The 230686-nt window shown below is 41.9% G+C and carries 264 protein-coding genes, 4 pseudogenes and 1 other annotated feature (2 of these 269 only partly in view); of the genes and pseudogenes, 64 read left to right on the top strand and 204 right to left on the bottom strand.

Annotated features, from left to right (window positions below; translation table 11 throughout):
• Positions 1–687: the 5' portion of an HsdM family class I SAM-dependent methyltransferase gene (locus GN277_RS11840; RefSeq protein WP_159751226.1), read on the bottom strand. Its footprint begins 531 nt before the window's first position; 687 of the gene's 1218 nt are visible here — the first part of the coding sequence; its start codon is at positions 685–687; the stop codon falls past the left edge of the window.
• A 136-nt stretch (positions 688–823) separates the two neighbouring features.
• Here GN277_RS11840 and GN277_RS11845 point away from each other — a divergent pair, with 136 nt between their 5' ends.
• The 13 genes from GN277_RS11845 (at position 824) to GN277_RS11905 (ending at position 12252) form a co-directional block, all read left to right on the top strand.
• A complete protein-coding gene (locus GN277_RS11845; protein WP_159751227.1) occupies positions 824–1066 on the top strand; it encodes a helix-turn-helix domain-containing protein in 243 nt (80 codons plus the stop codon).
• Positions 1066–1887, top strand: a complete 822-nt coding sequence (locus GN277_RS11850) for a hypothetical protein (RefSeq protein ID WP_159751228.1) — start codon at positions 1066–1068, stop codon at positions 1885–1887. The genes GN277_RS11845 and GN277_RS11850 overlap by 1 nt, the downstream gene beginning before the upstream one ends.
• Before the next feature lie 70 nt (positions 1888–1957).
• Entirely contained in the window at positions 1958–3259 is a 1302-nt protein-coding gene (locus GN277_RS11855; RefSeq protein ID WP_159751229.1) for a methionine gamma-lyase family protein, read from the top strand.
• Positions 3256–3600, top strand: a complete 345-nt coding sequence (locus tag GN277_RS11860; RefSeq protein WP_244324689.1) for a nucleotidyltransferase domain-containing protein — start codon at positions 3256–3258, stop codon at positions 3598–3600. Before GN277_RS11855 ends, GN277_RS11860 begins: the two co-directional genes overlap by 4 nt.
• 4 nt (positions 3601–3604) lie before the next feature.
• On the top strand, positions 3605–4129 hold the full coding sequence (locus tag GN277_RS11865) for a HEPN domain-containing protein (protein WP_159751230.1): 525 nt from the start codon (positions 3605–3607) through the stop codon (positions 4127–4129).
• A gap of 9 nt (positions 4130–4138) precedes the next feature.
• On the top strand, positions 4139–5398 hold the full coding sequence (locus tag GN277_RS11870) for a BaiN/RdsA family NAD(P)/FAD-dependent oxidoreductase (RefSeq protein WP_159751231.1): 1260 nt from the start codon (positions 4139–4141) through the stop codon (positions 5396–5398).
• The gene (locus GN277_RS11875) at positions 5395–6234 is read left to right on the top strand and encodes an AraC family transcriptional regulator (RefSeq protein ID WP_159751232.1); all 840 of its coding nucleotides are present in this window, start codon (positions 5395–5397) and stop codon (positions 6232–6234) included. The genes GN277_RS11870 and GN277_RS11875 overlap by 4 nt, the downstream gene beginning before the upstream one ends.
• A gap of 77 nt (positions 6235–6311) precedes the next feature.
• On the top strand, positions 6312–6899 hold the full coding sequence (locus tag GN277_RS11880) for an MATE family efflux transporter (protein ID WP_159751233.1): 588 nt from the start codon (positions 6312–6314) through the stop codon (positions 6897–6899).
• 30 nt (positions 6900–6929) lie between these two features.
• Complete coding sequence (locus GN277_RS11885; RefSeq protein WP_159751234.1) at positions 6930–7418, top strand: GNAT family N-acetyltransferase; 489 nt, start codon at positions 6930–6932, stop codon at positions 7416–7418.
• Between the two features lie 163 nt (positions 7419–7581).
• Complete coding sequence (locus tag GN277_RS11890; RefSeq protein ID WP_159751235.1) at positions 7582–8019, top strand: DUF3795 domain-containing protein; 438 nt, start codon at positions 7582–7584, stop codon at positions 8017–8019.
• Between the two features lie 133 nt (positions 8020–8152).
• On the top strand, positions 8153–9748 hold the full coding sequence (locus tag GN277_RS11895) for an AAA family ATPase (protein ID WP_159751236.1): 1596 nt from the start codon (positions 8153–8155) through the stop codon (positions 9746–9748).
• A 19-nt stretch (positions 9749–9767) separates the two neighbouring features.
• Positions 9768–10424 (top strand): phosphatase PAP2 family protein, encoded by a 657-nt coding sequence (locus tag GN277_RS11900; protein WP_159751237.1) that lies wholly within the window; start codon positions 9768–9770, stop codon positions 10422–10424.
• Positions 10425–10512: 88 nt separating this feature from the next.
• The gene (locus GN277_RS11905) at positions 10513–12252 is read left to right on the top strand and encodes an NAD(P)/FAD-dependent oxidoreductase (protein ID WP_159751238.1); all 1740 of its coding nucleotides are present in this window, start codon (positions 10513–10515) and stop codon (positions 12250–12252) included.
• On the opposite strand, the gene GN277_RS11910 is transcribed toward GN277_RS11905, so the two are convergent.
• Positions 12249–12761, bottom strand: coding sequence for a hypothetical protein (locus GN277_RS11910; protein WP_159751239.1), 513 nt, complete (start codon positions 12759–12761; stop codon positions 12249–12251). The genes GN277_RS11905 and GN277_RS11910 overlap by 4 nt on opposite strands.
• A gap of 224 nt (positions 12762–12985) precedes the next feature.
• Between GN277_RS11910 and GN277_RS11915 the strand changes: the two genes are divergently transcribed.
• Genes GN277_RS11915 through GN277_RS11970 form a run of 12 tightly spaced genes read left to right on the top strand, consistent with a single transcriptional unit; the run spans position 12986 to position 23507 of the window.
• Positions 12986–13246 (top strand): DUF4321 domain-containing protein, encoded by a 261-nt coding sequence (locus GN277_RS11915; protein ID WP_159751240.1) that lies wholly within the window; start codon positions 12986–12988, stop codon positions 13244–13246.
• A gap of 36 nt (positions 13247–13282) precedes the next feature.
• Complete coding sequence (gene radC, locus GN277_RS11920) at positions 13283–13975, top strand: RadC family protein (RefSeq protein ID WP_159751241.1); 693 nt, start codon at positions 13283–13285, stop codon at positions 13973–13975.
• A 16-nt stretch (positions 13976–13991) separates the two neighbouring features.
• Positions 13992–15014: a rod shape-determining protein gene (locus GN277_RS11925; RefSeq protein WP_159751242.1), complete on the top strand. Its 1023-nt coding sequence runs from the start codon at positions 13992–13994 to the stop codon at positions 15012–15014.
• A 1-nt stretch (position 15015) separates the two neighbouring features.
• A complete protein-coding gene (gene mreC, locus GN277_RS11930) occupies positions 15016–15957 on the top strand; it encodes a rod shape-determining protein MreC (RefSeq protein ID WP_159751243.1) in 942 nt (313 codons plus the stop codon).
• A 3-nt stretch (positions 15958–15960) separates the two neighbouring features.
• Complete coding sequence (mreD, locus tag GN277_RS11935; protein WP_159751244.1) at positions 15961–16479, top strand: rod shape-determining protein MreD; 519 nt, start codon at positions 15961–15963, stop codon at positions 16477–16479.
• A complete protein-coding gene (locus GN277_RS11940) occupies positions 16472–19408 on the top strand; it encodes a penicillin-binding transpeptidase domain-containing protein (RefSeq protein WP_244324690.1) in 2937 nt (978 codons plus the stop codon). Before mreD ends, GN277_RS11940 begins: the two co-directional genes overlap by 8 nt.
• An 18-nt stretch (positions 19409–19426) precedes the next feature.
• Positions 19427–20017, top strand: a complete 591-nt coding sequence (locus GN277_RS11945; RefSeq protein ID WP_159751245.1) for a septum site-determining protein MinC — start codon at positions 19427–19429, stop codon at positions 20015–20017.
• Positions 19999–20790 (top strand): septum site-determining protein MinD, encoded by a 792-nt coding sequence (gene minD, locus GN277_RS11950; RefSeq protein ID WP_159751246.1) that lies wholly within the window; start codon positions 19999–20001, stop codon positions 20788–20790. Before GN277_RS11945 ends, minD begins: the two co-directional genes overlap by 19 nt.
• Positions 20791–20801: 11 nt before the next feature.
• On the top strand, positions 20802–21014 hold the full coding sequence (locus GN277_RS11955) for a cell division topological specificity factor MinE (RefSeq protein ID WP_159751247.1): 213 nt from the start codon (positions 20802–20804) through the stop codon (positions 21012–21014).
• Complete coding sequence (locus tag GN277_RS11960; RefSeq protein WP_159751248.1) at positions 21011–22135, top strand: FtsW/RodA/SpoVE family cell cycle protein; 1125 nt, start codon at positions 21011–21013, stop codon at positions 22133–22135. The genes GN277_RS11955 and GN277_RS11960 overlap by 4 nt, the downstream gene beginning before the upstream one ends.
• Positions 22136–22147: 12 nt before the next feature.
• Positions 22148–22543, top strand: coding sequence for a methylglyoxal synthase (gene mgsA, locus GN277_RS11965; protein ID WP_159751249.1), 396 nt, complete (start codon positions 22148–22150; stop codon positions 22541–22543).
• Positions 22527–23507: a D-alanyl-D-alanine carboxypeptidase family protein gene (locus GN277_RS11970; RefSeq protein WP_244324691.1), complete on the top strand. Its 981-nt coding sequence runs from the start codon at positions 22527–22529 to the stop codon at positions 23505–23507. Before mgsA ends, GN277_RS11970 begins: the two co-directional genes overlap by 17 nt.
• A 56-nt stretch (positions 23508–23563) precedes the next feature.
• Here the strand turns inward: GN277_RS11970 and GN277_RS11975 are convergent, their stop codons facing one another.
• Positions 23564–23767 carry a DUF378 domain-containing protein gene (locus tag GN277_RS11975; RefSeq protein WP_159751251.1) on the bottom strand — a complete coding sequence of 68 codons (204 nt, stop codon included), beginning with the start codon at positions 23765–23767 and terminating at the stop codon, positions 23564–23566.
• Between the two features lie 85 nt (positions 23768–23852).
• Between GN277_RS11975 and GN277_RS11980 the strand changes: the two genes are divergently transcribed.
• From GN277_RS11980 to GN277_RS12015, 8 genes are all read left to right on the top strand, one after another.
• The gene (locus GN277_RS11980) at positions 23853–24806 is read left to right on the top strand and encodes a TIGR01212 family radical SAM protein (RefSeq protein WP_159751252.1); all 954 of its coding nucleotides are present in this window, start codon (positions 23853–23855) and stop codon (positions 24804–24806) included.
• An 18-nt stretch (positions 24807–24824) separates the two neighbouring features.
• Positions 24825–26201, top strand: a complete 1377-nt coding sequence (locus GN277_RS11985; RefSeq protein WP_159751253.1) for an HlyD family efflux transporter periplasmic adaptor subunit — start codon at positions 24825–24827, stop codon at positions 26199–26201.
• Positions 26202–26231: 30 nt separating this feature from the next.
• Entirely contained in the window at positions 26232–26924 is a 693-nt protein-coding gene (locus GN277_RS11990; protein WP_159751254.1) for a YggS family pyridoxal phosphate-dependent enzyme, read from the top strand.
• A gap of 27 nt (positions 26925–26951) precedes the next feature.
• The gene (locus GN277_RS11995; RefSeq protein WP_159751255.1) at positions 26952–27521 is read left to right on the top strand and encodes a cell division protein SepF; all 570 of its coding nucleotides are present in this window, start codon (positions 26952–26954) and stop codon (positions 27519–27521) included.
• A 17-nt stretch (positions 27522–27538) separates the two neighbouring features.
• Positions 27539–28297, top strand: coding sequence for a YlmH family RNA-binding protein (locus GN277_RS12000; RefSeq protein ID WP_159751256.1), 759 nt, complete (start codon positions 27539–27541; stop codon positions 28295–28297).
• Positions 28298–28357: 60 nt separating this feature from the next.
• Positions 28358–28885, top strand: a complete 528-nt coding sequence (gene lspA / locus GN277_RS12005) for a signal peptidase II (RefSeq protein ID WP_159751257.1) — start codon at positions 28358–28360, stop codon at positions 28883–28885.
• The gene (locus GN277_RS12010) at positions 28863–29810 is read left to right on the top strand and encodes an RluA family pseudouridine synthase (RefSeq protein ID WP_159751258.1); all 948 of its coding nucleotides are present in this window, start codon (positions 28863–28865) and stop codon (positions 29808–29810) included. Before lspA ends, GN277_RS12010 begins: the two co-directional genes overlap by 23 nt.
• Before the next feature lie 67 nt (positions 29811–29877).
• A complete protein-coding gene (locus GN277_RS12015; RefSeq protein WP_159751259.1) occupies positions 29878–30522 on the top strand; it encodes a cytidylate kinase-like family protein in 645 nt (214 codons plus the stop codon).
• Between the two features lie 75 nt (positions 30523–30597).
• On the opposite strand, the gene GN277_RS12020 is transcribed toward GN277_RS12015, so the two are convergent.
• Both GN277_RS12020 and GN277_RS12025 read right to left on the bottom strand, forming a co-directional pair.
• Positions 30598–31332: a tRNA 2-thiocytidine biosynthesis TtcA family protein gene (locus GN277_RS12020; protein ID WP_159751260.1), complete on the bottom strand. Its 735-nt coding sequence runs from the start codon at positions 31330–31332 to the stop codon at positions 30598–30600.
• Positions 31333–31348: 16 nt separating this feature from the next.
• A complete protein-coding gene (locus GN277_RS12025) occupies positions 31349–32407 on the bottom strand; it encodes a tyrosine-type recombinase/integrase (protein WP_159751261.1) in 1059 nt (352 codons plus the stop codon).
• Between the two features lie 336 nt (positions 32408–32743).
• Between GN277_RS12025 and lexA the strand changes: the two genes are divergently transcribed.
• Positions 32744–33361 carry a transcriptional repressor LexA gene (lexA, locus tag GN277_RS12030; RefSeq protein ID WP_159751262.1) on the top strand — a complete coding sequence of 206 codons (618 nt, stop codon included), beginning with the start codon at positions 32744–32746 and terminating at the stop codon, positions 33359–33361.
• 41 nt (positions 33362–33402) lie between these two features.
• A complete protein-coding gene (locus GN277_RS12035; protein WP_159751263.1) occupies positions 33403–33846 on the top strand; it encodes an NUDIX hydrolase in 444 nt (147 codons plus the stop codon).
• 75 nt (positions 33847–33921) lie between these two features.
• Here GN277_RS12035 and rsfS read toward each other — a convergent pair whose 3' ends face one another.
• The 24 genes from rsfS to asnB all read right to left on the bottom strand — a co-directional run bounded on the left by rsfS (position 33922) and on the right by asnB (position 56008).
• Complete coding sequence (gene rsfS / locus GN277_RS12040) at positions 33922–34275, bottom strand: ribosome silencing factor (protein WP_159751264.1); 354 nt, start codon at positions 34273–34275, stop codon at positions 33922–33924.
• A 1-nt stretch (position 34276) separates the two neighbouring features.
• Positions 34277–34864: a bis(5'-nucleosyl)-tetraphosphatase (symmetrical) YqeK gene (gene yqeK / locus GN277_RS12045; protein WP_159751265.1), complete on the bottom strand. Its 588-nt coding sequence runs from the start codon at positions 34862–34864 to the stop codon at positions 34277–34279.
• A complete protein-coding gene (nadD, locus tag GN277_RS12050) occupies positions 34861–35481 on the bottom strand; it encodes a nicotinate-nucleotide adenylyltransferase (protein WP_159751266.1) in 621 nt (206 codons plus the stop codon). The genes yqeK and nadD overlap by 4 nt, the downstream gene beginning before the upstream one ends.
• Before the next feature lie 35 nt (positions 35482–35516).
• Positions 35517–35816 (bottom strand): ribosome assembly RNA-binding protein YhbY, encoded by a 300-nt coding sequence (yhbY, locus tag GN277_RS12055; RefSeq protein ID WP_159751267.1) that lies wholly within the window; start codon positions 35814–35816, stop codon positions 35517–35519.
• Positions 35817–35879: 63 nt separating this feature from the next.
• Entirely contained in the window at positions 35880–37163 is a 1284-nt protein-coding gene (obgE, locus tag GN277_RS12060; RefSeq protein ID WP_159751268.1) for a GTPase ObgE, read from the bottom strand.
• A 112-nt stretch (positions 37164–37275) separates the two neighbouring features.
• Complete coding sequence (rpmA, locus tag GN277_RS12065; RefSeq protein ID WP_159751269.1) at positions 37276–37557, bottom strand: 50S ribosomal protein L27; 282 nt, start codon at positions 37555–37557, stop codon at positions 37276–37278.
• Between the two features lie 5 nt (positions 37558–37562).
• Entirely contained in the window at positions 37563–37898 is a 336-nt protein-coding gene (locus GN277_RS12070) for a ribosomal-processing cysteine protease Prp (protein ID WP_159751270.1), read from the bottom strand.
• Between the two features lie 15 nt (positions 37899–37913).
• Positions 37914–38222, bottom strand: a complete 309-nt coding sequence (gene rplU, locus GN277_RS12075; RefSeq protein ID WP_159751271.1) for a 50S ribosomal protein L21 — start codon at positions 38220–38222, stop codon at positions 37914–37916.
• 132 nt (positions 38223–38354) lie between these two features.
• Positions 38355–39146, bottom strand: coding sequence for an amidohydrolase family protein (locus GN277_RS12080; protein WP_159751272.1), 792 nt, complete (start codon positions 39144–39146; stop codon positions 38355–38357).
• Positions 39136–39561: a CBS domain-containing protein gene (locus GN277_RS12085; protein ID WP_159751273.1), complete on the bottom strand. Its 426-nt coding sequence runs from the start codon at positions 39559–39561 to the stop codon at positions 39136–39138. Before GN277_RS12085 ends, GN277_RS12080 begins: the two co-directional genes overlap by 11 nt.
• 15 nt (positions 39562–39576) lie before the next feature.
• Positions 39577–40908, bottom strand: coding sequence for an aspartate kinase (locus GN277_RS12090; protein ID WP_159751274.1), 1332 nt, complete (start codon positions 40906–40908; stop codon positions 39577–39579).
• A 64-nt stretch (positions 40909–40972) separates the two neighbouring features.
• Complete coding sequence (locus GN277_RS12095) at positions 40973–41557, bottom strand: HAD family hydrolase (RefSeq protein ID WP_159751275.1); 585 nt, start codon at positions 41555–41557, stop codon at positions 40973–40975.
• Positions 41558–41569: 12 nt separating this feature from the next.
• Positions 41570–42052: a Cys-tRNA(Pro) deacylase gene (gene ybaK, locus GN277_RS12100; RefSeq protein WP_159751276.1), complete on the bottom strand. Its 483-nt coding sequence runs from the start codon at positions 42050–42052 to the stop codon at positions 41570–41572.
• An 18-nt stretch (positions 42053–42070) separates the two neighbouring features.
• Positions 42071–42784 (bottom strand): TIGR03936 family radical SAM-associated protein, encoded by a 714-nt coding sequence (locus GN277_RS12105; RefSeq protein WP_159751277.1) that lies wholly within the window; start codon positions 42782–42784, stop codon positions 42071–42073.
• Positions 42768–44633: a TIGR03960 family B12-binding radical SAM protein gene (locus GN277_RS12110; RefSeq protein ID WP_159751278.1), complete on the bottom strand. Its 1866-nt coding sequence runs from the start codon at positions 44631–44633 to the stop codon at positions 42768–42770. The genes GN277_RS12105 and GN277_RS12110 overlap by 17 nt, the downstream gene beginning before the upstream one ends.
• Before the next feature lie 26 nt (positions 44634–44659).
• Positions 44660–46351, bottom strand: coding sequence for an AAA family ATPase (locus GN277_RS12115; RefSeq protein WP_159756694.1), 1692 nt, complete (start codon positions 46349–46351; stop codon positions 44660–44662).
• 175 nt (positions 46352–46526) lie between these two features.
• The gene (locus GN277_RS12120) at positions 46527–47042 is read right to left on the bottom strand and encodes a hypothetical protein (RefSeq protein ID WP_159751279.1); all 516 of its coding nucleotides are present in this window, start codon (positions 47040–47042) and stop codon (positions 46527–46529) included.
• Between the two features lie 34 nt (positions 47043–47076).
• The gene (locus GN277_RS12125; RefSeq protein WP_159751280.1) at positions 47077–48144 is read right to left on the bottom strand and encodes an SGNH/GDSL hydrolase family protein; all 1068 of its coding nucleotides are present in this window, start codon (positions 48142–48144) and stop codon (positions 47077–47079) included.
• Between the two features lie 101 nt (positions 48145–48245).
• Positions 48246–49841, bottom strand: coding sequence for an MBOAT family O-acyltransferase (locus tag GN277_RS12130; protein WP_159751281.1), 1596 nt, complete (start codon positions 49839–49841; stop codon positions 48246–48248).
• A gap of 8 nt (positions 49842–49849) precedes the next feature.
• Positions 49850–50077 carry an acyl carrier protein gene (locus GN277_RS12135; protein ID WP_159751282.1) on the bottom strand — a complete coding sequence of 76 codons (228 nt, stop codon included), beginning with the start codon at positions 50075–50077 and terminating at the stop codon, positions 49850–49852.
• A gap of 39 nt (positions 50078–50116) precedes the next feature.
• Complete coding sequence (locus GN277_RS12140) at positions 50117–51631, bottom strand: amino acid adenylation domain-containing protein (RefSeq protein WP_159751283.1); 1515 nt, start codon at positions 51629–51631, stop codon at positions 50117–50119.
• 32 nt (positions 51632–51663) lie between these two features.
• Entirely contained in the window at positions 51664–52377 is a 714-nt protein-coding gene (cuyB, locus tag GN277_RS12145) for a cysteate racemase (RefSeq protein ID WP_159751284.1), read from the bottom strand.
• Between the two features lie 35 nt (positions 52378–52412).
• Positions 52413–54185, bottom strand: coding sequence for a transglutaminase domain-containing protein (locus GN277_RS12150; protein WP_159751285.1), 1773 nt, complete (start codon positions 54183–54185; stop codon positions 52413–52415).
• Between the two features lie 284 nt (positions 54186–54469).
• Positions 54470–56008: an asparagine synthase (glutamine-hydrolyzing) gene (asnB, locus tag GN277_RS12155; protein ID WP_159751286.1), complete on the bottom strand. Its 1539-nt coding sequence runs from the start codon at positions 56006–56008 to the stop codon at positions 54470–54472.
• 277 nt (positions 56009–56285) lie between these two features.
• Here asnB and upp point away from each other — a divergent pair, with 277 nt between their 5' ends.
• Positions 56286–56915 (top strand): uracil phosphoribosyltransferase, encoded by a 630-nt coding sequence (gene upp, locus GN277_RS12160; protein ID WP_159751287.1) that lies wholly within the window; start codon positions 56286–56288, stop codon positions 56913–56915.
• Positions 56916–56939: 24 nt separating this feature from the next.
• Here upp and GN277_RS12165 read toward each other — a convergent pair whose 3' ends face one another.
• From GN277_RS12165 to GN277_RS12250, 18 genes are all read right to left on the bottom strand, one after another.
• A complete protein-coding gene (locus tag GN277_RS12165) occupies positions 56940–57341 on the bottom strand; it encodes a hypothetical protein (protein ID WP_244324692.1) in 402 nt (133 codons plus the stop codon).
• Positions 57305–58588: a bifunctional phosphoribosyl-AMP cyclohydrolase/phosphoribosyl-ATP diphosphatase HisIE gene (hisIE, locus tag GN277_RS12170; protein WP_159751288.1), complete on the bottom strand. Its 1284-nt coding sequence runs from the start codon at positions 58586–58588 to the stop codon at positions 57305–57307. Before hisIE ends, GN277_RS12165 begins: the two co-directional genes overlap by 37 nt.
• Before the next feature lie 13 nt (positions 58589–58601).
• Positions 58602–59189 carry an imidazoleglycerol-phosphate dehydratase HisB gene (gene hisB, locus GN277_RS12175; protein ID WP_159751289.1) on the bottom strand — a complete coding sequence of 196 codons (588 nt, stop codon included), beginning with the start codon at positions 59187–59189 and terminating at the stop codon, positions 58602–58604.
• 13 nt (positions 59190–59202) lie between these two features.
• Positions 59203–60492, bottom strand: a complete 1290-nt coding sequence (gene hisD, locus GN277_RS12180) for a histidinol dehydrogenase (protein ID WP_159751290.1) — start codon at positions 60490–60492, stop codon at positions 59203–59205.
• Positions 60493–60506: 14 nt separating this feature from the next.
• Positions 60507–61145, bottom strand: coding sequence for an ATP phosphoribosyltransferase (gene hisG, locus GN277_RS12185; RefSeq protein ID WP_159751291.1), 639 nt, complete (start codon positions 61143–61145; stop codon positions 60507–60509).
• A gap of 11 nt (positions 61146–61156) precedes the next feature.
• Positions 61157–62470, bottom strand: coding sequence for an ATP phosphoribosyltransferase regulatory subunit (gene hisZ / locus GN277_RS12190; RefSeq protein WP_159751292.1), 1314 nt, complete (start codon positions 62468–62470; stop codon positions 61157–61159).
• Between the two features lie 99 nt (positions 62471–62569).
• Complete coding sequence (locus tag GN277_RS12195; protein ID WP_159751293.1) at positions 62570–63109, bottom strand: Holliday junction resolvase RecU; 540 nt, start codon at positions 63107–63109, stop codon at positions 62570–62572.
• Positions 63067–64062 (bottom strand): RluA family pseudouridine synthase, encoded by a 996-nt coding sequence (locus GN277_RS12200; protein ID WP_159751294.1) that lies wholly within the window; start codon positions 64060–64062, stop codon positions 63067–63069. The genes GN277_RS12195 and GN277_RS12200 overlap by 43 nt, the downstream gene beginning before the upstream one ends.
• Positions 64063–64121: 59 nt before the next feature.
• Positions 64122–64697 carry a hypothetical protein gene (locus GN277_RS12205; protein ID WP_159751295.1) on the bottom strand — a complete coding sequence of 192 codons (576 nt, stop codon included), beginning with the start codon at positions 64695–64697 and terminating at the stop codon, positions 64122–64124.
• Between the two features lie 23 nt (positions 64698–64720).
• Positions 64721–65503 (bottom strand): SDR family NAD(P)-dependent oxidoreductase, encoded by a 783-nt coding sequence (locus tag GN277_RS12210; protein WP_159751296.1) that lies wholly within the window; start codon positions 65501–65503, stop codon positions 64721–64723.
• Between the two features lie 33 nt (positions 65504–65536).
• On the bottom strand, positions 65537–67432 hold the full coding sequence (locus tag GN277_RS12215; RefSeq protein WP_159751297.1) for a YgiQ family radical SAM protein: 1896 nt from the start codon (positions 67430–67432) through the stop codon (positions 65537–65539).
• Positions 67433–68116 (bottom strand): HAD family hydrolase, encoded by a 684-nt coding sequence (locus tag GN277_RS12220; protein WP_159751298.1) that lies wholly within the window; start codon positions 68114–68116, stop codon positions 67433–67435.
• A complete protein-coding gene (locus GN277_RS12225) occupies positions 68094–68837 on the bottom strand; it encodes a pseudouridine synthase (RefSeq protein ID WP_204162740.1) in 744 nt (247 codons plus the stop codon). The genes GN277_RS12220 and GN277_RS12225 overlap by 23 nt, the downstream gene beginning before the upstream one ends.
• Positions 68837–70228: an RsmF rRNA methyltransferase first C-terminal domain-containing protein gene (locus tag GN277_RS12230; protein ID WP_159751299.1), complete on the bottom strand. Its 1392-nt coding sequence runs from the start codon at positions 70226–70228 to the stop codon at positions 68837–68839. Before GN277_RS12230 ends, GN277_RS12225 begins: the two co-directional genes overlap by 1 nt.
• A 103-nt stretch (positions 70229–70331) precedes the next feature.
• Entirely contained in the window at positions 70332–71048 is a 717-nt protein-coding gene (locus GN277_RS12235) for a M23 family metallopeptidase (RefSeq protein ID WP_159751300.1), read from the bottom strand.
• 284 nt (positions 71049–71332) lie between these two features.
• Positions 71333–71788 carry an IS200/IS605 family transposase gene (gene tnpA / locus GN277_RS12240; protein WP_159751301.1) on the bottom strand — a complete coding sequence of 152 codons (456 nt, stop codon included), beginning with the start codon at positions 71786–71788 and terminating at the stop codon, positions 71333–71335.
• A gap of 263 nt (positions 71789–72051) precedes the next feature.
• Complete coding sequence (locus tag GN277_RS12245) at positions 72052–73179, bottom strand: AAA family ATPase (RefSeq protein ID WP_159751302.1); 1128 nt, start codon at positions 73177–73179, stop codon at positions 72052–72054.
• Positions 73180–73397: 218 nt separating this feature from the next.
• Positions 73398–74846, bottom strand: coding sequence for an aminoacyl-histidine dipeptidase (locus GN277_RS12250; protein ID WP_159751303.1), 1449 nt, complete (start codon positions 74844–74846; stop codon positions 73398–73400).
• Positions 74847–74959: 113 nt separating this feature from the next.
• On the opposite strand from GN277_RS12250, the gene GN277_RS12255 reads away from it, so the two are divergent.
• On the top strand, positions 74960–75886 hold the full coding sequence (locus GN277_RS12255; RefSeq protein ID WP_159751304.1) for a nucleoside recognition domain-containing protein: 927 nt from the start codon (positions 74960–74962) through the stop codon (positions 75884–75886).
• A 10-nt stretch (positions 75887–75896) separates the two neighbouring features.
• On the opposite strand, the gene GN277_RS12260 is transcribed toward GN277_RS12255, so the two are convergent.
• From GN277_RS12260 to GN277_RS12285, 6 genes are read right to left on the bottom strand one after another with little or no spacing between them, the layout of a single operon-like run.
• Entirely contained in the window at positions 75897–76520 is a 624-nt protein-coding gene (locus GN277_RS12260) for a FliH/SctL family protein (protein WP_159751305.1), read from the bottom strand.
• Positions 76520–77014 carry a pantetheine-phosphate adenylyltransferase gene (gene coaD, locus GN277_RS12265; RefSeq protein ID WP_159751306.1) on the bottom strand — a complete coding sequence of 165 codons (495 nt, stop codon included), beginning with the start codon at positions 77012–77014 and terminating at the stop codon, positions 76520–76522. Before coaD ends, GN277_RS12260 begins: the two co-directional genes overlap by 1 nt.
• Complete coding sequence (rsmD, locus tag GN277_RS12270) at positions 77008–77577, bottom strand: 16S rRNA (guanine(966)-N(2))-methyltransferase RsmD (protein WP_159751307.1); 570 nt, start codon at positions 77575–77577, stop codon at positions 77008–77010. Before rsmD ends, coaD begins: the two co-directional genes overlap by 7 nt.
• 4 nt (positions 77578–77581) lie before the next feature.
• Positions 77582–79294, bottom strand: coding sequence for an ABC-ATPase domain-containing protein (locus tag GN277_RS12275; RefSeq protein ID WP_159751308.1), 1713 nt, complete (start codon positions 79292–79294; stop codon positions 77582–77584).
• A 41-nt stretch (positions 79295–79335) separates the two neighbouring features.
• Complete coding sequence (locus tag GN277_RS12280; protein WP_244324693.1) at positions 79336–80028, bottom strand: pentapeptide repeat-containing protein; 693 nt, start codon at positions 80026–80028, stop codon at positions 79336–79338.
• A gap of 28 nt (positions 80029–80056) precedes the next feature.
• Positions 80057–80593 carry a prolyl-tRNA synthetase associated domain-containing protein gene (locus GN277_RS12285; protein WP_159751310.1) on the bottom strand — a complete coding sequence of 179 codons (537 nt, stop codon included), beginning with the start codon at positions 80591–80593 and terminating at the stop codon, positions 80057–80059.
• 198 nt (positions 80594–80791) lie between these two features.
• On the opposite strand from GN277_RS12285, the gene GN277_RS12290 reads away from it, so the two are divergent.
• The 3 genes from GN277_RS12290 to GN277_RS12300 are packed head-to-tail and all read left to right on the top strand — an operon-like array spanning position 80792 to position 83668.
• A complete protein-coding gene (locus GN277_RS12290) occupies positions 80792–82324 on the top strand; it encodes a DUF1538 domain-containing protein (RefSeq protein ID WP_159751311.1) in 1533 nt (510 codons plus the stop codon).
• A 55-nt stretch (positions 82325–82379) separates the two neighbouring features.
• Positions 82380–83063 (top strand): P-II family nitrogen regulator, encoded by a 684-nt coding sequence (locus GN277_RS12295; RefSeq protein WP_159751312.1) that lies wholly within the window; start codon positions 82380–82382, stop codon positions 83061–83063.
• An 11-nt stretch (positions 83064–83074) separates the two neighbouring features.
• Complete coding sequence (locus tag GN277_RS12300; protein ID WP_204162826.1) at positions 83075–83668, top strand: Maf family protein; 594 nt, start codon at positions 83075–83077, stop codon at positions 83666–83668.
• Here the strand turns inward: GN277_RS12300 and GN277_RS12305 are convergent.
• The 32 genes and pseudogenes from GN277_RS12305 to GN277_RS12460 all read right to left on the bottom strand — a co-directional run bounded on the left by GN277_RS12305 (position 83623) and on the right by GN277_RS12460 (position 118399).
• Complete coding sequence (locus GN277_RS12305) at positions 83623–84462, bottom strand: DUF3114 domain-containing protein (RefSeq protein WP_159751314.1); 840 nt, start codon at positions 84460–84462, stop codon at positions 83623–83625. The genes GN277_RS12300 and GN277_RS12305 overlap by 46 nt on opposite strands.
• A gap of 90 nt (positions 84463–84552) precedes the next feature.
• The gene (locus GN277_RS12310) at positions 84553–85071 is read right to left on the bottom strand and encodes a GNAT family N-acetyltransferase (protein WP_159751315.1); all 519 of its coding nucleotides are present in this window, start codon (positions 85069–85071) and stop codon (positions 84553–84555) included.
• Entirely contained in the window at positions 85058–85948 is an 891-nt protein-coding gene (locus tag GN277_RS12315; RefSeq protein WP_159751316.1) for a damage-control phosphatase ARMT1 family protein, read from the bottom strand. Before GN277_RS12315 ends, GN277_RS12310 begins: the two co-directional genes overlap by 14 nt.
• Before the next feature lie 70 nt (positions 85949–86018).
• The gene (rpsU, locus tag GN277_RS12320; protein WP_004054229.1) at positions 86019–86195 is read right to left on the bottom strand and encodes a 30S ribosomal protein S21; all 177 of its coding nucleotides are present in this window, start codon (positions 86193–86195) and stop codon (positions 86019–86021) included.
• A 148-nt stretch (positions 86196–86343) separates the two neighbouring features.
• The gene (gene alaS / locus GN277_RS12325) at positions 86344–88983 is read right to left on the bottom strand and encodes an alanine--tRNA ligase (RefSeq protein ID WP_159751317.1); all 2640 of its coding nucleotides are present in this window, start codon (positions 88981–88983) and stop codon (positions 86344–86346) included.
• A 94-nt stretch (positions 88984–89077) separates the two neighbouring features.
• Positions 89078–89446: a response regulator gene (locus tag GN277_RS12330; protein ID WP_159751318.1), complete on the bottom strand. Its 369-nt coding sequence runs from the start codon at positions 89444–89446 to the stop codon at positions 89078–89080.
• 59 nt (positions 89447–89505) lie between these two features.
• Positions 89506–89967, bottom strand: a complete 462-nt coding sequence (locus GN277_RS12335) for a chemotaxis protein CheX (RefSeq protein WP_159751319.1) — start codon at positions 89965–89967, stop codon at positions 89506–89508.
• A gap of 29 nt (positions 89968–89996) precedes the next feature.
• Entirely contained in the window at positions 89997–91793 is a 1797-nt protein-coding gene (locus tag GN277_RS12340; protein ID WP_159751320.1) for a DUF342 domain-containing protein, read from the bottom strand.
• Between the two features lie 188 nt (positions 91794–91981).
• Positions 91982–93493, bottom strand: a complete 1512-nt coding sequence (locus tag GN277_RS12345; RefSeq protein ID WP_159751321.1) for a 4Fe-4S dicluster domain-containing protein — start codon at positions 93491–93493, stop codon at positions 91982–91984.
• Between the two features lie 117 nt (positions 93494–93610).
• Complete coding sequence (asnA, locus tag GN277_RS12350; RefSeq protein WP_159751322.1) at positions 93611–94618, bottom strand: aspartate--ammonia ligase; 1008 nt, start codon at positions 94616–94618, stop codon at positions 93611–93613.
• A gap of 21 nt (positions 94619–94639) precedes the next feature.
• A complete protein-coding gene (locus GN277_RS12355; RefSeq protein WP_159756702.1) occupies positions 94640–97030 on the bottom strand; it encodes a homocysteine S-methyltransferase family protein in 2391 nt (796 codons plus the stop codon).
• Between the two features lie 32 nt (positions 97031–97062).
• Positions 97063–97707: a vitamin B12 dependent-methionine synthase activation domain-containing protein gene (locus GN277_RS12360; protein WP_159751323.1), complete on the bottom strand. Its 645-nt coding sequence runs from the start codon at positions 97705–97707 to the stop codon at positions 97063–97065.
• A gap of 47 nt (positions 97708–97754) precedes the next feature.
• On the bottom strand, positions 97755–98621 hold the full coding sequence (gene metF, locus GN277_RS12365; RefSeq protein ID WP_159751324.1) for a methylenetetrahydrofolate reductase [NAD(P)H]: 867 nt from the start codon (positions 98619–98621) through the stop codon (positions 97755–97757).
• Positions 98622–98652: 31 nt separating this feature from the next.
• A pseudogene (glgA, locus tag GN277_RS12370) lies at positions 98653–100090 on the bottom strand (glycogen synthase GlgA).
• A gap of 67 nt (positions 100091–100157) precedes the next feature.
• Positions 100158–100952 carry a sporulation transcription factor Spo0A gene (gene spo0A, locus GN277_RS12375; RefSeq protein WP_159751325.1) on the bottom strand — a complete coding sequence of 265 codons (795 nt, stop codon included), beginning with the start codon at positions 100950–100952 and terminating at the stop codon, positions 100158–100160.
• 119 nt (positions 100953–101071) lie between these two features.
• Positions 101072–102136 (bottom strand): SpoIVB peptidase, encoded by a 1065-nt coding sequence (spoIVB, locus tag GN277_RS12380; protein ID WP_159756704.1) that lies wholly within the window; start codon positions 102134–102136, stop codon positions 101072–101074.
• 66 nt (positions 102137–102202) lie between these two features.
• A complete protein-coding gene (locus GN277_RS12385; protein WP_159751326.1) occupies positions 102203–103099 on the bottom strand; it encodes a DMT family transporter in 897 nt (298 codons plus the stop codon).
• On the bottom strand, positions 103092–104702 hold the full coding sequence (locus GN277_RS12390; RefSeq protein WP_159751327.1) for an amidohydrolase: 1611 nt from the start codon (positions 104700–104702) through the stop codon (positions 103092–103094). The genes GN277_RS12385 and GN277_RS12390 overlap by 8 nt, the downstream gene beginning before the upstream one ends.
• Before the next feature lie 16 nt (positions 104703–104718).
• A complete protein-coding gene (recN, locus tag GN277_RS12395) occupies positions 104719–106395 on the bottom strand; it encodes a DNA repair protein RecN (RefSeq protein ID WP_159751328.1) in 1677 nt (558 codons plus the stop codon).
• An 8-nt stretch (positions 106396–106403) separates the two neighbouring features.
• Complete coding sequence (gene argR, locus GN277_RS12400) at positions 106404–106850, bottom strand: arginine repressor (protein ID WP_159751329.1); 447 nt, start codon at positions 106848–106850, stop codon at positions 106404–106406.
• Positions 106851–106854: 4 nt separating this feature from the next.
• On the bottom strand, positions 106855–107688 hold the full coding sequence (locus tag GN277_RS12405) for an NAD(+)/NADH kinase (protein WP_159756706.1): 834 nt from the start codon (positions 107686–107688) through the stop codon (positions 106855–106857).
• Between the two features lie 32 nt (positions 107689–107720).
• Positions 107721–108533, bottom strand: coding sequence for a TlyA family RNA methyltransferase (locus tag GN277_RS12410; RefSeq protein WP_159751330.1), 813 nt, complete (start codon positions 108531–108533; stop codon positions 107721–107723).
• A gap of 19 nt (positions 108534–108552) precedes the next feature.
• Positions 108553–110436: a 1-deoxy-D-xylulose-5-phosphate synthase gene (dxs, locus tag GN277_RS12415; RefSeq protein ID WP_159751331.1), complete on the bottom strand. Its 1884-nt coding sequence runs from the start codon at positions 110434–110436 to the stop codon at positions 108553–108555.
• Between the two features lie 14 nt (positions 110437–110450).
• Positions 110451–111353 (bottom strand): polyprenyl synthetase family protein, encoded by a 903-nt coding sequence (locus tag GN277_RS12420; RefSeq protein ID WP_159751332.1) that lies wholly within the window; start codon positions 111351–111353, stop codon positions 110451–110453.
• The gene (xseB, locus tag GN277_RS12425; protein ID WP_159751333.1) at positions 111343–111567 is read right to left on the bottom strand and encodes an exodeoxyribonuclease VII small subunit; all 225 of its coding nucleotides are present in this window, start codon (positions 111565–111567) and stop codon (positions 111343–111345) included. Before xseB ends, GN277_RS12420 begins: the two co-directional genes overlap by 11 nt.
• Positions 111568–111575: 8 nt before the next feature.
• On the bottom strand, positions 111576–112784 hold the full coding sequence (gene xseA / locus GN277_RS12430; RefSeq protein WP_159751334.1) for an exodeoxyribonuclease VII large subunit: 1209 nt from the start codon (positions 112782–112784) through the stop codon (positions 111576–111578).
• 19 nt (positions 112785–112803) lie between these two features.
• On the bottom strand, positions 112804–113202 hold the full coding sequence (gene nusB, locus GN277_RS12435) for a transcription antitermination factor NusB (RefSeq protein WP_159751335.1): 399 nt from the start codon (positions 113200–113202) through the stop codon (positions 112804–112806).
• The gene (locus tag GN277_RS12440; protein WP_159751336.1) at positions 113203–113586 is read right to left on the bottom strand and encodes an Asp23/Gls24 family envelope stress response protein; all 384 of its coding nucleotides are present in this window, start codon (positions 113584–113586) and stop codon (positions 113203–113205) included.
• A gap of 144 nt (positions 113587–113730) precedes the next feature.
• A complete protein-coding gene (locus tag GN277_RS12445) occupies positions 113731–115332 on the bottom strand; it encodes a peptide chain release factor 3 (RefSeq protein ID WP_159751337.1) in 1602 nt (533 codons plus the stop codon).
• Positions 115333–115630: 298 nt separating this feature from the next.
• Entirely contained in the window at positions 115631–116944 is a 1314-nt protein-coding gene (locus GN277_RS12450) for an IS110 family RNA-guided transposase (RefSeq protein ID WP_159750368.1), read from the bottom strand.
• A gap of 388 nt (positions 116945–117332) precedes the next feature.
• Entirely contained in the window at positions 117333–117599 is a 267-nt protein-coding gene (locus GN277_RS12455) for a hypothetical protein (protein WP_159751338.1), read from the bottom strand.
• Positions 117600–117658: 59 nt separating this feature from the next.
• A complete protein-coding gene (locus tag GN277_RS12460; RefSeq protein ID WP_159751339.1) occupies positions 117659–118399 on the bottom strand; it encodes a HEPN domain-containing protein in 741 nt (246 codons plus the stop codon).
• 131 nt (positions 118400–118530) lie between these two features.
• Here GN277_RS12460 and GN277_RS30175 point away from each other — a divergent pair, with 131 nt between their 5' ends.
• The 3 genes from GN277_RS30175 to GN277_RS30185 all read left to right on the top strand — a co-directional run bounded on the left by GN277_RS30175 (position 118531) and on the right by GN277_RS30185 (position 119683).
• A complete protein-coding gene (locus GN277_RS30175) occupies positions 118531–118809 on the top strand; it encodes a transposase (protein WP_244324694.1) in 279 nt (92 codons plus the stop codon).
• 152 nt (positions 118810–118961) lie between these two features.
• Entirely contained in the window at positions 118962–119312 is a 351-nt protein-coding gene (locus tag GN277_RS30180; RefSeq protein ID WP_244324695.1) for an IS3 family transposase, read from the top strand.
• Positions 119309–119683, top strand: coding sequence for an integrase core domain-containing protein (locus GN277_RS30185; RefSeq protein ID WP_244324696.1), 375 nt, complete (start codon positions 119309–119311; stop codon positions 119681–119683). The genes GN277_RS30180 and GN277_RS30185 overlap by 4 nt, the downstream gene beginning before the upstream one ends.
• 747 nt (positions 119684–120430) lie before the next feature.
• Here the strand turns inward: GN277_RS30185 and GN277_RS12470 are convergent.
• The 9 genes from GN277_RS12470 to GN277_RS12510 all read right to left on the bottom strand — a co-directional run bounded on the left by GN277_RS12470 (position 120431) and on the right by GN277_RS12510 (position 127537).
• A complete protein-coding gene (locus GN277_RS12470; RefSeq protein ID WP_159751340.1) occupies positions 120431–121018 on the bottom strand; it encodes a DUF1349 domain-containing protein in 588 nt (195 codons plus the stop codon).
• Between the two features lie 11 nt (positions 121019–121029).
• Positions 121030–121632 carry a sugar O-acetyltransferase gene (locus GN277_RS12475; RefSeq protein ID WP_159751341.1) on the bottom strand — a complete coding sequence of 201 codons (603 nt, stop codon included), beginning with the start codon at positions 121630–121632 and terminating at the stop codon, positions 121030–121032.
• A gap of 14 nt (positions 121633–121646) precedes the next feature.
• Positions 121647–122237, bottom strand: a complete 591-nt coding sequence (locus tag GN277_RS12480; protein ID WP_159751342.1) for a sugar O-acetyltransferase — start codon at positions 122235–122237, stop codon at positions 121647–121649.
• Entirely contained in the window at positions 122238–123227 is a 990-nt protein-coding gene (locus GN277_RS12485) for an ROK family transcriptional regulator (protein ID WP_159751343.1), read from the bottom strand.
• A 57-nt stretch (positions 123228–123284) separates the two neighbouring features.
• Entirely contained in the window at positions 123285–123923 is a 639-nt protein-coding gene (locus GN277_RS12490) for a sugar O-acetyltransferase (protein ID WP_204162741.1), read from the bottom strand.
• A 73-nt stretch (positions 123924–123996) separates the two neighbouring features.
• Entirely contained in the window at positions 123997–124827 is an 831-nt protein-coding gene (locus tag GN277_RS12495) for a histidinol-phosphatase HisJ family protein (protein WP_159751344.1), read from the bottom strand.
• Between the two features lie 19 nt (positions 124828–124846).
• Positions 124847–125476, bottom strand: coding sequence for a sugar O-acetyltransferase (locus tag GN277_RS12500; protein ID WP_204162827.1), 630 nt, complete (start codon positions 125474–125476; stop codon positions 124847–124849).
• A 26-nt stretch (positions 125477–125502) separates the two neighbouring features.
• Positions 125503–126108 (bottom strand): sugar O-acetyltransferase, encoded by a 606-nt coding sequence (locus GN277_RS12505; RefSeq protein WP_159751346.1) that lies wholly within the window; start codon positions 126106–126108, stop codon positions 125503–125505.
• A 67-nt stretch (positions 126109–126175) separates the two neighbouring features.
• The gene (locus tag GN277_RS12510; protein ID WP_159751347.1) at positions 126176–127537 is read right to left on the bottom strand and encodes an MATE family efflux transporter; all 1362 of its coding nucleotides are present in this window, start codon (positions 127535–127537) and stop codon (positions 126176–126178) included.
• A 149-nt stretch (positions 127538–127686) separates the two neighbouring features.
• Between GN277_RS12510 and GN277_RS12515 the strand changes: the two genes are divergently transcribed.
• Positions 127687–128589, top strand: a complete 903-nt coding sequence (locus GN277_RS12515) for an AraC family transcriptional regulator (protein ID WP_159751348.1) — start codon at positions 127687–127689, stop codon at positions 128587–128589.
• 367 nt (positions 128590–128956) lie between these two features.
• On the opposite strand, the gene GN277_RS12520 is transcribed toward GN277_RS12515, so the two are convergent.
• Both GN277_RS12520 and GN277_RS12525 read right to left on the bottom strand, forming a co-directional pair.
• The gene (locus tag GN277_RS12520) at positions 128957–129172 is read right to left on the bottom strand and encodes a hypothetical protein (RefSeq protein ID WP_204162742.1); all 216 of its coding nucleotides are present in this window, start codon (positions 129170–129172) and stop codon (positions 128957–128959) included.
• Positions 129169–129846, bottom strand: a complete 678-nt coding sequence (locus tag GN277_RS12525; RefSeq protein ID WP_159751349.1) for a helix-turn-helix domain-containing protein — start codon at positions 129844–129846, stop codon at positions 129169–129171. The genes GN277_RS12520 and GN277_RS12525 overlap by 4 nt, the downstream gene beginning before the upstream one ends.
• A 433-nt stretch (positions 129847–130279) precedes the next feature.
• Between GN277_RS12525 and GN277_RS12530 the strand changes: the two genes are divergently transcribed.
• Positions 130280–131593 carry an IS110 family RNA-guided transposase gene (locus tag GN277_RS12530; RefSeq protein WP_159750368.1) on the top strand — a complete coding sequence of 438 codons (1314 nt, stop codon included), beginning with the start codon at positions 130280–130282 and terminating at the stop codon, positions 131591–131593.
• Positions 131594–131874: 281 nt separating this feature from the next.
• Here the strand turns inward: GN277_RS12530 and GN277_RS12535 are convergent, their stop codons facing one another.
• The 14 genes from GN277_RS12535 to ispF all read right to left on the bottom strand — a co-directional run bounded on the left by GN277_RS12535 (position 131875) and on the right by ispF (position 145130).
• Complete coding sequence (locus tag GN277_RS12535; RefSeq protein WP_159751350.1) at positions 131875–132306, bottom strand: reverse transcriptase family protein; 432 nt, start codon at positions 132304–132306, stop codon at positions 131875–131877.
• 331 nt (positions 132307–132637) lie between these two features.
• Positions 132638–133243 carry an RNA polymerase sporulation sigma factor SigH gene (gene sigH / locus GN277_RS12545; RefSeq protein ID WP_159751351.1) on the bottom strand — a complete coding sequence of 202 codons (606 nt, stop codon included), beginning with the start codon at positions 133241–133243 and terminating at the stop codon, positions 132638–132640.
• 56 nt (positions 133244–133299) lie between these two features.
• Positions 133300–134046 (bottom strand): 23S rRNA (guanosine(2251)-2'-O)-methyltransferase RlmB, encoded by a 747-nt coding sequence (gene rlmB / locus GN277_RS12550; protein ID WP_159751352.1) that lies wholly within the window; start codon positions 134044–134046, stop codon positions 133300–133302.
• 28 nt (positions 134047–134074) lie between these two features.
• Positions 134075–134512, bottom strand: a complete 438-nt coding sequence (locus tag GN277_RS12555) for a Mini-ribonuclease 3 (RefSeq protein ID WP_244324697.1) — start codon at positions 134510–134512, stop codon at positions 134075–134077.
• Positions 134497–135903, bottom strand: a complete 1407-nt coding sequence (cysS, locus tag GN277_RS12560; protein ID WP_159751353.1) for a cysteine--tRNA ligase — start codon at positions 135901–135903, stop codon at positions 134497–134499. The genes GN277_RS12555 and cysS overlap by 16 nt, the downstream gene beginning before the upstream one ends.
• Before the next feature lie 2 nt (positions 135904–135905).
• Complete coding sequence (epsC, locus tag GN277_RS12565) at positions 135906–136634, bottom strand: serine O-acetyltransferase EpsC (RefSeq protein ID WP_159756712.1); 729 nt, start codon at positions 136632–136634, stop codon at positions 135906–135908.
• Positions 136635–136706: 72 nt separating this feature from the next.
• Positions 136707–136948 (bottom strand) — a binding site (T-box leader).
• A gap of 44 nt (positions 136949–136992) precedes the next feature.
• Positions 136993–138513 carry an N-6 DNA methylase gene (locus GN277_RS12570; RefSeq protein ID WP_159751354.1) on the bottom strand — a complete coding sequence of 507 codons (1521 nt, stop codon included), beginning with the start codon at positions 138511–138513 and terminating at the stop codon, positions 136993–136995.
• Positions 138503–139159 carry a type II restriction-modification system restriction endonuclease gene (locus tag GN277_RS12575; protein ID WP_159751355.1) on the bottom strand — a complete coding sequence of 219 codons (657 nt, stop codon included), beginning with the start codon at positions 139157–139159 and terminating at the stop codon, positions 138503–138505. The genes GN277_RS12570 and GN277_RS12575 overlap by 11 nt, the downstream gene beginning before the upstream one ends.
• A 166-nt stretch (positions 139160–139325) precedes the next feature.
• The gene (locus GN277_RS12580) at positions 139326–141398 is read right to left on the bottom strand and encodes a sensor histidine kinase (RefSeq protein ID WP_159751356.1); all 2073 of its coding nucleotides are present in this window, start codon (positions 141396–141398) and stop codon (positions 139326–139328) included.
• Complete coding sequence (locus tag GN277_RS12585; RefSeq protein WP_159751357.1) at positions 141370–142086, bottom strand: response regulator transcription factor; 717 nt, start codon at positions 142084–142086, stop codon at positions 141370–141372. The genes GN277_RS12580 and GN277_RS12585 overlap by 29 nt, the downstream gene beginning before the upstream one ends.
• A 47-nt stretch (positions 142087–142133) precedes the next feature.
• Positions 142134–142772 (bottom strand): lysophospholipid acyltransferase family protein, encoded by a 639-nt coding sequence (locus GN277_RS12590; protein WP_159751358.1) that lies wholly within the window; start codon positions 142770–142772, stop codon positions 142134–142136.
• 53 nt (positions 142773–142825) lie between these two features.
• Positions 142826–143335, bottom strand: a complete 510-nt coding sequence (locus GN277_RS12595; RefSeq protein WP_159751359.1) for a DedA family protein — start codon at positions 143333–143335, stop codon at positions 142826–142828.
• 230 nt (positions 143336–143565) lie between these two features.
• Positions 143566–144564 (bottom strand): GNAT family N-acetyltransferase, encoded by a 999-nt coding sequence (locus GN277_RS12600; RefSeq protein WP_159751360.1) that lies wholly within the window; start codon positions 144562–144564, stop codon positions 143566–143568.
• Positions 144565–144581: 17 nt separating this feature from the next.
• On the bottom strand, positions 144582–145130 hold the full coding sequence (gene ispF / locus GN277_RS12605; RefSeq protein WP_159751361.1) for a 2-C-methyl-D-erythritol 2,4-cyclodiphosphate synthase: 549 nt from the start codon (positions 145128–145130) through the stop codon (positions 144582–144584).
• Between the two features lie 173 nt (positions 145131–145303).
• Between ispF and GN277_RS12610 the strand changes: the two genes are divergently transcribed.
• Complete coding sequence (locus GN277_RS12610) at positions 145304–145729, top strand: helix-turn-helix domain-containing protein (protein ID WP_159751362.1); 426 nt, start codon at positions 145304–145306, stop codon at positions 145727–145729.
• A gap of 30 nt (positions 145730–145759) precedes the next feature.
• A complete protein-coding gene (locus GN277_RS12615; RefSeq protein WP_159751363.1) occupies positions 145760–146380 on the top strand; it encodes a hypothetical protein in 621 nt (206 codons plus the stop codon).
• Between the two features lie 83 nt (positions 146381–146463).
• Here the strand turns inward: GN277_RS12615 and GN277_RS12620 are convergent, their stop codons facing one another.
• The 14 genes from GN277_RS12620 to GN277_RS12685 all read right to left on the bottom strand — a co-directional run bounded on the left by GN277_RS12620 (position 146464) and on the right by GN277_RS12685 (position 158992).
• Positions 146464–147399 (bottom strand): TDT family transporter, encoded by a 936-nt coding sequence (locus tag GN277_RS12620; RefSeq protein ID WP_159756714.1) that lies wholly within the window; start codon positions 147397–147399, stop codon positions 146464–146466.
• Between the two features lie 289 nt (positions 147400–147688).
• Positions 147689–148252, bottom strand: a complete 564-nt coding sequence (locus GN277_RS12625; protein ID WP_204162743.1) for an acyltransferase — start codon at positions 148250–148252, stop codon at positions 147689–147691.
• A gap of 1 nt (position 148253) precedes the next feature.
• Entirely contained in the window at positions 148254–149249 is a 996-nt protein-coding gene (locus tag GN277_RS12630; RefSeq protein ID WP_159751365.1) for a lipopolysaccharide biosynthesis protein, read from the bottom strand.
• Positions 149250–149415: 166 nt separating this feature from the next.
• Positions 149416–149763: a hypothetical protein gene (locus GN277_RS12635; protein WP_159751366.1), complete on the bottom strand. Its 348-nt coding sequence runs from the start codon at positions 149761–149763 to the stop codon at positions 149416–149418.
• Positions 149756–150922, bottom strand: coding sequence for an EpsG family protein (locus GN277_RS12640; RefSeq protein ID WP_159751367.1), 1167 nt, complete (start codon positions 150920–150922; stop codon positions 149756–149758). The genes GN277_RS12635 and GN277_RS12640 overlap by 8 nt, the downstream gene beginning before the upstream one ends.
• A gap of 13 nt (positions 150923–150935) precedes the next feature.
• A complete protein-coding gene (locus tag GN277_RS12645) occupies positions 150936–151793 on the bottom strand; it encodes a hypothetical protein (RefSeq protein ID WP_159751368.1) in 858 nt (285 codons plus the stop codon).
• Between the two features lie 62 nt (positions 151794–151855).
• Complete coding sequence (locus GN277_RS12650) at positions 151856–153016, bottom strand: glycosyltransferase family 4 protein (RefSeq protein WP_159751369.1); 1161 nt, start codon at positions 153014–153016, stop codon at positions 151856–151858.
• Between the two features lie 30 nt (positions 153017–153046).
• Entirely contained in the window at positions 153047–153496 is a 450-nt protein-coding gene (locus tag GN277_RS12655) for a serine acetyltransferase (RefSeq protein ID WP_159756716.1), read from the bottom strand.
• Between the two features lie 51 nt (positions 153497–153547).
• Positions 153548–154684: a glycosyltransferase family protein gene (locus tag GN277_RS12660; RefSeq protein ID WP_159751370.1), complete on the bottom strand. Its 1137-nt coding sequence runs from the start codon at positions 154682–154684 to the stop codon at positions 153548–153550.
• Between the two features lie 7 nt (positions 154685–154691).
• Entirely contained in the window at positions 154692–155282 is a 591-nt protein-coding gene (locus GN277_RS29435; protein ID WP_204162745.1) for an acyltransferase, read from the bottom strand.
• 29 nt (positions 155283–155311) lie between these two features.
• On the bottom strand, positions 155312–156415 hold the full coding sequence (locus GN277_RS12670; protein WP_159751371.1) for a glycosyltransferase family 4 protein: 1104 nt from the start codon (positions 156413–156415) through the stop codon (positions 155312–155314).
• Between the two features lie 13 nt (positions 156416–156428).
• A complete protein-coding gene (locus GN277_RS12675; protein ID WP_159751372.1) occupies positions 156429–157391 on the bottom strand; it encodes a hypothetical protein in 963 nt (320 codons plus the stop codon).
• 12 nt (positions 157392–157403) lie between these two features.
• Complete coding sequence (locus tag GN277_RS12680) at positions 157404–158540, bottom strand: ATP-binding protein (protein ID WP_159751373.1); 1137 nt, start codon at positions 158538–158540, stop codon at positions 157404–157406.
• Positions 158537–158992, bottom strand: coding sequence for a sugar transferase (locus tag GN277_RS12685; protein ID WP_159751374.1), 456 nt, complete (start codon positions 158990–158992; stop codon positions 158537–158539). The genes GN277_RS12680 and GN277_RS12685 overlap by 4 nt, the downstream gene beginning before the upstream one ends.
• Before the next feature lie 81 nt (positions 158993–159073).
• On the opposite strand from GN277_RS12685, the gene GN277_RS30190 reads away from it, so the two are divergent.
• Positions 159074–159316 (top strand): transposase, encoded by a 243-nt coding sequence (locus GN277_RS30190; RefSeq protein ID WP_244324639.1) that lies wholly within the window; start codon positions 159074–159076, stop codon positions 159314–159316.
• Positions 159317–159367: 51 nt separating this feature from the next.
• Positions 159368–160225, top strand: a complete 858-nt coding sequence (locus tag GN277_RS12690) for an IS3 family transposase (RefSeq protein WP_244324962.1) — start codon at positions 159368–159370, stop codon at positions 160223–160225.
• Here the strand turns inward: GN277_RS12690 and GN277_RS32405 are convergent.
• From GN277_RS32405 to GN277_RS12710, 4 genes are all read right to left on the bottom strand, one after another.
• A complete protein-coding gene (locus GN277_RS32405) occupies positions 160174–160494 on the bottom strand; it encodes a sugar transferase (RefSeq protein WP_408641664.1) in 321 nt (106 codons plus the stop codon). The two genes, GN277_RS12690 and GN277_RS32405, sit on opposite strands and share 52 nt — an antisense overlap.
• Complete coding sequence (locus GN277_RS12700; protein ID WP_244324698.1) at positions 160457–161164, bottom strand: PIG-L deacetylase family protein; 708 nt, start codon at positions 161162–161164, stop codon at positions 160457–160459. The genes GN277_RS32405 and GN277_RS12700 overlap by 38 nt, the downstream gene beginning before the upstream one ends.
• Before the next feature lie 23 nt (positions 161165–161187).
• Complete coding sequence (locus GN277_RS12705; RefSeq protein WP_159751376.1) at positions 161188–161709, bottom strand: transcription termination/antitermination NusG family protein; 522 nt, start codon at positions 161707–161709, stop codon at positions 161188–161190.
• Between the two features lie 267 nt (positions 161710–161976).
• The gene (locus GN277_RS12710) at positions 161977–162459 is read right to left on the bottom strand and encodes a transcription termination/antitermination NusG family protein (RefSeq protein WP_159751377.1); all 483 of its coding nucleotides are present in this window, start codon (positions 162457–162459) and stop codon (positions 161977–161979) included.
• Positions 162460–162945: 486 nt separating this feature from the next.
• Between GN277_RS12710 and GN277_RS12715 the strand changes: the two genes are divergently transcribed.
• Positions 162946–164307 (top strand): MATE family efflux transporter, encoded by a 1362-nt coding sequence (locus tag GN277_RS12715; protein ID WP_159751378.1) that lies wholly within the window; start codon positions 162946–162948, stop codon positions 164305–164307.
• A 119-nt stretch (positions 164308–164426) separates the two neighbouring features.
• Here GN277_RS12715 and GN277_RS12720 read toward each other — a convergent pair whose 3' ends face one another.
• From GN277_RS12720 to GN277_RS12800, 17 genes are all read right to left on the bottom strand, one after another.
• On the bottom strand, positions 164427–165833 hold the full coding sequence (locus GN277_RS12720; RefSeq protein WP_159751379.1) for a L,D-transpeptidase family protein: 1407 nt from the start codon (positions 165831–165833) through the stop codon (positions 164427–164429).
• A 143-nt stretch (positions 165834–165976) separates the two neighbouring features.
• Positions 165977–168196 carry an ABC transporter permease gene (locus GN277_RS12725; protein ID WP_159751380.1) on the bottom strand — a complete coding sequence of 740 codons (2220 nt, stop codon included), beginning with the start codon at positions 168194–168196 and terminating at the stop codon, positions 165977–165979.
• On the bottom strand, positions 168186–168953 hold the full coding sequence (locus GN277_RS12730) for an ABC transporter ATP-binding protein (protein WP_159751381.1): 768 nt from the start codon (positions 168951–168953) through the stop codon (positions 168186–168188). Before GN277_RS12730 ends, GN277_RS12725 begins: the two co-directional genes overlap by 11 nt.
• A 278-nt stretch (positions 168954–169231) precedes the next feature.
• On the bottom strand, positions 169232–170470 hold the full coding sequence (locus tag GN277_RS12735; RefSeq protein ID WP_159751382.1) for a tyrosine-type recombinase/integrase: 1239 nt from the start codon (positions 170468–170470) through the stop codon (positions 169232–169234).
• Between the two features lie 118 nt (positions 170471–170588).
• Entirely contained in the window at positions 170589–170864 is a 276-nt protein-coding gene (locus GN277_RS12740) for an excisionase (RefSeq protein ID WP_322101256.1), read from the bottom strand.
• 154 nt (positions 170865–171018) lie between these two features.
• Positions 171019–171276 carry a hypothetical protein gene (locus GN277_RS12745; RefSeq protein WP_159751383.1) on the bottom strand — a complete coding sequence of 86 codons (258 nt, stop codon included), beginning with the start codon at positions 171274–171276 and terminating at the stop codon, positions 171019–171021.
• A 162-nt stretch (positions 171277–171438) separates the two neighbouring features.
• Complete coding sequence (locus tag GN277_RS30195) at positions 171439–177426, bottom strand: coiled-coil domain-containing protein (protein WP_244324699.1); 5988 nt, start codon at positions 177424–177426, stop codon at positions 171439–171441.
• Positions 177396–178904: a phage tail tape measure protein gene (locus tag GN277_RS12755; protein WP_159751384.1), complete on the bottom strand. Its 1509-nt coding sequence runs from the start codon at positions 178902–178904 to the stop codon at positions 177396–177398. Before GN277_RS12755 ends, GN277_RS30195 begins: the two co-directional genes overlap by 31 nt.
• 103 nt (positions 178905–179007) lie before the next feature.
• Entirely contained in the window at positions 179008–179466 is a 459-nt protein-coding gene (locus tag GN277_RS12760; RefSeq protein WP_159751385.1) for a hypothetical protein, read from the bottom strand.
• A 106-nt stretch (positions 179467–179572) separates the two neighbouring features.
• Positions 179573–180196 (bottom strand): hypothetical protein, encoded by a 624-nt coding sequence (locus GN277_RS12765; protein ID WP_159751386.1) that lies wholly within the window; start codon positions 180194–180196, stop codon positions 179573–179575.
• A 45-nt stretch (positions 180197–180241) separates the two neighbouring features.
• Positions 180242–180418, bottom strand: coding sequence for a hypothetical protein (locus GN277_RS12770; RefSeq protein ID WP_159751387.1), 177 nt, complete (start codon positions 180416–180418; stop codon positions 180242–180244).
• Between the two features lie 25 nt (positions 180419–180443).
• A complete protein-coding gene (locus GN277_RS12775; protein WP_159751388.1) occupies positions 180444–180650 on the bottom strand; it encodes a hypothetical protein in 207 nt (68 codons plus the stop codon).
• 199 nt (positions 180651–180849) lie between these two features.
• Entirely contained in the window at positions 180850–181869 is a 1020-nt protein-coding gene (locus tag GN277_RS12780) for a hypothetical protein (RefSeq protein ID WP_159751389.1), read from the bottom strand.
• On the bottom strand, positions 181866–183950 hold the full coding sequence (locus GN277_RS12785) for an RNA dependent RNA polymerase (RefSeq protein ID WP_159751390.1): 2085 nt from the start codon (positions 183948–183950) through the stop codon (positions 181866–181868). Before GN277_RS12785 ends, GN277_RS12780 begins: the two co-directional genes overlap by 4 nt.
• 134 nt (positions 183951–184084) lie before the next feature.
• Entirely contained in the window at positions 184085–184513 is a 429-nt protein-coding gene (locus tag GN277_RS12790; RefSeq protein WP_159751391.1) for a helicase associated domain-containing protein, read from the bottom strand.
• Positions 184514–184536: 23 nt separating this feature from the next.
• Positions 184537–184932, bottom strand: a complete 396-nt coding sequence (locus GN277_RS12795; protein ID WP_159751392.1) for a hypothetical protein — start codon at positions 184930–184932, stop codon at positions 184537–184539.
• The gene (locus GN277_RS12800) at positions 184895–186610 is read right to left on the bottom strand and encodes a Helicase associated domain protein (protein WP_159751393.1); all 1716 of its coding nucleotides are present in this window, start codon (positions 186608–186610) and stop codon (positions 184895–184897) included. Before GN277_RS12800 ends, GN277_RS12795 begins: the two co-directional genes overlap by 38 nt.
• 305 nt (positions 186611–186915) lie before the next feature.
• Here GN277_RS12800 and GN277_RS12805 point away from each other — a divergent pair, with 305 nt between their 5' ends.
• Positions 186916–187551 (top strand): DUF4062 domain-containing protein, encoded by a 636-nt coding sequence (locus GN277_RS12805; protein ID WP_244324700.1) that lies wholly within the window; start codon positions 186916–186918, stop codon positions 187549–187551.
• Positions 187552–187638: 87 nt separating this feature from the next.
• On the opposite strand, the gene GN277_RS12810 is transcribed toward GN277_RS12805, so the two are convergent.
• The 20 genes from GN277_RS12810 to GN277_RS12905 all read right to left on the bottom strand — a co-directional run bounded on the left by GN277_RS12810 (position 187639) and on the right by GN277_RS12905 (position 198313).
• Positions 187639–187800 (bottom strand): hypothetical protein, encoded by a 162-nt coding sequence (locus GN277_RS12810; protein WP_159751394.1) that lies wholly within the window; start codon positions 187798–187800, stop codon positions 187639–187641.
• 111 nt (positions 187801–187911) lie between these two features.
• Positions 187912–188610 carry a hypothetical protein gene (locus tag GN277_RS12815; protein WP_159751395.1) on the bottom strand — a complete coding sequence of 233 codons (699 nt, stop codon included), beginning with the start codon at positions 188608–188610 and terminating at the stop codon, positions 187912–187914.
• A 32-nt stretch (positions 188611–188642) separates the two neighbouring features.
• A complete protein-coding gene (locus tag GN277_RS12820) occupies positions 188643–189050 on the bottom strand; it encodes a ParB N-terminal domain-containing protein (protein ID WP_159751396.1) in 408 nt (135 codons plus the stop codon).
• A gap of 36 nt (positions 189051–189086) precedes the next feature.
• Positions 189087–189392, bottom strand: coding sequence for a hypothetical protein (locus GN277_RS12825; RefSeq protein ID WP_159751397.1), 306 nt, complete (start codon positions 189390–189392; stop codon positions 189087–189089).
• Positions 189393–189410: 18 nt separating this feature from the next.
• Positions 189411–189842: a hypothetical protein gene (locus GN277_RS12830; RefSeq protein WP_159751398.1), complete on the bottom strand. Its 432-nt coding sequence runs from the start codon at positions 189840–189842 to the stop codon at positions 189411–189413.
• 31 nt (positions 189843–189873) lie between these two features.
• Positions 189874–190206 (bottom strand): hypothetical protein, encoded by a 333-nt coding sequence (locus GN277_RS12835; protein ID WP_159751399.1) that lies wholly within the window; start codon positions 190204–190206, stop codon positions 189874–189876.
• Between the two features lie 181 nt (positions 190207–190387).
• Positions 190388–190813, bottom strand: a complete 426-nt coding sequence (locus GN277_RS12840; protein WP_159751400.1) for a hypothetical protein — start codon at positions 190811–190813, stop codon at positions 190388–190390.
• Positions 190783–191139 carry a hypothetical protein gene (locus GN277_RS12845; protein WP_159751401.1) on the bottom strand — a complete coding sequence of 119 codons (357 nt, stop codon included), beginning with the start codon at positions 191137–191139 and terminating at the stop codon, positions 190783–190785. The genes GN277_RS12840 and GN277_RS12845 overlap by 31 nt, the downstream gene beginning before the upstream one ends.
• A gap of 204 nt (positions 191140–191343) precedes the next feature.
• Complete coding sequence (locus GN277_RS12850) at positions 191344–191682, bottom strand: hypothetical protein (RefSeq protein WP_159751402.1); 339 nt, start codon at positions 191680–191682, stop codon at positions 191344–191346.
• 26 nt (positions 191683–191708) lie between these two features.
• Positions 191709–192080: a hypothetical protein gene (locus tag GN277_RS12855; RefSeq protein WP_159751403.1), complete on the bottom strand. Its 372-nt coding sequence runs from the start codon at positions 192078–192080 to the stop codon at positions 191709–191711.
• A gap of 14 nt (positions 192081–192094) precedes the next feature.
• Positions 192095–192265: a hypothetical protein gene (locus GN277_RS12860; RefSeq protein WP_159751404.1), complete on the bottom strand. Its 171-nt coding sequence runs from the start codon at positions 192263–192265 to the stop codon at positions 192095–192097.
• Positions 192266–192293: 28 nt separating this feature from the next.
• The gene (locus GN277_RS12865) at positions 192294–192713 is read right to left on the bottom strand and encodes a hypothetical protein (RefSeq protein ID WP_159751405.1); all 420 of its coding nucleotides are present in this window, start codon (positions 192711–192713) and stop codon (positions 192294–192296) included.
• A gap of 101 nt (positions 192714–192814) precedes the next feature.
• Positions 192815–193213 (bottom strand): cold-shock protein, encoded by a 399-nt coding sequence (locus GN277_RS31200; RefSeq protein ID WP_322101257.1) that lies wholly within the window; start codon positions 193211–193213, stop codon positions 192815–192817.
• A 157-nt stretch (positions 193214–193370) separates the two neighbouring features.
• Positions 193371–193682, bottom strand: coding sequence for a hypothetical protein (locus tag GN277_RS12875; RefSeq protein ID WP_159751406.1), 312 nt, complete (start codon positions 193680–193682; stop codon positions 193371–193373).
• An 89-nt stretch (positions 193683–193771) separates the two neighbouring features.
• Complete coding sequence (locus GN277_RS12880; protein ID WP_159751407.1) at positions 193772–194380, bottom strand: hypothetical protein; 609 nt, start codon at positions 194378–194380, stop codon at positions 193772–193774.
• A gap of 158 nt (positions 194381–194538) precedes the next feature.
• Positions 194539–195615 carry a hypothetical protein gene (locus GN277_RS12885; protein WP_159751408.1) on the bottom strand — a complete coding sequence of 359 codons (1077 nt, stop codon included), beginning with the start codon at positions 195613–195615 and terminating at the stop codon, positions 194539–194541.
• Positions 195608–195865, bottom strand: a complete 258-nt coding sequence (locus GN277_RS12890) for a hypothetical protein (RefSeq protein WP_159751409.1) — start codon at positions 195863–195865, stop codon at positions 195608–195610. The genes GN277_RS12885 and GN277_RS12890 overlap by 8 nt, the downstream gene beginning before the upstream one ends.
• A 1155-nt stretch (positions 195866–197020) precedes the next feature.
• Entirely contained in the window at positions 197021–197581 is a 561-nt protein-coding gene (locus GN277_RS12895) for a Uma2 family endonuclease (RefSeq protein WP_159751410.1), read from the bottom strand.
• 147 nt (positions 197582–197728) lie between these two features.
• Positions 197729–197974: a helix-turn-helix domain-containing protein gene (locus GN277_RS12900; protein WP_159751411.1), complete on the bottom strand. Its 246-nt coding sequence runs from the start codon at positions 197972–197974 to the stop codon at positions 197729–197731.
• A 102-nt stretch (positions 197975–198076) separates the two neighbouring features.
• Positions 198077–198313 carry a helix-turn-helix domain-containing protein gene (locus tag GN277_RS12905; RefSeq protein ID WP_159751412.1) on the bottom strand — a complete coding sequence of 79 codons (237 nt, stop codon included), beginning with the start codon at positions 198311–198313 and terminating at the stop codon, positions 198077–198079.
• Positions 198314–198511: 198 nt separating this feature from the next.
• Here GN277_RS12905 and GN277_RS12910 point away from each other — a divergent pair, with 198 nt between their 5' ends.
• The gene (locus GN277_RS12910) at positions 198512–198937 is read left to right on the top strand and encodes a hypothetical protein (RefSeq protein ID WP_159751413.1); all 426 of its coding nucleotides are present in this window, start codon (positions 198512–198514) and stop codon (positions 198935–198937) included.
• A 160-nt stretch (positions 198938–199097) separates the two neighbouring features.
• Here the strand turns inward: GN277_RS12910 and GN277_RS12915 are convergent, their stop codons facing one another.
• From GN277_RS12915 to GN277_RS12925, 4 genes are all read right to left on the bottom strand, one after another.
• Entirely contained in the window at positions 199098–199517 is a 420-nt protein-coding gene (locus tag GN277_RS12915; protein ID WP_159751414.1) for a hypothetical protein, read from the bottom strand.
• Positions 199518–199950: 433 nt separating this feature from the next.
• Complete coding sequence (locus GN277_RS30905) at positions 199951–200082, bottom strand: hypothetical protein (RefSeq protein ID WP_280178605.1); 132 nt, start codon at positions 200080–200082, stop codon at positions 199951–199953.
• Between the two features lie 128 nt (positions 200083–200210).
• Positions 200211–200627 carry a LexA family protein gene (locus tag GN277_RS12920; protein WP_159751415.1) on the bottom strand — a complete coding sequence of 139 codons (417 nt, stop codon included), beginning with the start codon at positions 200625–200627 and terminating at the stop codon, positions 200211–200213.
• Between the two features lie 29 nt (positions 200628–200656).
• Entirely contained in the window at positions 200657–201250 is a 594-nt protein-coding gene (locus tag GN277_RS12925) for a recombinase family protein (RefSeq protein WP_159751416.1), read from the bottom strand.
• 239 nt (positions 201251–201489) lie between these two features.
• Between GN277_RS12925 and GN277_RS12930 the strand changes: the two genes are divergently transcribed.
• Positions 201490–201765, top strand: coding sequence for a hypothetical protein (locus GN277_RS12930; RefSeq protein ID WP_159751417.1), 276 nt, complete (start codon positions 201490–201492; stop codon positions 201763–201765).
• Between the two features lie 73 nt (positions 201766–201838).
• Here the strand turns inward: GN277_RS12930 and GN277_RS12935 are convergent, their stop codons facing one another.
• The 9 genes from GN277_RS12935 to GN277_RS12975 all read right to left on the bottom strand — a co-directional run bounded on the left by GN277_RS12935 (position 201839) and on the right by GN277_RS12975 (position 205960).
• A complete protein-coding gene (locus GN277_RS12935) occupies positions 201839–202267 on the bottom strand; it encodes a hypothetical protein (protein WP_159751418.1) in 429 nt (142 codons plus the stop codon).
• Positions 202268–202277: 10 nt separating this feature from the next.
• Positions 202278–202454 (bottom strand): hypothetical protein, encoded by a 177-nt coding sequence (locus GN277_RS12940; RefSeq protein ID WP_159751419.1) that lies wholly within the window; start codon positions 202452–202454, stop codon positions 202278–202280.
• Positions 202455–202527: 73 nt separating this feature from the next.
• Positions 202528–202680: a hypothetical protein gene (locus GN277_RS12945; RefSeq protein WP_159751420.1), complete on the bottom strand. Its 153-nt coding sequence runs from the start codon at positions 202678–202680 to the stop codon at positions 202528–202530.
• Positions 202681–202683: 3 nt separating this feature from the next.
• The gene (locus GN277_RS12950; RefSeq protein WP_159751421.1) at positions 202684–203091 is read right to left on the bottom strand and encodes a hypothetical protein; all 408 of its coding nucleotides are present in this window, start codon (positions 203089–203091) and stop codon (positions 202684–202686) included.
• Positions 203092–203145: 54 nt separating this feature from the next.
• Positions 203146–204240: a DUF262 domain-containing protein gene (locus GN277_RS12955; RefSeq protein ID WP_159751422.1), complete on the bottom strand. Its 1095-nt coding sequence runs from the start codon at positions 204238–204240 to the stop codon at positions 203146–203148.
• Between the two features lie 13 nt (positions 204241–204253).
• Positions 204254–204835 carry a sigma-70 family RNA polymerase sigma factor gene (locus GN277_RS12960; RefSeq protein ID WP_159751423.1) on the bottom strand — a complete coding sequence of 194 codons (582 nt, stop codon included), beginning with the start codon at positions 204833–204835 and terminating at the stop codon, positions 204254–204256.
• Between the two features lie 116 nt (positions 204836–204951).
• Positions 204952–205146, bottom strand: coding sequence for a hypothetical protein (locus tag GN277_RS12965; RefSeq protein ID WP_159751424.1), 195 nt, complete (start codon positions 205144–205146; stop codon positions 204952–204954).
• A gap of 101 nt (positions 205147–205247) precedes the next feature.
• Positions 205248–205529 carry a hypothetical protein gene (locus GN277_RS12970; protein ID WP_159751425.1) on the bottom strand — a complete coding sequence of 94 codons (282 nt, stop codon included), beginning with the start codon at positions 205527–205529 and terminating at the stop codon, positions 205248–205250.
• A 254-nt stretch (positions 205530–205783) separates the two neighbouring features.
• Positions 205784–205960, bottom strand: coding sequence for a hypothetical protein (locus GN277_RS12975; protein ID WP_159751426.1), 177 nt, complete (start codon positions 205958–205960; stop codon positions 205784–205786).
• A gap of 464 nt (positions 205961–206424) precedes the next feature.
• On the opposite strand from GN277_RS12975, the gene GN277_RS12980 reads away from it, so the two are divergent.
• From GN277_RS12980 to GN277_RS12995, 4 genes are all read left to right on the top strand, one after another.
• Positions 206425–206637: a helix-turn-helix domain-containing protein gene (locus GN277_RS12980; protein ID WP_159751427.1), complete on the top strand. Its 213-nt coding sequence runs from the start codon at positions 206425–206427 to the stop codon at positions 206635–206637.
• Positions 206638–206879: 242 nt separating this feature from the next.
• A complete protein-coding gene (locus GN277_RS12985) occupies positions 206880–207062 on the top strand; it encodes a hypothetical protein (protein ID WP_159751428.1) in 183 nt (60 codons plus the stop codon).
• Between the two features lie 89 nt (positions 207063–207151).
• Complete coding sequence (locus tag GN277_RS12990; protein WP_159751429.1) at positions 207152–207682, top strand: J domain-containing protein; 531 nt, start codon at positions 207152–207154, stop codon at positions 207680–207682.
• A 65-nt stretch (positions 207683–207747) separates the two neighbouring features.
• Positions 207748–208167 carry a hypothetical protein gene (locus GN277_RS12995; protein WP_159751430.1) on the top strand — a complete coding sequence of 140 codons (420 nt, stop codon included), beginning with the start codon at positions 207748–207750 and terminating at the stop codon, positions 208165–208167.
• Positions 208168–208509: 342 nt separating this feature from the next.
• On the opposite strand, the gene GN277_RS13000 is transcribed toward GN277_RS12995, so the two are convergent.
• On the bottom strand, positions 208510–208665 hold the full coding sequence (locus GN277_RS13000) for a hypothetical protein (protein ID WP_159751431.1): 156 nt from the start codon (positions 208663–208665) through the stop codon (positions 208510–208512).
• 152 nt (positions 208666–208817) lie between these two features.
• On the opposite strand from GN277_RS13000, the gene GN277_RS13005 reads away from it, so the two are divergent.
• Both GN277_RS13005 and GN277_RS32145 read left to right on the top strand, forming a co-directional pair.
• The gene (locus tag GN277_RS13005) at positions 208818–209042 is read left to right on the top strand and encodes a helix-turn-helix domain-containing protein (RefSeq protein WP_159751432.1); all 225 of its coding nucleotides are present in this window, start codon (positions 208818–208820) and stop codon (positions 209040–209042) included.
• A 4-nt stretch (positions 209043–209046) separates the two neighbouring features.
• Positions 209047–209265, top strand: coding sequence for a helix-turn-helix domain-containing protein (locus tag GN277_RS32145; protein ID WP_159751433.1), 219 nt, complete (start codon positions 209047–209049; stop codon positions 209263–209265).
• Positions 209266–209610: 345 nt separating this feature from the next.
• On the opposite strand, the gene GN277_RS13015 is transcribed toward GN277_RS32145, so the two are convergent.
• The 12 genes and pseudogenes from GN277_RS13015 to GN277_RS13070 all read right to left on the bottom strand — a co-directional run bounded on the left by GN277_RS13015 (position 209611) and on the right by GN277_RS13070 (position 218372).
• Positions 209611–210042 (bottom strand): hypothetical protein, encoded by a 432-nt coding sequence (locus tag GN277_RS13015; protein WP_159751434.1) that lies wholly within the window; start codon positions 210040–210042, stop codon positions 209611–209613.
• A gap of 306 nt (positions 210043–210348) precedes the next feature.
• Positions 210349–210915, bottom strand: coding sequence for a hypothetical protein (locus GN277_RS13020; protein WP_159751435.1), 567 nt, complete (start codon positions 210913–210915; stop codon positions 210349–210351).
• 20 nt (positions 210916–210935) lie between these two features.
• The gene (locus GN277_RS13025; protein WP_159751436.1) at positions 210936–211907 is read right to left on the bottom strand and encodes a hypothetical protein; all 972 of its coding nucleotides are present in this window, start codon (positions 211905–211907) and stop codon (positions 210936–210938) included.
• A gap of 278 nt (positions 211908–212185) precedes the next feature.
• A complete protein-coding gene (locus GN277_RS13030; protein ID WP_159751437.1) occupies positions 212186–212452 on the bottom strand; it encodes a cold-shock protein in 267 nt (88 codons plus the stop codon).
• On the bottom strand, positions 212445–212768 hold the full coding sequence (locus tag GN277_RS13035) for an HU family DNA-binding protein (RefSeq protein ID WP_159751438.1): 324 nt from the start codon (positions 212766–212768) through the stop codon (positions 212445–212447). The genes GN277_RS13030 and GN277_RS13035 overlap by 8 nt, the downstream gene beginning before the upstream one ends.
• Position 212769: 1 nt before the next feature.
• Positions 212770–213234: a hypothetical protein gene (locus GN277_RS13040; protein WP_159751439.1), complete on the bottom strand. Its 465-nt coding sequence runs from the start codon at positions 213232–213234 to the stop codon at positions 212770–212772.
• Between the two features lie 596 nt (positions 213235–213830).
• Positions 213831–214454, bottom strand: a pseudogene (locus tag GN277_RS13045) (transposase); the annotation flags it as partial.
• Positions 214455–214590: 136 nt separating this feature from the next.
• On the bottom strand, positions 214591–214755 hold the full coding sequence (locus GN277_RS13050) for a helix-turn-helix domain-containing protein (protein WP_330587252.1): 165 nt from the start codon (positions 214753–214755) through the stop codon (positions 214591–214593).
• 466 nt (positions 214756–215221) lie between these two features.
• Positions 215222–215662, bottom strand: coding sequence for a helix-turn-helix domain-containing protein (locus tag GN277_RS13055; protein WP_159751441.1), 441 nt, complete (start codon positions 215660–215662; stop codon positions 215222–215224).
• Positions 215663–215863: 201 nt separating this feature from the next.
• Entirely contained in the window at positions 215864–217348 is a 1485-nt protein-coding gene (locus tag GN277_RS13060) for a nitrilase-related carbon-nitrogen hydrolase (protein WP_159751442.1), read from the bottom strand.
• A 38-nt stretch (positions 217349–217386) separates the two neighbouring features.
• Positions 217387–218058 (bottom strand): hypothetical protein, encoded by a 672-nt coding sequence (locus GN277_RS13065; protein ID WP_159751443.1) that lies wholly within the window; start codon positions 218056–218058, stop codon positions 217387–217389.
• Positions 218058–218372, bottom strand: coding sequence for a transglutaminase-like domain-containing protein (locus GN277_RS13070; RefSeq protein ID WP_159751444.1), 315 nt, complete (start codon positions 218370–218372; stop codon positions 218058–218060). The genes GN277_RS13065 and GN277_RS13070 overlap by 1 nt, the downstream gene beginning before the upstream one ends.
• Before the next feature lie 408 nt (positions 218373–218780).
• Here GN277_RS13070 and GN277_RS13075 point away from each other — a divergent pair, with 408 nt between their 5' ends.
• Positions 218781–220094, top strand: a complete 1314-nt coding sequence (locus tag GN277_RS13075) for an IS110 family RNA-guided transposase (protein WP_159750368.1) — start codon at positions 218781–218783, stop codon at positions 220092–220094.
• A 147-nt stretch (positions 220095–220241) separates the two neighbouring features.
• Here GN277_RS13075 and GN277_RS13080 read toward each other — a convergent pair whose 3' ends face one another.
• From GN277_RS13080 to GN277_RS13095, 4 genes and pseudogenes are all read right to left on the bottom strand, one after another.
• Entirely contained in the window at positions 220242–221003 is a 762-nt protein-coding gene (locus GN277_RS13080; protein WP_159751445.1) for a helix-turn-helix transcriptional regulator, read from the bottom strand.
• Between the two features lie 5 nt (positions 221004–221008).
• Positions 221009–221137: pseudogene (locus GN277_RS13085) on the bottom strand (DUF2992 family protein); the annotation flags it as partial.
• On the bottom strand, positions 221121–221318 hold the full coding sequence (locus tag GN277_RS13090; protein WP_159751446.1) for a helix-turn-helix domain-containing protein: 198 nt from the start codon (positions 221316–221318) through the stop codon (positions 221121–221123). The gene GN277_RS13090 and the pseudogene GN277_RS13085, both read right to left, overlap by 17 nt.
• 139 nt (positions 221319–221457) lie before the next feature.
• Positions 221458–221832, bottom strand: a pseudogene (locus tag GN277_RS13095) (TnpV protein).
• Positions 221833–221860: 28 nt separating this feature from the next.
• On the opposite strand from GN277_RS13095, the gene GN277_RS13100 reads away from it, so the two are divergent.
• Together GN277_RS13100 and GN277_RS30205 are read left to right on the top strand one after the other, a co-directional pair.
• Positions 221861–222355 carry a recombinase family protein gene (locus GN277_RS13100; protein ID WP_280178606.1) on the top strand — a complete coding sequence of 165 codons (495 nt, stop codon included), beginning with the start codon at positions 221861–221863 and terminating at the stop codon, positions 222353–222355.
• Between the two features lie 348 nt (positions 222356–222703).
• Complete coding sequence (locus GN277_RS30205) at positions 222704–222826, top strand: helix-turn-helix domain-containing protein (RefSeq protein ID WP_244324702.1); 123 nt, start codon at positions 222704–222706, stop codon at positions 222824–222826.
• Positions 222827–222984: 158 nt separating this feature from the next.
• On the opposite strand, the gene GN277_RS13110 is transcribed toward GN277_RS30205, so the two are convergent.
• The 9 genes from GN277_RS13110 to GN277_RS13150 form a co-directional block, all read right to left on the bottom strand.
• Complete coding sequence (locus GN277_RS13110) at positions 222985–223677, bottom strand: pentapeptide repeat-containing protein (RefSeq protein ID WP_244324703.1); 693 nt, start codon at positions 223675–223677, stop codon at positions 222985–222987.
• Between the two features lie 119 nt (positions 223678–223796).
• Entirely contained in the window at positions 223797–224528 is a 732-nt protein-coding gene (locus GN277_RS13115) for an NACHT domain-containing protein (RefSeq protein ID WP_159751448.1), read from the bottom strand.
• A complete protein-coding gene (locus GN277_RS13120; RefSeq protein WP_159751449.1) occupies positions 224515–225462 on the bottom strand; it encodes a hypothetical protein in 948 nt (315 codons plus the stop codon). Before GN277_RS13120 ends, GN277_RS13115 begins: the two co-directional genes overlap by 14 nt.
• Positions 225463–225758: 296 nt before the next feature.
• Complete coding sequence (locus tag GN277_RS13125; RefSeq protein WP_244324704.1) at positions 225759–226031, bottom strand: DUF4160 domain-containing protein; 273 nt, start codon at positions 226029–226031, stop codon at positions 225759–225761.
• 262 nt (positions 226032–226293) lie between these two features.
• On the bottom strand, positions 226294–226803 hold the full coding sequence (locus GN277_RS13130) for a helix-turn-helix domain-containing protein (protein ID WP_159751450.1): 510 nt from the start codon (positions 226801–226803) through the stop codon (positions 226294–226296).
• A gap of 231 nt (positions 226804–227034) precedes the next feature.
• Entirely contained in the window at positions 227035–227439 is a 405-nt protein-coding gene (locus GN277_RS13135; protein WP_159756738.1) for an FMN-binding protein, read from the bottom strand.
• Between the two features lie 37 nt (positions 227440–227476).
• Positions 227477–228121: a TetR/AcrR family transcriptional regulator gene (locus GN277_RS13140; protein ID WP_159751451.1), complete on the bottom strand. Its 645-nt coding sequence runs from the start codon at positions 228119–228121 to the stop codon at positions 227477–227479.
• Between the two features lie 108 nt (positions 228122–228229).
• Positions 228230–228709, bottom strand: a complete 480-nt coding sequence (locus GN277_RS13145; protein ID WP_159751452.1) for a DUF3021 domain-containing protein — start codon at positions 228707–228709, stop codon at positions 228230–228232.
• Positions 228706–229155, bottom strand: coding sequence for a LytTR family DNA-binding domain-containing protein (locus GN277_RS13150; RefSeq protein ID WP_159751453.1), 450 nt, complete (start codon positions 229153–229155; stop codon positions 228706–228708). Before GN277_RS13150 ends, GN277_RS13145 begins: the two co-directional genes overlap by 4 nt.
• A gap of 192 nt (positions 229156–229347) precedes the next feature.
• Here GN277_RS13150 and GN277_RS13155 point away from each other — a divergent pair, with 192 nt between their 5' ends.
• Both GN277_RS13155 and GN277_RS13160 read left to right on the top strand, forming a co-directional pair.
• The gene (locus GN277_RS13155) at positions 229348–230121 is read left to right on the top strand and encodes an ABC transporter ATP-binding protein (protein ID WP_159751454.1); all 774 of its coding nucleotides are present in this window, start codon (positions 229348–229350) and stop codon (positions 230119–230121) included.
• Positions 230118–230686, top strand: partial view of an ABC transporter permease gene (locus GN277_RS13160; protein ID WP_159751455.1) — the 5' portion only. The gene runs 184 nt beyond the window's last position; the window shows 569 of its 753 coding nt (coding positions 1–569); its start codon is at positions 230118–230120; its stop codon lies beyond the right edge, outside the window. Before GN277_RS13155 ends, GN277_RS13160 begins: the two co-directional genes overlap by 4 nt.

The following is a 230686-nucleotide window of genomic DNA, read 5'->3' on the forward strand; positions in this document are numbered from 1 at the left end:
AATATCTTCTATGGTTGTAGAAGGTTCACAGCTACCTTTCTCAAAAAGTGATACCCGTACGTCATTTTTTAGAAGGCTGTTTAGTTTATGGATGTGGGCGCCTTTGACTGAACCAACATGCATCAACAGCCGAGCAATTCTTACAGCCGTATTATCAAAATCAAATCCCCATAAATCTGTGCCGTTAATCTTACCATGTAAATAAGCGTGGTAGAGAAATGAGCCTGAGCCCGCAGCAGGGTCTAAAATACTCTCATTAGGTTTGGGATTCAGTATATCAACACAAAAGTCAACCAGGTATCGGGGGGTAAAAAATTGTCCTTTGGTCCCTTTTTTTTCACGAGAAATAATATACTCGAAAATGCTGTCAATTCCTTCATATCCATCTTCTGTAAATGAGAAATTTTTAATAATGTCAATGCATACAGAAAATTGCTCATCTAAGATCTTAAGTTTTGTGTCAATAAGGACTCCAGGCCAGTTGGCGTCAATGATTGTCAACAAACCATTAGCTTTATCTAAAGTATGTATATTATTCGTATTATGCAGACCTTCCCACAATTTAATAAGAATGATTTTAAATATTTCTTCAAACTCATTCTCGCCAGAGTTTGCCAACATGACTTCTTCTAAACGTTTATATGCAGCAGCGAATGTCTCAATATGTGTTGTTTTTCTTTTCGCCATAGTGAACTCTCCTTCTTAGAAATTAAGAATAACATGTTATCTCAAAAAAGTAAAGACAATGGTCTTTAGTATATATTATATTCTAATTTGGAATATTCTGTTTTAGAATATATAATACATAAAAAGGAGGACTTGTATGAAAAGTATCTATACAGATGATTACATTAATATTATTTCTGTCTTACGAGCCATCCGCATAAACAAAAATATAACACAGGCAGAAATGGCGAATTTGCTAAATGTAACGCAGTCATTTATTTCAAAAGTTGAGAACCGAGAACGTCGGTTGGATGTTGTTGAATTACTTTCATGGATTGATGCGCTTGGTGTATCGGTGTCTGATATTTTACCAGAAAAATATTTAGGAGGGAACAGCTAATGGCTTTTATGACCAAAGTGGAATACGAGGCATATGTTAAAGACCATGCTTCGTCTGTGGTGAATGCTGAAGATATTGCACATATAAAAATTGCATTGCAGCCATTAATTGGAGTACAGTTTCATATACTGTCTATCCCAAAGGAGATTTTGCTGGCATTTGAACCATCTCAGATCGGAACAATAATCGGAACTCTGATGGATGCTTGTATTCCCCAACTTTCTAAAATTACAGAATCGAACACATTTGATACCGTAGGATTGTATAAAAACGAGGGGATTCTCGGAGAAAGAGAAGGATATCCTGATTATTTGCACACTTCTGGAAAAAGACTTGAGTTGAAGCTTTTATTTGTAGATAACCCCAATGTTAAGATGAAGAAGCCTCCTACGCCAAGAGAGCCTTCTGCCCGATTAACAGGGAAAGTAACCTTTAAGAATATACAGGCGGATAAGGATTTATTATTGGTGATCGCTTATGCACTGATGGAAAATAGAGCAAAACCAGACTTTTTTTCTCCTACAATTATTGATTTTGATGTATTTCCTATATATGAATGTATTTTGGCAAGAGATCGTCGCATGTATGCTTCTCATGGCGGCTGGTTTGGCCAATTTGAAACACCGACAATACTTAGCAAACAAGGAAAGAGAAAAATGAACCTATGTCAGCCTGTTGATTATTCATCATATGGGCGAAAAGAAAATGAAGGAAAAGATTTGAATGAAGATACAAATTTCGGTAAACTAAAGAGAATTCCATATGGTCCGCTTCAAGAGTACATTAAACCTGCTCATTTTACTGTTTTCTTTGAAAAATAATTATTATTAAAAAACTATATAATAACTGGTTAAAATAAATATTACATACATAGAGGAGGAAATTGACGATATGATAAATGAAACCCATGATACGAGTATTACTTCACTATATAAAGAATTAGGAATCCGAAAAGAGGTTCTTAAATTTGGCAGAGAGATAGAAGCAGGGCTTAAAGAGAGGTTTGCCGCCATTGATGAGGTGGCGGAGTATAACCAGCTTAAGGTGATTCACGCCATGCAGAAGAACCAGGTCAGCGAAGGATGTTTCCACTATGCCAGCGGCTACGGCTATAATGACGCGGGACGAGACACCCTGGAGGATGTGTATGCTTCCGTATTTCATACGCAGAGCGCGCTGGTGCGTCCACAGATTACTTGCGGAACCCATGCCCTTGCCCTTGCTTTAAGCGCCAATTTAAGACCTGGGGATGAATTGCTGTCGCCTGTTGGGAAGCCCTACGACACCTTAGAGGAGGTCATTGGCATCCGTCCCTCCAAGGGCTCTCTTGCAGAATATGGAATTTCCTATTCCCAGGTTGAGCTTCTTTCGGACGGTACATTCGACTATGAAAATATACGCAAAGCAATTCATGAGAACACAAAGCTGGTGACGATTCAGAGGTCAAAGGGCTATCAGACCAGACCCAGCTTTTCCGTAAAGCAGATTGGCGAGCTGATTTCATTTGTCAAGGAGATTCGTCCGGATATCATCTGTATGGTGGATAACTGTTACGGGGAGTTTGTGGAAACCATTGAGCCAAGCGATGTGGGCGCGGATCTGGTGGTGGGGTCCTTGATTAAGAATCCCGGCGGCGGCCTTGCGCCAATCGGCGGTTATATTGCAGGCAGGAAGGATTTGATTGAGGCTTGCGGATACCGTTTGACTTCTCCTGGACTTGGAAAGGAGGTAGGGGCTTCCCTTGGCGTGATGCAGTCTTTTTATCAGGGGCTGTTTCTTGCGCCCACTGTGACGGCCAGTGCCCTTAAGGCGGCGATTTTTGCGGCAAATATATATGAGAAGCTTGGGTTTTTCGTGGTGCCTAATGGAAGTGAGAGCAGACATGACATTATTCAGGCCGTGACCTTTGGAAAGCCGGAGGGAGTCATTGAGTTCTGTAAGGGAATCCAGGCGGCGGCGCCTGTGGATTCCTTCGTGACGCCTATTCCCTGGGCAATGCCTGGTTATGACAGTGATGTGATTATGGCGGCGGGGGCGTTTGTACAAGGGTCCTCCATAGAACTGAGTGCAGACGGGCCGATTAAGCCGCCTTATGCAGTCTATTTTCAGGGCGGGCTTACATGGCATCATGGCAGGCTTGGAATCTTAATGTCGCTTGAGTATCTGGTGCGGAAGGGCGTGGTGGTATTATGAAGCAGACCAAGGATATGTGGGATTTTCCGGTTATGGAAGGAATTGCTTTTCCAGATGCCAATCGAGTGCATCCATTGATGCAGGGCAGGGTAGAGAAACTGATTTATGAACTTGCAAAAGACCAAAATATCCGTAGAGTAGTACTGTTTGGGAGTTCTCTGGAATTTAGATGCAACAGTGCCAGTGATATGGATATTTATATTGAAAAATTTGATTCTGGAAAAAAGCTCGAATATGTTCCTGAATTAGACTGTGAAATAGATATTGTTACAAACCTATCTCATGATAATAGATTATATCATGAAATTGAACAGACAGGATTACTGTTATTTGAGAGGTGAGAAGATGTGTGATGTCAGACTGTTTCGGAGTGCGAAGCTGGATTATGAGACAGCGGCAATGATTTGGAAGCATCCCTATCATGATGAAATGATTCTAAATAATGCGGCATACCATTTACAGCAGGCAGTTGAGAAGATATTAAAGGGCGCGTTAGAGTGTGTAGGCGTGACGGTTCCCAATACACATAGAATCTCCAAACTGGTAAAAATGGTATATGACAATGGGGCGAATCTTACTCTTACAGACTGGATTGACGAGCATTCAGAAATGTTGAGCGAGTGGGAAGCCCAGACTCGATATGATATGGATTTTCTTGTGGAGAAACGGAAATTGGATGCTGCTATGGAAGAAATCCGAATTTTTTTTGAGGTGAATGGACTTCAGAATGAACTGAGAAAAGAACTTGAGGATGGGGCTGTGAAAGAAATGCTGCTTAACTGTTTACCGGAAAAGAAAAGAGAATGCAGTGATTTTGAGTTAAACTGTTATTATATCATGTTCAAAAAAAAGATTAAATCTTATAATTAGGCGGGTATCATGAGAAGGATTGGTATTATCGGAGGAGGCGCTTCTGGGATTGCCGCGGCAATTACGGCGGCAAGAAACGACAGAAAGGCCCAAGTATTTATCTTAGAGCAGAAGGAGAAAATCGGCAGAAAGCTTCTTGCTACGGGAAACGGTCGGTGTAATCTGACGAACCGTCAGGCTGTGCCTTCCTGTGCAAAAGTCTGTTACCGCGGAGGAAATATCCAGTTTGTGGAGGAAGTTTTAAGAGCGTTTAGTTATGAAGATACATTAAAATTCTTTGAATCTATCGGGCTTGTGGTAAAGCTGCGGGGAGATTATGTTTACCCCCGTTCTGACCAGGCTTCGGCTGTGCTTGAGCTTCTTGAGTTGGAATTAAAACGTCTTGGAGTGGAGGTTTATTGTAACGTCAAGGTGGCGTCTATTGCGTGGGAGGGTAAGAATTTTTGTATCAGGACAGAGGAGACTTGCTCAGTTAAGTCGTTTAAGGCAGACCGATTGATTCTTGCCAGCGGCGGGCAGGCGGCTTCTTCTCTTGGCTCGGACGGCAGCGGATATGGACTGGCTAAGGCTCTGAAGCATAGCGTCACTTGCATTGTACCTGCACTGGTACAGCTAAAAGTAAAGGCTCATCCTTTTGCCAAGGCGTCAGGCGTACGCACAGAGGCAAAGGTGACGGCCCTTATAGACGGTAAAGAGGCTGCGTCGGATACGGGTGAAGTGCAGATTACCGCATATGGGATCTCTGGTATTCCAGTATTCCAGATCAGTCGTTTTATTGCGTTAGGGCTTCATCAAAAGAAGCGTTCTGAGGTTTTGCTTGATTTACTTCCGGAATATTCAGAAGATGAGGTATACAGGTTACTTGTGAAAATGGGGGATAAGCGAGATGATTTGACTGCGAAAGAATGGCTTACGGGAATATTTAACCAGAAATTAGTCCCGCGGATATTGGAGATGGCAGGAGTAAAAATGCAGACGAGAGTATCAAAGTTGAGTGAAGGCCAGCTTCAGACGGTTGCAAAGAAGTGTAAGCGGATTATCCTTACGATTCAGGACACCAATGGATTTGAAAACGCCCAGGTCTGCGCCGGAGGAGTGCGGACGAAGGAGGTCTGTCCTCAGACAATGGAATCTCTGCGTACGAAAGGCGTATATCTTACGGGGGAATTGTTGGATGTGGACGGTATCTGCGGAGGGTTTAACCTGCAGTGGGCGTGGGCTACCGGATGTATCGCAGGAAAAGCGTCTGTTATGAGGAAGAAAAAATGATTACAAAAGAAGTAATCAACCAGGCCATCGACTATATTTTACAACATATCGAAGAAGATATAACCCTTGAGGATGTGGCAGAATATAGTCATTTTTCAAAGTATTATTTTAGCCGCCTTTTCAAAGAGCAGACAGGGGAGAGTGTCTACGGGTTTATCAAACGGGTGAAGCTTGAGCAGAGCGCGTTTCGGCTCAAGACAGAGCAGGAACGAAGGATTACGGAGATTGGTGCAGACTATGGCTACAGCTCGTCCAATTACAGTTGGGCGTTTCGCAAGCATTATAGCATGACGCCCGTTGATTGGAGAAGACAGAGCTGTTTTTCCTCCATGGCCCATCCCTTCTTTCATCACGAAAGCTGGCAGGCGGAGAGCTTTGAAGTCTGTGACAGCAAGATAACCATTGAAAATATTCCGGATTATTATGTGATTTATGAGAGGCGTTTTGGCAGTTATGAGGATCTCAGAAGAGATTGGGATGGTTTTATCGAAAAATATCAGGAGTATATCACAGCAAAGACTAAGCTTCTGGAGAGAACGTATGACGATCCGGCTGTGACAAGCGCCGGACACTGTCTGTATGATGTCTGTATGAGCGTCGGTGAGGATTGTGCCCTTAAAAATACGGCAAAGATTCAGGGCGGAAGATGTATTGTGTATCATTTTAAGGGACACGCAAAGCAGATTTATGCGGCATATCAGACCATATTTCTGGTATGGCTGCCAAAGACCTCTTATGAACTGGACGCGACGAAAAGTCTGTTTGACATTTACCATGCGGTAGATAGTGAGACGATGTATATGGAGTTGGATATCTGTATTCCTGTGAAAGAATAGGGCAAGAATTCAGAAGTATATTATTAGGTTCCTTCTTATAATGGATGTGTATTACATGATTAAAGGAGGAATTTTTTATGAACTTGGAGCAGTTAAAACAGGACACAACAAAGATGATATGGCAGTTTTCGATTCCGGCGATCATCTCCATGGTTCTTACTTCTCTGATTACGATTGCAGGATATGTGGCGTATGCGTTTAGTATGGTGATTGTGGGATTCGGGCAGGGCACAAGCCCGCTGATTAGTTTTGCCTATGGCGCTAAGGAGAAGATACTTGCCGCCCATATCCGGAGGCGGACGAATCGCTATGTCTGCTGCGCAGGAATAGTTGTTTTCCTTCTGATGGCGGCAGGAATGGAATGGTACAGCAGGTTATTCGTGCAAAATGAACGTGTAGAAGGAATGATTCAATCGGGGATGCTGATTTTTATGACTTCATTTTTCTTTTCAGGTGTAAATGCTATTACATCGTTTTATTATACTGCCACAGGCCGCGCTTTTGAGTCTGCTGTGATTTCTGCGTCCCGTGGGCTGGTGGTTCTGCTGGCATGTATCTTCACTCTGCCGTTTCTGTTTGGAATGACAGGGGTGTGGCTGGCCGCGCCTGTGACAGAAGGGATTACCCTTGGGATTACGTTGTACTTTTTGCGTTCCCGACAATGAAAATACAATAGAGGTTGTGAGGTGAATATTATGGGATTAGAATTTGTTCCTGCCTACGGGTATCCGAAGGAGGTGGGAGAGCTTTTTTCAGAGTATACGGATATGCTGATTGCCGGTGATCCTTCGTTTAAGGAATATCTTGACATTCAGAATTATGACGAAGAATTAGAGCATTTGGAGAGTAAATACGGGCTTCCTTATGGCAGGCTGTATCTGGTGTATTATGACCATGAGCTGGCGGGGTGCATTGGGCTTAGGAGGCTTGATGATAGAAATTGTGAGATGAAGCGGCTGTATGTAAGGCCAAAGTTTCGCGGAAAGCAGATCGGGAATCAGCTTGTCCAAAGGATCATAGATGATGCACGAAGGGAAAAGTATTCCCATATGCTGTTAGATACATTGCCTTTTCTTAAGAGTGCAATCCATCTTTATCAGGAGTATGGATTTTATGAGATTGAGAGCTATAATGACAGTCCAATGGATACGTCTATTTATATGAAAAAGGATTTGAGTTTATGATTGACATATCATCATCTGGTACGGAAGATATTTGCTCAAAATCTGTGATTTTCTGCGGATGTATTTAGGCTCTTGACAGTTGCTTTCTTCCATATTGCAGATAGATGCTGTATAATATACAATGATTTACAAATGAAATAGAAGATTACTAGGAGGGTAATTTATGTCATCAATATGCAAAATGGACTGCTGCCATCAATGTGACAGACAGAAGGATTGCGGCGGCTGTACAAAGACAGACGGCCATCCCTTTGGAGGCAGGTGTGTTGCGGCTGAATGTATAAAGCAAGAAGGGATAGAGGCATTTTTTCGTCTGAAGGATAGCCTGATTGCCGAGATTAACTCACTTGGTATCCCATATTTGCAGGTTAATGACTTGGAGTTGCTGAATGGTTTTTTTGTTAATCTGGAGTATACGCTTCCCAATGGACAGTTAGTAAAATTTCTTAAGGATAACAACGTATATTTGGGAAATCAGATAGAGATTCCAAAGAGTGACAGATGTTATGGCCTGGTTGCCGACGAGCAGTATCTTCTTGTGTGTGAATATGGGTGCGAAGGGGCAGACCCAGAGATTGTCCTATATAAGAAAATCGGGTGAACAATGTAGTACCAAGAAAATTACATGATAGGTCAAAATCCAGTTTTAAGTATATTTTACGCTTTATACGGCAGCCTTTTTGTTGTATAATAAACTCCATGATAATTAGGAATAATCAAAATGGAGGTCATCTATGGGAAGCTATCTGAATCCAGGAAGCAAGGGTTTTCGGGAAAGTTTGAATTCCGCAATCTATATAGATAAAACAGGTCTGATTGAAAAAATGAATAGGCTTCTGAATACACGGCAGAAGTTTATCTGTGTCAGCCGGCCAAGGCGTTTTGGAAAATCGGTGGCAGCAGACATGCTGGCTGCGTACTATGGCCAAAGCGAAGGTTCGGCAGAATTATTCGAGAATTTAGAAATCAGCCATTCAGAATCATATAGAAAGCATTTGAAGCAATATGATGTGATTCAGATTAATATGCAGGATTTTTTAAGCGTAACTAACAGTGTAGATGAAATGTTGTCTAAACTTTGTGAATATCTTATTTTTGATTTGAAAGATTATTTTGCAAATGTGCGCTTTCGGGATGAGGATAATCTGATTCAGGTTATGAAGGATATCTTTGCCAAAACAAAACATTCTTTTATTATATTAATTGACGAGTGGGACTGTCTGTTCCGTGAGTACCAGCAAGACAAAGATGCCCAGAAGAAATACCTTGATTTCCTCAGGGCATGGCTAAAGGATAAGGATTACGTAGCATTAGCCTACATGACCGGAATCCTTCCCATTAAGAAATACGGCTCTCACTCTGCCCTTAATATGTTTATCGAGTATTCCATGACGGCGCCTGGCGAGCTGGCTGAATATTTCGGCTTCACTGAAAATGAAGTGGAGGTCCTTTGCAGAGAGTATGAGATGAGTTTTGAAGAAACAAAGGCATGGTACGACGGTTACCGTCTTGTAACCCATACCAGAAAGGGTGACCTTCATTATTGTATGTACAGCCCCAAGTCCGTGGTGGAGGCAATGCTCAGGCATAGATTTGGGACATACTGGAACCAGACTGAAACCTATGAGGCCCTTAAGGTTTATATCCAGATGGATATGGACGGCCTAAAGAATGATGTGATACGTATGCTGGCAAGAGAAGAAGTACGTATTAACACAGGGACCTTTGAAAATGATATGACTACATTCGCAACTAAGGATGATGTCTTAACGCTGTTGGTGCATCTGGGATACCTGACTTATGACAGCGCAAAGGAAACGGTTTCCATTCCCAACAAGGAGGTTTCACAGGAGTATGTGAATGCCATCAGCACCATGGACTGGCACGAGGTCATCCATTCGGTGAACGCCTCCCGAAAGCTTCTGAGAGCGCTGTGGCAGATGGATAGCCAGGCTGTGGCAGATGGTATTGACCACGCCCATAAAGAGATTTCATTTCTCAAGTATAATGATGAGAATTCACTAAGCTGTACGATTAACCTGGCGTTCTATTTTGCCAGAGAGTATTATACGATTGTACGGGAGCTGCCAGGTGGGAAAGGCTTTGCGGATATCTGCCTTATACCGAGGAAATTGCATCTGGATAAGCCGGCTGTGGTGATTGAGCTTAAATGGGATAAAGACGTAACTGGTGCAATCGCTCAGATAAAAGACAGGAAATATGTAGACGCTTTGAAGGATTACCAGGGAAATCTGCTTCTTGCAGGAATCAGTTATGACAGAAGATCAAAGAAGCATACTTGTGTGATCGAGCGCACGAAACTAAACTGAAAGAAACGAGGAAGATATCATGCAAAAGAAAACCGGAAACTTAATTATTACTGGAATATGGGTGCTTCTGTTTATTCTTTTCACAGTTTTAGTACAAACCGTGGATGTCCATACCATTGGCCCCAAGAGTTCGAGCGTAGGCTTCGCCTCTGTGAACGCTCTTGTACATGAAAAACTGGGAGTCCACAGGCTTTGGTATTCGATTACATATTGGCTCGGTTTTGTTCCGCTGTCCACAGCGGGGATTTTTGCAGTAATCGGTTTGATGCAGCTTGTCCGTAGAAAAAGTCTCTTTAAGGTGGATAAGAGCATCATCGCCCTTGGCGTTTTTTATGCAGCCACTATAGGGGTGTATGTTCTCTTTGAATTCTACATCGTGAACTACAGACCGATTCTGATTAACGGGTATCTGGAGGCCTCGTATCCTTCCTCCCATACCATGCTGGCCTGCTGTTTTATGGCCGCCGCCATGCTGGAGTGCAATATTCTGATTAGAGACAGACAGATTAATATCATTATCCAAATTGTTTCGATTATCATCATGGCAGTAATGGTAATTGGCCGGCTGATTTCAGGCGCCCATTGGTTCACGGATATTATAGGGGGCTTATTAATCAGCGGCGCACTGATTATGGGACTGTATTCTGCTTTATCAATGTTTCCAAAAAAGCGGTAAAGGATACGAAGACGCAAGCTTTTGCGGCAGATAAAAGCAGGACAAAAAATATCTATCAAAATAGTGTTCAGCTAACAGGTGAGAGATTATGATTCGGATTAGTCAGTTAAAATTGGATATCCATCACACAGAGGCGGACTTAAGGGCAAAGCTTTTGAGGCTTCTTCGCATCAGGGAGGATGAGCTTATATCCTATACACGAAAGAAGCAATCCCTGGATGCCCGAAAAAAGCCTCAGCTTTTTTATGTCTATACCATAGATGTGAAAGTAAAAAATGAAAACGGAATAAAAAAGCATTTCCGAAAACAGAAGATTTCAAACATCCTGTTTCAGCCAGAGGAGAAGGAATATCTTTTGTGTGCCTGCGGAACAAGGCCATTGGCTCATCGTCCGGTGATAATCGGGACAGGACCGGCAGGATTATTCTGTGGTTATGAGCTTGCCCGCCTTGGATACCGTCCAATTCTGTTGGAGAGGGGGGCGCCTGTAGAAGAACGGATGAAGGATGTGGAGGAATTCTGGTCTTTGGGAGTTCTTAAGCGCAATTCAAACGTCCAGTTTGGAGAGGGCGGGGCAGGGACGTTCTCGGACGGGAAGCTGAATACACTGGTCAACGACCCTATGGGAAGAAATGAACGGGTTCTGGAGATTTTCGTGGAAAACGGAGCGCCGAAGGATATTTTATACCAGAATAAGCCCCATATCGGGACGGATATACTGGTAAAAGTGGTACAAAATATGCGGGAATTTATCATTTCCCATGGAGGAGAGGTCAGGTTTCATTCCCAGGTAACAGATGTTGTCGTAACACAGGAGGATGGCCTTGAGAAATTGTCTGCATTGAAAGTGTGCAGACATTTGAGCCTTAAAGAAAAGAGAGAAAGAAATAGGGCAAAGGAGGCAGAAAAGAAAGCAGTACAGGATTTGTATGTTCTGAATACAGAGCTTGCGGTGCTTGCCATTGGGCATAGCGCCCGTGATACCTTTAAAATGCTTAGAAATCGCAATATTTCCATGGAGGCAAAAGCATTTGCCGTAGGAATTCGTATAGAGCACCCTCAGGAAATGATTAATCTGGCGCAGTACGGAACGGCTTATGATGGTGAGCTATTTGCGGCGTCCTATAAATTGACAGCGAAGCTTTCAGATGGAAGGGGCGTTTACACCTTCTGTATGTGTCCCGGCGGCTATGTGGTCAACGCTTCCTCTGAGGAAGGCCGTCTGGCGGTGAACGGCATGAGTTACCGTGCAAGAGACGGAAGGAATGCCAACAGCGCCGTGGTGGTAACGGTTACGCCCAAAGATTATAGGAATTTTGTTTCATCTGAAACATCTTCCCTAATAGGAGAGACAGGAGAGAATTGGGAAATGGACGCCCCCCTTGTGGGCGTGGAATTCCAGCGTAGGCTTGAAGAAGCCGCATACCAGGCAGGCGGTGGAAAGATTCCGGTTCAGCTTTTTAAAGACTTCTGTGAGAACCGTCCATCCCATGGTCCCCAGGAGATCGAACCGCAGATGAAAGGCGGTTACACATGGGGAAATGTAAGGGCCATTTTTCCGGAAGAACTGGCGAAGGCCATAGAAGAAGGCATCCATTCTTTTGGAAAGCGTTTGAAGGGCTACGACCGGCCGGACGCCCTAATTTCCGGCGTCGAGAGTCGAACCTCGTCTCCGGTGCGTATCTTAAGGGACGATACTTTGCAGAGTAAGGCAGAGGGACTCTACCCTTGCGGTGAAGGCGCGGGCTACGCAGGAGGAATCACCTCAGCCGCGATCGACGGTCTTAAGGTTGCCCAGACAATCGTTGAAGAATACAGCCCCTTTTAAGGATGAAAAGTCTGTTTCCGGCATTTTGAGTACAGACAGACCGCGCTGATTACATCCGTCACAAAAAACAGATGCAGGATAATATAGAGAAGGGCGGATTGGTTTGAGATTCGTCCTTCTTTTCTTAATCTCATGGAAGCGCTGATTCCGTACATAGACGAGGTCAGTATCAGGCACACATCCACCACAGCCAGAGCCGACACAAGAATCGGCGTCACAATAATAAACGCAGGCACCACCATGGCAAGCATCAAAAGCAGCGCCATAGCAAACACTCCGGCATAAAAGGGAATATGAGACAGCTTGATTACCATATCCCAGAATGCCAGACTGCGTCCATCCTCCTTATGGGGATAAGACCATGCGTTCCATATGTTAAAACCATAGATAACGACAGAGAACAAAAGATAAAGGGGCAGGGTTTTGCGAACCGGCAAAACCATAACAAAGACCGATAAATACGGCGCTATAATCAAGATAATGGGAAGAATTCTTCTTAAGTTTTTCATAACATTTCCCTTTCATGTACAAACTAAAAATCTATATTTATTGTACTACTTTCCCCCTTCAATTACAATTCTATGAAGCGTTCATTTTACTCAGAAAATCCCACCCTTTTCGACATTCCTTAATGCAGTTTAAGAAATTTTTAATGTGATAGCCCTATACACCGTTTCCGAAATATGGTAAAATGTATTGAGTTTTTAGATAGACAAAACGAGGAGGAGTACATATGAAGGGAGCAGGAGGCAAGAATTCCTGGGCTTTATTCCTGTTTATCCTGACAGGAATCGTACTTGGAGGTTTTATTGGTATGCTGGCTGAGGGAGTGCCGGCATTAAGCTGGTTGGCATACGGTCAGTCCTTTGGGCTTCAGGAGCCTGTGGTCTTGAATTTCGGGATTTTGGTGCTGACATTCGGCCTGTCAATCAAGATTACCATTGCAAGTATTGTAGGTGTGATTCTTGCTGTCATTATTTATCGTTTCTTATAGAGTCTGTTATAAGTGTCGTACGAATCCAAAGATGAGATGAAGCAGTCAAATACCATAAAAGAGATACCGGAAACGGAACGTCCTTATGAGAAATGTGAACGAAACGGGGCGCACGCCTTAAGCGATGAAGAATTGTTGGCTGTGCTTCTGCGTACAGGCACTCAAGGGGAGAATGCCCTTTTGCTGGCGAGGAGAATCCTCTACCACGCCGGAGAGACTGGAATCTTAAGCCTCCATCAGTTCAGCAGGGAGAGGCTCATGCAGATAAAGGGCATCGGTAAGGTGAAGGCGATTCAGATTTCCTGTATCTCTGAGCTTGCGAAGCGGCTCTCCAAGGCGTCATACCAGGAAGCCTTGTGCTTTTCTGAGCCGGAGACCATTGCCAGATACTATATGGAGGATATGCGTCATGAGAAGCAGGAGTTGATGAAACTTCTGATGTTGAATACAAAAGCAAAACTGGTCGGGGAGACGAATGTATCGAAGGGGACGGTAAACGCCTCACTGATCACGCCCAGAGAACTTTTTATAGAAGCGTTACAGAAGAATGCTGTTTCCATCGTGATTTTACATAACCACCCAAGCGGTGACCCGACTCCAAGCCGAGAGGATATGTTGACAACTAAGAGAATCCTAGACGCAGGGGCATTGATTGGAATTGAATTGTTAGATCATATCATTATTGGGAATAATTGTTATGTAAGTTTTCGGAAAGAGGGCATACTTTAGAAAGGATCTATGTCAGATGGCGAGGAATGTATACGGCCTCGATCTCGGCTCCTATGAGATTAAGGTTTACGATAAGAAGAAAGATACCATATGGAAAGAAAAAGATGTGATTGCGCTCAGGAATGAGAAGGAGATTTTTGCCGTAGGCGACGAAGCTTTTTCCATGTACGAGAAAGCGCCTTCTAATATTGAAGTGGTATTTCCCATGAAGGAGGGCGTCATATCCAGATTCCATGATATGCAGTTCCTTCTGCAGAATCTGCTTAAGAAGGACCGGCAGTTTGCCCGTGGTTCGGAGTATGTGGTTGCCGTACCGACGGATGTTACAGAGGTGGAGAAGAAGGCGTTCTTCGACCTGGTAATCCACTCCACGGCAAAGGCCAAGGAGGTCAATATTGTGGAGCGTTCCATTGCAGATGCGATTGGGCTTAATCTGGATGTGCAGAACACTAGAGGCGTGTTTATTGTGAATTTCGGCGGCGAGACTACAGAGCTTTCTGTAATCGCAGGAGGAGGTATGGTTATGAACCGCCTTCTGAAAGTGGGAGGCGCGACCTTTGACCAGTCGGTTATTAATCTGGTGCGCCACAGCCATGACTTCCTGATTGGACGGCATACGGCGGAGGTGCTGCGCAAAAGCTTTGGAATCTTCACCAATGAAGTGGAGGCTATGCTTACTGTTGCCGGACGGGATCTGATTACAGGCGTTCCTATGCGAAAAGGAATCTCCATTAACCTGGTGAGACTGGCTATGAAGGACCCGCTGTTCCAATGTGTCAGCGCCATCCAGTCCCTTCTTGACCGGACGCCGCCTGAGGTGCGCAAAGCCATCAACGAGAACGGGATCTTCCTGACCGGCGGCGTTGCACATACGGCAGGTCTTGAGATGTATGTGGAGGAGATGGTGGGTATCACCACCAGAACCTCTGTAGAGCCGGATATCTGTGCGGTGTCCGGATTGAAGAAGATTATTGAATCGAAGGAATTGCGCAAGTTTGCATTTTCCATGATCGATGAAAACTATAGGTGGATGAGATAATATGAAGAACAAGAACCAATCGTCCTTTTCAAGTAAATATTGGCTGATCATCATATCTGTTCTCTGTGTGATTCTGCTGGGAATCGAACGGTTCACAGACGGCAAGGGGCCTTTACGCTTTATAGCCAGCTATACTGTCGTCCCCATGCAGGAGGGAATCAGCTATGTGGGAAGGTTCATGAGCGACCTGTCGGATAATTTCGAGACGTTGGAAGATATGAAGAAGGAGAATCAAAAGCTTCAGACCAAGGTGGATGAACTGACCATAGACAATACCAAGCTTCGCCAAGAGCAGTACGAGCTGGATAGGCTGCGGGAATTATATAAGCTGGATGAGAATTACTCGGATTACAAGAAGATTGGCGCCCATGTGGTTGCCAATAACGGAAGCAACTGGTTTACGGACTTTACTATTGACAAGGGAACCCGTGACGGAGTACAGGTGGATTCCAATGTGCTGGCAGGCAGCGGTCTTGTGGGAATCGTCATTGAGGCAGGCCCAACGTATTCCAGGGTACGCTCTATCGTAGATGACGCCAGCAACGTAAGCGCCATGATGCTTTCTACTTCGGATACCTGTATGGTCAGAGGGGATTTGAAGCTGATGGCAGACGGAAGGCTTCGTTTTGAGAAGCTTCCCAACAACGATAACAAGATTGAGCCAGGCGAGCAGGTGGTGACTTCTCATGTAAGTCCCCGTTTCCTCCAGGGACTGTTTATCGGATATGTCAGTGATATCGAAGTGGATGCGAACAACCTGACACGGTCCGGCTATATTACTCCGGCGGTGGATTTCAGTAAGCTTCAGGAGGTGTTAGTGATTACCACCACCAAGAAGAATATGCTGGAGGATAACAATTCCCAGGATTCACAGAATCCAGAAGAAGGCAATCAGGAGGAAGCTTCAGGGCCGCAGGAATCTAATGGCGAAGAAGGAGAATGATTCATGAAGAGAAAGTTCATAACATTTGCCGTGATTTTAGTCTGCTTTCTGCTTCAGAGTACTGTATTTCAATATCTGACCTTTGCCACCATCAAACCCAACATGCTGATTGTGGTGACCTCCTCCTTTGGCTTTATGCGGGGGAAGAAGGCAGGGCTGTTCGTAGGTTTTTCCTCAGGGCTTTTGGTTGATTTGTTTTGGGGAGGCGCCCTTGGCTTCAACATGCTGCTGTATTCCTTCATTGGATATGTTAACGGCTCATTTAAGCGGATGTTCTATGATGATGACGTTAAGCTTCCGATTGTGTTGATCGGTGTAAGTGATTTCCTGTATGGACTGCTTATATATGCTTTTTTATACATGCTGCAGGGAGATTTTGCTTTTTGGTCCCATTTAATGGAGATTATACTGCCGGAACTGGTATATACCATTCTGGTGACTTTGGTGCTTTATCAGATTATATTACACATCAATAAGAAACTCGAAGAAGAAGAACAAAGGAGTGCAAGTAAATTTGTATAGTTTATGGGAACGGTTTAAAGCCGGCATTACAGAAATCTTTCAATCACGGGTCGTTGTGATCATCCTTATGTTCTGTATTATGTCTGCCATTCTGGTCCAGAGGGTATTCTATCTACAGATTGTAAAGGGACAAGAGTATCTGGATGATTATAAGCTGCAGATTCAGAAGACCAAGGAGGTACAGGGAACCCGCGGGAATATTTATGACCGCAACGGGTATCTTCTGGCGTATAACGAACTGGCATATGCTGTCACTATAGAGGATATTGGTGAATATGATGACCGTGAGCATAAGAACGAAGAATTGAACAGAGTCGTATCCAGCGTGATTCAAATGGTGGAATCTAATGGAGACACAGTAATCAAAAATTTCGGAATTATCCTGGACAATGATAATAATTATACGTATGTTGCCCAGAACGAAACTCAGCGGCTCAGATTCGTTGCGGACGTATATGGAAAGAGGACGATTGATGAACTTTCCGCCAAGCAGAAGAATATCTCTGCCGAAGCGCTTATCAATTACCTGTGTACCGATGAGGTAAACGGATACGGGATTGACCAGTCCGCTATGGAACGGTCTCAGGTCCTTAAGCTGGTCAATGTCCGCTACGCTATTTCGCTGAACAGTTACCAGAAGTTCATCGCCACCACCATTGCCGAGGATGTCAGTGACGAGACGGTGGCTGTGGTTATGGAGAACCTGGACAGTCTGCAGGGCGTCAATATTGAAGAAGAATCTATGAGGCGGTATGCAGACAGCTATTGTTTCGCCAACATTATCGGCTATATTGGCCAGATTTCTCAGGAGGAGTACGACGCCCTTAGTAAGAAGGAGAAGGAGGAATATTCCAAGACGGATACCATTGGAAAATCCGGTCTTGAGAAGACCATGGATTCTGAGCTTCAGGGGAAGAAGGGTGAGATTAAGCTATACGTCAACAGTGTGGGCAAGGTAATTGAGACGATTAATCAGAAGAACCCCAAGGCAGGGAATGATGTGTACCTGTCCATTGACGCCAATCTGCAAAAGGCGGCATACCACATCATTGAGCAGGAGTTAGCAGGTATTCTGTTATCAAGGATTCAGAATGCGCTGGATTATGACCGCACCCAGGTAAAGGACGGCAGCGACGTAATCATTCCTATTGGGGATGTGTATAACACATTTATTAACAACGAGATTCTTGATATGAACCACTTTGGCGAAGAAGAAGCAGGCGTTACGGAGAAGGAGGTTTTTGCCGCATTTTCTGCCAGAAAAGAAAGCGTGATTCAGGATATTTCTGGGATTTTGACTGATCCCAACGCCAAAGCATACCGAGACTACCCAAAAGAAAAACAAGCGTACCTGACTTACATTGTCTCGGACCTATTGACAGGCGGCGGTGTCATTCGTTCAGACGCTATCGACACCAATGATGCCACATACAAGGCATGGAGGGATGATGAGAGTATCAATATCTACACCTATCTGACCTACGCGATTTCTCAGAACTGGGTGGATACCTCCCTGCTAAAAGAATATGCTGACGCCAAGGGAGAATATACCGATTCCAATGAACTTTATCAGGGAATGATTAATTATATTATCGAAGATATTCAGTCTGACAACAGCTTTAATAAGCTAATCTACCGGTATATGATTAAAGCCGGCGCGGTGACGGGACGGCAGATTTGTTTAATGCTCTATGAGCAGGGAATCCTTACATTTGATGAGGCACAGTATAACGGATTAAATTCCGGAGGCATTTCAGCCTATGACTTTGTTCGAGGCAAGATTGAGACGTTGGAGATTACGCCAGGACAGCTTGCCTTAGAGCCCTGTACAGGCTCTATCGTGATTACGGACACCAACAGCGGCAAGGTGCTGGCCTGTGTATCCTATCCGGGATATGACAACAACCGGCTTGCCAACGCCATGGATTCCAATTACTATCAGAAACTGGTGACAGACCAGGCAAGGCCTTTCTATAACAATGCGACTCAGGAGAAGACGGCCCCTGGCTCCACCTATAAGCCTTTGGTGTCGATTGCAGGACTGATGGAGGGCGTTGTGAATGTGAATACCTACCTGCCCTGCAGCGGTATCTACGAGAAGGTAGAGCCGAATCCCACCTGCTGGATTTATCCAAGCTCCCATGGAGGGCTAAATGTGGCGGGTGCGCTGCAGCACTCCTGTAACTGTTATTACTATGAGGTGGGATATCGTCTGAGCCTTCAGGACAACGGTATCTCCCAGATTGAGTCAGACAACAGGGAAGGTGAATCCACCGGAGTATATTACTCCAGTAATCTGGGGTTGGAGAATCTTAAGAAGTATGCGACTCAGTTTGGATTAGGCGAGACGTCTGGACTTGAGATTCCAGAGTCTGAACCTCAGATTTCAGATGATTCGTCCGTACCGTCATCCATCGGACAAGGTACCAATAACTATACGGTCAGCCAGTTGGCGCGTTATGTCACGGCCATTGCCAATAAAGGTACAGTATATGATCTAAGCCTGCTTGACAAAGTCACTTCTGTGGAGGGTGATGTGATAAAAGAGTATGAACCCAAGGTGTATAACACCATCTCCGACGTGCCGGATTCTTACTGGTCCGCCGTCCATACGGGAATGCGCAACATGGTTACCTCCCATGGTGATTTGTTTTCTACAATAAATGCAAGTAATGTAAAACTGTCTGGAAAGTCAGGTACAGCACAGCAGAGTAAGACCCATCCGGACCACGGGTTATTCGTAGGATTTGCCCCAAGCGACAGTCCGGAGGTGGCATTCGCAATCCGTATCGCCAACGGCTATAGTTCGAACTATGCCTGTGAGATTGGCAGCGATGTGATGGAATACTATTATGAGATAACTCCGGAGGATGAATTGATTACCGGAAAAGCAGCCCAGGTGAAGCTTAAAACGACAGGAGGAGATTAAGGGAAAGGATGAGTTTATGTGAAAGATCCGGTGCTCATTAAGAGCAACAGATACGGGATTACGATTTTTTTCGACCCGTACATGCCCTACGGGGAGTTGCTTACAGAGGTTCAGAAGAAATTCCAGTCTTCCGCACATTTTTTCGGTCATGCGGATATGGCGGTAGAATTCGAGGGCCGTACTTTCACAAAAGAAGAGGAGCAGCTGATGGCAGAGGTCATTCAGGATGCCGCCAAGATACAGATATTATGTATTATTGAGAAGGACACAGACACAGAAGAGATCCACAGAAGAATGTTGGATGAAAGCCTGGAAACGCTCCATGAAAGAGACGGCCGGTTCTATAGAGGTACGTTAAGAGGAAAAGAGATCTTGGAATCTGAGACGAGCATTGTGATTGTCGGGGATATTGAAGAAGGCGCCATTGTGGCGTCCAAACAGAATGTAGTGGTCACAGGAACCATTTACGGGACAGTGATTGCAGGCGCCTCAGGCAATTATGACGCAGTGATCGCAGCGCTTCATATGGCGCCAAAGAAGCTGCGCATCGGAGATATTGAAGTCAAACCAGTTATAGGAGGGAGTTATTCATGGGCGAAGCTATTGTAATTACATCGGGAAAAGGCGGCGTCGGCAAGACGACGACAACAGCGAATCTGGGAGCAGGGTTATCGAAGCATGACAAGAAAGTGGTAGTGATTGATACAGATCTGGGCCTTCGTAATCTGGATGTGGTCATGGGCCTTGAGAATCTGATCGTCTACAATCTGGTGGATGTGATTGAAGGCACCTGCCGGCTTAAGCAGGCGTTGATTCGTGACAAGCGGTATGAGAACCTCTACCTTCTGCCTTCTGCCCAAACCAAGGACAAGACAGCGATTACGTCTGGGCAGATGAAGAAGCTTACCAGTGAGCTTAAGGAGGAGTTTGACTACATACTTCTGGACTGTCCGGCGGGAATCGAGCAGGGCTTCATGAATGCCATTGCAGGCGCAGACCGAGCTATTATCGTCACCACTCCGGAGGTATCGGCAATCCGTGACGCAGATCGTATCATCGGTCTTTTGGAGAGCCAAAAACTAAAAAAAATGGAGCTGATCATCAACCGAATCCGTGTGGACATGGTGAAGCGCGGGGATATGATGACTGTGGATGACGTGACAGAGATTTTATCTATTCCCTTAATTGGCGCGCTGCCGGATGATGAGCAGGTGGTGATTGGCACAAACCAGGGAGAGCCTGTCATCGGCATGGACTCGAAAGCAGGAACAGCGTATATGAATATCTGTAAACGCATAATGGGTATGGAGGTTCCTTTTCTGGACCTTACAAGCAATACCGGATTTTTTTCTAAAATATCCGGCCTCTTCAGAAAAGAATAGGGGGAAGGGATATGTTAAGAAAATCGTCGGTTTCCATAGCCAGGAATCGGGTAAAGGCATTGGTTATTTCGGACAGAGTACACTGTACGCCGGATGCCTATGACAATATCTGCCGTGAGCTTTTTACCTCCCTCTCAAAGTATATGGAGGTTACAGAAGATGATTTTCAGGTAAATATTAACCGAACACAGGTCGTTATTACATTTGCAGGAGAAGAAGCGTGAGATTACCTAGATTTACAAAACCGTACCATTTAAGAGATTACAAATTCAGCCTGGTTTTCCTTGTTCTGGCATTGTCCATGATCGGGATTCTGGCTGTGGGAAGTGCAAAAGCAATCTATCAGCCAAGACAGATCTTCGGAGTAGCTTTTGGATTCTGTGTGATGATTGTCGTATCCCTCATTGATTATGTATGGGTCTGCGATTTTTACTGGCTGCTTTATCTTTTTGCGGTGGCAATCCTCGCCGCCGTCATTCCATTTGGTGAAAAGGTAAACGGTGCGAGAAGATGGATAGACTTAGGCTTCACTACGTTCCAGCCCTCCGAGCTTGCCAAGATTCTGTTAATCTTGTTTTTTGCCAAGTTCATCATGGAACATACGGAGGACATTAGTGATAAGTTTACTCTTGTCAAATATGCCGTACTCTGCGGGATTCCTCTGGTGCTGATCGTCGTAGAGCCGAATCTTTCTACCACCATCTGTACCGCTTTAGTTCTCTGCCTTCTAATCTTCGTCGGAGGACTCAGATATCGTATTATCGGAACGATTTTCGTTATATTGATTCCGACGGCGCTGATCTTCTTAAGCATTGTGGTACAGCCGGATCAGAAGCTTCTAAAGGATTACCAGCAGCAGCGTATCCTGGCTTTTATAGAGCCGGAGAAATACGCCAACGACACAGCGTACCAGCAGCGAAACGCAGTTATGGCAATCGGCTCCGGACAGTTGACGGGTAAAGGGCTTAACAATAATACCACCACCTCTGTAAAGAACGGTAATTTCATTGCAGAGCCTCAGACAGACTTCATCTTTGCAATCATAGGTGAAGAACTTGGTTTCATTGGAAGCTGTATAGTTATTGCTTTATTATTATTAATTGTGATACAATGTATTCTAATAGGGACGCGATCGCAGAACCTGACGGGTAAGATCGTAAGCTGCGGATTCGGCGGATTGATTGGCATTCAGAGTTTTATCAATATTGGAGTTGCCACTCAGATTCTGCCGAATACGGGGGTTCCCCTGCCTTTCGTCAGTTATGGACTTACATCGCTGGTGAGTCTGTACATGGGAGTCGGGTTTGTCTTAAACGTCGGGTTACAGCCGAAAAAATATCAATAAGGAGTGAAGAAGATGAATATAGGACTGATCGCTCATGATTCAAAAAAGACTTTGATGCAGAATTTTTGTATTGCTTATAGGGGGATCTTAAGCAAGCACAATCTGTATGCAACCGGCACCACCGGACGTCTGATTGAAGAAGTCACCAACCTGAATGTACACAAATACCTTGCAGGGCCCTTAGGGGGAAAACAGCAGCTTGGGGCGCAGATCGCGCAGAACGATATTGACGCGCTGATTTTCCTTAGGGAACCATCAAATCCGAAACCTCATGAGCCGGATGTGAATGATGTAATTCAGCTTTGTGACATGTATAATATTCCCATGGCAAGCAATCTTGCTACTGCGGAACTGATTATTTTAGCGATTGACAGAGGAGATCTTGATTGGCGTGAGATGTACAGATAAGATTTATCGTCTGCTCGTGGTTACCGCTGCCTGTGTGGTATTGGCGTCGGGGTGCAAGGGACCAGAAAAAGTGGTGGTAGCCTATGAGGAGGAGAACTACAATAAGGATATTTACAGAGGTTCGTTTTTTGCGGAGAATCTCTGTACAGCTACAACGGATATCATACCAGAGGGAGGCGGAGGCGTTGATACCTCCACATTAAATTCTGCGGCGCTCTTTGACGTGAACGGCCGAACCGTTGATTTTGCCTGCCGAATCCATGAGCGTTTGTATCCGGCCAGCACCACGAAGATCATGACCGCCCTGGTTGCCATCAAAAACGCTGACCTGTCCGCAACTGTGACGGTATCGCCCTATGCGGATGTATCGAATTTTGCATCGGATGAGAAGACCTGCGGTATAAAAGGGGGAGACAGGCTCACCCTTTTGGACCTCTTACACGGACTTCTGCTGGAATCCGGCAATGACGCGGCAGTAGCTATTGCCGTACATGTAGGGGGAAGTACGGATGCGTTTTCCCAGATGATGAATGATGAGGCTAAAAGGCTGATGGCGACGAATACAAATTTCGTCAATTCCAACGGGCTCCATGATGAGAATCATTATACGACTGCATATGATTTATATCTGATTTTTAATGAATGTATCAAACACGAGGAATTTGTTAATATTATTAATACGAAGCAATACACGGTCCAGATTACCGGTAATGATGGAAGTGTCCGTCAGGAGAATTGGGCACAGACCAATTTCTATGCAACAGGGAAGGCTGAGTCGCCCACAGCAGCAACGGTAATTGGCGGTAAGACCGGAACAACGGATCAAGCTGGAAATTGCCTCATCCTGCTCAATAAGACCCTTGACGAGAGCCCCTATATCTCAATAGTGATGGGGGCAAATACAAAGGAGCTTCTTTACCAGGATATGACAGCCTTGATTAATGGTATACCGGCAAATGAATAAGACATTTACAAGGGGCATCCAAAGGATACCCCTTGCCTTGCAAAATGGCAGTTTAGCTATTCGGCTGAGGAACGAATCCTGCCGTACATGCTGATCAGATACAGTCCGCATAAACCTACCAATGTGTAGATGATGCGGGAAAGCCATGATAGATTACCAAAGAGAAAGGCTACCAGGTCAAAACGGAAGATTCCGACTAAGAGCCAGTTGATCGCGCCTATAATAACGATTGTCAATGTTGTATTGTCAGACCATTTCATACTAAGTTCCTCCTTTTTGTCTTGCTGAACTTAGTATGGCTTCCGTAAAAATGATTTATACATATGAGAGAGAGGTTTTCGGCAAATGGTGCAGGAATTGCCCTATTATGCTTATTCAGAATATCTTAAGGACAAGTATGGAGAAAAGATATATAAGTTACCTGTAAACCTTCCGGTGAGCTGTCCTAACCGATTAACAGGCAGGGGATGTGCGTTTTGCTCAGAGAAGGGCGCTGGATTTGAGGCTATGGATTGTCGTGTTCCTGTTAAGGAACAACTTAAAAAGACCAGACAGCGGATTGAGACAAAATATCATGCCCGCAAGTTTATAGCCTATTTTCAGAATTATACCAATACGTTTCTTCCTCTGACACAATTTTGCTCTTACGTGGATGAGGCGGCAGGAGTGCAGGATGTTGTAGAGCTTGCCATATCCACCCGTCCGGACTGTATTTCCTTAGAATACTTGGAAGCCCTTTTGGATGTACGCAGACGGTATGGAAGCAATATTACCATAGAGCTTGGGCTTCAGACCAGCAACTATCACACGCTCATGAGAATGAACCGAGGGCATACGCTGGCAGAATTTATCGATGCCGTACTTGCCGTTCAAGCCTATGGCTTTGAAGTCTGCGCCCATGTAATTTTGAATCTTCCAAACGATGAGTTATCAGATACCATTGAGACGGCGAAGATCTTATCTGCGCTGCGGGTACAGACGGTAAAGGCTCATTCCCTGTACCTGGCAAAAGGAACAGCCCTTTGTGATGCTTACGAGAGAGGAGAGGTTACCATTTGTTCTAAGGAGGAATACCTAAAGCGATTGGCGTCGTTTTTAGACTATCTTTCTCCTAAAATTGGAGTGGAGAGGCTTTTTAGCCGTATTCCTTTCGATGATGCAATATTTTGTAACTGGGGAACGAGCTGGTGGAAGCTAAGAGATGAGCTATTGGAGTATATGAGGGAAAAGGGGAGTTTTCAGGGAAGGAAATTCCATTACCTGAATGGAAGTGCCCTTAAGCAGATGCAACGAACATAGGAACAGGAGGCTTTTTAGTTGGCAGGGAATAAATTAACGCACATACAGGCTTATCGCAATAAAAAGCATATGAATATCGGGCTTGCCATCTTCGGGATTATCTTTATTTATCTGGTGGTTACGATTCTGCTGTACCTGACAGGGACTCATGTGTCCGCCTATGAGGTTCGGGAGGGCTCTATCCTAAGAGACAATGCCTACACTGGATTTGTGCTGCGCAATGAGATGGTAGTTGAGGCAGAAGCCGACGGGTATGTGAATTATTTTGCTATGGAGGACAGTAAGGTAGGGGTAAAAACCAGAATATACACCTTATCTGACCGTGAGCTTGACTTTGCGGACACCACCTCAGAGGAATCGAGAAAACTGTCCTCGGAGGAGCAGGCAGCAATGCTGGTAAGAATTCAGGCTTTTTCTGAAGGGTTCAAGGACGAGCATTTTAATGATGTCTACAGCCTAAAGGATACGGTGGCAACCGTACTGGAGAGTCGTTCCAATCAGAACCGCCAGGCTCAGTTAGACGCCATGGCAGGGCAGGAGAATAACGGCATCCAAATCTATCAGGCTGCCTCTGACGGCATTGTGGCCTATTCCATAGACGGATATGAGACGGCGTCTCTGGGAGATATATCCGAGGTTACCTTCTCTAAGGAGAATTATGAGAAGACGGATTTAAAAAATAACATGGAAGTTAAGGCCAACGACCCTGTATATAAACTGATTAAAGACGATAACTGGACTGTGGTAATTCCTTTGCAGGACGAGATGGTTGAAGAAATGAGGGAGATTGAACTGGTACGGGTTCGTTTTTCCAAGGATCAGGAAACTGCTGTCGCAGAATTTTCTATCCACGAGACAGGTAAGCTCCATCTGGGTGTTTTGACCCTTGACAGCTCTATGATTCGTTATGCAAAAGAACGGTATCTGGACTTAGAGCTTATTCTGGAGGATGAATCCGGACTTAAGATTCCCAAGTCAGCGGTTACGGATAAGAAGTTCTACCTGATCTCAGAAGCCTATCTGACTCAGGGCGGAAACAGCAAGGAGACAGGTGTGTTGGTAAAGACGGAAGACGGCCAGTCCAAGTTTCAAAGCGTCAACGTCTACGACCGTGATGAGGAGACGGGCATGGCATATCTGGGAACAGATGGTTTTGCCGAGGATGCAGTCCTGGTAAAACCGGACTCCACAGATACCTGTGTTCTGAATCGGACGGAGAGTATCAAAGGGGTATACAATATCAACAAAGGCTATGCCGTATTCAAACAGGTTAATATTCTGTGTGAAAGTGACGATTATTATATTGTGGAGTCAGGAAGCGACTACGGGCTATCCAATTATGACCATATTGCTCTAAACGGAGCCGATGTTGATGAAAATGACGTGGTATTTTAGTGTGCAGCATTTGGAAAGGGGAGATTAAGAATGCTCAAAGAAAACCTTGAATTTGTGGAAAATGAGATTCAGGAAGCGTGCAGACGCGCCAAACGTGACAGCTCAGAGGTCACGCTGATTGCAGTCAGCAAGACAAAGCCGGTAGAAGCCCTAAGAGAAGCCTATGACCTGGGAGTCCGTGTATTCGGAGAGAATAAGGTTCAGGAGTTGGCGGATAAGTACGAGGAGCTGCCAAAAGATATCCACTGGCATATGATTGGTCATCTGCAGCGAAATAAGGTAAAATACATCATTGATAAGGTAGACTTAATCCATTCTGTGGATTCAATCCGTCTTGCCGAAGCCATTGAAAAGGAGGCTGCCAAGCGAAATATTGAGGTAAATATCTTGATTGAGGTAAATGTTGCGGGAGAGGAGAGTAAATTTGGCGTGTCGCCGGAAGAACTTCCAAAATTCGTTCAGGAGGTAGCAAAATTCCCGCATATCAGGGTGCAGGGACTTATGACAATCGCGCCTTTTGTCGAGAATTCAGAGGAAAATAGAGGGATTTTTGAGAGCTTAAGAAAATTATCTGTTGACATTAAGGAAAAAAAAGTTGATAATATTACTATGCGGGTTCTGTCTATGGGGATGACGAATGATTACTCCGTTGCCGTAGAAGAGGGCGCAACCATGGTACGGGTGGGAACCGGAATCTTTGGCGCACGCGATTATTCAAGATAGTAACGGAAGATAGGAGCATTTTATCATATGGGAGTATTAGATAAATTTTTAGATATTATGAGACTGACTGATGAGGACGACTATGAGGATGATGAGTTCTTTGACGACGATTATGAGGACGATTATGAGGAGAAGCCGAAAAAGGGGGGCTTTTTCCGTCGCAACAGAGAAGAATCCTATGATATGGAGGAGGACGATTACGACTATGAGCCGCCGGCACGCTCGTCTAGGTCTTCACGTCCGAGCAGCAGCAACAATAAAGTAACTCCGATGCGCCAGCCAGCGTCAAGGAGGAACAATGGCGTCAGTATGGAGGTCTGTGTAATTAAGCCTAATTCCGTGGAGGATGCAAGGGAGATTACAGAGACTCTGTTAAGCGGGCGTACGGTAATCCTGAATCTGGAGGGACTGGATTTGGAGATTGCTCAGCGTATCATTGACTTTACTTCAGGAGCCGCTTTTGCCATCAGCGGTAACCTGCAGAAGATATCGAACTACATATTCCTGGTAACGCCTACGAACGTCGATATATCAGGAGATCTCCAGGATCTTCTGAATACTTCTTTTGACGCTTCCTCCATGCGTTCCAGATTCTAGGATACAGGTTGGGAATAATGAACAAAGAAGATACATTACTGCAAAAGAGACTGATAGAGTTGTCACGGACTGCGTACATTCGTGGGATTGTTACGTTTAGTGACTTTCTCAATTTGAATGAATTGAATATTCTGCATACCACCCCTAAGCACCAATTTCAATCTCCGTATGAGACTTATGGAGGGTATGGTTTATCAGAGCGTCAGATGGTTGCCTTTCTACCTGATGCTCTTTATGCGTTTTCAAAGAAATATCCCATTCGTATTCTGGAGATTAGACCGCTTAACAGGCGGTTTTGTGATGAGCTGACCCACAGAGACTATCTGGGAGCCTTGATGAATCTTGGTATTGAACGGTGCAAACTGGGGGATATTATGGTGAATGGCCCTCAGGCGCTGTTGTTTGTAAGAGAGGAAATGGCGGACTATATCATGGAAAATCTCACCCGAATCCGGCATACCTCGGTTTCGGTCAGCATAAGTAACGATTTTCCTGAAGATTACGAGCCAAAGTATGAAGAATTTAAGGGAACGGTTGCCTCCGTCCGGTTGGATACTGTGCTTTCCCTGGCGTTTCCTATATCAAGGAGTAAGCTCACGGCCTACATTGAGGGCGGGAAGGTATTTGTAAATGGAAAGCTTGTCACCAGCAACGGATACCGTCTCAAGGAGGGAGACATTATCTCGGTTCGCAAACTGGGACGAATTGTATATGACGGGGTATTGTCAGAGACGAAAAAAGGGCGGTATCTCACTGTGGTACGTAAATATATTTGATTACACTTGGGGACAAGAGCAATAGCGCCTGGGCGCGCATCTGTAAAAAGGGAGAGGAATATGGCAGAAATAAATGTTACTAAGAAGGAATCAGGCAGGGGAATCTATTATCTTGCCGCCGTAACCGCGGTTTCTGTGCTGGTCTGTCTGGACCAGTTCACCAAGCATCTGGTTTTGGAAAAGCTTAAGGGGAATCCACCCTTTATCATCTGGGACGGGGTGTTCCAGCTTGAATATCTTGAGAATAGGGGAGCAGCGTTCGGCTTATTTCAGGGTCAGAGGCTTTTCTTTTTTGTAAGCGTGTTTCTAGTCAGTATTGCATTTATCTGGTTCTTTTTAAAGGTTCCTATGGAGGGGAGATTTGTGCCCCTTTGTATGTGTGCAGTCTTTATCATGGCAGGCGCGTGGGGAAACTGTGTGGACCGAATCGTTTTAAATTATGTGGTGGATTTTCTGTATTTTAAGCTGATAGACTTCCCCATTTTCAATGTGGCGGACATTTATGTGACGGTGGCTACATTTTCATTGGCAGTACTTATTTGTTTTTATTATAAGGAGGAGGACCTTGAAAGAATTGTTCATCGTTGAGAGTCAGGAGGGAGAGAGGCTTGACCGTTATCTGGCGGCTGCAATGCCAGAGCGTTCCAGGTCCTATGTCCAGAAGCTTATCAAAGAACAGAATGTACTGGTAAACGGAGGGCCTGTGAAAGCAAGTTACAGGCTCTTAATCGGTGACCGGCTTGATATTACGCTGCCAGAGGCCCAAGAGCCGGACATTGTGGCAGAAAATATTCCTCTTGACATTCTCTATGAGGATTCGGAGCTTATCATTGTCAATAAGCCTAAGCAAATGGTGGTGCATCCGGCGGCGGGACATTACAGCGGTACTCTGGTGAATGGGCTTATGTATCACTGTAGACATGAGTTATCTGGAATTAATGGTACAATGCGCCCTGGAATTGTACATCGGATTGATATGGATACAACAGGCTCTCTGGTGGTGTGCAAGAACGACAAGGCCCACCAGAGCCTGGCAGAGCAGTTAAAGGTACATTCGATTAGAAGAATCTATGTTGCAATCGTCCACGGGAATCTTAAGGAGGATAAGGGCACTGTGGATGCCCCCATTGGCAGGCATCCCACAGAGAGGAAGAAGATGAGCGTTCATACCAAGAACGGGAAGCAAGCTGTTACCCATTATCAGGTTCTGGATCGTTTCGGGGATTACACTTATATCCAGTGCGAGCTGGAAACTGGACGCACCCACCAGATTCGTGTACACATGGCCAGTATTGGCCATCCTCTGCTTGGGGATATCATCTATGGTCCCCGAAAATGTCCTTTTCCAAAGCTTATAGGGCAAACGCTGCATGCCAAGACCTTAGGCCTGATTCATCCAGAAACAGGAGAATATTTGGAGATAGAGGCGCCGTTGCCGGAATATTTCGTTGAATTGTTAGAACGACTGAGAGGTTCTAAAGGGGAATCGGACATAAATATTAAAAATTTTTAGAAAATAATATACAATTTTCTCAAATTGTTATATAATAGAAGCATCAATTTAGAGGAGTGTGATTCGTATGGCAAAAACAAATACAATTATCACAATAGGCAGACAGTACGGAAGCGCAGGCAGGGAGATTGGTTATAAAGTTGCAGATGAGCTTGGTATTAAACTGTATGACAAGGAGATGCTTGACCGCGCCGCCAAGGAGAGCGGAATCTGTCAGGAATTGTTCGAGACTCACGATGAGAAGCCCACCAATAGTTTTTTATATTCTCTGGTAATGGATACTTATTCTCTGGGATACACCTCTGGAAGTTATACGGATATGCCGATTAATCATAAGGTATTTCTGGCTCAGTTTGACGCAATCAAGAAGATTGCCGATGAGGGCCCCTGTATTCTGGTTGGACGTTGTGCCGATTATGCCCTTGAGGAGTGCGACAATGTAATCCGCCTGTTTATTCACGCAGACTTGGACGTCCGTATTCGTCGCATTGCCCGTATCTATGATTTGACGGATGCAAAGGCAAAGGAGCTGATTTTGAAGACGGATAAGAAGAGGGCCAGCTACTATAATTATTATAGTAATAAGAGATGGGGCGCTGCCGACAGTTATGATTTTTGTCTGAACAGTTCTAAGCTTGGGATTCAGGGAACGGCTGATGCGATTAAGATGCTGGTGGAGATTAAAGAGCGGGATTGTGAGAAGCAGTTGTAACAACGTTGTAAAAAGGGGTTGTGAGAAATAATATGTCTCTGCCATATTTTCTCACAACCCCTTATAGTGTAGAGTTTATCTCTTGTGTAGGTTTCGCTGCGGCCATCCTTTGATATTGCCATTCAGGATTGCTGTAAACATCCTCTGTTTTGCCCCTGGATGCTCGCGATTCAACTGTGCCACCAGCTCCTTGGCATACTGCCGCTTTGTATATCCGTCGATAGGGCATCTGCTGGTTACCACCGGAAGATTATATTTGTTCTTAAATCCAATAACATCAGCCTCTGTAACGAACATCATAGGCCGAATAACGGTCAAATCCATACGGTCCAGATAACTTCGCGGTGAGAAAGAGTAGAACCGCCCTTCAAAGAGCATGGACAGAAGCATCGTCTCAATCATATCATCCGTGTGATGTGCATAGGCTACTTTATTGCAGCCCATCTCTTTTACCGCCTTATTTAGAGAGCCTTTTCGCATCTTGGCACACAGGGAGCAGGGATTGGTTTCCTTGCGCTCATCAAACAAAATATGTGCGATATCTGTCTTGACAATCTGGTAGGGAACGCCAAGCTCCTGACATAGCTTTGCCACAGGCGAAAAATCACATTCTGAATACCCCATGTCTACCGTAACTGCGGACAACTCAAAGGGCTTCGGATAGAACCTTTTCAGACCATGCATGGCATAGAGAAGCGCCAGGCTGTCCTTTCCTCCGGAAATGCCAACCGCTATATGGTCCCCCTCTTGAATCATGGCGTACTCATCAACGGCTTTTCGCGTATAACTCAAAAGCTGCTGTAATTTCATATATTGTCTTTCCTTTCTAACATTCCCGCAGCTTCACAGCCGATGCAGCCCGTCTGCGCCGGTCCTCATCAATCGCCGCATAATGCTTCTTCGTAGTATTCACATCCTTATGGCCCAGTACGTCCGCCACAAGGTAGATGTCTCCAGTTTCCTTATATAGAGTCGTACCATAGGTACTGCGCAGCTTATGTGGGGTAATCTTCTTATTGGGCGTCACCTGGCGGGCATATTTTTTTACCATATTCTCAATGGCCTGGATACCCATACGGCGTTTCTGGGTGGATAAAAACAAGGCGTTCTCATGACCAGAAAGAGGAGCAACAGACTTACGGCTTCCTTCAATATAAGCAGAAAGAGCGTCTGCAACTTCATCGCCAAAATACACGGTCATCTGGTTGCCGCCCTTACGGGTGACGGTAATCCCATTATTCTTAAAATCTACGTCGCTTATGTCAAGTCCCACACATTCTGATACACGGATGCCGGTTCCAAGGAGCAGGGTTAGAATCGCCAAGTCTCGGTCCCTGGTCTTATTATAATAGGTAAGGGCTTGACCAGATAGCTGGCTTCCACAGTTCTCCACAAAATCTAAGAGCAGCGCCACTTCATCAGTATCCAGCCTTATAATGGCCTTATCGTGGAGCTTCGGCATATCCACCAGAAGAGTGGGATTCTTAGTGATAATCTGATGCTTATAGTAGTAATTATAGAAACTGCGAAGGGCCGACATCTTGCGGGAAAGTCCCTTTTCTCCATTGGTAATCAGTTCATTTTCCCGCTCATAAACCTTCAGATATTCCATGTATTCCTCAATGTCCACAGGCTCTAACTTCTCAAGGTCATCCACACGAAACTGCTCAATGGAATAATTCTTGTATACAGGATTGTTCTCCATTAGAAAATGAAAAAAAATACGGACGTCGTATGCATAGTTAATCCTTGTCTTTGCCGAGGATTTGGGCTCGATTGCCCGAAAATAATCTTTTGCAAACGGCGGCAGAGATTTTAGAACTTCCCGCAGGCGGATGGTCTGGTCAATACGCGTCTGCTCATGATAATTTCTTGTATCTGCCATAAAAAAACCTCCCTTATTAATTAAATACACTATATATTGAAAGAACTCCCAAACCCTCAATATATGTGATAATATGGATAATTATAACATAAATGTTGCTTTTTGTCTACATCTTTTGGAAAAATCGGTATTTGTCGTATAGATCTATCTGACGCTATTGCCCCTTCAATCCGCCCAAAAATTGTAATTTATTGCCTATGAAAATATTTCCGAACATATTTTCTAAACATCTGTTTGCTATTTTATATATCTTGTGGTAAAATATATTTATGAAATTTGTAAGGAACAGGATTTCTTTGTGAAAGTTTTATAAATATTACGAAAAGGAGGTTTCATATGGGACAAGGTAAGATAAGTCCAAAGCAGAAGGAAATATTAGAATATATCAAATCACAGATATTAGAACGGGGGTTTCCTCCAGCAGTCAGGGATATCTGCGAGGCGGTTCATCTAAAGTCTACATCCTCGGTTCATTCACATCTTGAGACCCTTGAGAAGAACGGTTATATCCGCCGTGACCCCACCAAGCCGAGAGCCATTGAGATATTGGATGATTCCTTTAATTTTATGCGCCGTGAGATGGTGAATGTTCCGATTATCGGACGTGTGGCCGCAGGGGAACCCATATTGGCTGACCAGAACATTGAGAACTACTTTCCCATTCCGATGGAGTATATGCCTAATACTCCCACCTTTATGCTCAAGGTAAAGGGGGAAAGCATGATTAACGCAGGCATTCTAAGTGGTGATTTGGTGCTTGTGGAGCAGATTTCGATTGCACAGAACGGCGACATGGTGGTTGCCCTGATTGATGAAGGTGCCACTGTGAAGACATTTTATAAGGAAGACGGACATATCCGCCTCCAGCCAGAGAATGATACGATGGAGCCAATCATTGTAGTGGATGTACAGATTCTTGGTAAAGTGATTGGCGTTTTTCGATTTTTTAACTAAAGATAAAATTACATAATCACATAATCATTGGAGGAAGTTTTATGAAAGTCAGATTTTATAAGCATATTGAGGATCACCTGCTTAAGTTTGCCGTGATTGTCGCTACATCAGGCGGTAAATGGGTGCTCTGTCGGCATAAAGAGCGGAATACTCTGGAGTGTCCTGGCGGTCACCGTAAAAGACGTGAGAAGATCTTGGATACCGCCAAGCGGGAGCTGGTGGAGGAAACCGGCGCTTTAGATTACCACATCGAGCCTGTATGCGTCTATTCTGTAACCGGACAAAATAGAGTGAACCCGTCTGGCGAAGAAGCCTTTGGAATGTTGTATCTTGCAGATATCAAGACTTTTCGTAAGAAGCTTAAAAGCGAGATGGCGGAGGTCCTTTTGATGGATAATCTTCCTGTACAGTCCGACCAGTGGACCTACCCTGAGATTCAGCCGAAGCTGATTCAGGAGGTACTGTACAGAGAATATTGCGGTTAAAATCTAACATGAAAAGACACCCTTCATAGACAAATACAGTCTCGTCTATGAAGAGTGTCTTTTTCTTACATTCCCCTACAGATCATCAATGCTCTCAATCCGTTTTCCGTCACTCCAGATTCTCTCCAGATGATAGAACTCTCGGTTCTCCGTATCGAACACATGGACAACCACGTCGCCGTAATCCAGAAGCACCCAGTTCCCAGTCTGAAGCCCTTCCCGCTGAATCTGCGAATGTCCTGCCTTGTGCATCTCATCCTCCACATGATCCACCAGAGCCTTTACCTGGCTGTCGTTGGAACCGCTGGTAATGATAAAATAATCTGCCAGTGGGGAGATACCAGAGATATCAATTATACAGATATCCTCTCCCTTCTTATCCTCCAGAGCACGGCAGACAATACGTGCCATGTCTTTTACCTTCTCCATACTACACCTCCTCTCCTTCTCTTTTGCTTTTATAATAAAGATATGTTTTCTTTGTCATGGGGTCAACAGGTTCATTCTTACTGTTCAGATACTCTAAGGAATCCTCAAGAATCCGATACAGACAAGCATCAATATCGGTAAATGCAAGCTTCCGTACCTCTGCCATATTAGGAAGCTCCTTTCGTCCAGGCTCCATATAATCTGCAATATAGATAATCTTATCCAAAAGGGACATATTGGGACAGCCGGTGGTATGGCTGGCAATGGCATTCATAATCTCCTTGTCCTTCACATGATACTTTTTAGCGGCAAGAAACGCGCCAAGCTTTGCATGGAGAAGGCTGGGATTACTCCTTTCAATCTCCGACACGCTTAAGTGATATTTCTTACACAGCTTAATCTTGGTATCTCCGGCCAGACATTTTGCACAGTCATGGAGAAGTCCGGCCAGCAAGGCCTTCTCAATATCCTCATCATAGCGCATGGCCAGGGCCGCCGCCGTGTACATGACTCCAAGGGTATGCTCATACCGCTCCTTATCAAGCTCTGTCATTAGTCTCCGTCGAATCTTAGTAATCTTATGGTTCATATGCCATTCTCTCCTACATATAGATTCTTCCTTAAAATATAAGCGTTGACAGCCTCTGGAACATATTTGGCAATACTTCTTCCCTCCCTGACATCCTTCCTCAGCTCGTGGGAGGATATTCGCACCAGAGGCGTCACCAGCAGCCGAATCCGAGCGCCATAAATCTCGTTCAGCTTGCGAATCTTTTCTTCCATCTCCTGCCTGGTGTTAATCTCATCCCTGTAAGCCGCCAGCACAGTACACGTGGGGAAAATCCTCTCTGGATGCACCCACTGGTCAATCATAAACAGTGAATCTGCTCCTATAATAAAATAAAAATCATCTTCAGGGTAGATTCCCTTGAAATACTCCATTGTACTATAAGAATAGGATACTTCCCTTCGTTTGGCCTCATAGGGCTCCAGACGGAACTCTTTGCAGGAGGATATGGCAAGCCTTACCATCTCCACTCTGTCCTGCACATCCGTTTCAATGGAGGAAATGTCTTTATGAGGCGGATTCCCATTGGGCATATACCACACTTTATCAAGGCCGAATGCTTCCAGGGCAGCCCTCCCAAGCATCAAATGCCCGTTGTGTATGGGATCAAAGGTTCCGCCCATAATTCCAATCTTCATAGTCTATCCAACTCCATTCCAAAATTCACCATTATTTAATTCTGTCTCGGAAGTTCTATCTTGCGGTTCTTATCTTTCCCTTCCCGATATAGGACAATCTTTTTACCGATGACCTGCACCACGTCCGAGTGTGTACGCTCTGCAATCATATTGGCCAATTCCCGCGGGTCGTCGGCACAATTCTTAAGCACACTGATCTTAATAAGCTCACGCGCTGTCAGAGCCTCCTCAATGGCTTTGGTAAGCTCTGGCGTCATACTGTTCTTTCCGATCTGAAAAATAGGCTCCATAGTCATTGCAAGACCCTTTAGATAGGCTCTCTGCTTTGTCGTCATTTCTTATCTCCTTTTTATTGTAATCCATTTGCCTGCAAATTGCAAAGAAAATAAACAGGGCGCTTACTTATAGTAATCGAACTGCAGTCCGTACATACGCACCGTGTCCCCCTCCTTTATACCGGCTTTTTCAAGCTCGTCAAGAATCCCAGTATTTTTTAAGAATTTCTGGAAGAAGGCGAACCCTTTTTCCGAATCCAGATTCGTATAACCCAGCATCTTCTCAATCTTGGGCCCCTCCACAACGTAGACGCCATCTTCTATTTCAACCGTATAAGGAAGGTTTTCATAGATTAACTCCTCCTCCGGAAAATACTCCTGCTCAAATACCACAGGTGTGGAATCCATTCCCTGAAGCTCCTTTGATACGGCATACAAAAGTTTGCTAAGCCCTTCTCCCGTCACGCCTGAAATGGGGTAAACCTTAACACCTTTTGGCTCAAATTCTGCCTTTAAGCGGGCAATGGGATCCTCTCCCTCCTGATAGACTGCGTCAATCTTATTAGCTGCTATAATCTGAGGTCTTTTGGCAATCTCAGGATTATATGCTTCTAGCTCGGCATTAATCTTGTAAATATCCTCCACAGGGTCTCTTCCCTCTGTACCTGCGGCATCCACCACATGGATCATCAGCTTCGTACGCTCAATATGGCGCAAAAACTCATGGCCCAGTCCCACACCCTCCGAGGCGCCTTCAATCAGCCCAGGAATATCCGCAATGACGAAGCCCTGGCTGTCCTCAAGGTCCACAACCCCCAGATTGGGATTCAGTGTAGTGAAATGGTAGTTGGCAATCTTCGGCTGTGCATTGGTAACACGAGAAAGCAGGGTAGACTTGCCCACATTGGGAAAACCTACCAGTCCCACGTCTGCGATTACCTTAAGCTCCAGAGTAACCCAAAGCTCACGGGAGGGCTGTCCTGGCTGTGCATATTTGGGAACCTGCATGGTGGAGGTAGCGTAATGCTGATTACCAAGGCCGCCTCTTCCGCCTTTTAAGATAATCTGACGACGGTTTTTGCCGGACATATCCGCAATCACTTTGCCAGACTCCGCCTCCTTTACAACAGTCCCTTCAGGTACCTTTAAGACGATATCCTCTGCATCCCCGCCGTGGCAGCGTCTCTTGCCTCCCGGCTGACCGTCCTTTGCGGCAAATTTCCTTCTGTGGCGGTAGTCCTGCAGAGTATTAAGACCTTCATCCACCTCAAATATCACGTCGCCGCCGCGCCCGCCGTCGCCGCCGTCCGGCCCGCCGTTGGGAACATATAATTCCCTCCTAAAGCTGACGTGACCGTCGCCGCCTTTTCCCGACCGTATTAAGATTTTCGCCCTGTCTGCAAACATAAATGTTCCCCTTTCCTAACATAAATGGCTGAATCATAGAGGTTGAAAAAAGAGTGTTGCCATCTAACTGATAACAGTTATTCCGCAACACTCTCCTAACAATCACAATTGCTTAAGCTACCGGATAGATAGAAACCTGCTTCTTATCTCTTCCTTTTCTTTCAAATCTTACAACGCCGTCAACAAGTGCAAATAATGTATCATCACCGCCGCGTCCAACATTAACGCCCGGATGAATCTTCGTTCCACGCTGTCTGTAAAGGATGTTCCCTGCTTTCACAAACTGTCCGTCTGCTCTCTTGGCGCCCAGTCTCTTAGACTCAGAATCTCTGCCGTTCTTTGTAGAACCTACACCTTTCTTGTGAGCGAAAAACTGAAGGTTTAATTGCATCATAATCGTCACACCTCCTCGAATGTTAAATCAATATATTCTGCATAGTTGTCATCATCCGCCATATTTACCAGACCAAGAATCATGGTATTCAACAACAGACCAGCATCCGCAGAAGGATATCCGTTTACAAGATAATATGCGATCAAGCCCACCTCATCGTTATTAATTACAGAACATGGATCCTTCGCATATCGTTCTATTGCATTTATCGTGTTAATCACCAGCATAGAAGCCGCCGCACACACAACATCAGAACCCTTCTCACTGTATCCTGCATGTCCTTCCGTTCGGAATCCGACACACTCGCTATTCTCATTCTGGTAAATGGTTACATGAATCATGGATGTTCTCCAATATTAAGCATGAATTTTTTCGATCTTTACTGCAGTATACTGCTGTCTGTGACCGTTCTTTTTGTGGTATCCTGTTTTTCTCTTATACTTGTAGACAATGACTTTTCTGGCTTTTCCATTCTCTACTACGGAAGCCTCTACGGTTGCCCCTGCTACAGTCGGATTTCCAATCTTTAATCCATTGTCACTGACTGCAAGCACCTGGTCAAATGTATAAGTCTCTCCGGCTTCCACACCAAGTTTTTCTACTTTAATGATATCGCCTTCGGCTACTTTGTACTGTTTACCACCTGTTGCTATGATCGCGTACATATGGCACCTCCTATTATCATTACTCGCCAACTGCGGTGTCTCTTACACAGAGAACTTTTAAACCTCGTTGTGCGGCATACTGGTAAAGTATAACATACATTTTTACATAATTCAAGCTATAATCCAATAAAATTATATTTCCAACAGACGACATGCGTTTTGGGAGAATATCATCTCCTTCTCCTCCGGCTTAAGAGGCATATCTGACAATAGCTTTATATATTGTTTCTGTCCCTTCCACGGTGAATCTGTGGCAAAGAGAATCTTATCCACTCCATGGCTTCGGACGATGCGAACGAACTGGTCCCTGTCAATAAGGTGAAGAACCACCCCTGTATCAAAAAACACGTCAAGGCCCACAAGCTCCTGCTCTACCTCATCCCAGAGCAGATTTCCGCCTAAATGGGCAAGAACCAGCTTTTGGGGCTGTACCTCCTGAATTACCTCGCGGGCCATCTTTGGCGTACAATGGACGTCTTCTGGACATTTGGGGTCTATGCCTGCGTGGACGCTGATAATGAGTCCCAGCTCTGACGCATAATCAATCAGCCTCTTATAGCGGATATCGTTGAAATACATATCCTGATAATCCGGATGCAGCTTAATCCCCTTCATTCCAAGAGATTTTACATGCCGCAGAATCTCCTTATAATTCTCACATGCCGGATGGATTCCTCCAAAAGAAAGAATGGGGCCCTCCTGGTACTGAGCCGCAAAACGGTTGATGGATTCTGCCTGGGAAACCTTTGTGGCGACGGGCAGAGCCACGCACAAATCAACACCCGACTCCTTAGCGGAGTTTAAAAGCCCTGAATATGTAGCGTCTGTATAAGGCTTTACCCCACAACAGACGCCCACAAGGAAATCAAGCGTGCTTTTCGCAATCTTATCTGGAAATATATGTGTATGAAAATCAATGATCATGGCTTTCTTCGCATCCTTTCATCCTGTTGTAGCAGTATTCGATAATATCCCGTCGGGTAATGATTCCAATAAAATGTCCCTGGTCGTCCACAACTGGAACAAAATTCTGCTCCATTGCCCGCCCGATTAAATCCTCCATCTTGGATTTGGCTGTCACGCACTGGTGGTAAAGCCTCCGGTCTACCTTCATCACGCTAATCTCCTCTGTATCCTTAATCGTCAGAAGATTCCAGCGTTTCAGCGACCAGAGCAAATCCCCCTCTGTGATAGAGCCAATGTATCTTCCATCTTTACTCAGAATGGGCACAGAGGAATATTTGTGATACTCCATAATCTCCAAAGCCTGGCGGACCGTGTGATAATCATAAATATAAGCCAGCTCGCTCTTTGGCTTTAAGAAAAACAAAATATTCATGAGCAGCTCCTTCCCTTATATCATCGTATTGACAAATATATCATAAATGGCATTAATTGCGTCTTTAAAATCATGGTTGCGGACGCCAATAATAATGTTCAACTCACTTGAACCCTGGTCAATCATCTTTACATTGACGTTGGCATGGGCAAGAGCAGAAAAAATCCTTCCAGACGTTCCACGGGTGGCCTTCATTCCTCTTCCCACGACGGCAATTAAGGCAAGGTCAGATTCCAGCTCAAGAAAATCCGGCTCTACACTTCTGTGGATTCCGGCAATGACCTTCTGCTCCTTTTCTTCAAATTCATCCTGATGGACAAAAATGGTCATGGTGTCAATTCCTGAGGGCATATGCTCAATGGAAATCTCGTTTTCCTCAAATACCTCCAGCACCTTCTTGCAGAAGCCCACCTCCGCGTTCATCATGGCTTTCTCTACCGTAATCGAAGCAAAATCCTTCTTTCCAGCAATGCCTGTGATGACGAACCTTGGCTTTCGACAGGTGCCCTCCACGATTAACGTCCCCTTATCCTCCGGTGAGTTGGTATTGCGGATATTAATAGGAATCCCTTCCTTGCGCACAGGGAAAATAGCGTCCTCATGGAGAACAGTGGCCCCCATATAGGAAAGCTCTCTAAGCTCACGGTAGGTAATCACGTCGATGGCCTTAGGATTTTTAACCACGCTTGGGTCTGCCACCAGAAAGCCCGATACATCCGTCCAGTTCTCATACATGTCCGCATGTACCGCCTTTGCAACGATAGAGCCTGTAATATCCGAGCCTCCCCTGGAAAATGTCTTCACCTTCCCGCCAGGCATTGACCCATAGAAGCCGGGAATCACAGCCTTGGGGGTGTCTGATAGACGCTTTGACAAAACATCGTTTGTCCGTTCGTCGTCAAAATTCCCCTCCTCGTCGAAACAAATCACTTCTGCGGCATCCACGAACGCGAAGCCCAGATACTCTGCCATCAAGATACCGTTCAAATATTCTCCTCTGGAGGCGGCATAGTCTCTGCCCGCCTTCTGACTGAACTTCGTACGGATGGTCTTAAATTCATCACTCAGGTCAATGGAAAGTCCAAGTCCTGCTATAATTTCGTCATAACGTGCCCGAATTGCAGACAACTGCTCCTCAAATTCTTCCTCATACTCATCGTCCATTGTAGCGAGGTTATAGCACCTGTAAAGCATATCCGTTACCTTTGTATCTCCTGGCGTACGCTTTCCGGGGGCAGAGGGAATCACATATCTGCGGGCTTCATCCTTGTTGATAATTCTTGCTGCCTTCTTAAACTGCTCTGCGCTTGCCAGTGAACTTCCACCGAATTTTACGACCTTATTCATCTTCTTATGTAATCCTCCAAACTACATTTTTGTATCTGCTTTTTCAGACTCTCTCTATCTTACATCATTTTCCCATCATCTGCAATGGAATATCTTGACGAAATACAATCCCCTTCATCCCAAGTCTTACGGCAGCCTCCACATTCTCCGGTCGGTCGTCGTAAAATATTGCGTCTTTGGGACAGATGGAATAACGGTCCAGCAAAATTTTGTAAATCCTCTCATCTGGTTTGATGCACTTGACTTCATAGGAAAAGATCCCGCCGTCAAAGGTGTCAAGGAAGCTTAGCTTGTCCCTTGTTCTTTCATAAAGCTCTCTTGAATAGTTTGAAAGATAGTATAGCTTGTATCCAAGGCTCCGGAAATAGGCAATCCACTCCTCTGTGTAAGACAAAGGTACAATAGTGCCTTCAAATCCGCCGATTACCTTCCGAATCTCTTGTTCTAAATCCGGCGCATTCTCAATAAATAGCTTAAGCCATTCCTCCATGGAAATGCGTCCGATGTCGCCCTCAAGCCAGTCCTCGTTGTCAAAAACAGCATTTCCTATTCTTTCGTAAATTTCTTCCGGATACTGGAAGGTTCGCAGGTAACTTTTCCAGTCATAGCCTGCCAATACATTTCCCACGTCAAATATTACTGTATTCATAAGTATTCCTTTCTAAATGTGGATTACATCTGCATATTGGGCGTTCGCAGCTCTCCTAAGGTCGTCTGGGCTTAACTTTAACTGCATTCCAAGTTTGCCGCCGCTTACATGGATATATTCAAGGCCGCAGGCCGCCTCATGGATTACGGTTGGGTACTGCTTCTTCATACCGATTGCCGTGCAGCCGCCCCGCACATAGCCTGTTACTTGGGTCAGAGATTTTAAATGCAAAAGCTCTAAGGATTTTTCCCCCACCACCCTTGCGGCTTTCTTGAAATCAATCTCCTCCTCGATTGGGATGACGAATACATAGTGCTGGCCTGATTTCCCTGTGGTTACCAGGGTCTTATAGACCAGGGCATGGTCATAGCCTAACTGGTCGGCAACCTGTATGCCGTCGGTAAAGTCTTCACACTCGTATTCCTCATATTCATAGGGAATCTTCTGGCGATCTAAGATTCGCATGGCATTGGTTTTGACTTCTTTTTTGCTCATAACAATATACTCCTATGTTTATGATAGCTTTAGTTCATCCAAAGGTACAAAAGCCCCTTTGGGCCCTCTCGCATACACGTCTATACGGTGGTAATGAAAAGGAACACTCTCTGGATTTTCGCCTATAAACTTCACAAAAGACTCCATTACAAGGTCTGGTTTGAGATTCTGCTCGCTTCCTGCCGCCAGAAACAGATGAATTCCTTCTTCTTTAAATTCCATCTGGTAGATCATGGGTTTTATGTCAACCTCCATCTCGCTACGCTTAGTTTTTTTTAGGACTACTATACTCTCCTGCCCCATAAACTCCTCAAGCTTTGTTTTCCAGGAGGATGGAAATGCTCTCGTAATATCTGCTGACTTGGCGGATTCCAAAAGCGTTACCCCATAGCGTGCGCCTGCAACAATGGTCATACCGCTGCTCTTTTTGTCGTCTGGGATTCTGACAAAGCTTATGACCTCCATACCCTCTACCATCACCTCATTCAGCCGTCTGACCGCTTCGGCAAGCTCAATGTCTTCTTTTAACTCAATATCCAGATATTCCCCGTCACTGGTGACTCCTACTCCCAAAGGCTGTGCAAAGGACATAATCATATGGGGGCTGTAACCGCCCGTGAACGCAATGGGAATATCTGCCCGCCGCATGGCCTTCTGGAAGAACCGCATCACGTCCAGATGGCCAATAAACCGCATGACACCATATTTGCGAAACTTAATTCTTGCTTTCAACACAGACACCTCCTTTATACTTCATGACTCCGCAGCCAGAGCATTTCACCCGACAGTTGGGCGTCACCTCGCCTTTTTTGGCATGCTGCCATTCCTGATATAGAAATTCCTTGGTTACGCCGATATCGATGAAATCCCAGGGGAAGATTTCGTCTGCGTCCCTCTCCCTGAGATTGTAGAAGCCAATCTCTATTCCAGTATTTTCAAAGGCCTTCATCCATTTCTCATTGTCAAAGTTTTCTGTCCAGGAATCATAGAGACATCCCAGGCGGTAGGCTTCCCTGATTACCTTAGAAAGCTTCCGGTCACCTCTGGCAAAAACGCCCTCTAACACCGTCACCTCTGCGTCGTGCCAGTGGTATTTCAGACTTTTACGGTTTAACTGCTCGTTAAATTCATGCTTCACAATGGCTGCTCTGGCGATATATTCGTCGTTGTTGTACATTCTCGCCCATTGGAAGGGCGTAAATGGCTTCGGGATAAAGAAGGAGGTACTGGTGGTAATCTGGCACTTTCCATTGCGCCTATCCTTGGGAAGCTCATAGTACCTTCTGGCAATCTTATCTGCAAGGCGGGGAATCTCCTTCATGTCCTCCTTTGTCTCGGTGGGAAGCCCCAGCATGAAGTAAAGCTTCACCTTATTCCAGCCACCCTCGAAAGCCTGTCCTGCCCCATCTAGGATCATCTCCTCGGTCAGTCCTTTGTTTATGACATCCCGCATCCGCTGAGAGCCTGCTTCTGGAGCAAATGTAAGGCTGCTCTTTCTGATATCCTGTACCTTGCCCATCACATCCAGGGAAAAGGCGTCGATTCTAAGGGATGGAAGGCTGATATTGATGCCGTTCCCTTTGAACTCCTCAATCAGAAATGTTACCAGCTCTTTTAGCTGGCTGTAATCGCTTGAGCTTAGAGAGCTTAAGGAAATCTCCTCATGACCAGTGTTCTTAAGCATCTGATAAGCATATTGCTTTAACATTTCCACATTCCTCTCCCGTGTGGGACGGTAAATCATTCCTGCCTGACAAAAGCGGCATCCCCTGATGCATCCTCTCTGAATCTCTAATACGACGCGGTCCTGGGTGATCTTAATAAAGGGAACTACAGGGGCCTTGGGGTAATAGGTATCCGTAAGATTTTTCACCATCTGTTTCTGGATGGTGGTTTTTGCGTGGGGATTTACAGGCAAAAAGGAGGCGATGGTTCCGTCTTCTTTGTAGCTTACTTCATAGAACCCTGGTACGTAGATTCCTTTAAGCTTTGCCGCTTTTTCCAAAAACTCCTTCCTGGAGCCGCCATTTTTTCGGTTTTCTTTGTAGGCATCCAACAGTTGGTCATAAACCGTCTCTCCGTCTCCAATATAGAACAGGTCGAAGAATTCTGCCAGAGGCTCTGGATTATAGGTGCAGGGACCTCCGCCGATTACGATGGGGTCAGTCTCCCCGCGGTCACAGGCAGATAAGGGGATACCGCTTAAGTCCAGGATTTGGAGAATGTTAGTGTAGCACATCTCGTACTGAATAGTGATTCCAAGGAAATCAAATTCTTTTATAGGTTTCTGGGATTCCAGGGCAAATAAGGGGATGTGCTCCTCTCTCATAATCTTGTCAAGGTCTACCCAAGGGGAGTAGACACGCTGGCACCAGACGTCGTCCCGACGGTTGAACATGTCGTAGAGAATCTGGATGCCTAAGTGGGACATACCGATTTCGTATACGTCGGGAAAACACATGGCGAAGCGGATGTCCACTTTTTCAGGGTCTTTCATGACGCTGTTTACTTCATTCCCGATGTAACGGGCAGGTTTTTCGATTTTAAGTAATATTTCATCATTTAAGGCTAGTTTTCTCATAGGTTTCCTTTCAGTTTATATTTTCATTATTTTTCTGCGAGCATAACCCTGCACCGCTTTTTATAACATGCAATCCCATATTTGAGGATATTCTCTACCCCGTCGTCTTTAAGGTCATCTTCATATCTGGTATACTCGATCTGCTTTAATGCTTCTTTGCAAGCAGCGTCCAAATCTCCGTCGTGTGCATATTTCACTTCTATGATGATCCCCATATCTCCGGTATCCGGTTCCGCAAGGATATCGGCATAGCCTTCGCCCATTTCCCTGTTGGAAGAAATTCCCCATCGGTTCTTCACACCTAAAATTCCAAGCAGAACGCCATGGTAAAAGTTTTCTTTCATGTTTGTTCTTACAGCTGTATCCCGGATACTGATAGTTCTTCTTAAATATTCCGTGAATATTTTCTCTACATTTTCCACATCCTTATTTCGCAGGGCATCACAGAAACGGTTCAGCGTATCGCCGTCTTCCTGGACATTCTCTTTAAAAAACTCCATGATCTGCGTCACATAAATATCCCGGATCTCCAGATTGGGAATTGCCAACTTCATCTGCCTTCCCTCTGCTTTCCCCCGCTGGGTCAGATAGCCAGTGGTAAAGAGCAGGCTCCAGATATTGTCTATCGTCTGGTAAACCTCTGGATATGTTAGCTCCTGATGAATCTCCTTTGTAATAACCTCACCTGCTACCAGGCTTTCAATCTCCCGTTTAGTCGTATAATTGGCTGATTCCTGAATAAACCGCTTTACTGCGTCATTGCTGCTGGTATTGATCCAGTAATTCTCCGGCTGTGCTTCTTCATCATCCAATAATGAATCACAATAATTTAATACATCCCATGGACAATATACATCTACATTGCCGAAATGGTATCCATTATACCACTTCTTTGCCACATCATAGCTATTCGGATATCCATAATACCCTAATAGCGTCTTTACTTCCGTATCCGTAAATCCAAAATACTCATCAAACCGTACATCTGTAACAGAACGTATCTTCAAATTATTTAGCCCGGTAAAAATACTCTCCTTTGAAATCCGAAGACAGCCCGTCAATACTGCAAGTTTCAGACTGGCGTTTGTTTTGAGTGCCTCTCCCAGAAGGCTTCGGATCAGGGAGATCATCTGATCGTAGTATCCGTTGGCATGGGCTTTTGCCAACGGAACATCATATTCATCAATCAACAGGATAACTTTTGTATTATGATGCTTTTCCAACATTTCTGACAATATTCTCAGGCTGTCACAAAATGTAGATTCGTCCATATTGCTGTTCAAAAGGCTCTGATATTCCAGTTTATCACTCTCACTTAACGCATCACTCTCCAAAAGATACTGCGCTTTTGATGCTGCCCGCCTCACAGACCGGGCTCCCATCCGAAATGCCCTTTCAAAATTAAGCGCATCCATCCCTTTAAGGGAAATGGATACAACCGGATATTTACCCATATATTCTTCACAAAGCGAAGTCTCTTTTGAAATTTCCAGTCCATCAAAAATACTCTTATCTCCATCCAATGAGAAAAAGTGTTCTAGCATGCTCATATTCAACGATTTCCCAAATCTTCTGGGACGAGTGAATAGATTCACCGCTCCCCAGTTATGAAGTAATTCCACAATAAGCCCTGTTTTATCTATATAGTAAAAATCTTCTTTCCTGATTTCTTCAAAATTTTCAATCCCAATCGGAAGCTTTTTCTTTCGCATTTCCATCTCTTTCCACGCTCCTTCCATTCTTTTCGGATATGTATTTCTCTTTAGGTCTGTTTCTATTATATATTACATTTGGCAAATCAGCAAAACATTTATTTGATATTTCACAGAACACAGGAAAAAACAGCACCTAAGCCATTTGGCCTAGATGCTGCAAAACTTAAACATATTGTTTTTATTCTTCCACTACCGCGCTAATCTCAACAGAAGAAACACTGTCGCCATTAAGGCCAATGGTCAGCTCTGTATCTCCGCTTTCATAGACCAGCTTTGACGCGGATTCCTCTGATGCGTCCCCGTAGGCTTCTGTCACCGCATCCTTTGTACTTCCAATGCTGATGCCCTTGTCTGTGGAAACCGTGTCATCCATGAATACAACGGACAATACATAGTCCTTATCGCCCTCTGGATAGGTGTTAAGCTTAAACCCAGGATAAGTATAAACCTTGTCAAGCCCCTCAAAAGCACAGCTTTCAGACTCGAAATATTCGTCCGCGTCTCCAAGGGCTTCTACAACCTTTGAGGCGTCTTTTCCCATCTCAATCTTTGTGGAGCCGCTGGTGAAGGAATATCCTCCGCCAGACGAGCTTCCTCCTGATGAAGCCCCTTTGTCATCAGAACCGCCGCAGGCGGTCAGGCCAAGCGCCATCACTAAAGCTGCCATTGTCATAATTCTCTTTCTGTTTTTCATTACTTTTCCTCCATAAAAATATATTTTTAGTATATCAAAAACTTCTGATTTCACCGTATTCTGCAAGCTCCTGACGTTGAGCAGCTTCCATTTCCTCATAAAAACGAATCTTTTTCGCATAGGCGCTCTGGTAATCTGGGTCATATCTGTAATCTATCAGTTCATAATTTTCTTTCAGATATTTGCCAAAATAGCTGGAAAGCTTCTCTGCGCCGGCAAGATTCATGTGAAGTCCCGCATCATAGGTGTCTGTGTTGTAATCAATCCCTACAGTCTTTGCCAGCTTCTCATAGTTAAAGTAATTCAGCCCATGTTGTTCTGCATATGCAACAATCTGTTCATCCCATTCGTCATACCAATGGGGAAACAGGCTAGGAGATTTGACCAGAACCAGTGCGATTCCCTTATCCTCACACAGTTTGCGCATCTTATCCAAATACCCCATGGCATAGCTGCCCAAGGTGTAGTCCGCCAATATATCCGGTTCAGGGAATCCTTCAGCCGGCCGTACGTCCACCCGCATATAATAACCGTTGTGGGAAATCTTATCCTTGCAAAACAGATACCGAAAATCCTCCGCCGACAGTTCAGACCAACGGGAATGATATCTTAGGATTGGAAATATGTAATCCAGCATGTTCTCACGGTCTGTCATGGATGCTTCGATGGCATCAAGCTTCGTCTTAGATAATTTCATTCCATCAATGGTCATACGGTTATAGGCCTCACTCTGAGGCTCGTCATATTTTAAAGCCAGTACGTTGAATACAACCACTTTTGGGGTTTCATAGCGGAGGGTATCCTCCAGCATATAGTAAGACTGCCACGCCAACTGCTGAGCAGAGCCTCGAATATAACTGCTGATTCCATACTCTTGATACAAGGTGATGGGAGAAAAATTCTCGTACACCTCACAGTCACCCACAAAGAGCACTTGATGGTCTGTGGTTTCTTCATAATACTCGGCTGTCAATGCGCCTTCTACGATGTCTGACATATATTTGGGCATCAAAAGCCTTTGCAGGAAGAATAACGTAATGAATAAGGCTGCAAGAAATAAGGCAATCTTGGGAAACCATATTTGGAAATGTTTGGTTTTCATTTGGCTTTCCTCCTAATTACAATGAGAGCCCCCTCGCCTTTGGCTCGGCGGCAGGTCGTCAGAAAGCATGAAAAAAATGCTTTGCATTTTGGCTTTCTGACTCAAAATTGATTATAGATAAATTGGCTTTGGTCGAAGCCGATTCCGTAGGCGCCGAATATGATGACTGCCAGTACCATTACAAAAAATACAGCATATCGGCAGATTTCGGGGGCTGCAAATATCAAGTCCCGCACACTTCCCTTTCTCTCCTGTATCAGACTGACTGTAACAATCAAAATCAGACAGATGAACAGCAAAAGATAATCCGCCACAGTAAGCCCAAGGCCCAGAAATGCTTCCGCATTCAAATCCTGTAACCGGAAATGGGTGAACATATTTCCAAACATACGGAATGTAAGGGGTACGTCGCGATAACAATCGAACATTCGCAGACTGCTCATCAAAAAAATTGTCCGCAGAATCTCAAAAGCGCCATACCACTTTTTCTCTTTTACATTGAATTTACCATGAAATTTCATATAAAGAGGCTCTAACTCCTGGGATACCATAATCACCACAAAGTTCATCAATCCCCAGACAATAAAATTCCAACTTGCTCCATGCCAGATTCCTGTCGTAAACCATACAGCAAAGGAAGATAGATACACAGGTACCCGTTTTCCAATTACGTCGCCAAACTTTGCCCTGGAAAATTTGGAAATCTTAAGCATCGGTTTACACACGGAAATAGGATAGAAAATATAATCCGTGAACCAGGTTCCCATGGTAATATGCCATCTCTTCCAGTACTCCTTAATATTTTTAGAAAGGTAGGGACGTTGGAAGTTCTCTGTCACAGTAATTCCCAGAGTCTCGGCTATACCAATCGTGATGTCAATACCTCCCGTAAAGTCAGCATACAACTCTAGGGCATAAAACATCATGCCCACAAACACAAATCCCCCCTGGTAGGTATCCGGATTCTGGATAATCTCATTCACGGCAGTCAAAATGCGGTCTGCAACTACTGCCTTCTTAAAAAATCCCCACAGAATTCGGTAAAGTCCATAGGATATGGTCTTTGTGTCAAAATCATGCCGCTCATAGAGAGAGTTGGAAAGGTCGTTGTATCTGCTGATTGGCCCCTGTACCAACTGCGGGAAGAAGGACACAAACAAGGCAAGTTTAAACAGGTTCTTCTGTGCAGGGCACGTGCCACGGTATACGTCAATAATATAGCCCATGGTCTGGAAGGTATAAAAAGAAATTCCCATAGGCAGAACCAGGTCAATGAACGAAATCTGACCGCCATTTCCAAGAGCATGCAAGATTCCATTAAAATTGGCAATCATAAAATTCGTATACTTTAATACTGCCAAAATCCCCAGGTTAAAGAACAGACAAAGCAACAGCCATCTCCACTGTTTTTTCTTTACAGAGGCTTTATACGCCTTCTTTTCCTCCCTGCTAAGGGTTTCTTTGTGGGATTTTATGTAAGCGTCCTGGGTTTCCTTCAACGCGTCAAGCCTTAGGCTTACCACATAAGTGGAAACTGTGGTAACGCCTATAAAAATTAAATAGGAGGGACTTGCAATATAGTAAAACGTATAGCTTGCAGCAAGCAAAAAAGGCCATTGACACCTTTTAGGAATCAGGTAGTACAGCAAAAATACGACTGTAATAAATCCAATAAAACTGTAAGATGTAAACAGCATGGCAGCTTCTACTCGTCTTCCAGACGAAGAATCAGCTCATACAATGCCTCTGCTGAATTAAAATTGTCAGGTATAATCTCCTCTGCTGGGATGACCACGTCATACTCATCATTGATTTCAGAAATAATGGTAACAATGTCGAAGGAATCGATGATTCTGTCGTCTACCAGCGTTTTGCAGGATTTAAAGTCTACCTCAGGGTGCAGATTTGTCAAGATTTCTAATAAAGCTTCCATATAGGTTTTCTCCTTACTTTTTTATTTTTAAAATAAAGCTTACTGCTTATTCAGCATTTGTCTTAAGGTTACACGGTCAATCTTTCCATTGGCCGTCAGTGGCATGGTTTTCAGTGTATGAATGTAATTGGGCAGCATGTATCTTGGCAGCGTTTTCTTAAGATTTACCACCAAATCCTTTGACTCCATGTCCCCTGTATAGAAAAGGGTAATCTTCTCCTTTTCTTTATCATAGATACAGCAGGCGCTGTGAATCCCCTCCACCAAATTCACATGGGCCTCAATCTCACCAAGCTCGATTCGGTGTCCCATATGCTTAATCTGATAATCCTTCCTGGACAAAAACAGCAATTCTCCATATTCGTTGAGCCTGCCAATGTCTCCTGTGCGGTAAATCAGTTCATGATAACAATGATTCAAGGGATTCTGGACAAAGACCTCATTGGTCCGCTCCTCATCCTTATAGTAGCCAAAGGTTAAGGCTGTCCCTCGGATGCATATTTCGCCAGGCTCTCCCTTTGGCGGAATCTTGTTATTCTCGTCAAGAAGAAGGATTTCCGTATTCTTAAAGGGACGGCCAATGGGAATTGCCTCCCCTTCCTTAAACTCTCGGTTGACCTCATAGTAACAGCTCATTCCAGTTGCCTCTGTAGGCCCGTAAAGGTTGATGAAACGAGCCTCTGGCAGAGCTTCCCTCCAAAGATGGAACTGCTTAATTGGGAATACCTCGCTTCCGAAAGCAATGGTATGCAGATACTTTGGCCTTATCTTGTCAAATGTCTTCATAGACGAAATCATGGTCAGCGCCGACACAACCCAGCAGACCGTGTTAATCTTATATTCATTCAGAAATTCCACCAACTTGACCGGAAACATGAACAGCGACTTGGGAGTCAGGTAGGTGGTTGCTCCGCATTTTAAACTAGAAAACAACTCCTTTAAGCAGGCGTCAAAGTATAAGGGCGTCTGGTTCGCCAAAACAGAATCCTTTGTAATCCCCAATACTTCTGTGAGATTTTCCACATAATCAATAACGGAACGGTGGCATGCCACGACTCCTTTCGGGATGCCTGTGGAGCCTGATGTAAACACAATGTAGATGGGGTCCGTATCAATGGAACGCTCACGGACATCCAACAGCAGCCCGTCATCGGCCTTATTACTGACAATCTCATCATAGAGCAGAACCTCGCCGTCAAAATCCTTAAAATCCTTTACCTGCTCTCTGGTGGCTTCGTCACAGATGACTGCCCTTGGCTTTAAGTTCTGAAAAATTAAGGAAATGCGAAAGGCAGGCATGTCCTCGTCAATAGGTACATAGAAGCTGCTGCTGTACACAACTCCCCAAAACGCAGCAATCATATGGGGATGCTTCTTCATATAGATGACCACAGGCTCCCGCTGGTACCCCTTCTTAATGAGGCAGGTTCCAATCTTTCGGGAAGCCTGGGAAACCTCCTGAAAGGTCATGCCCATAGACTCATTGGCAAAAGCGGTCTTATCTGGAAATCTCTGAACCGTGTCTTCCAGATATTCTAAAATATTTCTCTGCATATTACTTACCCCTGTTTCTATTATTCCTTCCTTTATGTAATCAAATGTTCATATTCCTTCTTTAATCTGCCCTGACACCGCAGAATCGATCTCTGTGCCAGAAGCTCCATCGTATCCAGATACCCTGAACCAATGGGAAAATCTCTCTTAATCAGGGAAAGCTCTGTACACCCAAGAATAATTACCTGTGCGCCCTGTTCCCTCAGGTGTTGGGATACTCTTTGGAATTTGTCCAAATCCACCGGTTTTCCGGCCTTTACCTCCTGATAGATTAACTCCATCACCATTTTCTGATCATCCTTCGTCGGCACAAAGGTTTTAATTCCTATTTCCTCTAACTGGCTCTGAAAAATACCGCTGTGAATGGTTCCGTCCGTTGCCATAATGCCAGCGCTTTTTATATGATTTTCTCGAAGCTCTATGCCAGTCTCCTGTATGGCATGGATGATGGGAACCGGTACATTTTCGGACAACTCTTTGTGAAAATAGTGTGCCGTAATACAGGGAATACTGATGCAGGTTACCTCCTGGTCCGCCAGCTTTCGCCCAATCTGAATCATGTCCCAGACCGGATTCTTGGGACTGTTTCCAAGAATATATGAGGTTCTGTCCGCAATCTCTGGAGAATGATAAATAATCATGGCAAGATGCTCCTGATCCTTTGTAGCATCTGTCATCTGAATAATCAACTCCATAAAGTATGCGGTTGCAATGGGACCCAAGCCTCCGATTACGCCTAAAGTCATATCTGTTTTCCTCCAATAAAAATTCTGGTTAGGGCTTACTCAACTGTGGAAGCCTCAGTCGGCGTAGGCGGATACAGGCTCTGGTCAAAAATGTGACTGTTGCCATGGTTCTTGGAATACTTTAGAATCTCAGCATCCGTCTTCATAAAGAAATCATCTCCTCCACCGTAGCGGGGCGTAGTATCAAAATGGTACCATCCGTCGCCGCAATCAATCAAACTCCAGAAATGGCTGGACTCACTGACGTCACTTTTCACCACATCCAGATTAGGGATTTTGGCTTGGGTCAATAATGCTTTTGCTGTGGAGAAGAATACAAAACAGTCGCCGGATCTCTCTGTAAATCCCTGATGGGCGCCATTGGTCCAGCTATCCTTTTCGGAAGTGTTCACATACCCAATCTCCGTCCTCGTCCAGTTATAGATCGCCCTTGCTTTTTCCTTTAAGGTCATATCTTTTGTGGTAATCTCCTTAAGTATCTCGTCTGCTTCCTCCAAGGCTTCTTCTGGTGTAATATAATTCTCTGGCTTACTCTTTATGGTAATCGTCGTGGACGCCTCTGCTTCATTTCCAGCACCGTCAACTGCCAAATAAAATACATCATAGGTCCCCTCTGTCTTAGTATCAACCTGACTGTTATCCACAGTTACCTCTATATTTTTTGTACAGTTATCTGTAACTGTAATGGCCGACTTATAAGAAATGGGCTCGCCGATAAAACCAATCAAAGGCGCCACACCGTCGATCACAGGGGCCTCTTTATCTACAATAACCTGAACCTTTGCTTCAACCTCAGCGGTATTGCCGCCCTCGTCTGTCAAAACAACGCTGACGGATACGGTTCCCTCTTTTGAAAAATCTGGCTTCTTTTTGAACGAACATTTTACATCTGTTGCATCCTTGATATTTGTCACCAGTTCTCTGGGCTCAAGCTCACCACCAACATTAATCATACCATCGACCGCCTCGGCTTTTGGGGCTACGGTATCCTGAATAATAAGACGGGACTTCTTTTCCTTTTTCTTCACTTTTAATACAATCTTCTGCTCGCCCACATGGTCCAGACTGATTTTGGAGATGTCAGTCACAAACTCGGCTTTTGCATTCTTTTTCCTTAAAAAATCCTTGATATCCAGCTCGGTTCCGGCTTCTACTGTAACCTTTCGACGGATGGGACCTTGGAAAAATATCAGGCGGACTGTAAATATTACAGCAGCCAAAATAAGCAGCATACCTCCTACCAGAATTGCACGAATAATCTTAAGGCGTCTTATTCTCCTGCGGCGCTTCTCCTCGCGGATCCGCCTGCGCTGGCGTGATTGACGCTCTCTCAAATGATTCTGCTGGTCATTTTGGAAGACAGACTTTTGAAAACTGTACTTCGTCTCATCCTGGTGGCCGGACTCCTGTTGCTCCTGGGACTCTTGGGGCTCCTGAAAATCATAATCCTGATAGCCGTATTCCTGGGAAGCTTGAGAATCCTGGTATTCATAGTCCTGATAGCCGTATTCCTGGGAAGCTTGGGGCTCCTGGTATTCATAGTCCTGATAGCCATACTCTTGGGAAGCTTGGGAATCCTGATATTCATAATCCTGATAACCATATTCCTGGGAATCCTGGTATTCATAATCCTGATAACCATATTCCTGGGAATCCTGGTATTCATAATCCTGATAGCCGTAATCCTGCTCATCAAAATATTCATCTGTAGTATAACTTGATTCTATATCATTGTTGCTGTATTCTTGGTAAGATATGTCGGAATCATATTCTCTACCATTACGGTATCTGCCCCTATACCTACTCATTGCCCTCATACCTTTTTTCTGCCGTTAAAAAACAGTAACACATGCTACTGTTAAATATATTATAAATTACCATTTTTCGACATTTATAGATATATTTTACTATGGTAAAATATATTTGTCAAACGAAAACACTTTATATATTAATTAAATATTAATAATATACAAAATATTGCGTACAGCAATCGATCCTGTCATAAATATTTTAAGGAAATAAACTGTTCAAAAAAATAAGGAAAAAGAGTCCTGTATGCCCTCTTTTTCCTTGCTCTCTTTTCTGCGCCCTTCTAACGTTTCACAAAATACTCTTCGTACCACACCAGAAATGCATAGATGGTCCACACCTTTCTCCAGTTGTCAGAGTTTCCGCCCACATACTCGTCAAAAATAGCGTTAATCTCGTCCACATGGAAGAACTTTTCTGCTATCTCGCTGTGAAACTTCGCCCTTACATCCTGGTTATACCTGTCGTCCGCCATCCAGATACGAATGGGCACGATAAAACCAAGCTTCTTACGGAATGCAATCTCCTCTGGCAGTACCTTTGCAGCGGCAGTACGAAACGCAACTTTATTCTGTTCGCTGTCTACCTTGTACTTTGACGGCATTCTTGACGCAATATCGAAGATTCTTCTATCCGTCAAAGGCATCCTGATTTCCAGCCCTGCGGCCATACTCATCTTGTCCACATTCAGATAAATATCCCCCTCAAGCCATAACTGAATATCTACATCCGACATCTTGGTAAGGGGGTCCAGTCCTTCGGTCTCCTCATAGATATGCTCAACTAAGTGAATCGGGAGCACATCCTCAGAATAATTCTTAAGGATTTTTTTCTTCTCATCCTCCTTCATGATATTGGTATTGCCCACATAGAAGTTCTTAAGATTTTCTCCATAACGCTCTGCATTGCGGTACATATTGTATCCACCGAAGAACTCATCCGAGCCCTCTCCTGAATAACAGATCTCCGTATGCTCTGCCGCAGCCTTGCAGGCAAGGGCAAACACCACAGAAGATGCATCCCCAAGAGGCTGCTCCATATGGTACATCACATAGGAAACCGTATCAAAGTATTCCTCTGGCGTGATACAGCGCCTTCTGTTCTCACGTCCAAGAATACGGGCCGTCTCTGCCGCAAGATGGGACTCGTCAAAGCGCTCCTCGTCATAGCCGCAGGAATCCGTCATCTTAATGTCAGACATGGCAAGCACATAGGAGGAATCTACGCCGCCGGAAAGAAAGGATTCCGCCTGTTCTTTTTCGGTCTTCACCTCCGGCAAAATCTTCTGGAGAGTGGTGTGAATCTCATCTGCCCAGTCCTCAAGAGACTTACTCTCATCCGGATGAAACTCTGGTTTCCAGTAACGCTCAATCTTCAATTCCCCATCCTTCCAAATTAGGTAATGTCCGGGAAGCAGTTTTTTCACGCCTTTGAAAAATGTGTCCTCCCCTGCCCCATATGTGAGAGTCAGATAGATCTGGAGCATCTCCTGGTTTAATTCCTTCACAAATCCCGGCTGGTCCATGATCTTTTGGATAGTTGTCCCATAGAGCAGCTTTTCGTCGGCTGTCTGGTAATAGTAGAACGGCTTCGTTCCAAAATGATCACGCAGGCAGAAAAGCTGCTGGCGGTCCACATCCCACAAGGCAAAAGCGAACATCCCATGCAGATGGTCAGCCATGTCATACCCCCACTTTTTATAAGCTTTTGTGAGGATAAGGTGCTCCATATCCTCCCTTGGCAGACCGGGCCAAATCTCAAGCTCCTGGCAGAGCGCCTCCCAATTTCTGATATGTCCTCTGTATTCCTGAACGTTTGTCATATTTGTACCTCTCCTGTCTTAATTGAAATCGTCTGATTCTTATAGTCTTATTCTTACCTTTTGGTTCATTTCCATCCATACCCCTTCAAAATATGCTGCTTTAAAAAAGCTTTAAGGATATTATGTCGAAATATGTCCGTCTATAGTATATCTGCATTTATCAATAAAATCAACCGGACATTTCATAACATTTTGCAGAAATAAATGGCGTATTTTCACGTACTGTAGTATGATAGAGACAAATAATCTGATGATTTATCAAAGGAGGATGAAAGATATGCCAAATGTACAGATCATGGATCACCCGTTGATCCAGCACAAGATTAACTATATCCGCAGCGAGGATGTTGGTTCAAAAGAATTCCGTGAGATTGTAAGCGAGATTGCCTCTCTCATGTGTTATGAGGCTTCCCGCGACCTGAAATTAACGGATGTGAAGATAAAGACGCCTATCTGTGAGATGACAGGGAAAAAGCTGAGCGGTAAGAAGATGGCGGTAGTGCCGATTTTAAGAGCAGGACTTGGAATGGTGGACGGCATCCTTAAGATGATACCGGCTGCCAAGGTGGGACATATCGGGCTGTACCGTGATCCAAAGACGTTTCAGCCTGTAGAATACTACTGCAAACTTCCGGCAGACTGCAGCGAACGGGAGGTATTCGTGGTAGACCCCATGCTGGCAACAGGAGGATCTTCTGCTGCGGCTATCCAGCTTTTAAAGGACAAGGGAGTGAAGCATATTCGTTTTCTGTGCATCATTGCCGCTCCTGAAGGCGTAGAACTGATGAAAGCCGAACATCCAGACGTAGCTCTCTATATCGGCGCATTAGACGACCACTTGAATGAACACAAATATATCGTGCCGGGACTTGGGGATGCCGGCGACCGTATTTTCGGAACAAAATAAGAAGCCTTTTGGGAACTGTATCAGCTACAGTTCCTTCCAGACTTCTGCCACATCCAGATTCGTTGTAATTTCATCAACAATGCGGCTGCTGTTGACATTCATGACCTCGCTCTTATTCTTGTCCATGGATACAAAGGCGGCAAACAACAGCAGGCACAGAAACAGTCGGATTCCAAAAGTGCTTGGCGGAATCTGAGGCTGCTCATCACTGTAAATCTGATGATAGGCCGCGCCATATCTGGGATGGATTGCAGGGATGGAGCGCTTCTCGCCATATAGCTCCCTGGTCTGCTCTAAAAGTCTCTGCCTTCTTTTTTCAGAATCATTCACGTTCATCACCTCAGGAAAATATATGCTGTCTCCATCCCAAATATACCTTGTGACTTCCCCTACCGGTCTGCAAGCTCCATCACAATGTCGTCCCATGTAACCCCCTTAAGAACCATCAATACCATGGCATGGTATAAAAAATCCGACAATTCATACTTGATTTCCTCTGCATTGGGATTTTTGGCGGCAATCACAACCTCTGTGGCCTCCTCGCCAATCTTTTTCAATATCTTGTCAATCCCTTTCTCAAACAGATAATTGGTGTAGGAACCCTCCTTGGGGTGTTCCTTCCTATCCGCAATCACCTGATACACTGACTCAAACACGCGCAGAGGGTTGGTCTCGTCAAAATCATTTCCCGCAATATGTTGGAAAAAGCAGGTTGGATTACCAGTATGGCAGGCTGCCCCTACCTGATCCACCTTGGCAAGCAAAGTGTCGTTGTCACAGTCAATGGTTAAGGATTTTACATACTGGAAATGTCCGCTTGTTTCCCCCTTCACCCAAAGAGACTGCCGGCTTCTGCTATAGTAGGTCATCCTTCCGGTCTTAATGGTGTTATTGAACGCCTCTTTGTTCATATAAGCCAGCATTAGAACCTCCTGAGTCTTGTAATGCTGCACAATTACCGGAATCAAGCCCTGTTCATTGGTTTTAAATTCCGAGAACTCAATCATACTCTCAAAAGAAGTCATGCGAATCTCACGTTGCTCGCACTGCTCCTTGAATTGATTAAAATCCATATCCGGCTGGCTGATGAATTGGCCAGATAGACCCCGCACACCCGAAGATTTCAAAATCTTGAACAGTTCTTCTCTTTCCATAGTGTCTGTTACCACCACACAGGGAATGTTGGTGATATTTGCAACAGAATTCAAATCAAGTCTGTGCATGAAAATAATCTCGCTGCAATATTCCTGAATCACATGTTGATGCTTGAACAATGAATCAAAATCATTCAGAGAAACCGCCAGCTTTTCTTTTCCGAATCGTTTTGCAGCATCCTCAATCAACTTAATGCTGTCCTGCTTGGAAAAATTCAGTATGGCCCGCTTTGAGCCTGCATATAAAATCTTCTTTACATCCTCCTGACGTTTGACATTACCTCCTGCCACCATGGGAATCCGAATTACGCGATTCATCCGCTTCATCACATCAATGGCCTCGTCGTGTTCATTGGCATAGACCGACAGGTCAAACACCAGCAGTTCATCCGCGCCGCTGTCGCTGTAGCGTTTCGCAAGCTCCACAGCGTCCTCTGCGATAACAGTATGGTCGTCAAACCACTTTACCGCTTTTCCCGCTGCAATGAAGATACAGGGGATCAATCTTTTATAGCTCATCACTTCATCTCCTTTATAACGTTCCCTTCGTGGTCCATGCCTCTTTGATCCTCGGCTCCTCCTGAGTCGCCATGTCCAGGGCTTTTCCAAAGCTCTTAAACAGGGCCTCTGCCTTATGATGGTTGTTCTCCCCATCCATGATGCGCAGATGGAGATTCATCATACCTGTGTAGGACACGGCATAGAAGAACTCCCGCACCATCTCAGTATCCATCTCTCCAAGGCGGTCTGCCGTAAATTCTGCGTCAAATTTCAGATATGGTCTTCCAGACAGGTCTATGGCACACAGAGCAAGGGTTTCATCCATGGGCAGAATAAAGTGCCCGTACCGCTTGATGCCTGCCTTATCTCCGATTGCTTTTAAGATTGCCGCTCCAAGCACGATTCCCGTATCCTCGATTGTATGGTGACAGTCCACATTCAAATCGCCTCTTACCGCTACCTTTAAATCAAACAGCCCGTGTCTTGCAAAGCCGTCAAGCATATGGTCAAAAAAGCCGATTCCTGTATCAATCTCATTCTTTCCGGTTCCGTCAAGGTTTAGGGTAACCGAAATATCTGTTTCCTTTGTCGTCCTGTTAAGAGTTACTATTCTCTCCATACTTAAGCCCTCCTTACGAAAAACGCACCCTGACAGAGTTGGCATGGGCGGTTAGCCCTTCAGCCTCGGCAAACTGTTCAATCTCCTCATGTACTGCCTCAAGGGCATCTCTGGAATAGGCAATAATACTGGATTTTTTCATAAAATCATCCACAGACAAAGGAGAGAAGAATCTGGCCGTACCGTTGGTAGGCAGAACGTGGTTCGGCCCTGCAAAATAATCTCCTAAAGGCTCGCTTGAATACTCCCCAATAAAGATTGCGCCAGCATTGCGAATCTTCATCATCACGTCGTAGGGCTCTCTGGTCTGGATTTCCAGATGCTCGGAGGCAATGTCATTAGCCACTGAAATGGCGTCCTCCATTGAAGCCGCCACCAAAATATAACCATACTGGTCCAGGGATTTTTGGATAATCTCCCTTCTTGACAATTTCTCCAGAAATAAATCAACCTCTTTTGACACCTGATGGGCAAGAGTCTCGCTGGTAGTCACCAGAATTGCTGATGCCAGCTCGTCATGCTCTGCCTGTGAAAGCAAATCTGCCGCCACGAAGCTGGGATTCGCCGTCTCGTCCGCAATGACCAGAATCTCGCTGGGCCCTGCCACAGCGTCAATGCTCACATGGCCGTAAACCGCCTTTTTTGCCAAGGCAACATAGATATTTCCCGGTCCCACAATCTTGTCAACCTTAGGGATGCTCTCGGTTCCGTATGCAAGGGCCCCAATCGCCTGAGCGCCGCCGACTTTATAAATCACATCCGCCCCCGCTTCCTTTGCAGCTACCAGGGTATTGACGGTTACCTTTCCATCCTTGGCGGGAGGAGTCACCATAACGATTTCCTCCACACCGGCAACCTTGGCGGGAGCAATGTTCATCAGTACAGAGGAGGGGTACACAGCCTTTCCGCCTGGTACGTATACGCCCACCCTTTGAAGGGGCGTTACCTTTTGTCCAAGCATGGTTCCGTTAGGCTTACTGTCAAACCAACTATACTGCTTCTGTTTGGCGTGATACTCTCTGATATTGCCAAGGGCCTTGCGGATAATTTCAAGAAGCTTAGGGTCAACAAGGCGGTACGCCTCTTCGATTTCATCCTCCGTAACCCGAACACACCCTTCATCAAGACGCGCCCCGTCAAATTGCTCCGTGTATGCAAAAAGAGCCTTATCTCCTTCATTTTTTACTCCGTCAAGAATCTTAAGAACTGCCCTCTCATATTCCCCGTACTGGTTGGGGCTGCGCTTTAGAAGGTTTTCCAAAAGATTCTGCTTTGTATCATTGTCTAAATATTGTATTTTCATTTACATTCATCCTTTCAATCAAGCTGTGACCGAAGCTGCGCAAGAAGACTCTTAATCCGCCCGCTCTCCATACGCATACTCACCGGATTCACGATCATACGGGCAGACAGAGGACAGACCTCCTCCAATACCTCCAGTCCGTTCTCCTTTAAGGTGGTTCCCGTCTCCACAATATCAACGATCACCTCAGAAAGCCCCACGATGGGAGCCAGCTCAATGGAGCCGTTGAGCTTGATAATCTCCACCGTCTGATGCTTTGTGTTGTAAAAATAATCCTTGGTAATATTCGGATACTTAGTAGCAACCCGAATCAGTTCATGGTGCCGCAGAAGGGGACTTGCATCCGGATGGCCGCAGATACACATTCTGCATTTTCCATATCCCAAATCCAAAACTTCATGGACCTTCCGCCCTTCCTCCAGAATCGTATCCTTCCCCACAACACCGATATCCGCAGCCCCATATTCCACATAGGTGGGCACATCCGGCCCCTTAGCCAGAAAAAACTTAAGCTTCATCGGTTCATTGACAAAAATCAGTTTGCGGGAATCCTTATCCTTCATTTCTTCACAGGTAATCCCAATCTTCTCGAATAATTTTAATGTCTGTTCTGCCAGACGTCCCTTTCCCAAAGCAAATGTCAGGTATCTCATCTTATGAACTCCTATTCTGTGGTGTTTTCTGAGCCGTTTTCTGTGTTATTTTCCCTATTATTTTCCGAATTGCCGCCATCTGTGCCGCTGTTCAAAATCTTATGCTCGCCTGTAACCAGATTGACCATGGTAATCTCCCCTGATTTGGCCAGATAAATCAAGTTTCCGGCATAATATTCATTGCCGTAGGTCACATACTCGTCAAAACTTCGGGCGCTGTCTTTGCGGATTAACTCTGTGTTCTTTGCCTTTCGCCGAAAATCTCTGGCAAGAGAAATGGCCTCCCGCTTCCTTTCAGGGTCATACAGAATCATGGTATTTTTTCTCGTAAAAACAATGCGGACCTTCTGGCGAACCAGTGCATTCATCAGCTCATCAATCACAATGGCAAAGCCGATGGCTGGAGATTTCTTTCCAAACTTCTCTGTCAGATGGTCGTATCTTCCGCCCTTCACAATGGCATCCCCTGTACCAAACGTATAAACTCTGAATATAATTCCAGAGTAGTATCCATAAGTACCACTCATGCTAAAGTCAAAAGTGATGAATTTTTCTACACCATATAATTTTAGAATATCGTAAATTTTTTCCAGACGCCGGATGGCTTTGACCCCTTTGGAGTTGGGCGCAATATTTTTTGCCTGGGCCAGTGTGGTAATCCCACCCACCAAATCATTCAGAGCGGCAAACGCCTCCTTGGAACTCCGTTTTACTTGAATACTGTCCAGGAATTCCTCCACTCCAAAGAAATTCCGGTTGTTAATCAACTCCCGCACCCGTTCTTCTGCATCTTCGTCCAAATCAGCATCCTCAATGAGACTCTGAAAGAAATCTACATTTCCTACGCTAAGCTGGAATTCCTTTAAACCAATGGTCAGCAGACACTCAATTACCAGCGCCAGCATCTCTGCATCCGCTTCCACTGAAGGATCTCCCATTAGCTCGGCGCCCATATGGGTTGTCTCCCGAAGCCTTCCCTGGTAATTAGAATGGTTGATAAATGTATTCCCTGTGTAACACAGTCTTACAGGCAGCATCACATCCTTTAACAATGTGGCCGAAACCCTGGCAATGGACGGCGTGATATCCGGCCGCAGCGCCAGAGTATTCCCGTCCTTGTCAAAGAATTTGTACAAATCTTTGGAAGGGATGGTTCCGATTTCTTTGCGGAACACATCAAAATATTCAAAAGTAGGCGGCTGAATATCGTGATATCCGTATAACTGGAAAATCTTCTTCAGATGACCCTCCAGAGTAAGTTTTTTTCCACATTCTACATTATATATATCTCGGACTCCTTCCGGAGTATGTAATACTCTCTTCATAGTACCTCCTGATTGCATCTGCTACTTTAGTATACTACCATATTAAACAGTATAGAATTATAAGCATTTTCCTGTCTTTTGTCAAGTTTATCTCATTTTTTAACTTTCATCCCTGATTTCCAAATCAAGGTTCATTGCATCCAAATAGGGAACGTAACATCCCCGCAGGAATTCCATAAAAAACCTGGAATCCAGCTCATCAAAACGGAAGCTTTTTCTCCCGCCCTCCTTTGAACGGTTCCAAAAAACCTGAAGCTCGGCAAACCTCATATAATAGAGGATATTCTTAGAAGAATAATAGATGAGTATGAAAGCAATCCCTCCCTGGCGTTCAAACTCCTCCATAAACTTCACCTGATGCTGGTGGATGTTCTGCAGTGGAAATGTTTCCGCCACACACTCCTTAGCATCAAAACAGATCGGAAGCCCCTGAACAGCGCCGATATAATCGATGGTGCTTCTCTTGTCGAAATAGGCAAGGGTAATGTGCCGATGCTCCTGATCCATCTTCACAGGAGTAATGGGCGTAGGTATCTTCTGGATGAGGGCAAGCCCCTTCTCCAGATACCATTCATTGGTCCGATTAACCATTTCTTCTAGTGTTGAACCTCTAAGGCCTCTTGAATTCCATGTTCCCATGCCGTCCCCCTAATCATCCTCCAGAACTTCTCTGGCGTCTTTGCTGTAAACGTCTTTCCTGAAACCGCCTTGCACTCCCCCCTAAGAGTAGGAAATGTAATCTGGTACGCATGAAGAAGCTGAGAAGTAATCTGAAACTGCTTTTTATAGAATTCGTTAAAGACAGGGTCTCCGTATTTATAGTCCCCCACCAGAGGATTCCCGATGGAAGCCAAATGAGCCCGAATCTGGTGAGACTTTCCGGTAATCAGATGGACCTTTAGAAGCGTCACAGAATCATTCCATGCCAGAGGAAGATACTCTGTCTCAATGGGCGCTCCCTCCCCCTCCTTTGTAATCTTTACCACATTCTGTTCTTTATCCTTCCATAAAAAGCCCTGAATTCGCCGCTCCTTCCTAATCTGCCCCTTCACAGCACACAGGTAGTATTTCCCAAGGGTACGCTCCTTCAACAACTGCCCCATGGTCTGTAAGCCGGGCATACTCTTTCCGGCAATGATGATACCGCTGGTGTTCCTGTCCAAACGATTGCATACAGCAGGCTTAAAAAGAAGGAGGTCTTCTTCTGTGATTTCCTTTTTTTCAAGCATATAAGAAATTACATATTCAACCACTGAAGTATCCTTTTTCTCTGCTTTCTGGGACAACATCCCTGACGGTTTGTTTAATAACAGCAGGTCCTCATCCTCGTAGATCACCTCCATTGGCATCCCGCCATAAACGCTGTCTGATCTGGCTGAAAATTTACAGATGGTCTCATCTGCAAGATAGAGGCGGACCAGATCCCCCTCTGTTAGCTTCTCGTTTCCAGTTGCTTTCTTTCCGTTTAATACAATATTTTTCTTGCGGAGCATCTTATAGAGAAACCCTGATGGCGCTTCACTCAAATACTTTTTCAAAAGCTTATCCAGCCTTTGCCCCGCCTCATTCCGTCTGATAATGATTTCTTTCATGATTTCCCCACTTCTTTGTCAGTAGTTCTTTTTAAAACCACTCCTATCAATACATACTGTTACATAGAAATATTGAATAAAATCTTTTTAATATTCTGCTCGTTTCGGTCATCCTCTGGACGCTCAACAGCCGCAATATTGTTCATTCCCTCTGCCCTTGCCAGAAACATTGTATAATTATGGAAAATCTTGACAGTCATCTTATCGTATTGGTTATCCTTAAGCACACTCTTAATATGCTTTGCAAGGGCCTCCTCGTCTGTGCGGGGGCTGCTGGCATAACCACAGACAACATGTCCTGAAATGACCAAAGCATCTACTGGCATAGCCTTCTGCTCACTGGTAAACAGTATGTCATAGAGCCGCATGACAAGAGGCGCCTTTTCCTCTATCTCGTGGAACTTTTCCTGTTCGATTCCATTATGTGGGGAAACGGTAATAAATTCTACCAGCATCTTCGCCGCTGGAAGACAGCCCACCACCGCTACAATCGTAAAAAGATTCTGTTTCGTCTTTGTCTGAACATAACCCAGAAGGAAAACCGCCGCTACAATGGCGAATTCCACCAAGGCCCGCAACAGATACTTTCTCTTTAATGCGTTCAGATATCCAATCTGTCCTTTTTCTATTTTCATCTGGATTACCCCTTTTATACCTGTTATTTCTCGTCAAGTGATCTGCCGATCTGGTTTAACCGTCCAAGAAGGTCCACGGTCAGTGCATCCGGCACAATCTTTGTGACTGCCCTGGCACACTTCATTGCCGGCCCATAGACGGAAACCCTTTTCTTCTTTACAGAATCCTCCAAAGCCTTCCTGACCACACACTTTGGGGCTGCCTTAACAGAATCCTTGAAAGGATTAGGTAATTTCCCACAGCGACGGAAAAATTCTGTATCCACAGGCCCCGGACACACCACCGTCACAAAGATTCCCTTAGATAAAAGCTCTCTCCGAAGAGCCTGGGAAAAACTGTAGACGTAGGACTTGCTCGCAGCATATACGGCAAATCCTGGCTGGGGCGTAAAGGCTGCAGAAGATGCAATATTAACTATTCTACTTCCATTTGACAGATAAGGCAAGCAAATTTGTGATATTTTTGTCAAAGCATGGCAGTTTAAGGTAATCATTCCTAACTGCTCTTTGGGATCAATATCAGAAAACACCCCCACCTTTCCGTAGCCGGCAGCATTAACCAGCATACGAATCTTAGCCTCTTGTCTGTCAAGCTCTTTCTCCAATCGTTCAAAGATATAGTCTCGCTGCATATCTCCGTCGAAAATTCTGACAGGTATAGAAACGTTTTTTTTCAGTTCCTCCAGATATTCGGTCCTTCTTGCCATCACCCAGAGCTCGTCCAAATTCCGGTAAAGTCTTGGAATCTGCAATGCAAATTCCCTCCCTATTCCAGATGATGCGCCAGTCACAACTGCAATTCTCATAGAAGCTCTCCCCTTACTTTTCTTATATTTTTCTTATTTTTTCACTTTCTTCTTATGAATATTACGAATTGTCTTTTTTTTCTTTTCAAGCTTATTGGTATCTCCATGATTTGGGTATTTATCTGCCTTCTTGTGTTTTGGCCGTATAAGACAATGGGAATCATATCCCACCAAATCCATGCGCCCCGCTATCTTCAACGCTTCATTCACCAGCTCATAGTTCTTCGGAGCACGGTATTGAATCAAGGCCCTTTGCATCGCCTTCTCATGGGGATTCTTCGGTACATATACAGGAGTCATATCTCTTGGGTCCACCCCTGTGTAATACATACAGGTAGAGATGGTGGAAGGCGTGGGATAAAAATCCTGCACCTGTTCTGGCATATACCCCAGATCACGGATAAACTCCGCAAGCTTTACTGCCTCCTTCATGGTTGAGCCAGGATGGGAGGACATAAGGTAAGGAACCAAATATTGCCGTTTATCCAGCTTCTTATTGATTGCCTGATACTTTTTTTCAAAAGCATGATACACCTCCCCTGCCGGTTTCCCCATTTTTTGAAGAACCACGTCCGACACATGCTCAGGAGCAACCTTAAGCTGCCCGCTCACATGATGCTTACACAGCTCGTAAAAAAAAGTATCGTCTCTATCTGCCATCAAATAATCAAACCGGATTCCCGAACGGATAAACACCTTTTTCACTCCAGGCAGCTTTCTCAGCTTTTGAAGCAGCTCCACATAATCCTTGTGCTCTGCCTTAAGATTTGGGCAGGGCTTGGGAAACAAGCACTGTCTCTCCTTACATACCCCTAAAGACAACTGCTTGTCACAGGAAGGATGCCGAAAATTCGCTGTGGGGCCGCCCACATCATGGATATACCCTTTAAAATCGGAAGCCTTCGCAAGCCCCTTTGCCTCCTCAATCAGCGATTCATGGCTTCTGGTCTGCAAAAACCGCCCCTGATGAAAGGTCAGAGCACAGAAATTACATCCACCAAAACACCCTCGGTTACTGACAAGACTGAACTTCACCTCGGAAATGGCAGGAACACCGCCCTCCTTCTCATAGGAGGGATGGTAAGTCCGCATATAGGGATAACTGTATACCTGATCCATTTCCTCCTGGGAAAGAGGCAATGACGGCATATTCTGTACCACAAAGAGATGCTCTCCATAAGGCTCAATCAGCCTTTTTGCAGAAAATGCGTCTGTATTGCAATACTGTGTATAAAAACTTTGGGCATAAATGCGGGGCTCCTCCTTCATTTCTTCGTACCCAGGCAGCATCACCCCATCATAGACGCTGTCCAAATCCCTGGTTTTATACACGGTTCCTGAAACAAAGGTTAAATCACTGATGGCGATGCCGCTGTCAAGGGCGTCTGCAATCTCCACAATGGACCGTTCCCCCATCCCATAGGAGATCATATCTGCCCCAGAATCAAGAAGTACAGACCGTCGAAGACGATCCGACCAGTAGTCATAATGAGCAAGCCTTCTTAGGCTTGCCTCAATCCCGCCCAGGATTACGGGCGTCTTTTTATAGACCTGCCGAATCAGATTGCCATACACAATCACCGCATAATCCGGCCTCTTTCCCGTCACGCCCCCTGGAGTGAAGGCGTCCGTCCTCCGACGCTTCTTTGACACGGAATAATGATTCACCATGGAATCCATGTTGCCGGCAGACACCAAAAAGCCAAGACGGGGCTCACCGAACTCTGTAATACTTGCCTTGTCCCTCCAATTTGGCTGTGCAATGATTCCCACCCTGTATCCATGGGCCTCAAGAACTCTGGTGATAATGGCATGTCCGAAGGAGGGATGATCCACGTAGGCATCTCCTGACACATAGACAAAATCTACATACTCCCATCCCCGTTCTTCCATCTCCCGCCTGCAAACAGGCAAAAATCCCGAATTCATCTATAACACCTCATAGGTTTCATTTCTGATATCATCATAATTGTGTATGTAATAATCGGCAAGGCTTTTCTTCTTTTCCTCCTGAATACGTGAAAATTCATCGTCAATGGCACATACCTTCATTCCTGCATTCTTCCCAGCAAGGATTCCCATAGGAACATCCTCAAACACTAAACAGCGCTTTGGAGAAATCCCCATCTCATCCGCCACCATCAGATATACGTCTGGAGCCGGCTTGCCCTTTCCCGCCTCACATGCAGTCCTAACCACGTCAAAATATTCTTCCACACCCAGAGATTTCAGCGTATCCTCCACCAAAACCCTTCCGTTACTGGTGGCAATCCCAATCTTTTTTCCCTGACGCTTCATTTCCAGAATAAACTCATAGGCCCCCTCTTTTAACGGCGCTTCATGCATATAGCGGTCGCGGGCCATATCCGTCCATTCATCCATAATTTGCTCAGGCGTCTGCTTAAGGGTCGGGAAAACCTCCAGAAAAAAATGAACTACTTCTGTATAACTCATTCCTTCGATATCCTCATGAAAATTCTCTGGCTCCACCAGGTCATATTTTTTAAAGAAATCCTCGTCGATGGAGGGCCAGATCCACATGGAGTCAATCAAAGTCCCGTCCATATCAAAAATTACTGCCTCTATATCTTCAAGCATTTTTGTCTCCAACATTTTCTAACTCCTTTAATCCTTCCAATTCTTCATCAGTAAGCTGCCTGTACTCTCCCGTCTTCAGGTTTTCATCCAAAGTCAAAGGCCCCATCCTCTCTCGCTTCAGATAAGTCACCTCCTTGCCTAAGGCTTCAAACATTCTCTTCACCTGATGGTACTTTCCCTCTTGTATGGTGAGACGAACCTTTGACTCCTCTCCCGATGTGATAAGCTCAAGAATTGCCGGCATGGTCAATTCCTCCCTGCCGTCTGTGCCAATATCAATCCCCTCACGAAAAAGACGAACATCCTCTTTTGTAACACAGCCTTGTATCTCTGCGTAATAGGTCTTATCCACATGGCGGCGCGGCGCCAAAAGCCGGTGCGCAAGCCCACCGTCGTTGGTAATCAGAAGCAATCCTTCTGTGTCTTTGTCAAGTCTCCCCACTGGAAACAAATCCTTACGCCTTTTCGTTTGAAGCAAGTCCACCACCGTCTGATTACGGGAATCCTCGGTTGCAGATACCACCCCTGCCGGCTTGTTCAGCATATAATATTCATAAGCAACATAGCTGATTATTCTGCCTTCCACAGAAACCAAATCCACCCCTTCTCTTATCTTACAATCAGGTGATTTGATTGTCTCCTGGTTGACCAAAACCATCCCTTTACGAATCTTTTTCTTCACTTCCTGGCGGGTTCCAAGTCCCATATCCGCTAAATATTTGTCCAGTCGAATCATCAGCACAGCCTCCATCCTGGCAGATATTTATTTTTTAGGACTCCTCCACAGGCCTTCCCCCACCCAAGGGGAAAGCCGTCTACACATACCAACTGCCATGTCTTGTCACAAAACCCCTCCACATTCTCCACATCCAGAGTCTCTCCTTTTAGGTAACGGAAAACCCGTTCATCCTCTGACGAAAGATTGATGGTATGAGCATAATCTTCTCTTTTTAGACACATTGCAAGGGCCTGGCTTGGCTCAAAACGATTCTTTTTCAACTCCCCAAGCAAAAGACCAGTGCGAAGGAAACGGATTCCCCGAACATCTGAAACCCCTGTGGGCATATAGTAAAGCCGCTCGCCCCGAAGCTCTAGGCGCCCATCATCCATTTCCCATGAAATGTCTTTAAAAAATGCTGCCGCCTCCTTGGGTAGCTTTTGTCCGGTCTTTCTCTTTGGCCCAGGCTCCTTTTCCAAACAACTTTTTGGCGGGGCATCCCCTTTCCTAAGCAGCGCCAGGTAATGTCCCTCCCCCTTCATCTTATGTGGGAAGATACGTACCGTCTTCTTCAATTCTTCATCCGGCGGCATGGCTGCCTGGGCAATCCCAGAACAAAAGCCTTCATAGGGACAAATATCCAGAATCCGAAATTCAGGATATTCCTTTCTAAGTCCCTCAATAATCTGCTCGTTCTCCCTGGTGTCAAAGGTACAAGTGGAATACAAAAGCATACCGCCCTTTTTAAGCATCCTTGCGGCCTGAAGAATGATATTCCTCTGAATATTGGAAAAATATTCAGGACCATGCTCCTCCCAGGCTTTCACCATCTTCTTGTCCTTTCGGAACATCCCTTCCCCTGAGCAGGGGGCGTCAATCAATATCTTATCAAAATATTCTGGAAAATACGTCTCAAGCTTCCCTGGCTCCTCACACAGAACCGCCACATTTCCAATCCCAAAGACTTCTATATTCTTAAGAAGCCCCTTTGCCCTTGAACTGCTGATATCATTGGCAACCAAAAGCCCCTCTCCCTTAAGCCTGGCTCCAATCTCCGTCGCCTTCCCCCCAGGCGCCGCGCAGACGTCCAAAACCTTATCGCCTGGCTCTATAGGCAGGCGATTGGCCGGAGTCATAGCACTTGGCTCTTGGAGATAGTAAAGTCCGGCAAAATAATAAGGGTGCTTTGCAGGCGACAGACGCTCTCCATCGTAATAAAACCCATTCTCAATCCATGGAATCGGCGTAATCTCAAAGGGACAGAGCTTTTGAAATTCCTCTACGGAAATCTTGCCTGTATTTACGCGCAGTCCATAATATCTCGGCTCCTCGTAACAGGCCAGATACGCGTCCATCTCATCCCCCAACAGCCCGCCCATCTTTTCCTCAAATGTAACTGGCAGCTTCATGAAACCCTCCTTCATAATTGGTGCAGGTATGCCTTACTAAATAATCCCGACTTCCAAGGCATATACATACAAAGAATAGTATAGCACATCCAGAAAGGTATTTCTACTGACTGAATTCATATTTTAATTTCCGATTCTCCAGAAATCTAAGAACATGGTATGGGTTTACGCTAATCTCCTGTCCATCCCTGACGGTATAGATTCCCACATGGAGGTGGACCGCGAACTGACCTTTCGTCCCTTCTGGTCCGTAGCCAGAATCTCCCATATAGCCCAGAAGCTCTCCTGCCTTGATGTTCTGACCTTCTGTGATATTTGCATAGGAGTCCAGATGGGCGTAGTAATAATAAATACCACTATTTGAGGTGATTCCGACACGATAACCCCCTTTTTCCAGCCATCCCAGGTTCGTTATAACCCCGTCTGTCATGGAAAGAACCGGATAAATCCCCCGTTTATCAACGTTTGCCATGACATCCGTACCCTCATGTCCCCGTTTTCCCTTGTAATTCCTCTCTACCATCCAACCGTCTATATAGGAGATTTTTAGGGATTTATCCACAATGGACTCTGGAATTGGATGATAATTCACATCCTTTTCCACATTTTCGAGGAAAGTTTTACACTCATCTGATAATAACTGCCGATTTTCGCGCATAGAATCTGAGAAAAAATCCCTTCGGAATTCCGGATCCTCCACAGTCTTCTGTTGGAGGGTATGGTACTGCCCTCTTTCTTTCAGGTAATTGACTCCCAAAACGGTAAAGAACGCAAGAAGAAATATGTAGACAAACATTTTTTTGATTCTGTGATTCTGCATAAAAAAGCCTTTTTTCTCACTATATGAAAAAAATCAGGAAAACTTTCCTTTCAGATGTGGAAAAAAGAGTGAATTATCGCCTGTTTTTTGAAGCCATTGTGGATAAGTTGCCAAAAATAAGTCAAAAGTAATACAAAATCATGACCACCCGTCAAACGGGTGGTTTGCTCTGCGGCTATAAGCCGCTGTTACCGGCCAGCGCCTAAAGACGCTGGCTTTCACTTCGTTCAAGCCACTACGCCCTTGACTCGTCGCCGCCCTTCAAAGGGCGTTCGTAATACCGGCTACCCCTTGAAGGGGTCCTCGTATTCCTTCACGCTCAACTTGTCCTGCATAACGTCACTTTTCTCCTGATCCTGAATATACTTCTTTATTGTTGCCTCGTTCAGACCTACTGTGCTGACATAATATCCCTCCGCCCAGAAATGCCGGTTCCCGTATTTGTACTTCAGGTTTGCGTGTTTGTCAAATATCATCAGAGCACTTTTCCCTTTCAGATATCCCATAAAGCTTGACACGCTGTACTTGGGTGGTATACTTACCAGCATGTGGATATGGTCGGGCATCAGATGTCCTTCGATAATCTCCACTCCCTTATATCCGCAGAGCTGTTTTATAATGTCACGTATACTTTCTTTGTATTGATTATAAATCGCTTTTCGTCTATACTTGGGAGTAAAGACAATATGGTACTTGCACATCCATTTCGTATGTGCCATGCTATTCGTCTTGTTAGCCATAAAAATCACCTTTCCTTTCGTTATGTAGTAGCTTGAACAACTCTATCATAACGGAAAGGTGATTTTTGTGCTATAAGCACTTGCTACACCACCCGCATAGCAGGTGGTTTTTTGTTTCGCACGCCTCCGTTTTTCGGAACACGAAAAAACTCCGCCGCACTCAACCGGCTAAAGCCGATAACACAAAAAAAGAGAAAAACACATGAATTCGTGTTCTTCTCTTAATTTAAAAATACGTCGATATAGTCTCTCATGGATAAATTCTATATTTTATAACTGGGCAATCCTCCAAACACCCCGCTAAGATACATCTTCTCAAGATTCTGTGCAACCCTGGGCTGTTCGTCGGAAAAACGGTGCGGTCCAATTTCCTGCTCTCCTGCCCTTTCCACAGCAAAAATCTGATCCGGACGAAGCAGCGAATTAGACAGAAGATTCGTGGAGTGGGAGGTCAAAAAAAGCTGGGCGGCAGTCTCTTTCTCCATCATATATCTAACAAGAAGCTCTTCCACCCTGTTGTGCAGTCCTACTCCAAACTGATCAATCATCAACATTCCTCCCCTATTGGCAATCCAAAAAAAGGCAGGCAGCATATTTATAAGGGTTCTGATTCCTGACGACTCCATACAGAGGGGAATCAGAGCATCCCTTCCCTCTTGCCGAAAAAACAGCCGCTTCTCTCCTTCTGACTCAGAGTCGCCTTCTGTTTTTGTATCTGTCTGACCGTATTGAATCAGGAAATGAAGCTGGTATTCCGTTAAAAAGTCATTTATTTTTTCAGTTCCATGTTTTTCCACGTATTTTTCCGCGCTCAGGCCCTCGCCGTCAAAGGCAGAAATCCTTCTGGAATAAGTATCTATGTAGACTGAATTTTTCAAATAATTAAGCCATCTGCCCAGAATATCATGATCGGAAAATTCTGACTTTACAGATACCTGTCTTAGAAAAAGAGCCGAGTCCTCCACATCACACAGGATGGTTTTCTTCCCGTCAATCCATTTGCTTTTCTTTCCCAAACGCCCGATCACGGTTTGATTGTCAACCATTAGATTCTCCTCCACAAAGGAATTGCCGGAAAATGCAAAGGAATAAACCAACTCATGTCCGTCTATATCAAATTCATACAAAAGACGGCTGACCTTCTCCTTTGAAAAAAGGCACTGGTATGATGCCAGGTCACATGTACTCTCTCGGAATAAAAGCTCTAACAGCAATTTCACAGACTGAAGAATTGTGGTTTTGCCAGAAGCGTGCTCTCCCACAAACAACGCCCCTTTTAATACTTTTCCAAACGTATTTTTTTCTAAAAACTTATAATTCGTCTTTCTGAAATCAAAAACTGTTTCATTACTAAAACATTTAAAATTATTAATACTCAATTTTCTCAGCATGGTACACTCCCCGCCATCTCTATATTCCGAAAAAATTTTACGAATTATTCTTTGCAACAGGAATAAAAATACGGATATTGTAAACTATATTTGCAATCTATTTCCAGATTTATTATACCAAAAATGGAAATTTTTACAACCAATTATTCTTTATATGCAAAAAAATCCGCAGAGGTCACACCACTTCTGCGGATTCAGGAAAACGTTTATTTATTTGTCTATTTACAATTTTTCAAAACTGCCTTCAAATACTCCCAGGATCTTTTTGTGGAGGCAAGGTCAAGGGCCTCATTAACTGAGTGTACATCCAAAAGGTTTGGACCAAAGGATACACAGTCCAAATCTGGACGTTTGCCAAGGAACAGGCCGCACTCCAGCCCTGCGTGGATTGCCGAAACTACAGGTTCTTCTCCATAAACCTCCTTGTATGTATCCACCATAATCTGACGCAGTCTGGAATTGGGGTCGTACTGCCATGCCGGATACTCGCCGGTCACTCTGCCCTCTCCGCCCGTAAGCTTTGTGCACACCTCCAACTGCTCTTTTAATTGGTGCTTCCTGGTTTCAACTGAGCTTCGTATCTGGAAGAGTGCCCTTACGCAATCTTCTCTTGTCTCTACTACGCCAATGTTCAGAGAAGTCTCTACCACACCTTTAAGCTTGCGGCTGTATTCCTGAAGCCCATTGGGGCAAAGCTCCAGATAAGCGATGACATTTTGTGTGGATTTGTCGTCAAATACTTCACAGTCTGTCTCCTCAGAAACGGAGGTATCCACTTTAAGTCCAGGCTCCTCGCCCATGAACTCATCCTTCCAGATCTTCTCCATCTCCTTTGCCTTCTCAAGAACAAGCGACTGCACGTCCCCTGCAACCAAAAATTTCGCGGTTGTGTCAAGGGTAATTACATTGTCCTTGGACCCGCCATTGACGCTGACCAGATTGAGGCTGACTTCTTTTGACAGACGATAGAGGAAACGTCCCATCATCTTGTTTGAATTACCGCGCTGCTTATGAATCTCTGCGCCAGAGTGACCTCCCAGCAGCCCGTGAAGCCTAAATGTCACAAGGCTTCCGCTTTTCTTCTCCTTATGTACGGGAAGAATGGACTCATACTGGATTCCCCCTGCACATCCGGTTGTCAGGATGCCCTCCTCCTCTGAGTCAATATTAATAAGCATCTTTCCTTTAAGCTGGTTCAAGTCGATGGCGTGGGCCCCTCCCATTCCGTCCTCCTCGTCTACAGTAAACAGAGCTTCAATGGGAGGATGAGGAATATCCTTGCTGTCCAAAACTGCCATAGCCATAGCAACAGCGATTCCGTTGTCGCTTCCAAGGGTAGTATTCCTCGCTCTCAGATATCCGTCCTCGATGTAAAGGTCTAAACCGTCCTTCTTGAAATCATGGTCAGAATCTGCCGTCTTCTCACACACCATATCCAGATGCCCCTGAAGGATAACCGGCTCGCTATTTTCATAGCCTGGGGTTCCAGGTTTTCTGATAATCACATTATTGGCCTCGTCCTGAATAAACGAAAGCTCCCTCTCCTTTGCAAATGCAGCGCAATAATCGCTAATGCGCTTCGTGTCGAAGGTTCCGCGGGGAATCTGACACATCTCCTCAAAAAACTGGAAGACCTTCTGGGGCTCAAAATTCTCTAAAACTGCCATTTGTTTTTCCTCTCTTTTCTAATAGTTATTTCTACTATCATTATGTTACATCCTTCATAAAAAATCAACAAAATCCATAGAATTATTTTAAGAGAAATAAGATTGGAATTACCATGAAACGATTACTTACAATCCTGTGCGTACTCCTGTTCTTTACCGCTATGCTCATCTTTCCAAAGGAAACCTTCCAGGGGGCAAGCTCTGGCGTGCTGCTCTGGTTTCACACCGTACTCCCAACACTCCTTCCCTTCCTGATTATATCCAACCTTCTGATACATACCGGAGCCATCAATTTGATTTCCCGCCTTCTTGCGCCAATCTTATGCCGGTTCTTTCGGGTGTCTCCCTACGGCGCCTTTGTAATCCTGATTGGATTTCTGTGTGGCTGTCCTATGGGAAGCAAGGTAACCGCAGACCTGCTGAAAAAGGAGGCGATCTGTGAAAAAGAGGCCCGCTATCTGCTGTCTTTTTGCAACAATACAAGCCCCATGTTCATTGTCAGCTACATCCTGTGGCAGAACCTTAATGTCCCCGAACTGACCCTGCCCCTTCTCACCCTGCTGACGGCAGCGCCCGTTCTGTTAAGCTTCGTCTTCCGATGTCTCTACCATATTCCAGTGCAGGGAGTATATATTACCTCCCAGGATACCCTCTCTGTAAATGGCAGAGATTCTCTGGATACTTGTATCATGAACGGCTTTGAGACCATCACTCGGATTGGCGGATACATTATCCTGTTCTCCATCCTGATCTCCTTTGCAGAGCTGATTATTGCTAAATCGGCTGCCGTTACCGCCCTCCTTTTGCCTACTCTGGAGATTACCACTGGAATCACCATGATCTGCAGCTCCCCTCTGTCCCTAAACAACCAAATCATCCTGGCCCTGGCCCTTACGTCATTTGGGGGATGGTGCGCGGCTGCTCAGACTCGTGCAATGATAATGGATACCTCCCTTCCCTTGGGCCCCTACATAGCAGAAAAACTGATTACCGCATTGGTAACCAGCCTCCTAGCATGGTGCTTCCTGTCATTCAGATAAAATACAGGTATTACATTAAATCCTCCTCATTCACAGTGAATTCCGGCTCAGGCTCTGAATTGCCATACTCCGCCTCCAGCGTGGCTGCGGACTGATCCGGAATCTCAAGCTCTGCTCTATTGTTGTGTACCATATCAAAACATTCCTGAAGGGAGTTCACAAGCCCGTCATATTTCGTGGTGTAGCTGTCAAGGGTGTGCCCAATAATGCTCTCCGCATTGGCCAATAGATCATCCGTATACTGCATGGCGCCGATTCGGATATCATTGGCGTCGCGGGTTGCATTGTCGAGAATCTCCTGGGCCTGCTCTGTGGCCGCAGTCACAATCTCATTGGCCTGGGCATAAGCCTGCTGCATAATCTCATGCTCACTAACCAGCTCGCTGGTATGAATCTGCGCCTCCTCAATCATACTGTCCGCCTTCGACTGGGCGTCTGCCAAAATGGCATCCTTATTGGCAATGATTTTCTGGTAACGCTTAATCTCATCCGGCGTCTTCATCCGAAGCTCTCGAAGAAGCTCGTCCATCTGGTCTTTATTCACGATAATCTTGGAAGTAGATAAGGGTTGAAACTTACAACTGTCAATATACTCCTCGATTTCGTCGATAATCTGTTCAATACGGCTGCTCATTAATCTACACTCTCCTTTTTCTTCATCTTCTCTGTAATCCTGTCCGCAACTGGCGCTGGAACAAACTGAGAAATATCTCCCCCAAAAGCTGCCACTTCCTTCACTGTTGTTGAACTCAGGTAAGAATATTCAAGTCTGGTGGTTAAAAACGCTGTCTCCAAATCCGGCGCCATCTTGTGGTTGGTCTGTGCCATCTGTAGTTCGTATTCAAAATCCGTAATCGCCCTCAGTCCGCGGATAATCATACATGCATCCACCCTGCGGGCAAAATCTACCAGCAATCCCCCAAACGGAAGGATTCTGACGTTCGGTATGTCACTCGTTACTTCCTCTAACATTCTAACACGTTCTTCTACGGAAAACAACGGACTTTTTGCTTTATTGTTCAATACCCCAATAATTAATTCGTCCACAAGCTTTGACGACCTTAGGATCATATCCATATGCCCATAGGTGACAGGGTCAAAACTCCCCGGATAGATGGCCCTTAACATATCCCTTTCCTCCCTGTCGGCTCAAGAAACACATGCTTGTTGGTCTTGTACACCTTGTTCTTGATGATGGTAAATCCCAGTTCTTCTGCATAAGCAAAATCCGTATCCTTTGCCGTTTCTACAATAATCACACCCTCTGGCGCTAGAAGCTCTGAGCCTGAAAGATAGGTCAGTACACGCCGTTCTAACTCCTGCCCGTAAGGAGGATCCATGAAAATATAGTCGAATTTCTTCTCTCCCTCCAGCTTATAGAGGGCTGTCATGACATCCATAGTCATGGTCATTCCCTTTCTCTCCAGGTGGGTGTGGGAAAGATTGTCCTTTACACACTGCATTGCCCTGGGATTCTTCTCCACGAACACAGCCTCCATAGCGCCCCTGCTCAATGCCTCAATCCCGATACCGCCGCTTCCTGCAAACAAGTCCAGAAAGACACAGTCATACACATAGGGCGACAGCATGTTAAACAATGTCTCCTTAATGCGGTCTGTGGTGGGGCGCGTCTCTATCCCCTCCAATGTCTTTAGTTGTAGCCTTCTTGCACTACCTGCGATTACTCTCATCTGTCTACCTCCTGGCAGTCCCTAACTTGCGGTATCGGTTCAGGCAGGCGTAAATCTCCTGCTTCCTGGGCATCGCCAGGTTCCCCGATAGGTAGCTGCCGTCACATACTGCGCCAAGTCCCTGAGAATCCAGCCTTTTATAAAGTTCTTCGATGGTCTGGCTAAGGGTCTTTTTTCCGTCGAATACATTTTCCTCCAGATGCTTCACCACATTTCCAAGAGTGACAAGCTGCTCGCTGTCCACCAACTGCTCTACATACCTTAAATCAATCGTCTCATGGTTCAGCGTCACGCCGTCGCGCCCCATGGTCTTAATCTTAATGCGCCCCTTGCTCTTAAGCGCCGGATAACTGCGAATCTTTCGGTCAAGGGAAGGCTTTTTCGGTCCCTCCTTTGGAAGCTCAAGCTTTGGATAATCCTCTGCCGCCGCCTTTGCCTCCTTTGTAATCTCCTTTGGCACATAACGGTCCATCTGCACAATGGAATCCGCCACCTGAAAATATGCGCCTGAGCTTCCCGCCACGATTACGGTGGAAATCTTGAACTCCTCATAGAGAGCCCTAACCCTCTCGATAAAAGGCGTGATGGGCTCCATATCCCGATGGATTACCCGCTGCATCAGCTCATCCCGCACCATAAAGTTCGTGGCGCTGGTATCCTCATCTATTAAAAATACCTTTGCGCCAGCTTCTACACTCTCCACCACATTTGCTGCCTGGGAGGTGCTGCCGCTGGCATCCTCCGTATCGAATGCAGCCGTATCCTTTCCGTTTGGAAGATCATTGATAAACATGGAAATATCCGTATGCTTAATACTCCTTCCATCCTCCGCCCGAATCTTCATGGCGGTGGGATCTGTCACCACGTACTCTCTTCCGTCTCCGGCAATATGGGGATACACGCCCATCTCCAATGCCTTAAGCAAGGTGGATTTGCCGTGGTAGCCGCCGCCCACAATCAGGGTCACCCCCTTTTTAATCCCCATCCCGCTAATCTTACCCCTGTAAGGAAGCTCCATAGTCACCTCCATGGACTTAGGCGACACAAATGGAACAGCCCCCTTCATGGGACGCTGTGACACGCCAGATTCTCTTGGAAGGATGGAGCCGTTTGCCACAAAGGCAACCAGTCCCATGGCTTCTAACTGGCTTTTGATGGCCTCCTGGTCCTGGGCCAGCTCCACGACCTTCTTAACCCGTTCCTTGTCAAGTCTTCCATAATACAAAGCCTTCTCCACACAAGACGGAAGGAAATCATAGAGAATCTTCTTAAGCTCACGTGAATTAATGGTCCGCCCGTTTGCCGGAAATCCCACCTCAAACCGTACCGTCACATCACCGCTTGACGGGTTAATCTCACAGGCTGTCCTCTCCAGAATCTCCTGTGAGCACCTGGTTACATTGATAATCCCACTCTTGCCTGAGCCTTTTGCCTGGAAGGAATACTGCTGAATCTGTCCATAGAAATTCCGAATCAGCATATCCTGCAGGGCAATCCGTTTATGCTTCCTGTCAAACAATTCCTTAAGGAAGCCTGCCGCCCGTCCGGGAACCCGCAGGCTTAATTTGGAGGGCGCCGCAAAAGGATCCCCCTGTACATGGTCGATAGACAATACATATCTCTGGAACTGATAAACTCCCTTCGTGTCTTTATATGCCGGATAACCCCTGTGGTCAATCCTATCTAATAATTGTCTTAAATCTTCTGCTGTCTTCATCTGCTCTCCTTTACATTTATTACGTTCATTCCCCTTCACCGCTAATAGGCAATGGCTTCCTCTCTTGACATCCAGAAATGAATCCCTGTCGTTGAATCCATCCACCGATCTTCATTAAAATCCAAAACCTCCACCCATTGGCCTTTATGATAAACAAAATTTTCATCCACCAATGACCATGCTTCGTCAAACTCCTTCGTGGAATCAAAGCTTTTGATGGTCAAAACCTTTGCCTTGCTGCACCGGCAGGAAGGAAGTGTGGCCGATGTCCTCTTTGCATCGGCAGGAATCAAAAGCTGTACAAGCCGGTCGTTCACACATTTTTTATAGCCAAGAAGCGCTCCTTTTTCGGGACAGTGCATCCGAAACCATTGAGTCTTTTCATCGGAAATAATTCCATCAAGCCTGGCATACTCAAGAACCGCGCCAAAGAGGCTAGCTCCCCGAATGTCGCAATTCCTCATATCACAATACCTTAATGAAGCTGTCTTCATGTTCGCATTCTGGAAGCTGGCCCCCTTCATAGAGCAGCCGTCAAGAAGCACATTTTCTATGATTGACCCGCTAAAATCCACGCCGTCAAGCCTTACATTCTGAAATGAGCCAAGGGTAAAATCAATCCCTGACAGAGAAAATCCGGAAAGGTCCATATCCTCAAAGGAAGCTTCTCGAAGAGATAGGCTCATATTGCTTTTCTGCCCCGCCAAAATATCTTCTAACTGTCCCTTAGACATTTTTCTCACTACAATACCCCATTTCTTCCTACAGCGCCACAATTCTTGCCCTGTGATGAATCGCCGGAAGAAACTTATTCAGCAGGTCTTTGGTTTTAAACTTCAGATGGCTGGTATTAATCCCAGGATTACATCCGAACCACTCTGCCTCTGCAACCTCCTTATCCACAATTACCTGTACATAGTCGTCCTCATCCGTCAGAAGTCCCGCCACACTTGCAGAGCCAGGCGTGGTTCCCAGATGCTCCATCATCTTCTCTGGAGGAGCAAAAGACATATGGGAAACTCCCAGCTTCTTACTGAACGCTGCCGTATCAAAAGCCTTGTTGGCTGGCATCACCAGAAGAAAGAAGGTGGTCTTCTTCTGGTTGCACAGAAATACATTCTTGCGAATCTCCGTCCCAATAGCAACGTCAATGGCAGCACATTCCTCCATGGATGCCGCCGGATCATTATCCACCTGCTCGTAGGGTATCTTTAATTTATCCAATGTCTCATACATTTTTCTCTCCAAAGGCATCCTCTCATTTGTGGGCGCCGTTGTTCTGATCTCACTGATATACATACTTTTTCCTCCATCTTAAGTCAGAGCGCTGCCTGACCTTATTATTCCCTAACATTATAGCGAATCATTTGTAAACTGTAAATAAATAACGTTAAGAACCTGTTAAAAAGAAATGAATCAGTTGCAGTTCTTTTGACAGTCATGTTAAAGTGAATATATCTACAAACAGATATCTTTATAGAAAGGATCATTCATTTCATGGAATTCTACCAGACAAAATTCGCTGAAAAATTAGAAGAAGCGTTAAAGGCAGTACTTCCCATTATCGGGCTTGTATTACTTCTTAGTTTTACCATCGCGCCGGTTTTGCCAAGCATACTCCTTTTGTTTCTGTTCGGAGCCGTACTCCTTGTCATTGGTATGATGCTCTTTACTCTTGGGGCAGAGCTTGCTATGACGCCCATGGGGGAAAAGGTGGGAACAAAGATGGCCAATTCTGGAAGAATCTGGATTGTATTCTTTCTTTGCTTTTTTCTGGGCTTTGTTATTACCATCTCGGAGCCAGACCTTCAAGTATTGGCAGAGCAGGTTCCCTCCATTCCCAATATAGTCTTAATCCTGGCGGTCGCTTTTGGCGTCGGCTTCTTTCTGGTGGTCGCCATGATGCGTATGCTCTTTTCCAGGGCCCTGCCCCCCTTGTTAATCCTGTGCTATATCATGGTATTTGTACTGGCATTTTTTGTACCAAAAGATTTCCTTGCCGTAGCTTTTGATTCTGGAGGCGTCACCACCGGCCCTATGACCGTTCCCTTTATCATGTCCATGGGTGTGGGCTTCGCCGCCGTCCGAAGCGACAAACACGCAGAGGACGACAGCTTCGGGCTGGTGGCCCTCTGCTCTATCGGACCCATTCTGGCTGTGCTGCTGCTTGGACTTTTGTATCATCCAGGCGACGCCGTTTACACGCCTAAGCCCCTTCCAAAACTCCATGATTCCGTAGAGCTATGGCAGTATTTTGCCAGAGGGATTCCAGAATACATGAAGGAAATCTTTATATCTCTCCTTCCCATAGCCATATTTTTCGCAGCCTTCCAGGCTGTATCGCTGAAACTAAAGAAAAAAACGATTCTTAAAATTATCATTGGCGTGGCCTATACTTACATTGGGCTGGTGCTTTTTTTAACCGGAGTAAACGTGGGATTTATGCCTGCCGGAAACCATCTTGGACAGACGATTGCAGCCCTTTCCTACCGATGGATTTTAATTCCCATCGGCATGATCATCGGCTATTTCATTGTAAAGGCGGAGCCTGCGGTCTACGTACTGATGGAGCAGGTAGAGGAGATTACCTCCGGAGCGATCTCCGGCAATTCCATGGGAGTGAGCCTTTCTCTGGGCGTTGCCGTTTCCATCGGCCTTGCCATGACGCGGGTGCTCACAGGAATCTCCATCTTCTGGTTCATTCTTCCGGGATATGTGATTGCAATCATCCTGTCCTTCTTTGTGCCTAAGATTTTTACTGCCATTGCATTCGACTCCGGCGGAGTGGCCTCCGGCCCTATGACCGCAACCTTTCTCCTTCCCTTTGCCATGGGCGCGTGTCAGGCGGTAGGAGGAGATATTGTACGGGATGCCTTTGGGATTGTTGCCATGGTTGCCATGACGCCCTTAATTGCAATCCAAATTCAGGGAGTTGTCTACAAATTCCGCGCCGGTAAAGGTGAAATTACTGTACCAGAAACAGCATCCTATCTTGATATCCTGGCAGATGATGATATTATAGAGTTATAGAAATCAGGGAAAATTGCTTACAGACGGCAATTAGCTCCCGGCAGGAGGAATCTTTATGAATTCGGTCTTTATGCTTGGCATTATTGCAAACAGAGGAATACGCGAGAAATTCATTCAGTTTTTTAAACTTCACAATATCCATGTGACTCTAACCGTACTTGGGGAAGGAACTGCCAACAGCGCCATCCTCGATTACCTTGGAATGGAGGCCACCCAGAAGACCCTCTACTTTGCCTTCGTCACCTGGGATACCTGGAAATTACTGAAAAAGGACTTGTACGCCCAGGTTAAGATTGACGTCCCTGGCAGGGGAATCGCATTTCTGATTCCCTTAAGCAGTATCGGCGGAAAGACACGGCTAAAGTACCTTACAGTGGGTCAGGAACTTTCAATCGAGGAGGAAAGCACATTGCAGAACACAGATTATGAATTATTAATTACCATCGCAAATTCAGGATATATTGAGACCATCATGGACGCGGCAAGAAGCGCAAACGCGCCAGGCGGCACAGTAATCCACGCCAAGGGAACTGGTGCGAAGCACGCCAAACGTTTCCTTGGGATTTCTCTTGCGGAGGAAAAAGAGATGATCTTTATCGTGGTGCGCAAGCAGCAGAAAAACGGGATTATGAAAGCAATCATGGAGCAGGCGGGGACCCAAAGCCCTGCAGGCGGAATCATCTTCTCCCTTCCAGTCACAAGTACGGCAGGGCTTCGGATGTTGGAGGAGGATACGTAAAAAGGAGAATTATCATGAAATATATACTTGCATCAGCTTCACCGAGAAGAAAAGAACTGTTGACACAGGCAGGATTTGTATTTGAGGTAATCCCCTCCTCCATTGAGGAAAAAATTACCAAAAAAGCGCCCGCCGAAATTGTGATGGAGCTTGCATCCCAGAAGGCTAATGATATATTTTGCCGATACGGCACAAAGGATTGCGTCGTAATCGGAGCAGATACCATTGTCGTTTACAGAGATGAGCTTCTGGGGAAGCCTAAGGACAAAGCAGAGGCATACGATATGCTCTCCATGCTTGCAGACAGAACCCACCAGGTTTATACTGGCGTATCGTTAGTCATTTCCAAAAAAGGACGGGTGCATACAAGGACGTTCTATGAAGCAACGGATGTCACCTTCTGCCCTGTAAGCAAAGAAGACCTTCATACCTATGTAGAGACAGGCGACCCGCTGGACAAGGCGGGTGCCTATGGAATACAGGGTCCATTTGCCGTCCATGTAAAATGTATTAATGGGGATTATAACAATGTGGTAGGGCTTCCGGTCTGCCGTCTCTATCAAGAATTGCTGACCGAATATCCATCCCCTTTATCTGAACCATAGCAATACCTGTTTTTGATATCTCCCAGAGCCTTTGCATGTTTGCAGGGGCTTTTCCACTCTTTTGCAATCTGTTTCCTTAATTCTGTGTCAAACAGCTTGGGCGGCTGAATATCCAGCCTCTCATGTACCTTGTCATTCTTTGATGCGTAATTAAATGACTCTGTATCCATAATCTGCCGCTGGGCCTCCTCCCATGCTTCTTTTCCCTGCTTTAAATATTTCTGCCGGTAATAGTTAATATCGCTGATCACCCTTCCATGGTCATCCTCCTCAAGCACATTCCACTGGCTTACAAAAGAGCCGTCCCTATCAATGATAAATTCTGAATGAAAATCCGGTGTAAGCCGTTTCTTGTTCTCATGTCCCTTCTGGTATTTTCGGTAGCTTAAGCCAGAAGGATATTTATTGTGCAGCCTTGCTGGTTCCCGAAGCATCTTAGCGCCATTTTGCCCGCCCCACTCTAAGGGAGCGCGCACATATTCCTTAAGGGCTTCCTCGTCTGTCATCCCCTCTTTCTTAAAGTTTCTTCGGATATATGCAATATTATGCCGGTCAATGTACATCCGGAACTGATGGAGCATTCGGCCCTCTGGGTCGCCCAATATGCTTAATCCAGTTTCACCGTATATTTTTTCCATATCAGCGGCAAAATCTCGGAAAATTTTTCCATAAGGTGGAACCTTCTCTCCCACACAGAATCCATGTTTCAGTTGAAGCATTCCGTTCTCGTCAATATATCCTCCCATACTATGAAGCAAATCCAACATACGATTGGATTCTTTATGCTTAGACATTGTGTCATCTCCTTTTTATTGACATTATCTTTCATATATTTAGTATATCTGGAGGACAAAGCTCTGGTTAGTATCTCTTTTTAATACTACTTAAATATGTAATTCATATTGATATTCATATCCTTCTACTTCTGAAGACTTATTTTTTCTTCCTCCAGATGTACCTGTCCGAGACATTCCAAGCTTTTCCATAATTTTGTATGACGCAACATTCTCGGCATCACAGTGGGCAATAAAATCCTTAATATGAAGCTCTCTGATGGAATAGTCCATCAATGCTGCCGCAGCCTCGTAAGCAATCCCCTGTCTCCAATACTTTTTATTAATAATCCATCCCATTTCGCCATAGGAAGCTTCGTTCAGATATAAGCTTACTGCCCCAACCTGCTGATTCTCATAGATAATGGCAAACTCATAAAAGGATGGTGCATCCAATGCCCATTCCTTATCTGCCATTTGAAGGAATTCCTTGGTTTCTTCTATGGATTCATTGGGCAAAAAAAGCATATATTTGGTATTTTCTAAATCAGACGCATACTCGTGCACTGTTTCCAGATATTTCATTCCCAGTGGTTTTAAGGTTAATCTTTCGGTTTTAATCGTCAGCATTCCTTATTCCTCCTTTTACATTCTTCATACAGAGCATTTTCATCTCAGGCACTCCAATATCATCCGCAATCACCCTACATTTGGTCATAAGAAGAAAATATATATTCTTTCTCTCATCACTCAAACATTCATAATTTGCCTGTCCCTTTGCAATCACAATATCCGCTTTGTGATATATTTCCTGAAATTCCTTTGAAGTCCGATGAAGTACAGTCCCTAATGAGGAATCTCCGTTACTTAAGACTGCCGCGTAAGCATCTATTCCCACTCTGTAGGCATCCTCCTCCACAGAATCATTCACAACGGCCTCTCCCCGCGTTGCAAAAAACACCTGACAGCAAGGATTGAGCTCATGAATCTTTTTAATCAGAAGCTTATCAAGACAGATTTCCCCGCAATTATCTCCCAGATAGAAAAGCGTCTGTGCTGTGCGAATCTCCTGGCTTAAAAGCAGGGAGTCGTCTACTTCCAACGCTTCCTCTTTCAGTCTCTTAAAACAAGCTTCTATATCTGAAGGCAGCAAGGCGTGAATGGGGTTGAAATCAATGATATTCCCGATTATCGCATATTTGATGCTCTCAAGAAAAGGATTCTTTGATTCATGGATCTCCTGCTCCAAGCTTGGAAGCTGTTCTAAGAACAGCTCGTTATAATGTTCTCTGGTTTCTTTATAAGGGTCGTCACAGCCTGTTTCCCTTTTTAACAGCCCAAAAATCCTGCCAATCAATTCAGGGGTGGAAGCCCCTTTAAAATCAACGGTGCTTAAATAGGCGAATACCTTTCTTAACAAATCATCCTTATCTTTTAATCCCACCATATCCGCTACCTTGATTGTCTGATTTACAATACAAGGGATGCATTTTTCTTTTATTCTCATAATTTTCTCCATAAAAAATATCTGAATCTAAAAAATAGAGTGTCCATAGACACTCTATTCATTGCACATATTAATTATATTTGCGTTTTCTAGCAGCTTCTGACTTCTTCTTACGTCTTACGCTTGGCTTCTCGTAATGTTCTCTCTTACGAATCTCCTGCTGAATACCAGCCTTCGCACAGTTTCTTTTGAATCTGCGTAAAGCGCTATCTAACGTCTCGTTTTCTTTAACGATTACATTTGACATACTCTCACACCTAACCTCCCCTCCAGTCCATATTGTGCATTATACGACTGTTCGGGTATTTTTCTTGCACTACATAAGATTATAACACATATTTCCATAACGTCAATATTTTTTTCTCGAATATCTGCATAATCTTTATTTTTTGTTATTATTTTAACTGACTTTCAAGTAATTCTGCAGCTTTTGCCAGGGCGTCGCTGATTCCCTCAGGGTTCTTTCCGCCTGCCTGGGCCATGTTGGGGCGTCCGCCGCCGCCGCCGCCCACTAAAGCTGCCGCCGCCTTTATCAGATTGCCTGCGTGTGCCCCGCGGTCCATAGCCTCCTTTGTGGCCATAGCCATAAGGCTTACCTTGCCCTCTGCGGCCGAAGCCAGCAGGATTACGCCCTCGCCCATTTTTTCCTTTAACTGGTCGCCAAGGTCCCGAAGCCCGTTCATGTCAACGCCCTCCACCTTTGCGGCAAGGAGTTTCACACCTTTTACGTCCGTCACCTGGCTTAGAATGTCCTTTGCCGCATCCTTGGCAAGTTTACTCTTTAAGCTCTCAAGCTCACTGTGCAGAGCCTTATTTTCGCTAAGCAGATGGGAAACCTTCTCCGCCAGGTTATCCGGCCTCGCCTTTATGAGCTTTGCCGCCTCCAGAAGCTTGTTTTCCAGCTCATGATAATAATCCATCAACCCCTTGGCTGTAAGCGCCTCAATCCTTCGCACACCGGCGGCAACGCCCGTCTCAAAGAGAATCTTGAACGCAAGTATCGCGCCTGTATTTCCTACGTGTGTGCCGCCGCAGAACTCAATGGAGAAATCGCCCATGCTGACAACCCGCACGATATCCCCGTACTTCTCACCAAACAAAGCCGCCGCTCCTGTCTTTCTCGCTTCTTCAATCGGCATATTCTCTGCCTTCACAGTCAGGGACTTACGAATCTGCTCATTAACAATCTCCTCCACACGACCTAATTCCTCTGGAGTCAATGCAGAGAAATGGGTAAAGTCAAAACGAAGCCTGTCCGCATTTACCGAGGAGCCTGCCTGCTCCACATGATTTCCCAGAACCATACGCAGAGCCTTATGGAGAAGATGGGTGGCGCTGTGGTTATTGGCAGAAAGAGAGCGGTTCTTTGGGTCCACCTTAAGCGTCACCGTGTCCCCTGCCTTAATCATGCCTCTTGTCACATGGCCGATATGTCCGAATTTGCCGCCTAAAAGCTTCACAACGTCCTCAACCTTAAATTCTCCGTCCCCAGTCGTAATCATCCCTCTATCGGCCTCCTGGCCGCCGCTGGTGGCATAGAAGGGCGTCTGCTCTACAAAAATCGTTCCTCTCTCGCCCTCCAAGAGTGCATCGGCAATTTCTGTATCTGTCGTAAGAACGGTTACTTTGGAATCACAGGTCAGTTTGTCATACCCCACAAACTCTGTAGTAATGGCTGGATCAATAGACTCATAGACCGTCACGTCCGCACCCATATAATTCGTAACCGCCCTTGCGCCCCGCGCAGTTTCTCTCTGAAGGTCCATGGCCTTCTGAAAGCCTTCCTCGTCCACAGACATTCCTTTTTCTTCCAGTATCTCACGGGTCAGGTCAAGGGGGAAGCCATAGGTATCATAGAGCTTAAAGGCGCTTTGGCCCTTAAGAGTCTTAACTCCCTTAGAAGCCATCTCCTTTACCATATCAGCCAGGATAGACAAGCCCTGGTCAATGGTCTTGCTAAACTGTTCCTCCTCCTTTGCCACCATTTTGAAAATAATTTCTTTCTTCTCCTCCAACTCCGGATATCCGTCCCTGGAGCCTTCAATCACTGTTTGAGCCAGCTTCACAAGGAATTCACCCTGAATATTCAGGATTCTTCCATGGCGGCAGGCACGGCGCAAAAGGCGGCGCAGCACATAGCCTCTTCCCTCATTAGAGGGCATGATTCCGTCGGAAATCATGAAGGTCACGGAACGGATATGGTCTGTAATGACACGAATAGATACATCTGTATCAGCATCCTTGCCGTACTCCACACCCGCAAGTTCACAGACATGGGTTCTCAGGGCCTTAATGGTATCAATGTCAAACATGGAGTCTACATCCTGCACAATGCAGGCCAGACGTTCAAGACCCATTCCGGTGTCAATGTTCTTCTGCTCAAGCTCTGTATAATGATTGTTCCCGTCATTGTCAAACTGGGTAAATACATTGTTCCAGATCTCCATATAGCGGTCACAGTCGCAGCCTACCCTACAGTCTGCCTTGCCGCAGCCATATGCCTCCCCGCGGTCATAGTACACCTCGGAGCACGGTCCGCAGGGACCGGCGCCATGCTCCCAGAAGTTGTCCTCTTTTCCAAACCGGAAGATTCTCTCCGGCGCAATCCCAATCTCCTTATTCCAGATCTCCCACGCCTCGTCATCCTCCAGATACACAGACGGATACAGCCTGTCAGGGTCAAGACCTACAACCTCTGTCAAAAATTCCCATGTCCAGTGGATGGCTTCCCTCTTAAAATAATCTCCAAAGGAGAAGTTTCCAAGCATCTCAAAAAACGTACCGTGCCGCGCTGTCTTCCCCACGTTCTCAATATCCCCTGTGCGGATGCACTTCTGGCAGGTGGCAACCCGCCTCTTCGGGGGAATCTCCTGTCCAGTAAAATAAGGCTTCAGCGGCGCCATCCCCGAATTAATCAGCAACAGACTCTTATCGTTATGCGGCACCAGCGAAAAGCTTTTCATTTTTAAATGCTCCTTGCTCTCAAAAAAATCAAGAAACATCCTTCGCAATTCATTTACTCCGTATTTCTGCATGATATCCTCCTGTTTTTATTCTGGCCAAACCAGACTCTAAGAAATAATTATAAAGAGAAGCAGGCGGTTTGTCAATGTTCCACCTGCTTCTCTTTTATGACTGTGCCATTGCTTTCTCAAAAGCCTCCAACAACATCTCCCGTTCCAGCGGCTTGTACACGAATGCTTTTACACCAATATTATCCGCTTCGTTAATCGTATCGTCATACGCCAGGGAAGATACCATCACAATTCTGGCAAAGGGATAATCCTTCAAAATTGCTTCAGCCGTCTCCAGGCCGTCTATTCCGGGCATAATAATATCCATCGTCACCAGGTCCGGATCCACCTCGCCGTACCGGTCGATAGCCTCCTCTCCATCCCGACAGTAAGCTACAATCTCATAATCTGTGCCCGCCAGTAGCTTCTGCATCTGCATTTCAATTACTCGGGAATCATCCACCACCATGAGTCGCTTTCCCATAAGATGCCTCCTTCTTAAAGCTTATTATCATGTTCCATATTATGTTGCAAAAAAAACGCCTACTTTTCCTTCGGCTCAAGACAGGTCAGCTCTGCATTCTCATTACCGTCGCTGGTATACACAAGCTCAAAATGCTCGCCACACCCCTCCGGTACATAACGTCCCTGATGAAACGACGGGATCCCAAAACGGGAAGCCACCTTCGTTACCTGGTACAGCCGCGCTGCAATCTGTCCGCACAACATATTAAAATACTCTTTTGAAAAATCTTCTACATCCTGATGTGTAATTTCTTCTTCCTGCATCATATACTTTGTCAACCGGGCAAACAAGGACGCCTCCGCACACATTGACACACTTGTGCGGAGTCCCCGTTCAAAAGTCGCATATACTGTATACATCTCACCCGTCGGCTTGACATTGCCCTGCTTAAGCGATATTCCGGCTGCCTGCTGCGTCACGCCGCGGGTAATCTGATCAAAAATTTCTTTCAATCCCTCCTGGGGTACTACAGTATCCAAGTAAATCCCCCTTTCGTATAGTACAGGAGCTACAATAGACAAATCTCTCCGCCCACCAGCCTTGCATCCACCATACTGGTCTCCTTAGCCAATGGCATCGTCAGATCCCCGATGGTAAGCGCCACTCCCGGATAGGCAATGCTGCACTTAAGCCTGCATCCACCCTGCTCCTCCAGCTTTTCCTTAATCTTCTTAAGCTCTTTATCAAACTGGCTAAGCTTCATCCGACCAATGGACAAATCCAACCGAAGCTTACCCATACGCTGGGTTCTTGTGGGACTGTCTGGCTGGCGTTCAAGCTTTTCAAGTTCAGCCTCCTGCTTTTTAATGTTCAGTAACAGGGTCTCCCTCTCGAAATCCGCAAAGGGCTGTCCCCCCAAAAATATAGAAGTAACACTTTCTGATTTTGAGCCGACAACCTTGGCGTCTACCCCCTGGGCCGCTCGAATTCGTCCGCCGATAATTGTTCCTCTTCCGCTGCGGACATTCACCTCACCGTCACAATATACGTCGCAGTTTACAATACAATCTGTCTGCAGGCTTCCCCGACAGTGAACCGTACAGTTCTCCATATACTTTGCGTAAACATCATGGTGCGCTCGAATCATTGCCCTGGAATCACCCAGAATTCCCTTGGCTACAATCAGGTCGCCGCCCGCTTCAATCTCGGCAGCCTCCACGACTCCGTCAATGGTAACATTCCCGATTGTACGAACCGAAAATCCGCTGCCTACATCACCATGAATATGTACATCGCCCACAAAATTAATATTACCAGTAGAAAAGTCTACATTCCCGCTAATCTCCAGAACAGACTTAACCACAAAGCTGCGTCCGCTGAATTCCACACGCCCCGCCTTAACCGCCAGAAGCTGCATTCCATCCTCACTGGCCTCAGTATTACGTCCTTTAGGAAGACTCGGTGTCTTTCCTTCCTTGCACGTAATCTCCTCGTCCAATACCGTTCTTCCCGCAACTCCGGGCACGGGAGGCACAATCTGACAGATGGGCTGCCCCTTTTCCACATTCTGGACAATATTCAAGTGGAAATAATCCACCCTGCCGTGCTCATCCTCCTCAAACTTCTTTCTGACATTACGCTTGAAGAAGTCTTCAATATAGCCGTCCTTCCCATGAACGACCGCCCTGCCCCGCGCAATCAGGAACAGATGGAAGTACCGGTCTTGTGCGTCAGGCAGCGCATCTAAAAGCTCCGTATTCAGTCCATAGGAAACGCCGCTCTCCTTCAGAATCCCGTCCAGCATCTCCTTATCCAGTTCCCTTCCTTCTCCTATAGGCGGAAACACAACAAGCCATGCGGCCAACTGATCAACGGTAACATAAATAAGAGGCTGTGCATCCAGTTGGAATGGTGGTTCTTCTTCCACTTCCTCCTCCCCATCTTCCTTTGCCTCAGACTCCTCCTCGGAAGGCGACTCTGGCTCCGGCTCCTTGGGAATCTGTGACAGACGGTCAGCAGCTACGGCCGTAATCGCTCTGCGAAGCCGTGACAACTCTTTTTCCAGATTCTCATCCACAGGCCCGTCGTCATCTCCGTAATCCAACCGCAGATGTGGGAGCGGTGCATATCCCACCTGCTCTCTCCATTTCTCATATAACAGGATAAACGGATGCTCATGGGATAATATCAGTTGATTTATGTCAGGTTCAGGCTGGGGCTCTGACAAAGGTACCGTCTGATCTCCCTGTATTGGTTCCAGATCCGGTAACGATTGTTCTTGGGATTGTTCCTGAGCATGTTCCCCATCCCGCTCTGTCCTTTTGAAACCAAACAATCGACCCCAAAAACCACTCTTAAACTCCATACTTCTCCACCTCCCTTATCAAAATCTATCGGGCAGAATACATAAAAACAAAAAGGCTCCGACAATAAACTACCTCGATAAATATTGGTGTTATCAATCTTGACATACTGCTACAATTCTTATTATACTCTCGTCCATACCATATTGACAAGAGGAAATTTGTATAAATGTCTAAAAATCTCGTACAATTATTTTAATTCAATCTCTTCAAGCTCCTTTGGCGGCAGCTTTTTCGTAGACCCTGCCACCAGCTCCTGAACCTTTTTCTTCGCCTTGTCTACCTGAAGATTGGTTCCGGCTCCAGCCACACAGCCTCCCGGACAACCCATTCCTTCAATCAAGCAGCCGTTCATGCGGCCCACCTTGGCGAGAGAAAGAATCTTCTTACATTCTGCAAGCCCTTCTGCATGGGCAATCTTAACATCCACACCCGGATAGTATTCCTTGACACAGTTCTCGATGGCGTTCGCCACACCGCCTGCATAGGCGTACCCGCGTCCTGCTCCTGTGGCATTGTGGAAGGAGGATTCCGCCTCATACTTACTCAAGTCAATATCCTTTGCATCGAACATGGCCTGAAGTTCTTCAAAGGTAATGACAAAATCCACATCACTTCTGACCGTTCTTCGCATAGCCTCCAGCTTCTTGGCCGCACATGGTCCGATGAACACCACCTTTGCATTGGGATGCTCCTTCTTAATGGTACGTGCCGTGGCAACCATGGGGGTCAGCTCCTGAGACACCTGCTCTACCAAATCCGGAAAATACTTCTTAGCAAGCATGGCCCAGGACGGACAGCAGGAGGTTAGAAGGAACGGAAGCTCTCCTGTTGTCACCTTATTTACATAATGGTGCGCCTCCGCGATGGCTCCTATGTCCGCTCCCAAGGCAACCTCATAGAATTCGGAGAACCCAAGCTCCTGAAGAGCTGCTTTTAGATTTCTCGGAGTGATATTGTCGCCGAACTGTCCGGCAAATGCAGGCGCAATCTCGGCAATAATCTGGTCGCCTTCTGACAATGCCCTTGCAAGCTGGAAAATCTGTGATTTATCGGAAATAGCGCCGAAGGGGCAGCTTACCATACACATACCGCAGGAAACACATTTCTCATTATTAATTACAGCCCTGCCATGCCTGTCTGTCTCAATCGCTCCCACCCCACAGGCTTTTGCGCAGGGACGCTCCTTCTTAGAGATGGCGTCATAGGGACAGGCAGCTTTACATTTTCCACACTTAATACATTTTGACTGATCTATGTAGGAACGACCATTTACCATGGAAATGGCGCCTTTTGGACAGACCTCCATACAAGGATGGGCCAGACATCCCTTACAGACGTTGCTCACCTCGTAGCCCTTCTCCTCACACCCTTCGCATGCGGACGGGATGACCTGCATAAGCGGCGGCTCATAATATTTATCGGAAATGTTGCTGGCCTCCACACCCATTGTCAGGTGGACCGGCTTATTCTCTGGTCTTAAAGAAAGTCCCATCGCAAGCCTTAAACGCTCTCTTACGACTGCACGAGCACGGTAAACGCTCTCGCGGTACTTCATAGTATCTTCATTCACAATCTTGTACGGAATTTCTTCCATGTCATTAAGCAAAGTATCGGCATCTGCTTTAAAACCAAGCCTTGCTACCTCCTCAAATACGGTTCTTCTGATCCTTCTGACTGTGGTATCCAATCCTCTTATCATACAGACAATTCCTCCTAAACTATATGTAGATTTTTGTTATCTGATATAAATATACTTGATTGTTAAATAATTGTCAACCAATTCCAATGTTCTATATTTGAAACAATCTATTAACCTTTACAACAGGAAAATATTATGCTTTTTACAGGTTTCCCGCATCTCCTTGGGCCAAAGGCTTGCCTGAACCTCCCCCACATGGGCGCGGTCCAAAAGCAGCATACAAAGCCTTGACTGTCCGATTCCGCCGCCAATAGTGTATGGAAGCTCTCCCCTTAACAACATCTGGTGATAGGGAAGTTCTTTACGCTCCTCACAGCCTGCCTTTTGTAGCTGCTCCTCCAGAGATTTCTCATCCACCCGAATTCCCATACTAGAGATCTCTAGGGCGCTTTTTAGATGCTCAAACCAGAACAGGATATCCCCGTTCAACTGCCAGTCGTCATAGTCCGGCGCCCGCCCGTCGTGAGGCTTGCCGCTTGCAAGCTTATCCCCAATCTTCATCAGGAATACACAACCATACTCCTTTGTAATCAGGTTCTCCCTCTCCTTTGGCGTCTTGTCCGGATAACGGTCCTCCAACTCCTGGGAGGTGATAAAGGTTACATCCGCTGGAAGCTTCTTGGCAGCATCCGGATATTTGTACCACACCTCATGCTGCATATGCTTGATAATCTTGAAAATATTGCGGACAGTCTCTTTTAGCGTTTCTTCTGTCCGTTCCTCCTTCGTAATTACCTTTTCCCAATCCCACTGGTCCACATAACAGGAATGAAGATTATCCAGCTCCTCATCGCGGCGGATGGCATTCATATTCGTGTACAGCCCTTCTCCTGGCAAAAAGCCGTATTCATGCAGCGCCATACGCTTCCACTTGGCAAGAGAATGCACCACTTCTACCGTCTCATCCGGAATTCCGGCAATATCAAATTTAACCGGACGCTCCACCCCGTTTAAGTCGTCATTCAAACCGCTGCTTTTCTCCACAAACAGCGGGGCTGAGATTCTCTCCAGATTCATCTCTTTCCCAAACTCCTTCTGGAATGTGTCACGAATATACTTAATGGCTTCTTGCGTCTCACGGACACTGAGCCTTGGATCATAATTTTCTGGTAATATTAAAGACATGTCTTTTCTTCCTTTCATAGTTTAACTTTCTTTTGCAAATATTTTCTGCGCATAATAAACAGATTGCATAGCGTCCTTTCCATAGAAATCCGCCCCAATCATATCTGCATACTCCTGATTCAGCACAGCGCCGCCCACCATTACCTTACAATCTGGTTTTTGCTGTCTTAACAGTTTTATCGTGTCCTCCATACTTACAACCGTGGTGGTCATCAGCGCGCTTAGGCCCACCAAACGGACCTCCTCCATGACAGCACATTTTACAATCGTCTCCGGCGAAACATCCTTTCCCAAATCAATTACGTCAAAGCTGTAATTCTCAAGCAGCACCTTTACAATATTTTTCCCAATATCATGAATATCCCCCTTCACTGTTGCAAGGATTACTTTGTTCTTTACCTGTCCGCCCTTCTGTGCAAGAGAATCCTTAAGCACAGCAAATGCAATCTTAGCAGCATCTGCGCTCATAAGAAGCTGGGGAAGAAACACAGTCCCTTTCTCGAAGCCCTTCCCCACCTCATCCAATGCCGGAATCAAATACCGGTTGATAATTTCAAGAGGCTCCTGGGTCTTTAGAAGCTCCAATGCTTTATGGTGGGCTTCCTCTTTTAATCCCTTTTCAATAGCAACTCTTAACGTAAGGCCGCTGTCTTGGGAAGGGTTAGATAAATTTTCATGAGTAAAGGCGCCATATTTGCGGATATAGGCTTCACAATTTGGGTCATAGCCCATCAATGCACAGAAGGAGTCATAGGAGCGCATCATATCCTCAGAGGAAGGGTTAATAATTCCTGCGCTCAATCCACTATGCAGCGCCATGGTATAGAAATTAGCGTTAATCACAGGACGGCAGGGAAGACCAAAGGAAATGTTGGAAACACCTAACACCGTACAAACACCATAGGCTTCACGAACCATTCTTAGCGCGTCAAGGGTAGTCTTGGCACCCTCCGGCTCTGAGCTGATTGTCATGGCAAGCACATCCACTACGATATCCTTCTTTGCAATCCCGTATTTCGCCGCTTCTTCTATTATCCTTCCAGCAATGCGGCATCGACCTTTCGCAGTCTTTGGGATTCCCTCCTCGTCGATGGTAAGGGCCACAACTGCGCCGCCGTATCTTTGTATCAAGGGGAAAACAGCATCCATAACCTCCTGCTTTCCATTAACAGAATTAATCATGGGCTTTCCATTATAGATACGCATAGCGCTTTCCATGGCACGGATATCCACAGTATCAATCTGCAAAGGAAGGCTTGTCACGCTCTGCAATTCCGTTACGGCCTCCCTCATCATAGACACCTCGTCAATATCCGGAAGCCCTACATTGACGTCAAGGATATGGGCGCCTTTATCCTGCTGGGTGACACCCTCCCTTAAAATATAATCCATATCATGGTCTTTTAACGCCTGTTTAAACTTCTTCTTTCCTGTTGGATTAATCCGTTCACCGATAATCACAGGCTTTCGGTTCAACACAACTGCCCTGCCATAAGAGGAAACAATGGTATCCTCTTTTACCACAGGAGGCTTGGGAGACCGTCTACCCGCCATCGCTACCATGGCGCGGATATGGTCTGGCGTAGTTCCGCAGCAGCCTCCAACGGCACACGCGCCAAGCTTCAGAATCTCCCCCATGGTTTCTGCAAATTCCTCTGGCGCTACATCATAATACACCTCCCCATTTTTCTGTTTTGGAAGCCCCGCGTTAGGCTTTACAATAACAGGTATGGAGGTGTACTCCATAATTTGTCTTAGCACCGGAAGCATCTGGCTGGGTCCTAAGCCACAGTTAATCCCCAGGGCGTCCACACGGAGCCCCTCTAGCATGGCCACCACCGCAGGCACATCCCCGCCTGTCAGAAGTTTCCCCTTCTCGTCAAATATCATGGTAACAGTGACTGGAAGGCTTGTATTCTCCTTGGCAGCCAATACCGCTGCCTTCACTTCATAGGTGTCGCTCATAGTTTCAATATGAATAAAATCCGCACCGGCAGCCTCTCCGTAGCCCATGACCTGACCAAATGCCTTATATGCATCTTCAAATTCCAAATCTCCCATAGGCTTTAATAGTTTACCGGTAGGGCCTACATCAAAGGCAATATAGGTCCGCCTTTCATCGTGCACGCCAAGGGCTGCCGCCTTCTTTGCGTTTGCTACGGCAGCTTCTACAATCTCCTTTAAACAGTATTGGGAGCCATGAAATTTCAAGGCATTTGCACCAAATGTATTGGTCAGGACAATATCGCTGCCGGCTTCAAAATATTGGCGATGGATGTCAATAATCTCGTCGGGGTGGGTCAGATTCCATGTTTCGGGAAGCTCTCCCGCCTTGAGTCCTTTCGATTGAAGGAGGGTGCCCATACCTCCGTCAAAATATAACAGGTCTTTTCCTAAACGTTTTCGTATCATATCATCTACCTTATCCTTAAAATGCTTCATATTTAAATGCGGCGGTAATTACAGTCAATTTTATCGCAGGATTCACAGCCCTGCACATGACAGGGAATATTCATTTTACTCAGTCCGATTACAGCCGTCACTGATTTTGTGGGGGTTAGCATATTACCCTCAGTCATGGATAAACCAATCCTCTTTGGCGCGTCCAGCATACGGAGAATCTGCTCCTGATGAAGAATAGAGAAATCCCCGTAACCAGGACTGAATCTGGGCCTTAAGTAGTACCCATTTTCTTCCTCCTCCCTTCGCAGCTTCTCCTGGCAGCAATCCAGATATTCTTCCAGCATGGCTGCTGCGCATGCCTGCAGAATCACAACTCTTGCCATATCGGTAAGCGTATACCTGCGAAGAAGGGTATCTACACCCACTCCAAGGGTCGCGCCAAGGATGAAGGCTTTCTCACAGCTTTTTAAATTCCTTGAAAGATTCCTGCTTTTGATCTTTAATGTTCCGATAGACAGACAGCCCTCATCTTCCATGGACACGTCAAAAATGCGATAAATGCTCCGTCTGCCTGCCGCCTCCTCCAATTCCCTAAAAGAACTGGAGATTAGCGCAAGCGTACGGCCATCTATCGCATGGTTTCCGTATCCTAAGTAACGAACTGCCTCTTTTGTTCTTACATCCATACGTTTTCCTTCTTTATGAATCTGAAACCATATTGAAAAAGCTCTTATTATGCTACAATCTCTGACAGGTTCCTCATGATTGCCTCGGCAACCTCCGGCTTGTTCATGGAATATACATGAATATGATTCACACCGTTTGCAATCAAATCTATAATCTGGTCAGTAGCATATGCAATCCCTGCCTGCTGCATTGCCCCAGGATCATCACCGAACCGGTCAACGATTGCCCGAAACCTCTCCGGCAGAATGGTTCCCGACAGGCCGCCAATCCTTGCAATCTGCTTCTTGTTGGTAACCGGCATGATTCCTGGAAGCACCGGAACCGTAATGCCTTTTTCACGGATTCGATACAGGAAATTATAGAGGATATTGTTATCAAAAAACATCTGGGTGGTCAAAAAATCCACTCCGCAGTCAACTTTATGCTTCAAATTCCGGATGTCATCCTTCTTATGCTCTGTCTCTACATGGCCCTCCGGATAACAGGCGGCGCCGATACAGAACTCCCCCTGCTTACGGATATCCTCAATCAGCTCACTGGCATAGCGATAATGGCTTGGCAGCGGGAACTCACTCTCTGAAGGAATATCTCCCCTGAGGGCCAGGATATTCTCAATCTGATTCTCCTTCAACTGGTCTATAACCCTATGGACCTCCTCCTTTGTGGAGGAAACACAGGTTAAATGTGCCAGGCTCGTCACGCCAAAATCCTTCTCAATCTGGGTGGCAATACTGACGGTATTCTTGCTGGTGCCGCCGCCTGCGCCATAAGTCACGCTGATAAACGACGGCTTCAACGCCGCAATCTTCCTCGTAGCGCTAAGCACGCTGTCATATCCCGCGTCGGTCTTTGGCGGAAATACCTCAAAGGAAATATGCGGTTCTTCACTCTTAAGTATATCTCGAATCTTCATAGTTATCTTTCCTTCATAAACACTGCGTCTCCTACATGCTGTCGTAGAGAGCCTCATACTGCTTCGCAGAATTCCCCCATGAGAAATCCTGGCTCATAGCGCGTTCCACCATCTTATTCCAGTCCCGTTTTCTGTCGTAATAAATCCTCTCAGCATAACGAACCGTTGCCATCATCTCATGGGCATTATAATTCGTAAAGCTAAAGCCTGTACCCGTCTTCTCGTATTCATTGTATGGCTCAACCGTATCCTTAAGTCCACCCGTCTCCCTTACAATCGGAAGGGTGCCGTATCTTAAGCTCATCAACTGGCTCAATCCGCAAGGCTCAAACAGAGACGGCATCAAAAAAGGCGTCGCAGGAAGCATAGATTCTATGGGACAATGGGTCTGAATAATAAATGTTGGCAGACACCTTTCCCTGATACTTCCATTCAAAATGACGGAACATGTTCTCATACTTCTCCTCACCTGTGCCGAGCACCACAATCTGAATGGCATCCTGGCAAAGCTCATCCATCACATAGGCAACCAAGTCAAAGCCCTTCTGGTCCGTAAGCCTGGACACAATACCAATCATCATGGTATGAGTATCCTGATTCAGATTCAGCTCCCTCTGAAGCGCCAGCTTGTTCTTCACCTTCTCCTTACGGAAATTATCGATATCATAATTCTTCTCGATATGCGGGTCTGTGGCAGGATTATAGTCGTCATAGTCGATACCGTTGACGATACCGGAGAGACAGTTGGCCTTGGCATTCATAAGCCCGTCCAGCTTCTCGCCGTAGAACGGCATCTTAATCTCCTCAGCATAGGAATTACTAACCGTAGTAACTCTGTCGGCATAGACGATGCCTCCCTTTAAGTAGTTGGCATCCTTGTACGCCTCTAGCTTGTCCGGTACGAAGTAATACTGGGGCAGACCTGTAATGTCACGGACTCTCTTGGTATCCCAGGTTCCCTGGAACTTTAAGTTATGTATGGTCATAATTGTCTTAATTCCGCGGTAATACTCGGTTCCAAACCGGAAATTGTCAAGATAGATAGGAATCAGTCCTGTCTGCCAATCGTGGCAGTGGATGATATCCGGACGGAAATCAATCACCGGCAAAGCGCTTAACACTGCCTTGGAGAAGAACGCAAACTTCTCGATATCAGCATACATATCTCCATAAGGTGCAAAGCCGTTAAAATAATACTCGTTATCTATAAAATAGAATGTAATTCCCTCGTGTTCGTATGTCAGTACGCCTACATACTGCTTTCTCCAGTTCAAATCCATATAGAAATGCGTATGGTAAGCGAGTTTTCCTTTCCATTCTTCCTTCATGCACATGTATTTTGGCAGCATGACACGGACATCGTATTTATCCTTATCAAAATATTTCGGCAGAGAACCGACAACATCCGCAAGTCCTCCTGTCTTAATAAATGGTACTGATTCTGATGCTGCAAATAGTATTTTTTTCATACTCTTTTCCTCCAAACCTCACATATATATTCCTATTATACCCTACTTTTGCTCAGAAGAAAAGTATTTATCTGTTTTTATATTCTAATCTTATGGTGTCTGCAATCAACGCAATAAACTCTGAGTTGGTCGGTTTTCCTTTCCCGTTACTGACCGTGTACCCAAACAGGTCGTCCAGCGTATCTAGTTTTCCTCTACTCCATGCTACTTCTATGGCATGACGGATTGCACGCTCCACCCGACTTGCCGTTGTCTGATGTTTTTTCGCCACTGTGGGATACAATACCTTGGTGATGGCGTTAAGTACGTCCATGTCCTCCACCGCCATGATAATCGCATCCCTGAGATAGTGATAACCTTTGATGTGCGCAGGAATTCCTATTTCATGAATCATGTCTGTCACCCGCCCCTCCAGGTTCGGCTCAGACCGGTTATCCATCACCGCGCCGACAGCCGAAGCCTGGGGCTTTAGTTCATGCCGGATTACCTGGTTGGCATGTTTAATCCTGTTTAGCACCATCTCATTGTTAAATGGTTTCATGATGTAATAGCTTGCACCCTTCTTGAAGGCATCTTCTGTAATTCGTTCCTGTCCCACTGCTGTAACAACAATAAAATCAGGATGCTTCTTAAGTCCTTTGTCATTGCTGACCATTTCCATTACGCTAAGGCCGTCCATCTTGGGCATAATCAGATCAAGCAAAACAACGTCGGGCTGCTTCTCTTTAATCAGATGATACATGTCCTCCCCGTTGTTAGCCTTCCCCACCAGATTTAATTCCTCGTCATTGCTTATGATTTCGCCAAGCAAGTCCAGAATTCTTTCATTGTCGTCGGCTATAGCCACGTTTATCTCTCTCATTTTACGCAATGCCTCCTTTCCTAACATCAAAAACTGTCGAGTTTGATTATAAAGTCTGGCACATGGAAAAACAAGAAATTGCTGTCGTAAAATTTTGACTATTATCGACAACTATTTTACTATTCGACATTTTTCATCATATCTTCTATAAATATACCATATCCCTTGGTGGCGTCATGGACAAACACATGGGTAACGGCGCCGATTAGCTTTCCATTCTGGATAATCGGGCTTCCGCTCATACCCTGCACGATTCCTCCGGTCACAGAAAGCAGCCTGTTGTCCGTCACTTCAATGACAATTCCCTTGTTGACCTCACTGGTATTTTTGTCGATTTTTGTCACACGAATCTGATAATCCTTCACCGTCCCCTCCACGGCGCAGCGGATGGTTGCAGGCCCCTCCACAATCTCCTCCTTTACCGCCGTCTCCATGGGCGTTTGGTCGGCAAATAAAGCGTCAATTCTATCAATGGTGCCAAAAATTCCGCAGTCAGTGTTATTGGTGATATTCCCCAATACATTATAATTATTGTAGACGATAATACCCTCCATTCCACCGGGAGTACCGTCCTGCCCTTTTTGGATATCACGGATACTGGTCTCGTAGACTCTGCCGTTGTGAATCTCAAGCAAAGCATTGGTATCCACGTCATGAATCCCGTGGCCTAAGGCGCCGAACCGGCTGTTTGTGTTGAGAAATGTCACAGTCCCAAGTCCCTGGGCATTGTCCCGCACCCAGATTCCAAGCTTGCACTCCCTGGCATTTAACCGCACAGGCTTCATTCGGATATTCATATACTGCTCATCCCTGCGCACCCGCAAGATAATATCCTCATTTCCCAACTTCTTAACCGTCTCCGCAAGTTCATTCTTGTCATGGATTGTCTGTTCATTCAGAGCCACAATATAGTCTCCCGCTTTCACAAGGTTTGCCGCCGGCTCATAGTCCATGCCGTCCTCCGCCGTAATGGAATCCGTCCCAAGCACCATGACTCCCTCTGTCTCTAAGTAGATTCCAATAGGCATCCCGCCGGGAATGACCATATTTTCCGAAGATGTTGCGGCGTTTACCTCAGCCTCCAGCCTGCTTCGCTGATATTCGATCAGATAATAACCGCCTCCCACGGCAATCAGAAACGTAACGATCATAATCAGGATTCTTCGATACCAGTATTTTCTCATCTTCATAAACCTCGACTTTCACATTCAGAATTCTTACTTCCTTATTATGTGACAGTTCCCGAAAATTTACTCAGATTTTGGCTGATATATTTCTGAGCCAATAGCCCCAACAACAATGATGACCGCGCCCAGCATCTGCAGCAGGGTCATATGTTCATGAAAAATAACAAATCCAACCAGCGTCCCTACCACCACCTCCAGGGCAGAAAGAATACTAGTGGTGGTTGCCTCCACATATTGGGTTGATTTCACACAGGCCACATTGGCAACCATGGTACACAGGATTCCGATTCCAAACAGATTCCAGAGTAAAGACAAGACCGGCGTGCTGCTCATATGTACGGAGAGGGCGCTAAAGTCAATGCCAAACAGCAGAACCAGCGCAGCGCCTAAGAAGCCATAGACTAACAAGGTATCTCTCTCATAGTCTTTGGCAAAAAACTTGGGAAGAAGAATCTGCAGGGCAACTCCCACCCCATTAATGACTCCTGCAAGAATTCCCAGTCCATCAAGCCTCATATTGCCGCTTCCCACTAAGTCGGCCACCAGCACCGCGCCAATCAGACAGACAAAGATGGTAATAATCTTGCTCTTTTTTAGCTTCTCCCGAAACATGAACCTTCCCAAAATCGCCACCCAGATGGGACTCATAAACATCAGCACCGTCGCCACGCCCACAGGTATCCTGGAAACAGCTACGCTGTAGCTCACAAAACTGATACTGTACGCTGCTGCTCCGTATGCCAGGCAGATGAATATACCCTTAAGGTCGATTTTTAGGGCAGAGGGGTTGGTAAAAATTAAAAACAGGAAATAAGCCACTCCCGCCAGCGCGCACCGAAAAAAGGAAATTTCAAGATTGGTGAACTGATACTGTGATAAGGTTCTCACAAACACACCCATGATTCCCCACATGACTGCTGTAATAATAGCAAGAGCCATCCCCTTCGTACGATTATTCATAGACAGCTTCCTTTCTTCTGTATATGACCTCATTATCTTTGATTGTCATTACCACCTTAATATCAGCCAATTCCTCCTTTGATACCTTTAAAGGATTTCTATCCAGTATCACAAAATCCGCACGCTTTTTACACTCTATGGTACCCTTTTCTTCCTCCTCAAAATACTGATAGGCCCCATAAACCGTAATGGCTTTCAGAGCATCCAACACTGAAACTCTCTGGTTTTCTCCAATGCTCCTTCCTGTTCTTGACACACGGTTCACCGCACTCCAGACGGTACGCATCATATCCGGTGCGAGCACTGGCGTATCCTGATGAAATGTATACTTCATTCCATAATCAATGGCACTTTTTACAGGAGAAATCTGGCTTCCTCTCTCCTCTCCAAAATTCTGGATATGGATGTCTCCCCAGAAATAAGTGTGCGCCACAAAAAAGCTTGGTATCATTCCAATATCTGCCATTCTTTGCAGCTGGTCTTTTCTCACAAGCTGTGCATGGATCATAACCGCCCTATATAAATCTTTTTCCTTTCTCTCAGACAAGGCTCCTTCAAACTGTGCGATATACTGTTCTGCCGCTGCGTCTCCATTACAGTGTGCCAAAAGCTGCTGTTTCTTATCCAAAGCAAGCTCTATATAGCACCTAAGCTCCTGGTCCGTATGAATCGGATATCCGCAATAATCCTTTTCTCCTTCATAGGGACTGGTCATCCACGCAGTCCTGCCCTGAGGAGAGCCATCCAGAAAAATCTTATATCCTCCCAGTTTAAAATGACCCGAATACTGATTGGCATATGCCGGCTCTTCTTCTTTAAAATCTGGCGCGGTCATAATATCCGCATATCCCACCACATCCAGTTTCAAAAGTCCATTTTCAGCCAGATGCTTAAAAAGCTGAAATAAAGGCTTTCCTACCATTCCATCCTGAACTGTGGTCACGCCGTAGCTTGCATACATATCCTGAGCTTCCTGCATCAAACTTATCAGTTCTTCCATTGAAGTCATAGGCACTTTTTCCTGAAATGACAGGAACGCTTTTTCTTCCATATATCCATTCGGAATCCCGCCAGAGTCTAATCTTCCGTATTTTCCCCCTGGACAGTCCTTGGTATGCTCATCAATGTTCAAAAGCTCTAACCCTTTACTGTTGGCCACTCCCATATGGGAAGAAGCATGAATCAATAAGATCGGATTGGTGTCGCTAATCTCATCTAACACATAGCGATTTGGATGCTGCTTCTCCTCAAGAAAATTCTGGTCATAATTACATCCCATAATCCATGCGTCCTTTGGAAGCTTCCTCTTTTGGGCAAACATCTTCATTACGGCCACAATCTCAGCAAAATTGCTGCAGGATGATAAATCACACTGAGTCATTGCATTTGCAGCAGCCACAAAATGTGAATGGGCATCCAAAAATCCCGGAAGCATGGTTCTTTCCTTAAGGTCAATAACCTGGTCTTCGTCTGTTCTAAGCTTCATCACGTCATCCTCTGGGCCTACAGCCGTGATACGCCCATCCTCCACGCAGACAGCCTCTGCATATAGATTTGCCTCATTCATTGTGATAATTGTTCCGTTACAGTAAAATGTTCTCATTACATTCCCTCCCAAATCATGACAAGGACTGTTTCGCCAGCTCCTTCATCTCCACAGCGCTTTTTCGCACCGTATCCGTAATCTTTGCACCGCCTAAAATCCTGGCCAACTCCGTCACCGACTCCTGTTCATTCAGTTTTCGTATCTCTGTTTTTGTATCTCCGCCATGGGTGGCCTTTTCAATCAGAAAATGATGGTCCGCCATAGCTGCAATCTGGGCCAGATGGGTAATGCAGATGACCTGATGACCTCTCCCGATTACCGCCATCTTCTCAGAAACCTTCTGCGCCGTCCTGCCGCTGATTCCCACGTCAATCTCATCAAAAATCAGCGTCTCAATCTCGTCCCGTTTAGCCATCACTGACTTGATTGCCAGCATGATACGAGACAGCTCGCCACCGGAGGCCACGTTTGTTAGAGGCTTTAAAGGCTGTCCGGGATTTAAGGATATTATAAATTCCACCTCGTCCATCCCCTCCGCCGTATAGTCCTTTGTCTGTGAAAACTGAATCTGAAACTGAACATTCTCAAAGTTCAAATCCCGTAAGCCCTCCTCGATGGCCTTCTCCAGCACCTTTGCCTGCTTCTTCCGAAGCGAGGATAAAAGCTCTCCTTGCTTCTTTACCTTTGCCTCCCAGGCAGCAGACCTTTCTTTCAGCTCCTCCATGTACCTGTCATAATCCTCTAAAATCTGAATCCGGTTCTCCTGTTTGGCTGCATATTCCAGAATTTTCTTGATGGTATCGCCGTACTTGGTCTTTAGATGGTTGATTCCATTGAGACGGTTCTCCGTCTCACGGAATTCCTCCTGGGAAAATTCACATTCACTCCCATAAGCCGAAAGCTCACGGTTAAAATCATTTAACAGGCTGTCAATCTCCACCAACTGGTCGTAAAGCCCCGACGCCCTGTCGTCATACTTTGCAATGCCAGAGATGGCGTGGATTGCCCGACTTAGGCTCTCGCTGGCATTGTCATTTCCCTCGCTGGTATAAATATAAGCCTCGGCTACGCCTTCTGCAATCTCCTTGCTGTTTAACATTCTGCGATAGAGAGCTTCCAGGTCTTCGTCCTCACCGGCTTTTAAATCCGCTTCCCGAATTTCTTCCACCTCAAACTTAAGAAAGGAAAGCTCTTTGGCGCGCTGCGCCTCGTCTGATAAGTTTTCCCTTAACTCCTTCTCACACGCCTTGTATTCCCTATAAGCCTCTCGCACCTTCTTCTTGGCCTCAGCCACCTTCTCCCGCCCAAATGCATCGACGATTCCAAGATGGTTCTTCTTATACAATAAGGACTGGTGCTCATGCTGGCCGTGGATATCAATCAAAATCTGCGCCACTTCTTTTAAAAGGCCGATTTGAACCGTCTCTCCGTTAATCCGGCTGACACTTCTCCCTGTCATTAACCGTCTGCTTAAGAGTACCATTCCTTCCTCCGGATAGATGTCAAGCTCTTTTAGCTTGCGGACCTGGGCTTCATTTTCCACAAAAAATGTCAGCTCCACAAGGCCGTAATCCGCACCCTGGCGCAAGATATCCTTCGAGTACCTTCCTCCAAGAGCAAGGTTTACAGAGCCCAAAATAATAGACTTTCCAGCGCCTGTCTCACCGGTTAAAATATTAAGTCCATCTCCAAACTCTACCTCAATCTCATCGATTAATGCCAGATTCTTCACATGTAAATTCTGTAACATACCGCCTCCTATAAGACAATCCTGCCAATCTTATCCATCACCTTCGCCGTGTCCTCCACGCTCCGAATGGCACACATAATCGTATCGTCCCCTGCAATACTGCCTACAACCTCTCCCCATTTCATGGCGTCAATCGACGCACACACCGCCATCGCCATTCCGGCTACCGTCTTGATAACCAGAATATTCTGTGCCATATCCATTGAAACAAACCCATCCTTTAATACCCGAATATATTTTTCGTTCAGAAAACTCTCGTCCTGATGGATTACATACCGCTGCTTCCCGTTCTGCCCCGGAATCTTCGTAAGCTTCAAATCACGGATGTCCCTAGACACCGTAGCCTGTGTCACATTAAATCCCTCCTGATGCAGATAGTCCGCCAACTCCTCCTGAGTCTCGATATTATTCTTGTGGATCAGTTCAATAATCTTCGCATGTCTGTTCCCTTTCATGGTGTCAATTTCCTTTCATCTTCCCGCGTAATGTTTCCAAAAAGCTGACCTTGCTCAGCTTTATCATCGTAGTGGAGGCATTTGACCTTCGCACCATCACCTTGTCACCTGTTTTAAGAGAAACAGCATCCGCCCCGTCAAAGGCAACATATACCTCCTCCTTAGAACCATTACGCCCCGGTCCAATCTCAATTACAATCTCATCCTCAGCGGACAGCACAATACTCCTTGTGTTAAGCGCATGAGAGCAGATCGGCGTTATGACAATGAGGGACGCTGTGGGCTCAACGATGGGGCCTCCTGCCGACAGGTTGTACGCCGTGGACCCCGTAGGTGTAGAAAGCACCACCCCGTCCGCCTCGTAATCATTCAGAAGCTCTCCATTTACATATAACCGGAAATGTATAATATGCAGCTCCCCTTTTCTGGACACCACAATATCGTTGAGGGACACATCTGACCTTCCATCCTCAAAAATACCCTCAAGCATCATCCGCCTCTCCAACACGTAATCTCCCGATATGAGCTGATTAACCGCTCCATCGATACCGCCCACCTCTACCTCAGTGAGATACCCAAGGGTTCCCATATTGACGCCGAGAATCGGGATATCCTTCTCCCAGAACAGCCTTGCCACTTCAATCAGGCTTCCGTCCCCTCCAATCACAATCGCACAGTCCACCTCATTCGGCACAGAAGACTTGATAATCTTTTTATTCTCATCCTTCCTGCATAGGATACAGACCTTCCCCGCCGCCTCAAGCAGTTCTTTTACCTCACTGGTCACAGTCTGCTTTGTGTCCTTTCCGTCATTTGTAACAATTAAAAATCTGTCCATCATTTATTTTTGTCCCTTTTAAAAACGTTCTACTAACACTTTGTAAGTGTGTCAAATGCTCGGTCTGTAACCAGCCCAATGTCTACCTTCTCTGAAATATTCCCCTGTTCTTCTTCGCATTTCAATAGATGCACCAGATATTCAATATTCCCCTCCGGTCCGCGGATTGGAGAAAAATCAAGCTTAACCACGTCAAAGCCTGCCTTTACGGCATATCCAAATACTGCCTCTATTACCTCCACATGGGTTTTCTTCTCACGCACAACACCTTTCTTCCCCACCTTCTCACGCCCTGCCTCAAACTGGGGCTTAATCAGCGCAACCACCTGCCCCTGTCTGCACAGATATCCGGAAATTGCAGGAAGTACCTTGGAAAGTGAGATAAACGAAACATCGACAGAGGAAAACTCCACAGGCTCTCCAATATCCTGTGGGGTCACATACCGGATATTGGTCTTCTCCATGCAAATCACCCGCTCATCCTGTCTGAGCTTCCAATCAAGCTGTCCTCTCCCCACATCAATGGCATAGACCCTGGCAGCGCCGTTCTTTAACATACAGTCCGTAAAACCGCCTGTGGACGCACCCACATCCGTACAGACCTTCCCCTTAACATCCACATCAAAGTTCTGAAGGGCCTTCTCAAGCTTGAGCCCCCCGCGGCTTACATATGGAAGGGTATTGCCTCTCACCTCGATTGCACAATCCTCTGGAAATACTGAGCCTGCCTTGTCCTCCCTCTGGCCCTCCACAAACACATTGCCAGACATAATGACTGCCTTCGCCTTTTCACGGGAAGCTGCCAGATTTCTCTTTACCAGTAATAAATCTAAACGTTCCTTCATAATCTTTCCCCTATTTTTGTCAGACGCGGCCTTCTTGGCTGGTCTTGGGGCTGTAGGCTTTTACAATCTTCTCCGTCATTGTCCCTACGTCAATCCCCGTCTCTTTTCTGAGAGCCTCAATACTCCCATGCTCTACATAATCGTCAGGAAGGGCCAGAGGCAGTACGCCCACCTTCCTGCATTTTCGGCTGACAAACTCCATCACATGCTCTCCGAAGCCTCCGGTCTGCACATTCTCCTCCACCGTAACAATCAGACTGTGATTCCGGCACAAATCCTCGATCATATCCTCATCGATTGGCTTTACAAACCGTGCGTTGACCAAAGTACAGCAGTATCCTCTCTCTTTTAGCTTATTTCTGACCTCTGCCGCCGCCTCAAACATATGCCCCACACTCACGACAGCAATCTCAGACTCTAAATATATCATCTCGCTTCTTCCATGCACCACAGGAGCGCGGAAATTCCCATATCCATCATAGGCTTCCCCTCTGGGATAGCGCAGGGCAATGGGGCCTTGATAGGAAATAGCAAACCTTAACATATCCGCCAGCTCCCATTTATTTTTCGGAGACATAACCGTCATATTGGGGATGCTGCTCAGATAAGACAGATCAAAAATACCCTGATGCGTCTCTCCGTCGCTTCCCACCAGTCCGGCCCGATCCACCGCCAGCACTACCGGAAGGTTCTGAAGAGCCACGTCATGGATCATCTGGTCATAGGCCCGCTGCAAAAACGAAGAATACACAGCAAACACAGGATGAACGCCTCCTGCCGCAAGCCCCGCTGCAAAGGTAACTCCATGGGCCTCGGCAATCCCTACGTCAAAGAACCGATTTGGGTAAAGCTTCCGGAATCTGGAAAGTCCCGTCCCGTCTGCCATAGCCGCAGTAATGGCCACCACCTCCTGATGATTTCTCGCCTCGTCACAGAGCACCTTGCCAAAAACATCCGTGTAGCTGTCCTTCTTCTTCTCTGTCTCCGGCTCGCCCGTCTCAATGTGGAAGGGCCCGATACCGTGAAACTTGTCAGGATGCTTCTCCGCAGGCGCATATCCCTTGCCCTTCTCTGTCATAACATGGAGAAGCACCGGCTCATCCATCCTGCGCGCCTCCCGAAGTGCCCTGCACAGCACAGGGATATTATGTCCCGGAATCGGTCCCAGATAGGTAATTCCCATATCCTCAAAAAACATCCCCGGCACCACAAGCTGTTTGATGCTGCTCTTTGTCTTGCGCATCTTTTGAATCATGGAATCCCCAACTACAGGAACCTTATGCAGAGCAGTTGTGACCCCTTTCTTCAGGCCCGTATAGAAATCCGCAGTCCTAAGTCCAGCCAGATACTTGGACATGCCCCCCACATTTTCAGAGATCGACATGTTATTGTCATTCAGAACAATAATAAAGTTGGTGTCAAGGGACGACGCATTATTAAGAGCCTCGTAAGCCATCCCTCCGGTTAGGGAACCATCCCCGATTACGGAAACCACGCTGTACTCCTCTCCTCTTAACTCCCTGGCTTTAACATAGCCGAGTCCGGCTGAGATGGACGTAGAGCTGTGTCCTGTGTCAAATGCATCACACGCACTCTCTTTTCTCTTTGGAAAACCACTCATTCCCCCGTATTTGCGCAGTTCATCGAAGCCCTCCTTCCTTCCGGTCAGAAGCTTATGGGTGTAGGACTGGTGCCCCACATCCCAGATAATCTTATCTTCGGGCAGGTCAAAGACCAGATGCATGGCCATCGTAAGCTCCACCACACCCAGATTCGACGCAAGATGTCCCCCGCTCTTACTAATCTTCTCAATCAGAAACTCCCGAATCTCCAGCGCAAGCTGCTCCAGTTCTTCGGGCATAAGCGCCTTGATATCGTTTTCCTTCTGTATCCTCTCTAACATAGTCCGTCCCCTCTCTATCTGTCCCTGTGGATCAGTTGGAGTAACAGCTTCTCCAGAAATGCATTCTCTCCCGACAGCTCATGAAGCAGACCTATCGCCTCCTTAGACAGCCTCTCCACTTCTTTTTTTGCCTCTGGAATCCCCATCAGGGTAACATATGTTGTCTTTTCATTCCTCTCGTCACTGTGGATCGGCTTTCCCAGCGTCTCGCTGGTACTGGTGACATCCAGAATGTCGTCCTGAATCTGGAACGCCACCCCCACATACCCTGCAATCTTCTCGACTTTTCGGACCTCCTCCTCTGAAGCTCCTCCAAGGATTGCCCCAATCATCATGGACGCCTCAATCAGCGCAGCCGTCTTAAGACGGTAAATGGTGCAAAGCACCTCACGGGAAACCCTGCGGCCTGTCTCCTTCACATCAATGACCTGGCCGCCGATCATCCCGTAGATTCCCGCCTTATCTCCAAGAACCGTAAGAGCCCTCCCAATGGCAAGGCTGTCCTCAGGCTCAATCACAAAAGCCTTAAATGCAGTTTCAAAAGCATAGTTTAGCAAGGCGTCTCCCGTAAGGATACCCATATCCTCCCCGTATACTACGTGGGTAGTCCTGCGCCCCCGCCGGTATTCATCATTATCCATAGCCGGCAGGTCGTCGTGAACCAGGGAATAGGTATGTATCATCTCAATGGCAGCCATAAATGGGCGCAGCGACTTTGCCGTACCATTATACAGTCGAAACGTCTCCTGCATCATAAGAGGACGCAGCCGTTTGCCCCCTGCCAGAAGACTGTATCCCATAGCCTCCATAATCACACTCTGATAGCCCTTCTGCTTTGGAAGATATTCCTGCAGTATTCCTTCTATCCTCTGTACCTTCTGCTTTATCTGAACCTGAAAATCATTGTCAGAATTCATGTGTTCCCCCCTCTTCATCTAATATCAGCATCTTCTTTTCCACTTCATCAATCCGCTCACTGCATTGCTTTAATGCATCCATCCCTCTATGGTATAGCTGGAAGGAGTCCTCCAAGGACACGTCCTCTCCCTCCATTTTTTGGATTACGGACTCCAACTGTACGAACAATTCCTCAAGGCTTGTCCCTTCCTTCTTTTCTGTCTGCTTTGCCATACCCTCTCCTACCTTTCTTCCTTCTGCCTGTCTGTTACAGTTCCATGAATCACCCCGTCCGTCACATACACAGACAGGCTGTCTCCTGGCTGTACCTGCTTAATGCTCTTAATCACCGTCTTATCCCTGCCTTCAACATAAGAGTACCCCTGGTTCAGCTTCTGTATGGGAGACAGTCCTTTCATGGCCTCCATATAGAGCGCAAGCCTGTGCCGGCTGTCCGTAAGCCGCCTTTCCATCTGTTTACGGAGACGGTCCTCCAAATCATCCAAACGCTGCCTGTGAACCTGCAGCTTGTAGCGTGGATGCAGGTATTTAAGTTTGGTCTGACATTCCTTAAGCCTTAAGCGGTTCATGGTGACCTTTTGAGTGAGCAGGCGGTTTAATGAAAGCCCATATTCCTGCATACGCATCTGTGTCTGACGGTAATCATAAACAGCAAGCTCAGCCGCCGCAGACGGCGTAGGAGCCCGAAGATCCGCCGCATAGTCCGCAATGGTGGTATCTGTCTCGTGTCCCACCGCCGAGATAATCGGAATCTGACAGTCGAAGATTGCCCGCGCCACCTCCTCCTCGTTAAAAGCCCACAGATCCTCGATAGAGCCTCCGCCCCGTCCTACAATCATCACATCCACCTGCGCAGCTTCTAACATCCGGATTCCCCGCACAATGCTCTCCTTGGCGCCTTCCCCCTGTACCTTAGCCGGATACAGGATTAGCTGGACATAAGGATTCCTGCGGGCGGCTATATTCATGATATCGCGCACGGCAGCGCCGGTGGGCGCTGTCACAACCCCGATCCGACTTGCATACTCCGGAATAGGCTTCTTGTATTCCGGCGCAAACATTCCCATTTCCTCCAGCTCCTTTTTCAACATCTGAAAACGCTCATAGAGAGCTCCGTCCCCGTCTGGACGAATCTCCCGCGCATAGAGCTGGTAAGAGCCGCTTCTCTCGTATACGTTTACCCCTCCGAGAACCACCACCTGCTGTCCGTCGCTGAGACGAAAAGAAAGCCCGCCCCGCTGCCCAGCAAACATAACGCAGGCAATCGTTCCGGACTCATCCTTCAGTGAAAAATATATATGTCCTGATGTGTGGTACTTACAGTTAGACACCTCGCCCTTAACGTAGATACGGTTCAGCATATAATCCTGGGTAAACATATTCTTAATATAAGCATTGACCTGTTTTACTGTATATATACTTTGTGCCATAAATCTCCTTTGCAAAGCTTCAGACTGCCAGCTTCGCAAGCACAGCATTAATGAAAGCAGGGCCCTCATCGCTGCTGTACTTCTTGGCAAGCTCAACGGCCTCGTCAATGGCAACACCCACCGGCACATCCTCATCCCACTTCATCTCATACACAGCAAGACGAAGGATGGTAAGATCCACCTTGTTCATACGGCTGGTCTTCCATCCCGTGGTGTGGGTATTCAAAAGGGCGTCAATCTCCTCTGCCTTCTTGGCAACCTTCTGGGCCTTCTGCCGGATATAGTCAAGATCCTGCTCCCTTGGATTCTCTAGCTGCTCAAAATAAAGCCCCAACTGCTCAGGCATCTCCTCTGGCGGCCTAAATTCAATCCCAAACACCATCTTAAAGATATGTTCTCTTAACTCTGACCTCTTCACTTATGCTTCCTCCGGCATATCCACTCCGGCAACACGGATATTAACATCAGCAACCTCAAGTCCTGTCATGTTCTCGATGGCAGCCTTCACCTTCTCCTGTACTCTCTGAGTGGTGTCCTTAATACTATACCCATAGTTCAGGTTCAATACTAAGGATACGGTCACGATTCCGTCCAGTACGTCAACCTTTACGCCTTTTGACAAAGACTTCATTCCAAACTTGCTCACAAGCTCTCTCGTAGCATTGCCAGTCATTGAGGAAACACCCTCCACCTCCATGGCAGCAAGGCCCGCAATGATCGCTACCACCTCGTCCGCAATCTTCACTTCTCCCAGATTCTCATCAGTCTGTATGGTATATGTGTTACGTTCTTCTTTACTCATAATTCAGAAACCTCCTGTTCTAAGTATACACTTCTTTTTATTATATCAAATTAATAGGAATTTGCAAATAGGCGCTGTGAAATTTTTCCTGTTTTCCTCACGCGCTGTGTTACTGTCCGCCCCTTAAATCCAACCTATTAAATGCTATCTTCCAAATTCAGAAAGCTTAAGCCCCTCATTGCGCTCTGTGGTCATGCGGATACTCCAGTCATTGACAAACAACAAAAGGGGACGCCCCTTTAAATCCTTGACCTTCTTCATATCAGACGTTCCTGTCAGCTTGTCTAAATCAATGTCTGTATTTTCAATCCACCGGATATACTCGTAGGGCAGGTTATCCAGACGGATATCCACATTGTATTCATTCTCCAGACGGTACTTTAAAACGTCGAACTGGAGGACGCCTACTACGCCTACGATAATCTCCTCCATTCCTGTATTGAACTCCTGGAAAATCTGGATTGCACCCTCCTGGGCAATCTGGTTGATTCCTTTGATAAACTGCTTACGCTTCATGGTATCTACCTGACGGACTCTCGCAAAATGCTCTGGTGCGAAGGTAGGTATTCCCTCATAGGCAAAACGCTTGGCGGAAGTGGTCAGGGTATCTCCGATGGAGAAAATCCCTGGATCAAACACACCGATAATATCCCCGCCGTAGGCCTTGTCAATCATCTTGCGCTCGCTTGCCATCATCTGCTGAGGCTGGGAGAGGCGCACCTTCTTGCCGCCCTGAATATGGTATACATCCATTCCCGCCTCAAACTCACCGGAGCAGATTCGCATAAACGCAATCCTATCTCTGTGCGCCTTATTCATATTAGCCTGAATCTTGAACACAAAGGCGGAAAAATCCTTCTCCTCCATGGGGTCTACCGCCCCCTGGTCGGATGTCCGCGGCAGAGGCGAGGTGGTCATACCAAGGAAATGCAAAAGGAAGGTCTCAACACCGAAATTGGTAAGGGCAGAGCCGAAGAACACAGGGGACAGTTCTCCCTTGCTCACCAACTCCTGGCTAAACTCTGCGCCTGCACCATCCTGAAGTTCAATTTCCTCCTTTAATTGCGAAAGCTGCGTATCCGTCACCCACTCCTTAAGCTTTGGGTCATCAATGGCAATCTTCATTACCTCCCCCTGGGTCGTTCCCTTGTGGGTATCGGAAAACAGCTCTACCATCTTCGTATTGCGGTCATAGACTCCCCTGAATTCTTTGCCTGAGCCGATGGGCCAGTTCACGGGACAGGTGGCGATACCCAGCTCATTTTCAATGTCGTCCAGAAGCTCAAAGGTATCCATGGCCTCTCGGTCCATCTTATTGATAAATGTAAATATGGGGATGTGGCGCATAGTACACACCTTAAACAGCTTTCTGGTCTGGGCCTCCACACCCTTGGACGCGTCGATTACCATCACGGCGGAATCTGCCGCCATCAGCGTCCGATAGGTGTCCTCCGAGAAATCCTGATGCCCTGGCGTATCCAGAATATTGATACAGTACCCGCCGTAGTTAAACTGTAATACCGAGGAGGTGACGGAGATCCCCCTCTCCTTCTCAATCTCCATCCAGTCCGAAACTGCGTGGCGGGCGGTGGCCTTGCCTTTTACGCTGCCCGCTAAGTTAATGGCGCCCCCATATAATAGGAACTTCTCCGTTAGAGTAGTCTTCCCCGCATCCGGATGGGAGATAATAGCAAAGGTCCGCCGTTTTTTAATCTGATTCTTTATTTCATCTGCAATCTGTGACATAATTTTAGAAACACTCCTAAGATATAGTATAGCCGCTTTTTTGCGTTGGTAAACAGTATAGCATACCTGATTGGACAGTGCAACTATCCATCCTCCTTTTGGTTTTACCGCCCTTTCGCCCAATGGCGAGACCGGTAAAGAAATAGATTTTAGCATAAGCAAAATCGGATAGTCCAGCTAAGAAATGTCAATAGCTAAAATGAAAAATGTTAAAAAAGTTTTTCAGAAGCATTTGATGTAAAAAGGGTAACTTTAATAAGCCCACCCATGTGGAACTATTTAAAATTCATAAGACCTGTTAGGCTGCGTTCCGTACCTTGTCAGGCTGCGCTGCCAGATACCGCTCACAGTGTTCCTGAGGAGTGATGATCTCAAATGGTTTATTATCCCGGAGCATGGCAAAAATGATATTGCAGATTTTATGCATGACAGCCCCGACAGCCACGTTTTTCTTCTTGCTTTTGCATTTGTCGGTATAATAGCCGTGGATAACTGGATTTACTGGTGTTTTTGTCCCTTTATCCACCTTAAGATTATTGATAGCCACCATATGCAGGATACGCCTGGCAAGGCTAGAACCCCTCTTGGACATGTGGACTTTATCCCCATTGAACTTGCCGGATTGCTTCACGGCAGGATCCAAGCCGAAGTAAGCATAAAGCTTCTTTGGGGAAGAAAACAGGTCAAAGGAGCCCATTTCAGCGATCAGGACGGCTGCACTGAGAAAACCGACACCACGCAGGGACTGGAGAAGGAAGATACGGTCATAAACCGGCGTCCCTTCCAGCTTATCAACAGCCTTATGCAGGTCCTCAAGTATATTGTCCAGATGCTCCTGGTATTCCCGGTAGGTTTTGATATACAGCCGGATCCGGAGTGCACTGCTTTGAAGCGCACGTCCGAAAACAGCGGCGTCCTTTGCGGCAGCACGTATGGCATCATATTTGGAAACGGCATATTTTTCACCGAAACGTGCGGTTTTGCGTATGGTTTCCACAAGTATGTCTTTTGGGGCGGCAAGCATGTCTGCGGCAAGGGGGTAAGCTTCCAGGAGCTTTAAGGAAGTTTGGGTAGTGACCTTGCTAAACACTTTCCGGTATGCGGGAAAGGACACTTTCAGTTCCGCCGTGAGCTTCAGTACGACAGCGGACTGCAGGTCCTTGAAGTAATAGTAGTCCCGTACCAGGTTGCGCAGGTCAATGACCTCATCATCTGGTATGATGGAAGTCTTCAGGGAAGCATCCAGGCCGACTTTGGCAGCTTTTTTTGAATCAAATTTATCATTATGCAGTTTCCTAACGTTCATATTTGTGCTATTCTTAGTGATGATAGGATTAATGACTGAGCAGTCAAACCCCTTATCACGAAGGAAGTACAGGAGCGGGATGTGGTAGATCCCGGTGGACTCAAGGAAGCAGCGGCTTTCGAGGGAATACATCTCTTGTGCTTCCTTTATTTTTGCGACAGCTTGCTCACGGGACTGCGGATCAGAATGAATGATCTTAAAAGGTTTTCCAGAGAGAATGCCATTGGGCAGCATGATGGACATCCAGGTGAAGTCTGCGCCGACATCAAGCCCGACTGAGAGATAAGGGATGCTTTCAAGCATCATAAGTACTTTTGGTATTTCATGGTTTTATCCTTTCAGGCAGGTATCCATTTCCAGAGGGCGGATACACAACCTAGCGGTTTATACAGGTATAGCCTGGGGCTTCCCAACCAGCCAAAACATAAATCACCACCGAATGGACTGACAGACTTTCTAAGAGGTTTCACCAGCCGGAAGGCCAGTTCCCAAGGAGGCGTCGTCAATGATCCTGCCTCCAGTGATTATACCTCTATGTTTTGTCTGGTGCATTAAGGAAACCTCAGACAGGGTAAATAATGTTGCCTTATAACTTCTGATGGAAGGGGAACTCCTCCTTCTGTTATATCTATATAGATTTATTAGATTGGACTTTGTAACTATTAACCAGTGGTCATTCTTGACTACACCATTATTATACTAGGAGGTATATAATTATTTTATCTACTGACCTCCCACACCATATTGCGTGTCCAGATTGATACAATTTTTGAGCTAGTGCTATCGTTTTTACATTTATCTCAAATACCCGAAAATCAACACTTTTCAGAAAGGCAGATGCACCCATGCATGGGCAGCTATCGTTTTTTGAATTGAATTTGCCGCACTTTCGATATTCCAAAGTATAAAAAATAACGATAGCCTGTTTTTCAGAGAGGCTATCGTTATTTTTTGCACCCAAAGGATTATCGCATCATTCCATTCTTTCAATCATCCAATAGTTACTTCCTCTTGGACTTCTTATACATTAAAAACAAGCCTATCTATATTAGGTAATTCTCCTATTTCTGCACAACGCAAAATTAATTGGTTAAGCAACATCGCCGTTTCCTCAACAAACAAAAATACACTATCCTTTCTTTTGTTTCCATGAACAGCAGCAGACCTTGCATTATATAATTTCTTCGTTTTCTTAAATATTTCACTTGCTTTAACATCATCTTTACCAGCCAAGAAACGAGCAATATAAAGACTCACTCTAAAACTAACCTCTGTGCTAACATTAAAAAGTGATTCTATTCCCGACCACAAAATAGCCAATTGTACACGAGGCATTGAATGCCATCTATAAGTTGCCATTGAATGAACTGCCGTTTGGTAAATGTCGTAAGTCATCAGTTTTGATGCAGTAACATAATATTTATTAATCCAATCTTCATCTATTTCTGACAAAATATAGCTTTTTGTTAACAATGCGTGAAACGAATAATTTGTAATATTTAAATAAGATGCATCTTTTAAATCATAAGTCGGTTTATTGCATTGAAGATTACTCATAACTTCACAATTAAAAAGAGCTCCAAGTAAAATACAATCCCATTGTGCATTCCAAGTAGTAATAGCTAACTGTTTTGCATCAGGAGAGGTTATTCTTAGCTGCGATGATAGATTTTTAATGCTTAAAACAGCAACGGAAAAATCAACGTCATTTTTTAGTAAATTTGAAATACTTTCGAATTGAATTTCTGAATCTACTGGCATAAGTGTGACATGTTCCCGTAAATTTATTTCGCGAGAGCATGAGATTCTGGACTGGTGTTAGTATATAAGTGTAGACAGGAAAAGTTGAACAATCTATACTATCAAATGAAGGAGCAAAGGAGATGAAGGACATGGCGAAAAACCAAAAATCTTATACTCCGGAATTTAAGCAGCAGATCGTGGATCTGTACAATGCCGGAGGAACCTCGTATCCACAACTGGAACGTGAATATGGCGTAAATAGAAGCACTATAAGCGGTTGGGTAAAACAGTTCTCCCCCATCAAGGTATCAGATGATGAGACTATCACCCTTAAGGAGTATAAAGCACTCCAGATAGAGAACCAGCGTCTTAAGATTGAGAACGAAATATTAAAAAAAGCCACCGCCATATTCGCAAAAGAACAATAGCTGAGATCGTCACTTTTATCCAGCATAATTTAAACAACTATACCATAACCCAGCTTTGCAGTGCTTTGAAATTTCCAAGGAGTACTTATTACAAAGCTCTGGTTTGTGTGCCTTCAAACAGGCAGAAAGAGTACGAAAAATTTGGCCGGAAAGTGAAACAGGCATATGAGGATTCAAAGAAAAGGTACGGAGCTGTCAAAATATGCCGCATACTCAATGACAGCGGAACACCCTGCAGTGTTAAGCGGGTCCAAAGGCATATGGAAGATCAGGGGTTACGTTCTGTCGTGGTAAAGAAATACAACCACCATGCCAATCATGGCAGTGTACCAGATGATAAAGTGAATATCTTAAAACGTGATTTTAGGACGGAAACCATCAACCAAAAGTGGTGTACAGATATCACCTGCATTCATGTGCAGAAAGAAGGATGGACCTATCTGGCTTCTGTCATGGACTTATGCATCCGTAAAATCATCGGCTATGCCTATGGCACATCATGACAGCGGAGCTGGCGGTTAAGGCGGTAGAGAATGCCTGCCTGAATGTCAGAGATGCAAAAGGGATCATTTTGCACAGCGACCTTGGAAGCCAGTATACGAGCCAGGCGTTTGAAGGATGTCTGAGCAGTAAAGAAATCTTGCATTCGTATAGCCGTAAGGGAAATCCATACGATAATGCCTGCATCGAATCGTTCCATTCCGTACTGAAAAAAGAAGAAATATATCTTCATACTTATCAAAATTCAAATGAAGCCCGCAGAGCAATCTTTGAATACATAGAAGGCTGGTATAACCGTAAGCGTATACATAGCTCTATCGGTTATCTAACGCCGCAGCAAAAGGAAGATGAGGAACTAAAAAAAGCAGCATAATCTTTCAACTTTTTTTGTCTAAAGTATTGACATAGATCCACCTCAATGATGAAAGCACCGATGGAATCCTCCACCTCGACTTCCGACACCGTCCCGTCTGCAAATTCATATTTAATTTTCATTCAGATTTCCTCCAGTCTTGAAATTTGGTTGAATGGCTTTCAAGACCGGAGTGGCGGCGCACGGTTTCTATATGGCCGGCGTTTCAGAGCGCAAAAAAGGCGCACCCGCACAATGGCAGGCACACCCATATTGAAAATGCTGTATTCTTTTGTATTCTTATCGGGAAACGAACAGAAATGTGTCGAATAAAAAAAGCCCGCAGTCCCCTTGGAAGGAACTGCGGTATGTACAGAAAAAAAATGATGTTTAGCCGCGGGCACCGGGATCTGGTCCCCTGCTCGTGCCATGCCCATGATATCCCCTCTCCTGGGGACAGCATTTTGTTCCGGCTTCCCCGGTGCCCGCTGGTGCCTCCCGCTGGAACCCCCTCCCGGAACCCCTTGAACAACAGAAAACACCCGGTAAAGTGCAGCCAGCCTGACTGCCTTTATCGGGCGTAAACACTTATTTTGGAGTCAAAAAGAGCGTGCTGCAATCCACATCTATAGTGAAACGCAGCACGCCCTCCAACATATGTGTCACACTTCTTTTTCCGTTTTAATATATAATGAGCCGCCAGTAACATCTCCGAAAGTAAGAATGATCCACCAGAACCTTTACCAGTCCTAACTATGGACACTCCCACTATTTATGGGCTTCCCACATACATTCTGTAATCTGCATATTCGTAAATTCTGCCTGGAAAGAACCTTCTTCCGGACTGCAGGCATAGACGCCAAAAGAAATATCCCCATCCCCTTCCCACAAATGGCATATCCGCATCTGCTGGAATGTAATGCCATCTGTACTGCACTCAATACAATAGTCTGATTCCCTTCGGCTAAGCCGGTACCACATAGATTTCACCGATGCATCAATATCTGTCGTTGCCCAGTCAGAATACCCATGGTTTGTAACAACACTGCCAAGCCTCTGATACTGCTCATTTTCATATTCAATCGATGCTTTCATCCAATTTTCACTATCCAGATACACTACAATACCGCATTGGTCAAATCTGGACTTGCTGTCAAATTCTGTTTTTACGATGAACGAAAAATACTTTTCCGACGTTTTCATCTGCAGGACTGGAGCACTGTCATTCTGAAACCCGTAATAGGTCCTCTGCCACAAATCAGTTTTTGGTTGTGTGTAAATAGTGATCCTGTCATCTGTCACGTCACTTTGATCTGCTTCCCTGATCCAAAACAAGTTTTTCTTTTCAAATTTCATATGAACCTCCTCTAAATATTGTTCGCATCATTTTCCGTTATCTTTCGGATTACCTTACATGGGTTGCCTGCCGCAACCACCTCTGGCGGAATACTTTTCGTTACAACACTGCCTGCTCCAATGACTGAATCATGGCCTATCGTCACGCCAGGCAGAATCGTAACGTCTCCTCCCAACCAGACGTTGTCCTCAACTGTAATAGGTCTACAGGTTTCTATCATATAGTGATGACCATCCGGTGCCATCCTTACATTCCGTTCCTTTGCCAATAATGGATGTACCGGGGTCAGAAATGATACGTTTGGACCTACAAAAACATCGTTTCCAAGCCTGATTTCAGCACAATCCAGAAACACTGCGTTAAAATTAATATAGCAGCGTGCCCCAATATATGTATTGCAACCATAATCAAATTTCACAGTTGGATAAATTTCAGTATATTCACCTATCGATCCAAGAAGGCCTTTTAAGATGCTCCGGCGCATTTCTATTTCACTTTCCGATGTACGGTTGTACTGCTCCGAAACATCCCTTGCTATATTTCTCTGTGAAACCAGCCATAGGTCAGAAGTGTCATACCATTCCCCATTCAGCATTTTTTCTCTTTCTGTCATTATGCGCCTCCCAATCAATGCCTGATCTTGTATTTTTCCCTGTCCTCATCCGTTATTCTGCGGATTACCCTGCACGGATTACCTGCCGCAACCACTCCATCCGGAATATCCCTGTTTACCACGCTTCCCGCCCCAATAACCGCATTATTTCCAATGGTCACACCAGGAAGCACTGTCACGCCCGCCCCAATCCAGACATTATCGCCAATCGTGATCGGATAAGCATATTCCAGCCCCTGGTTCCTCTGTTCAATATCCAGAGGATGGCCGGCAGTATGGAAACCACAGTTTGGAGCCACAAATACATTATCCCCAAATGTTACCTTTGCACCATCCAGAATCACGCACCCATGATTGGCATAGAAATTCTCGCCAACTTCAATATTATAGCCAAAGTCGCACCAGAATGGGGCATTGATGGTAAATTGCTTCCCGGTTTTCCCAAGTATAGCTTCCATTGCCGTATGCCGTTCTTCCTCATGGGATGGCAGTATCTGATTGTATCGGAAGCACTTATCCTTACATTCCAGCAGTTCTTTCCCAATCTCCGGGTTATAATTTGCGTCATACAGCTCTCCCCGTGATCTCTTCTCTTTCTCTGTCATTTATAAAACTCCTTTCTGGTCAAGGGCTTTCTGGTACATACCCTCCTGGTAATATAAATCAATATCATCCGTATAACAGAAATCCGGCATATATTCTTTTGGAATCCATTTTAAGCAGCCCAAATAAACCTGTTCTGCCTTTTCCTCATCTAACAGATCCCCCGCTAAAAGAATGCTGGAAGGATTTACTGCCACAATTAAAGAAGTCACTGCCTTTACGATGATCGGCAGTGCCGTTTCCGGGGATAACAGCCTTAATTCCTCTTTCCTGTCAAATTCATAAGGAAGAAAGCCGACCATGCCCGCAAACTGGTTATTTCCTTTCAGAACCGTTCCATGATAAACGCTGGCCGTCCCCGGCAAAACATTTGCCGGAAAAAAGCAGAGGGTAACAATGTCATCCTCCCTCCCCTCCTTTTTATAATACCCGTAGGCTTTATAATGGATATCATTCTCCATATGGACCGGAAGCCCAAATCTCTGCTCCAAAAGCTGAACCAGCGGTACCTCCTCCATCTCTGCTATATCACAGTGACGGACAATTCCATTTTCCGCTATGCTTGGCGTGCCCACTAAAATCATTGCGGCATTCATATGCTTTTTCAATGCCTTTTCAATCATTCCTTCAATAGCCATATAATCCAGATGCCGGAAATCCCTTTCATAATGCCCTAAAATATTCCCCAGTGGGGAAGTAACAGCCACCCTGACAGTCTTAACTCCTGCAATCATCTGGTAACTAACACAGATATAGCTCTCAAATCCTTCATTGTATTGGTAAATAACAGAAGCGCGTCCAACACCGTTAATCTGCGACTTCTCACCTAAAACCTCACCATTTTTTTCCAATTCATTCAAAAGGGTATTACAAGTAGCAACACTTAAGCCTGTTCTCTTAGAAATTTCCAGTTTTGTAAGCTGTTTTCCCCGCCACAAAAGACGGCGGATCAAATCCATATTCTGCCTTTTTACGCCGGCAGAATCCATCATAAATATCGCCTCCCCACATTATTATAATATTTATTATAATAATTATAATAATTGCCGTCAAGCATTTTCTATTAACCCATTCTGTCTGGAAGCCACATCATTTTGATATCCTTCTAACTCTTTCCTCCAAAAAATAATATCGTCTTCCGTAATTTCCCTTATCACTTTACACGGAACCCCTGCCGCTATGACGTGGTTGGGAATATCCTTTGTTACCACTGACCCAGAGCCGATTACAACATCATCCCCTATCGTTACGCCCGGATTAATAGCGACATTTCCCCCAATCCAGACACTGTCACCAATTTTAACCGCCCTTGCATATTCCAGTTCCAGATTTCTCACTTCAACGGAAAGCGGATGCCCCGCCGTATAAATGCTGACATGCGGTCCAAGAAATACATCATCTCCAAAAATCACTGCATTTTCATCCAGAATCGTCAGTCCTGTATTCGCATAAAAATGTTTTCCAAAATAAATCTTATCCCCATGATCACAATAAAATGGAGGCGTAAGGACCATATCTTCTCCAGCCTCTGCAAAATGCCCTTTCAATTCATCTAATGCACTTCTGTCACTCCAAAAATCAGATTCATTAAATTTTTTGCAGGCGGCCCTTATTTCCGCCCACGGGTTATCAGAAATCATATACGGATTATATAGCTTCCCTGAAATCATACGTTCCCTTTCTGTCATATTCCCTCCCTGAACAAAAACTGCCAGTCTGCCGTCAGTCTTCCATCTGTTTCATCCATTTCCCAAAACCAATTTATAATCCGTGAAATATCGGCTGCTGTTTTTCATAGGTGCAGAAATACTGAAATCCCAGCTCTTTCAGCAGATGTCCGGCCTCCTTGATATAAGCCCCTAAATGTTCCGCCTTGTGGCTGTCACTGCCAATCGTGATGATTTCGCCTCCCAGCTCCCGGTACAGCTTTAATATATTTACAGACGGTGTTGTATTTTTCAGCCCATACCGGTGGTATGATGTATTGAACTCTATTCCCCCGCCATCCGAAATCACGGTCCGCAGTATCTCTGAAATAACCGGTTTTACTTTTTCAAACGGATATTCGCCTTTCTCATCATACCGTGCAATAAGATCCATATGCCCTAACACACTGTAATCCCGATATTTCCTTATGACGTTCAGCATTTCCTCATAATATTTCCCATTATATTCCTTCTGGCTTTTCCCTCTCTGAAAATCCTGTGTCCAAAATTCCTGGTCATCCACCTGATGAACAGACAGAATCACAAAATCAAAAGGATATTTGTGAAACAGTGCCCTGTATAACGGAATGGTATGTACCTGCATACCAAACTCAATTCCAATCTTTATCCGAATTTTCTCCCTGTATTTTTCCTGCAATTCTTTAATCCTGGCAATATATACCGGATAATCCACATTGGCAAGCGGTTCCTCTCCCCGATACAATATTGGCTTCCCACAGTCCCAATCCTGCTTAACGCCATAATCCACATGGTCTGTAAAACAGATCTCATCCATTCCCCCGGCTATGGCATCCCTGACAACCTGCTCCATCGGATATACCGAATCGTCGCTAAATTCTGTATGTACATGATAATCTGCAAACATATCCTTCCGCCCTTTCAGTCTAAAATTCCATCCGCTCCAGGATATCCTGCCATGCCTCCCCGTCTATCTCCTCGTCACGGAAAAGTTTCCGTCTGTCCTTTTCCGTAATCTTCCGGATAACCCTGCATGGATTGCCTGCCGCGATACACCAGTCCGGGATGTCTCTTGTCACCACGCTGCCGGCACCGATCACCACGTTATCCCCTATGTGTACACCGGGGCATACCACCGTGTTTCCCCCGAACCATACGTTATCCCCTACCGTCACTTCCCTGCCATATTCATATGCCGAATTGCGGCTGACCGGATGGATCGGATGCCCCGCCGTGTAGATCGCCACATTGGGAGCCATCTGGCAGTTATCGCCTATCTTGATTTTTGCCACGTCTAAAAGCGTACAGTTATAATTTGCAAAAAAATTCTTTCCCACTTCGATGTGCTTCCCATAATCGCAGTAGAACGGCGGGTTCACAAAAGCGTCCTCAGATTTCCCGAAAAGTTCCTTCAATGTCTCCTTGATTCCCGCAAAATCCGAACGGTCCATAAAATTCAGTTTCTGTAAAATTTTCCTGCATACAAGCTGTTCCTCAAAAATCGTATCATCTGAAATATACGCCATGCCTGCATCCCGGCGCTGTCTGTTCGTCATGTCCATTTTCAATCATCCTCCCTGCATTACTTCTCCGGCTGGTTGTCGAACCGCCTGTCTTTAAAATAATATTCCTCGTCATGCTCATTGATTTCTCTGTATACCTTACAGGGACTACCGAATGCTATCACATTTGCCGGTATATCCTTTGTCACGACTGACCCCGCCCCGATTACAGAATTTTCCCCGATTGTAACCCCCGGCAGGACAACCACGTTTGCACCGATCCACACATTATCGCCAATCGTGACAGGGAAGGAATACATACCATCTGCCCGGTGCTTCGGATGAACGGGATGCCCTGTTGTACACAACGTCACATTAGGACCAATCAGGACATTTTTCCCTATTGTAATTTTCCAGTCATCAATCAAGGTCAGGTTCATGTTTGCATAAGTGCCGTCCCCAATCGAAACATATTTACCAACCGCAGCCGTAAGCGGCGGCACAATCCAGACATTTTTCCCGACCTCTCCAAACAGTTTAGGAAGGAGGGCAGCCCGTCCGTCCATGTCCTCCGGCGGTAATGCGTTGAACTGCTGCACAAGTTTTTTTGCGTGTGCCTGCAGTGCCATATTCTCCTCGTCATCACCCCATAAATAGCCGTTCTTCATTTTTTCCTGTTCTGTCATTTTCTTTATCCTCCGTTTTCGCTGTTTTATATTACCACAATTCCAATCTGTATCCTTTTTTAAATTTTCATTCCGCCCCATCATACACCGTAAGGTCTTTGACCCATTTATATTTTTTATAATGACGGTACACTGCCGGAAGCTTTACGATCTCATCCAGATTGACAATAAAATATACAGCCAGCACTGGAAGTTTCAGCATAAATGCCGTCAGAAATCCAAGCGGCACGGTGATACACCACATGGTCACTGTATCACATAGAAAACCGAATCTGGAATCCCCTCCTGCACAAAAAATACCTGCAATTGTCGTCCCGTTCACGGAATTTCCCACCATGTAGCAGGAACACATGACAAGCATCCATTTGAGATATGCATTTGCAGTAACACTTAAATCCGTTACCGTGAGTATCAGAGGACTTAAGGCAAGCAACACGATTCCTGATGCTACACCGCACAGGACAGACAATCTGCACAGCCTGCCTCCATATTCTTTTGCCTTATCCAGCCTGCCAGCGCCCAGTTCATTGCCAACCATGATCCCTCCGCCGCTCCCAAGTCCCAGGCAGAAGCAGGCAACAAGGTTTTTCACAATATTGGCAATCGAATTGGCCGCGACGGCGTCCGACCCAAGATGCCCCATGATAACGGAATACATGGTAAAGCCCACGCCCCAGACAATCTCGTTGCCAAGAACGGGAGAAGAATATTTCCAATAATCGTGCCGCAATCGTTTGTCATTGTGCATGATGTGGCATACCCTCAGCTTAGCGCTGTCTTTTTTTACGGTTTCAAAAATACACCACGCCACCTCTATCACTCTGGCAATCACCGTGGCCAGCGCCGCACCCGCAATTCCCATTTGGGGTAATCCGAACCAGCCAAAGATAAGGATTGCGTTCAATATGATATTGACCACCACACTTACAGAACTGATCACGCTGGATTTTGCCGCTTTGCCCGTGTTCTTCAATATGCAGAGATACACCTGTGAGATACCTGTCAGCAAGAACGCCAGGGAGACCGTCCGCAGGTAAACCCTGCCGCCTTCAATCAGTGGCAGCTCGTTGGTAAATACACGCATTAAAGATCCCGGAACGCACATTCCCGCAAGGAAAAACAAAAACGAAACAGCTGCGGTAACTTTCATGACATAGGCAAAAATCCGTTCAACGGCCACTTTATCTCCCTTGCCCCAATACTGGGCAGCGAACATGGAAAGCCCTATCGTCATGGCCATGAGAAATAAATTTTCAACAAATGTAACCTGGCCTGCAAGGGATACCGCCGACAGGGAATCCTGCGTCAGCATACCGAGCATAAGTGCGTCAGACGCACTGACCAGCGCCAGCATGAACTGCTGGAAAGCAATGGGAAACACAAGCGTCAACAGCTTTTTTGTAAAATCATACGATTTTTTCTCTTTCATCTTTCCATCCGCCTGATATTTTTTTATTCATGACAATAGAAGACTCGCGAATCGAGGATTCTATTGTTTGACAATATCAGGTTTTTGCATTAAAATCATCCAGTATCCTCTATTTTTATATAACAATCTTCCATTTATGAGGTGATTTTATGGATAACAACACAAAATACTGCTCCGTGTTCAATTCGGATTCTTCTGAAACGGTTGCATATAATAACCCTCTGTTCCCCGCCTATGTGGTATATGGACTCCTTTCCTCCTATCCGGACTATTCTTCCGTCAGTCACTGGCACAAGGATCTGGAGTTTATTCTGATAAAAAGGGGAACTATGACCTATAATGTAAACGGCCGGCTGATTGAACTGGAGGAAGGCAGCGGGATCATGGTAAACAGCTATCAGCTCCATTATGGCTTTTCTGCAGAACATAACGAATGTGAATTTGTCTGCATCCTGCTCTCCCCGGAATTATTGCAGGTGAACGATTGGTTTTATCAGAACTATATTGAGGCTGTCACTGAAAATTCAGCATATCCTTACCTGTATCTTAGCCGTAATGGCTGGATGTCATCCGTTATGGAAAAGCTGGATGAGATTTATGATTCTTTTGGCAAAGTCCCCGCAGAACCGCTATCCTATTTTGAATTGATGGAAGATTATTTTATGCTCATGAAAATATTGTATGAAAATCTTGATATTGGAAGCCAGACCCGGAAACCGGAATCTACCGACCTGTCTTCCCTCAGAAGCATGATGACCTACATAGAGGAACACTACATGGAACACATCACTCTGGCAGATATTGCCCTGTCCGGCGCCTGCTGTAAAAGTAAATGTTCCCTGCTCTTTAAAAAGTATCTGCGCGATACTCCTATCACTTATACCACGAAGCTCAGGCTGCGGAAAAGCCTTTCCACGCTGCTTGACTCAAACAGCAGCATCGCTGACATAGCCTATGAATACGGTTTTAGCGGGGCAAGCTATTACTGCGAAACTTTCAAGAAATATTATGGAATGCCACCACTGATATACAAAAAAAATCAGCCTGCTTGACCTTTGTGTTGTGATATTTTCATACGCCTGCGGATATTTTTCCGATAGATGCCTAAAATTCCTATCGTTAAAATTTGCACCCAAACTCACGCTTGGGTGCATTGTATCAAATTGTGGTACGCAAGCCATATTGCATGTCCAGATTGATACAATTTTTGCGTGGGTGCAATCTATTTTTACATTTACTGCAAATACCCTAAAATCACAATGTCATTAATTTAAGAAAAAGAACAATGCCGGATATCATTACACCGCTATATAGGGTAAAGATATTCGGCATTGCTTTGGATATGATATCCTCATAGCTATGTCATTTTACTGTATTTATCACATAGTTCTTCCACGCATCCCGTAATTCCACTATTGTTTAGTAAGCTCTTTTATGCGTGTTTGAATATTTTCCCGCAAGCTGCCCTTTTGTCCGATGGTAATGACGGTCTGGCCTTACGGGAACAAGATTTTTACGGATGTCTTCATAGATCTGCTGGAACAGCCTGTCCTGTTTCTGCCTGTCCGTTTCCAGTAATATATAGATGAGGTCATTTTTCAGTATCCCTATGCTCAATGTCCGGTTGACCATCATTTTATGTTTCCGGTGGCTCTCTTTTTCATCCAGTTCCGCCTGGTAATAACATGCTCCGCACTATTTCTATAAACCCCCAGCAACTGTTCCATCTTAGGCTGGATCAGATATGGCTGTACCGGTTCATGTTTCGCACCCATAATCCTGACGGGAATTCTTCTGTAAACCCCACGATCCTCCCGTTTATCCGCCAATACAAGATAATGAACCTGCTTGATGATACTTTCCGATAAAGGCATCTGCTCTTTTACTAAATCCCGCACAAAATCAAATGCCTCTTTATGCCCGACTGCCTCCATATGCTCTTTTAACGGCTTCCTGTCGATCGTCAGACCACGTAAAACCATATCCGTCTCACGCAGAGTCAGAGTATTTCCCTCAATCGCATTGGAATTATAGGTGTACTCAACAATAAACTCCTCTGTCAGACGTTCCAATTCTCCTTCTGTCAGTGGACGTCTGTTATCCAGTTCTCTTTTCTTCCTTTCTATAGCCGTCAGTAAACTTTCTGTTGCTTTAAACCGCCCATCTTCTGGTTTTCTTGCATCTACTGGAATCATCCAACTACGCCCTTCACGGGTGACACCAAAAACTTTTCCTTCTGCGCATAATATGCGCACACGCCTGTCAGAAATCCCCCATTTCTCTGCAGCCTGTTTTACTGTCATATACATAAATAATAACCCTCACTTCCCAAAACATTATACCCCCTAGTATAATAATGGTGTAGTCAAGAATGACCACTGGTTAATAGTTACAAAGTCCAATCTAATAAATCTATATAGATATAACAGAAGGAGGAGTTCCCCCTCCATCAGAAGTTATAAGGCAACATTATTTACCCTGTCTGAGGTTTCCTTAATGCACCAGACAAAACATAGAGGTATAATCACTGGAGGCAGGATCATTGACGACGCCTCCTTGGGAACTGGCCTTCCGGCTGGTGAAACCTCTTAGAAAGTCTGTCAGTCCATTCGGTGGTGATTTATGTTTTGGCTGGTTGGGAAGCCCCAGGCTATACCTGTATAAACCGCTAGGTTGTGTATCCGCCCTCTGGAAATGGATACCTGCCTGAAAGGATAAAACCATGAAATACCAAAAGTACTTATGATGCTTGAAAGCATCCCTTATCTCTCAGTCGGGCTTGATGTCGGCGCAGACTTCACCTGGATGTCCATCATGCTGCCCAATGGCATTCTCTCTGGAAAACCTTTTAAGATCATTCATTCTGATCCGCAGTCCCGTGAGCAAGCTGTCGCAAAAATAAAGGAAGCACAAGAGATGTATTCCCTCGAAAGCCGCTGCTTCCTTGAGTCCACCGGGATCTACCACATCCCGCTCCTGTACTTCCTTCGTGATAAGGGGTTTGACTGCTCAGTCATTAATCCTATCATCACTAAGAATAGCACAAATATGAACGTTAGGAAACTGCATAATGATAAATTTGATTCAAAAAAAGCTGCCAAAGTCGGCCTGGATGCTTCCCTGAAGACTTCCATCATACCAGATGATGAGGTCATTGACCTGCGCAACCTGGTACGGGACTACTATTACTTCAAGGACCTGCAGTCCGCTGTCGTACTGAAGCTCACGGCGGAACTGAAAGTGTCCTTTCCCGCATACCGGAAAGTGTTTAGCAAGGTCACTACCCAAACTTCCTTAAAGCTCCTGGAAGCTTACCCCCTTGCCGCAGACATGCTTGCCGCCCCAAAAGACATACTTGTGGAAACCATACGCAAAACCGCACGTTTCGGTGAAAAATATGCCGTTTCCAAATATGATGCCATACGTGCTGCCGCAAAGGACGCCGCTGTTTTCGGACGTGCGCTTCAAAGCAGTGCACTCCGGATCCGGCTGTATATCAAAACCTACCGGGAATACCAGGAGCATCTGGACAATATACTTGAGGACCTGCATAAGGCTGTTGATAAGCTGGAAGGGACGCCGGTTTATGACCGTATCTTCCTTCTCCAGTCCCTGCGTGGTGTCGGTTTTCTCAGTGCAGCCGTCCTGATCGCTGAAATGGGCTCCTTTGACCTGTTTTCTTCCCCAAAGAAGCTTTATGCTTACTTCGGCTTGGATCCTGCCGTGAAGCAATCCGGCAAGTTCAATGGGGATAAAGTCCACATGTCCAAGAGGGGTTCTAGCCTTGCCAGGCGTATCCTGCATATGGTGGCTATCAATAATCTTAAGGTGGATAAAGGGACAAAAACACCAGTAAATCCAGTTATCCACGGCTATTATACCGACAAATGCAAAAGCAAGAAGAAAAACGTGGCTGTCGGGGCTGTCATGCATAAAATCTGCAATATCATTTTTGCCATGCTCCGGGATAATAAACCATTTGAGATCATCACTCCTCAGGAACACTGTGAGCGGTATCTGGCAGCGCAGCCTGACAAGGTACGGAACGCAGCCTAACAGGTCTTATGAATTTTAAATAGTTCCACATGGGTGGGCTTATTAAAGTTACCCTTTTTACATCAAATGCTTCTGAAAAACTTTTTAACATTTTTCATTTTAGCTATTGACATTTCTTAGCTGGACTTTTCGGAATATTATCAATTATAAAGGAATAATATTTCTCGCTGTTCGGAACAAAAAATGCAGAAATGCAATTTATGCTTTCCGAATCTTGATTTTGACTTCTTGAGAAATATAATAGAAATTCCTATCGTTAAAATTTGCACCCAAATAGCCATTTATCGGTTTCCTTCAATAAATACCCTGTCAACTACTGTCGGTACTCCCAGTTTCCGAAATTCTCCTTTGGTTTCTTTGGGTATCTCTACCCTACGGACTGGATTGGGTTTGTATTTCCCATCCTTTGACTGCTGGATTAGTTTCCTTTGGGTATCTCTGAGGAACAGCAGAAGTTCATCCACGCTCATCCCATCCATACCTCCTCCCCCTTTGTTCGACTTTACTTTCTTATATGCATTGTTCAGATTAGCCGGTTGTAAAATCTTCTCCAACAGTCTGTCCGTCTGAAAGTCTGTGATGATGTGGTTATTTTCAGCAATCCTCTGGCAGGCGGGCACTTCTGCATACTCTTTCGATTCCGTCGATACCATTTGCAGATCGCCCTCACTATGAAGTTGTCTGTCCTTAAATCTGTCATTGGTTACATTCATTTACTTACATCAGACCAGAGATTTGCCGCCACTTTCCTTCAGATTCCCCTCGCGTTAATCATAATCCTTGTTAAATAGGTCACCCTTGGTCTTGGCTGTATCCTTCCCACTACCAAGGCGGATTAGGGACTTTCACCCATTAGAAACGTGCGCCGCAAGGCACACCATATAAAAAAGCTGCCAGTATTTTTTTTACCAACAGCCTCCCTTTTTATCCTTCTTTCCGTTTTTTCAAAATCTTCTGAATCTTGGCATCATCTCCCCACGCAATCTTACTATCATAGGGTCTGTCAGGAAATTTTCCATAGTCCAAATTAATTTTATCTACCGTTTATTTCTCTGCCCTTAATATTTTCTCCGTTTTCCCCTTAATCCTCTGAAGCGCGTTGTCAATGGTCTTTGGGCTCTTGTCCAGCAAACGTGCAATCGTCCGATAGTCCGTCCCCAAAAGATGGAGATAAAGCACCCGATTCTCCAGGTCACTTAAGCTTTCCTCCAATTTCATCTCAAGTAATTGGGCATATTCTCGGCTGACCAGCAGTTCTTCTGGATTGCTCTCCTGCCCTGCCGCCATTGTCTCCATCAAGGAACCTTGCTCCTCGCTTGACTCATAGAGAGATATGTAGGAATTCAAAGGGCTGTGCTTTTTGCGTTTGGACGCCTCGATTGCCGAATACATCTGCCTGGTAATGCAAAGCTTCGCAAAACTGTAAAAGGAAGTCTCCTGCTGAGTATCATAATCCTGCACAGCCTTAAAAAGACCAATCATGCCCTCCTGAATTAAGTCGTCATTCTCTCCCCCAAGCAGGTACATGGCGTTTGCCTCCTTGCGCACCAGATTCTTATATTTCTCCATAATATAGTCAATGATGTGGCTGTCGCCTCCCCGCAGCTTTCCAATCAACTGCTCGTCCGTCATCTGCTCATAGTTCGCCATACATATCTCCGTTCTTAATCATGAACATTTTTCATATTAATATTCAGGCTCATCCCTTATGCCATCAGCCTCTGACGCACCACCTCGTAGGCCAAAACACCTGCTGCCACAGACGCATTGAGAGAATCAATATCCCCCTTCATGGGGATGGAGGCAGTCAAATCGCAGTTCTCCTTCACAAGCCTGCTCACGCCCTCCCCCTCGCTTCCGATGACAAGTCCAATCGGTCCTGTCAGGTTCAGACGGTACATCTGCTCGCCGCCCATATCCGCGCATACGAACCACAGGCCCTCTTTCTTAAGCTCCTCCATGGTTCTGGTCAGGTTGGTAACCTTTGCCACAGGCGTATAGTTAAGAGCGCCTGCCGAAGTCCTCGCCACCGTGGCCGTAAGCCCCACCGCCCGTCTCTTTGGAATGATGACGCCATGGACCCCCGCCTGGTTCGCGGTACGGATAATCGCGCCCAGATTGTGAGGGTCCTCGATATTATCCAAAAGAATCAGGAAAGGGTCCTCCCCCTTCTCTCTGGCAAGAGCCAGCATGTCCTCCACCTCTGCGTAGGCGTAGGCCGCCATATATGCAACCACACCCTGGTGCTTTCCCGTCTCAGAAATCTGTGTCAGGCGTTCCTTAGACACAAACTGCACCAAGGTATCCTGCTTCTTTGCCTCTCTTAAAATGGTTCTCACTGGCCCATCCTGGCATCCGTCCAGCACCATAAGCTTATCAATGGTTTTTCCTGACCGGAACGCCTCCAACACGGCATTGCGGCCCTCAATCAGATTCTCGTTTTCGTTTCTCATACTAATTTTATATACCTCTCTCGTCGTTTTACTGAAAGCCATCAACCCCCAACGTATCCAGCCCCTCTTTTATAAGGTCTAACATCCTTTTCCATTCTTTTTTCAGATACAGGTATCCGATTAATGCCTCGAAGCCTGTTGCCTTGTGATAGTCGGACACAGACTGGTTCTTTGCAGGAGAAAAACTTTTTGCATTGCGGCCCCGCTTGTATACTGCGTGCTCCTCCTGTGACAACCGGTCGTTCAAGGCAGTTATCATACGCGCCTGAGCAGATGCCTGTACCACAGAGCTGGTTCTCTTATGCATCTTCTGTACCTGCCGGTTCCCCTCGCCAAGCACCAGGGAACGGATAATCAACTCATAGACAGCGTCCCCAATATACGCCAAGGCAAGAGGTGAATACTCCTTGATATCCACCTCCTTCATCTGGAATAATTCCTGCATATACCCTAGGCCCGTTTCCATTGCACACCCTCTCTCGTATCCTTGAGAACGATTCCTTTTTCCAGCAGCTCGTCACGAATCGCATCCCCCCTTGCAAAATCCTTTGCCTTGCGCGCCGCCTGCCGTTCTTCAATCAGCTTCTCGATGTCAGCATCCAGCATTTCTTCTTTCCGGTCCACAACAAGCCCTAACACATCCGTAAGGCTTACCAGAAGCTTAAGAAGCTTTTGCAGATATTCTTTTGAACTGTCTGCATTTGCCGTTGTGTTGCAGTATTTTACCAGATCAAACACAGAAGCCACGGCATCCGCTGTATTAAAATCATCCTCCATGGCATGTTCAAAGGCTTTCACATACTCATGAGTCTTTTCATAAGCCTCCTTCTCCTCTGCTGTCATTTCTTCTGTCTTTGCATTTCCCAATAAGAACTTAAGGCTGTCCGCCGCATTGACGATACGCTCTAACCCATTCTTAGAAGCCTCCATCAGCTCTGCGCTGAAATTCAGCGGGCTTCTGTAATGGGCGCTCAGCATGAAGAAACGCAATACCTGTAAGTCATACTGCTTGCTGATTTCACGGACTGTCCGGAAGTTTCCAAGGGACTTACTCATCTTGCGGTTGTCTATATTCAGAAATGCATTGTGCATCCAGTATTTCGCAAACTCCTTGCCATTAGCCGCCTCGCTCTGGGCAATCTCATTTTCATGATGAGGGAACACCAGATCCTCGCCGCCTGCATGAATGTCAATCTGCTCTCCCAGATACTTCTTGGACATCTCAGAGCACTCAATATGCCAGCCCGGCCGGCCGTCACTCCAGGGAGACTCCCAGGACGGCTCTCCCTCCTTTTTAGGCTTCCACAACACGAAATCCAGCGCATCCTCCTTCTCATCCTCTCCGGTCACCAAAAGGGAACGCTCGCCTGAGCGAAGGTCGTCTAAATTCTTGTGGGATAATTTTCCATAATCCTTAAATTGGCGGGTACGGAAATACACGGTGCCGTTTTTCTCGTAGGCATAGCCTTTTTCAATCAACGTGCCAATCATATCAATCATTCCGCCGATTTCCTCTGTGGCAAGGGGATGGGTGGTGGCAGGCAATACGTTCATCCCCGCCATATCCTTTTTGCATTCTTCAATGTAACGCTTGGAAATCTCGTCTGAAGATACGCCCTCCTCTATGGCCTTCTTGATAATCTTGTCGTCCACGTCCGTGAAATTTGATACATAGTTCACGTCATATCCCTTGTACTCAAAATACCTTCTTACTGTGTCAAATACAATCATGGGCCTTGCGTTTCCGATATGGATGAAGTTATAAACCGTAGGCCCACAGACGTACATCCTAACCTTTCCCTCCTCCAACGGAATAAATTCTTCTTTTTTCTTAGATAATGTGTTGTACAGCTTCATAATCACTTTTTCTCCTTCTCTATACTTATTGATTGCTTCGTTTCCTTCTCATCCAGCACGTCAATCTCCTGTGTCCTCATACATCTCATGCGCTTCTCCATCTGTACAAGGCGCTTATGCAGCCTGATGTTGTCCGCCTGCAGCTCTCGGATATCGTTGCTGATGGGGTCCGGCAAATGTACCTGATCCATATCCATACGCGGAATCTTCTGATCCCCCATCTTCACAATGCGCCCCGGCACTCCGACTACCGTACAGTTGGGGGGCACCTCTTTTAGCACCACGCTTCCGGCCCCAATCTTGGAGTTCTCTCCGATTTTAAATGAACCTAGAACCTTTGCTCCGGCGCTTACCATGACGTTGTCCCCAAGGGTGGGATGGCGTTTGCCCTTCTCCTTTCCCGTACCCCCAAGGGTTACCCCCTGATACAGCGTCACATTGTCCCCAAGCTCTGCCGTCTCCCCGATAATCACGCCGCTTCCATGGTCAATGAAAAGCCCCTTCCCGATGGTGGCGCCGGGATGAATCTCAATTCCTGTCTTACGCACCGTTCTCTGTGATATCCAGCGCGCAAGAAAATAATGCTTTTTTAAGTATAATTTATGCGCCAGGCGGTAATGCAGAATCGCCTTGAAGCTTGGATACAGGAAAACCTCCAGATTCGACTTAATTGCCGGATCCCGTTCCCGCACCACCCGTATCTCCTGCCTGATATATGACAGTATTCCCATATAGACCTGCCACTCCTTCCTCATTCCCATTCTTTTGAGAAAAACAAAAAAACTCCGTCTCTTAAATCAACATCAAGAGACGAAGCATCACTCCGCGGTTCCACTCTTGTAAAGGACTTCCAGAAAAAATGTCCTCCACTCTTATACACGTAACGTGTGTAAACCCGTATTCGGCTACGCAAAATCTACATTTTTCACCGAATCGACTCCCGAATGCACTTCACAGACCATTCCCCGAAAGCTGCTTTCAGCCGGCGACAGCTTCTCTCTGTTGGTTTTTTTGACCTGCTACTCTTTTCGTTCAACATCTTTGCCATGTACGTTATATCATATGCGAAAATGAGGGATTTGTCAATCGTCAAGCAAAACTTAATTGCCCTGTCCCAAGCATTGCCTTAAAATCACAATACATGCCGTCCGTCACATAGGGATTTAACTGCAATTCTTGTTCCGTTTGGCTAAGCTCATCCAACGATAAACGTTTCACGATTTTTTCAAAATCGATTCTTTCTAAAACTTTTTTTGTATACGGCCTTTTTGCATCCAGAAAAGCAATACTTTTTAAAAACATCTGCACTTTGGCTGAATTCAATAACAGCATGGCGACATAGGCCATATCATAGCTGTCAAAGCAGATAAAATAGCTTGTGTCGTCTGTCATAACAGGTTTTTTATCCTCCGAATATAAAACAGAGAACATGGGTTGCTTATAAAAACCGCTAACGCCCACTTTATATTGTGAATACGAATACTCGCCTACTCCGAACATTGAAAAAGGCGGTGCGCCACGATAGATAGAACTTTTTCTGTTCTCAAAAAGTTCTATATTCTCATTAAGATATCTCCATGTTTTCGGTACTTCATGTTCAAGATGTTCTGTTTCTTCTCTGGCTTTTCTTTGAGTTACAATCACAAATTTGGAAAAATTATGTATAACAGGTGCTTTAAACATACTGCTTTTCACCAAAGGAAAGATATAATCTGCTTCGATTTCGACAGATTCTTTTTTTCCATTTTCAAGTCTTTCATCACGCAAAGACAATTCCATTACCTTAGAACAATCATGTTTTACCCCTTGCCGCCATTCAAAACAACAACGGCCATCAAAATATTCTGTTGACGAATCAAACTTACTGTAAAACTGTCCGTTCAAATACCCAAACTGAGACTTCGCAGTTACAGGTGCTTCAAAATCATATACGTTGCAGACGTCTGATGAAACCGGCCTGTCTGAAAGCTGAATCAGTAAAATACAAGCACTTGCATTAATGCCAAATACTTTTGACGCGTCAAATTCCAGAATATCACACACTTCAAAATTGATATAATTTCTCTTTAACTCTTTAAATACATTTCGTGCAACTGATGTTTTACAAAGCATAGAAATGACCGTATTGGAATCTCTATATTCACGAATGAGCTGCAAAATGATATATTCACATATATCAAAATTACTCGTTCCAGTGATTGCCTCCATCCCTTTAAGCCTTTTGAAATTTCCTTTTATCGGCAAATTATCTGAACCTAGGACAGACAGCGTACTGTTTGTCACCCATGGAGGATTACCAATTACAAGTACCTGCGATTTATTTTTGATGAGCACCTTCGATGAGTAAGAAAAAAAATCAGAATTAATGATTTTCACCCTGTCATCCTGAATGTTTTTTTTACATATCTTACAATAATCTGGATTGATTTCTATTCCGTAATACTCCTCCGCATTAAATACCAGACTGCTTTGAATAAAACTCCCAATCCCACAGGTAGGTTCAACTACTGCAGAGGGACGTATATAACGGTTATTCTTCAGATAGATACACACCTTTTCGGCAAAATCCAAGGGAGTCTGATAATCTCCATATTCCCTTTTACCACGCATAATTTCTAACTCCTGCCACATGATTCTCTAATCCAATCACTCGTGAATACTGAAGCCGCCACTGTAATGCATTACTTATGGTTAAATATCCTTGTTCTGGCGGATTATTAAGGATTTCATCGGCAAGCTCATTATAAATAATCTCATCCCCTGGCACATTCTTATCCTGTAAAAAACCTATAATATCTTCTTTATTCGCTCCATCATATACCATTTCCCGTAAACGTTTTGTAATGGTAAAATCGGCTGTCCTTTGCTTGCCAATAAATGTGCAATGGGTGAAACGCAGTATACAAGAATCTTTCGTATCCTGCTTGTCATATACGAATACTAATAGATTATATCCCAAACCAAATATTTTTTGTCGGGCGTTTTTGAAAGGACAGCTTGATTGAGGCTGTGTAATTGATGTTACTTTTATATCTGTCTCAATTCCAAAACCTGGCAAATCAATTCCTTTCGCGCTGCTGCCTATTTCAACGGTGTATCGCTCTCGAAGAAACTGCTGAAACTTATGCTCCACATATGTTCCAACCGCTTTTCCATCTGTTATCCCTATCAGTTGGATATGATTTTCCATACTTTCAATATCACAAAATATTTTTGCTGAGTCTATAAGTTTTTCAATAGTCAAAACTGACTTCATGTTCTAATCTCCTAATCTTTCCTCAAGCATAATGACATAATGAGAATTATATTTTATCTCTATATATTATCATTTTCTCTAAATATTAACAACCCATTTATGCACATGGAAAGCATGGAACGCGGCAAGTAACAGTGAAGCCTTTCGTCTGCCGCGTTCCATATGTTTAGAACCTTACCTCTACCTTAAACAAATCTGCCTCTGTCTCAATCTTAAACTTCCCTTTCTGCAGCTCAACGAAGTTCTTCACAATGGCAAGCCCAAGCCCTGACCCTTCCGTATTCCTTGACGCATCCCCGCGCACAAATCTCTCCGTAATCTCCTCCGTGTTAAAGTTAAGCTCTAAAGCCGACACATTTTTCATCCTGATAACCGCTTCTTCACCCTCCCTCGCAATCTCAATATAAACCCGCGTATGAGGCATGGCGTATTTCACAATATTAACCAGCAGATTTTCAAACACACGGTATGTCTTCTGGCTGTCCAGAAGGGCAGATACCTTCTCATCTGGATAAGTACACCTGAAATCCAAATCTGCCGCCGCAATCTTATCCTCCAACTCAAGCTTTACCTGCTTGAACAGATTCACAACATCCACATCCACAATATTCAGGGTCACATTCTTACTGCTGGCCTTGCTGACCTCAAACAAATCCTCAATCAGAACCTTAAGCCTAAGCGACTTTCTCTCAAGCACCTCAATATAATCCTTGCGCTTCTCCTCGTCCTTTTCGTCCTTTAACAGATTCACATAGGTAATAATTGCCGTAAGCGGCGTCTTTAAATCATGGGAGACATTGGTAATCAGCTCTGTCTTCATGCGCTGGCTCTTGACCTCCTCGTCCACAGCCTTCTTAAATCCCGTCTGAATCTTCTGAATCTCCTGCTTAAAGGGGCTGAAAATCCCCAAATCCTCTGTAATCTCCACATCCAGATTCCCCTTGGCAATCTCTCCAGTTGCCCTTAAAAGAATCCTGTATTTTTGCTGCAGCTCATTAAAATACTTCTGAAGCAGCCAGAACAGCACTCCTGAATAGATCACCAGCAGGAAAATCCCGCCGACCCACATGGTACTAATCAACGCCAAAATAATGAAATTAACTGCCACAATCTTGAAAATAGTCCGGTTATTCCTCTGGCTTAAATCAATGCGGTCCATAAAATGGTAACAATAATGAATCCATCCCTTAATTTTTCCTGTAACATATATCCATGCCCTTTGGATATACTTCCAATATCGAACACACAAGGTTCTCTCTTTTAAATATGCTCCTACTCCCAATGTATACACCTGCCTTAAGCATGTCGCCGCCCAGAATGTAACGGTAAATACAACCGTCCATATGAGAAAATCAGCAAAGTCTGGCGTTCCCATCGACCTGTTGGCAATCCACCACAGATTATTATCAAGAATCTCCACCATGATAAGGAATAAAATCGTCACAACCTCCAATGGCGCCCGTAAAATCCTCGTTTCCTTAAGCTGCCATACCGGCAGCGCCGGAAGCAGCCACGCAAGCACCGCCACCACCAGAACCATAATGATCACAAGATTTGTCATAGCTTCTGTCGCATAATAGTTCGTATAACCGTAAGCATCGATATAGCCCTGGAGATTTTCCGCTGTCATGGCATAAATATAAGTCCGGTTCTTCGGTTTCTCAAGATAGATTGACACCCACTCGCCTGTATCCTCCGTATATGTCTCAACTCCCCATTCTGAATCATCATATTCACCGATAACCTCCCGAAAGGTGACGCTCTGCTCTGCCTTATAGTTTCCTTCCTTTATCTGGACGTCTATACCGCCATATTCATCATAGGTAATCACCATTCCCAGTGCAAATGACGAAAGGTTCGTCTCCGTCACGTTCCGTTCAGAGTCCGCCGTGCTTTTCGCAATATCCTTCCCCTTCTCATCCTTCACACGATAGTCGAGAAAAGGATAGATTCTTTCATAGGAGGATATCTTTGCGCCATTCTGGCGAAGAACCGTCTTCATCTCCTCAGGATCTTTTTCCGTCCCATTTTCCGTATTGTAGAGGATGTATCCCGCATCCAGAAATGTCCTTAAAAAATCCTCTGATACCACCACCCCATGGCAGGCATTTTCCTCCACCGTCTCGGAGCTCACATACCAGTTCCAGTATTGGTTCATCATAAAAAATGCCGGTATCACGATTGACATAATGATTAAAATGACCGTAAATTTACGGCTGCTTTTCAATTTTGTACCCAACTCCCCACACCACCTTCAAATATTTTGGATCTTTTGGATTGATCTCAATCTTCTCTCTTATATTTCTTACATGAACCATGATGGTATCCGTATTCACCGCCCGCTCATTCCATACCCGTTCGTAGATTTCCTCCGCAGAGAACACCCTTCCTGGATTCTTCATCAGCAGAAGCAGTATCTTATACTCAATGGGGGTAAGCTTCACAGCTTCCCCGTCAACGAAGGCCTCCACAGAGTCCTCGTTAATCTCCAGTCCCCCGATAGTGTGCACATTGCCACCCTTATCCTTGCCTCCCAGCTTCTCCAGGAACTTCCGGTATCTGCGCATCTGGGAATTCACCCTTGCCAGCAACTCCATAGGAGTAAATGGCTTGGTCACATAGTCGTCTGCCCCCATGTTAAGTCCCAGAATCTTATCCACCTCCTCTGACTTTGCTGACAGGAAGATTACTGGAAAATCGTGCTTCTCCCTTAACTTAATGGTCATCTGAATCCCATCCATCCTGGGCATCATTACATCCACAATCGCCAGATGAATCTCCTCCTTCTCGATGACCTCAAGGCCTTCAACACCGTCTGCCGCCTTAAATACCTGGTAGCCCTGGCTTCTTAAGTATATCTCTACGCCCTCACGTATTTCCTTGTCATCCTCCACAACCAAAACATGATTAATCTGATTTGTCTCCATTACTGTCTGATTCCTTTCTATGCCATATAAATGTCGAAAAATAAAATTTACATCATCTGTCTCTGGCGTACCATACCAGATGCTAACTCCATTATACTATATTGTCGTTCATCCTGATAGAGACGAATCCGCGGCGGACATTGACACGCCGCCACACCATAGTTGTCGAACCGCACCGTAATCTTTGAAAATGGCAGCGGTATATGGCAGTGATCCCACTGTCCAGATAAGGAAATTTCTCTTGAATAACGCACCGTAACTCCCACCAGCTCAGTTTTGCTCTTCTCTGAGAGGAAATAGGTCAGTTTCTTTGGAATATGCCTTGGGCCAAAGGGTCCGTCCATGGCAATCGCCACACTCCTCCTTCTATCCTTCAGGGATTCCAGAATCTCCTTTAATGTACCGGCATTGCAAAATCCAAAACCGATTTTGACTGCGTCGCCGCCGTACTGTTCAAGGAGATAACGAATATTTTCCCCCTGGTCGTCCGGCGTTACCAGCACCGAAACCGCCGCATCCCTTGTCAGTGACTTAAGCACCAGATTCATGGCCAAGCTGTCCTCATGCCAGAATCCCACCACGTTATTGCCTTTGTAATTCTCCGGCTGCTCCCACTCAATTTGTACTGTCTTCTCCAATAACTTCAAATAGCCGTAAGCCAAATATCTCCCAATCTTCTTTCTCATTGTCCTCTCCTTTATCATTTGCAGTCAACCTGTTTTTTTGTGTCTTTGAATGTCTATGCGAATACTTGAAAAGCGGCGTCACCCATAAAATACCCTGCCCCGATAAACACCGTGTTCCAAACCAGGACCCCTAACGCAGAGCTTATGGTGTACCTTCCAAAATCCATTGATATCATTCCTGCCGGAATAGAAATCAGCGTCCGTATCATGGGCACCAGCTTCCCCAAAAACACACCCACAGCTCCTCTTTTCCGAAGGGTCTCCATATTCTTCTCAATCAACCCCTTCTGCTTGGGAAACTTCTTAACATAAAACCGGAAAAATGCATCACCGCCAAGTCTTCCAAAAAAATACAAAATCCAGCTTCCAAGCAGACCTGCTGCAACCGAGATAAGCATCACCATAGGGAAACTGATTGCCCCCTTAGCCGCCCAGATGCCTGCCAGCGGCATAATCACCCCCGCCGGAAAGCCTGGAAGATTCATATATTCCAGTAGAACGATTACAAACACAAAGATAGCTCCATATTGTGTAAAATACTGTGTAAGCATCTGAACTGACATTACCCATCTCCTCCTTTGTTTCTTTGGTGTTCTCTTGATGTTATACATCATACCCAAAAATTCTTAAGAGGGGTGATATGAAAATCTAAAGATATTCTAAAGATATCATGAAGGGATGCCAAGGAAATATGATTTACTTCTTAAGATATAACCGCACACAAGTTTTCGCGGCGTATACACCGAAATAAAATATTTCCCGACATCCCTTCAAAAAGGACATTATTTCTGAATCAGACAGTCTCATTCAAGCAAATCCTGGACAAAGGAATCCATTTCTTTAGTTCCTCCTTCATCCTCTCAGACATGCGGACATCCTCCTCCATACAGACCTCGTCTACCGTCAAAGCCCCAAAAACCAGGCTTGTCAAAGCTCCAATGCCGATGGTTCCTTCCGCATTCTCCCGCTCTGCGTCCATCAGCATCACGCCGGAATATTCCGTCCCTGTAAGCACAATGCATCGGTTATTTTCTTCCACCACAGGGTCCGTCACACAGAAGCACACTCCTGTAAGCGACCGAAGCCCCAATGACATCAGCATGCGCCGAACGTCCACAATTCTGACCATAATCTTCGGCTTCTCTCCATTTTCTTCGGGATAATATCCCCGACAATCTACGATTTCCCCGCCTTTTCGGTAAATCTTAAGGATTCCGCCGTCACTTTTGTATTCCCGAAGCAGCCTCTGATAATAGGCCTCGTCCCGAATGGCAAATACCTGATACCTTTCTGCCAGATGCCGGTTGGCAGACTCAGAAATTTCCCGACAGTCCGAAGGCTTTGCGTCCGTAATTGTAACGCCCTCTGCCTGTTCGTCTCCCTTCTCATAGAACTTTCCTGTCTGTTCATACACAGTCCTAAAATCAAAAGGCAGGTAGATACTCTCTGAGGCTGGCATTAAAAAGGTAAATGACTCCCTTGCCCTATACATATCCTGAAGAGCCCTCTTTAACAGAGACGCCATATATCCTCTCTTACGGTACTCCTTCTGGGTGGCAACCGCAACAATGTAATTTACCTCCTTTTCACTCCCGTTCACATACAACCGATAAGGATTCAGATGAAGCATGGAACGAATTCCTCCATCCTCCTCAACCACATAGATTTGGTTGTCCCTGGTCTTCTCCGTATAATAGTATTCCACGAAGGAAGGGCTGTCCTCATCAAATACCTCCTCATAGAGCTTCCTGCTGTCCTGGTGCTTCGGACTTTCCAGTTTTCTAATCTTCATTGATTCCTCCATAACAATCACTTCCCTCCATGGGGACACCCGCTGCAGCCTGCGCATCTTTCCTCGCCAGGCCCCACTGCATAGCTGCAATTTTCAATAGTATCCAAACATGCAACAGCCTGCGCCGAGATTCCCTCGCCATTTCCCGTAAATCCCAGTCCTTCCTCTGTGGTCGCCTTGATATTCACCTGATTGATATGAAGCTTTAGGGTCTCGGCCACGTTTGCCCGCATCTGCTCAATATAAGGCGCCATCTTGGGACGCTGTGCGATGATGGTTGCGTCAATGTTCCCAATTACATAAAGCTCCTTCTCAATCAGACTCCCCACATGGGCAAGCAAATGGATGCTGGAGATTCCCTTATACTCTGGGTCTGTATCCGGAAAATGCTTTCCGATATCCCCAAGAGCCGCCGCTCCCAGCAGGGCATCCATGATGGCATGGAGAAGCACATCCGCATCCGAATGACCCAAAAGCCCTTTCTCATAGGGAATCTTTACACCGCCCAGTATCAAGTCCCTTCCTTCCACCAGACGGTGGACGTCATATCCCATTCCTACTCTCATTGTCCGCTCTCCTTCCCTATATTTACCAAACTCTGTCCGACATGATCTGTACTGTTTCTAGTCTACATGATTCTACCCAAAATTTCAAATATTATTATAATTTCGATTATTTCGGATAATTATATTTACTTTTTCGACACAAAATGTTATACTTTTAACCAGGAGGTGAAATCATGAATCTAACTTTTGGCGAAAAGATAAAAGACGCCCGAAAATCAAAAAATCTCACACAGAAGCAGCTTGCCCAACAAATCGACGCAAAGCATAATTCCGTCAGCGATTGGGAAAATGACAAGAACAGACCCGACGCAGCTACCATTGAATTACTGTGCAAGGCGCTTGATATAACGCCTAATTATCTTCTGGACGCATCCTCTGGCGAATACACACCTGCGGAAAAAAAAATTATTGAAAAATACCGTTTTATTTCCGAATATTCTCCAGAGGGTGCAGCGACCGTAGGCTATATCCTGAATCGGGAATACCAGATTGCTATGGAGAGGAGGCAGCAGGCAATACCTGAACCTTCCCTGCCTAAAGAAGATCTCGCCGCAATCGAACGCGCCATGCAAAAATTCGGCATCAAAAGAGCGCGGTAACATATATCATTTTATACAGACGGAGCTATTATGCGTTTTTTCAAAAGAGAAAAGATATCAAATGAAGAACGCAGATATATTATATTTGCGGCTTACGACGCTCTGCTGGAATTTAACGAACACAGCCTTCCCGTCCTTTCCAATGATTTCTGCCGTATCGTGAATTCATCCATTTTTATTTTTTCGATGCAGTTTGTCGCAAGAAAGGAAGGGCTTATGGAAAATTATTTTTCCAATGCTGGAAGCGGCATGGCCCTGTACGCTCCTACTACCGGACATTATATCATTCTGTACAACGACGAGCTTTCTCCCTCCGACATACGATGGACCATTGCCAGGCTTCTTTATCTGATCAAGTCCGGCAGGCTTAAGAAAACTCCCAATGTATTTCATTTCTCAGATGACTGTGCAGATTCGGACAAATGCGACGAGTTCGCCTTTCATTTCACTTGTCCGGAGCCTATCCTCAAAGAATGTAATATCAGCAGCGCGTCCGATATCATCAAATACTGTGAGATTCCTTTTTCTTTTGCAAATATAAAGAGCAGGTTACTGAAAACGTCGAAGAGTATACCGTCGATTCCCGTAATCGAAAAAGCTCTGAAAACAAATTTCAGCTCATACATAGACCAAAAAAACTTCTCAATGTAAGGTGCGAAAAATATTTTCCAGATGAGGAGGAAAAAGAAAAAGGTAGATTTAATGTTAATAGAACTGCCGAAAAATGTAGTGCTTCACATCTTTTGGCAGTTCCATGTTCTTACTGACAAAAACCACAGAAATCGAATCAACGTATACACAACAAATATTGTTGCAATGATGGTTTCAATTAATACCACGTACTGAAGATATGGTATAACATCTCCCCTATCCGCAAAAGCGTTCATAATCTGTTTTGCCGCGGTTGCGCTTATTACAAAAGGGAAAGTAAAGGATGCATAGCTTGGGTAAAAAGGCAGTCTCAGATAGCTGACCGCTTTCACAAGGGCAAAGACATAAAGTATGGAGGCCACTATAAACATTCCCATCAAAAATTCATAATTCTTCTGCTCCACAGACTGTAAATAACCCACAATACACAGGTTGAAGGGAGCGGCATAGATACATATAAGCGGCTTTTCCGATTCCCCAATCTCCCTGTACTTGATATAGCGAATGGTGATAAGTACCAAAAGGAGTATCAGGGAAATAAATCCAAACCAGAATATTACATTCCCCACGTCCTCTCTTTCATAAGAAGGCGCTGTTACCGATGCAGTCACAATTCCCACGTATACAATATAATAACTTGCAAACACCTTCGGCATGTGCAGTTTTACAATAAATTTTACCGTAAAGTAAAGAATCAACAGGATGTGAAGCCCTATGGCAAGCAGCCAGATTCCGTAGGCCGCCGCCCCAAGCCATGGCTTAAAGTAAACACTTAAGAGCATTAAAGACATGGAAAACGCTCCTGCAACACTTGCCAAGATTGGATTCTTCAAATCCTCCCTGACTACCTCCGGATAAAGAAGCAGCTTCAGTAAAACCAACATGAATAAAAATCCAGCAATTCCTCCGCAGATGTATCGGATTCCTTCGGAATAGCTTTGAAGCAGATTCCCCAGAGCCGCTGTTCCAAGCATCACTCCGCATAGGGGAATCGGTATTTTTTTAATCATATTACCCATCATATGTCAACCTCTTCTTCTGATTTCTTTCCATTATTTTTTCTATAAATTAAAATATATATACAAAAAAGACCATATTTTCGAGATAAAAACTGGCGTTAATCTCACGAAAATATGGTCTTTCAAATTTAATGAATTTTATCCTCCAAAGCATCCCTTATAAATTCTTCATAGCTGGCATATAAAGGAACATTTTTCTTCAAACTTTCAAGGGTTTTCTCCTTAATTCTACCCCCCCCAATTTATTATATTCTGCCATGAACATGGTAAATGGTCTTTTTCATTGTATCTATAAAAAAGTGGAAAAAATCTCTGAATATATCTTTGGGAGGAAGCTCGCCTTTACTATCAAAATATTCTCTCGCAAGCATTTTCGCCTCCAGAACATATTCTTTTTCCTTTTTGTATAAAACTCGTCATACGTCATAATAATTTTTGCTGGATTTCCTGCTACAACCGTACAATCCGGAATATCATGCTTGACAACGCTGCCTGCCCCTATAATAACATTATTTCCAACAGTTACGCCTTTCATAATAATACTTTTTTCTCCGATAAAAACATTATTCCCAATATGTACAGGCCCATTAGACCCTATAATTTCACCTTTTTCTGTCTTAAATGTACTCCACGCAAAATCATGGCATAAAATACTTACGTAATCTGTTATCTCAACATTATTGCCAATCTTAATCAGAAAAGGCTGCGTAATATCAATCTTAATCGTTCTAGGTGCATGAAATGTACAATTACTGCCTATCCGTATTCCCTTTCTCCTGTAATACGCTATTAAATCATCTGAACTTGCCCGTTCTCTATAAATCATCTTTTTTATAAAATGTTTCATTTCCATATCAATTTTTACCTTTCAATAAACGTTTCCGCAATTCATTAAATTCATCATTTCTACAATTAAATATATAGCATATACCTACAGAAGCAATAAATACAGCCATCGCAGACAGAATAAAACTTAGGATTGTTCTATCATATATATAATTAAACAATACACATGAAACTGCGACAGAAATAACTGTCCATGTTATATTCACGAGATAAAGCTTCATATACTCTACAAGTTTTTTGCCGAAGGAATATTTATATACGATATATGCATCGAACCAAAAGGTTGTCAAAAAATGACTTATGGCAGTTCCCATAAAAACACCGGCTATTCCAAGATTTTGAGCCAGTACAATGGATACAGTCAAATTTATAATCGCTTCTGCCCACGGTTTGACTCGAAAATGCCTAAATAAACCATCCGCATAAATATATGCTTCTAAAGGCTGCCTGATACCTAACAAATAAAAATTAAGTACAACCAGAATAACAATATAAAAACTTAACAAATATTTTCTTCCAAGCCATAATTCAATAAAAGGATTTAACAACGCCACCAGACAACTGCACATAACTCCATACAGACATGAGTAACCACATCGTATCTTTTTAAACACAGAATATTTCTGTACGTCATTATTATCTGTACACAAATTTCCAATGCTTGCCATCACTGAATTTTCAAGTACAAACGTAGTGCTTAAAAGTACCGATATAATCATACTGTAATTTCCGTAAATTCCGACTAATACGGTACTGAGCAATGCAGAAATCACTAAATTATCTGTTGATGTTATAACCGTTTGTCCAATTTTTATTGATAGCATACTCATAGCGTTTGACATGATTCCTTTTATCTCGCTTTTAGATAAGGGCTTCACTTTAGTATTGATTAACTCAAATCTTCTCTTTGCCTTAATTCTAAGGATATAATTACTAAATATAGTGCATATAATCTGAATCAGCATATATGAAATATAACTGTGTGTAGTAATTAATGCGATCATCTCGCCGCCTGTTTGAAAATAAGAAAAAAACATGGTATTACTGGAATTAATTCTTTCTAATTGATATGCACTAAATAAAGACCTGTAATGAGCAAAAAAATAGCTGGATGATGAATAAATAATATGTAATATAAAAATCAAGGTTATATTCTCTACATCATGAACATCAGATAAAATAAAATAAAAAAGGAAGGATACATACTCCTGCCGCTATAATCAATCCTCCGATTCCATAGTAAAATTTGCGATAAAAATCCAGCAGTTGTTTGATTTTGTATGTATCGTTAATAGAAACTGGTTTGTACATATCATAAGCAATCGCCGTACCTATGCCAAGCTCTGCCAATGATAGAATACTGAAAATATTATTAAAAACGCTGCCAATTCCAAGATATTTAGGTCCCAAAGAGTAAACAAAAACAGTTCTTACGGCAAAACGCAGTATTATATTGCTAAACTGAAGTAAAATACCAAATTTTACATTTTTTATGCTGTTTTCAGTTCTGCTACTCATAAAAATACAATCCTCTTAATACAGGCACAACAACCTGCTCATAATCGCTATTATAATGAAATTCAAAGATACGCCATACGATTACCGTTACAACGACTCCACCCATCAGGAATACCCTTTGTACTCCCTTTCTACTAATATACTTATAATTTGAAAAAATACATAGATATTGTAGCATCGCAATATTTCTAATCAGTCGATTCATATGTGTTATCATCATATTCATTGGAATAATCAGGAAAGATATTATATCAATAATTAGAACCAGGCTTAGAAAATCATTTTTATTTTGAAATCTTTCTAACTCAGATTCGTTCATTACCTTTTCATAATAAGCGTAATTTTTTTTATTATGATAATGGATGAGATATATACAGATTGTATATACAATTAACAACATAAATATGACGATCCACGACCTTATTGTCGCGCTGCTGGAATAGTTAGACAGCCTTGAATCGGTTGTCGAAGCCATCATTGTACTTACAATTGGAACATAATTATTATTCAAGTAAGTAATACCTATCAATAAAACTTCAAGTCCAACCAATAATTTTGATATTGTCTTCTTATCCTTGATAAACAAAATCAAATAAATAAAAGATACCCAATATGCACTGTGTATCTCAGCCGCCAACGCTAATGCTATCATAAATTTAAAAATATTTCTTCCATTTTCTCTGTCTATTACATATTTAAGTGAAATCATAAAAATACACATTGCAATGGTATTTTGCAGCTGCATTGCATCTACATAGATAAAATAAGTTAAATAAACCAGTAAGACCCATCCATAGTCCGAACAATACTTTTTGATTGAGCTGTAAACCAATGTAAGTAAAACCAATAAAACGCACAGTCTAAATGTAAAAAAATCCAGTCCTAGCTTATTTCCAATGAGACACATCAACCGCCAGACCCATTCGTTGAATATTTCTGGTGAGCCTAAAATCTGTAATGATATCACAGAATCATAAAACCTCTTATCATAATAAACATCTATTCCATGGGAAACATAGAAAAGAATTGCAATGCAAATAATTGCAATTAATGAAGCATACCTGGCATACTTCTTCTGTTTGGAAATACCAAGAATTCCCGAAATCACACTTGAAGCTAATCCAATGATCAACACTGGCGTATAAGTATAAAACGTCAAAAAAACCTCTCCTTTAATTCTCAAATCTTCGTATCCAATTTGAGAACTCATAATATTCTATTATCTCTTTATTCACTGGCTCATAAGGAATATCCATAAATTGAGGAATACACTCCATATTATCATTTAAAATAAAAATATTAGACGGTAAATAAAAATCATAATTTTTAATATCTTTGTTGGTCGTTATTAATTTCTTTGAAAAAAACAAAGCCTCTAAGACCCGAAGTGTCAGTCCTTGTTGTCCCTGGATTCCCACATCCAAGATTGCCCTGGATTTTGCAAGATATTTAAGCGCGCTCTCATAGGCAATACTTTTTTTGTAATCAAGCTGGGTCTGAGCTGTCCTTCCATTTTCCGTCACATGAAAAAAACAACTGAATCCTTTTTCTTCTAATTCCTTTTTAAAGGATTCAAGCTGTTTTCCTCTCCCCTTATCAGCGCCTAAAAAGAATATATCTGTGGTTTCTTTCTCCATAGGGAGCTTTATATTTTTGTTATAAAACTGTGTATTGTATTTTATTCCATATTTATTGCAGTCCTTTTTATCGAAACTCCACAATTCACAGCCTCTGCATATCGGGTCGTCTGGATATACCTGGGTGCTTTTAACAGTATTCCAATACCACAGGATGATCCTGGATCTTGGATAGTGGCTCTTAATAAATGCAATAATATCTTTTTTACTTTGTAAAACTTCTATTATTATGGTATCGAATTCTTCTTTGTACCAGTTGCTTAGAGAAATTACTTTATAAAACGGCAGTTTATCATGAAACCATATCCTCTGAATCCCTTTCTCAATGTTGGAGCCATTTTTAAAAATAGTGTCAATTTTATAATGCTCTGGCAAGTCTCCCTCATAATACATCTGATCTTTTTCACTGTTGTGTAAAAATAGTATTTTTTCCCCCATGCTCACATATTTTTAGACTATTTCATAAAATTTTCTTTTATAAAATTCTCCCAAAACTCCTTTCTTTTTCTATTCGCTTCATCTTCTGTAAAATGAAATGCCTTTCTAAATCCAAATTCAGAATTTCTGAGCATAGAAGCTCTATTGAGACTTTTTAACACTCTCATAATCCCCTGGACGTCTTTTGGCTCAAAGATCATTTCATCCTCCAGCAGTTCAGGTATACCGTCAACATTTGAACCTGCACAGGGCAGGGCCATGCTCATAGCTTCAATGATTGCTCTAGGTAATCCTTCCACCAAAGAGGGCTGTATATAGATATCCATATTCTTAAGATAATCAAACACCTTCTTGTGGCTTACTGTACCTGCAAAAAATAACTGAGCTTCCACCCCCAGCTCCTTCGCCAAATCCATAAGTTTTTCAGGATTCCCGCCGCCAATCAGATGATATTCAAACATATAATTTTCTTTCTTTAATTCAGCTATTGCCTGTATTACATAAATTTGCCCTTTGATCACTTTATCCACGGGTCCCAGAGTAACAAGTTTTAATCTTTCATCTGGTCTATAATTTTTGATTCTATTGATTCTATTCTCTAAGTTTGCAGGGTTATAATTAAGAATTTCTACATCAGAAATCCCAACCGTGTAACCTTGGGTTGGATATTGCTTCTGCAATGTTTTTTCCGTGACATACATTACATATTTTGCCTTACGAATTTCACGTTTTACCATTTTTTCAATATATGATGCAGCAATTTTTCCTAAACTGGAATGATAGAAAAGATTTTCATAAGCAGGGCCTACGACTTCACATACATAGGGTTTATGAAATCTTCGGGCATATTTTGCAGCAATTACTCCACTTAATCCCATTCTTGCAATGACATAATCTGATTTCCTGACAGCATTTTTAATTGTTCTTTCAAGTAAAGGGCGTTTTAACAAATAAAAGTCAATAGACGAATCTATTTTGGCACATTCATATGATATATTTTCATCTTCTGCATATGTTAGTCCATCTACAGAATCAACCTTCTTCTCTCTCAGGCAAAGCACTAATTGCTCACAATATGGGAAATATAGTTTATGCAATGTACTTGGCGTAAGATTTACTGTATAGTATTTCCCTTTGTACTTATATGCCCTGCTTGAAAATACAAATAAAGCCTTCATAAAAATGCTCTCCTATTTTTATAGTTAATTTTAAATATTGCCATAAAATCTATTATCCAATTTATAATCATGGGGTATAATTCTTGCCTTTTCCAAGACTACCGTACTATTATCCGGCACATCTGTACATACAATACAATTCGCCCCTATTCTTACATTGTTTCCGATTCTTATGCCGCCGATAATCTTTGCGCCGGACCCAATATAACAATAATCCCCGATCACAGGTGCTCCATATGAGCCTGATGTTTTAATCGAATTGCTTCCAATAGTTACCTGTTGAAATATAACGCATCCTTTTCCTATTTTTGCATATCTGGAAATAAATATCCCATATAATCCATGGGGAAACTCAGGGCATGCTTCTATATCAGTCATTGGTGAAATCCCGCAGCCAAATTTATTGTTTAAATTATGCAGCTTCAATTTGCTGATTAATTTTATCCCTCCCCCACTGGCATATTTTGCATTCAATAACATTTCCAAAAATACTCTTTACTCTCTTTATAGAAAAAAATTCTTTCAATTAGTTTATTCATATTTCAAGCCCTTTTCTTTCATATAAGCAAATACTTTTTGGAATTTTACATTCCATGAATAATTATTTAATGCATACTCTCTCATCATTTTAGCCGCAGCATCTGTATCTATTGATTGATAAAAATTTATAATCTCCTTAAAGTCCAGCAGACTATGATCATCAGGAACTTGATAGATGTATTTAAAGTCCTTTAGTTTTTCTTCTTCATTACCTGAATAAAAATATGGAATACCTCTTGCGAAGTACTCCTTCGTTTTTAATCCTGTATCCTTTTTCCCTCCAACTCTATATTGTGCAACTGGTCCAACGGCTATATTAGCTGCAGCAAATACAGAATCTAAAGCTTCACCTGAGAGCTTTCCATGAAAAATTATATAGTTTTTTATTTTATCACTGACTAAAGCCTTTGTATTTTCAGATATTTCTCCTACAAAATGTATGAATATATATGGAAAATTATTTTCCATATAGTACCTGTCTAAACTTTTTATTAATCTGTCATATCCATGATATAATGTCTCATTCGCAACAGTTATGAAATGGTATTCGTCATTCTTCCCAGTATAAGTATGTTTCGTAATATTTTCCACATCAACGCCCATTCCAAATTCCATTGCCGGTTTTCCCCACATTGAATCAAATTTACCTTCTGTAAGAACAAGATCTATATATTTAGCGGCAAGCTTTTGATTCAGTACTGTCCAAAATTTTTCATATTTCCCATTCATGCCATGCAAAACCACTCCTGGGAAATATCCTAAGGATTCCATTAATATTGTAGCGCCTGTATTCTTCAATCTTTTTAGCATCTTTAAATAGGGGGGATCGAATGCACACCACCTCAAATATCCTATGTCAAATTTTTCTTGGTTCAGGAATTGATTGGTTATATGTATCAGGAAGAAACGACGAAGACTCATATATAATCTATTCGATATACGATATTTTTTCTGGATATAAATGCTGTCGTTATGATTAAAGATAGCCACTCCCATTTTTATATATCCGCAGTACCAAACCTCATACCCCATTTTTCTTAATGTATCAATTTCGCTTCTTATCTTTTTTGAAATTCCTATCGTCATATCATAGGTGGTAAAATTGACATACATAAACACTTTTTTCATGATTACTTCACCTTCTCATCCGAAGTATTTTGGCCGGCACACCGCCAACGATAGCATTTGGAGGAACATCTTTATTGACAAGGGCATGTGCTCCTACTATGGCATTGTCCCCTATATGAATCCCCATCAGAATTGTTGCCTTTGCCCCAATCCACACATTATTGCCAATCCTTATTTTTTCTGAGGACTCACCTTGTTCATTCATCGGCAAATCAATCCTGTTATAATTATGCGTATTTGATAAAATAGAAACTCCATGGCCAATCATAACATCATTTCCGATTTCAACTTTACCTTTACATTCAAGATAGGAATTTTCATTAATGGATACATTATTGCCAATCGTTAATTTATCTCCATTAAAAATGCATACATTAGGCTGTATGATGCAATACCCCTTTCCTGCGTCATGCTGCATACCTGTACTTTTTAACAGTGCATATCTTTGGGCCATGGGAACCCATCCTGTTTTAAATCTGTTTCTGTGTAGTTTCATTTTTATAATCCCTTCTGGAATTATCTTATAAAGCATTGTTAAAGCCTCTAATCCGATTCTAATCTTACGCCAAATACCTCTTTTTCTTTCTTTATCAGTCATCTTAAGCTACTCCCCTATATGAACTTCCACTATGTACACTTCCTTAATATCTGCTCTATTTCTTCAATATAAATATCCGTCACCATATTTCTGTCAAACTCTTTTTCCATCTTTAACCGTGCAGCTTTCCCCATTAATGCCCTTTCTTCATCTGAAAGACAGATAAATTTCTCTACTGCCTTTATTAATGCATCAACGTTTTTTACTTCAAACAAATATCCTGTTTTTCCATCTTCAATCCCTTCCCTGACTCCAGGAATATCCGAGCCGATACATGGTCTTCCCATAGCACTGTGTTCTAAAACAACATTCGTCATTCCCTCATAATAGCTTGCATGGATAACTGCATTTGCCTGCTCTATATATGGCTTCATATCCATCTGGATTCCACCGTATTCGATAATTCCACCTTCTATAAGAGCTTTCATCCTGTCCCTGTAGGAATCATCATCATAATCTCCATATATTACAAATCTTGTATCAGGATAGCGGCCTTTGATATATTTGGCACATTCTATAAACTCCTTGATTCCTTTAAAATCTACGATTCTCGCAACATAATTAAATATTAATCTATCATTCTTTGGGTAAGCTCTATATGTAAACTCCTCTAAATTTACGCCAGACCCAGGAATATCTCGATAATGTACTCTATTTTTTAAGAGTGTATTCACATAATCCCTCTCCCGCGTATTTTGATACATCATACACTTAGTTTTATAAAAACCAATACGATACAGGACTCTTAATATTCTTTGCAATATAGAAGCTTCCTTTTCTGACTCCACAAGTCCGGCATTATTAACAATGTATGGGATATTCATTCTTCCGCACTGAAATCCACAATACACTGAACATTTTGTGGTATAGGTTAAAACAATATCCGGCTTTTCTCTCTTAAGCAGTTTCCTATAAAATATTACTAATCGTAAATCCTTCACAACGCTTGTGCCTCTGCGGTCGATATCCATATCAACGAACCGGCATCCAAGCTGGGTAAAATAATCTATTTTCCTTCCATATGGACATACCATAATCAGTTCATGTCCCATTTCATGAAGCTTAAGTATCAGTTCTTTTCTGAAATTATAAAAATTATTATCTTTTGAAGCTGTAACAAGAATTACACTCATATACCTGATTCCCTCATCCAATGATATCTGTTATGTATTCTAATTCCTTTTCTCCATATCTTTGGTCAATGGTAATCGGAATTACATACCTTGATATCCAGTATTCAAAGCTGTCTTCTGCCATTTCATGAAGCAGATAGCTCCACCAATGTCCCTGAAAATGCTTTTTGTCTAACAGCTTTTTCAGTAAATCGTCATCTTCCAGCACAAACGGATAAACCATGGGTACACAATCATCCGAATAATATTTCAGTGGATCTAACCGGTTCTTTTTTCCTAAAAGTTCTGATGCATATTCAAAATTTTTCCTTCTTTTTTTGCAGAGTAGCTCATAGTCTGCTCCATCCAGAATTGTCCTGGTTAATTTTGACATTTTCATAATGTCTTCTGTATCAATACGCCCTTCATTCTCCAATCTGGCTTGATAGGTTTTTCCTTCACAGCCGTACTCAATTCTCTTAAGCAAAAAAAGGGACGTATCAGATGAATGACACTGTTCATACTCGTCTATGTATTTTTCTGCGTCCATTCCAATCACATATGCCCCGTCTGGGACACCAACAAATTTTCTTGCTGAATATACATTCATACATCCCTTAATCGGCGGGTGAAACAATGCCTGGGAATTATCAATAATCACATTTTCATATTTTGAGGCAAGTTCTTTCATTCTTTGATGTGACATAACACCATAATAGTTCACAAGCAGAACTGCTTCATCAGCATCAGGAATTAAATCAATGGGGCGAAATGAGGCGTCAATATGGTAAAACTTTACCCTGGCTTTTTTTCTATATAAAAAGTTTCGTACCGTATCGCACTGATAATAGGGAAGCCAGATGGCAGTACAGACAAGTACACGAAAGGCATGCCAGATGGCAGCGCGTCCGCTGTTTAGTCTTGCAATATTCTTTTCACCTTTAAAAAGCTCGTTTCCTTTTGAAAACTCTAGTTCAATGAAGCTGCCAATTTCCATCTTGTCTACCTCTTACTTATATTCATCCCAATGTTCAAATAAATATTCAAATGGAGCCATATCATTTTTATTATAATAGTAGGTTCCTTTCGCTTCTTTGAAATCGCGAAGCCACTCTGCAAGGCTGACCATTTTTCCCTCCACACGCTTTCCATAATCAATCACCTCAGACATATCTGTAAAATCCTCAAATTCTTTTTCTGCGTCTTCTGCAATAAATCCATCTTCCATCGACTTAACCCAAAGATAAGCAAGAGGCATACCTGCAACTGCCGAAGAATAATTCCATGCTGACGCTCGAAAATTCACTTCCAGAAAATAATACGTATCATCTTGATCTATCAGGAATTCCACCTCAAAAATCCCCTCAAAGCCAATCTCTGAAAATAATTCATTAAGCATGGTCCGCATCCTAAAATCCTTCAACATAGTTACGTCATGGTAAGAGCTGTAATAGCCCTTTACCAGATACTTCCACTTTAGAGTTGAACCAATTAACATCTGTGCACCTTTATTAATTGTGAAGCCTTCAATTGCATATTCGTTTTTCTTATCAATATATTTCTGAATCTGCACAATCGGACTGGAAATATTGGCAAAAGCCTTTTTTAATTCTTCTTCATTCTCACAAATAAATACATCCGACTTCCAATTTCCGGAATTAGGGGAAATATCCTTTGTAATAACAGGATACTCGATTCCTTTTGGAATCTCTCCCAGCCTTACAACCCATGAATCTAACACCTGAAATCCGTGTGCTTTTGCAATTTCCAGTATCCGCTGCTTATCCATGAATTCATTAATTCTTCCCTGTTTTCCAGCATTAAAGCAAATAAATTTATCCTTAATCTCATCGTAATGTAAGTCAAAAAAACCTATGGATTTATCATCTGAAAAAATCACATATGGCTTGTATGCCTGAGCGTATCCCCCATATTCAGAGATTAGAAGTTTATATCCTTCCTCGACTGAATCCACATGATGGCAAGTCGAAATATATTTGCTTAAGCATGCCACCGGTCCTCTTCTTTTTACAGAAATATAAATCGGATTAATCCCATTTTCACCAAGGCTTCTGATATGTCCCAGCGGATTATAATGTTCCAATGCAAAGACGATTACTAAATGGCCCTTATATGAGTTATTCATAATCTATGTATCTCCTCTTTCTCCGCCGCTTTTTTAATTTCTTCCTCTGATAATCGCGGCGCTCTTAATGAATCATCCGGTCTGCTGAATGAAAAAATATGATAGATTGTCAGAAAGAATATCTTTGCATCCAGCCTTAGAGACCAATTATCTACATAGTAGAGATCAAACTGAGCCATCTCTGCTCTGGAAGAACTCTTATCCTCATTTACGCTTTCCCATCCAACGATCCCCGGAAGCACAGACTGACGTTTTTTCTGCTCCTTTTTCGTCATCACCAACATTTCTTTGGGCAGTAAGGGTCTTGGCCCTATGAATGACATTTGACCAGCCAATATATGCAGTATTTGAGTCAGTTCATCTATGTTTGTTTTACGAATTAATTTCCCCCACCATTTCAGACGTTCTTCGTCGGGAAGCAGTTCTTTGTTTGAAGCTCTTTGATCTGTCATTGTGGTGTTAGTATATAAGTGTGGACAGGAAAAGTTGAACAACCTATACTATCAAGTGAAAAAGCAAAGGAGATGTTTTACATGGCGAAAAACCAGAAATCTTACACTCCGGAATTCAAGCAGCAGATCGTGGATCTGTATAATGCCGGAGGAACCTCGTATCCGCAACTGGAGCGTGAATATGGCGTAAATCGAAGCACACTCAGCAACTGGGTAAAACAGCTCTCCCCATCAAAGTATCCGGGGAGGAGACGGTCACCCTTAAGGAGTATAAGGCTCTCCAGAAAGAAATCCAACGCCTTAAGATTGAGAATGAAATATTAAAAAAGCGACCGCCATATTCGCGAAAGAACAATAGCCGAGATTGTTTCCTTTATCCAGAACAACTTAACCCGCTACTGTGTATCTCAGCTTTGCAGCGCTCTGAAATTCCCAAGGAGTACCTATTACAAGGCTCTGGTTTGTGTACCCTCAAATAAGCAGAAGGCATATGCGGAATTCGGCAGGAAAGTGAAACAGGCATATGATGACTCAAAACAAAGGTATGGGGCTGTCAAAATATGCCGTGTGCTGAATGATAATGGTACACCTTGCAGCGTCAAGAGGGTGCAGAGGCATATGGCAGAGCAGGGACTGCGCTCTATCGTAGTAAAGAAGTACAATCATCATGCCAACCATGGCAGCATCCCGGAGGATAAGAAAAATATCCTGAGGCGTGATTTTGGGACGGAGACCATCAACCAGAAATGGTGTACGGATATCACTTACATCCATGTACAGAAAGAAGGATGGACCTATCTGGCTTCTGTCATGGATCTGTGCAGCCGAAAGATTATAGGGTATGCCTATGGCACATCTATGACGGCGGAACTGGCGGTTAAAGCGGTAGAAAACGCATGCCTGAATGTCAGGGATACCGAGGGGATCATCCTTCATAGTGATCTTGGAAGTCAGTATACGAGCCAGGCATTTGAAGACTGCCTGGGCAGTAAAGGAATCCTGCATTCATTTAGTCGTAAGGGAAATCCATACGATAATGCCTGTATGGAATCTTTCCATTCCGTACTGAAAAAGGAAGAAATCTATCTTCATACTTACCAGGATTTAAGGGAAGCTCGCAGAGCAATCTTTAAATACATAGAGGGCTGGTATAACCGTAAACGGATCCATAGCTCTATCGGTTATCTGACACCACAGCAAAAGGAGGATGAGGAACTCAAAAAAGCAGCATAATCTTTCAACTTTTTTTGTCTAAAGTATTGACATAGATCCATTGTTCTGAGTTTTAGCATCGCAAACTCTTTTCCCTTGTAGCCTACACGCACTTGCCTGAAAATGGGTGAAGCCTCCGGCGAACATATAAATACAAAGATACTTGTTATGATTAAAATAGGAATGGCAATAATGCCAAGTATTATTCCAAATATACAATCAAATAACCTTTTTATTCTCCTTGATTTCATATCATCCTCTAAAAAATACACATTCAAACGCCTCGGCATAATTACTCCCTGATTGTGCGCCTCGAAATGCTGCTAAACTCTCTAATGCTTCATATGATCTGGGATGAGGATACGGCCTCATAACTCCCTTATATGCGGCCAGTGCTTTCATTTTCAACTCGATTCCTTTGCGTCCTGTCTCTACAAAATAATTGGCTGTGAAGCGGTTTGATGAAGAATCTACCGACCACTCTGTTGAGGAGGGGATTTCCATATACATAAATTCTTTCAAAGGCTGTATATAGTCCCTTCTTTGAAATAACCGGCTGGCGGCCTGCGCAGCTCTGGATGTTTCAATGTGGTCGATGTTAGTATCCGCAGGATGATGGGTAATAATTGCCTCTGCTTTCCAGTCTTCTATACAGGCTTCTATGAACTGCACCATTTCAAGATGCGGTACTGTATTCATTTTTATATTGGGAAAATCTGCATGATATGTTTTTTCAACGCCAATCATTGAGAGCGCTTCCTTTTCATCTCTTGATAATGTAGATGATAAGCCCTGCCTTGCAGCCGCCTGTGAAACCATAATCGCTACAGCAACCTTGTGTCCGTCTCTGATTCGTTTATGTATCGTCGCGCCTGCACCCAGAACCTCATCATCTGGATGTGCAACTACTACCAAATAATTCATACTTTTGTTATTCCTCTTTCCATTAAATTTCTTCATAAAAAATAAGAAGGTCCCCCTTCTCATTTTGCTTCCCCATCTTCCTTTAATTTTATCCCCAGATATATCCTCCTCTTCTCCCCAAGAAACTCCTTCTCCACGCAGACATACCGCTTCCGAAGCCGCTGCCTTATCACATGCCTAAGATATACCCCTACAGCCCCGTCTGCTTTTATGATTGTTCCCTCTGTATCCACCTCTACCAAGGACCGTTTCACCACATGGTCTTTATTCTGTACATTTTTTAAAAATATTTCTTCCTCCCTGGAGACACTGAAAAACGTATCTTTTGTATCCCCCAGAAGCTTTGTAAGCCTGGGTATCCTCTTCAGCTCAAAAAATAATCTTCCTGGGTCGTCCGTTACCACAAAGATATATGCAGGAAACAACGGGCGAAGGAAGATCTCATACCCTTTCTCCGTCTTTCTGACACACTCTCGGTTCATACAAAAACACTCCTCATACTGCTCTTTCGGAATCATCTTTTCGATTAACTTTACCAGTTTTTCTTCATCCCCTGTCTGGGTTTGAATCACATACCACATACCTTCACCTCTTTACGAGTTTTTCATATTCCTCCCCAAATATCCTCCGTACAAATAAGTGTACTTTTTGGGTATGCTTCGCCATATTCACGACCAAACAAGCCCTGAACCCTTATTCTTCCAACCTGATTGAGCGAAGCCTACACGCCCACCAGGGTATATCCTTATGACAGACTCCCACCCAGCCATGGCACTGACCACAGACGGATTTTATGACTCTGCTTTTTTAACAATCCCTTAGATTTTCATACTCCTTCTTAGTTATCCCTAACTCTTCTCTATGATTTCCAATCCTGCCAAAATACTCCCTGATGCCATCCTCCCAGGAGTTGCCAGCCTCGCAAGCCTTTTATGCCTGTCAATTCGGCTGATTCGTTCCTCCATTCCCCGCAGAGGTCCTTCTGTAATACAGGTAGCTCCATTTTGGATAATCCCCTTGGACATGCCAAGATGGTGAGCCTCCCCGCACAGAGATGTCAGGAACATTTTCTCATTTTCTTTTACATGGAGAAGGGACATTTCTTCATGCATCAATTCTTTTGTCAGCGCCCTTTCATCACCAGTTTCCAGGAACACATAGTCCGGAAACATTAATCGTCTTTCCAGATGCCACTCTCCTTCAAACCTGCGCATTCTGTCGTAAGTAAAGACGAAGGCAGTCTTCAAGGCAGTCTTAGACAACTTACTTCTTAAGCCTTCCAAAACCTTCCATTCATTCTGTTTCTGACAATGAAGCAGATACCAAATCACAACCACTTCCTTCGCAGAGTAAACTACTCTGCGAAACTTTTTAAATGATACTTTGAAATATTTTAAGAAAAATTTCAAAAAATACAGAGAATATGATAATTGTAACAAAATAGAGAGAATATTTTTCTCTAAACTCTTGCCAAATGCTGACAAAAATACCCTAAAAACAATTTAGGTATTGAATTATTTATCTGGGATGGTTATAATAGATATGCTATTTAGAAAAAAATCTAAGAGTAGTTTACTCTGCGAAATCTTGAGCTATCCTGCCACTTGTTGGCAGTCTTTTTATTTAATAAAAAATAATACGAAGCTCTTTCCAAAAGGATGTCTATATATCGAAATGTCATAATAACGTAGTTTTCTCCTAATATATCATACGACAAATTCTCAAAAATCATCTATACTATTCCTTACTTACTTTGATTCCTTCATCCCCTGCAGACAGGATATCAAGCATATTTAGAAAAATTACAGGAGGCGCTCATGAACAAAGTACTTACAAAACCTTCGACCTTTTACCGCGATATGTTCCGCCTTGCTCTGCCAATCGTATTCCAGAACTTAATCACAACCGCCGTTGGCTCTGCCGACGTTATCATGCTTGGGTGGGTAAGCCAAACAGCCCTCTCCGCTGGTTCCCTTGCGAGCCAGATTATGTTCATTCTAAATCTGGTCTACTCTGGCATTTCCTCTGGTATCGGGATGCTGGCGGCGCAGTACTGGGGTAAGAAGGATACCAAAACCATCGAAAAAATCATGGGAATCGGCATGAAGATATCCATAATCGTATCCTTCCTGTTTTTCGTGCTTGCCTGCTTCTTTCCAAGACTTTTAATGTTAATCTTTACCTCTGAGGCAGAGTTAATCCGCACAGGTATCCCATATCTGCGCATTGTAGGAATCTCATACCTGTTTATGAGTATTTCACAGGTATATCTGTGTACAATGCGTTCCATTGAGCGGGTGATGTTCGCTACCCTCACCAACGGTTCGGCCCTTGGACTGAATATTGTACTCAACGCAGTATTCATCTTCGGCTGGTTCGGACTTCCAAAAATGGGAATCATGGGAGTCGCTCTTGCAACCACCATTGCCCGCTTTGTTGAACTAACCATATGCCTGTTGGACGCATGCTGGTTTCAGACCATTCGCTTCCGCCCGTCGCTTCTGTTTCGGCATAATAAGCTTTTGTTCCAGGATTTCCTGCAATACTCTCTCCCTGCTTTTGGAAACGAGGTTTCCTGGGGCGTCGCTTTCTCCATGTACTCTGTCATCATGGGACATTTGGGAAATGATGTTGTAGCGGCAAATGCTGTCGCCGTTGTCGCTAAGAACCTGGGAACCGTCGTCTGCTTCGGAATCGCCAACGCAGGCACTATTCTTCTTGGCAAAGCCATAGGAGCCGGCCATATGGAAGGCGTAAAGGAGGACGCCTCCCGCTTCTGTAAGATCACATTGCTAAGCGGAATCGCAGGGGGAATCTTAATCTTTCTGCTGCGGCCTCTCTTTATGAATATGGCCGATTTATCGACAACAGCACAAGGATATCTGCGGATTATGCTGTATATCAACATGTATTCCGTAATCGGACAGGCAATGAATTCGACTGTGATCTGTGGTATCTTCCGCTCTGGAGGAGATTCACGCTGGGGATTTATATGCGACTTTATTGATATGTGGTTCTTTGCAGTACCACTGGGCTTCATAAGTGCGTTTGTGCTGAAGCTGCCTCCAATGTGGGTATATTTCCTGATTTATCTCGATGAATTTGTGAAGTTGCCATTCGTGTACCGGCATTATAAGAGTTATAAGTGGCTTAAGAATATTACCAGAGATTTTTTATGATATGCAAAGCATTTTCTATTCAAAGGGGACTGTGGATTTAAACAGAAATCTAAATCCAACAGTCCCCTTTGAACTCTGCTGAGTGTCTGAAATTAAATTATTTTTAATAGAAACATATCCTAATAATGGATGATGACAGGCGTACCCATCTCAATCATATTGTACAGTGCGGCCGCCTTATCCACCGGCATATTCACACATCCATGGGAACCGGCAATCTGGTTGCGGGTTCCGCCAAAAGAACTCTGCCAACTGGCGTCATGAAATCCTACTCCCTGCCATGTGATCCGCATCCAGTAATCCACCGGCGTCTCATATTCCGGCTTACCGGTAGCAGGATCCTTCTCTCCCACCAATACCTTGTCCAGCTTCTTCTCCACAATACTGTACACACCCTCCGGCGTAACCCTGTTAGGCGTGGGCAGTCCTGTCACTACGTCTGATTCAAGGGCCACCGCGCCGTTCACAACATACCACATATGCTGTGCGCTCAAATCCACCTCAGCGTATGTATTGCCCCAATCCGGCATAGAATGTGACGCCGCAACTCCGCTGATATAGTATGCAGGCTCTTTTGTAATGACTTCTTTATTGTTCAACGCATTCCGAATGGTTTCAAACTCTGTGTCCTCATTAATTGACCAGCCGTAGGTTCCTCCGGACACCGTCGCGCTCTTTCCTGTAGGCGTGGTAAATGTCCTGGTCTTTCCGGTTGTATCGTACTGTTCTCCGAACTGCTCTAACCATGCCCTTATGCCGTTCTCGTCCACAATTACATTCATGTCTGCATCCACTGACAGCCATGTGGAAATCACCGTCCGGTCAATTACCACAGGGACATCCATGGTGTAGGTGATACTGGCCTGACAATACTCGTTCATCTTATCACAGGCCTGCTTTACTTCCTCAGAATCAGAGAAAAATCGAGGCGTCTCATAACAGCCCTGTTCTGCCAAATCCATCTCTGGCAAAAGCTGCTTGATAAACGACGACGCCTTCTCCTTCAATGTCTCCGGCGTCACAGTAATCCCGTAGACCTCCGGCGTAATGACAAACTGGCTGCCGTCAAATGCCGGATAGGCAGACTGCGCAGGCGTCTGCCCTGCCTGCAGGATTCCGAAAGAATTAATCTTCTCCTGAAGTTTTGTATCATCATAGGACAAGTCAAACGTAACATCCTCAGTATTTTTCTCGAAAAATGCTTTGGGCCACAGAAATGCATTCTGCTTTTCTAAAATACTCTCAAGATCTGCATTTTCATTATATACCAGAAGAATGTCACTGCTGTTGATTGTCTCTGTCGCTCCATTGATGTCATGAATGGTAAGGGTATAATCTTTTACCTGCTCTTTAAAAAACTCGTCTGCTTCCGATACACTCTTTCCTGAAAAATCATTCCCGTTAATCTCTGTATTTATTAAAAAATGACTGGTAAAGAAAACACCGACTCCTATATATGCCAATGCCAGTAAAACGATGGTTCCTCCTACGATACCCACAATCATTTTTTTCTTTCGTGTACTCATATGACTCACTCTTTCATCCTTTTTCCATTACATTTTTCTATTCATTATACCATCCCCTTCCTCTCTTTTTCAATCCCATATGCATAATTGGTCAATTTTTACTGTCTGTAATCTTCTTCCTTAAAAATATAACAGCTTATATGCTAAGGATCTATTTCTACATTTCGCCGAAAGCTTATATAGGTTGTAATAAAATATAGCCCATATATCCCGAAAAATAACAAAAATGTCAATCCAAAATAATATATTACAGCCGAATGAATCCCTGTATAGAAAATGAATTTGCCGCTCATGAACACAGACAGGCTGCCGCCGATTACACACGCCAGAAGCACAGGACACAGATAGTAACCTACAAGCTGTTTTAAGATGACCATGCTAATCTCTCTTTTGTTCATTCCCAGTTTTTTAAGCACCGAATAGCGGAATTTATATTTTGCCGAATCACTAAGCTGATGGACGGACAGGACTGTCAACGCCACGCATAAAAACACCAGACCGATATAAAAACAGGGGAAAATCACGGTTGACAGTATGTACTTCATCTCTGGAATCAGATTATCCCGCACCATATTCGACACTGACATCACTATGATTGTATCGGAACCGCAGCAGCTATTTCCCCCCATTCCCTTATGCCCTGCGAAATCTGTGTCTTCGTCCTCCTCACCGTCTTCTGACATATTGATTTCTTCCGACTCCTCCCAATCCTTTGGCTCTACAAGAGCATCCAGCTTCTTTCCCAGACCTACAGGTGCTTCGCCCTCAATATCCACAGCCAGCTCCGCATAGTAAGGAGTAAGGGATGAAACCGCCGAATCCGGAACTACAATCACATAATCCCCTCCATTATGACCATCCTGGGAAAATGGCTCTGTATAATAACCTGCAAACCGAAGCTCTCCTTCGTCTCCTTCTACGGTAATATCATCCTTCATGGATTCTACCTCACTGTGAATTCTCTCCTTGATATGGATAAGATATTCCTGTTCTTTGAGGGAAACCCTTTTGTATCCAAGCATACTGCGCAGATGATTGTAATCTGATAATCTCATATAAGTATCATATCTGCAATAAAAGCTGCCGTCCCTGGAATCCTTTTCTATTTTTTTAAGATTCGGGCTTTTGTCTTCATTCTGATAGGTATCTCCAAAAATCTTCAGATGGGTACTCAGCCATACATTCACTTGATTCGCCCTCTCCATCCTTTCTTTCGACACATCTGCTTTCTCCTGGCTTTCTGTTAAATCCTCCTGTATATTTACTGATTCCCCTAAAAACTCTTCTGGAACATTTGCATAGATATAATAAGGTAATACATCCAATACCTTTGCCTCGTCTTCAATTACATCAAGCTCGTCCTTAAAATCCTCCTCTATATCATCACTGTAAATCTGAACGTCAAACGGAAACTTTGTCTCAAGAAGTTTGTTTTGATAATCACTAAACATCATTGCAACTGTACATCCAAGGAAAGCTACAGTAAATAAAGATGTCAGCGTCCCCATGGTAAAGCTCATGACCTTTAGCTTTGAAGAAAACTGTCTGAGCAGAAAAAGATTCTGCCCGCGGTAGATCCCATTTTTCTTCTTTCGTATATAGCAGATCAGCCAGGAGGAAAGGCCGATGTAAAAGATATAGATTACCAGAATAAGACCCACAAGAAAAAATAATACCTGCCCCACACTCCTTATTCCCCCAAAGAAAATGAATATTGCAAAGGCTAAAAGAAACAGAAGTGAAGCCGGAAAAAACCATTTTTTTAACTGCTCATGGGACTCTTTTATTTCTTCATTTTTCTTTTGCGCATCCATCAAATCACGGATATTCATTTTCCGAAATTTCCTGCCGCTTCTGAAAAGAGCAAGGATATAACATCCTGCATAACACCCCACAGTCAGCAGGATACAGGCGCTGTTGAATTCCATATGGATATCGTATTTTATCTGAATCATGCTGTAGAGAATTGCCATAATCACCTGCTGCAAAAAGACGCCCAAAGCCATTCCCATAAGGAACGCCCCTGCTCCAAGCAAGGCATTTTCTCGAATATAAAGGCGGGCTATCTCCTTCTTCTTCATGCCTATCAGAAGATAGATTCCAAATTCCTGACTCCGTTTCTCCAGCATAAAACGAACCATATAATTGATTAGCCATGCTACAATCAATACGATAAAAAATGTCGCAAGCCCCACAAGAGCCATCATAATTCCTGCGATATCAAACATTTCTTCAATATCTTCGGTAAAAATCAGGCTGTTAAAGGCGAACATCAGCGCTGTCACAAAGGTCATGGTGAGAAAGTACACTAGATAATCTTTTGCCGAGCGCCTCACATTCCGAAAAGCAAGTTTACTGAGCATCGCTTATCTCACCTCCTGTTAAGGCAAGCACATCCAGAATTTCATTTAAAAAATCTCGCCTGCCATTTGAGCCGCGCAGCAGCTCATGAAAAATTCGGCCGTCCTTTAAAAACAGAATCCGTCCGCAGTAGCTTGCGGAAAATGCATCATGGGTCACCATCAGGATGGTTGCCTGCATTTTTTGATTCATGTCTGTAAATGTCTCAAGCAAGGTCTGGGCAGACTTAGAATCCAAGGCCCCTGTGGGCTCATCCGCCAGAATCAGACGTGGGCGGTTCACCAGCGCCCTGGCACATGCACACCTCTGCTTCTGCCCACCGGATACTTGATAGGGAAACTGGCCCCGAATATCCGCAATGTCAAGAAGTCGAAGCATCTCGTCGCATTTTTTCTGAATTTCTTTTTTTCCCTCCTTGCGCAGAGTCATGGCAAGGATGATATTTTCCTCTATAGTCAGTGTGTCCAGAAGATTGTAGTCCTGGAACACAAAGCCAAGATTTTCCTTTCGGAAATTGGCAAGTTTACTCTCCTCCATCTCCGCAATATCCGTATCCCCATACCAGATATGCCCTGCTGTTACCCGGTCAATGGTTGACATCATGTTCAATAGGGTGGTTTTGCCTGAGCCCGACGCGCCCATGACTCCTACAAACTCCCCCTGGGCTACTGTAAAACTGACACGGTCAATGGCTTTCGTCACATTTTCGGCATTGCCGTAATATTTTTCTACATCACAAACTCGGATATAATCCTTCATGTATTGTCTCTCCTTTCTTTTGCCGGATGTTTTTGTCAGTTTTATTTTAACAGATTATGGGATTATGTAGTATTGCCCTTTCTTGCAGTAATCTTACAGTTTTGAAAGATTACTGATGGGCACGTATCTTCTTATAAGTTGTTAAAACGTGATAAAATCGCGGTTTATAGAATTTTCATTTCACGTATCTTCTTATATCTTTTTATAATTTTACAACAAAGTGAGGTAAAATGTGTTGTAAATTACAACAGATGTGAGGTAAATTTTGTTGTATGAATTTATGCCTGCTTTTGCTGATTTTTAGCGGTTTTCAACATTTCCTCCATAACTCTTTCTTCAGTTATATGGTTGTACACCTCGTTTGTAATCTTAGAAGATTTATGCCCCATGAGATATTGGAGTACTTTCATATCCATACCGTTCTCTGCATTTCTGGTACATCCGGTATGACGGAGAATGTGCGGAGTTAAATATCCGATCTTACTTTTAGGGTGTTTACTGTTGTAAGAATCCTTTAATCGTAACAGTTCTGCACGAAATGTACCCGCACAAATTAAACTGCCATATTCAGAGAAGAATATAAAATCGGTCACGTTATCTACTTCTATATCTTCCCTTCGAGTGATAAAATAACTCTTTTTCATCTCTTTTAACACTTTGTAGAGTCTGTCCGTCATTGGAATATATCTCACATTTCTTCCTTTAGTTGGAATAATACGGAATCTGGCACACTCCTCACCAACATACTTTTTGTATTGAAGCTGGTGGTTGATTGATATAATTCTTTCTTTCATATTAATGTCATTCCAGGTTATTCCAGCGAATTCACTTACCCTACACATAGAATCAACCAAAAATACTAACTTGCGATACATATTAGGATGATATTTCTGAGCATATCTTAATAATGCTTCCTGTTCATTGACTGTTAATGCCTGTTTTTCTGTATTACATCCTTCGATTTGGTCTAATGCCCTCACTGTGGGGTTTTTATCAATATACTCTTCATCTATTGCCATGTTAAATATTGCTGATAACATTTTCTGGTAGAATATAATTGTTCCATATGACAAACCTTTATCTTGTAAAGAGACATATAATTCCACGATATGAATTTTCTTGATCTCCTGGATTTTCATTTTACCGATAGGTGATTCCTTGATATATTTATTATACATACTTACATAATTCATTACAGTATTGGGGGATAACGGTTTTCCTCTATGCTTTTTCTTCTTAATGTAAATATCGAACATTTCGTTTAGAATTATATTGCCATAGAAGATATTTTCTCCTTCCAGTAAACTTTTTTGTATCTCTTTTTCTTTCTCACGTAATGATTTATCTGATTTTTTTCCTGTCGGCACTTTATCCGAGGGCAATAGGCTCCAACTATATACAGAATGTCTCTTTTTGTCCAGACCTATGTACTGATACTGATATCTCCCGTCGCTCCGCTGGCTCTCGCCTCCCTTTAATGTTCTTCCTCTGTTATCCTTTCGCTTTATATCTGACATTTCTTAGCTCCTTTCACAAAAAGAGCCTTAATATGATAGTAAATCTTATCACATTTAAGGCTCTGCTTCAATCTATTGCATCTATATTCTTAAATCTATATTTTTCATCTTTATATTTTTATATCCAATCTTTGCTCTCGATATATTGTTCAAATGGTCTTCGTTTAATCAATTTTTTCTTATTGCCCACAGATAACACAAAGGTACAATTAGGGCTGTCTACTAATTCTCTTAGCCGATTCTCTCCAATATTTGAATACTCTGCTGCTTCTTTTATAGTTAAATTAAGTTTTGCCCATAGTGGACAACTTGTCGTTGTATAATCTTCCTTGCTAATGTCTGTGTACCTCCATAGAATTTTATTCAAAAGTGGCAGCAGACAACAACTGTCCACTGCCTATACAAATTAAAATGCCGGTATTGCTTACTATGCATGACCGACATACTACTAAAATTATATGGTTACGTTACTATTTTTGTATGGTTCTATTGCTATATCATCCTCTGTTCCAAGTTCCTTGAATTCTAATCTCTTAAATTCCCAAGTTCTAAACCGCCTCGAAGGTCTTTTTAATACTTTTCATATCCCTTATCAGTTCTGTGTATTTCGCTTTTTCGCCCTTTAAATCCTTCAATGCTTCCTGCCATTGCTTCTTGATTCCCTCTAATTCAGAAAGCAGTTCATCCACACGTTTATCCTTAGATTCATCAGTGGATTTTGCATTTTTTCCCTTCAATACGTCCAGTTCTTCCTGTAATTTTGCATTTCTCTTTCTTAATACTTCGATTGTCTTTTCCTGTGTCATATATATTATACCTCCAAATATTGTCTGTCTTTTTTGATGATTATTCAGTTTTTACTATCTTTTTTGATGAATTGTTGTCGTGTTACTACATAAAAGGGCAGAGAAAACTAATTTTCAATGCCCTTTGTTATACCTTTACTTAGAAGAACGAAACCACTCTCTCTAAATTTGGATACTAAATTTCTCAAAAGAGCTACGCAACCCCCCTGATATTGGGTTCAATGCTATAATCTGTACCAACTTTTCAAATTTACGGTCTTTCCGCATCTGCCTAAGAAAATCATTGTAATCTTGTACGTGGTCAACATTCACATTAAACTGTATCTCATTCTGAATAGTAGTAGCAGGTTTCTCATGTATTACAGGCTGCAGATTCTCAGCCGATGGGGCATTAGGATGGAACCTGTTGATAAACTCTCCAGGACGGTTTCCCAAATCCCAAATGTTTTTCGCTGCCTCACTATTATAGATCTGGTCGCCACGGTGTACTCTGGTAAGGATTGCACCATCCGATTTTCTAATGACCGTCTCAGGCTGGTTATTTTCATTTGTCCATGCCCATTGGTCTTTGTCAACACTTTCCGTACCACTCTTATATCCTTTAAGCTGATTAAGACTTACCCATCCAAGATCTCCTGAGCCTAGCCTAGAACCTCTTGAAATATGATATGGTTTCGTTGCCCAAGATTTATTATTTATCTTTGTGATATATACAGTTTGACCTAACATCTGGCTTCCGTTAGGATTCAATCCATCAGAACTATAGAAATATTTCCCGCTTGCAAATGTAACCGCATCACCAACTCTTGGGACACCATCACCGCCGCCATTAGAATAAGATGGTCTTACACTTGGAGCTGATGGTGTGGAAATGGATGGTCTGGAGGTCTGTTCTGTTTGTTGCTTATTTGCATTGTCAATGTTTGTCTTTGCCTGTTCATTTGAAGCGTTTACGGCTTGCTGGATAAGATTTTTTAAATCATTGATGGCTGTCTGAACACCAGTGAGAGAGGATGTAAACTTATCACCATAAGTGGTGATGACACCAGTAATTTTATTCGTGCTGTCTGTCCATACCGTTGTCATGGTATCTGTCAGCTTATAACCAACACTTTCAGCTTCAGAAACGAGGGTATCACGAATAGCAGATGCTTCAGAGTTGACATTTCCGATTACATCCATAATCAGAAGATCAATATTATCAAGTCTTAAATTCAAAACAGTTTCATATTCTGTATACAGTTCATCCAGAAGTTTCCTCTGTTCTGCAATCGCTTTCTTATACTGTGTATCTTCCAAATCGGTTTTGAGTTCATTCAGTTCATTCTTTAGTTCCTGACGGGTAGCAGCACCTTCTTCGGAATCATCACCTTGGAATGATAAAAACTGCTTTTCAACCTCATTGATTTTCTTTTGTTTTTCAGCAATTTCTTTCTGATAGTCGTACATGTCTTTCTGTGCATCCATCATGTCATTGTACTTATTAATGAGGTCTTGCAAAGATTCTAGCTGTTTATTAATTCCATCTTCAACAAGATCTTTAATTGCTTCTTTTTCATCCTCGGCTGCAAGGATGGATTCCTGCTGTAATTCCAGCAATTCCTTCCTGCGGTCAACTAAGGTCTGGTTGTATGGGTCTTTTGATAGTTCAGCCTGGATCTTCTCCATCTCTTTGCGGTATTCGTCAGCCTGGGACATGTAAGTATTGTAATTAACTCCATGCAGTCCCATGGTCGCTTTCCCTTCATCCGTGATAAGTCCTTTATCGTCAAACAGTTTGTTGGAAGATAGGAGTTTCACCAAGAAATCACTTTCATCTGTAATACCAGAAATCCGATCCTGTATCTTATCAAAGATTTCCCATTCGATGTCACGGATGGAATTACCAAATTCAATCAGGCTTGTATTGGCTTCCTGGATGGCTTCGTTTACGTCATTGATTTCACTCTGGAATTCATACCACTGCTCAGAACCTTCTTCAATATTTCCATTTGTGATTGCGTCATTCATGGAATTGATTAAGTCCTGGCGTTCTTTTGTTAAATCCTTCAGTTTGTTTAATTCGTTGGAGATTAAAGCATCATAATACTTCGTGCTGATGATATATCCCTGTGCTTCAGTCTGGTCAATGTAACCTTCAAGGATATTCTGCCTGTGTTCAAGCTGACCAAGGATACCGTCATATAGGGTGACTACGTTATCAAATGCTTCTGTATAGAGATCCCTTACGGATTCTTTTAATTCCTCAACTGCGTCACGGCAGTCAAGGGCTTTTTCATACCACTCTTGATATTCTTTGATATTCTCAGCAAGCGTTTCATCAGTAATTGTACTAATGTCAATCGCGCCATTCCTTACCTGATTCTTATAATTCTCGGATAAGGATACAGAATTTGCCTGTTGGATATAACGGTCATATCCGGCCTGCTGAGTTGAGATTTCTTCAGTGATGCTTGAAATCTGGTTACGGAGTGCCGTGTTCCTTTTGGAGAAGGTGTTATAAGCACTTCCAGCTACACGTTCGAGATTTTTGATCTGACGCTCAATACGGTCAATCTTCATCTCAATATAGTCAATGGTTTCTTTGAATTCTTCTGCCTTTTCGGATGTATCGGATGAATTGGAGGAAGATTTGGAATAGTTGGATTTGGTGGATGAAGAAGGTTTTGAGGATGGTTTCTTTTTGGATGTAGATTGACTACCGCTACCACCAACATTAAACTTACCTGTTCCACTTGATAATGCCGTGCCACTTGCAAGTGCTTTTCCTCTGCCTACTACATGTCCATTATTCAATAAATTCTCTGACTGTATATGGTTAAACACAATCGCATTTTTAGGCAGCTCAATAAATTCTGCACCATTGTCACCGACTGTATACCATTTTCCCGTGTGAGGATCTACAACGATTTCTCTACCCAACTCCCCTACTAACTTTTTACCAGCTATAGGATTTCCCCAGTTGCCACCTGCAAATGCAGTCCCTTGCGCATGTGCGGTTCCATTTACTGAATGTGTGCCACCACTCGAAGCGGGGGCTGCTCCACTTGATTTATTTGTAGTCTCATTTGTAACTTTATTTACCGTTACTGTAACGGATTTATTTGTAATACCTGATAAATAAGCCCTGACAACCGCTATTGATGCCAATGCCTGACTCGTATTAGCCGTAACATTGAACTTTTTATCATCTATCTTATTATTCTTTACAGTATCAATATTACTGTTTGCCTGTGCGGTATCTGCACTTACGGGAACCTGTATTGAGCCATCCAATAGACCTGCTTTGATCTGTTCAACTGACATTCCCTGAATTCCTAGTGCGACTTTCATCTCTGGTGACATACTTTCAATCTGAGCAACACAATTATTGATATCTGTTTGTAACCCTGCTGTGTCTATTCCTACTTTGCCCTGGATATTGGATAAATCTGACTTTAATTGATTCAAAACATTATATCCGGCTTGTAGTTCTTCTTCATTTACATTAAGAGTAATATCAACGTTTTCACTTTTACCTATCTCCTGCTTTCGTGCAACCAGATATTCCAAGATTGAATTTGCGGCATCCAATTTATCCGTCTTCACATCTAAATCCAAATCGGAATTTTTAATCTCATTTATATAGTCTTTTACAGAAGAAATCTGGCTATCGACTCCCTCAAAGGAATCTGCCCCAAGGTCAATATTTACATTATCGCCCAAACTGCTTAACGTTTCATTTGCAGATTCGGCTTGTGATTTCAATGTCTCCAGTGAAGCTGTTGGCTCATCAAGATTTATTTCAAACCCATAGTCACTTAGCTTCCTTAAAATCGCCTGTACGGTTTCCACATCCATGCCAAGCTCATTGGCAATATCTTGATCCTGTCCCATACCAAAGTTAATATCCCACGAACCATCATTATTCATATGCGCCCATTCTTGATTGATATTCTGGATATCTGTCAAAAAGTTCTGCGCACCTTCTTGGCCTTCTGTAAAATATCTCTTGATAACCGGCATTGCAGATTCATAAGCAGCTATAATTTCTTCATTTGATGCAGATGATAAGTCTTTGTTGGACATAAGGTCAGCAAATTCACGGAATGCATTTGTACCAGTAAGCCCCTTATCATATAAATCCTTTGCCTTTTCAAGATTGCCATATATGGAATCATACATGTCTCCTTCTTCTCCGCCTGACATAGCAGACTGCCATTGCTGGTAAGCAGAAGTAGCTGCCTCATATTGGTACTGCAAATCCTGTAGGGAAGCGATATTGTCAAGTATCCCATTCCTTGACGCTTCTAATCCTGATGTATCCTGTCCGAGAAGTTCTGCGGCGGCAATCTGACCTTCTATATTTTGTAACTCTGTATATTGGTCACTTAGGGCTGACAGATAATCCGTTTTTGTCATTCTGTCCATCTGTACTTGTAATTCGGCTAATGCTTGTTTATTCAGATGGTATCCATTTGCCGTCTTTTCAAGAGCCTTGTCCGCATCTGAACCGAACATATCCCGAAAAGCAGCCACATTATCTGCGGAAATACCTGCTCCCGAAACAGATTCGGACATGATTGATTTCAAGGTTTCTAATTCTTCTTTTGCTTTCTGTACGGATGTTGAGTATGAATCAAAAGATTTAGAAGCACTTTCTGCACTGTTCGCAACTTCACCACTTACTAAACCAGCCTGTATTAATACATCAATAAATCCCTGTATCTCTTCCTTGGAAGATTCAGCACTTAACCCCCATGCCTTAGCAAGTGTCCATAATTCATTTTCTCCCGCCTGTTTTCCGCCTGTTACAAGGGCATCCATGGCATCAACCGCATCCAATTTCAAGGATTCTAGCCCTTCCGAAGCGTCTTTGATACCATCTGACAGATCATGAAACTGGTTTTTCTTATTTGAAGTACCGGATAATGCCTCTTGAAATTCCATTGATTTAATGCTTGCAGTATTTAACTGGTCTGCCACATCATCAAACAGGGTTTTGAAAGAACTATTTTCACTTTTAGAGAGAAGTTTATCCACTTCATCACTCATGGCGGAGAAATCAGAACGCGCTTTGTTGATACCATCTTTATCACCACTGGAAAGGGCTTCATTGTATTTATCAACTGCTTCTGCATATTGGTTAAATATATCTGCAACAGAACCTTTGCCCGTGCCCTTTGATAGCATATCCATTTGAAGAAATGTTTTATAGTTTTCCTGATTCTTATCTAAGATTTCCTTATTTTGCTTCAAATACTGGGCAGATTGGTTTAATATGTAATCTAAAACATTAATACTGTCTTCATCAGTGTATTTAGATTTTAATTCCTCGATCTTATTCATAAGACCATTAATTGATTCATCTGCTTGTGAAGCATCACCATCAAAGAATATTGTTTTTGTACCGGAACCGTCATCAGTTTCTTCTAAATAAATTCCTTCCTTTTCAAAAGATTTTACAATACTTTCAATATCTTTGCGCAGATTATCCTGATTAATAGCTCTCGTATTGCCAAGGATATATTTCCTATCTTTTGTCATCTGCTCTTTGGCGTTCTTGTATTCTTCCCTGTTCTCATTCAGAGTTTCTTTTGCGTTTTCAGCCGAAATCTGCTGTAATAACCCTAACTGTGTTTGGAGACTGCCATTCACTAAATCAATATTAGTTGCTTGTGTTCCATACTGGTCGGTTATCTGCATTTGAATATCAAGGATTTGTTGACGTGTCTCATATTCCTCGGATTGGGAGAGTGTGCCGGAATCTAATTTTGATTTAAGTTCTTTGTATTTTGCAATTTGGTCAGATAAGGCATTGTTTGTTTCTTTCCATGCGGACGTTGCTTCTGTTGCTGATTCAGCAAGGCGATCTTGTCTATGGATTACATCATCAACCAATTTTGTAATTCCCGCCAACGCTAACTCGATTCCAGCCGATGCTAAAAAGCCCACTGCGAAATTTGTAAAAAATGATTTCGGATTAAATGCTTTCTCGAATTCTACACCAGTTGATTTCAAGTGTTCTTTGTAGCCGTCAAGTGAACTGGATCCATCTTGGATTGTAGAAATATATTTTCTAAATTCATCATCATTTTTACTTAAACCAGTTTGAAAAGAATTTAAATCATTTTTTCCTTTTAAGCATAAATCATTCCACTCAGATAGCAAACTATTACATTCTGAAAAATGTTCCTTCCAGCTTTTTTATTTTTTATGGCTGAAAGATTAATACCGAACAAATCCCCGCCAATACTCGTTTTTCCATTCTTATCACGTCCAATATCAATTCCTTTTCCAGTAAATACGTTCCGCAATGCCATAAATGAAGATATCATAGTTGGTAAAAGTAGCTGTTTATCTTGAAGATCAGTCATGCTAGATACAATTCCATCAAGAAAAGATACTCCACCCTTCAGTGCGTCTGTTTGGGCAAATTTACTAGTAAGCTCTGTCCAACTATTTGAAAGACTGTTTAGCCTTCCCTCAAGATTTTCTGCTGATTTCTCAGCCTCGGCCATAGCAGATCCTTTTCCATGAGAGTAAGTATCCGTCATTTTTTGGTAGTCACCAGAAGATATCCCACTAAGAATTGCCGCTAATACATTGGCTTGTCGTTTTTGTCCTATATTTCTCAAAATATCTGCTTTAAGGACATCTCCCTCTGGAAGTCTGTCATATGCTACGGAAAGCTCTTTCAATAACTCAATAGGCGTTTTTAACTGCTCAGAACCGTTTACAAATTTCGTTTGTGAAATGTTTAATGCTTTAAATGTGTCTACTATTTTCTCATTAGATGTATCTTGCAGATTTACAAAAAGGCTCTTCAATGAAGTTCCAATCACATTACCGTTTTGCTTTGTTCTGGCTACTGCTGTTCCAATAATCGCAGATAATTCATCAATTTCTACGCCTGTTTGTGCAGCCATAGATGCAGCTTTTGAAGTTGCTTGTCCCATATCGGTCATATTGACGGAAAAGGAATTAGTGATAGCGTTCTGCCCATCAAGCACAGTGCCGAGTTTTTCAACTGAACCAGCGTAATCATAGGCAGCCGAGGTTGCCAATAAATATGAATTACTCACATCAGAACTCATATTTCCGGCTGCTTGTCCTAGCATAGATAATTCTGCCATTGCTTCACCTTGTTTGCCATAAAAACCACTCCGGCTCATTTCTTGGACAGCAGTTAAATAATCTGTAGCTTTACGACCGTATTCTGAAGCAATGCTAAATGATTCATTGCTCAATGCCTTTAATTCTGATGCTGTGCTATCTGATGTCTTTGAAATCTCTGTAAGGATTGAGTCCATCTCTTTCAATTCACTCACTGCGTCACGGATCTGATCTGCACTCCAGTCTATTGCATTTGCATTAGAAAATAAGGAAAATAAACGGTTTGCTCTGTCTGCTAATTGTAATAGGCTTGATGATTTGCTTTCTTTATAATCAATAGGTACTTGAACAGGATTTTTCTCTGTTTTCTTTTGTGTATTCTTAAGTGTTTCATCAAAAACCTTTTGTGTAGATTTCTCATCAAAACCTGTTTTAAGTTTTACTTCGTGTTCCTTTTTTGTAATACTGTCTAACTTCGCCTCAACATCTTTGGTATCTAAAGTTGCTTTAATTCTTGCTTCAAATTCGCTCATATACTATATATCATTTCCTTTCTTTTTTGCATAATAAAAGAGAGACTACTATGAAATAATCTCTCTTTGCTATATTCTTTCATTTTTATATTAAATATTCATTTTACCATCTATGCTTACAATTTACACAAACCCTATTTACAGAATTTGTACGGTAGCCTGTTAAAAACGACCATTTCTTGGGGACAAGTTGTACTGAAGTACATCCGCAACGAGGACAACGCACTACGGGTTCTGGTTTGGTACTTACAGAAGGAGTCGCAAAAGCTGTTGAATCATATTCTTTTCTAAGAATTTCCTTCGCTTTGTCTAAATCCTTCGGTGCTTTAAACTTATATTCCAAGCGATACCCCTCTAAAGGTTCATCACTTAAATAAAACCCTCTCCCAGTGCAATAATAATACCAAGTAATTAAAGAATTATCATTCTCTTCCGGTGCTAATTGAGGTTCGTCCATATCACGTAATGAGGCACCACATACCAAACAATTTTCTGAATTTTTATCAATCAATACTTTATCTTCAAAAACTGTATTACATTCTGTACAGATCTTACGTCCCATACCAGCACCTCCAAGCCTCAAATTTAACTACCTATATCTTACCATATTCTAATTCTTTTGGCAATACAAGTCGAACATATTTTCTGTGCTATTTTCTACGCTACTGCTATCTAGTTATAGAATTAACCAATGTTTCGATTCCTGACTTCTTATATACAAATGCAATCAATTCTTCTAATGAAGGGAATACCTCTTTAATTTCATCAAACTGATTCACAAACTCTAATGTAGCATCTAATGTAGATTGCCTTTTGTCATACAATTTCTTGTTTTCGTCTTTATAATCCACAAGAATATTAATCAAGGTAACAACCTCATCTGAACTCAACTGCAAATAGGAAATAAAATCTCTTTTCTCGTCCTCATGGAGATCATCCCATGTTTGTTCTTTCCCAAACAATAAATTCGATAAAATTTTATCATTTGGCAATACATTATCTTCATTATCAAAACATTTAACATCATGTTTATCCTCAAATTCTTTAAGATATTCCAATACCGTTTTGTGAGGTTTAATTAGTTGAATAGATTCTATCTCATCTTCAATTATGTCGATATACTTTGAATTACCAAATGTAATCCTGTATGATTTCTGAACTCCTTCTTCTGTAAGATACTCATATTTTACCGCCAATCCACCAGATATAATAGCACCCGATGATAACTGAATTGCATAGGTTCTCCCTATCTCTGCATACTCAAATAACTCTACACTGTTTTTACTTTCCAAATAAAAATTCTCCTTTTGTTTTCTGTTTTTTCAATATTCAGTTGTCTAATTTTTTTGTTTGGAATCCTTTGGCTGAATTGCTGATAACCAAGACTCTGTTTTATGACCTAATAATTGATAAAGCTGATTAATTTTTATTAATTCTTCAAGATCTGTTGTACTATAGAATTTCTCATTTAAAATTTGTATCAAATATGCTTGTAATGCTTCATCCAATTCCATCGTAACTATAATTATCTCTCCTTTACTATTTCATGATTTCATCCAGACTTTTTAAATGTTTACCTGCAAGAAATTCATGTGTTTTCCGTAATTGTTCTGGTGTCAATCTTTTCTTTCCCTTGAACCATAAACTGCATTTCGTTCTTCCACATCCAATAAAGTCTGCAAAAAATCTATCCTCAATACCGTTTGCTTCAAGATACTTTTGAACAACTTGACTTAACGTTTCCATCTTATCATCTCCTTTCGACAAATTACAAATTACCTCAACATAACTCCAACTTTATTTCTTCATTCCAATCATATAGATTTCTCATTATTTCACCCTCAAAAGTCACTCTATCCCCAATATCGTATTGCGCAAAACTTAACTAAAAAAGTGTTGAAACGCCCTATTTATAAGGGATTCCAACACTTCAATATTACGATTTTTATTTTCTATAGTAATCTCTAATTCCAGCACAAATATGATTATAATTACTATCCTGTAACCAAATCTTCCCCCCATATTCAACAAAGTCCAACTTCATATTAACATTGCTATTTGGCATTACAGTAAGTTCAATCAGTCCTTGTTGTCTATACCATTGCAATAGGGTTTCTATCTTCCTTCTATCAACCCCTGACAGCTTTGATAATGATAAATCTGTGATATCATTTGGCTTGTTATAATATTTAGTGATTTTCATATTTCCTGTCTTTCTAACTATCATTAACAGAACTGCAAACAGCCTACATGCATCAATCTTATTCGTTCCTTTTATATTTGGATTTAACTTTATATACTGGTTAATTACTTTTCTATCTCCCTCAGTTATTGTTATAACAGAATCAAAATAATCATCTAATGTGCCGACAGTGATCCGCTTAGACTTTTGCTTTTTCAAAACATGCTTCTGATATAATCTGCGGTTTTTATATTGTCTATTTTTCAAAGATATTATCTTTTCTTCATCCACTTTATAATCATCCATGCAACGATTAATAAGTTCCTCTCCAAATGTATTCCACAAGATATCCTTCTGCTTAGATTCTGCAACAAATTCTTTATCCGTATAATATATGATGATAAGCATATCAATTAGATCATTGACATCTATATCTAATGAAAGAAGTTCAGATTTACAGTATTCAAAGAAATATCTATATCGTGACCTATATTCCCTTGCCAACTCACGGCCTTTGACTTTCTCTTGGTTTTTCTCCTGTCCTATATATTGATACATTTCCTGTAATCCATACAACATCTTTTTTACCTTGCGGCTTATTTTAGGAACATTATGTAATAGCATATGAAAATCAAATTCTTTATTATTCATTTGGATATTGAGATTACCAATGGAATTCAGTTCATGTTCCATATATTTACAAAGCCTGTCCATATTCCCTTCTCCTAAAGGACTAAATCTATATAGGCTTTTTATATTTTCGCTGCTTTCATTAAATTTCAAATATGCTTTTTGATTGCATTTTCTTCCTGTACGGCAAGTTCTAAATTCTGTGGTAGATACTTCATAAAATAGGGCTTCTTTAACTTACTTACAATTTCTTGAATATCCTCTGGAATTTCAGCACGTTCTCCTGTTTTTGCGAAATCAATCACAAGACCGCCGATACAACTGCAAATCTTTATCGAATCTCTGATGTCATCCTTCAGATCCATAGCCCATAATTTCGAGATTTCATTAATCACAGTCCCTATATCATTTGAAAAAGAATCTTTATTTACTTTCATTATGCCAGCCGTATCATTGACTAGCAGGCTCCTATCTTTTCCTTTACTAGCACATTGCTTAAATACTACCGTCCTCCCATGCCCACTATCCAATTCACGTTTAACTGCATTAATGATATCTTTATTTGGAGTGCAACAAACATGATCTCCATCTGTATCCGCCCCTCCAAGTGCTAATAAATATGTATCATACATACTGGTAATAATACCTGTCGTTTGGTATTTATACCACTTATTCATTTTCTCAGACTCCCGTATATATCCAATCCTATGCTCATGGGTAATATGCGGGGAACGTATTATATCAACTTGTTTTTCTCCCTTCATAGTCCAATAAGATGAATAAATTTGCCCTTTTCTAAGCAATCCATTTACAGGCATATTAAACGCATATTGTAATAGACCTATGATATCTGGGGTCAAAGTCTGATAATTCCCTTTTACAATTATCTTTCCAACTAGCAAATCATTTTTCAATCTTTTAATGTCTTCTTCGACTTTTCCATATATATATTTGTCATTAAACAGTTCAGGACATTTGCGCAGAGCTTTATAATAACTTGGTACTGCTTCTGATATCTGGTTCACTTGTTCTTCTTCATCAATCAAAATTCCTCTATACTTGATAAACTCATTGATATCCGTACATATATTTCTATATAATTCAATTCCATATTTCGTCAATCTCTGTATTTCATCATCCGTAAAGCATACTGTCTGTAAAGGCTGATATGAAAGCATTGTGATATTCTTCAAATCGTCTGGATGTTCTGCATAAGACGAGATATTAAATGTTCTTCTATATCCATAAAGTTCCTTTTGAAATTCTTTTCTCCAATGTTCAAAACTATTATACAAATCATAGAATTTAAACTGTGATTTCGTCAAAATGCAATCTACTCTGTATTTCTTTAAGTCCCAAATTTTACCCCAAATATCACGTACAAATCGGACATTATTTTCTTCAATAAATTTATAAATATCAATAACAAACACCTCACCCTTAATTCCAGGGATCGCCCGAAATTGAAATGCTGCCGGAATATATCTCTTGCCTTTTTTATTACGAATATTTAGTTCCAATGCCCATTTTGCTGCACATTGCGGAGTAACAAGCCCTGCACCGTCAAATGGCTTTATTTTGACCTTTTGTTTGACATTATTGTTTACTCCATATTTCTTATTTCCATCAGAATCTAAATATTCTTCTACTTCATCAATGCATTCCGATACATATTTTTCAAAATCATCTATGACTATAATATTAGGCGGTTCTTTTACTGGCTCACTATCCGTTGTACACATAGCATAGTAAGAATTCCATTTTGCAGGATTCTTATAGCAAATATTATGAGGGATACCACATAATAGGATCTTATTCATTCTGTTCACTACATCAGTTCTGATATATAGTGACTTACAGTTACGGCTATGCCCTGCGCCTGTCAACATACTTTTAAAAACTTCAACTTCTTTATCTTGTCTATGTGTTATTTTCCCATTCTTTACATTTTTAATATTTCCAGATTTTTTATCATATTGCTTTTCATATCTGCATTCATATTTTGCTAATTTTATGTATCCGTTCCTATCTATGAGGTAATCATATTTCTTCGTATTTTTACCGACTTTGAGGGAAATAATAGAATCAACTTCTTTATCAGTTATTTGTTTCCCTTCCAGATGTTTCAGTATCCTTAACAATTCACTCTCTGTCACCATGACTTTTGACTCATTATCTTTTGTTATACTATGCCTTAGCAGATTACCTTTCTTTTCTGGCGTTAATTCACTCAAATTAATACTTCTGATATTGCATAATCGCTTATTTATAACAACCCCTCCATTCCCTTTCTCTCTACTAGCAACACTCAGAGCCAAATAGTATCTTAATCTGATCTATCGGCTCTGAATATATGCTTGTACTTAAATCAGTTCATTACTACTTGTTCAAATAACTTTCTTCTATCTTCTCTCATCTGCCCCTTTTTGTATAACTTTCTCTGATCAATCAACCAATAATAATAACTTTTAACACTAATATCATTCTTGGAAATGTTGATTTTTCCATTTTCGTCCTTATTCTTCTTAAACCACTTCAACTTATCCTCCCATTTCTTATCTTTTACATCCCATATAAAGTTAATAGATTCTAATTTTTCTTTTCTATATTCTGAAATACTATTATTTTTATATGCTGAACGCATACTACTTACAAATTGACCGAGTTTTTCACCTTTAAAGATCGTTTCTTGTGCAATGTCTGAATCACAATTATTAACCTCCATATACTCTTTTAAAACCTCAAATTTTTTATCAAAATTATCATTATTAACTGAAAAAATATATCCAATTTCCATAAGCGTCTTCTTTTCATTTTCAGTCAACCTATTTTTTCTATATTTATTTTTTGGGAACTATTCCAACTATCCAAATTAAATCCGTCTTCTGTTTTGTAATCTTTAGGAATACTAAAACTATTATTTATTTTTATATATCTTTCGTAATGTTTACAACCCAAAAGAAAATAATTCTGTGTTGGATTCCACACAAATCCATCTATTGATTCAATAGCCTCTTTTTCCCATTTTGGATATTCCCCTTCCATTTTTCTTTTATTATCCCTTTGTCTATTAAGAAAACATGCTAAGTTCTTTTCATATTTATCTTTTGACATTGAATTTGGCAATCTTTTGTTCTCTTGAACAAATAATTTAATATCATTAACTTTCGACAAAAAATTATACTCTTTCACATCCCATACAAATCCTTTCTTCAAGTTGAACAATTCTATTTTTTTCTAACTTCCCATTTTTGAATTCTGACCTTTTGTTCCTCACCCAATACCCCGTATGAAAACCATCCTCTTCATCCACATACGCTTCTGGCACTAACACATCTCCATTATGTTCTTTCACATACTTATCAAAATGTCTTAAACCATTTTCCCATTCATACAAAAGTGTATCCCAAATAAATCCTATTTCATCCAATTGTTTTATTCGTTCATCAGTAAGCGCACCTCTTAGTTTTCCCTTTTTTACCATTCTCACATTGCTCACCCAATTATACAAAGCGACACTTATATCATCAACCATTTCAGTATGATCTCTTGGCACTAAACAATCCCCTTCTCTCTCCCTATATTGCTTCAATGCTCTGATATACAAATCCCAATTTCCCTCTAATCGTCCCTCAATCCCAGCAAACATTTCTTTGATTTCCAACACTTGCTCCAGTACAAAGAACGTATCAATATCCTCAAATCCAGTATCATCGAAATTAGGATCTTTTTCTTTCTCTCTTGCAATAGCATTTTTAATTTCATTCAGTAATTCCATACCCTGTCTAACAGCCGAAAAATTATTAACAGCGTCAATGATTACAGGCGTATTTGTATTATTAGCTTCAATAGCTCGTCCTATCTGTTGATGCCATACAATGCTACTTTTGGTTGGACGCAGCAATATCACACCTGAAATATTTTCAAGATGCAAACCTTCATTTAACATAGCTATGCTAAACAGGAGTTTCAAAGAATGACTCTCATCATCACAAAATGCCCTATATTCAGCATCCTTATTCTCATAATCTGAATACACTTCATAAGCATGAATATCTTTAAATCCTGCCGTTCTAAACCATCCAATCACAGTATCCTTTATTTCAGCAAGATGAGTTTTATTCTTGCAAAACACAATATATTTCCCTTCCCGATTCTTTATATGCTTATTCAATATGATTGGCATACCATAAGATTTTTCTATCTGTGAACGCATAGTATTAATTTTCTTATAATATTCTTTCTTTTCTTCCTTACTGTTTGTAGCATTTTCTACCTTTTTTCGCAGCCTTTCTAATTCATCGTCCAGTGTATATAATGCGCCGACATATTTCGGAAGTGGCACGATTTTCTTTGCAATACTCTCCGATAAGGGCAAATCATTCGCACAATTCCCCTCAAATAATTCATCAATAGTATTTACGCCATCTGACCTAACAGGGGTCGCACTTGTGCCGAAAATAATTGATTCTGGATGTGTGTCAATTAATTTTCTTACTTTCTTTCCCCATACCTTACTTATATCATGGTGGTATTCGTCTAAAGAAATCAAACTATAATCCATAGCAGCAATATCTTCATCCGACATTCTGATTAATCTCTGGTATAGAACCACATCCGCATTCTGAATACTATACTTTTCAAAAAGTCCCTGTATCTGGTCACCAATATATGTAGACGGAACTAACACAAGTTTCTTATAATCGCTATAATCTTCAAATAATTTAGCAATCAAATAAGATTTTCCAGTGCCAGTCGCATGACTAATAGCAATTTTCTTTTTACCTTCTGCAATTTGTAATTTTATCTTCTCATATGCCTCCTGATTATGTGGCAATAAATCTACTTTCATAACTTCATACTCTCCCCTTTCGTATCTCTTATCATCACTCATCTTCTTCATTTAGCTCCTATATCCGTTCACAAAATTTCTTACCCACATCCTAATAACTTCTCCAATCCCATCCACCTAACAACTCCATACCCTCCCAATCTACCCCTCAAAATCATGCCTTAAAACGCTATATACCCCTAACACATAGGACAATTTTTGTATCACTTGAAAGAGTGATTTCATTGGTTTTCTCTGTTGATATAATGTTCCATCTAATAACATTTTCTCTTTTTCTAATACTCAATTTTTTTTACAGACAAAATATGGTACAATTTGTTTATCATCTACAAAAAGAGGGAACTATCATGAATAAAAAGTTACAAGTTTTTGTTTCATCTACATATACTGATCTTATCGAAGAACGTCAGGCTGCCGTACAAGCCGTATTAGAAGCTGGACATATTCCTGCTGGCATGGAATTATTTAAAGCAGGAAATTTATCACAGTTGGAAACAATAAAAAAGTGGATTAACGATTCTGACGTTTATATGCTTATTCTAGGTGGGCGCTATGGATCAATTGAATCTATATCAGGGAAAAGCTATACACAATTAGAATATGAATATGCTTTATCACAAAATATCCCTGTTTTTTCAGTAATACTTACAGATTCATTTCTTCTTCATAAAACTTCTTTATTAGGTAAAATGGTATATGAACAGGAAAATCCGCATTTATATGATGAATTCAAAAACCACGTAATGTCTAAAATCATTAAATTTGTTGACGATGAAAAAGATATTAAAATTTCTATTTTTGCAACAATCCAGGAATTTATAAATGATTATCAATTAGATGGTTGGATACGTGGAGATTATGATTATGAAGATTTAAAAACTCAATTTTCTAATTTGCAAGCAAGGTATAATTCCCTTTCTAAAACATGCAATAAACAACGTAGTATAATTAACAAAATAAATGCATTAGTAAATATGGTTTAGAATATGTAATAAGCCTGCTAATTCATCCACAATCCCCGTGCCTTTGATTCCTCAAACTCAAAGGCACTATCATAATCACCCACCACCTCACTTACGCCCATTCACCCAATCACTAAATTCCACAATCTCAGCCTTGCCACTACCATTAATCAACTTCACTTTATACCGCTTAAATTCTTCCAAATCCCATGTTTCATCCTCTGATACATCATTAACAGTCAAATCCGTTTGTTCAGCTTCTATTGTCATATAGAAAAATGAAATTTTTTTATCTCATAAATTTTATCAATTGCTTTCAAATATTTAATTTTTGAATTATTAATATCCGTTTCCCTCCTACATGTACTTCTCCAAAATCAATCAAATTCCCCACATAACTTTCAACTGATTTAAGCATTGCATAGCTTCTATATTTCCACCTTCATCTGGATGTACACTCTTTGCTAATGTCTTATAGCATTGTTTGTAAAAATCCTTACCATCTTTCTCAGATGCTTTTTGTCTTTTATTTAATTCATTTAATCGTCTGTTAAATTCTTCTACTTCTTCATGATGTGCTTTCTTCCATAACATAATAAAGTCATTTTTATATTTTTCTGGCACTTTACTCATTATGAAACTCCATGAATCCAAGGGTGATTCATCACTATAAACACTTGTGGTTACAAATACTTGCTTACGTCCTTCAATCTCCACATAAAATATACAATCTCTACTTAACCCTATTCTATCTCTTTCCACAAACTCATACTTTAATTCACATGGAATATCTAATGCTTCAAACAAAGAACTACGCCTACGCATCAGTGTTTCTCTTTCAGTTTTTAAAGAAGAAATTTCTTTGTCGATCTCATTCATCCGATTATCAAACTCTATAATCTTCTGTTCTGGTGTGATTGATTCTTTTTCTTTTGGCTTTGGATTCTTTACCATCCGATAGGCTTTGTCTATGGATAATTCCTTTTCTCTAACCTTTTGTTTTATCTCCTCGTTGTCAGATTGCATAATTTTATCCAACTTATTATATGTACCTTCTGAAACACCTGTTGCTTTAGCCATTTCCTTCCTGGTATTAACTTTTGACAGATTTGTCAAGCCCTTACCACCAGATGATTGATTCTCTTTTGCTTTTCTCTGAAAAAATCTTTAAATTTCTGAACTATCTCATATCGCTCTGTTTCGGTTAGATTCCTACGTCCAAGCTGTTGCTCTAACATCCATTGTTTAACATCTTCTCTTGTCTCCAATTCGGTCATAATTTTGTAGTCCTGCCAATAATGCCATTTGATACTATTCTTTTTCAGTATCTTGTAACGGTTATGCCCATCTATGATAATCCATTCGCCTGTATCTGGTTCCTCCCATATCTTGATGGGATCTAACATCCCATACTGCAAAATGCTTTTTTCAAGTTTTTCTAATTCTTCTGGTGTTAAAACAGGTAATAAATCTTCAAACTCTTCATCTATCGTTAAATCTTTTATATCTACATATGCCATATATTTTTAGTTCTCCTTATGTATTCTCTTACTCTCCTAAATAACAATCATCTCAACTTCTTCACAATATTCCAACAAATCCTCATATGTTATTTCTATAAACGTATCTTTCTTAACAGGATAATTTACTTTGTCAAAAAACGTGAATATTAAACATTCCTTTATGCTTTCATCAATAATACTTCCACTTATACATTTACTATTGCTAAAGGAATCTTTCATACTCATATTCCTACAATCAAAATTATCTGTACACCATATACCATGAAAGAAATCAATTTTTTTCTTGCTCCATAATTCATCATCGTTATATACACGATATACTTTTCTCGTTTTTATCATTTCGTGATTCTCCTTTACTCAATCAAACTTCTCAACATTATTATCTTTCTTATTCAAAAATGGAAAATACAGATCAGAGAATATATATGTAATTCCATTATTATCTGTTTGTATCATGTAAGAAACTGTACAATATGTTTCTGTTGGAGATGAAAATATCCTAATGCTTTTTCTGTTTATTTTCATTTTCTTCTTGTTAAAATACTCACAGATATTTTCTACATCTTTCCCAATTTTCTGTAATTTACAAAAAGCGTGTTCACTGACCATATAGCAATTATCATCAAAAACATTCATACAGATATTATTTCCATCATCATCATAAACATTTTCAAGCAAATCATCTTTATACAATGATAAGTCAGATATAATACTATCAACGTAATTTTCGATTGGTATTGTTCCATCCATAAAGTCAATAGGTGCTACCTCATATACATATTTAAACACTCTTCTTTTTCTCCTTCTTCATTTTCTATATTTACACGCTCAAATCATGTAACTTTTTTGCACTGTTATAATACTTTTCATAATCTTCAAGTCCAGGAAATTTCTCTGCAAGTTCCACTATAAATATAGATTTTTCATATTCAGTACCATAACCATGTTCCTCGTACAAATAATCTGCATATTGTTGAATTTTTACATCTAAAGGTATTTCTCTGTTTTGTTTTTTCTTTTTAATAGTAATCGTTTTTACTGGATTCATAGGGAAGGTATCTACATCAACAGATTTATCTTCTGATAGCAAATCACTTTCTATTGGCATATCAAGTATTTCTTCTACAGAGAAATCATTATCTTCTATATCCATTGCAACAGGTTTTCCCCAATCATCATCAGAAGTAATTTTGTTTTTATTCGATTTTTATTTTCATAAATAGGTATATCAAATCCATATTCTTTGAACACACTCAAATCAAGATAATCAATATTATCATTAGGAAAATCTTTAAATGACTCATTGTATCTGATACATTCTTTATATAGTTTTTCTACTTCTTCAAGGGAATTATATTTTTAGAACCATGTAGAAAATTATTATATTTGAGTTTTACTGATGTTCTATTAAAATGAAATGGCTTAATTGGATGATTAGGAACTGTCGAGAGATATTGTATTCCTTCTTGTATCACTAATTCTTTATCATAATATCTTCCATACACATTACCTACTCTATGAAAAGTTTCATCAGCTTTTCTAGCTTTTGAACGGAATGTATATAGTAGTTCTAATTCTTCTAATTTATACAAGTATTCATTTACCGTGTTTTTGCTAAAGTTCCAATTAAGCACCATATCATCTTGTGTCATGTGCCATGATTTACTGTTTTTGTTAATAGTTCCGATTATATTTACAAAGAAACGCAATACGTTAAATCCGTATGCTCCTAAAGAGGAAAATATTTTTGTATTTCCCATAAATGAACAATTATAAAATTATTTTTCTTAGTATCTACACGACAAGATTTACTGTTAATTATGTAATTATTACGGTTCTGATCCAATATAGAAACATCTTCTTCCTTTTTTAAACCCTCAAAACCTTTCTTGATACCTTTAATAAGGTTTTTATCAATTTGACTATCAATAAATTTTCCAGTAAGAAAATATCCTATAGCATCAACAGATATAAATAAATTTTCGTTTTTATCATTTTGTAGATAATTTAAAATCAAAAATACTGCAATTTCTTCACCTGTGTATTGTGGTTGTAAATCCTTTCGTATTCCAATATCAACATCCACTAAAAACAATCACTCCTATCTGTAAAAAATTATTTAAAAACTATATATTCTCAACTCAATGTTATATTGAGGTGAGAATTGGTTATATTATAGTAAAGGTTATATTATAGTAGTAGCTGATTTCCGTCTTATTTTAGTAGGCAAATTTTCAAGTGACCTGACAATTTTTCCCTAATCTAAGACGGAATAGTACTTTTATCTTTTTCAATTCATTCCACAACATCCAAAGTCGATGGATATTCCACATTTCAAAATTACAAATATCATCTGTTGATCGTATTCGTCTGTTTCATCATAGCAAGCCAAAATATCATCATATAAAACGGACAAATTATTGTATGTTATATCCTGCTTATTATCCCATTCCAACGTAAATCCTTTATCATCTGTTTTAAATGTCCTATCAGTCGCAACATACATTCTCCCGATTATATGACTTGTAGCAGTATTACTTATGTATGCTTCAACTATATATTCTTTGTTTCTATTCAAAAATTCACCCAATGTCTTAATGACCTTTTCTTTTACATCAATAAATCCCATAATATCATTCTCCTTTTCAGTTCATACTAAATACTTAAAAAACCAAGTTCCATAACTGTACCATTCCTAAATGCAATCTCCAAAACATCCGCTAAAATATCATCTTTTGTTTCTCCTGTCCTAGCAGTAGTTTCACACCTTGTAACTTCTTCATATCTTATTGTCACATCGTTAGGAATCAGTGATACTAACGGTGACGCATAGTTACTTATAATCAATTCTGTCTTTGTAGAATCTTCCACTATCTCATATATCTCTGAAGCAATATGGAAATTACAGATTGCTTTCCTGTTATTTGAATCCAATGATACGGTTACTGTCAATTCCTTTTCTTCATGTTCCCCAAAGAAATCATCTACTGTTTGTTTAATTGTTTCTCTTGTCAATTCATTTTTCATAAATTTCAACTCCCTTATTTTCCTTTTTTTCTTGAATACATATTCTTTGGTTGTTTTATAAAAATATTCTCCTTCTGAAGAATGTCTTTTACACTTTTTCTGTAAAATCTTCTTTCCTTTAAGCTATATTCTCTAAAGGCGATATACCTAATTGCAGATATACCGCCTAAAATATCATTTCTCAAAATAACTACCTTATCTCTAAGACTTATCCTAAGCCATGAATCCGATTGAAACCACGTTCCTATTTCCGTCTAAATAATCATCTTCAGGGAACATATAGAGATTGATTAACCGCTCAGATGGAAATTCAAACCAATCCTCAAAATCCTGTACATCCTCAATCGCCTCAATCTTTGACAGGTCTATGTACATGGAACTGTTGACTTCACACGGATAAAGCGGTTTCCCATCTTCTGATTGTCCTATTGGATTCCTTTCAGTGTTTGAAAAACAAAGTAATGGCGTGGTTTTCAGTAATTCACAATTCGTGAAATACATATCGCTAAATTCAACGTCCATGTGCTTGCTGCTTTCCTCTTCATCGAGATTTCCACTGTTCAAATGAAGCTGAAAACCTCTTTTTGTTTTGTTGTGTTTTGATAATGCTACTAAGAATTCTTTTAATTCCATTTTCGTTTATCCTCCATATTCTGATATTTTTATTATAGAGAGTCAGCTTTCACCAACTCTCAGCTATTCTATATAACTACTTCTCCAAATGTGAAGAAATCTTATGCTACTTCTTCACTTGTAGAAAAACCTGCATATAAAGCCAAATCTAGGAAAGACATGCCTTGTTCATCTGACTGGATCACATTCTTTCCATCTACTACGAGATACTTCTTGGCACCATGGGAATCCTTTATCGTTTTTATATGCAATCCTTCATCTTTCAAGGCATCCTTTACCATCTGCATTGTAAGAATAGGCACGACATTGACCGCTATTTCTCTGCCATCCTTGAGCGTTTCAACCTCAAAATCCACAATGTCATTTTCTTCCAGATAACGGTAGCCATCCATTTTAATGCCTGTATAGTGGACAAAATAATCCTTGGCATTTGATGAAATGAACCCCCAGCCCTTAGTTTTGTCGAAAAATTTTGTCATTGCTTTCATAATTTCTTTCATAATTTCTTTCTCCTTTTCTTTCATGTAATTTTTGCTTTTTTATATGACAGGCAGCATTTATAAGGGATACTGCCTTGTAATATATTTCTATTTCCATCAAATTGTTTTTTGCAATCCAACATTTAGCATGTTGTTTTGTGATATCTTCAACCTCTTTCTATTCCGAAATATCAACGCTTGTCATACAGAAAGCAAAATTAAGCGTGTATGTACCATCATATTTCTCAATGTTTTCAATGGAATCCTCATCAATGCATATGGAAGCTGTCACTCTGTTTTCTTCGTCTCTGGACACAAGATATAGTTCTGAACAATCGTCCTCCTCTAATTCAAGTGTAGCCTTTTGCATGTTGATGGAAATCCCATAGTGATCCATTGGAGAGACATTGATATATTTTCCTTTAAATGCAGCTACTAATTCTTTTACTGTTACTTCTCTTGTTTCTGTTGCTTCCGTTGTGTTCATCATTTTCTTTAATCTCCTTTGGTTTTTATTTTTGTGAGTGGATATTGCTTTATGCTTTATATCCACTCATTATTTACTTCTACAAATTGTTACTACATAAATAGCAAATCTCCTGTAGATTTTTTCTTTTCAATACTCCTATTTGTACTTGCCAATATACGTTCTCTCATAGTCATTTGCTTTTCGGATTCTTTTGTAACATTCCATACAGGAATAACTACTGCATTCAAATACTCCGCTAAAAGTTTCATATCTGATTCTTTCAAGGCATCCACGCCATTCTTAAAACGTGATAATTCACTTTCGCTTATTCCTGCATTTACAGCGATTGACTTCAACATTAACCCTCGATCCATAGTCTCAATCAGCTTGTCTCTTACTGAATTGCTATCATAGGATATATTTTCTTTATTCTTCTTTTGTTGAATTGGACTGTTTGACTCTTTCTCTTCAAGTATTTTCAATGCCTTTTCCAAAAGATAAAACGAATCGGCATGGTTATCAAGAATCCCCTTTTTCACATATTTTGCCTTTGTAAGTTTAGTCAGTTTTTTATATACAGTCATTCTTGTGCCTAATTCTGTATGTTTATTTAACAACTCTGTGATTGTCATTGAATGGTATTGATCTGTACACTCACTATCATACAAACACTTCAAAATATTAAATTCTAAACGGTTTAAATCAAATGTATGTCCCATATAGTAACCTTCACTTTCTTCTCTATTTAGTCTGTATAGTGGATAATTGAATATCCACTATACATTTCTCTACTGCTTATTACATAACTGCTAAAAATCAATATCCAACATTATTTTAAGCAATAAGGTAAAAGTATATTATTTACAATATAACTGGATTATTCCAGTTCACATAACAAATCTAAGCTGACCTTTCTTCGTCTACTTGTAGATTTCTTTGTCTCAATCTGAGACTCAAATTCCAATTCTTCCAGATCATCAAGTAACGAAGATGTATTTTTCTTTTTAAGTCTTTCCTTTTGTTCTTCCATAGCTTTCTTTCCCATATTCACAATATATTCTGTAGGGAATCCCAGACCTGATGCACAAACAATATTCACATTCCCATTATTACCAGTAAAAATATTTTCAGGTGTTCCAACTGCTTTTACAATTTCTTTTTCATCCATGTGATTCTCTTTCTGGTTAATAATTCCAATATGTGTAACAATTCCGGTATTACTAATAGGAAGGAATATGTTTTTTGCAGTTAGAGCATTTATCATATCTTGTGTAGACACCTTTTTCCCTCTATTCGATTCTTGCACATCCGCCTTATAGTCTGAACGCATAGCAATTACAAATGCGCCATTATCCGATAACATCTTCAATTTTTCGGAATCATCAAAATTTGAAATACTTGATGTAGAATCATCCGTAAAAAAAGCATCCAACATATTTACCAGATTATAATTAATTTTATTCAAATCTGAATCACAGGCTTCATTACTTACAAAAATGATTGCTCCCATTTCTGGTATCTCCATTAACTCTTTCGCCGTATTATAGGCATTTAATCTTTTCTGGATAGGTTCATCTTCCCTTGGCATCATAAGACATGCACATTTAATCTTATCTGGACATTTTTCACAAAGGATATTTGCTATATGCGTAATACATCCACTTCCAGTAGTCCCCCCACCTGTAGCAAGAAGCAAAACAACCTTTTCTTCAATATCTAATACCTTTTTTATAATATCTTTATTCTTTTTTAATGCTTCAAACGCAAGTTTTCTATCACCTGCTAATCCGTCATATCCTTCTAGCACTAACACATTTTTTGCGTCAGGAAGCGTTTTATTGTCCTGCCCTGATCCATTAATCAGATATGAGGAATAATTTTTCTGTTGGAAATCATATCCGACCCTTTCACCGCCCAAACCAAGTCCTACTACAAATACATCATCCTTAATCATTGTTTTTTCCTCCACTTTCTACAATTTTGATTCCTTTATCAAGCAAATAAAAAGTATCTGCATTGATATCCTTACATCCTTTTTCTACATATCCATATTTACATAAATTCATCATTCTTCGATATGTTGTTGGTCTTGAATTACCCGCAATATGCATTATTTCTTTTAATGTCGCACTCTTAAAATGACTTATACAATTTCTCTTCCTCAAAAAACTTAAAATTATATAATCTACTCTTGTCAGTTCCATTTAATTCTCCTTTCTTGTGATATTCCAGTAAGTTACATACAATTTAGGTATCCTTTCCCTGTTATCAACATATATTCTCATTTGTAGATAGCAGTTCACCCAAATTAAAAAAATTATAGGCTTTTCAGCCTTTTGCAATTAGGATGTATCATATTCTTCTACATTAGGAACTACTTTCTTCCTTATAAAAGAACATGCTCCACTTACCACTCTTTTACTACTTCTCCGTTTTTCTTCCATCGAAATCCTCCTTGTGAAATTTTCACTCTACATCCGATACCCTTAGATCCATTTCTCCAAAAAGCGTAAACTAAGTAATGCTTCATCGTGTTTGATGAAACGGCACTTTCAATATGGTAGTTATTTCTATGGAAATTTTTGCAGAAACGCTTATATCGCTTGAAAATCAGTGAAAGATATGTGATAATACAAACGTGGAGCGTTTCTGCTCGTTTATGTATTAGACCTGTCCGATGGTGCGCCAACACCGTTTGAGGATAGGTCTTTTTGTTTCCTTGATTGCTATTATATATCGAATATATGTTCTTGTCAATAAGAAAATCGAATGTTTGTTCTGGTTTTTATTGGGAATTTTATATCTAATGTGATATCATAAAATGACTTGAACCAAAGTATGATATATGGTATGGTAGAAGTGTATTAGAGGATAAAATTGTATTTATTTTAGTACAATTTTAGGAAAGAGAAAAAAACAGGGTGAAAAGGGTTATTGTCAGAATATTCAGATAAATACCTGCAAAAATGAGTCTGGAAAGCCTTGATTTTAGCGGGTTCTGAGAGCATACGGTAGAAATGAGATAAACCCGTTGTAGGGGATTGCTACTTAGGTTCTCCTTCGTCAGGTTCTCCTTCACAAGGTGTGTAGAAATGAGGGAAACCCATTTAAGGCATTAAAACAGCTACTCAATCATTATGGAAGAAATTCTTCCTTGAGTAGCTACTTTTAAGAACTTTATAGAAATAAATTTGATATTTGTACCTAAATATAAAAAACCAGACCTCAATTCAGGACTGGCTTATTTTCATTACTTTATATAATTTTTAGTAGTGCAATTAATTTTGTGTCTATGTCTTTTCCTTTATTATGGTAATATCATTATCTATTGATATCCTCATGAAAACTCTGATAGACCCCTAATTAACACTGATTTCTGAAAAGTCAATTTCAAAATCATCATAAATTCCCGCCTTGACCTTATCAGAAAAAGTATATTCCTCTAATGAATCCCGTTGGAAATCATATACCATAATCCTATTCTTTTCAAAATCTACAATCCAATATTCCTTAACTCCTGCCGTGCTATATTTAAGCAGCTTCTTATAATAATCCATTGGTCGGCTTGTAGGTGATACAATTTCAATAATCCAATCTGGTGATCCCTTGCAACCTTCTGACGTGATTTTGTCTTTATCACATATAACAGAAATATCCGGTTCAAGGTAAATATCCTTCTCTGCATTTAAAAATACTGCAAAAGGAGAAGGGAATACTTCACAATCACCTTTTTTTCTTCCTATATAATCCCTTATTCTATAAGATATTTCCATTACTAATCGCTGATGTATCATACTGGGAGTAGCCATATAATATATCTGTCCGTCAATCAATTCTGCCCTCTCCCCGTCTGGCAGAGCATATATATCATCTATTGTATAGGTTTCTTTGTAAGTCTCTTCTTTTCTTACTACATTCATCTGCTACACCTCCGATCTTGGTTAATATTATAAGGGACTAGGACAGAGAATACAACTCATTTATTGATTTCCCCCTTATCTGTTCTTTCCACTAAATAATCAATGGAACCGTTTTGGCTTCTATCCGTTTAAATTTCTTTCTAAGTCTCAGATATCATATCCTTGGAAAAACGCATTAAAATCACATGAAAAAATTTTAGTTAAAGCTATAAGCAAGTCTACACTCGGATTATTCAATCCCATTTCAACCTTGCTATATGTGCCTGTGGAGATTTCAACATTCTCTACCTGTAATTTCGCTACGATATCTTTATTTCTTAAACCTTTCTCTATCCTTAATCTTTTTATATTTTCTCCCACCAAATGATTTGTCCGTTGGTTAATCCTTTCCATACTATCACCTCTATAAAAACAATATCTAAAATAGAAGGAAAAGTGATTCCAAAATAGCAGGATAATATTTTCCCATAGTTTTGCACATAATAATAGGGAGCTTTACTTTTGGAAAAATGAATCATAACTGCATGATAATATATCCGTCAATGCAATTAACAGATCCACACTGGGATTATTTCTGCCAGTCTCAATCTTACTATAAGTGCCAGTAGATATATCCACTCCATGTAATTGAAGCTGTGCGACAATCTCCTTGTTTTTCAACCCTTTTTCCAACCTTAGCCTTCTGATGTTTGTCCCTACTATGTGGTTTGTCCGTTGATTTATTCTTTCCATATTCCACCATCCCGATAAAATTGTATCCAAAATGGCAGGAAATGTGATTCCAAAATGGCAGGAAATGTGATATTCTATGACTTATAGATATAAAATATGGCTTTAGTGAGGTATGTATATGAAAAGAAATGGATCACTCTGTTTATTATATCTGTAACTATAGGTATTCTGGCTTGTTTACAATGGGGAAGTAAAATAATGGATATATTAACCCCTAATCCTCATTTTGCCCCACTAACCCAACACCCCATAAATAAATCCGAAACCACTGAGGACAATATACCCCTGATAGAAGGATATAGCAGTACGATCGAAGGTTTTAGTAATGGATATATTCAAGAAGTTTCTATTTTGTCACACAGGATTTTTATACCAGACAAGGAAGAATTTGCCAGAGATGTTATTCAAATGATAATAGATAACTCGTTAAAAGGGATTTTGTTTTCTTATGATATCAATGGGTATCCAAATGAATTGCATATAACTGTTTATCTAAATGAGGCTGCCCATAGGAGCGGGAATAGCAGCTTTAAGATTTCTTATACACAGGATATTCAGAATGGATTTAGGTATAATATTAAAGATGATCTGGAGAAATTTAGATTGGAGATATTTGAGGAATAGTAAAAGGGTTAGCCATTTTGTTATTGTTTCATGGCTAACCTTTACTGTGGATATTTTAAATTTTTGTTATGGATTACAATGGTCTGAAATAATTTCCATATTCCTATCAGAAATTCTTATATTTTGTGGGTTTTCTGTAGTAATACGGGTTGCAATAATATTATAATTCTATTTTTTTATGATTAGCTCTATTTCCAATAAACTCCATAACTTCTTTATTACATTCAATAGAATCTAAAAATTCTTTTGGGATTTCTTTCATCGAATCTATTAACAACCACGTCATATTACTATCTTCCTTATATTTATCCGGAGTATATTTTTGTAAGTTCTTTTTTTGTGTCTTAAATATTTCACCACTCTTATAGTCATAATCTTCTACATGACACCAATAGCAAACCGGGAAATTACCAAGAACCAAAATTACATATTCCGGCTGATCTGCAATAGCTTTATCCGTAGAGTATGTTACTTTCCCATTCATAAGAAAATATCCCAAATGAATTGACAGTATATCCTGAGAAGTTAATGAATCCCTTTCTCCTTTATAGTTTGATAATTTTAGCAAACGAATATCCATTTTTATGTTCCGTCCTTTCCACTTATCTGGTGTATAAATATTTGTCGTTTATATCTCTTTAAAATAGTAACACCTATTTTTTAATTTTTCAATATGGCTATGCTACGTTTATATTTATCTATATCATATAAAGTATTTTAAACAACATATCTTACAATTTTATATGTACATTCACATTCCCCCTCTCCCACAAAATTCCCGAACACAAATTCAATAATTGATAATCATTCTCAATTACTATATAAACCTATCATGTTAGTAGGTTTTAAAATTTCATACCTCCAAAAATTTATTTCCCATTAATCCAATAGCCAACAACACTAAACCCTATCAAACAAAAAAGAAACAAAATAGTTTCTTCCTCCGAATCACTTCCCGAACATATTTTTCTTGAGTACCTTTTATCACGTTTACTGACCATATCAATAGATTTTTATATGGTAAACTTTCCATCCCTCTCACCCTTTCCAAAAACTCCACTCACCAATCCAATCCCACACCACTCCAACGCCAAAAAATAAATCCCTTCCACCGAATCAGTCACATTTTCCACCATATCAGGCAAAAAAATAACGGCTCCCTCATGCCATACGACACAAGAAAACCGTTATAAACACCTATATTTCTTACCTTTTCTTAATTTTCCATGATCCGCTTCAAGCCTCTACCGAACATTATGTAATCTCAACAACCTCATTCCTGCTTATTCTTGAACACATATCGCTCAGCAGTAGAATAAAATGCATCCTCCACTATCTGCAACTCTTCATCAGAAAGCATCCCCTTCATCCTTAACGACAGCAAGATATTATCACATACCTCTTTCTTTGCCTGGTTACTTTTTCTGGTGTCGTCCCTAGATCTTCCTCTTTTGACACATTTATATCCTGCTAATGATATGGTTCTTGGTTGAAAATCATTCATCTTAATCAATCCTGCCCGTTCCAACTTCTTTAATTTCTCTCGTACATCTGATGGAGATTTTATACCTGTCCCTGAAGAGATATCCCGGAATGAAGGAGCAAATCCATATTTCTTAAAGTAATCTACAATAAACTTATATACGCTCTTTATTTTATGATCTTCTGAGTTTATGTCCTGCTTCTTCATAACCTTATTTCATCCTTTCCATTATGCCGCTATTTTCCTTCCACAATACGCAAATATTTGTAAACAGAATTCCTGCTAAGTCCTGCCAGCCGTGCAAATTCTGATAGATTAATTACACCATTAGAGAACTTTGGATAATACCTAAAAAATGATTGCGGGATATCTTCTATCTTAGTTTTATACCGTCCAATATGTTTCCCTTTTGTTCTTGCGTTTTCTAAGCCCGATTTTATTCTTTGGATTGTGATTTCCCTCTCCATTTGTGCAAATACTGACATCATGCGCAACATTCCCATGGTCATAGGATCAATTTTACTCCCAGTACAATCAACAATGAAGCCTCCTACAACTAATTTCAAATTCCTATTCTGAACCATTTCCAATATCTCACATAATTGCTTTGTCGAACGGGATAACCTGCTTACCTCTGTACAGGCAATCGTATCGCCTTCCTTTACCGTTTCAAGAAGCTGCTGCAGTTTTTCCCTGTCCTCATGGGATCCACTTTCATATTCCCAAAAAATATTATGTTCCTTAATTCCCAATGCAACCAGTTCTCTTTTCTGTCTACCTATATCTTGCTTATCTTCATTGGTTGAGGCTCTTGCATATCCATATTTCAAATCCGTTCCCTCCTTCCATCCAAATATAGAGAATCCATAAAATCGTTCACAAAAAGGTATAAACTATTTCTTGAACAAAATCGGCTATTTTCCCCATACTTTTCATTCCAAAATGACTATTTTCCAACTGTTCACATTTTCAAGTGTTTTCTTGAACAACATTTCCAGATCCCATTTTCCCCATTGTCATACCGTGTTTCTCCCTATATAATAGTATCAATTACAGGAGGACAATCACCATGGACATTGAAATCAAACCACGAAATCCACTCAAAAAACTTTTATCAAATCTCCATGACAAATTAGAGGACATATTATTTTTCCTGATCCGCAAGACACCTCAAGCCATTATTCCGCCATCCATTATGTTATGGTTTGAAAACTATCTCAATAAGCGTTCTAAGGAACTACAACAAGAGATCATCCGCCAGCAATGGAGACAACTATATCTTGAAAAAGCTGTAGAAGAAATCCATGCCACCCAGAAAGTGAAAAAAGCACAATCAGAAGATTAACTATTTTCCGTTGTGCTTTCCTTTCTTTGTTATTTATTGAGAATTATTCTCATTTAATATTTCCACTTCTGAATCACATCTGCCAGAATAACATCTTGTCCAACTGATACCGGCAGTAAGTTATAAACTCATTACAAAACTCCGGTGATTCCGAATAGATATTACAAGTTTCCTCAATCCAGACATCCATCCCTATTTCTGGATACAAGTCTGAAATAGTTAATGATATGTAATATTGCGGTTTCTCACCATAGCACTGATTGATCTGCATACTTGCATTAAGCAACAAATTTTCCGCTGTCGGAATACAGCCTTCGATTATGCTATTCATCAGATATATATTTATTGCCCGGCTAATCATACCATTCAGCTTATTTTTAATAATAGCAGGTGTATTTTCCGTAAAAGGAAATGATATCAAGACACCTTCGCCGTCTGTATCAAACGTTATATTATGGTTCTCAATATTAAAATCCCTGAATTCATATGCTAATTTTTCCACAATTCTACCTCTATATATATTTCGTGACTTTCCTTGCAACCCTCCAATACTTATCTGCTTTTTTTGATATTTCATCTCGAATGGGTTCTTCCCCATGAGGGAAACCTTTTACTATTTCTGATAGTTTATCTCCATAACCCATACAAGCCGTATAAATTAACTGTAATTCTTCCTGAGTAAAATCCATTATATTTCCTCCATTATTCTATTGGGGACTGCCGTTATAGCAATCCCGATATTTATGTAGCTGCTCAAAAGAACTATTCACTTCTCTTTTTAGTATCCTTGTACCATTTAACTGTAGACTCTCCTTTAAAATTCGTTTTCGGCTGTAAGATTGTTGACCTTCCTACGTTTGTAACAATTCCATTTTTCTTTATAACCGCAAACGTTACTATTGCCCGTTCATTCATATCTTAATTCCTCCTTCCCATTGGGTGGTTCCCCATTTTTAGTCTCACATTACGCATGTTTCCACGCATGAAACACATATCCATGTTGTCATCCTGACATTTTCCATTTATCTGCCGGAAATATCCATTTAAATTGAACGAATATGCCCTGCTCTGTAAAGGAATACATTTTCTATTTCTTAATACTGTTATCGCTGCAATTACTACACTGTTTGTTAATGAAATATTCTCCCGAATGATATTTTCCAGTGATTGTCTTAAACCACAATATCCAGTATCAATATAATGCTTGGTGCTCTTGCCACTTTCATTTATAAAGAATACGATCCGATATGAAAACGCATTTTCATTCAAATTATTAATCATGCATTTTCTATCTATGTCTTCAAGAATGGTTGATATTGTATTCATACTTCTTCCTCCGATTCCCTTGGTAGAAAGGGGATTATTCATCCCCCCTTTATCCTATGCAGCCTTTACAAGCTCCTCAAAATACTGCTCCATTAATGCCACCAGATAATTAAGTTTCCCACGGACAACCCCAGGATCTCTTGTTGAGCGATTCGTAGAGTTCAGCATGTCCCACGTCTTACCACCGGCTTCGGTTTTTTTCCCGCCATTCACAAACCAGTCAAGGAATCCGCTAAACTCATTGTCTTTCCTTCCTGACTCTATAAACGCCTTGAATAACGCTATAAAAATATGTGTATGCTTAACATCAAACAGATCTTTGGTTTCCGTTGTGATTTCCAGTGAGTTAGTCAGCCTTGTAAATAATTTGTCGAGATTTTCAAAATCAGAAATACATGCGTTTTCATTCAGCCATTCAAAATTTTTCCTTGATTCCTTCCGGTATTCATTAGGATAGCTGCAAAGAAGGACTGAATCTGCTACAATCCTCTCAAATGTCCCGTTCATTTTGCCTTTTGCATTGCCGGAATATATATCTGAAAAGAAACGGTTTTCCGTTATCTGCCTTACATCCGTTGCAAAATTATCAATATAAGTAAATGCACGCTGATTCGTATTCATTGACTTATGGTTGTTGTATTTGCGGACTAATTTAGAAATTTCCGTTGTTTCGCAGTTTTGGTGTACTGCAACTTCAATCTGGTATTCATCAAACCGATCCCGTAATTCTTCTGGAAGTTGTTCATATGTTTTATTACGGATGTCACATTGTACAGATTCCCAAATAATTTCCCCTTGTTCGTCTCTTTCGGGTTTCCCGCTTTCATCCAAGACTTTGCGTTGATATGTAATCATAAACTCATCCAGATTCTTTGTAATCCTGGTATTTGCATATCTGAATAAAGAAAGCGAACTGCTACGCTGAAGGCCGTCTATCAGCCACAACTTTGAAATATCGTTTGAAATTTCTTCACCGAGAATGATAGGAGGCATATAACCATCCGTCAGGACTGTGGCAATCAGTTCATTTACCATGTTATGATTCCACTGCCCACTGAGCCGCTGTACTTCCTGATCCGTGCGGATCGTCTCCTTTTGCATTAATTTCAGATATTGCCCTAAGCTGTATGTCTGTTTCCTGATTTTCATTAAAATTTCCCTCCTAAAATAAAATCTTTACATTCTCATAGCTCCTCATGACATGCAGGTTATCCGCATATTCTTTTTCCGATATTTCTAGTGTTTGTTGTATCTCTTTAGCTTGATAATTATCCATAAGCATGTTTAAGATATCCACTTGCCTTTTTGATAACTTAGCAGTATATTGTTGAACCTTATCTGAAAATTGCCCTCTTTCCTGCCGCTTGAGGACTTCATCAAATGTATCGAAATCAGATGGTATATAATCAAGAAGGCTACATTCTTCCTCGTCCTCATTTACTGAATCTAATGAAACTGCAAACAGGTTAATGATTCTCCTTTGTCTATGCCGTCTTGTCAGCTCTGACTTGAATTTCTTTTTCAAACAGGAATGAAGGAAACCTTCAAAGCATACACCCGTATTAGGATCGTAACAATTAAATGCCCTCCATAATACTAAGTTTGCGATTGAATAAAAATCGTCATAATCGGCATTAGTCAACGGCTCATTAAACCGCATGAAGATGGACCTTGACATTCTTTTTAACTGCCTCATGTCGTTTTCACAATATGGCTGCAATACTGCTAAATCCTTGCTATTCATGATGTCTCTCCTTTTTCTGGATGTGGAATATTGATCATTTGCTTATTTCAATGGCCTATTGAAAAATGGGTGTGCAGGGAGTCGAACCCTACAGAAACCGTTCACCCTAATATGTCTTAATCATTCCCTGTTATTGGTACTCTCTTTTTGACGATTTTATAAGAGAATCCTGGCATATTCTTCATGTATTCACTTTTCCGCTCTCTTGCTTCTTTCATCGTATCCTCAGCAAGAACATATTCCCATCCGTCATCATACCCATAATTACAAAGTAACTGATATTCGTCTTTCGTTTTCCTTATGTATGACATAAAATCTATCTCCCTTCTTTTGGCTACCTCCCATCCTGTAAAATATGCAGGATGGAAACGCTCACAGCTTAAAGTCCTTTTTATAGTGACCGTGACCACTGTTATTTGATTCGTAAAACATTGAAAATGCTGACCTTCTCAAATGGTTTCAAATCTTCACCGAAAATCTCTTTTAATTTGTCCTTATCAAGCGTTGTCCTGCTCTGTGGTTTATATGTAATCTTCGCCGTATCAGTGGTTTCAGTATCAACGCCATTTTCTGTCATGTAAGAAATAATCTCGCGCTCAACTGCCTTTAATTCGCCCTCAAGTTCGTCCTTCATTGTCCTAAGGCTCCTTAACTCCTGTACTTTGCTCTCTAATTCACTCTTTGAAATGCACATAATCCCAATCTCCTTTTCTCACTTTATTTTGGTTAGAAGCAACCCTTAAATAATCTTCTGGACTATTGCCAATACTCGGATGGCTCACCAGTATATTGATTTAAGTTTGTGAGTGCTTTCGGCTTGCTCGGTTGCTTTATATAGGATGATATTGCTATCCCAAAAGGGCAATTTTGCTTTGATGCTACGACCGTGTGACTTGTCGATTGCCCTTAAATATGAATTCTCAAAGACTCGTCAGGGGATTTATTTGGTTAAATCATATTTGACAAATCAATGAGTTGTGCTATTGATAAATGGTCAATCATGACTTCGCCATCACCGTTATAAACTTCATACTGCTGATTGTTAGGCTCTACCATATTGCAAACGTAGAAACCTTTTTTATTTAGCTTGTTCTCGGCTTCTCTAATCTCTTTTTCAAATAACATTTTGCTTACCGTCCTTTCTTGTGCTGTGCTTTAATAGAAAACTGTTTTAATATCTTCTATACTACTTGCGTGTCTATTGCCTTCGTGATCGTCAGCTCACAGGGACGTAGTATAGAAATGGCTGCTTTGCTTTGACGCTACACTCTTATTTCAAGTGGACAGCCTATAAATATCGGATTTTCACCTTGCAAGTATTCAGCCGCTTGCAATCGCTGTTTTCGGAACTTAAGCCCCCGATAACCAGGCTATTAGGTCTTTTGTTTTGTTTGCTTTGTTTGACCTTGTAAGCGTATTGTACACCCGTTATAAGTGTATGTCTATTGACATTATATCCAATTTATACACCTATTTTTTGTGCATATTATACACTTTAAACAAGTGCATGTATATGATATAATGTAATATCAACACACTTGAATTAAGTGTATAAATGTGATATACTTTTTACAAAAGGAGGGTTATACATGTTAAAATACAGAATAGATATATTAGAAGCTCTAAAAGAGAAAGGATATACTTCTTATAAAATTAGGAAAGACAAATTAATTGGTGAAGCTCAATTAACAAAAATTAGAAGCGGAGATATTGCAAGCAAAGAAACATTAAATACAATATGTAGATTATTAGATTGTCAACCTGGAGACATATTAGAATACATAAATTCAGATCAAGAATAAAATAATATTACATACACTCATTTAAAGTGTTTATTATGCACTATAAATGAGTGTATTTTTTGTATATTTTTCCGAATAGACATGCACCTATTTTGGGTGTATAATTATCTCAACACCAAAACAAAGCACCTCGACAATTCAATAAAGGCTTTACACCTTTCACTTAATCCGCTATAATAAGTATACAATATATAATAGTTGCTTTCATTAATAAAGGCGGTGAAAATATGGAGGTACTAGAAATGACCGAAAAAGAAATGTTGCAAAAAAATGTTGAAGAATTTGAACGCTTACAAGACTATATGATATCTTGTGAAAAAGGATCGGAAGCATACAAAAAAATGAAAAGACGCTATACGGCATTAAAAGTCATACTAACGGCTTCCGGTATCAACCTTACTGAATTAGATATAATCAAAGAATAAAATCAACTTATCACCAAAGGGTGTAAAGTCTTTATTGAATTATCAAGGGCTTTGCACTCTTTTTATTTACAGGTTATGGAGGTTGAGGTATGAATACTTATTTTAAGAATGTTCAGACATTGGACGAACTCAGGAAGCAATACAAAGACTTACTCAAGAAGTATCACCCAGATAATGGCGGATCAGAAGAGACTACCAAGGCAATCAATGTCGAGTATGAAAAGTTATTCAAGATATTAAAGAATAACCATTCACGGCAGGACACGACAGAAGGTAATGCAGGCAGCAATCATTCATCATACAATAATTCATATGACGACATGAAATATGATTTTACAGAAGATGAGTTACTGAGGGAAATGTTACAGAAGGTTATTTACCTATCTGATATCACCATCGAAATTATTGGGGCATGGCTGTGGATTTCGGGCAATACCTATCATCACAGGAAAGAATTGAAAGAACTCGGTTTCAAATTTGCAAGTCAGAAAAAGTGTTGGTATTGGCATTCTGAATCATTCAGGAAGAAAAGCCATAGACACTTATCCATGGATGATATCCGTGATTATTACGGCAGTACAGAAGTTGAAAACAATGGAAGAATAAGGTTAGAAGCATAGGAACTATTAAGGGTGTGGACATATCTACACCCTCATAATATACAGAGATAAGGAGATTGAAAGATATGAAGAAAAGAATTGTGAATATGATATTATCAGTGGTATTAGCGGCAATAATGGGATGTAATGCAAGTGAAGCAAGTACAAGCAAGGTATTGAGTAATGATTTGATGAATGATAATGTTGGTATCGGTGTCATGCAAATGGTCAAGAACAGCGTACAGGTTCAACATAGCAAGACAAAGGAAGAATTTGACAGGCTGACATCTGTTATCGAGAATCGGAATGGTAGGATTATTATTGAAATGGTTGACGCAACTGTATTAGATGGTGATGGAAATGGATCTGATTCGTTTGGATTTTATGTGAAATATGATACTGGACAGTTTTCAAAAGGTGATAAGATTCGGAGCGTTTTTGTTTACAATCCTGATACCAATTACTTTGATGATATTGTGTACCGGAGGGATCAGTTGATTGAATGATTTGTGTGATTGGTGAATAGTTTATATAATGAAAAAAGAGTCTGACAGGTAATTTTCTCTTGCTCCGTCAGGCTCTTATTTTTTGTCCTATATGGTAGGTTTATTTTGCGTTTTAAGGGGGTATTTTCGGCTTGTAATGTGTAGGTATATTCTTCTTGGGTGAAGGCATTTTGAATCGAAATAAGGTCAAATTTTTGCGTTTCAAGGCATAGATAGGGGCAGGAGATTAATGGGTATATCGGGTAGGTTTACATTAATTGAGAGATATCTTGACGCACAAAACGGGCTATGTATTCTATCCACACACCGACCTTATTTAAGCAAACCGAATCGACCCCTCCCCTAACTTCCATCCTCCAACTCACTAATCTTCCTCATAATCTCCCTATAAATCCTCTCCTGCTCTTCCCCAGTCAGATTTATCGTATATTCATCATAGAAATCCAGATCATCACCCATAATAAAATCAAAGAATCTCTGCAACTGTTCTACTGACATGCATACTTCACTTGGTTCTGGCACACTATATTTCAATATTGCTATCCTCACTCTACATTGAATCATCCTCCACTTCTAATATTTTAGAGTTTATTACTCTAATTGTCAATAGCGTATATTGCTCTAAGATACAATAATTCAGAGGTGAGATTATGGACTACAAGGAGCGTATACGTGCTTTACGTGAAGATAATGACTATACTCAAACAAAAATAGCAAATATCTTAAATATCGGTCAACGAACTTATGCGGACTATGAATATGGTAAAACCCGAATTCCCGTCGACGCTTTAATCAAGCTGGCTAAATTCTATGATGTGGATATGAATTATATTTCTGGTGTAAGCAATAAACGAAATATATTTCCTACGGAGTAATACCATGATTGATTATTCTCCATTCTGGAAAACACTGAAAAATTCAACAGAATCAACGTATACTTTAATTCATAAACATCATATATCCAGTTCTACCATTGACAAATTACGCAAAAACAAGCCGCTGAATACTACTACTCTTAATGACCTTTGCCGTATTCTTAACTGTCGAATTGAAGATATCTGTAAATATGTTGCTTCTGATAATGACCAGAAATTATAATAAAATCTTAAGGTATGTCACATCAGAGTGTGATATACTTGAAGAAAAAATGGCAAAGTATATCACACTACAGTGTGCAGAATCAGCCGTCTTTTTATAATAAGAGACTGTAATAATAAATAAAGACTACTATCGTAATTAATTATTCTTTTAAAAACTTTTTCATTGTTGATAAATTACATAAAAATATCTCTCTGAACACCGCTATTCTTAATGACCTCTGTAGGATTCTTGACTGCCTAATACGGGATAATTGTCAGTATGTTGTAAATGATTAGGATTAAATGTTGTAAAACCAATTGTTTCTCATCTAAAATAACTTACTCTTTACATAGTACACTACAACTACATATCTGTTTCATATTCATTAATGATTTCTAAAAGCTTATCTGTTGTAATCGCCCTATCAGAAAAATATGAGTTTACTACATCTCTTAGAGGCTTATCATCTGAAATTAAGATATATCCATAATGAATTGCAGCCTCTGCTATCATTGCGTCATAACTAAATTCAAATGGTCTTTTACCATTTATTTTATTTTTACTTACAATTTCTTTATATACTTGACCTTCTACACTATCTGGTGCAAGAAAACGAACTGTACCATCTAATCTACTGTGGTCACGCATACAAGAAGCAATTTCTGGAACTAATTGTACATTCAGCTCTTTATTGACAACACCAATTTTTTGTTTAAAATCCAGTGGTGGAATATAGCCTGTTTCTGATATACATTCACTGTTATATGTTTTTGCACCTTTTCCTATAAGTTCCATATCTTGTAATTCTGTTGAATAATAACAGAATCCATATGAAACTGACTTTTTACAATATTTATTTTTTCATCAGACATTATAATATGATTGTATGCAGACGTATCAAGCATGTAATTATTATCGTTCTCTTTATTGGATACAGTAAATTGTTTTCTCATACAGCCACCCCTCATTCATAAATTTATTAAATTATTTTCTTATTTCGTAATTATGCCATAAACTCCATATTCTTACAATAATTATTTAATCGTAAAAATAGGGCATACCAGACTTTTACATCCGATATGTCCTATTATCACTGACTCACTACTGGCGTTTCTTCATACACTCCCGCTGTTTATCATACCATTCCATCTTTTCTTCATACGCTTTCCTGCGTTCTTCGTTAATTTTTAACATTGCATTTGTTCTGGCTACCATTTCAGATGCCTCATCTTTAACGTCAATCATTCTATGGATACTATTAAGGATTTTCTGTTCCTGTTCCGCTTCTTTACGTTTCTCCTCTGCCGCTTTCCGTTCCGCTTCTTTCTTTTCCAGATACGAATTTACAAAAGCATTATTCCTATCAATGCGCTCCTGCTGTTCCCTCCTCTCATTCTCAATGCGTTCCTGCATCCTGATATTTGCCTGTTCGTAATCATCTGCCCTCTGCTGTCTCATCCTTCTACACACATCATCTATTCCGATAATATCTTTATAGATCTTATAGTCAGGTTTTGCATAATCCAGAAGATGTCCATATCTGTTTCTGGCCTCTTCTTCCCGCTCCTGCTTTATACTGTACTCAGCATGGGCATTATCTACGTACTTATCTAATAAATGTTCATACTTTCTTTGTAATTCCTGCGTTCCCTTTAAATTGTTTGTCATAGTAAAAATCCTCCTTAATTTTAATCATCAATTTCAATCTTCCAGTTTATCATTGCTTCATATACACAATCAGGAATCTTTCCCTTGTATCTGTCGGCAACTACTATAATAAGAGCTTCTTTATGTCTCTTATAATCTCTAAATGATTCTTCCACTGTATTGTAATGTCCTAATTTTATAGTTCTGCCATCAACATTCAATGCAGCACGGTATTTCCCTTTTGCCTTTTCATAATTTACGCCAATCGGATATTTGCCACGTTTACGTTTACAATTCAGCAAAAGGGTATTGATTGTATGTGGAACAAATACACATGTCTCAGGACTGTATACCTTATTACCCTTACACAAGATATCCTTGTCTAAATCCATCTGCTCATTACCAATCATATAATAATTTTCTTCTACCCATTTATAGAATCTTTCCTTATCCTCTAACCAATAATCACAAATGGAACAACCTTTATATTTTGGAAATCTATTATGCAATTTTTCATTGTAACAACGTGTATACATGTCATTCCATAATCTCTTCGCTTTCATGAGATTATAGTTTAAGAATGGGATATACTCCTGTTCTCTGCCCAAATCATCAATACTAATTCTTCCATTCTTCAAATCACGCAATTCTCTATCAGATACATAAATTAGATTATTATATTTGCTGTTTGAATTATCACCATCAATATGATATATTCTGTTTTTGCCCTTTACTGGCTCTAAGAACGCCTGTGCAACTAAATAATCCGCATTTACATCTTTTTCATATTCAACGCCTGTTTTATCTTCATAATGTACTTTCCAGTGAACTTTATTGTTACTTTTTGATAATGTATCTTTATGAGTGTAGAATTTACCTTTTATGTCATTAACTAATCTCCCTTCTGACGAAATATAATAGTGCTTTGTTCCTTCTGTCAGCACAAAAGTTTCGAGTTTATTTAATGGCACAATACCCGTACGCTTTAAATCTAATGTTTTGATTTCTTTCATTTTTAACTATTGCATATTTCCTTTCGATGTGATAATAGATACGTTCGTTTTTATGCGAACGCAAAAATGAGAATCCAGAAATGGACTCTCTGACATGTTTGTATATTTAGTTGTAATATTTATAGGCGATTAGTTTAAACCAACTGCTGCCTGTTCAGAAGCAAACGTTTTAAAGTGTTCGCTTATCTCTATTTGACGGCTAAAAACCTAAAAATTTTCATACCCAACTTGTTAGGATTACAGGACAAGAAATATTAAGTTTTTATTGGAATCAAAATCTATCTATATCTTTTTCTATATGGCGGTGTTTCTATTACAATAATATTCTCTGCCTGTTCTTTTCCTGTCTTCTTATTAATGCCGACACTGAACTCTACCAGATATCCGTATTCTGGACATCCGCTTCTACACTGTGACTTATGGACGAAGTATGACGCTCCGTCCTTTTTAGACTTGATAAATCCGTAACCCTTCGTTGTATCAAATCTAGTAATAACTCCCCATTCTCTGTCTTGACTTAGATATTCATCCATCAAACTACTCATGGCTTCCCTCTCCCTTGATATGCTTATCTACATTTTGAGAAATATTGAATTTGATAATCCTTCTCTCTGGAAATGTCAGTTCTGTTTTGCATATTGAGTTATATGTAGTCCTAGCTTTCCTAACTTTTGACATGAACTTGCCGAAACCTCTTAAAATGATATCGTCACCGTCAATCATACATTGGGACATCTCTTCAAGGAATGTATTGATAACAATCTCGATATCCTCTTTTTTCACCTTTTCCTTGCGTCCTTCCCTGCCTACATTTACTTTTCTCCATACCCTGTCAACTAATTCCGGCTTAAAAATAACCATACTATTTGTCCTCCTTCGCTTCTAAAATCTCTTTTATCTGTTGTGCTGTCAGATTGAACTTCTTGCCATATATGGGCTTTTTATCTTTCTCATTCTTAAAGATTGCATAGCCACTTACTCTAAGCGGGTGTTTCCTTGTACTGCATTTCTTTACGTAATAGCCTTTTCTGCTCGCCAACTGCTTAATATATGGCGGCATGGAACTAAAATCTGCAACCTCATGTCTCTTTGCTTTAATCTCAGCTTTTGACATGGTACGGACAATTTGTTTGATCCATGTAAATGTATCTTGGAATATCTGACCTGAACTACTGCCGAAATCTTCTTTCCACCATATACTCCACTGAGTAAGCATCTGATTTTCTGAAAAATTAATGTTTTGTCTTGTCTTAAACCAATAAGCCATAATCCATTTCTTTTCCTCATAAAAGTTAATCCTGTTTGTGTTAGTAGCTTTCTCTGTCATTTTTCATGACCTCCTTAAATTTTTTGTCGTTTGATTGAATCTTTGAAATTCATGTTTTATGTCGTGCCTTGTGATACTGGAATATCCTGATACCTAATATAGCCTTATAACGTTGTATATGGCTTATACAGGCATTTGGGGATATCTACTCTATACTTCTCCATATGAAGAAATTCAGGCACTAAAATAAGCCCCACAATCAATCCTATAGAATCAACTGTGCGACTTATTTTAAAGTCCGAATATCTTTAATTGTCATATTCATATTAAGGCTCTTTTTAAATACTGTTGTAAAAGTGATGTAAATCCAACACATGACATCCCACAAATCTAGCAAAATCAAGGCTTCCAAGGATTTTTTATCTTACAGTTTTGAAAGATTACTGATGGGCACGTATCTTCTTATATCTTTTTATAGTTTTACAACAAAGTGTTGTAAAATGTGTTGTAAATTTTGTTGTGTAAATTTATGCCTGTTTTTGTTGATTTTTAAGGATACTGAAAAACTCCCATTTTTTAGTGGAAGTTTTTCTTTTATGCCGTTTTCATGTGATTTTCAACTCTTTTTTAAGAAGATTACAGAAATAAGCTATGATTTACGCCATAGCCAATTCCTTTAATCTTACGATTCGTTTTATATTTGCTGTAAATGCGGTAAAATACATTTGCAGGTGCATGGCAAATAACCCTCTTGAATCTGCTTTACGCAAACCGTGGGCTTCTTTTAATTCCCCATTCTTTTCTTCAATCCTATGCCGGATCTTTATCCGCTCCTGAAAATAATCGCTTTCTTCAAATTTAAGCCTTTCCAGATTCTTCTCACTTACTTGCGTCATGCTGTAACTTCGCACTTTTGCGTTTGATTTTCCTACATAGCAGTTTTCTCTTTGCGGACATTTCCGGCACTTAACTTTGCTAAATATATACCTTAAATAGGTGTTTCCGTTTTTTGCCGATCTCCTTTCCACACGTGTGGAAAGCTCTCCGGCGGAACACTGCAGCATCCCAGCATCTTTATTGAAACAGAACCCTTCCTCAAGATTTCCATTTGCTGCCGCAGCTACCGCCGTATTGGTTCGGGCAATCAGTGAAATCTCTTTCCCTCAAACCTCCAGATTATCATCACTGACATATGCCATATCGCCTATCACTTCTGTTACTTTTATTCTATTTTTCTGCGCTTTTTCTATTAATTTCGGTAATTCCTGACCATCCGACCCTGATAAGGCGATAGTGATAGTTTCAACTGTGAATGATCTTTCAGCATTTCGGAATCCTCCTTCCCCATACTTCTATTATAATACTAATACTAAAAAAGCCCAATTCTTTTTTAGAACCAGACTTTTTCAGTGCCCTTTATTTCAAGCCAAGCATTAGCGAAACATCTGGCATACTTTTTCCTGTTTCCCATTTTGAGACTGCTCTATTGATAATATTTAATTTTTCAGCCAACTGCATTTGCGTAAGCCCTTTTTCTTTTCGACAGGCTGATATAAATTTTCCTATCATTGCTTGTTCCATGTTCCACCTCCTGGCAGTTATTTTACAAGCTAAAAACAAATTGTGAAACGAACTAACAGTTGATTGCACCCAATTCAACCATCAGTTGATTAGGTAATTATTTTGTATTTTCTTTTATAACTTTTTTACTATTTTTATATAAAGAGAATGTTATAAAAAATACTAATGATGGTGGAACGATTAATTTTACTGGGCTTTCATTAACTATAAACTTAACTGGGCTATCGTCACCCATTATAGTACACATTACACCTGCTATAAATATAAACGCTGATATAATGGATAGAGCAAAAATAAATTTTTCTTCATTCTTGTTTTCTTTAAATTAAACATTTTCATCACACTCCTAAATTACTGTTTTTACTTGATTTTGACTTCATTATAAGTTCATAATTCATCGGCTCTGCGTCTTATGCGTCTGGCTCTTTGATGATAATTCGCATGAATATAGTAAGCTCAACGATTTCTAATATTTCTTATAGATGTATTCGGTGAAAATCCGATAAAAGCAATAAACAATCCAGACCACCCAAGTTATTTCCCACTTTTGTGTTATTATACTAATCAATAAATAAAGGACAGCGACAGTAATAGCGATAATCCAATTCGATATTTTTTTCTTCTTGCTTATTTCATTCTTTGATACTTTCACAACATCTGATAACAAGTTCTCATACTCGTTAGCATCGCCGTTTTCTATCCTTTCGCCCTTTAATAATTCCGCTATGGTAATCCCCAAAGATGTAGCTAATGGCTCAATAAGAGATACATCTGGAAATCCAATCCCTCGTTCCCATTTTGAAATAGCTGCACTTGATACTCCTAATTCGTTAGCTAAATCCTGCTGAGTATGATTTTGTTCTTTTCTGATAGCAGCAATCAAGCTGCCTGTTTTTTGAGCATTCAATTTTTACACCCTCTTTCTACCTCTTATATTACCACAAGAAATACTATATTCAACAAACGTTCCGTTGAAATGGTAAACGCTACATTGAATTTCTGATAAAAAACCGATAATGTGTGGTTTCTCACTTGTTCATTGGCTCTGTGTCTTATACGTCTGGCTCTTTGATAGTTTATTTGTTTTCCCCTACAAACTGGAATTTAACTACCTCTTAATTAATTGTTTAATTTTGGGAAGTATGAAACTCCCTAACAAATATAAATTACACAGATATACAAATAGATTTCCAATATATGAATAAAGAGTAAAGCGTCCTTTCATAGCAACCTGTTCTGATAATGTCTTTGTATCAGACTGAAAGTAATCGGTCTGTGCCAACACACAGCCCTTAACATTTGAAACAATCGACATTCCGTTATTTGTATGTCTGATTATATTACTTCCATTTTCAACCCCACGCACAATCGCTGTCTTTGCAGCTAATAATGTCATTTCTTTCCAATCCGAAGCTGGAACAATTAGTATATCTACATTATTTCTACCTGCCTGCTGTATTTTAGACAAAAATGCCATATCAGAACATATAAACGGCGCAATTCTACCATATTCTGTATCGAAACTTTTTAGCATTCCATCTCCTTTTTGGCACAGTTCTCCGATTGAACGTCCATGCTTAAAATATTCTGATATTAGTTCTCCTTGTGGATTAAATACTACCGTTTTATTTTCCTTTAAGTCCTCGTAAGGGGTTTTCACCAGTAATGAAACAATCAAATAAATTTCTTCCTGTTTTGCCATATCCGACGCTCGTTGCAAAAGCATATCTTCATCTTGTTTTAAAACCGCTCCATTCAGTTCAGACCAAAAAACAATCTTTGCACCTGCTTGTGCTTCCAACTCTGTTTTTAGGAAAAGTTCATCAGCTACTGATGATAGTTTATTCCTTGTATTGGTAATGTTTTCATCAGTAAATGTGTTGGTATAAAATGTAGAATATACATCTTTATCATTATTTAACAGCTCTGAAATCGGAACGGTTACTCCAGCGATCCTAACACTTTTATCTGAATTTCCTACAAAATGAAACATAACAACTCCATAGACAAATACCAAACCAATTACAGAACCATATACGATTATGTATTTTCTGATGTATTCCTTTTTGCTTTTATTGTTTAAAATCCATATAACCATTGCCGCCGTCCAATACATTAAAAAGGTGATTCCGTAAATCCCTGTTACCGTTACTATTTGTAGCAGATATTGATTTTGGTATTGTGTATAAGCGTCAGACAACCCGCCCAAAATAGGATATACCAAATAGATGATATTTTCTATTGATACCATTATACTTGCAAAAATAGCAGTATCCTGAAATCTCATTTTTGATTTAGACCAATAGATATATGGTAAAATTTTCAGAAAAGCTACCCAAAAAGCTACCACTATACATATTTTTATATCCATTCCGATGACTTTTTCAAACTGGAAAACAAACCCGATGGCATATATTGAGCCAATTATAAGATATACTTTTCGGGTATGATTGAGAGAAAGCATATGTAAAAACAAAATTGGATAAATCCATGCAAAAATCGGGATACACCATTCTCCATTGGACATTACATAAATTAAAAAAGTTAAGATTATGAAAACTGCAAATCGGTTACTTTTCAAAAGATTTTTCATTGCCAGACTCCTTGCTTACATTCTCTATAAACAGGAAGTTATAGTAAATAACCTATAGCAATAAAAAGATAGCTATACAAGCATTTCCTGTTTAATCTTAAATACATTACACCGCTAAGAACAGAAAATATCATAGTAGAAATTCCGTTCCATATTTCAAGTCCTACTCCTCTTGATACGAAATGCATTGCTCCCCATGTCATAGCCAATATAATACCTCCAAAAGGAATTGGACTTTCTTTTTTCAACAGAGTTTCAATCGCTTTTTGCCCATATATTATGATTAGAATAACAAGCATTACCTCAAATATATAGTATAAATACTGCGCACAAAATTGGAATACGGTTTTACCCTGTGCTTCGCCGACAATCTTTAATGTATGCCAATCAATGAAAGTCATAATTTTGCAGCCAATGAAACAAGCAAGCGTTACAATCCAACTTTTCGAGGAAATCTTACCCCTTTTGCTTCCCCATACTGGAAAATGATAATGCTTCCTTGAAAAAGGCAGGAGAACACCAATGAAAAACGCCCACATAAAAACCATTATGATACAATGAATACTTCTTTGCTGCATTGTATAATTCTGTATATCTACATGCAGAAATATAACTTCAATTGCAAATATTGACAGCAGTTCAAGCATAAATGCTCCAAATGAGAGCAAGCTCAGCCATAAATATTTTGTCCATTTTACTTCTTTAACCATTATTTATTCTCTCCTGATATTGTCAATACTTCAAATCCATGAATACGGCACGGAATATTTACACCTCTTAACAATGCCATTAAAAGCGTTGCTTTTGTATTGCACTGTCCGTATCCGTCCATTAATACCTGTTCGGCAGTTAATGTATCATTACGGTTGTAACCCAAATGTATTTCATTTTGCACAAATCCATAAATAGCTTTTATTTTATCAAATTCACTCAACTCGCCCCATCGCTTTTCGTTGATGAGTTTCTGTATGTCAACAGACTGATAATTCAGCATTTTAGTTTCTTCAAGAAATTGCATATCCATAATTAAACCTCCTAGTATAATAATGGTGTAGTCAAGAATGACCACTGGTTAATAGTTACAAAGTCCAATCTAATAAATCTATATAGATATAACAGAAGGAGGAGTTCCCCCTCCATCAGAAGTTATAAGGCAACATTATTTACCCTGTCTGAGGTTTCCTTAATGCACCAGACAAAACATAGAGGTATAATCACTGGAGGCAGGATCATTGACGACGCCTCCTTGGGAACTGGCCTTCCGGCTGGTGAAACCTCTTAGAAAGTCTGTCAGTCCATTCGGTGGTGATTTATGTTTTGGCTGGTTGGGAAGCCCCAGGCTATACCTGTATAAACCGCTAGGTTGTGTATCCGCCCTCTGGAAATGGATACCTGCCTGAAAGGATAAAACCATGAAATACCAAAAGTACTTATGATGCTTGAAAGCATCCCTTATCTCTCAGTCGGGCTTGATGTCGGCGCAGACTTCACCTGGATGTCCATCATGCTGCCCAATGGCATTCTCTCTGGAAAACCTTTTAAGATCATTCATTCTGATCCGCAGTCCCGTGAGCAAGCTGTCGCAAAAATAAAGGAAGCACAAGAGATGTATTCCCTCGAAAGCCGCTGCTTCCTTGAGTCCACCGGGATCTACCACATCCCGCTCCTGTACTTCCTTCGTGATAAGGGGTTTGACTGCTCAGTCATTAATCCTATCATCACTAAGAATAGCACAAATATGAACGTTAGGAAACTGCATAATGATAAATTTGATTCAAAAAAAGCTGCCAAAGTCGGCCTGGATGCTTCCCTGAAGACTTCCATCATACCAGATGATGAGGTCATTGACCTGCGCAACCTGGTACGGGACTACTATTACTTCAAGGACCTGCAGTCCGCTGTCGTACTGAAGCTCACGGCGGAACTGAAAGTGTCCTTTCCCGCATACCGGAAAGTGTTTAGCAAGGTCACTACCCAAACTTCCTTAAAGCTCCTGGAAGCTTACCCCCTTGCCGCAGACATGCTTGCCGCCCCAAAAGACATACTTGTGGAAACCATACGCAAAACCGCACGTTTCGGTGAAAAATATGCCGTTTCCAAATATGATGCCATACGTGCTGCCGCAAAGGACGCCGCTGTTTTCGGACGTGCGCTTCAAAGCAGTGCACTCCGGATCCGGCTGTATATCAAAACCTACCGGGAATACCAGGAGCATCTGGACAATATACTTGAGGACCTGCATAAGGCTGTTGATAAGCTGGAAGGGACGCCGGTTTATGACCGTATCTTCCTTCTCCAGTCCCTGCGTGGTGTCGGTTTTCTCAGTGCAGCCGTCCTGATCGCTGAAATGGGCTCCTTTGACCTGTTTTCTTCCCCAAAGAAGCTTTATGCTTACTTCGGCTTGGATCCTGCCGTGAAGCAATCCGGCAAGTTCAATGGGGATAAAGTCCACATGTCCAAGAGGGGTTCTAGCCTTGCCAGGCGTATCCTGCATATGGTGGCTATCAATAATCTTAAGGTGGATAAAGGGACAAAAACACCAGTAAATCCAGTTATCCACGGCTATTATACCGACAAATGCAAAAGCAAGAAGAAAAACGTGGCTGTCGGGGCTGTCATGCATAAAATCTGCAATATCATTTTTGCCATGCTCCGGGATAATAAACCATTTGAGATCATCACTCCTCAGGAACACTGTGAGCGGTATCTGGCAGCGCAGCCTGACAAGGTACGGAACGCAGCCTAACAGGTCTTATGAATTTTAAATAGTTCCACATGGGTGGGCTTATTAAAGTTACCCTTTTTACATCAAATGCTTCTGAAAAACTTTTTAACATTTTTCATTTTAGCTATTGACATTTCTTAGCTGGACTATTTGTTTGGTTTAATTATATCAGTTTACTTCTTCTGTAACTTTCAAAAAAACGCTATTCTTCACAGAAATACTCGCAGGCATTCCCATCATCTTTTTTGTAACCGTTGCAAAATGTGATGGTGAATCAAAACCAGACAGCATTGCCGCTTCCGTAATATTTTTACCATTCAATAATGCTAAAAAGGCTGTTTGCATTTGATGAAACTGAATATAGCTTTTTAAGGGCATCCCCATCTGCTCCTTAAATAAGTGCGACAGTCGGCTTGGTGACAATGCCACTTTATCAGCAAAAGAAGCAATTGAATGTATATCGCAATTGCACCGTTCTATTTCGTATAATAAATCCTTAACCCTATCATCATATATTTTAGATTGCTCCTTTACCCCTAAGAACTTATATAGTTGTATCATAAACTCTCTATATTCTCTCACTCCATCGCTATCAATAAGGCAAAATAATAAATTTTGGATGTATTCAATATCTTGATTATTAAAAATATAATACTTCATTCCTCCCATTCGTTCCTCCAATTGAATGGCTAAACTTGAAGCCGGTTCAATTATCATAGTAAAATACATTTTGTTGCCTGTTGAAAAACTATGTAATATGTCGCGGTTTATAACAATACATCTACATGAAATTTTATTATCTTCTACACCAATCTTCAAATTTTTTTCTATGCTTAAAAATAACTGCATTGCCCAATGCTTATGTGGGACAGATTCAATTTGGTCTGTTATGATTGAGATTTTATCTCTGTCCCAATATATTTTATTCATAGATGTTACCTCCCTCTATGCTTGGCTTTTTTCTTTTCTTGTCGTATAGCGTATTGTCGCTCTTTTTCAGCTTCTTTTTGCTCTCTGCTTTGAACTTTCCTTTCTATTTTGCCTTGTTCATGCTGAAACTTTAATACTCACTAAGGATTTCTTCTTTCTTCTATCAATAGGCTTCTCGGCAGTTATCGGTATAAGCCAAACACGGTTGATGTTCATTGCTCCCTCAATACGATTTTCTTTGCATAACCGCTGCACCCACCTAAGCGATACGTTCCATTTTTCTGCGGCTTCCTGTGTTGTCATATATTCAAACATTTTTAACCTCCTATTGCGTACTGTATATAGTATAGCCACTTGAACGAACTGTATCAAGTAGATAAATATGAACATTCATTATAACTATCCGAAAAGAAAAACGACAGAGCTTTTACCCTCTGCCGCCATGTTGCCTTGCCTATGCGTATATAATTTCTTCATTCACAATCTCCCTTGCACACGCCCTTATGTTATTCATTCTCCCTGTCCATTCTAAGGTGTTTTCTGCCTTTAGCTGTTCGTTATATACCCTGTGCTTGTTTCATGCCCTCCATGAGCCTTTCAAAGTGTTCCTGTGCCTGTTTGTCGATATCGGCAAGGTATGTATTCAGCCTGCCGCTTGTGAGAAGATTAGTGTATGTAACCTTACGGTATAGTTTCAGATAGTCCAAGTGCCGCTGTCCCTATGTGCCTATCGGCTGTTCTTCTTCGGCGGGTAAAGCTATACACGGTATTAATACTCTCCTTGCCGTTCGTATTTGCCGCCCAGTTCCTCAAAAATCGTCTTTACCATTGTCTGTTACCTCCACATTCTTTTTATTTTGAATGTCCGCAAAATCCGTCTTACACAAGACGATGGGCGGGAAGGTGAGAGCAACAGCATTATAAACCAGAAAGAATATCTGATGAAATACGCCAAAGAACACGGTTTCCCTAACCCGAAATTCTACGTGGACGACGGCTATACGGGTACGAATTTTGACCGCCCAAGTTTTAAGGAAATGTCGGCAGACATTGAAAAAGGGCTTGTAAAAACGGTCATCGTCAAAGACTTATCGCTCTTCGGCAGGAATTATATTGAAGTCGGCTCTTACTCCGGCATGAGAAAAGGACGGGAAACGAACACAGCAAATCGACATCTACTATTCCTATATCGGGATTGTGGACATCCCCACGGACCAGGAAATGCGGGAAATGGAACAGGAATATATGCAGCGTACCAAACGTCAAACCGCCTAAATACAGGCGTGGCAGGAGAAAATCTATGCTCCTGCCGATACATATCTATTTTTATCCCTATCTGGTTTAACCCATGAATACCTATTCTAAGAATGTACAGACTTTGTACGAACTCAGGAAACAATACAAAGACTTGCTCCACCCCGTACTCTCTCCCATCCTCCATCATAAAATCTGGATTATCCCGAAAGAAGCTCTCCTGCTCTTCCTCAGTAAGATTTACTGTATATTCCTCATAGAAATCCAAATCGTCACCCATGATAAAGTCAAAGAATCTCTGCAAAGGTTCTTCTGACATGTATATTTCACTTGGTTTTGGCATACCAGATCTCAATATCGCTATCCTCACCCCACATTGAATCATTCTCCGTTTCTAATATTTTAGAGTTTATTACTCTAAGATACAATAATTCAGAGGTGAGACTATGAACTACAAAGACCGTATCCATGCTTTACGTGAAAATAATGACTATACTCAAACAAAAATAGCAAATATCTTAAATATCGGTCAACGTACCTATGCAGACTATGAATACGGTAAAACCTGAATTCCCGTTGACGCTTTAATCAAGCTGGCCAAATTCTATAATGTGGATATGAATTATATTTCTGGTGTAAGCAATAAACGAAATAAATTCCCCATGGAATAAAATTATGATTGATGATTCTCCTTTTTGTTCATAAATATTTACTCCAAATTTTTAAATTATTTATAGATGGGATATTTGTCAGTATGTTGTGAATGATGGGGATCGGGTGTTGTGATATAAGCCTCCTTCATATTTTGATACTCTAAATAATCTATAAGTCTATCACATTCTTCAACATATACGAGGGATTTTAATAAATTACAATTTGTTAAATATGTAACTTGTTCCTCATCAAATTTTGCAAACATTAACTTCGCTCCTCTTAAATCTGTTTCTCTTAAATCTGCTTCTCTTAAATCTGCTCTTCTTAAATCTGCTTTGCTTAAATCTGCTTTGCTTATATCTGATCCTATTAACTTTGCTCCTCTTAAATCTGCTCCCCTTAACTTTGCTCCTTTTAAATTTGTTCCTCTTAAATCTGCTCCTTTTAAATTCAGCACAAGTTGATAATTATATTTTAAATACTTTTCAATATAACTGTGAAATCCTATATTATTATTCCACAAATGTATAAATTCAAGCATATTTCTAAAAACATTCATTTCGCAATCCATAACATTTTTATAAGGTTCTTTAAAATATTTACTTGCATGATAGGTCATTCCATCTTGTAGCATAATTTGAAATGATTCTTTTACTTTATCAAAATTATCTCGTAGCTTGCTTTTTGAAATTTTGATTTTGAGATACTCCAACATATTTGGAGATAAAATATAACCTTTTAAAAATTTCCCACAAACACGTAGCAAATCTTCTTGTGAATCTATCGCCTCATATATTAAACTAAAAATATATTCTGCAACAAAATATTCATAAATAGACCGATGTACAAAATATAATTGCTCTCCTTCTTTTCCTTCACAATGTTTTAGATTAAAAAAATCCCAATTAAAAAGTCGCTTTCTATATCTTCATTATCATTCATACTTTTTTGAATAGTTTTACATTGATTAAGGTACTCTTTTTGGGGGATACATGCTTCATCAGAGTTATTTTCAAACATCCATAATGCAATATTTCTTGACAGTTGATGTATTTGTTTTTTAATTACATTTATTCTATGTGGACTTTCATATTGTCTTCTTTGAAAACATCTCCCATAAATTCCCCCTTCTAACGAAAAAACCTGGTCATACACATCTACAATAGAATAATTATCTTCAATAGAAATATTTAAAGCCAATACAATATATAAAATGAGTGGAATTCCTAGCACTTCTTGATTCTCATAAATATTTTTTAAAGTATATTGAGCTATATTGCTCCCTGTTTTTTCTTTAAAAATCGTAAAAAAGCTCTTTATCTGATACTTATTCCATGATTGCAAAGTAATATATTTACATTGAATACTTTCTATATCCTTAATATAATTTACTCTACAAGTAACAATTAACGAGAAACATTTAATAGTATTATTCTTCACTAACTCCCAATACAGTTGATCTAATATTTCTTTCCTATCATCTTTTACACTAATTTCATCATAACCATCAAGAATTAATATTTTCTTATTTAATTCCTCATTTGATAATCCCAATTCCTTTAATATTTTTTCAGTTATATTTTCACTTTTCCATTCTACTTTTTTAATCAGAAGCAAAACGATACACTAAAATATCATCCACTTTTTCAATAAAATGTGCAGTTATCCACGTAATCAGTGTACTTTTCCCAATTCCAGGTTGCCCCAGAATAAGAAGCATTTCATTTTGGCTTCTCGTTTCTATATACCTTGCCAAAAATTTCTTTAAATCTGTAGATTTTTTTTTATTATTCCCATAAATAAAATGTGGTAAATGAGTATCCAGATACACGTCACTTAATTTGACATTTACACCATCATTTTCATCCCATTCATCAAAATCATTAAGAAACATATTCGCATTCCACTTATCTACATATTCTTGTGTTCTGTTTTCCTTTTGTATATTGCTTATCTGATTTTGCACTAATATCTTTAATAATATATCTAAAATCATCTGACTATAAGAATCTAACTTATTAAAATTCTCTTTTAATATATTAAACTCCTTTCTCATTTCTTCCCTAGTATCATCAACAGTATTACTTATCTGTATCGATATTTCTTCTACAAACCCTTCGCTTTCACGTAATAATTCAATTAATATTTCTGAAACAGAAAGCAAAGACTTTTTAATATCACTTTCACACTCTATATATGTTTTATTTTTATTATATTCATTCCACAAAACACTACACAAATTCAAACTGTCATATTTACATTGTCTAAATGTTTCATCCGTAATTTCAATATATGAAAGCAATTCTTTTATTTCAGCAACTATATAAGCAATATTATCTTTTTGAATATCCATAGACCTCATTTTTTCTTCTGAGAGAATATTTTCAATTTTAGACTTCCCATTGTTAATAAAATCATTAATCTTTCTAATACCTTTTTCTGAAACACTATCTACAGCAATTCCAATCAATTTATTGGATAACTCATTTTCCACCTTACATTTGACTACTGACTTAATTATTGCTGATATGATACTAACTGCAATACTCATATGTTATCCCCCTCGTACAAAATATACTATAATTATAGTATCAATAACTTCATACATCAAGCAATTATATGATTCGTCTCAAGTATCAACACTAAATGTACAAAAGTCCACAGGGGGATATGTTTCCATCCAAAAATAATTAAGTACCTACAATATACCTTATACTCTCCAAAAATCGCAAAAAAATAAGGCATACCAAACTTTCACATCCAATATGCCCTATAATAAATCAGCAATAATAACTAATTTCCCCAAAATATTCATACCACTTTTGCATGATCTCATTACTGTTTGCTTCAATAAATGCTAACAGCTTTCTTAAATCTTTGGCAGATATTTATGAATTGTTGTTTCAAACTAAATGCTTTTCCTCTTTTCGTTATCCATATTTTCGTTGAATTTGCTCTTGGATTATGTTTCGCAATATGAACATGAACCGACTCTGTTGGTTTATTCTCGTTTGACCAAAAGGAAATAATATAACCACCGAACTTAAAAATTTGAGGCATTTGCAAATCCTCCTTAATATCTTTAACTTCAAGTGTGTTTAACACTTTATTTAATTCCATATCGCTTCTTCCTTCATATTTCTTTTATGAAACTTAGATTTCATCCATCAATTCTTCTGCCTTAATGGTATTATATCCCTCATAATAATAACTTCCCTATTGTCTATCTGATCTGTTAATGCATTTTGTCGCACCTTTTATAGATATGGATAGCACGAGCAGTAAAGTCTGTATCACCTCAAGTAAATTCCATGCTGATTTTATTATAATTATGAATTATTTCTTTTTATCTTTTTTAAATCAAGCTATAAAAAGATTGGTTTTATTCTTTCTTCCATGTCAAAAAGATTCCAATGATTGCACCAATGGGCATAATGGGTGCTACTCTGACAAACAACCATTCAAATGAGTGAAATAACACTCCGAGAACGGCGGTTTCAGGCTCACTATAATCCCAACCCAGGTAAAAGCTTTCTAATGCCAATAAGATTGCAAAAATTGCTGCTATGACTACGCACATTGAGATAAAAATCCAATGTAGAATTCTTTTTCTTGTGATTTTTCTCTGTGCAAGTTGCAAGTTTATCACCTCCAGTTTTGCGGAAATCGCCTTTAAGTCATCAACCTCTGGCTCAATAACGTTTTCTCCAAGCAGCGTACTCACCGGTGTTTCAAGCACTTCCGATATGGAAAGCAACATATCAGAATCGGGAACTGACAGTCCCTGCTCCCATTTAGAAATTGTTTGCCGCACCACATTCAGCTTGACAGCAAGCTCCTGCTGGGAAAGTCCTTTTGATTTTCTGATTGTTTTAATATTTTCTTTGAGCATTAGGGATAGCCTCCTTCTTTCAGTTGTTACCACTATTGTAAGGGAAACTGTCCGTTGCCACAAGCAACGCATTTTAACATTCAAGTAAAATGACAAATTCCCATATTCTCAGTTCTATATTATAAAAGAATCTTTTGGAAATTATGTACGCGTCAAAATTTCAACTTTGCCATTCAGAAAAAGTCTGACAGGTAATTTTCACTTGCTCTGCCAGACTTTGGTGTTCATTTTCTATTTTTCTCCCATTAGGGCATTTTCAACAGCTTTCTTTATGACAATACTTGAATTTGTTGCCCCTGATACTGCGTCAACATCTATTTTCTGTTCTTCAATGATTCTATCTACAACAATTTCTGCAGGGCTTCCGCGCCCGTTTTTATGCTCTAAAATATCAATATTTGTGATTACTCTATTCTGAACCGTTACCTCCACTTTTGCATAAATAAAATCCACATCATATTCTCCCACATAAACTCCGTCTGGGACATCAGAAATATCCAAATTGCTAAAAACTGTTTCCTTTACTGCCTTTTTATAATCTGCCACACTTTTCAGATAAGCAGCCGTAAAAATCAAACCAATAAGGAAAAGAAGAATTGCTGTAAACAAAATAATTCTTTTTCGGGAAAGTTTCATTTTAGACACCTCTCAAGCTTGCAAGCACATTTCTCTCTCATAATTCTCTCTCCTTAGCCGTAATCGAATGATAAACAAGAGAAAATCCATAATCCAAAAACTGTTTTTTAGATAAACCCATTGACTTTTTAATATATTCTTCTTTGTTTGCAGCAAGCTGAATGATTCCGGAAAGCATACCCCAAAAATTAAATATAGCAGGTATAATTTCCAAATCACTCCTTAAATCCCCTTTTTCCATACCAGATAATAAAAAATGTTTTATCTTTTCATTTATTTCTTCCCCAATTTGAAAGGTTTCCTTTTCCTCTGGCAGATTATCATGACTCTCAAAATCAATGTTGATTTTATCCAACACCATTCTAAAATAAAAAGGAAATTCTTCCTGATACTGTACCAACCCGCGACAGATAAAGTTATATCTTGCTTCTGTGCTTTCGTGCTGTGCTAAAGCAGAGGATATATAGTCATAAAGTTTTTTCATACTATTCAATACTAAAATACTGACTATCTCCTCTTTATTTTTAAAATATACATATAATGTTGCTTTGCTGTATCCTGCGGCTTTCGCTATATCATCCATAGAAGTCGCGGCAATTCCTTTTTCCATAAACAATATGGATGCCGCAGACACAACGTTTTCCCGATGTACGCTTCTAGGCTCTTTCTTTCTCCGTCCCATGTACTCCTCCTCACAATAATTAAACTCATAGTTTAATTATATAGATAGTACTTCCTCTTGTCAATAAAGTTCTAAGATAAATGTTTAAATTTCTTTGTCTCTAATACATCAAGGCGCTTTATAAGAAATGTCTCCGTTGTCCCCATCCCTCTCCATTTCCCTCAACCTTTTATTAATCCTCTTAGCCTCATTCCTGTTAAACAGATAAAATCCTAACCAGATCGTCATAAAAATACCGCAGGAAACTAAAAACTGCAAAACCGTATACAAAATCCTGTCCGGATAAAAAGGAATCCAGCCTAACGAGACAGCCACCGGATAGAAAACTCCCATTCCGACGCAAAAATGTATGATTGTCTTCACAAAACCAGAAAATCTATCGAATTGATAGATGACAGCCGTTGCACCACATGCAATTCCCACAAGCATTGAGCCCACCGCCTGCCTCCCAAAATCCTCGAAAATCTCTTTCAGAAATTCTTCCCCGCCTCCCACATAAAAAGACAAGCACATAATCACAAAGAAAGTACATCCTAAAGAAATACCGGATAATATATATTTAACGAATAATTTTAAAGTATGTTTCATTTTAAACCTAACCTTTCCTTAAAAACTTTCCGAAAATTCCTGGAAATGTAATCCGTAACTCCGTTTTTCATTACCACCTCCATCGTTCCGTTAAACCCTGCCTCCACATGATTGATTTGATGGATATTAATAATCGATGATTTTGAAATCCGTACAAACTGAATATCAAGTATATTTTCCAACTCATACAAAGGCTTATCCAACATATATCTGTTTTTAAGTTTATCATAACAGACAATCTCCCTGCCTTCAGTACGCACCAAAACAATCTCCTCTGGTTTCAGAAAAAAAGCTTTCTTTTCCTTTGCCCCAATCAATGTCAGCGAGTCCATCTCCTCTTTCTCCAACAAAGAAATAATTCCCGCAATCCCATGGGTCATTCTGTTTATATAAAGAACCGCATATGGCTCTTTGTAATCCGGACTGATTTTACATTCTACTTTCATGCATGTGCCTCCTCTTTTAAGGTATTGCCTTTCTCATCAACCATTATAGCATAACAGTGAGTGGGCAGGCGTGCATTTCAGACATGGAAATCGACCTCTTACACACCGTTTCCTGCCGCTTTTCCAAACCCTGTTGTATATTTTCCAAGTGCGGACTAGAATAAATCCATCATAAAGCAAGGAGGACTTCATATGTCACAGGCAATCATAGGAGTGGAAAAACTAAACCTGGCATATAAAAAGGTGCCAGCGGTTCAAGATGTGTCATTCTCAGTCAGCGCCGGAGATATTCTGGCAGTCATCGGTCAAAATGGCTCCGGAAAAACATCAACCGTGGAATGTATAGAAGGTCTGCGAAAACCAGACAGCGGTTTGATACAGGTTTTCGGAAAAGACCCCTGGCTTTGCCGCAGGGAAGTGTATAAAGAAATGGGCGTCCAGCTACAGGAAACAGAATACCCTCTGAAAATCAGAGTAGAGGAACAATGCCGTCTATTTGCAAGCTTTTACGAAAGACCCGCTGACTGGAATTTATTACTGACACAGATGGGGCTTGAGGATAAGAGAAAATGTCCGATACACAAATTATCCGGCGGTGAAAAACAGCGGTTATCGATTCTGCTTTCCCTCATGGGCCGTCCAAAGTTGTTAGTCTTGGATGAACTGACAACTGGACTTGACCCTGAGGTACGGCAGAATATGTGGATTAGCTTTGAAAATATAAAAAAAAGCGGCGTTACCATTGTTATGGTTTCCCACTATCTTGACGAGGTAGAGGCTCTTGCCGACAAAATCCTCTATCTTGAAGGGGGAAAGCAGCAATTCTTTGGGACGCAGCAGGAATTTCGGGAATATGTAAAAGGTCGGGTTCCCAAAGACGAATGGGGAGAAAACTTCTCATTGGAAAAGCTTTATCTAATGATTGCGCCAAAAACAACAGGACTTTCCATGGAGGGAATATTATGAAACAATTTGCAATGATTTGTAATATAGAATTTAGATTATTCGTACGAGACTTTTTTAGCTTTTTCTTTGCTCTTGTATTTCCTGTACTAATGCTTCTTTTGTTTGGCGGCATCTTTGGAAACGCACCGGTTTACGACGGGGCAGATATGGGAATCATGGATGTTACCGTACCGGCATACGCTGTAATGGTAACTGGGGTCACTGGTCTAATGTCCCTTCCCCTGACATTATCTGGATATAAAGAGAAAAAAATATATAAACGATTCGATGCTACGCCGGTAGGAAAGAAAAATATTATATCAGCGCAGATATTGATCAATTTTGTAATGACACTTGTTGGTATTTCCATTTTATTAGCCGCCGGAAAGATACTTTACCACATACAGATAAATGGGGATTTTCTTTCCATCTGCGTTGGAATATTTCTTTCCATAGGGGCAATGTTCTCCATGGGATTTTTTCTCACGGCAATCGGACGGGATTTAAAAAGTACGAATATGCTTTGCTATCTTATCTACTTCATCATGCTTTTCCTGTCCGGCGCGACGATGCCAGATCAGATGTT

Origin of the sequence: Sporofaciens musculi (genome assembly GCF_009830285.1) — a bacterium.
Taxonomy (GTDB): Bacteria; Bacillota; Clostridia; order Lachnospirales; family Lachnospiraceae; genus Sporofaciens; species Sporofaciens musculi.

Bases quoted from the DNA above. Each gene is read 5' to 3' on its own strand.
- GN277_RS11845 (WP_159751227.1), top strand. From the start codon at position 824: ATGAAAAGTATCTATACAGATGATTACATTAATATTATTTCTGTCTTA.
- GN277_RS11850 (WP_159751228.1), top strand. From the start codon at position 1,066: ATGGCTTTTATGACCAAAGTGGAATACGAGGCATATGTTAAAGACCAT.
- GN277_RS11855 (WP_159751229.1), top strand. From the start codon at position 1,958: ATGATAAATGAAACCCATGATACGAGTATTACTTCACTATATAAAGAA.
- GN277_RS11860 (WP_244324689.1), top strand. From the start codon at position 3,256: ATGAAGCAGACCAAGGATATGTGGGATTTTCCGGTTATGGAAGGAATT.
- GN277_RS11865 (WP_159751230.1), top strand. From the start codon at position 3,605: ATGTGTGATGTCAGACTGTTTCGGAGTGCGAAGCTGGATTATGAGACA.
- GN277_RS11870 (WP_159751231.1), top strand. From the start codon at position 4,139: ATGAGAAGGATTGGTATTATCGGAGGAGGCGCTTCTGGGATTGCCGCG.
- GN277_RS11875 (WP_159751232.1), top strand. From the start codon at position 5,395: ATGATTACAAAAGAAGTAATCAACCAGGCCATCGACTATATTTTACAA.
- GN277_RS11880 (WP_159751233.1), top strand. From the start codon at position 6,312: ATGAACTTGGAGCAGTTAAAACAGGACACAACAAAGATGATATGGCAG.
- GN277_RS11885 (WP_159751234.1), top strand. From the start codon at position 6,930: ATGGGATTAGAATTTGTTCCTGCCTACGGGTATCCGAAGGAGGTGGGA.
- GN277_RS11890 (WP_159751235.1), top strand. From the start codon at position 7,582: ATGTCATCAATATGCAAAATGGACTGCTGCCATCAATGTGACAGACAG.
- GN277_RS11895 (WP_159751236.1), top strand. From the start codon at position 8,153: ATGGGAAGCTATCTGAATCCAGGAAGCAAGGGTTTTCGGGAAAGTTTG.
- GN277_RS11900 (WP_159751237.1), top strand. From the start codon at position 9,768: ATGCAAAAGAAAACCGGAAACTTAATTATTACTGGAATATGGGTGCTT.
- GN277_RS11905 (WP_159751238.1), top strand. From the start codon at position 10,513: ATGATTCGGATTAGTCAGTTAAAATTGGATATCCATCACACAGAGGCG.
- GN277_RS11910 (WP_159751239.1), bottom strand. From the start codon at position 12,761: ATGAAAAACTTAAGAAGAATTCTTCCCATTATCTTGATTATAGCGCCG.
- GN277_RS11915 (WP_159751240.1), top strand. From the start codon at position 12,986: ATGAAGGGAGCAGGAGGCAAGAATTCCTGGGCTTTATTCCTGTTTATC.
- radC (WP_159751241.1), top strand. From the start codon at position 13,283: ATGAAGCAGTCAAATACCATAAAAGAGATACCGGAAACGGAACGTCCT.
- GN277_RS11925 (WP_159751242.1), top strand. From the start codon at position 13,992: ATGGCGAGGAATGTATACGGCCTCGATCTCGGCTCCTATGAGATTAAG.
- mreC (WP_159751243.1), top strand. From the start codon at position 15,016: ATGAAGAACAAGAACCAATCGTCCTTTTCAAGTAAATATTGGCTGATC.
- mreD (WP_159751244.1), top strand. From the start codon at position 15,961: ATGAAGAGAAAGTTCATAACATTTGCCGTGATTTTAGTCTGCTTTCTG.
- minD (WP_159751246.1), top strand. From the start codon at position 19,999: ATGGGCGAAGCTATTGTAATTACATCGGGAAAAGGCGGCGTCGGCAAG.
- GN277_RS11955 (WP_159751247.1), top strand. From the start codon at position 20,802: ATGTTAAGAAAATCGTCGGTTTCCATAGCCAGGAATCGGGTAAAGGCA.
- mgsA (WP_159751249.1), top strand. From the start codon at position 22,148: ATGAATATAGGACTGATCGCTCATGATTCAAAAAAGACTTTGATGCAG.
- GN277_RS11975 (WP_159751251.1), bottom strand. From the start codon at position 23,767: ATGAAATGGTCTGACAATACAACATTGACAATCGTTATTATAGGCGCG.
- GN277_RS11980 (WP_159751252.1), top strand. From the start codon at position 23,853: ATGGTGCAGGAATTGCCCTATTATGCTTATTCAGAATATCTTAAGGAC.
- GN277_RS11990 (WP_159751254.1), top strand. From the start codon at position 26,232: ATGCTCAAAGAAAACCTTGAATTTGTGGAAAATGAGATTCAGGAAGCG.
- GN277_RS11995 (WP_159751255.1), top strand. From the start codon at position 26,952: ATGGGAGTATTAGATAAATTTTTAGATATTATGAGACTGACTGATGAG.
- GN277_RS12000 (WP_159751256.1), top strand. From the start codon at position 27,539: ATGAACAAAGAAGATACATTACTGCAAAAGAGACTGATAGAGTTGTCA.
- lspA (WP_159751257.1), top strand. From the start codon at position 28,358: ATGGCAGAAATAAATGTTACTAAGAAGGAATCAGGCAGGGGAATCTAT.
- GN277_RS12015 (WP_159751259.1), top strand. From the start codon at position 29,878: ATGGCAAAAACAAATACAATTATCACAATAGGCAGACAGTACGGAAGC.
- GN277_RS12020 (WP_159751260.1), bottom strand. From the start codon at position 31,332: ATGAAATTACAGCAGCTTTTGAGTTATACGCGAAAAGCCGTTGATGAG.
- GN277_RS12025 (WP_159751261.1), bottom strand. From the start codon at position 32,407: ATGGCAGATACAAGAAATTATCATGAGCAGACGCGTATTGACCAGACC.
- lexA (WP_159751262.1), top strand. From the start codon at position 32,744: ATGGGACAAGGTAAGATAAGTCCAAAGCAGAAGGAAATATTAGAATAT.
- GN277_RS12035 (WP_159751263.1), top strand. From the start codon at position 33,403: ATGAAAGTCAGATTTTATAAGCATATTGAGGATCACCTGCTTAAGTTT.
- rsfS (WP_159751264.1), bottom strand. From the start codon at position 34,275: ATGGAGAAGGTAAAAGACATGGCACGTATTGTCTGCCGTGCTCTGGAG.
- yqeK (WP_159751265.1), bottom strand. From the start codon at position 34,864: ATGAACCATAAGATTACTAAGATTCGACGGAGACTAATGACAGAGCTT.
- nadD (WP_159751266.1), bottom strand. From the start codon at position 35,481: ATGAAGATTGGAATTATGGGCGGAACCTTTGATCCCATACACAACGGG.
- yhbY (WP_159751267.1), bottom strand. From the start codon at position 35,816: ATGACGACAAAGCAGAGAGCCTATCTAAAGGGTCTTGCAATGACTATG.
- obgE (WP_159751268.1), bottom strand. From the start codon at position 37,163: ATGTTTGCAGACAGGGCGAAAATCTTAATACGGTCGGGAAAAGGCGGC.
- rpmA (WP_159751269.1), bottom strand. From the start codon at position 37,557: ATGATGCAATTAAACCTTCAGTTTTTCGCTCACAAGAAAGGTGTAGGT.
- GN277_RS12070 (WP_159751270.1), bottom strand. From the start codon at position 37,898: ATGATTCATGTAACCATTTACCAGAATGAGAATAGCGAGTGTGTCGGA.
- rplU (WP_159751271.1), bottom strand. From the start codon at position 38,222: ATGTACGCGATCATAGCAACAGGTGGTAAACAGTACAAAGTAGCCGAA.
- GN277_RS12080 (WP_159751272.1), bottom strand. From the start codon at position 39,146: ATGATCATTGATTTTCATACACATATATTTCCAGATAAGATTGCGAAA.
- GN277_RS12085 (WP_159751273.1), bottom strand. From the start codon at position 39,561: ATGAATATTTTGTTTTTCTTAAAGCCAAAGAGCGAGCTGGCTTATATT.
- GN277_RS12090 (WP_159751274.1), bottom strand. From the start codon at position 40,908: ATGAATAAGGTCGTAAAATTCGGTGGAAGTTCACTGGCAAGCGCAGAG.
- GN277_RS12095 (WP_159751275.1), bottom strand. From the start codon at position 41,557: ATGAATACAGTAATATTTGACGTGGGAAATGTATTGGCAGGCTATGAC.
- ybaK (WP_159751276.1), bottom strand. From the start codon at position 42,052: ATGAGCAAAAAAGAAGTCAAAACCAATGCCATGCGAATCTTAGATCGC.
- GN277_RS12110 (WP_159751278.1), bottom strand. From the start codon at position 44,633: ATGAGAAAACTAGCCTTAAATGATGAAATATTACTTAAAATCGAAAAA.
- GN277_RS12115 (WP_159756694.1), bottom strand. From the start codon at position 46,351: ATGGAAATGCGAAAGAAAAAGCTTCCGATTGGGATTGAAAATTTTGAA.
- GN277_RS12120 (WP_159751279.1), bottom strand. From the start codon at position 47,042: ATGAAAAACAGAAAGAGAATTATGACAATGGCAGCTTTAGTGATGGCG.
- GN277_RS12125 (WP_159751280.1), bottom strand. From the start codon at position 48,144: ATGAAAACCAAACATTTCCAAATATGGTTTCCCAAGATTGCCTTATTT.
- GN277_RS12130 (WP_159751281.1), bottom strand. From the start codon at position 49,841: ATGCTGTTTACATCTTACAGTTTTATTGGATTTATTACAGTCGTATTT.
- GN277_RS12135 (WP_159751282.1), bottom strand. From the start codon at position 50,077: ATGGAAGCTTTATTAGAAATCTTGACAAATCTGCACCCTGAGGTAGAC.
- GN277_RS12140 (WP_159751283.1), bottom strand. From the start codon at position 51,631: ATGCAGAGAAATATTTTAGAATATCTGGAAGACACGGTTCAGAGATTT.
- cuyB (WP_159751284.1), bottom strand. From the start codon at position 52,377: ATGACTTTAGGCGTAATCGGAGGCTTGGGTCCCATTGCAACCGCATAC.
- GN277_RS12150 (WP_159751285.1), bottom strand. From the start codon at position 54,185: ATGAGTAGGTATAGGGGCAGATACCGTAATGGTAGAGAATATGATTCC.
- asnB (WP_159751286.1), bottom strand. From the start codon at position 56,008: ATGACAAACGTTCAGGAATACAGAGGACATATCAGAAATTGGGAGGCG.
- upp (WP_159751287.1), top strand. From the start codon at position 56,286: ATGCCAAATGTACAGATCATGGATCACCCGTTGATCCAGCACAAGATT.
- GN277_RS12165 (WP_244324692.1), bottom strand. From the start codon at position 57,341: ATGGGACGACATTGTGATGGAGCTTGCAGACCGGTAGGGGAAGTCACA.
- hisIE (WP_159751288.1), bottom strand. From the start codon at position 58,588: ATGAGCTATAAAAGATTGATCCCCTGTATCTTCATTGCAGCGGGAAAA.
- hisB (WP_159751289.1), bottom strand. From the start codon at position 59,189: ATGGAGAGAATAGTAACTCTTAACAGGACGACAAAGGAAACAGATATT.
- hisD (WP_159751290.1), bottom strand. From the start codon at position 60,492: ATGAAAATACAATATTTAGACAATGATACAAAGCAGAATCTTTTGGAA.
- hisG (WP_159751291.1), bottom strand. From the start codon at position 61,145: ATGAGATACCTGACATTTGCTTTGGGAAAGGGACGTCTGGCAGAACAG.
- hisZ (WP_159751292.1), bottom strand. From the start codon at position 62,470: ATGAAGAGAGTATTACATACTCCGGAAGGAGTCCGAGATATATATAAT.
- GN277_RS12195 (WP_159751293.1), bottom strand. From the start codon at position 63,109: ATGGGAACATGGAATTCAAGAGGCCTTAGAGGTTCAACACTAGAAGAA.
- GN277_RS12200 (WP_159751294.1), bottom strand. From the start codon at position 64,062: ATGAAAGAAATCATTATCAGACGGAATGAGGCGGGGCAAAGGCTGGAT.
- GN277_RS12205 (WP_159751295.1), bottom strand. From the start codon at position 64,697: ATGAAAATAGAAAAAGGACAGATTGGATATCTGAACGCATTAAAGAGA.
- GN277_RS12210 (WP_159751296.1), bottom strand. From the start codon at position 65,503: ATGAGAATTGCAGTTGTGACTGGCGCATCATCTGGAATAGGGAGGGAA.
- GN277_RS12215 (WP_159751297.1), bottom strand. From the start codon at position 67,432: ATGAATTCGGGATTTTTGCCTGTTTGCAGGCGGGAGATGGAAGAACGG.
- GN277_RS12220 (WP_159751298.1), bottom strand. From the start codon at position 68,116: ATGTTGGAGACAAAAATGCTTGAAGATATAGAGGCAGTAATTTTTGAT.
- GN277_RS12225 (WP_204162740.1), bottom strand. From the start codon at position 68,837: ATGATTCGACTGGACAAATATTTAGCGGATATGGGACTTGGAACCCGC.
- GN277_RS12230 (WP_159751299.1), bottom strand. From the start codon at position 70,228: ATGAAGCTGCCAGTTACATTTGAGGAAAAGATGGGCGGGCTGTTGGGG.
- GN277_RS12235 (WP_159751300.1), bottom strand. From the start codon at position 71,048: ATGCAGAATCACAGAATCAAAAAAATGTTTGTCTACATATTTCTTCTT.
- tnpA (WP_159751301.1), bottom strand. From the start codon at position 71,788: ATGGCTAACAAGACGAATAGCATGGCACATACGAAATGGATGTGCAAG.
- GN277_RS12245 (WP_159751302.1), bottom strand. From the start codon at position 73,179: ATGCTGAGAAAATTGAGTATTAATAATTTTAAATGTTTTAGTAATGAA.
- GN277_RS12250 (WP_159751303.1), bottom strand. From the start codon at position 74,846: ATGGCAGTTTTAGAGAATTTTGAGCCCCAGAAGGTCTTCCAGTTTTTT.
- GN277_RS12255 (WP_159751304.1), top strand. From the start codon at position 74,960: ATGAAACGATTACTTACAATCCTGTGCGTACTCCTGTTCTTTACCGCT.
- GN277_RS12260 (WP_159751305.1), bottom strand. From the start codon at position 76,520: ATGAGCAGCCGTATTGAACAGATTATCGACGAAATCGAGGAGTATATT.
- coaD (WP_159751306.1), bottom strand. From the start codon at position 77,014: ATGTTAAGGGCCATCTATCCGGGGAGTTTTGACCCTGTCACCTATGGG.
- rsmD (WP_159751307.1), bottom strand. From the start codon at position 77,577: ATGAGAGTAATCGCAGGTAGTGCAAGAAGGCTACAACTAAAGACATTG.
- GN277_RS12275 (WP_159751308.1), bottom strand. From the start codon at position 79,294: ATGAAGACAGCAGAAGATTTAAGACAATTATTAGATAGGATTGACCAC.
- GN277_RS12280 (WP_244324693.1), bottom strand. From the start codon at position 80,028: ATGTCTAAGGGACAGTTAGAAGATATTTTGGCGGGGCAGAAAAGCAAT.
- GN277_RS12285 (WP_159751310.1), bottom strand. From the start codon at position 80,593: ATGTATATCAGTGAGATCAGAACAACGGCGCCCACAAATGAGAGGATG.
- GN277_RS12290 (WP_159751311.1), top strand. From the start codon at position 80,792: ATGGAATTCTACCAGACAAAATTCGCTGAAAAATTAGAAGAAGCGTTA.
- GN277_RS12295 (WP_159751312.1), top strand. From the start codon at position 82,380: ATGAATTCGGTCTTTATGCTTGGCATTATTGCAAACAGAGGAATACGC.
- GN277_RS12305 (WP_159751314.1), bottom strand. From the start codon at position 84,462: ATGTCTAAGCATAAAGAATCCAATCGTATGTTGGATTTGCTTCATAGT.
- GN277_RS12310 (WP_159751315.1), bottom strand. From the start codon at position 85,071: ATGCTGACGATTAAAACCGAAAGATTAACCTTAAAACCACTGGGAATG.
- GN277_RS12315 (WP_159751316.1), bottom strand. From the start codon at position 85,948: ATGAGAATAAAAGAAAAATGCATCCCTTGTATTGTAAATCAGACAATC.
- rpsU (WP_004054229.1), bottom strand. From the start codon at position 86,195: ATGTCAAATGTAATCGTTAAAGAAAACGAGACGTTAGATAGCGCTTTA.
- alaS (WP_159751317.1), bottom strand. From the start codon at position 88,983: ATGCAGAAATACGGAGTAAATGAATTGCGAAGGATGTTTCTTGATTTT.
- GN277_RS12330 (WP_159751318.1), bottom strand. From the start codon at position 89,446: ATGGGAAAGCGACTCATGGTGGTGGATGATTCCCGAGTAATTGAAATG.
- GN277_RS12340 (WP_159751320.1), bottom strand. From the start codon at position 91,793: ATGGAGTTTAAGAGTGGTTTTTGGGGTCGATTGTTTGGTTTCAAAAGG.
- GN277_RS12345 (WP_159751321.1), bottom strand. From the start codon at position 93,493: ATGATAAGAGGATTGGATACCACAGTCAGAAGGATCAGAAGAACCGTA.
- asnA (WP_159751322.1), bottom strand. From the start codon at position 94,618: ATGTCTTTAATATTACCAGAAAATTATGATCCAAGGCTCAGTGTCCGT.
- GN277_RS12355 (WP_159756702.1), bottom strand. From the start codon at position 97,030: ATGATACGAAAACGTTTAGGAAAAGACCTGTTATATTTTGACGGAGGT.
- GN277_RS12360 (WP_159751323.1), bottom strand. From the start codon at position 97,707: ATGGATGTAAGAACAAAAGAGGCAGTTCGTTACTTAGGATACGGAAAC.
- metF (WP_159751324.1), bottom strand. From the start codon at position 98,621: ATGAAGATTCGAGATATACTTAAGAGTGAAGAACCGCATATTTCCTTT.
- spo0A (WP_159751325.1), bottom strand. From the start codon at position 100,952: ATGAGAGAGATAAACGTGGCTATAGCCGACGACAATGAAAGAATTCTG.
- spoIVB (WP_159756704.1), bottom strand. From the start codon at position 102,136: ATGAGAAAATACTGGTATCGAAGAATCCTGATTATGATCGTTACGTTT.
- GN277_RS12385 (WP_159751326.1), bottom strand. From the start codon at position 103,099: ATGAATAATCGTACGAAGGGGATGGCTCTTGCTATTATTACAGCAGTC.
- GN277_RS12390 (WP_159751327.1), bottom strand. From the start codon at position 104,702: ATGAGAACATTTTACTGTAACGGAACAATTATCACAATGAATGAGGCA.
- recN (WP_159751328.1), bottom strand. From the start codon at position 106,395: ATGTTACAGAATTTACATGTGAAGAATCTGGCATTAATCGATGAGATT.
- argR (WP_159751329.1), bottom strand. From the start codon at position 106,850: ATGAAAGGGAACAGACATGCGAAGATTATTGAACTGATCCACAAGAAT.
- GN277_RS12405 (WP_159756706.1), bottom strand. From the start codon at position 107,688: ATGGACAGATTTTTAATTGTTACAAATGACGGAAAGGACACAAAGCAG.
- GN277_RS12410 (WP_159751330.1), bottom strand. From the start codon at position 108,533: ATGAAGGAACGTTTAGATTTATTACTGGTAAAGAGAAATCTGGCAGCT.
- dxs (WP_159751331.1), bottom strand. From the start codon at position 110,436: ATGTTAGAGAGGATACAGAAGGAAAACGATATCAAGGCGCTTATGCCC.
- GN277_RS12420 (WP_159751332.1), bottom strand. From the start codon at position 111,353: ATGAATTCTGACAATGATTTTCAGGTTCAGATAAAGCAGAAGGTACAG.
- xseB (WP_159751333.1), bottom strand. From the start codon at position 111,567: ATGGCAAAGCAGACAGAAAAGAAGGAAGGGACAAGCCTTGAGGAATTG.
- xseA (WP_159751334.1), bottom strand. From the start codon at position 112,784: ATGGCACAAAGTATATATACAGTAAAACAGGTCAATGCTTATATTAAG.
- GN277_RS12440 (WP_159751336.1), bottom strand. From the start codon at position 113,586: ATGAGTAAAGAAGAACGTAACACATATACCATACAGACTGATGAGAAT.
- GN277_RS12445 (WP_159751337.1), bottom strand. From the start codon at position 115,332: ATGTCACAGATTGCAGATGAAATAAAGAATCAGATTAAAAAACGGCGG.
- GN277_RS12450 (WP_159750368.1), bottom strand. From the start codon at position 116,944: ATGATGCTTGAAAGCATCCCTTATCTCTCAGTCGGGCTTGATGTCGGC.
- GN277_RS12460 (WP_159751339.1), bottom strand. From the start codon at position 118,399: ATGCCAGTAGATTCAGAAATTCAATTCGAAAGTATTTCAAATTTACTA.
- GN277_RS30175 (WP_244324694.1), top strand. From the start codon at position 118,531: ATGGCGAAAAACCAAAAATCTTATACTCCGGAATTTAAGCAGCAGATC.
- GN277_RS30185 (WP_244324696.1), top strand. From the start codon at position 119,309: ATGACAGCGGAGCTGGCGGTTAAGGCGGTAGAGAATGCCTGCCTGAAT.
- GN277_RS12470 (WP_159751340.1), bottom strand. From the start codon at position 121,018: ATGAAATTTGAAAAGAAAAACTTGTTTTGGATCAGGGAAGCAGATCAA.
- GN277_RS12475 (WP_159751341.1), bottom strand. From the start codon at position 121,632: ATGACAGAAAGAGAAAAAATGCTGAATGGGGAATGGTATGACACTTCT.
- GN277_RS12480 (WP_159751342.1), bottom strand. From the start codon at position 122,237: ATGACAGAGAAAGAGAAGAGATCACGGGGAGAGCTGTATGACGCAAAT.
- GN277_RS12485 (WP_159751343.1), bottom strand. From the start codon at position 123,227: ATGATGGATTCTGCCGGCGTAAAAAGGCAGAATATGGATTTGATCCGC.
- GN277_RS12490 (WP_204162741.1), bottom strand. From the start codon at position 123,923: ATGACAGAAAGGGAACGTATGATTTCAGGGAAGCTATATAATCCGTAT.
- GN277_RS12495 (WP_159751344.1), bottom strand. From the start codon at position 124,827: ATGTTTGCAGATTATCATGTACATACAGAATTTAGCGACGATTCGGTA.
- GN277_RS12500 (WP_204162827.1), bottom strand. From the start codon at position 125,476: ATGACGAACAGACAGCGCCGGGATGCAGGCATGGCGTATATTTCAGAT.
- GN277_RS12505 (WP_159751346.1), bottom strand. From the start codon at position 126,108: ATGACAGAACAGGAAAAAATGAAGAACGGCTATTTATGGGGTGATGAC.
- GN277_RS12510 (WP_159751347.1), bottom strand. From the start codon at position 127,537: ATGAAAGAGAAAAAATCGTATGATTTTACAAAAAAGCTGTTGACGCTT.
- GN277_RS12515 (WP_159751348.1), top strand. From the start codon at position 127,687: ATGGATAACAACACAAAATACTGCTCCGTGTTCAATTCGGATTCTTCT.
- GN277_RS12520 (WP_204162742.1), bottom strand. From the start codon at position 129,172: ATGATGGTCAACCGGACATTGAGCATAGGGATACTGAAAAATGACCTC.
- GN277_RS12525 (WP_159751349.1), bottom strand. From the start codon at position 129,846: ATGTATATGACAGTAAAACAGGCTGCAGAGAAATGGGGGATTTCTGAC.
- GN277_RS12530 (WP_159750368.1), top strand. From the start codon at position 130,280: ATGATGCTTGAAAGCATCCCTTATCTCTCAGTCGGGCTTGATGTCGGC.
- GN277_RS12535 (WP_159751350.1), bottom strand. From the start codon at position 132,306: ATGAATGTAACCAATGACAGATTTAAGGACAGACAACTTCATAGTGAG.
- sigH (WP_159751351.1), bottom strand. From the start codon at position 133,243: ATGGCGAACTATGAGCAGATGACGGACGAGCAGTTGATTGGAAAGCTG.
- rlmB (WP_159751352.1), bottom strand. From the start codon at position 134,046: ATGAGAAACGAAAACGAGAATCTGATTGAGGGCCGCAATGCCGTGTTG.
- GN277_RS12555 (WP_244324697.1), bottom strand. From the start codon at position 134,512: ATGGAAACGGGCCTAGGGTATATGCAGGAATTATTCCAGATGAAGGAG.
- cysS (WP_159751353.1), bottom strand. From the start codon at position 135,903: ATGAAGCTGTACAACACATTATCTAAGAAAAAAGAAGAATTTATTCCG.
- epsC (WP_159756712.1), bottom strand. From the start codon at position 136,634: ATGGGAATACTGTCATATATCAGGCAGGAGATACGGGTGGTGCGGGAA.
- GN277_RS12570 (WP_159751354.1), bottom strand. From the start codon at position 138,513: ATGCGTGGTAAAAGGGAATATGGAGATTATCAGACTCCCTTGGATTTT.
- GN277_RS12575 (WP_159751355.1), bottom strand. From the start codon at position 139,159: ATGAAGTCAGTTTTGACTATTGAAAAACTTATAGACTCAGCAAAAATA.
- GN277_RS12585 (WP_159751357.1), bottom strand. From the start codon at position 142,086: ATGGAGACAAATCAGATTAATCATGTTTTGGTTGTGGAGGATGACAAG.
- GN277_RS12590 (WP_159751358.1), bottom strand. From the start codon at position 142,772: ATGAGAAAGAAGATTGGGAGATATTTGGCTTACGGCTATTTGAAGTTA.
- GN277_RS12595 (WP_159751359.1), bottom strand. From the start codon at position 143,335: ATGTCAGTTCAGATGCTTACACAGTATTTTACACAATATGGAGCTATC.
- GN277_RS12600 (WP_159751360.1), bottom strand. From the start codon at position 144,564: ATGAAGATTAGAAAACTGGAAAGTCCGAAGCACCAGGACAGCAGGAAG.
- ispF (WP_159751361.1), bottom strand. From the start codon at position 145,130: ATGAGAGTAGGAATGGGATATGACGTCCACCGTCTGGTGGAAGGAAGG.
- GN277_RS12610 (WP_159751362.1), top strand. From the start codon at position 145,304: ATGAATCTAACTTTTGGCGAAAAGATAAAAGACGCCCGAAAATCAAAA.
- GN277_RS12615 (WP_159751363.1), top strand. From the start codon at position 145,760: ATGCGTTTTTTCAAAAGAGAAAAGATATCAAATGAAGAACGCAGATAT.
- GN277_RS12620 (WP_159756714.1), bottom strand. From the start codon at position 147,399: ATGGGTAATATGATTAAAAAAATACCGATTCCCCTATGCGGAGTGATG.
- GN277_RS12625 (WP_204162743.1), bottom strand. From the start codon at position 148,252: ATGGAAATGAAACATTTTATAAAAAAGATGATTTATAGAGAACGGGCA.
- GN277_RS12630 (WP_159751365.1), bottom strand. From the start codon at position 149,249: ATGATCGCATTAATTACTACACACAGTTATATTTCATATATGCTGATT.
- GN277_RS12635 (WP_159751366.1), bottom strand. From the start codon at position 149,763: ATGAGTAGCAGAACTGAAAACAGCATAAAAAATGTAAAATTTGGTATT.
- GN277_RS12645 (WP_159751368.1), bottom strand. From the start codon at position 151,793: ATGTATTATGAGGGAGACTTGCCAGAGCATTATAAAATTGACACTATT.
- GN277_RS12650 (WP_159751369.1), bottom strand. From the start codon at position 153,016: ATGAAGGCTTTATTTGTATTTTCAAGCAGGGCATATAAGTACAAAGGG.
- GN277_RS12655 (WP_159756716.1), bottom strand. From the start codon at position 153,496: ATGTTATTGAATGCAAAATATGCCAGTGGGGGAGGGATAAAATTAATC.
- GN277_RS12660 (WP_159751370.1), bottom strand. From the start codon at position 154,684: ATGAAAAAAGTGTTTATGTATGTCAATTTTACCACCTATGATATGACG.
- GN277_RS29435 (WP_204162745.1), bottom strand. From the start codon at position 155,282: ATGACTGATAAAGAAAGAAAAAGAGGTATTTGGCGTAAGATTAGAATC.
- GN277_RS12670 (WP_159751371.1), bottom strand. From the start codon at position 156,415: ATGAGTGTAATTCTTGTTACAGCTTCAAAAGATAATAATTTTTATAAT.
- GN277_RS12675 (WP_159751372.1), bottom strand. From the start codon at position 157,391: ATGGAAATTGGCAGCTTCATTGAACTAGAGTTTTCAAAAGGAAACGAG.
- GN277_RS12680 (WP_159751373.1), bottom strand. From the start codon at position 158,540: ATGAATAACTCATATAAGGGCCATTTAGTAATCGTCTTTGCATTGGAA.
- GN277_RS12685 (WP_159751374.1), bottom strand. From the start codon at position 158,992: ATGACAGATCAAAGAGCTTCAAACAAAGAACTGCTTCCCGACGAAGAA.
- GN277_RS30190 (WP_244324639.1), top strand. From the start codon at position 159,074: ATGGCGAAAAACCAGAAATCTTACACTCCGGAATTCAAGCAGCAGATC.
- GN277_RS32405 (WP_408641664.1), bottom strand. From the start codon at position 160,494: ATGCCGAGGCGTTTGAATGTGTATTTTTTAGAGGATGATATGAAATCA.
- GN277_RS12700 (WP_244324698.1), bottom strand. From the start codon at position 161,164: ATGAAGAAATTTAATGGAAAGAGGAATAACAAAAGTATGAATTATTTG.
- GN277_RS12705 (WP_159751376.1), bottom strand. From the start codon at position 161,709: ATGTGGTATGTGATTCAAACCCAGACAGGGGATGAAGAAAAACTGGTA.
- GN277_RS12715 (WP_159751378.1), top strand. From the start codon at position 162,946: ATGAACAAAGTACTTACAAAACCTTCGACCTTTTACCGCGATATGTTC.
- GN277_RS12720 (WP_159751379.1), bottom strand. From the start codon at position 165,833: ATGAGTACACGAAAGAAAAAAATGATTGTGGGTATCGTAGGAGGAACC.
- GN277_RS12725 (WP_159751380.1), bottom strand. From the start codon at position 168,196: ATGCTCAGTAAACTTGCTTTTCGGAATGTGAGGCGCTCGGCAAAAGAT.
- GN277_RS12730 (WP_159751381.1), bottom strand. From the start codon at position 168,953: ATGAAGGATTATATCCGAGTTTGTGATGTAGAAAAATATTACGGCAAT.
- GN277_RS12735 (WP_159751382.1), bottom strand. From the start codon at position 170,470: ATGTCAGATATAAAGCGAAAGGATAACAGAGGAAGAACATTAAAGGGA.
- GN277_RS12745 (WP_159751383.1), bottom strand. From the start codon at position 171,276: ATGACACAGGAAAAGACAATCGAAGTATTAAGAAAGAGAAATGCAAAA.
- GN277_RS12755 (WP_159751384.1), bottom strand. From the start codon at position 178,904: ATGAGCGAATTTGAAGCAAGAATTAAAGCAACTTTAGATACCAAAGAT.
- GN277_RS12760 (WP_159751385.1), bottom strand. From the start codon at position 179,466: ATGGGACGTAAGATCTGTACAGAATGTAATACAGTTTTTGAAGATAAA.
- GN277_RS12770 (WP_159751387.1), bottom strand. From the start codon at position 180,418: ATGGAATTGGATGAAGCATTACAAGCATATTTGATACAAATTTTAAAT.
- GN277_RS12775 (WP_159751388.1), bottom strand. From the start codon at position 180,650: ATGGAAACGTTAAGTCAAGTTGTTCAAAAGTATCTTGAAGCAAACGGT.
- GN277_RS12790 (WP_159751391.1), bottom strand. From the start codon at position 184,513: ATGGAAATTGGATATATTTTTTCAGTTAATAATGATAATTTTGATAAA.
- GN277_RS12800 (WP_159751393.1), bottom strand. From the start codon at position 186,610: ATGAGTGATGATAAGAGATACGAAAGGGGAGAGTATGAAGTTATGAAA.
- GN277_RS12805 (WP_244324700.1), top strand. From the start codon at position 186,916: ATGAATAAAAAGTTACAAGTTTTTGTTTCATCTACATATACTGATCTT.
- GN277_RS12810 (WP_159751394.1), bottom strand. From the start codon at position 187,800: ATGACAATAGAAGCTGAACAAACGGATTTGACTGTTAATGATGTATCA.
- GN277_RS12815 (WP_159751395.1), bottom strand. From the start codon at position 188,610: ATGGCTAAAGCAACAGGTGTTTCAGAAGGTACATATAATAAGTTGGAT.
- GN277_RS12820 (WP_159751396.1), bottom strand. From the start codon at position 189,050: ATGGCATATGTAGATATAAAAGATTTAACGATAGATGAAGAGTTTGAA.
- GN277_RS12825 (WP_159751397.1), bottom strand. From the start codon at position 189,392: ATGATAAAAACGAGAAAAGTATATCGTGTATATAACGATGATGAATTA.
- GN277_RS12835 (WP_159751399.1), bottom strand. From the start codon at position 190,206: ATGGATATAGAAGATAATGATTTCTCTGTAGAAGAAATACTTGATATG.
- GN277_RS12840 (WP_159751400.1), bottom strand. From the start codon at position 190,813: ATGGGAAATACAAAAATATTTTCCTCTTTAGGAGCATACGGATTTAAC.
- GN277_RS12850 (WP_159751402.1), bottom strand. From the start codon at position 191,682: ATGGGATTTATTGATGTAAAAGAAAAGGTCATTAAGACATTGGGTGAA.
- GN277_RS12855 (WP_159751403.1), bottom strand. From the start codon at position 192,080: ATGAAAAATGAATTGACAAGAGAAACAATTAAACAAACAGTAGATGAT.
- GN277_RS12865 (WP_159751405.1), bottom strand. From the start codon at position 192,713: ATGGAATTAAAAGAATTCTTAGTAGCATTATCAAAACACAACAAAACA.
- GN277_RS31200 (WP_322101257.1), bottom strand. From the start codon at position 193,213: ATGAAAGAAATTATGAAAGCAATGACAAAATTTTTCGACAAAACTAAG.
- GN277_RS12875 (WP_159751406.1), bottom strand. From the start codon at position 193,682: ATGATGAACACAACGGAAGCAACAGAAACAAGAGAAGTAACAGTAAAA.
- GN277_RS12880 (WP_159751407.1), bottom strand. From the start codon at position 194,380: ATGGGACATACATTTGATTTAAACCGTTTAGAATTTAATATTTTGAAG.
- GN277_RS12885 (WP_159751408.1), bottom strand. From the start codon at position 195,615: ATGATTAAGGATGATGTATTTGTAGTAGGACTTGGTTTGGGCGGTGAA.
- GN277_RS12890 (WP_159751409.1), bottom strand. From the start codon at position 195,865: ATGGAACTGACAAGAGTAGATTATATAATTTTAAGTTTTTTGAGGAAG.
- GN277_RS12895 (WP_159751410.1), bottom strand. From the start codon at position 197,581: ATGAATGTAGTAAGAAAAGAAGAGACTTACAAAGAAACCTATACAATA.
- GN277_RS12900 (WP_159751411.1), bottom strand. From the start codon at position 197,974: ATGGAAAGGATTAACCAACGGACAAATCATTTGGTGGGAGAAAATATA.
- GN277_RS12905 (WP_159751412.1), bottom strand. From the start codon at position 198,313: ATGGAAAGAATAAATCAACGGACAAACCACATAGTAGGGACAAACATC.
- GN277_RS12910 (WP_159751413.1), top strand. From the start codon at position 198,512: ATGGATATATTAACCCCTAATCCTCATTTTGCCCCACTAACCCAACAC.
- GN277_RS12915 (WP_159751414.1), bottom strand. From the start codon at position 199,517: ATGGATATTCGTTTGCTAAAATTATCAAACTATAAAGGAGAAAGGGAT.
- GN277_RS12920 (WP_159751415.1), bottom strand. From the start codon at position 200,627: ATGAAGAAGCAGGACATAAACTCAGAAGATCATAAAATAAAGAGCGTA.
- GN277_RS12930 (WP_159751417.1), top strand. From the start codon at position 201,490: ATGGACATTGAAATCAAACCACGAAATCCACTCAAAAAACTTTTATCA.
- GN277_RS12940 (WP_159751419.1), bottom strand. From the start codon at position 202,454: ATGGATTTTACTCAGGAAGAATTACAGTTAATTTATACGGCTTGTATG.
- GN277_RS12945 (WP_159751420.1), bottom strand. From the start codon at position 202,680: ATGAATGAACGGGCAATAGTAACGTTTGCGGTTATAAAGAAAAATGGA.
- GN277_RS12950 (WP_159751421.1), bottom strand. From the start codon at position 203,091: ATGAATACAATATCAACCATTCTTGAAGACATAGATAGAAAATGCATG.
- GN277_RS12955 (WP_159751422.1), bottom strand. From the start codon at position 204,240: ATGAAAATCAGGAAACAGACATACAGCTTAGGGCAATATCTGAAATTA.
- GN277_RS12960 (WP_159751423.1), bottom strand. From the start codon at position 204,835: ATGAATAGCAAGGATTTAGCAGTATTGCAGCCATATTGTGAAAACGAC.
- GN277_RS12965 (WP_159751424.1), bottom strand. From the start codon at position 205,146: ATGTCATACATAAGGAAAACGAAAGACGAATATCAGTTACTTTGTAAT.
- GN277_RS12970 (WP_159751425.1), bottom strand. From the start codon at position 205,529: ATGTGCATTTCAAAGAGTGAATTAGAGAGCAAAGTACAGGAGTTAAGG.
- GN277_RS12975 (WP_159751426.1), bottom strand. From the start codon at position 205,960: ATGTTATTTGAAAAAGAGATTAGAGAAGCCGAGAACAAGCTAAATAAA.
- GN277_RS12980 (WP_159751427.1), top strand. From the start codon at position 206,425: ATGTTAAAATACAGAATAGATATATTAGAAGCTCTAAAAGAGAAAGGA.
- GN277_RS12985 (WP_159751428.1), top strand. From the start codon at position 206,880: ATGACCGAAAAAGAAATGTTGCAAAAAAATGTTGAAGAATTTGAACGC.
- GN277_RS12990 (WP_159751429.1), top strand. From the start codon at position 207,152: ATGAATACTTATTTTAAGAATGTTCAGACATTGGACGAACTCAGGAAG.
- GN277_RS12995 (WP_159751430.1), top strand. From the start codon at position 207,748: ATGAAGAAAAGAATTGTGAATATGATATTATCAGTGGTATTAGCGGCA.
- GN277_RS13000 (WP_159751431.1), bottom strand. From the start codon at position 208,665: ATGTCAGTAGAACAGTTGCAGAGATTCTTTGATTTTATTATGGGTGAT.
- GN277_RS13005 (WP_159751432.1), top strand. From the start codon at position 208,818: ATGGACTACAAGGAGCGTATACGTGCTTTACGTGAAGATAATGACTAT.
- GN277_RS32145 (WP_159751433.1), top strand. From the start codon at position 209,047: ATGATTGATTATTCTCCATTCTGGAAAACACTGAAAAATTCAACAGAA.
- GN277_RS13015 (WP_159751434.1), bottom strand. From the start codon at position 210,042: ATGGAACTTATAGGAAAAGGTGCAAAAACATATAACAGTGAATGTATA.
- GN277_RS13020 (WP_159751435.1), bottom strand. From the start codon at position 210,915: ATGACAAACAATTTAAAGGGAACGCAGGAATTACAAAGAAAGTATGAA.
- GN277_RS13025 (WP_159751436.1), bottom strand. From the start codon at position 211,907: ATGAAAGAAATCAAAACATTAGATTTAAAGCGTACGGGTATTGTGCCA.
- GN277_RS13030 (WP_159751437.1), bottom strand. From the start codon at position 212,452: ATGAGTAGTTTGATGGATGAATATCTAAGTCAAGACAGAGAATGGGGA.
- GN277_RS13035 (WP_159751438.1), bottom strand. From the start codon at position 212,768: ATGGTTATTTTTAAGCCGGAATTAGTTGACAGGGTATGGAGAAAAGTA.
- GN277_RS13040 (WP_159751439.1), bottom strand. From the start codon at position 213,234: ATGACAGAGAAAGCTACTAACACAAACAGGATTAACTTTTATGAGGAA.
- GN277_RS13050 (WP_330587252.1), bottom strand. From the start codon at position 214,755: ATGGAACAAGCAATGATAGGAAAATTTATATCAGCCTGTCGAAAAGAA.
- GN277_RS13060 (WP_159751442.1), bottom strand. From the start codon at position 217,348: ATGAAAAATCTTTTGAAAAGTAACCGATTTGCAGTTTTCATAATCTTA.
- GN277_RS13065 (WP_159751443.1), bottom strand. From the start codon at position 218,058: ATGGTTAAAGAAGTAAAATGGACAAAATATTTATGGCTGAGCTTGCTC.
- GN277_RS13070 (WP_159751444.1), bottom strand. From the start codon at position 218,372: ATGGATATGCAATTTCTTGAAGAAACTAAAATGCTGAATTATCAGTCT.
- GN277_RS13075 (WP_159750368.1), top strand. From the start codon at position 218,781: ATGATGCTTGAAAGCATCCCTTATCTCTCAGTCGGGCTTGATGTCGGC.
- GN277_RS13080 (WP_159751445.1), bottom strand. From the start codon at position 221,003: ATGAATAAAATATATTGGGACAGAGATAAAATCTCAATCATAACAGAC.
- GN277_RS13090 (WP_159751446.1), bottom strand. From the start codon at position 221,318: ATGTTTGAATATATGACAACACAGGAAGCCGCAGAAAAATGGAACGTA.
- GN277_RS30205 (WP_244324702.1), top strand. From the start codon at position 222,704: ATGAACTACAAAGACCGTATCCATGCTTTACGTGAAAATAATGACTAT.
- GN277_RS13120 (WP_159751449.1), bottom strand. From the start codon at position 225,462: ATGAGTATTGCAGTTAGTATCATATCAGCAATAATTAAGTCAGTAGTC.
- GN277_RS13125 (WP_244324704.1), bottom strand. From the start codon at position 226,031: ATGGAATTAAATAAAGTGTTAAACACACTTGAAGTTAAAGATATTAAG.
- GN277_RS13130 (WP_159751450.1), bottom strand. From the start codon at position 226,803: ATGCTCAAAGAAAATATTAAAACAATCAGAAAATCAAAAGGACTTTCC.
- GN277_RS13135 (WP_159756738.1), bottom strand. From the start codon at position 227,439: ATGAAACTTTCCCGAAAAAGAATTATTTTGTTTACAGCAATTCTTCTT.
- GN277_RS13140 (WP_159751451.1), bottom strand. From the start codon at position 228,121: ATGGGACGGAGAAAGAAAGAGCCTAGAAGCGTACATCGGGAAAACGTT.
- GN277_RS13145 (WP_159751452.1), bottom strand. From the start codon at position 228,709: ATGAAACATACTTTAAAATTATTCGTTAAATATATATTATCCGGTATT.
- GN277_RS13150 (WP_159751453.1), bottom strand. From the start codon at position 229,155: ATGAAAGTAGAATGTAAAATCAGTCCGGATTACAAAGAGCCATATGCG.
- GN277_RS13155 (WP_159751454.1), top strand. From the start codon at position 229,348: ATGTCACAGGCAATCATAGGAGTGGAAAAACTAAACCTGGCATATAAA.